The sequence below is a fragment of the Pseudomonas sp. UW4 genome (assembly GCF_000316175.1).
GTDB classification, from domain to species: Bacteria; Pseudomonadota; Gammaproteobacteria; order Pseudomonadales; family Pseudomonadaceae; genus Aquipseudomonas; species Aquipseudomonas laurylsulfatiphila.
The window spans coordinates 746,287-976,972 of the sequence record NC_019670.1 but is presented as its reverse complement, the minus strand read 5'-3'; the positions used below and the strand labels follow the sequence as shown (position 1 = coordinate 976,972).

The 230,686-nt window shown below is 58.6% G+C and carries 180 protein-coding genes, 3 tRNA genes, 1 other RNA gene and 5 pseudogenes (1 of these 189 cut by a window edge); 85 read left to right on the top strand and 104 right to left on the bottom strand.

Annotated features, from left to right (window positions below):
- Window positions 1-1,572 carry the 5' portion of a DUF1302 domain-containing protein gene (locus tag PPUTUW4_RS04195; RefSeq protein ID WP_015093530.1) on the bottom strand. The gene continues 222 nt to the left of window position 1, outside the view, so the window shows 1,572 of its 1,794 coding nt (coding positions 1-1,572); it begins with the start codon at window positions 1,570-1,572; the stop codon falls past the left edge of the window.
- A 545-nt stretch (window positions 1,573-2,117) separates the two neighbouring features.
- On the opposite strand from PPUTUW4_RS04195, the gene PPUTUW4_RS04190 reads away from it, so the two are divergent.
- Complete coding sequence (locus PPUTUW4_RS04190; protein ID WP_015093529.1) at window positions 2,118-2,888, top strand: N-acetylmuramoyl-L-alanine amidase; 771 nt, start codon at window positions 2,118-2,120, stop codon at window positions 2,886-2,888.
- A gap of 74 nt (window positions 2,889-2,962) precedes the next feature.
- Here PPUTUW4_RS04190 and PPUTUW4_RS04185 read toward each other — a convergent pair whose 3' ends face one another.
- The 4 genes from PPUTUW4_RS04185 to PPUTUW4_RS04170 all read right to left on the bottom strand — a co-directional run bounded on the left by PPUTUW4_RS04185 (window position 2,963) and on the right by PPUTUW4_RS04170 (window position 6,533).
- Window positions 2,963-3,874 (bottom strand): SDR family oxidoreductase, encoded by a 912-nt coding sequence (locus tag PPUTUW4_RS04185; protein WP_015093528.1) that lies wholly within the window; start codon window positions 3,872-3,874, stop codon window positions 2,963-2,965.
- A 292-nt stretch (window positions 3,875-4,166) separates the two neighbouring features.
- On the bottom strand, window positions 4,167-5,069 hold the full coding sequence (locus PPUTUW4_RS04180; RefSeq protein ID WP_015093527.1) for an alpha/beta hydrolase: 903 nt from the start codon (window positions 5,067-5,069) through the stop codon (window positions 4,167-4,169).
- The gene (locus tag PPUTUW4_RS04175) at window positions 5,069-5,851 is read right to left on the bottom strand and encodes a class II aldolase/adducin family protein (RefSeq protein ID WP_015093526.1); all 783 of its coding nucleotides are present in this window, start codon (window positions 5,849-5,851) and stop codon (window positions 5,069-5,071) included. The genes PPUTUW4_RS04180 and PPUTUW4_RS04175 overlap by 1 nt, the downstream gene beginning before the upstream one ends.
- Window positions 5,852-6,077: 226 nt before the next feature.
- On the bottom strand, window positions 6,078-6,533 hold the full coding sequence (locus PPUTUW4_RS04170; protein WP_015093525.1) for a flavodoxin: 456 nt from the start codon (window positions 6,531-6,533) through the stop codon (window positions 6,078-6,080).
- A 102-nt stretch (window positions 6,534-6,635) separates the two neighbouring features.
- On the opposite strand from PPUTUW4_RS04170, the gene PPUTUW4_RS04165 reads away from it, so the two are divergent.
- Window positions 6,636-7,106 (top strand): PAS domain-containing protein, encoded by a 471-nt coding sequence (locus PPUTUW4_RS04165; protein WP_015093524.1) that lies wholly within the window; start codon window positions 6,636-6,638, stop codon window positions 7,104-7,106.
- Between the two features lie 60 nt (window positions 7,107-7,166).
- Window positions 7,167-7,772, top strand: coding sequence for a hypothetical protein (locus PPUTUW4_RS04160; RefSeq protein WP_015093523.1), 606 nt, complete (start codon window positions 7,167-7,169; stop codon window positions 7,770-7,772).
- 3 nt (window positions 7,773-7,775) lie between these two features.
- Here the strand turns inward: PPUTUW4_RS04160 and PPUTUW4_RS04155 are convergent, their stop codons facing one another.
- Window positions 7,776-8,735, bottom strand: a complete 960-nt coding sequence (locus PPUTUW4_RS04155) for a MerR family transcriptional regulator (RefSeq protein ID WP_015093522.1) — start codon at window positions 8,733-8,735, stop codon at window positions 7,776-7,778.
- A gap of 223 nt (window positions 8,736-8,958) precedes the next feature.
- On the opposite strand from PPUTUW4_RS04155, the gene PPUTUW4_RS04150 reads away from it, so the two are divergent.
- The 6 genes from PPUTUW4_RS04150 (at window position 8,959) to PPUTUW4_RS04125 (ending at window position 12,089) form a co-directional block, all read left to right on the top strand.
- A complete protein-coding gene (locus tag PPUTUW4_RS04150) occupies window positions 8,959-9,528 on the top strand; it encodes a hypothetical protein (protein WP_015093521.1) in 570 nt (189 codons plus the stop codon).
- Window positions 9,529-9,699: 171 nt separating this feature from the next.
- Window positions 9,700-10,410 (top strand): dihydromonapterin reductase, encoded by a 711-nt coding sequence (gene folM, locus PPUTUW4_RS04145; RefSeq protein ID WP_015093520.1) that lies wholly within the window; start codon window positions 9,700-9,702, stop codon window positions 10,408-10,410.
- A 20-nt stretch (window positions 10,411-10,430) separates the two neighbouring features.
- A complete protein-coding gene (folE, locus tag PPUTUW4_RS04140; protein ID WP_015093519.1) occupies window positions 10,431-10,991 on the top strand; it encodes a GTP cyclohydrolase I FolE in 561 nt (186 codons plus the stop codon).
- Between the two features lie 2 nt (window positions 10,992-10,993).
- Entirely contained in the window at window positions 10,994-11,365 is a 372-nt protein-coding gene (gene folX, locus PPUTUW4_RS04135; protein ID WP_007970304.1) for a dihydroneopterin triphosphate 2'-epimerase, read from the top strand.
- Between the two features lie 96 nt (window positions 11,366-11,461).
- The gene (locus PPUTUW4_RS04130; RefSeq protein WP_015093518.1) at window positions 11,462-11,758 is read left to right on the top strand and encodes a DUF1244 domain-containing protein; all 297 of its coding nucleotides are present in this window, start codon (window positions 11,462-11,464) and stop codon (window positions 11,756-11,758) included.
- A complete protein-coding gene (locus PPUTUW4_RS04125) occupies window positions 11,751-12,089 on the top strand; it encodes a HopJ type III effector protein (protein ID WP_015093517.1) in 339 nt (112 codons plus the stop codon). The genes PPUTUW4_RS04130 and PPUTUW4_RS04125 overlap by 8 nt, the downstream gene beginning before the upstream one ends.
- 7 nt (window positions 12,090-12,096) lie before the next feature.
- On the opposite strand, the pseudogene PPUTUW4_RS30585 reads toward PPUTUW4_RS04125, so the two are convergent.
- Window positions 12,097-12,210: pseudogene (locus PPUTUW4_RS30585) on the bottom strand (outer membrane lipoprotein carrier protein LolA); the annotation flags it as partial.
- A gap of 127 nt (window positions 12,211-12,337) precedes the next feature.
- Between PPUTUW4_RS30585 and PPUTUW4_RS04120 the strand changes: the two are divergent.
- Window positions 12,338-13,588, top strand: coding sequence for an aspartate aminotransferase family protein (locus PPUTUW4_RS04120; protein WP_015093516.1), 1,251 nt, complete (start codon window positions 12,338-12,340; stop codon window positions 13,586-13,588).
- Window positions 13,589-13,759: 171 nt separating this feature from the next.
- Here the strand turns inward: PPUTUW4_RS04120 and trxB are convergent, their stop codons facing one another.
- Complete coding sequence (gene trxB / locus PPUTUW4_RS04115) at window positions 13,760-14,716, bottom strand: thioredoxin-disulfide reductase (protein ID WP_007970300.1); 957 nt, start codon at window positions 14,714-14,716, stop codon at window positions 13,760-13,762.
- A 315-nt stretch (window positions 14,717-15,031) separates the two neighbouring features.
- On the opposite strand from trxB, the gene cysZ reads away from it, so the two are divergent.
- Window positions 15,032-15,784: a sulfate transporter CysZ gene (cysZ, locus tag PPUTUW4_RS04110; protein WP_015093515.1), complete on the top strand. Its 753-nt coding sequence runs from the start codon at window positions 15,032-15,034 to the stop codon at window positions 15,782-15,784.
- 57 nt (window positions 15,785-15,841) lie between these two features.
- Complete coding sequence (locus PPUTUW4_RS04105; RefSeq protein ID WP_015093514.1) at window positions 15,842-17,041, top strand: glycosyltransferase family 1 protein; 1,200 nt, start codon at window positions 15,842-15,844, stop codon at window positions 17,039-17,041.
- A gap of 119 nt (window positions 17,042-17,160) precedes the next feature.
- On the opposite strand, the gene PPUTUW4_RS04100 is transcribed toward PPUTUW4_RS04105, so the two are convergent.
- The 3 genes from PPUTUW4_RS04100 to PPUTUW4_RS04090 form a co-directional block, all read right to left on the bottom strand.
- Entirely contained in the window at window positions 17,161-18,264 is a 1,104-nt protein-coding gene (locus PPUTUW4_RS04100) for an NADH:flavin oxidoreductase (RefSeq protein WP_015093513.1), read from the bottom strand.
- 198 nt (window positions 18,265-18,462) lie between these two features.
- On the bottom strand, window positions 18,463-18,945 hold the full coding sequence (locus PPUTUW4_RS04095; RefSeq protein ID WP_007970293.1) for a glutathione peroxidase: 483 nt from the start codon (window positions 18,943-18,945) through the stop codon (window positions 18,463-18,465).
- Between the two features lie 122 nt (window positions 18,946-19,067).
- Window positions 19,068-19,553 carry a peptidylprolyl isomerase gene (locus tag PPUTUW4_RS04090; protein WP_007942189.1) on the bottom strand — a complete coding sequence of 162 codons (486 nt, stop codon included), beginning with the start codon at window positions 19,551-19,553 and terminating at the stop codon, window positions 19,068-19,070.
- On the opposite strand from PPUTUW4_RS04090, the gene PPUTUW4_RS04085 reads away from it, so the two are divergent.
- From PPUTUW4_RS04085 to PPUTUW4_RS04075, 3 genes are all read left to right on the top strand, one after another.
- Window positions 19,522-19,848 (top strand): DUF3565 domain-containing protein, encoded by a 327-nt coding sequence (locus PPUTUW4_RS04085; RefSeq protein WP_041474777.1) that lies wholly within the window; start codon window positions 19,522-19,524, stop codon window positions 19,846-19,848. The two genes, PPUTUW4_RS04090 and PPUTUW4_RS04085, sit on opposite strands and share 32 nt — an antisense overlap.
- Window positions 19,849-19,909: 61 nt before the next feature.
- Window positions 19,910-22,009 (top strand): phosphate acetyltransferase, encoded by a 2,100-nt coding sequence (gene pta, locus PPUTUW4_RS04080; protein WP_007970292.1) that lies wholly within the window; start codon window positions 19,910-19,912, stop codon window positions 22,007-22,009.
- Window positions 22,010-22,915: an acyltransferase gene (locus PPUTUW4_RS04075; RefSeq protein ID WP_015093511.1), complete on the top strand. Its 906-nt coding sequence runs from the start codon at window positions 22,010-22,012 to the stop codon at window positions 22,913-22,915. It begins immediately after the preceding gene.
- Window positions 22,916-23,093: 178 nt separating this feature from the next.
- Here PPUTUW4_RS04075 and cysN read toward each other — a convergent pair whose 3' ends face one another.
- From cysN to PPUTUW4_RS04060, 3 genes are all read right to left on the bottom strand, one after another.
- Complete coding sequence (gene cysN / locus PPUTUW4_RS04070) at window positions 23,094-24,992, bottom strand: sulfate adenylyltransferase subunit CysN (RefSeq protein ID WP_015093510.1); 1,899 nt, start codon at window positions 24,990-24,992, stop codon at window positions 23,094-23,096.
- Window positions 24,993-25,001: 9 nt separating this feature from the next.
- Window positions 25,002-25,919, bottom strand: a complete 918-nt coding sequence (gene cysD / locus PPUTUW4_RS04065) for a sulfate adenylyltransferase subunit CysD (protein ID WP_007970286.1) — start codon at window positions 25,917-25,919, stop codon at window positions 25,002-25,004.
- A 260-nt stretch (window positions 25,920-26,179) separates the two neighbouring features.
- Entirely contained in the window at window positions 26,180-26,938 is a 759-nt protein-coding gene (locus tag PPUTUW4_RS04060) for a Nif3-like dinuclear metal center hexameric protein (RefSeq protein WP_015093509.1), read from the bottom strand.
- A gap of 103 nt (window positions 26,939-27,041) precedes the next feature.
- Between PPUTUW4_RS04060 and algW the strand changes: the two genes are divergently transcribed.
- Complete coding sequence (algW, locus tag PPUTUW4_RS04055) at window positions 27,042-28,202, top strand: Do family serine endopeptidase AlgW (RefSeq protein WP_015093508.1); 1,161 nt, start codon at window positions 27,042-27,044, stop codon at window positions 28,200-28,202.
- 121 nt (window positions 28,203-28,323) lie between these two features.
- Here algW and hisC read toward each other — a convergent pair whose 3' ends face one another.
- From hisC to PPUTUW4_RS04005, 10 genes are all read right to left on the bottom strand, one after another.
- Window positions 28,324-29,376 (bottom strand): histidinol-phosphate transaminase, encoded by a 1,053-nt coding sequence (gene hisC / locus PPUTUW4_RS04050; RefSeq protein WP_015093507.1) that lies wholly within the window; start codon window positions 29,374-29,376, stop codon window positions 28,324-28,326.
- A 2-nt stretch (window positions 29,377-29,378) separates the two neighbouring features.
- Entirely contained in the window at window positions 29,379-30,704 is a 1,326-nt protein-coding gene (gene hisD, locus PPUTUW4_RS04045) for a histidinol dehydrogenase (protein WP_015093506.1), read from the bottom strand.
- Window positions 30,705-30,829: 125 nt separating this feature from the next.
- Complete coding sequence (gene hisG / locus PPUTUW4_RS04040; protein WP_007970278.1) at window positions 30,830-31,465, bottom strand: ATP phosphoribosyltransferase; 636 nt, start codon at window positions 31,463-31,465, stop codon at window positions 30,830-30,832.
- Window positions 31,466-31,589: 124 nt separating this feature from the next.
- Window positions 31,590-32,855 carry a UDP-N-acetylglucosamine 1-carboxyvinyltransferase gene (gene murA / locus PPUTUW4_RS04035; RefSeq protein ID WP_015093505.1) on the bottom strand — a complete coding sequence of 422 codons (1,266 nt, stop codon included), beginning with the start codon at window positions 32,853-32,855 and terminating at the stop codon, window positions 31,590-31,592.
- A 22-nt stretch (window positions 32,856-32,877) separates the two neighbouring features.
- The gene (locus tag PPUTUW4_RS04030) at window positions 32,878-33,117 is read right to left on the bottom strand and encodes a BolA family protein (protein ID WP_015093504.1); all 240 of its coding nucleotides are present in this window, start codon (window positions 33,115-33,117) and stop codon (window positions 32,878-32,880) included.
- Window positions 33,118-33,231: 114 nt separating this feature from the next.
- The gene (locus tag PPUTUW4_RS04025; RefSeq protein ID WP_015093503.1) at window positions 33,232-33,537 is read right to left on the bottom strand and encodes an STAS domain-containing protein; all 306 of its coding nucleotides are present in this window, start codon (window positions 33,535-33,537) and stop codon (window positions 33,232-33,234) included.
- Complete coding sequence (locus PPUTUW4_RS04020; RefSeq protein WP_007970273.1) at window positions 33,534-34,187, bottom strand: ABC transporter substrate-binding protein; 654 nt, start codon at window positions 34,185-34,187, stop codon at window positions 33,534-33,536. The genes PPUTUW4_RS04025 and PPUTUW4_RS04020 overlap by 4 nt, the downstream gene beginning before the upstream one ends.
- Window positions 34,188-34,198: 11 nt before the next feature.
- Window positions 34,199-34,666, bottom strand: coding sequence for an outer membrane lipid asymmetry maintenance protein MlaD (gene mlaD, locus PPUTUW4_RS04015; RefSeq protein ID WP_007970271.1), 468 nt, complete (start codon window positions 34,664-34,666; stop codon window positions 34,199-34,201).
- Complete coding sequence (gene mlaE / locus PPUTUW4_RS04010; protein ID WP_015093502.1) at window positions 34,666-35,463, bottom strand: lipid asymmetry maintenance ABC transporter permease subunit MlaE; 798 nt, start codon at window positions 35,461-35,463, stop codon at window positions 34,666-34,668. The genes mlaD and mlaE overlap by 1 nt, the downstream gene beginning before the upstream one ends.
- Window positions 35,463-36,272, bottom strand: coding sequence for an ATP-binding cassette domain-containing protein (locus PPUTUW4_RS04005; RefSeq protein ID WP_015093501.1), 810 nt, complete (start codon window positions 36,270-36,272; stop codon window positions 35,463-35,465). The genes mlaE and PPUTUW4_RS04005 overlap by 1 nt, the downstream gene beginning before the upstream one ends.
- A 275-nt stretch (window positions 36,273-36,547) precedes the next feature.
- On the opposite strand from PPUTUW4_RS04005, the gene PPUTUW4_RS04000 reads away from it, so the two are divergent.
- The 10 genes from PPUTUW4_RS04000 to PPUTUW4_RS03955 all read left to right on the top strand — a co-directional run bounded on the left by PPUTUW4_RS04000 (window position 36,548) and on the right by PPUTUW4_RS03955 (window position 43,633).
- Window positions 36,548-37,522: a KpsF/GutQ family sugar-phosphate isomerase gene (locus PPUTUW4_RS04000; protein WP_015093500.1), complete on the top strand. Its 975-nt coding sequence runs from the start codon at window positions 36,548-36,550 to the stop codon at window positions 37,520-37,522.
- Window positions 37,522-38,046 carry an HAD family hydrolase gene (locus PPUTUW4_RS03995; protein ID WP_008018712.1) on the top strand — a complete coding sequence of 175 codons (525 nt, stop codon included), beginning with the start codon at window positions 37,522-37,524 and terminating at the stop codon, window positions 38,044-38,046. Before PPUTUW4_RS04000 ends, PPUTUW4_RS03995 begins: the two co-directional genes overlap by 1 nt.
- A gap of 7 nt (window positions 38,047-38,053) precedes the next feature.
- The gene (lptC, locus tag PPUTUW4_RS03990; protein WP_015093499.1) at window positions 38,054-38,626 is read left to right on the top strand and encodes an LPS export ABC transporter periplasmic protein LptC; all 573 of its coding nucleotides are present in this window, start codon (window positions 38,054-38,056) and stop codon (window positions 38,624-38,626) included.
- Window positions 38,613-39,161 carry a lipopolysaccharide transport periplasmic protein LptA gene (gene lptA / locus PPUTUW4_RS03985; RefSeq protein ID WP_015093498.1) on the top strand — a complete coding sequence of 183 codons (549 nt, stop codon included), beginning with the start codon at window positions 38,613-38,615 and terminating at the stop codon, window positions 39,159-39,161. Before lptC ends, lptA begins: the two co-directional genes overlap by 14 nt.
- On the top strand, window positions 39,161-39,886 hold the full coding sequence (gene lptB / locus PPUTUW4_RS03980; RefSeq protein ID WP_007970262.1) for an LPS export ABC transporter ATP-binding protein: 726 nt from the start codon (window positions 39,161-39,163) through the stop codon (window positions 39,884-39,886). The genes lptA and lptB overlap by 1 nt, the downstream gene beginning before the upstream one ends.
- Before the next feature lie 245 nt (window positions 39,887-40,131).
- The gene (locus tag PPUTUW4_RS03975) at window positions 40,132-41,625 is read left to right on the top strand and encodes an RNA polymerase factor sigma-54 (protein WP_015093497.1); all 1,494 of its coding nucleotides are present in this window, start codon (window positions 40,132-40,134) and stop codon (window positions 41,623-41,625) included.
- A gap of 74 nt (window positions 41,626-41,699) precedes the next feature.
- Window positions 41,700-42,008, top strand: a complete 309-nt coding sequence (raiA, locus tag PPUTUW4_RS03970; RefSeq protein WP_007941242.1) for a ribosome-associated translation inhibitor RaiA — start codon at window positions 41,700-41,702, stop codon at window positions 42,006-42,008.
- A 12-nt stretch (window positions 42,009-42,020) separates the two neighbouring features.
- Window positions 42,021-42,485, top strand: a complete 465-nt coding sequence (ptsN, locus tag PPUTUW4_RS03965; protein WP_015093496.1) for a PTS IIA-like nitrogen regulatory protein PtsN — start codon at window positions 42,021-42,023, stop codon at window positions 42,483-42,485.
- A gap of 2 nt (window positions 42,486-42,487) precedes the next feature.
- Complete coding sequence (gene rapZ / locus PPUTUW4_RS03960; RefSeq protein WP_015093495.1) at window positions 42,488-43,345, top strand: RNase adapter RapZ; 858 nt, start codon at window positions 42,488-42,490, stop codon at window positions 43,343-43,345.
- A gap of 15 nt (window positions 43,346-43,360) precedes the next feature.
- Window positions 43,361-43,633: an HPr family phosphocarrier protein gene (locus PPUTUW4_RS03955; RefSeq protein WP_015093494.1), complete on the top strand. Its 273-nt coding sequence runs from the start codon at window positions 43,361-43,363 to the stop codon at window positions 43,631-43,633.
- Window positions 43,634-43,699: 66 nt separating this feature from the next.
- Here the strand turns inward: PPUTUW4_RS03955 and pmbA are convergent, their stop codons facing one another.
- Window positions 43,700-45,046 carry a metalloprotease PmbA gene (gene pmbA / locus PPUTUW4_RS03950; protein WP_015093493.1) on the bottom strand — a complete coding sequence of 449 codons (1,347 nt, stop codon included), beginning with the start codon at window positions 45,044-45,046 and terminating at the stop codon, window positions 43,700-43,702.
- A gap of 108 nt (window positions 45,047-45,154) precedes the next feature.
- Between pmbA and yjgA the strand changes: the two genes are divergently transcribed.
- On the top strand, window positions 45,155-45,679 hold the full coding sequence (yjgA, locus tag PPUTUW4_RS03945) for a ribosome biogenesis factor YjgA (RefSeq protein ID WP_007970253.1): 525 nt from the start codon (window positions 45,155-45,157) through the stop codon (window positions 45,677-45,679).
- 103 nt (window positions 45,680-45,782) lie between these two features.
- On the opposite strand, the gene tldD is transcribed toward yjgA, so the two are convergent.
- The 8 genes from tldD to mreB all read right to left on the bottom strand — a co-directional run bounded on the left by tldD (window position 45,783) and on the right by mreB (window position 57,110).
- Window positions 45,783-47,225 (bottom strand): metalloprotease TldD, encoded by a 1,443-nt coding sequence (gene tldD, locus PPUTUW4_RS03940; protein ID WP_015093492.1) that lies wholly within the window; start codon window positions 47,223-47,225, stop codon window positions 45,783-45,785.
- Between the two features lie 12 nt (window positions 47,226-47,237).
- Window positions 47,238-48,092: a carbon-nitrogen hydrolase family protein gene (locus PPUTUW4_RS03935; RefSeq protein ID WP_015093491.1), complete on the bottom strand. Its 855-nt coding sequence runs from the start codon at window positions 48,090-48,092 to the stop codon at window positions 47,238-47,240.
- Window positions 48,093-48,278: 186 nt separating this feature from the next.
- Window positions 48,279-52,082 (bottom strand): YhdP family protein, encoded by a 3,804-nt coding sequence (locus PPUTUW4_RS03930; RefSeq protein WP_015093490.1) that lies wholly within the window; start codon window positions 52,080-52,082, stop codon window positions 48,279-48,281.
- Between the two features lie 75 nt (window positions 52,083-52,157).
- Window positions 52,158-53,615: a ribonuclease G gene (gene rng, locus PPUTUW4_RS03925; protein ID WP_007970246.1), complete on the bottom strand. Its 1,458-nt coding sequence runs from the start codon at window positions 53,613-53,615 to the stop codon at window positions 52,158-52,160.
- 45 nt (window positions 53,616-53,660) lie between these two features.
- Window positions 53,661-54,269, bottom strand: a complete 609-nt coding sequence (locus PPUTUW4_RS03920) for a Maf family protein (RefSeq protein ID WP_015093489.1) — start codon at window positions 54,267-54,269, stop codon at window positions 53,661-53,663.
- Between the two features lie 32 nt (window positions 54,270-54,301).
- On the bottom strand, window positions 54,302-54,793 hold the full coding sequence (gene mreD / locus PPUTUW4_RS03915; protein ID WP_007970244.1) for a rod shape-determining protein MreD: 492 nt from the start codon (window positions 54,791-54,793) through the stop codon (window positions 54,302-54,304).
- The gene (mreC, locus tag PPUTUW4_RS27605; RefSeq protein ID WP_083884531.1) at window positions 54,793-55,929 is read right to left on the bottom strand and encodes a rod shape-determining protein MreC; all 1,137 of its coding nucleotides are present in this window, start codon (window positions 55,927-55,929) and stop codon (window positions 54,793-54,795) included. The genes mreD and mreC overlap by 1 nt, the downstream gene beginning before the upstream one ends.
- 143 nt (window positions 55,930-56,072) lie before the next feature.
- Entirely contained in the window at window positions 56,073-57,110 is a 1,038-nt protein-coding gene (gene mreB / locus PPUTUW4_RS03900) for a rod shape-determining protein MreB (RefSeq protein ID WP_015093487.1), read from the bottom strand.
- A gap of 211 nt (window positions 57,111-57,321) precedes the next feature.
- On the opposite strand from mreB, the gene gatC reads away from it, so the two are divergent.
- From gatC to PPUTUW4_RS03870, 6 genes are all read left to right on the top strand, one after another.
- Window positions 57,322-57,609 (top strand): Asp-tRNA(Asn)/Glu-tRNA(Gln) amidotransferase subunit GatC, encoded by a 288-nt coding sequence (gene gatC, locus PPUTUW4_RS03895; RefSeq protein WP_007976465.1) that lies wholly within the window; start codon window positions 57,322-57,324, stop codon window positions 57,607-57,609.
- Window positions 57,610-57,625: 16 nt separating this feature from the next.
- Window positions 57,626-59,077 (top strand): Asp-tRNA(Asn)/Glu-tRNA(Gln) amidotransferase subunit GatA, encoded by a 1,452-nt coding sequence (gatA, locus tag PPUTUW4_RS03890; protein WP_007976467.1) that lies wholly within the window; start codon window positions 57,626-57,628, stop codon window positions 59,075-59,077.
- Between the two features lie 10 nt (window positions 59,078-59,087).
- Window positions 59,088-60,533, top strand: a complete 1,446-nt coding sequence (gene gatB, locus PPUTUW4_RS03885; protein WP_015093486.1) for an Asp-tRNA(Asn)/Glu-tRNA(Gln) amidotransferase subunit GatB — start codon at window positions 59,088-59,090, stop codon at window positions 60,531-60,533.
- 148 nt (window positions 60,534-60,681) lie between these two features.
- Entirely contained in the window at window positions 60,682-61,056 is a 375-nt protein-coding gene (locus PPUTUW4_RS03880; RefSeq protein WP_015093485.1) for a septal ring lytic transglycosylase RlpA family protein, read from the top strand.
- A 50-nt stretch (window positions 61,057-61,106) separates the two neighbouring features.
- A complete protein-coding gene (locus PPUTUW4_RS03875) occupies window positions 61,107-62,168 on the top strand; it encodes a calcium/sodium antiporter (protein WP_015093484.1) in 1,062 nt (353 codons plus the stop codon).
- A complete protein-coding gene (locus PPUTUW4_RS03870) occupies window positions 62,165-62,545 on the top strand; it encodes a carboxymuconolactone decarboxylase family protein (protein WP_015093483.1) in 381 nt (126 codons plus the stop codon). Before PPUTUW4_RS03875 ends, PPUTUW4_RS03870 begins: the two co-directional genes overlap by 4 nt.
- 156 nt (window positions 62,546-62,701) lie before the next feature.
- Here the strand turns inward: PPUTUW4_RS03870 and PPUTUW4_RS03865 are convergent, their stop codons facing one another.
- The 10 genes and pseudogenes from PPUTUW4_RS03865 to PPUTUW4_RS30110 form a co-directional block, all read right to left on the bottom strand.
- The gene (locus PPUTUW4_RS03865) at window positions 62,702-63,643 is read right to left on the bottom strand and encodes an AEC family transporter (protein ID WP_015093482.1); all 942 of its coding nucleotides are present in this window, start codon (window positions 63,641-63,643) and stop codon (window positions 62,702-62,704) included.
- A gap of 159 nt (window positions 63,644-63,802) precedes the next feature.
- On the bottom strand, window positions 63,803-65,356 hold the full coding sequence (gene garD / locus PPUTUW4_RS03860) for a galactarate dehydratase (RefSeq protein WP_015093481.1): 1,554 nt from the start codon (window positions 65,354-65,356) through the stop codon (window positions 63,803-63,805).
- Between the two features lie 11 nt (window positions 65,357-65,367).
- The gene (locus tag PPUTUW4_RS03855) at window positions 65,368-66,735 is read right to left on the bottom strand and encodes an MFS transporter (protein ID WP_015093480.1); all 1,368 of its coding nucleotides are present in this window, start codon (window positions 66,733-66,735) and stop codon (window positions 65,368-65,370) included.
- A 169-nt stretch (window positions 66,736-66,904) separates the two neighbouring features.
- The gene (locus tag PPUTUW4_RS03850) at window positions 66,905-68,350 is read right to left on the bottom strand and encodes an aldehyde dehydrogenase family protein (RefSeq protein WP_015093479.1); all 1,446 of its coding nucleotides are present in this window, start codon (window positions 68,348-68,350) and stop codon (window positions 66,905-66,907) included.
- Window positions 68,351-68,411: 61 nt separating this feature from the next.
- Window positions 68,412-69,323 (bottom strand): 5-dehydro-4-deoxyglucarate dehydratase, encoded by a 912-nt coding sequence (gene kdgD, locus PPUTUW4_RS03845; protein WP_007981458.1) that lies wholly within the window; start codon window positions 69,321-69,323, stop codon window positions 68,412-68,414.
- 424 nt (window positions 69,324-69,747) lie between these two features.
- Window positions 69,748-70,497: a FadR/GntR family transcriptional regulator gene (locus tag PPUTUW4_RS03840; RefSeq protein WP_015093478.1), complete on the bottom strand. Its 750-nt coding sequence runs from the start codon at window positions 70,495-70,497 to the stop codon at window positions 69,748-69,750.
- A gap of 193 nt (window positions 70,498-70,690) precedes the next feature.
- The gene (locus PPUTUW4_RS03835) at window positions 70,691-72,418 is read right to left on the bottom strand and encodes an ABC transporter ATP-binding protein/permease (protein ID WP_015093477.1); all 1,728 of its coding nucleotides are present in this window, start codon (window positions 72,416-72,418) and stop codon (window positions 70,691-70,693) included.
- A gap of 97 nt (window positions 72,419-72,515) precedes the next feature.
- Entirely contained in the window at window positions 72,516-73,076 is a 561-nt protein-coding gene (locus tag PPUTUW4_RS03830; protein ID WP_007973041.1) for a response regulator transcription factor, read from the bottom strand.
- Complete coding sequence (locus PPUTUW4_RS03825) at window positions 73,069-74,331, bottom strand: ATP-binding protein (RefSeq protein ID WP_015093476.1); 1,263 nt, start codon at window positions 74,329-74,331, stop codon at window positions 73,069-73,071. The genes PPUTUW4_RS03830 and PPUTUW4_RS03825 overlap by 8 nt, the downstream gene beginning before the upstream one ends.
- 86 nt (window positions 74,332-74,417) lie before the next feature.
- Window positions 74,418-74,531: pseudogene (locus PPUTUW4_RS30110) on the bottom strand (outer membrane lipoprotein carrier protein LolA); the annotation flags it as partial.
- A 107-nt stretch (window positions 74,532-74,638) separates the two neighbouring features.
- Between PPUTUW4_RS30110 and PPUTUW4_RS03820 the strand changes: the two are divergent.
- The 10 genes from PPUTUW4_RS03820 to PPUTUW4_RS03775 all read left to right on the top strand — a co-directional run bounded on the left by PPUTUW4_RS03820 (window position 74,639) and on the right by PPUTUW4_RS03775 (window position 88,105).
- The gene (locus PPUTUW4_RS03820) at window positions 74,639-75,355 is read left to right on the top strand and encodes an SIMPL domain-containing protein (RefSeq protein ID WP_015093475.1); all 717 of its coding nucleotides are present in this window, start codon (window positions 74,639-74,641) and stop codon (window positions 75,353-75,355) included.
- 447 nt (window positions 75,356-75,802) lie between these two features.
- On the top strand, window positions 75,803-77,428 hold the full coding sequence (locus PPUTUW4_RS03815; protein ID WP_007973045.1) for an ABC transporter substrate-binding protein: 1,626 nt from the start codon (window positions 75,803-75,805) through the stop codon (window positions 77,426-77,428).
- Window positions 77,429-77,731: 303 nt separating this feature from the next.
- On the top strand, window positions 77,732-79,333 hold the full coding sequence (locus PPUTUW4_RS03810) for an ABC transporter substrate-binding protein (protein ID WP_015093474.1): 1,602 nt from the start codon (window positions 77,732-77,734) through the stop codon (window positions 79,331-79,333).
- A gap of 172 nt (window positions 79,334-79,505) precedes the next feature.
- A complete protein-coding gene (locus PPUTUW4_RS03805; RefSeq protein ID WP_015093473.1) occupies window positions 79,506-80,939 on the top strand; it encodes an OprD family porin in 1,434 nt (477 codons plus the stop codon).
- A gap of 78 nt (window positions 80,940-81,017) precedes the next feature.
- On the top strand, window positions 81,018-82,613 hold the full coding sequence (locus PPUTUW4_RS03800) for an ABC transporter substrate-binding protein (RefSeq protein WP_015093472.1): 1,596 nt from the start codon (window positions 81,018-81,020) through the stop codon (window positions 82,611-82,613).
- A gap of 73 nt (window positions 82,614-82,686) precedes the next feature.
- A complete protein-coding gene (locus PPUTUW4_RS03795) occupies window positions 82,687-83,697 on the top strand; it encodes an ABC transporter permease subunit (protein WP_015093471.1) in 1,011 nt (336 codons plus the stop codon).
- A 10-nt stretch (window positions 83,698-83,707) separates the two neighbouring features.
- Window positions 83,708-84,619 (top strand): ABC transporter permease subunit, encoded by a 912-nt coding sequence (locus PPUTUW4_RS03790; protein ID WP_015093470.1) that lies wholly within the window; start codon window positions 83,708-83,710, stop codon window positions 84,617-84,619.
- 10 nt (window positions 84,620-84,629) lie between these two features.
- Window positions 84,630-85,598, top strand: coding sequence for an oligopeptide/dipeptide ABC transporter ATP-binding protein (locus PPUTUW4_RS03785; RefSeq protein WP_007973051.1), 969 nt, complete (start codon window positions 84,630-84,632; stop codon window positions 85,596-85,598).
- The gene (locus PPUTUW4_RS03780; protein ID WP_015093469.1) at window positions 85,598-86,578 is read left to right on the top strand and encodes a peptide ABC transporter ATP-binding protein; all 981 of its coding nucleotides are present in this window, start codon (window positions 85,598-85,600) and stop codon (window positions 86,576-86,578) included. The genes PPUTUW4_RS03785 and PPUTUW4_RS03780 overlap by 1 nt, the downstream gene beginning before the upstream one ends.
- A 330-nt stretch (window positions 86,579-86,908) precedes the next feature.
- Complete coding sequence (locus PPUTUW4_RS03775) at window positions 86,909-88,105, top strand: delta-60 repeat domain-containing protein (protein WP_015093468.1); 1,197 nt, start codon at window positions 86,909-86,911, stop codon at window positions 88,103-88,105.
- Window positions 88,106-88,291: 186 nt separating this feature from the next.
- On the opposite strand, the gene PPUTUW4_RS03770 is transcribed toward PPUTUW4_RS03775, so the two are convergent.
- The 3 genes from PPUTUW4_RS03770 to PPUTUW4_RS03760 form a co-directional block, all read right to left on the bottom strand.
- The gene (locus PPUTUW4_RS03770) at window positions 88,292-88,546 is read right to left on the bottom strand and encodes a hypothetical protein (protein ID WP_015093467.1); all 255 of its coding nucleotides are present in this window, start codon (window positions 88,544-88,546) and stop codon (window positions 88,292-88,294) included.
- Between the two features lie 146 nt (window positions 88,547-88,692).
- Window positions 88,693-89,928: an MFS transporter gene (locus PPUTUW4_RS03765; protein ID WP_015093466.1), complete on the bottom strand. Its 1,236-nt coding sequence runs from the start codon at window positions 89,926-89,928 to the stop codon at window positions 88,693-88,695.
- A gap of 206 nt (window positions 89,929-90,134) precedes the next feature.
- The gene (locus tag PPUTUW4_RS03760) at window positions 90,135-91,718 is read right to left on the bottom strand and encodes a peptide chain release factor 3 (protein ID WP_007973058.1); all 1,584 of its coding nucleotides are present in this window, start codon (window positions 91,716-91,718) and stop codon (window positions 90,135-90,137) included.
- A 556-nt stretch (window positions 91,719-92,274) separates the two neighbouring features.
- Between PPUTUW4_RS03760 and PPUTUW4_RS03755 the strand changes: the two genes are divergently transcribed.
- The 5 genes from PPUTUW4_RS03755 (at window position 92,275) to PPUTUW4_RS03735 (ending at window position 97,517) form a co-directional block, all read left to right on the top strand.
- On the top strand, window positions 92,275-92,964 hold the full coding sequence (locus tag PPUTUW4_RS03755) for an ABC transporter permease (protein WP_177325108.1): 690 nt from the start codon (window positions 92,275-92,277) through the stop codon (window positions 92,962-92,964).
- A 20-nt stretch (window positions 92,965-92,984) separates the two neighbouring features.
- On the top strand, window positions 92,985-93,878 hold the full coding sequence (locus tag PPUTUW4_RS03750) for a glycine betaine ABC transporter substrate-binding protein (RefSeq protein ID WP_015093463.1): 894 nt from the start codon (window positions 92,985-92,987) through the stop codon (window positions 93,876-93,878).
- A gap of 12 nt (window positions 93,879-93,890) precedes the next feature.
- Window positions 93,891-94,544, top strand: coding sequence for an ABC transporter permease (locus tag PPUTUW4_RS03745; RefSeq protein WP_015093462.1), 654 nt, complete (start codon window positions 93,891-93,893; stop codon window positions 94,542-94,544).
- Window positions 94,541-95,698 carry an ABC transporter ATP-binding protein gene (locus tag PPUTUW4_RS03740; RefSeq protein ID WP_015093461.1) on the top strand — a complete coding sequence of 386 codons (1,158 nt, stop codon included), beginning with the start codon at window positions 94,541-94,543 and terminating at the stop codon, window positions 95,696-95,698. Before PPUTUW4_RS03745 ends, PPUTUW4_RS03740 begins: the two co-directional genes overlap by 4 nt.
- A 655-nt stretch (window positions 95,699-96,353) precedes the next feature.
- Window positions 96,354-97,517 (top strand): type III PLP-dependent enzyme, encoded by a 1,164-nt coding sequence (locus tag PPUTUW4_RS03735; protein ID WP_015093460.1) that lies wholly within the window; start codon window positions 96,354-96,356, stop codon window positions 97,515-97,517.
- Window positions 97,518-97,617: 100 nt separating this feature from the next.
- Here the strand turns inward: PPUTUW4_RS03735 and PPUTUW4_RS03730 are convergent, their stop codons facing one another.
- Entirely contained in the window at window positions 97,618-98,376 is a 759-nt protein-coding gene (locus PPUTUW4_RS03730) for a tetratricopeptide repeat protein (protein ID WP_015093459.1), read from the bottom strand.
- On the bottom strand, window positions 98,377-99,057 hold the full coding sequence (locus PPUTUW4_RS03725) for a Fe2+-dependent dioxygenase (protein WP_015093458.1): 681 nt from the start codon (window positions 99,055-99,057) through the stop codon (window positions 98,377-98,379).
- A 207-nt stretch (window positions 99,058-99,264) separates the two neighbouring features.
- Between PPUTUW4_RS03725 and PPUTUW4_RS03720 the strand changes: the two genes are divergently transcribed.
- Window positions 99,265-101,589 carry a TonB-dependent siderophore receptor gene (locus PPUTUW4_RS03720; RefSeq protein WP_015093457.1) on the top strand — a complete coding sequence of 775 codons (2,325 nt, stop codon included), beginning with the start codon at window positions 99,265-99,267 and terminating at the stop codon, window positions 101,587-101,589.
- Between the two features lie 259 nt (window positions 101,590-101,848).
- Window positions 101,849-104,377, top strand: a complete 2,529-nt coding sequence (locus tag PPUTUW4_RS03715) for a sulfite reductase flavoprotein subunit alpha (RefSeq protein ID WP_015093456.1) — start codon at window positions 101,849-101,851, stop codon at window positions 104,375-104,377.
- A gap of 38 nt (window positions 104,378-104,415) precedes the next feature.
- Here PPUTUW4_RS03715 and PPUTUW4_RS03710 read toward each other — a convergent pair whose 3' ends face one another.
- From PPUTUW4_RS03710 to ptsP, 6 genes are all read right to left on the bottom strand, one after another.
- Window positions 104,416-105,315, bottom strand: coding sequence for a hypothetical protein (locus PPUTUW4_RS03710; protein WP_015093455.1), 900 nt, complete (start codon window positions 105,313-105,315; stop codon window positions 104,416-104,418).
- Between the two features lie 105 nt (window positions 105,316-105,420).
- Window positions 105,421-107,667, bottom strand: coding sequence for an alpha-xenorhabdolysin family binary toxin subunit A (locus PPUTUW4_RS03705; protein WP_015093454.1), 2,247 nt, complete (start codon window positions 107,665-107,667; stop codon window positions 105,421-105,423).
- Between the two features lie 283 nt (window positions 107,668-107,950).
- Window positions 107,951-109,540: an alkaline phosphatase D family protein gene (locus PPUTUW4_RS03700; RefSeq protein WP_015093453.1), complete on the bottom strand. Its 1,590-nt coding sequence runs from the start codon at window positions 109,538-109,540 to the stop codon at window positions 107,951-107,953.
- 94 nt (window positions 109,541-109,634) lie between these two features.
- Window positions 109,635-111,374 carry a PTS fructose-like transporter subunit IIB gene (locus tag PPUTUW4_RS03695; protein ID WP_015093452.1) on the bottom strand — a complete coding sequence of 580 codons (1,740 nt, stop codon included), beginning with the start codon at window positions 111,372-111,374 and terminating at the stop codon, window positions 109,635-109,637.
- 11 nt (window positions 111,375-111,385) lie between these two features.
- Window positions 111,386-112,327 (bottom strand): 1-phosphofructokinase, encoded by a 942-nt coding sequence (gene pfkB / locus PPUTUW4_RS03690; protein WP_015093451.1) that lies wholly within the window; start codon window positions 112,325-112,327, stop codon window positions 111,386-111,388.
- On the bottom strand, window positions 112,327-115,188 hold the full coding sequence (ptsP, locus tag PPUTUW4_RS03685; protein WP_015093450.1) for a phosphoenolpyruvate--protein phosphotransferase: 2,862 nt from the start codon (window positions 115,186-115,188) through the stop codon (window positions 112,327-112,329). The genes pfkB and ptsP overlap by 1 nt, the downstream gene beginning before the upstream one ends.
- A 290-nt stretch (window positions 115,189-115,478) precedes the next feature.
- Between ptsP and cra the strand changes: the two genes are divergently transcribed.
- A complete protein-coding gene (gene cra, locus PPUTUW4_RS03680; RefSeq protein ID WP_015093449.1) occupies window positions 115,479-116,474 on the top strand; it encodes a catabolite repressor/activator in 996 nt (331 codons plus the stop codon).
- 3 nt (window positions 116,475-116,477) lie between these two features.
- Window positions 116,478-117,254 carry a TatD family hydrolase gene (locus tag PPUTUW4_RS03675; RefSeq protein ID WP_015093448.1) on the top strand — a complete coding sequence of 259 codons (777 nt, stop codon included), beginning with the start codon at window positions 116,478-116,480 and terminating at the stop codon, window positions 117,252-117,254.
- 116 nt (window positions 117,255-117,370) lie between these two features.
- Here the strand turns inward: PPUTUW4_RS03675 and PPUTUW4_RS03670 are convergent, their stop codons facing one another.
- From PPUTUW4_RS03670 to PPUTUW4_RS03655, 4 genes are all read right to left on the bottom strand, one after another.
- Entirely contained in the window at window positions 117,371-119,401 is a 2,031-nt protein-coding gene (locus PPUTUW4_RS03670; protein ID WP_015093447.1) for a methyl-accepting chemotaxis protein, read from the bottom strand.
- A gap of 204 nt (window positions 119,402-119,605) precedes the next feature.
- The gene (gene ampE / locus PPUTUW4_RS03665; RefSeq protein ID WP_015093446.1) at window positions 119,606-120,442 is read right to left on the bottom strand and encodes a regulatory signaling modulator protein AmpE; all 837 of its coding nucleotides are present in this window, start codon (window positions 120,440-120,442) and stop codon (window positions 119,606-119,608) included.
- Window positions 120,439-120,999, bottom strand: a complete 561-nt coding sequence (gene ampD / locus PPUTUW4_RS03660) for a 1,6-anhydro-N-acetylmuramyl-L-alanine amidase AmpD (RefSeq protein WP_015093445.1) — start codon at window positions 120,997-120,999, stop codon at window positions 120,439-120,441. The genes ampE and ampD overlap by 4 nt, the downstream gene beginning before the upstream one ends.
- A 62-nt stretch (window positions 121,000-121,061) precedes the next feature.
- Window positions 121,062-123,239: a DUF1631 domain-containing protein gene (locus tag PPUTUW4_RS03655; RefSeq protein WP_015093444.1), complete on the bottom strand. Its 2,178-nt coding sequence runs from the start codon at window positions 123,237-123,239 to the stop codon at window positions 121,062-121,064.
- Window positions 123,240-123,503: 264 nt separating this feature from the next.
- Here PPUTUW4_RS03655 and nadC point away from each other — a divergent pair, with 264 nt between their 5' ends.
- Complete coding sequence (nadC, locus tag PPUTUW4_RS03650; protein ID WP_015093443.1) at window positions 123,504-124,352, top strand: carboxylating nicotinate-nucleotide diphosphorylase; 849 nt, start codon at window positions 123,504-123,506, stop codon at window positions 124,350-124,352.
- Window positions 124,353-124,414: 62 nt separating this feature from the next.
- On the opposite strand, the gene PPUTUW4_RS03645 is transcribed toward nadC, so the two are convergent.
- From PPUTUW4_RS03645 to rlmE, 17 genes are all read right to left on the bottom strand, one after another.
- Complete coding sequence (locus PPUTUW4_RS03645; RefSeq protein ID WP_015093442.1) at window positions 124,415-124,720, bottom strand: DUF6388 family protein; 306 nt, start codon at window positions 124,718-124,720, stop codon at window positions 124,415-124,417.
- Window positions 124,721-125,081: 361 nt separating this feature from the next.
- A tRNA-Thr gene (locus PPUTUW4_RS03640) sits at window positions 125,082-125,157 on the bottom strand.
- Between the two features lie 139 nt (window positions 125,158-125,296).
- On the bottom strand, window positions 125,297-127,402 hold the full coding sequence (pnp, locus tag PPUTUW4_RS03635) for a polyribonucleotide nucleotidyltransferase (RefSeq protein ID WP_007915263.1): 2,106 nt from the start codon (window positions 127,400-127,402) through the stop codon (window positions 125,297-125,299).
- A gap of 206 nt (window positions 127,403-127,608) precedes the next feature.
- Window positions 127,609-127,878, bottom strand: a complete 270-nt coding sequence (rpsO, locus tag PPUTUW4_RS03630; RefSeq protein ID WP_015093441.1) for a 30S ribosomal protein S15 — start codon at window positions 127,876-127,878, stop codon at window positions 127,609-127,611.
- 118 nt (window positions 127,879-127,996) lie between these two features.
- Window positions 127,997-128,914, bottom strand: a complete 918-nt coding sequence (gene truB, locus PPUTUW4_RS03625) for a tRNA pseudouridine(55) synthase TruB (protein WP_015093440.1) — start codon at window positions 128,912-128,914, stop codon at window positions 127,997-127,999.
- Between the two features lie 3 nt (window positions 128,915-128,917).
- The gene (rbfA, locus tag PPUTUW4_RS03620; protein ID WP_008047443.1) at window positions 128,918-129,319 is read right to left on the bottom strand and encodes a 30S ribosome-binding factor RbfA; all 402 of its coding nucleotides are present in this window, start codon (window positions 129,317-129,319) and stop codon (window positions 128,918-128,920) included.
- Window positions 129,320-129,478: 159 nt separating this feature from the next.
- On the bottom strand, window positions 129,479-132,004 hold the full coding sequence (infB, locus tag PPUTUW4_RS03615) for a translation initiation factor IF-2 (RefSeq protein ID WP_007973110.1): 2,526 nt from the start codon (window positions 132,002-132,004) through the stop codon (window positions 129,479-129,481).
- Window positions 132,005-132,031: 27 nt separating this feature from the next.
- Window positions 132,032-133,513, bottom strand: a complete 1,482-nt coding sequence (gene nusA, locus PPUTUW4_RS03610; protein ID WP_007973112.1) for a transcription termination factor NusA — start codon at window positions 133,511-133,513, stop codon at window positions 132,032-132,034.
- 59 nt (window positions 133,514-133,572) lie between these two features.
- On the bottom strand, window positions 133,573-134,031 hold the full coding sequence (gene rimP / locus PPUTUW4_RS03605; protein WP_007973115.1) for a ribosome maturation factor RimP: 459 nt from the start codon (window positions 134,029-134,031) through the stop codon (window positions 133,573-133,575).
- A 138-nt stretch (window positions 134,032-134,169) separates the two neighbouring features.
- Window positions 134,170-134,246 (bottom strand) — tRNA-Met (locus PPUTUW4_RS03600).
- Window positions 134,247-134,343: 97 nt separating this feature from the next.
- Window positions 134,344-134,429: transfer RNA gene (locus tag PPUTUW4_RS03595), tRNA-Leu, on the bottom strand.
- Between the two features lie 22 nt (window positions 134,430-134,451).
- Entirely contained in the window at window positions 134,452-134,835 is a 384-nt protein-coding gene (gene secG / locus PPUTUW4_RS27600) for a preprotein translocase subunit SecG (RefSeq protein WP_010463489.1), read from the bottom strand.
- Between the two features lie 4 nt (window positions 134,836-134,839).
- Complete coding sequence (gene tpiA / locus PPUTUW4_RS03585) at window positions 134,840-135,595, bottom strand: triose-phosphate isomerase (protein ID WP_015093439.1); 756 nt, start codon at window positions 135,593-135,595, stop codon at window positions 134,840-134,842.
- Between the two features lie 66 nt (window positions 135,596-135,661).
- A complete protein-coding gene (gene glmM, locus PPUTUW4_RS03580) occupies window positions 135,662-136,999 on the bottom strand; it encodes a phosphoglucosamine mutase (RefSeq protein WP_015093438.1) in 1,338 nt (445 codons plus the stop codon).
- Between the two features lie 16 nt (window positions 137,000-137,015).
- Entirely contained in the window at window positions 137,016-137,867 is an 852-nt protein-coding gene (gene folP / locus PPUTUW4_RS03575) for a dihydropteroate synthase (protein WP_015093437.1), read from the bottom strand.
- An 8-nt stretch (window positions 137,868-137,875) separates the two neighbouring features.
- A complete protein-coding gene (gene ftsH / locus PPUTUW4_RS03570; protein WP_015093436.1) occupies window positions 137,876-139,786 on the bottom strand; it encodes an ATP-dependent zinc metalloprotease FtsH in 1,911 nt (636 codons plus the stop codon).
- Window positions 139,787-139,985: 199 nt separating this feature from the next.
- Window positions 139,986-140,618: a 23S rRNA (uridine(2552)-2'-O)-methyltransferase RlmE gene (rlmE, locus tag PPUTUW4_RS03565; RefSeq protein WP_007988685.1), complete on the bottom strand. Its 633-nt coding sequence runs from the start codon at window positions 140,616-140,618 to the stop codon at window positions 139,986-139,988.
- A gap of 105 nt (window positions 140,619-140,723) precedes the next feature.
- Here rlmE and PPUTUW4_RS03560 point away from each other — a divergent pair, with 105 nt between their 5' ends.
- Window positions 140,724-141,032 carry a YhbY family RNA-binding protein gene (locus PPUTUW4_RS03560; protein WP_007942889.1) on the top strand — a complete coding sequence of 103 codons (309 nt, stop codon included), beginning with the start codon at window positions 140,724-140,726 and terminating at the stop codon, window positions 141,030-141,032.
- A 9-nt stretch (window positions 141,033-141,041) separates the two neighbouring features.
- On the opposite strand, the gene PPUTUW4_RS03555 is transcribed toward PPUTUW4_RS03560, so the two are convergent.
- The 8 genes from PPUTUW4_RS03555 to grpE form a co-directional block, all read right to left on the bottom strand.
- Window positions 141,042-141,446 (bottom strand): hypothetical protein, encoded by a 405-nt coding sequence (locus PPUTUW4_RS03555; RefSeq protein ID WP_015093435.1) that lies wholly within the window; start codon window positions 141,444-141,446, stop codon window positions 141,042-141,044.
- Window positions 141,447-141,474: 28 nt separating this feature from the next.
- Entirely contained in the window at window positions 141,475-141,951 is a 477-nt protein-coding gene (gene greA, locus PPUTUW4_RS03550; RefSeq protein ID WP_032829443.1) for a transcription elongation factor GreA, read from the bottom strand.
- Between the two features lie 2 nt (window positions 141,952-141,953).
- Window positions 141,954-145,175, bottom strand: a complete 3,222-nt coding sequence (gene carB / locus PPUTUW4_RS03545; protein WP_015093434.1) for a carbamoyl-phosphate synthase large subunit — start codon at window positions 145,173-145,175, stop codon at window positions 141,954-141,956.
- Between the two features lie 117 nt (window positions 145,176-145,292).
- Entirely contained in the window at window positions 145,293-146,429 is a 1,137-nt protein-coding gene (gene carA, locus PPUTUW4_RS03540) for a glutamine-hydrolyzing carbamoyl-phosphate synthase small subunit (RefSeq protein WP_007973130.1), read from the bottom strand.
- Between the two features lie 259 nt (window positions 146,430-146,688).
- Window positions 146,689-147,492 carry a 4-hydroxy-tetrahydrodipicolinate reductase gene (dapB, locus tag PPUTUW4_RS03535; protein WP_015093433.1) on the bottom strand — a complete coding sequence of 268 codons (804 nt, stop codon included), beginning with the start codon at window positions 147,490-147,492 and terminating at the stop codon, window positions 146,689-146,691.
- A gap of 10 nt (window positions 147,493-147,502) precedes the next feature.
- A complete protein-coding gene (dnaJ, locus tag PPUTUW4_RS03530; RefSeq protein WP_007973132.1) occupies window positions 147,503-148,627 on the bottom strand; it encodes a molecular chaperone DnaJ in 1,125 nt (374 codons plus the stop codon).
- A gap of 296 nt (window positions 148,628-148,923) precedes the next feature.
- Window positions 148,924-150,840 carry a molecular chaperone DnaK gene (gene dnaK / locus PPUTUW4_RS03525; protein WP_015093432.1) on the bottom strand — a complete coding sequence of 639 codons (1,917 nt, stop codon included), beginning with the start codon at window positions 150,838-150,840 and terminating at the stop codon, window positions 148,924-148,926.
- Window positions 150,841-150,942: 102 nt separating this feature from the next.
- Window positions 150,943-151,509 carry a nucleotide exchange factor GrpE gene (gene grpE / locus PPUTUW4_RS03520; protein WP_015093431.1) on the bottom strand — a complete coding sequence of 189 codons (567 nt, stop codon included), beginning with the start codon at window positions 151,507-151,509 and terminating at the stop codon, window positions 150,943-150,945.
- Between the two features lie 240 nt (window positions 151,510-151,749).
- Here grpE and recN point away from each other — a divergent pair, with 240 nt between their 5' ends.
- Window positions 151,750-153,423 carry a DNA repair protein RecN gene (gene recN / locus PPUTUW4_RS03515; protein ID WP_015093430.1) on the top strand — a complete coding sequence of 558 codons (1,674 nt, stop codon included), beginning with the start codon at window positions 151,750-151,752 and terminating at the stop codon, window positions 153,421-153,423.
- A 193-nt stretch (window positions 153,424-153,616) separates the two neighbouring features.
- Here the strand turns inward: recN and fur are convergent, their stop codons facing one another.
- On the bottom strand, window positions 153,617-154,021 hold the full coding sequence (gene fur, locus PPUTUW4_RS03510; protein ID WP_003197684.1) for a ferric iron uptake transcriptional regulator: 405 nt from the start codon (window positions 154,019-154,021) through the stop codon (window positions 153,617-153,619).
- 97 nt (window positions 154,022-154,118) lie between these two features.
- On the opposite strand from fur, the gene PPUTUW4_RS03505 reads away from it, so the two are divergent.
- Window positions 154,119-154,646, top strand: a complete 528-nt coding sequence (locus PPUTUW4_RS03505; RefSeq protein ID WP_007973139.1) for an outer membrane protein assembly factor BamE — start codon at window positions 154,119-154,121, stop codon at window positions 154,644-154,646.
- 62 nt (window positions 154,647-154,708) lie between these two features.
- Here PPUTUW4_RS03505 and PPUTUW4_RS03500 read toward each other — a convergent pair whose 3' ends face one another.
- Genes PPUTUW4_RS03500 through PPUTUW4_RS03490 form a run of 3 tightly spaced genes read right to left on the bottom strand, consistent with a single transcriptional unit; the run spans window position 154,709 to window position 156,861 of the window.
- Window positions 154,709-155,023 (bottom strand): RnfH family protein, encoded by a 315-nt coding sequence (locus PPUTUW4_RS03500; RefSeq protein WP_015093429.1) that lies wholly within the window; start codon window positions 155,021-155,023, stop codon window positions 154,709-154,711.
- On the bottom strand, window positions 155,016-155,450 hold the full coding sequence (locus PPUTUW4_RS03495) for a type II toxin-antitoxin system RatA family toxin (RefSeq protein WP_015093428.1): 435 nt from the start codon (window positions 155,448-155,450) through the stop codon (window positions 155,016-155,018). The genes PPUTUW4_RS03500 and PPUTUW4_RS03495 overlap by 8 nt, the downstream gene beginning before the upstream one ends.
- A 7-nt stretch (window positions 155,451-155,457) precedes the next feature.
- Window positions 155,458-156,861 carry a sodium-dependent transporter gene (locus tag PPUTUW4_RS03490; RefSeq protein ID WP_015093427.1) on the bottom strand — a complete coding sequence of 468 codons (1,404 nt, stop codon included), beginning with the start codon at window positions 156,859-156,861 and terminating at the stop codon, window positions 155,458-155,460.
- 118 nt (window positions 156,862-156,979) lie between these two features.
- Here PPUTUW4_RS03490 and smpB point away from each other — a divergent pair, with 118 nt between their 5' ends.
- Window positions 156,980-157,462: an SsrA-binding protein SmpB gene (gene smpB, locus PPUTUW4_RS03485; RefSeq protein WP_007933497.1), complete on the top strand. Its 483-nt coding sequence runs from the start codon at window positions 156,980-156,982 to the stop codon at window positions 157,460-157,462.
- Between the two features lie 116 nt (window positions 157,463-157,578).
- Here the strand turns inward: smpB and PPUTUW4_RS03480 are convergent, their stop codons facing one another.
- Window positions 157,579-158,346, bottom strand: a complete 768-nt coding sequence (locus tag PPUTUW4_RS03480; RefSeq protein WP_015093426.1) for a GntR family transcriptional regulator — start codon at window positions 158,344-158,346, stop codon at window positions 157,579-157,581.
- A gap of 261 nt (window positions 158,347-158,607) precedes the next feature.
- Between PPUTUW4_RS03480 and PPUTUW4_RS03475 the strand changes: the two genes are divergently transcribed.
- From PPUTUW4_RS03475 to PPUTUW4_RS03430, 12 genes and pseudogenes are all read left to right on the top strand, one after another.
- Window positions 158,608-160,302 (top strand): lactate permease LctP family transporter, encoded by a 1,695-nt coding sequence (locus tag PPUTUW4_RS03475; RefSeq protein ID WP_015093425.1) that lies wholly within the window; start codon window positions 158,608-158,610, stop codon window positions 160,300-160,302.
- 151 nt (window positions 160,303-160,453) lie between these two features.
- Entirely contained in the window at window positions 160,454-161,278 is an 825-nt protein-coding gene (locus PPUTUW4_RS03470; protein WP_015093424.1) for a (Fe-S)-binding protein, read from the top strand.
- Complete coding sequence (locus tag PPUTUW4_RS03465) at window positions 161,275-162,729, top strand: LutB/LldF family L-lactate oxidation iron-sulfur protein (protein ID WP_015093423.1); 1,455 nt, start codon at window positions 161,275-161,277, stop codon at window positions 162,727-162,729. Before PPUTUW4_RS03470 ends, PPUTUW4_RS03465 begins: the two co-directional genes overlap by 4 nt.
- Complete coding sequence (locus PPUTUW4_RS03460; protein WP_015093422.1) at window positions 162,729-163,400, top strand: lactate utilization protein C; 672 nt, start codon at window positions 162,729-162,731, stop codon at window positions 163,398-163,400. Before PPUTUW4_RS03465 ends, PPUTUW4_RS03460 begins: the two co-directional genes overlap by 1 nt.
- Entirely contained in the window at window positions 163,397-166,207 is a 2,811-nt protein-coding gene (locus PPUTUW4_RS03455; RefSeq protein ID WP_015093421.1) for an FAD-binding and (Fe-S)-binding domain-containing protein, read from the top strand. The genes PPUTUW4_RS03460 and PPUTUW4_RS03455 overlap by 4 nt, the downstream gene beginning before the upstream one ends.
- Window positions 166,208-166,396: 189 nt before the next feature.
- Window positions 166,397-166,672 (top strand): hypothetical protein, encoded by a 276-nt coding sequence (locus PPUTUW4_RS03450; protein ID WP_041474775.1) that lies wholly within the window; start codon window positions 166,397-166,399, stop codon window positions 166,670-166,672.
- Between the two features lie 173 nt (window positions 166,673-166,845).
- Complete coding sequence (locus tag PPUTUW4_RS03445) at window positions 166,846-167,124, top strand: hypothetical protein (RefSeq protein ID WP_041474774.1); 279 nt, start codon at window positions 166,846-166,848, stop codon at window positions 167,122-167,124.
- 94 nt (window positions 167,125-167,218) lie between these two features.
- Window positions 167,219-167,612, top strand: a transfer-messenger RNA (tmRNA) gene (gene ssrA / locus PPUTUW4_RS27750).
- A 188-nt stretch (window positions 167,613-167,800) separates the two neighbouring features.
- Window positions 167,801-169,057 carry an integrase domain-containing protein gene (locus tag PPUTUW4_RS03440; RefSeq protein WP_015093420.1) on the top strand — a complete coding sequence of 419 codons (1,257 nt, stop codon included), beginning with the start codon at window positions 167,801-167,803 and terminating at the stop codon, window positions 169,055-169,057.
- Window positions 169,058-169,081: 24 nt separating this feature from the next.
- Window positions 169,082-169,197, top strand: a pseudogene (locus tag PPUTUW4_RS28820) (IS3 family transposase); the annotation flags it as partial.
- 175 nt (window positions 169,198-169,372) lie between these two features.
- Complete coding sequence (locus PPUTUW4_RS03435) at window positions 169,373-171,898, top strand: AAA family ATPase (protein WP_015093419.1); 2,526 nt, start codon at window positions 169,373-169,375, stop codon at window positions 171,896-171,898.
- Window positions 171,899-171,913: 15 nt separating this feature from the next.
- Entirely contained in the window at window positions 171,914-173,224 is a 1,311-nt protein-coding gene (locus PPUTUW4_RS03430; protein WP_015093418.1) for an McrC family protein, read from the top strand.
- A gap of 31 nt (window positions 173,225-173,255) precedes the next feature.
- Here PPUTUW4_RS03430 and PPUTUW4_RS03425 read toward each other — a convergent pair whose 3' ends face one another.
- From PPUTUW4_RS03425 to PPUTUW4_RS03405, 5 genes are all read right to left on the bottom strand, one after another.
- Window positions 173,256-176,285, bottom strand: coding sequence for a DEAD/DEAH box helicase (locus PPUTUW4_RS03425; RefSeq protein ID WP_041474980.1), 3,030 nt, complete (start codon window positions 176,283-176,285; stop codon window positions 173,256-173,258).
- A gap of 7 nt (window positions 176,286-176,292) precedes the next feature.
- Entirely contained in the window at window positions 176,293-178,455 is a 2,163-nt protein-coding gene (locus PPUTUW4_RS03420) for an EH signature domain-containing protein (protein ID WP_015093416.1), read from the bottom strand.
- Window positions 178,452-179,195: an OmpA family protein gene (locus tag PPUTUW4_RS03415; protein ID WP_015093415.1), complete on the bottom strand. Its 744-nt coding sequence runs from the start codon at window positions 179,193-179,195 to the stop codon at window positions 178,452-178,454. The genes PPUTUW4_RS03420 and PPUTUW4_RS03415 overlap by 4 nt, the downstream gene beginning before the upstream one ends.
- Window positions 179,195-181,543, bottom strand: a complete 2,349-nt coding sequence (zorA, locus tag PPUTUW4_RS03410) for an anti-phage ZorAB system protein ZorA (RefSeq protein WP_041474979.1) — start codon at window positions 181,541-181,543, stop codon at window positions 179,195-179,197. The genes PPUTUW4_RS03415 and zorA overlap by 1 nt, the downstream gene beginning before the upstream one ends.
- A 123-nt stretch (window positions 181,544-181,666) precedes the next feature.
- The gene (locus PPUTUW4_RS03405) at window positions 181,667-181,900 is read right to left on the bottom strand and encodes a hypothetical protein (RefSeq protein ID WP_041474773.1); all 234 of its coding nucleotides are present in this window, start codon (window positions 181,898-181,900) and stop codon (window positions 181,667-181,669) included.
- A 1,267-nt stretch (window positions 181,901-183,167) separates the two neighbouring features.
- Here PPUTUW4_RS03405 and PPUTUW4_RS03400 point away from each other — a divergent pair.
- From PPUTUW4_RS03400 to PPUTUW4_RS03390, 4 genes and pseudogenes are all read left to right on the top strand, one after another.
- Window positions 183,168-184,568 carry a YfjI family protein gene (locus PPUTUW4_RS03400; RefSeq protein ID WP_015093413.1) on the top strand — a complete coding sequence of 467 codons (1,401 nt, stop codon included), beginning with the start codon at window positions 183,168-183,170 and terminating at the stop codon, window positions 184,566-184,568.
- Window positions 184,552-184,910: pseudogene (locus tag PPUTUW4_RS30580) on the top strand (hypothetical protein). Before PPUTUW4_RS03400 ends, PPUTUW4_RS30580 begins: the two are co-directional and overlap by 17 nt.
- Entirely contained in the window at window positions 184,888-185,868 is a 981-nt protein-coding gene (locus PPUTUW4_RS03395) for an integrase domain-containing protein (protein WP_015093412.1), read from the top strand. Before PPUTUW4_RS30580 ends, PPUTUW4_RS03395 begins: the two are co-directional and overlap by 23 nt.
- The gene (locus PPUTUW4_RS03390) at window positions 185,865-186,173 is read left to right on the top strand and encodes a hypothetical protein (protein WP_015093411.1); all 309 of its coding nucleotides are present in this window, start codon (window positions 185,865-185,867) and stop codon (window positions 186,171-186,173) included. Before PPUTUW4_RS03395 ends, PPUTUW4_RS03390 begins: the two co-directional genes overlap by 4 nt.
- Window positions 186,174-186,299: 126 nt before the next feature.
- On the opposite strand, the gene PPUTUW4_RS03385 is transcribed toward PPUTUW4_RS03390, so the two are convergent.
- The 5 genes from PPUTUW4_RS03385 to PPUTUW4_RS03365 form a co-directional block, all read right to left on the bottom strand.
- Window positions 186,300-188,399, bottom strand: coding sequence for a UvrD-helicase domain-containing protein (locus PPUTUW4_RS03385; RefSeq protein ID WP_015093410.1), 2,100 nt, complete (start codon window positions 188,397-188,399; stop codon window positions 186,300-186,302).
- Window positions 188,396-194,728 carry a DEAD/DEAH box helicase gene (locus PPUTUW4_RS03380; protein ID WP_015093409.1) on the bottom strand — a complete coding sequence of 2,111 codons (6,333 nt, stop codon included), beginning with the start codon at window positions 194,726-194,728 and terminating at the stop codon, window positions 188,396-188,398. Before PPUTUW4_RS03380 ends, PPUTUW4_RS03385 begins: the two co-directional genes overlap by 4 nt.
- Window positions 194,729-194,733: 5 nt before the next feature.
- Window positions 194,734-196,518, bottom strand: coding sequence for a DUF262 domain-containing protein (locus tag PPUTUW4_RS03375; protein WP_015093408.1), 1,785 nt, complete (start codon window positions 196,516-196,518; stop codon window positions 194,734-194,736).
- 79 nt (window positions 196,519-196,597) lie between these two features.
- On the bottom strand, window positions 196,598-201,511 hold the full coding sequence (locus PPUTUW4_RS03370) for a class I SAM-dependent DNA methyltransferase (protein WP_015093407.1): 4,914 nt from the start codon (window positions 201,509-201,511) through the stop codon (window positions 196,598-196,600).
- Window positions 201,512-201,525: 14 nt separating this feature from the next.
- A complete protein-coding gene (locus tag PPUTUW4_RS03365; protein ID WP_015093406.1) occupies window positions 201,526-204,390 on the bottom strand; it encodes a DEAD/DEAH box helicase in 2,865 nt (954 codons plus the stop codon).
- A 533-nt stretch (window positions 204,391-204,923) separates the two neighbouring features.
- Here PPUTUW4_RS03365 and PPUTUW4_RS03360 point away from each other — a divergent pair.
- A complete protein-coding gene (locus PPUTUW4_RS03360) occupies window positions 204,924-205,580 on the top strand; it encodes a hypothetical protein (RefSeq protein ID WP_049810747.1) in 657 nt (218 codons plus the stop codon).
- Window positions 205,581-205,757: 177 nt separating this feature from the next.
- Window positions 205,758-207,224: a DUF726 domain-containing protein gene (locus tag PPUTUW4_RS03355; protein ID WP_015093404.1), complete on the top strand. Its 1,467-nt coding sequence runs from the start codon at window positions 205,758-205,760 to the stop codon at window positions 207,222-207,224.
- Window positions 207,225-207,405: 181 nt separating this feature from the next.
- Here PPUTUW4_RS03355 and PPUTUW4_RS03350 read toward each other — a convergent pair whose 3' ends face one another.
- Window positions 207,406-207,648 (bottom strand): hypothetical protein, encoded by a 243-nt coding sequence (locus PPUTUW4_RS03350; RefSeq protein WP_041474772.1) that lies wholly within the window; start codon window positions 207,646-207,648, stop codon window positions 207,406-207,408.
- 659 nt (window positions 207,649-208,307) lie between these two features.
- Here PPUTUW4_RS03350 and PPUTUW4_RS03345 point away from each other — a divergent pair.
- From PPUTUW4_RS03345 to PPUTUW4_RS03335, 3 genes are read left to right on the top strand one after another with little or no spacing between them, the layout of a single operon-like run.
- On the top strand, window positions 208,308-210,014 hold the full coding sequence (locus tag PPUTUW4_RS03345; protein WP_015093403.1) for a dynamin family protein: 1,707 nt from the start codon (window positions 208,308-208,310) through the stop codon (window positions 210,012-210,014).
- Between the two features lie 13 nt (window positions 210,015-210,027).
- Window positions 210,028-212,271 carry a dynamin family protein gene (locus tag PPUTUW4_RS03340; RefSeq protein WP_015093402.1) on the top strand — a complete coding sequence of 748 codons (2,244 nt, stop codon included), beginning with the start codon at window positions 210,028-210,030 and terminating at the stop codon, window positions 212,269-212,271.
- Entirely contained in the window at window positions 212,268-214,613 is a 2,346-nt protein-coding gene (locus PPUTUW4_RS03335) for a dynamin family protein (RefSeq protein WP_015093401.1), read from the top strand. Before PPUTUW4_RS03340 ends, PPUTUW4_RS03335 begins: the two co-directional genes overlap by 4 nt.
- A 370-nt stretch (window positions 214,614-214,983) precedes the next feature.
- Here the strand turns inward: PPUTUW4_RS03335 and PPUTUW4_RS03325 are convergent, their stop codons facing one another.
- Both PPUTUW4_RS03325 and PPUTUW4_RS03320 read right to left on the bottom strand, forming a co-directional pair.
- Window positions 214,984-215,967 carry an ADP-ribosylglycohydrolase family protein gene (locus PPUTUW4_RS03325; protein ID WP_265102318.1) on the bottom strand — a complete coding sequence of 328 codons (984 nt, stop codon included), beginning with the start codon at window positions 215,965-215,967 and terminating at the stop codon, window positions 214,984-214,986.
- A gap of 79 nt (window positions 215,968-216,046) precedes the next feature.
- Entirely contained in the window at window positions 216,047-216,304 is a 258-nt protein-coding gene (locus PPUTUW4_RS03320) for a hypothetical protein (RefSeq protein ID WP_015093398.1), read from the bottom strand.
- Window positions 216,305-216,424: 120 nt separating this feature from the next.
- On the opposite strand from PPUTUW4_RS03320, the gene PPUTUW4_RS03315 reads away from it, so the two are divergent.
- The 7 genes and pseudogenes from PPUTUW4_RS03315 (at window position 216,425) to PPUTUW4_RS03280 (ending at window position 227,877) form a co-directional block, all read left to right on the top strand.
- Window positions 216,425-217,300 carry a WYL domain-containing protein gene (locus PPUTUW4_RS03315; RefSeq protein WP_015093397.1) on the top strand — a complete coding sequence of 292 codons (876 nt, stop codon included), beginning with the start codon at window positions 216,425-216,427 and terminating at the stop codon, window positions 217,298-217,300.
- A gap of 267 nt (window positions 217,301-217,567) precedes the next feature.
- Window positions 217,568-219,679 (top strand): ATP-binding protein, encoded by a 2,112-nt coding sequence (locus tag PPUTUW4_RS03310; protein ID WP_015093396.1) that lies wholly within the window; start codon window positions 217,568-217,570, stop codon window positions 219,677-219,679.
- Between the two features lie 92 nt (window positions 219,680-219,771).
- Window positions 219,772-220,782, top strand: coding sequence for a WYL domain-containing protein (locus PPUTUW4_RS03305; protein WP_015093395.1), 1,011 nt, complete (start codon window positions 219,772-219,774; stop codon window positions 220,780-220,782).
- Between the two features lie 571 nt (window positions 220,783-221,353).
- Window positions 221,354-221,575: pseudogene (locus PPUTUW4_RS03295) on the top strand (WYL domain-containing protein); the annotation flags it as partial.
- Window positions 221,576-221,682: 107 nt separating this feature from the next.
- Entirely contained in the window at window positions 221,683-224,298 is a 2,616-nt protein-coding gene (locus tag PPUTUW4_RS03290) for a PD-(D/E)XK nuclease family protein (protein ID WP_083884528.1), read from the top strand.
- Window positions 224,299-224,300: 2 nt separating this feature from the next.
- Window positions 224,301-227,486 (top strand): UvrD-helicase domain-containing protein, encoded by a 3,186-nt coding sequence (locus PPUTUW4_RS03285; RefSeq protein WP_015093391.1) that lies wholly within the window; start codon window positions 224,301-224,303, stop codon window positions 227,484-227,486.
- Between the two features lie 85 nt (window positions 227,487-227,571).
- On the top strand, window positions 227,572-227,877 hold the full coding sequence (locus tag PPUTUW4_RS03280) for a hypothetical protein (RefSeq protein WP_015093390.1): 306 nt from the start codon (window positions 227,572-227,574) through the stop codon (window positions 227,875-227,877).
- A gap of 334 nt (window positions 227,878-228,211) precedes the next feature.
- Here the strand turns inward: PPUTUW4_RS03280 and PPUTUW4_RS03275 are convergent, their stop codons facing one another.
- From PPUTUW4_RS03275 to PPUTUW4_RS03265, 3 genes are all read right to left on the bottom strand, one after another.
- The gene (locus PPUTUW4_RS03275; protein ID WP_015093388.1) at window positions 228,212-229,189 is read right to left on the bottom strand and encodes a hypothetical protein; all 978 of its coding nucleotides are present in this window, start codon (window positions 229,187-229,189) and stop codon (window positions 228,212-228,214) included.
- A gap of 81 nt (window positions 229,190-229,270) precedes the next feature.
- Entirely contained in the window at window positions 229,271-229,633 is a 363-nt protein-coding gene (locus PPUTUW4_RS03270; RefSeq protein WP_227698108.1) for a hypothetical protein, read from the bottom strand.
- 75 nt (window positions 229,634-229,708) lie between these two features.
- The gene (locus PPUTUW4_RS03265) at window positions 229,709-230,590 is read right to left on the bottom strand and encodes a hypothetical protein (RefSeq protein WP_015093386.1); all 882 of its coding nucleotides are present in this window, start codon (window positions 230,588-230,590) and stop codon (window positions 229,709-229,711) included.
- Window positions 230,591-230,686 lie beyond the last annotated feature (96 nt).

The window sequence follows — 230,686 nt, the reverse complement described above, 5'->3', positions numbered from 1 at the left end:
GGCGATGAGGTTGTTGTAGTCGAGGATGGCCCGAGCGCGATAACCCCATGAAGTCGAGGTCACGAAGCCGTCGGTGTCGCCGCCGAAACCATACTGGCCATACACCGAGTCGCGGCCGTAGCGCAACTTCGTACGTGCTTCCAGGCCACCGACCCGAACCACCGCCGCCTCACCCACCAGCGTCAGGCGATCGGCACCTGCAACCTGATCGATGAAATGCGTCAAGGTGCTCTGGACCTGCGTCACCTCCTTGCGGCGGTAACCTGTGTTGTCAGCCCCCGGTGACGTGGCGATGGGCGATGCCGCACCGCCTGCAATCGGATTGAGCATGGCCAGGGTCAGGTCATTGGTGTTGACCTGTACCGGGAGGTTGGGGCGGTAGCTGATTTCCCCGCTCCACGCAGTGCCGGTCGATAAGGTAGTGGCGAAGCTGGCGCCGTAGAGGCGGATGTCCTCCGGATATTCGAGGTAATACTGGCCGCGACCGAGCATCACACTCTGGGCCAGGCCTGAACCGCTGCCGGGGGCGATTCGGTTGGCGGCGGCTACGATTCCCGGAAGGCTTGCCAGCGTGCTGAGCCCGGCGGTGGTGGTCCCGACGTTGGGGCCGCGGCTGTGGTAATTCATGAAGTACAGGCCGTACTCGGTGTCGTCCCCCAGCCAGCGCAACGCCGTACCCCACTGTCCGGAATCCCGGGCATCACGGTCGCCGCCACGGGGAACGATCACGCCCTCTTTGCTGACCTCGAAGCCCTGGCCAAAGGCAGCCGCAATCGGCTGCAGCGGTGCAATGGCCGGGCTGGCGACGGTGTAGCCCTTGTTGCAGCCATCGGCCACCACATCGACACCAAAGAAGGTGCCGCAGTTATCGACGACCGTCTGGTCCCACTCCAGTTGATAGAAGCCTTCCACGGTCAACTTCTCCGTCAGGCCCTGGGAGGCGAACAGCATGTTGACCGGGATCAGGCCCTCCTTGATCTCGGCGCCAGGGCGACGGAACGCGGACACGTCGACCGGATTGATGCTGTTGATCGAGTTGCCGATGAAGGTGCTCTCCCCCCAACTGACCACCTGCTTGCCGGCACGCACCGTGCCCGGCAAATCGGCGAGGGAGTAGTTGTGATAGACGAATGCGTCGAGGATTTGTCCGCCTGAAGACTTGGCGCCTTCTTTGCGATTGTGATCGCTGATGTCCTTGAATGGGCGGCTTTCATCCTTCAGCTCGAAGTCGTACCAGTACTTGCCACGCACAAACGCGCCGGTGTCGCCGTACTTCAGTTCGAGGTCGTGAATGCCCTTGAAGATCTTCGAGAAGGTTTCGCCTTTCTTGAAGTTCAGGCGACCGTCGTCACCAGTCGAAGACTGGCCGGAACCGCCGTTGACGGTGCCTACCAGGGCATCATCCGCATCACGCATGCCCCAACTCGCGCCGACCGACAATGAGGAGTCGAACGTCCCCTCGATTTCCCCGATGCTGAACGAAATGGCCTGAGCCTGGGCACAGCAGCCCAATGCGACCGCGGCCGCCAGCGCCTGCGGTGTGAAGATGGCGCGCATTGTTGTTTTTGTCATGCGTCTTCCCCGGTGAGTGACAGAAGGCCTCACCCTACTGCCGGGGCACCGGGATCGATAAGCGCACCAAAGAGGTATTCGTGGTGTACCTCTAAAGGATGACTGGCACAAGGTCACTACCCGGAAGTCGGGCAGCCGAATCCTGACTGTTGCCCGTGCTGCAACAGTGCATGTCGGGAATTGGTATTTTTCCTACGGCGCCGAGGGCTTATTCTTACCTGGCTACCACGGAACCTGCGCCGTGACTGAAAGATTTCAGATGAATTGAGGATTCGGTTCATCGCCCGTGTTCACTGACGTTGATTTGTAGCTCCTGATCCAACGTCTTACTTTGGCCGCTGCGTTTGCAGCGGCCTTTTTTATGGGCGATGTTTTTTGATGAATGACTGCGACCAGGAAAAAGATCGCATGCCTACATTGCTTTCAGAAAACGACTACCAGCATTGGGAAACATCACAAGCACTCCAGCCATTAAGTTGACCAGCAAGTCGGCGAACAACCTTGATCTTCGTCCGACTGCAAACTTACTTATTGCGAGTGCAACCATGAAACCCATCAACTACAACAAGTATCGCTCAGCCAGAAGCTTCAACAGCCGAATACGCTTTCTGGTTCTTCACTACACCGCCGCTAACTTCTCAAGTTCTGTCAGTGCCCTGACCGGCCCGAATGTCAGCGCGCACTATCTGGTTCCGGATATCACCGACCCCAGCTACCTGAAAGCCGGTTATACCGGGCAGGAAGTGTTCAACCTGGTGGATGAAACCCATCGCGCTTGGCATGCGGGCGTCAGTCAGTGGGGTAACCGTAGCAATCTGAATGACACGTCAATCGGCATTGAGGTGGTCAACCTGGCGACTGACAACAAAGGCCAATTCACCTTCCCGCCGTATCACCCCGAGCAGATTGCCGCGATTGAACTACTGGCGCTGAACATCCTCAAGCGCTACCCGGATATCACGCCGACGCAGGTGTTGGGCCACTCCGATATTTCAATCGGCCGCAAGAGCGACCCGGGGCCGATGTTTCCCTGGCAGGCGCTGTACCTGAAAGGCGTCGGCGCCTGGTTCGATGAAGCCACTCGGGACCAGTATCTGAGCCAATACACCACATCGGGTGTTCCAGTCCGAAGCGAATTGCTGGGGCTGTTCAAGTCCTATGGATACGATGTTTCGGGCGCCTCGACGGAAGGTGGCTTTCAACAGTTGGTACGGGCATTCCAGATGCATTTTCGCCCGGAAAAATTTGACGGAAAAATGGATGCACAGACAGCCGCCAATCTGAAGGCACTGGTATCCAAATACTTTTCCCGCTGATCGATGGCAAACGATTTTCCAACCGACAGATGCAGCAACCGGCAAGGTCAGTCAATGTGACCTTGCCGACAATGTCAGAGCGAATACTTCTGCAAATTCCCCATCATTTCCTTCAGCGCATCGATATTGTCCTTCGGATGCGCCGCACCTTCGAAGTCGCAAATCTGCTGCCAATGCGCCGCCACGTCTTCCGGTGAGAAGCCGGCCCGTGGATCGAACCCGACACCGAGGCTGCGTTCCCAGCGGACCTTGCCCATCCAGCCACCGCCGACTTCAAACAGACCGGAGGTTTCCTGGCAGGTCTCGCTGGCCAGGTACACCACCAGCGGGCTGACCAGTTCCGGCTTTAGCTGTTCGAAGACTTGCGGCGGGATCAGGCCTTCAGTCATGCGCGTGCCGCCGGTGGGGGCGATGGCGTTGACCAGGATGTTGTTCTTGCGGCCTTCGATGGCCAGGGTGCGGGTCAGGCCATAGAGACCGAGCTTGGCCATGCCGTAGTTGGACTGGCCGAAATTGCCATAGATACCCGAGGTCGACGCGGTGAAAATCACCCGGCCGTAGTTCTGCTCGCGCATATGTGGCCAGGCGGCACGGGTGACTTTGTAGGCACCTTCGACGTGGACGCGGTAAACCAGGTCCCAGTCGGCGTCTTCCATTTTGTGGAAGGTCTTGTCACGCAGGATCCCGGCGTTGTTGACCACCACGTCGACGCGACCGAAGACGTCCAGGGCATGCTGGACCAGTTTGTCACCGTCAGTGACCGAATCGTGGTTGGCCTCGGCGATACCGCCGGCTTCGCGTATGTCCGCTACCACGCGGTCGGCGGCCGAGGCGTTGGCGCCTTCGCCCTGAGTCGAGCCGCCCAGGTCGTTGACCAGAACCCTGGCGCCCTGTTTGGCGAACAGCAGTGCATGCACCCGTCCCAGGCCGCCACCGGCACCGGTAATGATCACGACTTTATCTTCGAAGCGCACAGGCTCATTCATGGGGGGACTCCAGCAGGCCAAGGGACGATGAGTCCGAGTTTCCGGCACGGCGCAGCGGGTCACAATCAACACGGGGGAGGCTGAATGGTGCGCGATAAGGCTGGGGGATGATTGATAGAGATACGGACACGAACCCTGTGGCGAGGGGGCTTGCCCCCGTTGGGCTGCGAAGCGGCCCCAAAATACAGCGCAGTGATTCAGATACAACGCGTTAAGCAGGTTTACGACTGCTTCGCAGCCGAACGGGGGCAAGCCCCCTCGCCACAAAAGCCCAGCAGGTTCACGCTGCGAATCAGGAGCAGGCGACTTTGCGCGGCGGAGAAAGCAGCTGATCGCGAAACGCCAGGTAGTGCCTGAGGACCTCGCAGGGTGCCTCGATCTGCGGGTAGTGACCGATGTCGGGCAACACCACGGTGTCCGCATCCGGGATCAGTTCCCGGTAACGCTCGACCATATGCACACCGGAGATCGGATCGACCCCGCCATCGATCACTCGCAGCGGCACTTCACCGCGCTGCATCGCGCTCACCCAGCGGTTGCGCCAGACGCGTCGCTCCGGGATGTAGGCGATCAACTTGTGCATGATCCGTGGCCCACGCTGGCTTTCGACCAGGCTCCAGAAGTCATCCATCTGGCTTTCACTGGGCCGGGTTTGCGGGCCGAAAATCTGCCGAAAGCTTCTCACCAGGCCATCACGGCTGAAGGCGCGGCCAATCATCCAGCCCAAAGGGCTGAGCAAGAGCTTTTGCATCAATACCGGGCGGTGGGTTTCCGGAAACAACCCGCCGTTGAGAAACACACAACTGGCCAGCTCCACCCGCGACTCGTAATGCCGGGCCAGCAGTTCCTGGGCCACGCTGTCGCCATAGTCGTGGGCGAACAGGTGTACCGGTTGCTCGACATTCAGGTGCTCAAGCAGTGCCTGTTGCAGATCCGCTTGCTCCAGCAGGCTGTATTCGTGGTTCGCCGGCTTTGCCGAATCGCCGAAGCCAAGCATGTCGCAAGCGATCACGCGATAGCGCTGGGTCAATGGCTGCCACAGGTAATGCCAGTCCCAGCTGGCGGACGGAAAACCGTGAATCAGCAACAGCGGCTCACCCTGACCCGCCGTCCAGTAACGGATGCTGTGGCCACGGAACAAGAACGTCTGGCTGCGTTTGCGCCAGACACACAGAGGAATCTCGGCAAGTGCCATTAGAGTTTATAACCCGGGTCCAGTTTATCGAGCTTGCGCAGCAGCGCCGGCCACGCCAGCGCTCCGCCCATTCCTTGAGCACTTCTGGTGACACCCGCGATCATGGCTTTGGCGCCGGCCAGAATCTGCGGTTCGATTGCAATCAGTTCAGCCGCACCGTTTTGTGCCATGACCTGAATGTCGCAGGCACGCTGAAAGGTAAACATCATCAGGAACGTATCGGCGATGCTGCTGCCGCATGTCAGCAGACCATGGTTATGCAGCATCAGGAAATTGTTTTCACCGAGATCAGCCTGCAGCCGCACCTTCTCTTCATGGTTGAGCGCCACACCTTCGTAGGCGTGGTAGGCCAGGCTGGAAAGCACGAACAACGACTGTTGGCTGATCGGCAGCACGCCCTGCTTCTGTGCCGAGACCGCCACCCCTGAAGCCGTGTGGGTGTGCAGCACACAAACGACATCGTGACGGACTTCATGCACGGCGCTGTGGATGGTGTAACCCGCCGGATTGATCTCGTAAGGACTGTCCATCAGCTTGTTGCCGGCCTGATCCACCTTGACCAGGCTCGACGCGGTCATTTCGTGAAACATCAGCCCGAACGGGTTGATCAGGAAATCTTCGGTGCCGGGCACCTTGGCGGAGATGTGGGTAAAGATCAGGTCATCCCAACCATGTTGGGCAACCAGGCGATAACAAGCGGCCAGGTCGACGCGAGTCTGCCACTCGGCAGCACTGACCTGGTCTTTGACACTGTGTGGCGATTGGATGGGAGCGACAGTCACGGCAAGAAGCCTCGGTGTTTTTATTATGGAGTGTTTCCTATGTTCACCGAGTCTAGTCAGCCCTTGGGGTTCGTGTAGTTGCATTGGCAGCCAGCTTGGTGACCCTACGAGTCAGTCACCCTGCCACCCATGGATCCATGTCAAACGACCGGCGCCAGCGATGGTCTGACAGGCAGTTTTTTACCGTACTGTCAGAACCCTGACTGGCATGGATATCGGAGTAACGTCAGGTGCGCAGTGCGCTGATCAGGTCCGCCAGCCAAGGCTCGGCGTCCGTCTCTGGGGTCACGCTCTCGCTGGCATCCAGGCGCAGCATCGGCAGCACTTCGCGAATGCCCAGTTCACCGAACAGTTCGCGCATCTGCTCGCCGCCGCCACAAAAAGTATCGCCATAACTCGCATCGCCCAATCCGATCACCGCCCCCGGCAAACCGCGCCAGGCTGCAGGCAATTGGTCACGAATGGTCGAATACAGTGGTTGCAGATTGTCCGGCAGCTCACCCATGCCGGTGGTCGAGGTCACCGCCAGAAAGGCTTCGGGGCCAAACGCCTGGATGTCGGCGAGGGTCGCACGCTGGTTGTGCCAGGTTTCGAAACCGGCGGCTTTCAACAGGCTGGCGGCGTGGCGGGCAACTTCTTCGGCCGTGCCGTACACCGAGCCGGAAATGATGGCGACTTTCATCAATCTGATCCTGAATCCGAGTAAAAGACCCGGATATTAACACCACAGTCGTGATTATTCTTTTAGAATGCAATTGACAATCAATCAGGAAAGGATGCTCCGATGATTAATGCTCAACTGCTGCAAATGGTGATCAACGCCTCCAACGACGGCATCGTCATTGCCGAAAAGGAAGGCGATCAGGACAAAATCCTCATTTACGTCAACCCCGCATTCGAACGCCTGACGGGCTACTCCAGCGAAGAGATCCTCTATCAGGATTGTCGCTTCCTGCAGTCGGGGGATCGCGACCAGGACGCCCTGCCGTTGATTCGCGACGCCTTGAACCGAGAAGGTTCCTGCCGGGAAATACTGCGCAACTACCGCAAGGACGGCACACCGTTCTGGAATGAGCTGTCCCTTTCAACGGTGAAAAATCCAGCGGACGGGCAGACCTACTTTGTCGGTGTGCAGAAAGACGTCACCGTGCAGGTCAAGGCGCAACAGCGCGTGGCACAACTGGAGGGACAGGTGGCTGAACTCCAGGCGGAGCTTGCTGCGCTCAAGGCGACGAACGGCGCAAACGAAACTTAGAATTAATGGTCAGTAACTACAATCACCAATAACTTTGTAACTATACCCTTCGAGCTGGCCATGCAACGCGACGCGCTCCTGACCCAGGATGAGCTGGATTTCATCCAGACCATGCAACACAACCCGCAACTCAATGTGCGGGATGCGACGTCGAGCCTGCTCGTCAACGGTGGATCGCAAATCCGTGACCTGCTCACCCGCCTGGCGGCCCATGAGCAGGTCACCATTCAAGCCAGCTTCGAAAACCAGCAAATAACCTTCCCCCTGCACCTGGTGGAAGACGAGTTCCATGCGATGCATTTGCGTCTCGGCGTGCCGAGCATCTATGAAGACGGGCCCATGGCCCGGCCTTGGCGTCTGGTACTGGACGAGCCGGTAGCGCTGGAAAACGCCCAGGGTCAACCCGGCACCCTGTGGGTACACGAAGTGTCGTGCAAAGGGGTTTTGCTGGAGGTTCGCAACAAGACCAAGCCACCGAAGCATTTCGCCTTGTGGTTCAGCCCCTCAGGCTATGAGCGGATTGCCTTGCGCGGCACCTTCGAGAAAGAAAACGAACAGGGCTTCTACGCCTATCAACTGAACCAGAGCGATACGGACGAAACCGAGCGTCTGCGCCAGTTCATCCTGCAACAGCATCGTCTGACTCATCCAACGCTGCATCTCTGAACTTCAAGTATCCAGACTACCCGCCAGGAACTGCTTCAGACGCTGGCTCATGACCTTCCCTTCATTGCCCAGGCAACCGATCGATGACCCGGCCAGGCTGTGCTGCGCCAGGTCAGAGGCATCACCGGCCAAAAACAATCGACACTCCAGACCCATGGCCAGGCGATTCAAGCGCCGCGGCAACTCGGCATTCGGTACATGATTGGAAAACAGCACCAGTGCCACGGGCTTGATCCTTTCACACATCAGCGCCAGCTCCTCGAATGGCTGGCCTATGTTCAATACGCCAATGGTCGATGGCCCGGAACTCAGGAACAGGGCGGCGACCAACAGCTCCAGTTCCCGACAGTGACCATCCAGGGCACAGATGACCACGTGATGCGGTTGCTGCTCGCGCGTCAACAGCAAGCGCTGCACTACCCGGGAACGTAGAAAACCATCCAGGAACAGCCACTCGCTGGTTACGCCGAACTGGTCCTGGCGTTGCAACAACTGCTTCCAGACGGGGATCAGAATGTCCTGAAACACCACCGGCAGGGCGTAACTGGAGAAGATTTGCCCGTAGACCTGCTCCAGCTGAAGGTCGTCAAACCCGTTGACCGTCGCAAGAACCTGCTGCTGCCACTGCGCGTAATCGGCTTCCACGAGGCTGTTGGGGATGATGTGCGACAACGCCTGGAGCGGCTCGCTCCTGGCCAGGATCTTGCCGATCCTGCTGACCGCAACACCGCGTTCGATCCAGCCGAGAATGCTGCGAACACGCTCAATATCGGACATCGAATACAGTCGATGCCCGCTATCGGTGCGTGTTGGAACAATCAGGCCATAACGTCGCTCCCAGGCGCGAAGCGTGACCGGGTTGACACCTGTCAGTCGCGCCACCTCGCGAATGGGAAAGAGCTCTTCCTGTTCGAGTGTGATGGCCTGCGCGGATCGTGAAGCGACGTCTGTATGTATCGGCATCCTGTTGAAACATCCTTGTATCGTCCGAGCGTCATTCTAACGCCCCCGCCCCGTAAAGTTTCCGTAAAAAATCGATACTGCGAATGAGCGGATAAACGTCACAGACGCCACGGGCAGAATCAGGAATAATCCTTGCTTGTTTCAAGTCGCAGCCCACCACCCCGGCGCTGCGCCTGGCGAAGCGCCTATCCGGAGCGACGCAAATGCCTTATGGAGATACACAATGTCTACCTCACCCGTCACGCTGATGGTTGCGCGCCGCGTTGCCAATGGACGTTATCAGGACCTGATCGCCTGGCTGCGAGAAGGCGAACAACTGGCCACCGACTTTCCCGGTTATCTCGGCTCCGGTGTACTCGCTCCGCCGCCCGGGGACGACGAATTCCAGATCATCTTCCGCTTCGTCGACGAGCAGACCTTGCACGCCTGGGAACATTCCGTCTCTCGCAGCGCCTGGCTCGGACGCGGCAGCGACCTGTTCGCCCACCCGACAGAACACCGGGTCAGCGGCATCGAAGGCTGGTTTGGCGTCGCCGGCCAACGCCCGCCGCGCTGGAAACAGGCCGTGGCGATCTGGCTGGCGTTCTTTCCGGTCTCGCTGCTGTTCAACTTTGTGCTGGGGCCGCTGATCAGTGACATGAGCCTGCTGCCGCGGGTGTTCATCAGCACGCTGTGCCTGACGCCACTGATGGTTTATTTGTTCATTCCGTTGTCGACCCGTTTGCTGGCCAATTGGCTGAACAGTGCGCCAGCTCGACCGCTGCCCGCAGAACCCACCGTCCAAAATCGCTGATCCCCCTGTGGGAGCGAGCTTGCTCGCGATGAGGGCGTGTCAGTCAACATATGTGTCGTCTGACAGTCCGCAATCGCGAGCGAGCTCGCTCCCACAGTTGTTTCCCCCCGCAATAGGTAGAGCGCTGCCGTCGCTGGTATAGTTTTACTCTCACCGCGACGCGAGCCGTTCATGACTTCTTCCGCAGCCCCTATCCTGATTACCGGCGCCGGCCAGCGTGTCGGCCTGCACTGCGCCCGGCGATTGCTGGAAGACGGCCATCGCGTGATTTTCAGCTACCGCAGCGAGCGGCCCGGCGTACAAGCCCTGCGCGACCTGGGGGCCAGCGCCGTGTTCGCGGACTTCGCCAGCGAGGCCGGGATCCTCGCCTTCATCAGTGAACTGAAAACCCACACCGACTGTTTGCGGGCGATTATCCACAACGCCTCCGAATGGCTGGCGGAAACACCGGACACTGACGCTGCAGCATTCACCCGCATGTTCAGCGTGCACATGCTGGCGCCCTACCTGATCAACCTGCACTGCGCCGATCTGCTGCAACGTTCAAGCCCCGCAGACATCGTGCACATCAGCGATGACGTGACCCGCAAGGGCAGCAGCAAGCACATCGGCTATTGCGCCAGCAAAGCCGGACTCGACAGCCTGACCCTGTCCTTCGCCGCCAGGTATGCGCCGGACATCAAGGTCAACGGGATTGCGCCCGCCCTGCTACTGTTCAACCCTGAAGACGACGCGACCTACCGCTCCAAGGCACTGGCCAAGTCCGCTCTGGGCATCGAACCCGGCTGCGAAGTGATCTACCAGAGCCTGCGCTATCTGCTCGACAACCCTTATGTCACCGGCACCACCCTGACCGTCAACGGCGGAAGGCACATCAAGTAAGTGTCCCGCGAGGATTTTCCATGACGTTATCCCTGCCCCAGAATTATCGAGAGATCCTCATCGGCCTCGGTGAAAATCCAGACCGCGAAGGCCTGCTCGACACCCCGGTGCGCGCAGCCAAAGCCATGCAGTACCTTTGCCATGGCTACGAACAAAGTGTCGAAGAGATCGTCAATGACGCGCTGTTCGCCTCCGACAACGATGAAATGGTGATCGTCGACAACATCGAGCTGTATTCGCTTTGCGAACACCACATGCTGCCCTTCATTGGCAAGGCGCATGTGGCTTATATTCCAACCGGCAAGGTGCTGGGGCTGTCGAAGATTGCGCGGCTGGTGGACATGTTCGCCCGGCGCCTGCAAATCCAGGAAAACCTCACCCGGCAAATCGCCGACGCCGTGCAACAGGTGACCGGTGCGGCAGGCGTCGCAGTGGTCATCGAAGCGCAGCACATGTGCATGATGATGCGCGGCGTCGAGAAACAGAATTCGACCATGAACACCTCCGTGATGCTCGGCGCTTTCCGCGAGTCGAGCAACACCCGCCAGGAGTTCCTGCAATTGATTGGACGGAGCAAGTAGCAATGCCACAACTTCAGCCAGGCATGGCACGCATCCGGGTCAAAGACCTGTGCCTGCGTACCTTCATCGGCATCAATGAGGATGAAATCCTCAACAAGCAGGATGTGCTGATCAACCTCACTATTCTGTACGCGGCCCAGGAAGCGGTACGTGACAACGACATCGATCACGCGCTGAACTACCGCACGATCACCAAGGCGATCATCGCCCACGTGGAAGGCAACCGCTTTGCGCTGCTCGAACGCCTGACCCAGGAAATTCTCGACCTGGTGATGGCCAACGCATCGGTGCTCTACGCCGAAGTCGAGGTCGACAAGCCCCACGCGCTGCGATTCGCCGAGTCGGTGTCGATAACGCTTGCAGCGAGCCGCTAGCTACAAGCTACAAGCGGCAAGCTGTAAACTTGGACTCATCGCCAATCATCTGGCAGCTTCAAGCTCGCCGCTTGCAGCTGTCTCGCAGAGACCCCCATGAACGATCAACAACGCCTTGAACTCGAAGCCGCCGCCTTTCGTCGGCTGGTGGCCCACCTGGACAGCCGCAAGGATGTGCAGAACATCGACCTGATGAACCTCTCGGGCTTCTGCCGCAACTGCCTGTCCAAATGGTACAAGGCGGCGGCGGATGAGCGCCAGATCGAGGTCAGCCTCGACGAAGCCCGCGAAGTGGTTTACGGCATGCCGTACGCCGAATGGAAAGCCCAATATCAGCAAGAAGCCAGCGCCGAACAACAGGCGGCGTTCGCCAAAGGAAAACCCAATGAGTGATTTGAACACCCTGCGCGCCAGCCTCAACAGCGGCGAACACGCCTTCGCCGACACCCTGGCGTTCATTGCTGGCGGTTACGACTACCAGCCTCAGGCCTTCAACAACGGTGGTGTGGAAAACGCGGCCGGGCAGAACGAAGGCTCGTGCAAGACCCTGGGGCTGGCGCTGCTCGAAGGCTTGAGCGATGAAGAAGCCCTGCTGGCTTTCGGCGAGCATTACCGCTCGGTGCTGGCAACGCCAGAAGGCAGCGACCACGGCAACATCCGGGCGCTGATTGCCCACGGCCTGGGGGGTGTGAAGTTCACCCAACAGCCGCTGACACGCCGCTGATTTGATTTGTAGGAGCGAGCCCGCTCGCGATGGACTGAAGAACGCCACGGGGTGTCAGGCTCCCAGCGTCATCGTTCACCACCATCGCGAGCAAGCTCGCTCCTACAGGTTTTGCGTTCATGGCGCGGAATTGATCACAAGCACAACCCGACTTTTAAGATTGACCCGGCAACTTTATTTCGTTTGCCCCGTAGCACCGCTCACGGCTTAGATAAAAAGAAGTCCTCCTTCTTCCGAGCCGGTCATTCATGCGCAGCGAAACCATCAGCCAGTCGATCAACATCGTTCACCCTGTCACGCTCAGCCACGGCAAAAACGCCGAGGTCTGGGACATCGATGGCAAACGCTACATCGACTTTGTCGGTGGCATTGGCGTGTTGAACCTCGGCCATTGCCATCCGCGCATCGTCGAGGCCATTCGCGAACAAGCCACGCAGCTGACCCACTATGCGTTCAATGCGGCGCCCCATGTGCCTTACCTCGAACTGATGGATCGCCTCAGTGCGTTCATGCCGGTGGGTTACCCGGTCAGCGGCATGCTCACCAACAGCGGCGCGGAAGCGGCGGAAAACGCCCTGAAGATCGTCCGTGGCGCCACCGGCCGCAGCGCGGTCATCGCCTTCGACGGTGCATTCCACGGCCGCACGCTGGCCACGCTCAACCTCAATGGCAAAGTGGCGCCCTACAAACAGAAAATCGGCGTGCTGCCGGGGCCGGTGTATCACCTGCCCTTTCCCGGCCCGGACAACGGCGTGACCTGCGCCGAAGCCCTCAAAGCCATGGAGCGCCTGTTCAGCGTCGAGATCGATGTCGAAGACGTCGCCTGCTTTATCGTTGAACCGGTGCAAGGCGAAGCGGGCTTCCTGGCCATGGACGTCGAGTTCGCCCGGGTGTTGCGCAAGTTCTGCGACGACAAGGGCATCGTGCTGATCGCCGATGAAATCCAGTCCGGTTTCGGCCGCACCGGCCAGCGCTTCGCGTTCTCACGGCTGGGCATCGAGCCGGATCTGGTCCTGCTCGGCAAAAGCATCGCCGGCGGCGTGCCGCTGGGGGCGGTGGTCGGGCGCAAATCGCTGATGGATAACCTGCCCAAGGGCGGACTCGGTGGCACTTACTCGGGCAATCCCATCGCCTGCGCCGCCGCGCTGGCGACGCTGGATGAAATGACCGATGCCAACCTGCACGCCTGGGGCGCACAACAAGAGGAAGCGATTGTCGGCCGCCATGAAACCTGGCGCGCGAACAACCTGACGCCGTACCTGGGCCGACTTACCGGTGTAGGTGCGATGCGTGGTTTCGAGCTGATCAACGCCGATGGCTCGCCCGCCCCGGCACAATTGACCCAACTGCTGACTTTGGCGCGGAATGCGGGCCTGCTGCTGATGCCCAGTGGCAAATCGCGGCACATCATTCGCTTGCTGGCGCCGTTGACCATCGAGGCTGCGGTGCTGGAAGAAGGGCTGGATATTCTTGAAGCCTGTCTTGCAAAACTGACCTGAACACTATCCCTGTGGGAGCGGGCTTGCTCGCGAAAGCGGTGGATCAGCCACATCAATGTTGAATGACACACCGCCTTCGCGAGTAAGCCCGCTCCCACACCGGAGTGTTATCAAGCATTAAATCGTGGGCATAAAAAACCGGCCGAGGCCGGTTTTTTTACCAAAACAGAATCAAGCGTTCTGCAGGTTGTCGAGGTAACGCTCGGCATCCAGTGCCGCCATGCAACCGGCGCCCGCCGAGGTGATGGCCTGACGGTACACGTGGTCGGCCACGTCACCGGCAGCGAAAATGCCTTCGAGGTTGGTGGCGGTGGCGTTGCCGTCACGGCCGCCCTGCACAACCAGGTAACCGTCTTTCAGGGTCAGCTGACCTTCGAACAGCGAAGTGTTCGGGGTGTGGCCGATGGCGATGAACACGCCGTCGACTTTCACTTCGTCGAAGCTGCCGTCGTTATTCTTCAGGCGGGCACCGGTCACGCCCATGTTGTCGCCCAGCACTTCGTCCAGGGTCGCGTTCAGCTTCAGCTCGATCTTGCCTTCGGCAACACGGGCGTTCAGCTTGTCGATCAGGATCTTCTCGGCGCGGAAGGTTTCGCGACGGTGGATCAGGGTGACTTTGCTGGCGATGTTGGCCAGGTACAGGGCTTCTTCGACAGCGGTGTTGCCACCGCCGACCACAGCCACCGGCTTGTTGCGATAGAAGAAACCGTCGCAGGTTGCGCAGGCGGAGACGCCTTTGCCCATGAACGCTTCTTCGGACGGCAGGCCCAGGTAACGAGCACTGGCGCCGGTGGCGATGATCAGGGCATCGCAGGTGTAGGTCGCACTGTCGCCAGTCAGTGTGTATGGCTTGGCAGCGAAGTCCACGGCATTGATGTGATCGAAAACGATCTCGGTTTCAAAGCGTTCGGCGTGCTCGCGCATCCGCTCCATCAGCGCCGGGCCGGTCAGGCCGTGGACGTCGCCCGGCCAGTTGTCGACTTCGGTGGTGGTGGTCAGTTGACCGCCGGCCTGCATGCCGGTGATCAGCAGTGGCTTGAGGTTGGCACGGGCGGCATAGACCGCAGCGCTGTAACCGGCAGGGCCGGAACCGAGAATAATCACTCGCGAATGACGGACTTCAGACATGACCTGCTCCTGTTGACCGGCCCGGAACACCTGGCGCGGAACGCCGGATTGCCGGCTGGAATAAAAAAGAACGGTTGAAAGCACTTGGGGAAGGCTTGAACACGACCGTCCTGTAAAAAGATTGGGTGCAGCGTATCGAGGGGGCGAAGATTAAGGAAATACGGATTAACAATCCAGCTCATAGGTGGTCTCTATGCAATCTGCCCGACGATATCGACGTCTTTGTTACAGTGAATGTCGATACCGCCACCGCGCTTTCGCATGTGTAGCAAAGCCGGTAAGGTCGGCGCGTTTTCCCTCTGCCCGGAGCACCTTATGCCCGCCCCTGTTCTGTCCGGCCCGCAATACCTGCGCGAAGGCCTCAAGCTGGTGCTGAGCCCCAGCCTGCGTTTGTTTGTGTTGTTGCCGCTGGCGATCAACCTGGTGCTGTTCGTCGGATTGATCTACCTGGCCGGCCATCAATTCAGCCTGTGGGTCGACACGCTGATGCCGTCCCTGCCCGACTGGCTGAGTTTTCTCAGCTACATCCTCTGGCCGCTGTTCGTAGTCCTCGTCATGCTGATGGTGTTCTTCACCTTCACCATGCTTGCCAACGTCATTGCCGCGCCATTCAACGGCTTCCTCGCGGAGAAGGTCGAAGTGGTTGTGCGCGGCACCGATGATTTTCCGGCCTTCAGCTGGGGCGAACTGATTGCGATGATCCCGCGCACCCTGGCCCGGGAAATGCGCAAGCTTGGCTACTTCCTGCCACGGGCGATCGGGCTGTTCATCCTTTCGTTCATCCCGGTAGTGAACATCATTGCCGCGCCGCTATGGCTATTGTTCGGGGTGTGGATGATGGCGATCCAGTACATCGACTACCCGGCGGACAACCACAAGCTGGGCTGGAACGAGATGCTCGCCTGGCTGCGGCAGAAGCGCTGGCAGAGCATGGGCTTCGGCGGCAGCGTGTACCTGGTGCTGCTGATTCCGGTGGTCAACATCCTGATGATGCCGGCCGCTGTGGCTGGGGCGACGCTGTTCTGGGTGCGTGAACGTGGCGCGGAAAACCTGGTGACCCAGCGCTGAGCCATCAGCACCGGTACCACAGTCACAAATCCATCATCCCGACGTCACACTGACGACATGGCCCCAGCCGACACTGGGGTCATGACGACAGCTCTGCATATCACCCTGATCACAGAAACCTTCCCTCCGGAAATCAACGGCGTGGCCAATACCCTGGGTCGCTTGTGCGACGGTTTGCGCGCGCGCGGGCATCAGGTGGAACTGGTGCGACCACGCCAGGGCTGCGACCAGCAGCTGGGCAGCGACGATGAATTGCTGCTGTGCCGCGGCTGGCCGCTACCGGGCTATCCCGGCCTGCAATGGGGTCAGTCGTCGATGCACAAGCTGCTGCGCCGCTGGACGCGTCACCGCCCGGACGTGCTCTATATTGCCACCGAGGGCCCGTTGGGCCTGTCGGCCTTGCGTGCAGCACGGCGTCTGGGGATTTCCGTGGTCAGCGGTTTCCACACCAATTTCCAGCAGTACTCCAACCAGTACGGCCTTGGCTTGCTCACGCGCCTGCTGACTCACTACCTGCGCTGGTTCCACAACCGCTCGACCATGACCCTGGTGCCCAGCGTCAGTCAGCGCATGGAGCTGGAACGACGGCATTTCGAACGGCTGGCGTTGCTCTCCCGAGGGGTCGACAGTGAGTTGTTTCACCCGGCCAAACGCTTGAATGGCCTGCGCGAGCAATGGGGATTGGCCGAGGACGACATCGCCGTCATTCACGTCGGTCGCCTGGCCCCGGAAAAGAATCTTGGCCTGCTCAAACGCACCTTCAATACCCTCAAGGCGAGTTATCCCCGGCGCACCCTGAAACTGATCGTGGTCGGCGACGGTCCGCAGCGCCAGGAGCTGGAAAAGGAAATGCCCGAGACGATTTTCTGCGGCACCCAGCGGGGTGAAGCCCTGGCGTGTCACTACGCATCAGGCGATGTGTTTCTGTTTCCGAGCCTGACTGAAACCTTCGGCAATGTGGTGCTTGAAGCACTGGCCTCGGGGCTCGGCGTGGTGGCCTATGATCAGGCAGCAGCGGCCCAGCATATTCGTCATGGCTACAACGGTGTGTTGGCAATGCCGGGGGATGAAGAAGCGTTCTGCGATGCAGCGGCATGGCTGCTGGAGGACGGGGAAGCCTTGCGCAATGTGCGGCTCAATGCGCGCCAGCATGCCAGTCGCCAGGGTTGGGCGACGATCATCGAACAGTTCGAGGGACAGTTGCGCGGGGCCTGTGCCGGGGAGATGGTGGTGCCGAATGCACCGATTGTTCCCTGATTTTGTAGTGCTCTTTAGTCAGCCATCGCGAGCAAGCTCGCTCCCACAGGGGATTTGTGTACGACACAGAACCAATGTGGGAGCGAGCTTGCTCGCGATGAGGCCTTCCCGGTCGCCGCTTAAACCAGCGTCATCAACGCCTCGCGGCTGAACGGCAAGATGTCGTCCTCACGACCATCGCGCACTTTCTGTGCCCAGTCCGGGTCCACCAGCAACGCACGACCGACCGCCACCAGGTCGAACTCATCGTTGTTCAGGCGCTCCAGCAGTTTTTCCAGGCTGGCCGGTTGTGCCACCTTGTCGGTGTTGACCATGAACTGCAGGAACTCGCCGTCCAGGCCGACGCTGCCCACGGTGATGGTCGGCTTGCCGGTGAGTTGGCGGGTCCAGCCAGCAAGGTTCAGCTCGGAACCGTCGAACTCCGGCTCCCAGAAGCGGCGGGTCGAGCAGTGGAAAATATCCACGCCGGCATCGGCCAACGGCTTGAGGAACTCGCCCAGCGCCTCCGGGGTTTGCACCAGGCGCGCGGTGTAGTCCTGCTGCTTCCACTGGGAGAAACGGAAGATGATCGGGAAGCCTTCACCGACCGCGGCACGCACGGCTTGAATCAATTCAATGGCGAAGCGCGAACGGTTGGCCAGGCTGCCGCCGTATTCGTCGGTACGCTGGTTGCTGCCTTCCCAGAAGAACTGGTCGACCAGGTAACCGTGGGCGCCGTGGATTTCCACGCCGTCCATGCCGATGCTCTGGGCATCCTTGGCAGCCTGGGCGAACGCGGCGATCACGTCCTGGATATCCTGTTGGGTCATGCCGTGCACAACGACCTGGCCGTCCTTGATTTTTTCCGACGGGCCATAGCCCGGTACGCTGGCGTCCGGCTCGGTGCCGATACGACGTACGCTGCCCACATGCCACAACTGCGGAACGATCTTGCCGCCTTCGGCGTGAACGGCGTCGACAACTTTCTTCCAGCCGGCCAGAGCCGCTTCACCATAGAAGTGCGGAACGTTAGGGTAGCCGTTGGAAGCCTTGTGACCGACGGTGGTGCCTTCGGTGATGATCAGACCGACGCCCGCAGCGGCGCGACGACGGTAGTATTCGATCACTTTGGAATTCGGCACGCCGCCCGGAGAAAAGGAGCGGGTCATCGGCGCCATGACGACGCGGGTCGGCAGTTCGAGAGTGCCGAGGTGGAACGGTTTGAACAGGGCTTTGACGGGCATGGGACGCTCCACAGGGAATGACTTTATGACGGCGATAATATGGAGGTTCGCGCGTACTGAACAGCACTATTGATTTAGGTGATGTAGGAGCGAGCTTGCTCGCGATGGTGGTCAACGATAACGCTGGCGGTCTGATGCCCCGCGGTGTTCCTGTAACCATCGCGAGCGAGCTCGCTCCTACAGAGGGAGAGGGGAATTTCAGCTCAGCGCTTTTTCAATCGCATGAACAATGGTCGGATCATCCGGCGCCGTACGTGGCGAGAACCGCGCCAGTACGCGGCCGTCCTTGCCCAGCAGGAACTTCTCGAAGTTCCAGGTGATATCGCCGGGGAATTCCGCGCCCTCGCCCGCCAGCAAGCGGTACAACTGATGACGGTCATGCCCGTTGACTTCCAGCTTGCTGGACAACGGGAAGGTCACACCATAGTTGAGGCTGCAGAAATCCTTGATCTCCTGCTCGGTCCCCGGTTCCTGCCCGGCAAACTGATTGCAAGGCAGGCCCAACACGCTGAAGCCTTTGGCCTTGTATTGTTGGTAGAGGTTTTCCAGCGCCGCGTACTGCGGGGTCAGGCCGCATTTGGAGGCGACGTTGACCACCAGTACGACTTGGCCTTTGAAAGGCGCCAGAGGTAGCTCCTGTCCATCCAGGGCTGTCAATTTAAGGTCGTGAAAAGCACTCATGGCGTACTCCAGATTCCCGTGTTCTTCTCGAAACAGCCACTTGGCGGTGTCATCAGGGACAGCCGCAGACTAAAAAGGCGCCCTCGGGGCGCCTCTCCAGTTATCTGAGCTTAGCGCAGAAATCAGTGGTGATGGCCACCTTCGCCATGGACGTGGCCATGAGCGATTTCTTCCTGGCTGGCGTCACGGATGGCAACGATCTTGACCTGGAAATTCAGGCGCTGACCGGCCAACGGGTGGTTGCCGTCAACGGTCACGTCGTCGCCGTCCAGATCACGGATGGTCACGATCTGCATCTGGCCGTCCGGAGCGGAAGCGTGGAACTGCATGCCCACTTCCAGCTCGTCGACGCCTTCGAACATGCTGCGGCTCAGGGTGCTGACCAGTTCGGCAGCGTATTCGCCGTAAGCGTCTTCCGGTTCAACGGCTACGGTCAGCTCGTCGCCGACAGCCTTGCCTTCCAGAGCCTTTTCCAGGCCCGGGATGATGTTGCCTGCGCCTTGCAGGTAGACCAGCGGCGCGCCGCCGGCGGAGCTGTCGATGACCTCACCAGCGTCGTTGGTCAGGGTATAGTCGATGGAGACAGCCTTATTGGCGGCGATCAGCATGGGGCGAGACCTTTTGCATAAGAAGATTGAAAGGCCAAGTTTAGCGAAGCAATCGACCGAAAGCGAACACAACCCGGACAAACGGGATTCGACGGTCACAGGCTTCCATCAAGACGAGGACGGCCACTGGGTGGCCGAGCTTTCCTGCGGCCACACCCAACACCTGCGGCACCAGCCGCCCTGGCAATCCCGGGCCTGGGTCATGGACCCTGTGCAGCGCCAGGAAAAAATAGGCCGACCCTTTGATTGCGGTTGGTGTGCACAAGGCACGGTTAGCGATAACCTTGTCGACTGAATTTCGGTAATCGACCAGCCATAGGTCGTGACCATTGCCATGCACCTTCCAGAGAATCCGCATGCAAACTTTTTTTATCGCGCCCACCGATTTTGGTGTGGGTCTGACCTCCATCAGCCTCGGGCTGGTGCGTACCCTTGAGCGCGCCGGGCTCAAGGTCGGCTTTTTCAAACCGATTGCCCAGCCGCATCCGGGTGACACGGGCCCGGAACGTTCCACCGAACTGGTGGCGCGCACCCACGGCTTGAAACCGCCTCAGCCACTGGGCCTGGCCCATGTCGAGCGCATGCTCGGCGACGGCCAGCTCGATGAGTTGCTCGAAGAAATCATCACCCTGTATCAGCAGGCGGCCATCGGCAAGGACGTGCTGATCGTCGAAGGCATGGTGCCGACCCGCAGCGCCAGTTACGCCGCGCGGGTCAACCTGCACCTGGCCAAGAGCCTCGACGCCGAGGTGATCCTGGTCTCGGCACCGGAAAACGAAGTGCTGACCGAGCTCTCCGGTCGCGTCGAGTTGCAGGCGCAATTGTTCGGCGGCCCGAAAGACCCGAAAGTCCTCGGCGTGATCCTCAACAAGGTCAAGACCGAGGAAAGCATGGAGGCCTTCGCCACGCGCCTGAAGGAGCATTCGCCGTTGCTGCGCAGTGGTGATTTCCGCTTGCTCGGCTGCATTCCGTTCCAGCCGGAACTGAACGCCCCGCGCACCCGCGACGTCGCCGACCTGATGGGCGCGCAAGTGCTCAACGCCGGTGATTACGAAACCCGACGCATGACCAAGATCATCATTTGCGCCCGCACCATGCGCAACACCGTGGAGTTGCTCAAGCCCGGCGTACTGGTGGTGACCCCCGGCGACCGCGACGACATCATCCTCGCCGTCAGCCTCGCGGCCTTGAACGGCGTGCCGCTGGCCGGGCTGCTGCTGACCAGCGACACCCTGCCCGACCCACGCATCATGGACCTGTGCCGCGGTGCCCTGCAGGCCGGGCTGCCAGTGCTGTCGGTGAGTACCGGTTCCTACGACACCGCCAACCTGCTCAATGGCCTGAACAAGGAAATCCCCATCGACGACCGCGAGCGCGCCGAAATCATCACCGATTTCATCGCTGGCCATCTCGATGCCAACTGGTTGCACCAGCGCTGCGGTACACCGCGCGAGATGCGCCTGTCGCCAGCGGTGTTCCGCTATCAATTGATCCAGCGCGCCCAGGCGGCCAACAAGCGCATCGTGCTGCCCGAAGGCAGCGAGCCGCTGACCGTGCAGGCCGCGGCGATCTGCCAGGCCCGCGGCATCGCACGTTGCGTGCTGCTGGCCAAGCCCGAGGACGTGCAGGCCGTCGCCCGCGCCCAAGGCATCGAGCTGCCGCCCGGCCTGGAAATCATCGATCCGGACTTGATCCGCGAACGCTACGTCGAGCCGATGGTCGCACTGCGCAAAAGCAAAAGCCTCAACGCGCCGATGGCCGAGCAGCAACTCGAAGACACCGTGGTGATCGGCACCATGATGCTGGCCCTGGATGAAGTCGACGGACTCGTATCGGGCGTGATCAACACCACCGCCAACACCATCCGCCCGGCCCTGCAGCTGATTAAAACCGCGCCGGGCTGCACCCTGGTGTCTTCGGTGTTCTTCATGCTGTTCCCCGAAGAAGTGCTGGTCTACGGCGACTGCGTGATGAACCCGCACCCGAGCGCCAGCGAACTGGCCGAGATCGCCCTGCAAAGCGCCGACTCGGCGGCCGCATTCGGCATCACGCCACGGGTGGCGATGATCAGCTACTCCAGCGGCGAATCGGCCAGCGGCGAGGAGGTCGAGAAGGTCCGCGAGGCCACCCTGCTCGCCCACGAACAACAGCACTCGCTGCTGATCGACGGCCCATTGCAGTACGACGCCGCGGCCAACGAAAGCGTCGCCCGGCAGCTGGCGCCGAACAGCCAGGTGGCCGGTCGTGCCACGGTGTACGTGTTCCCCGACCTCAACACCGGCAACACCACCCACAAAGCCGTGCAGCGCAGCGCCGACTGCGTCAGCCTCGGGCCGATGCTGCAAGGCCTGCGCAAACCGGTGAACGATTTGCCGCGCGGCGCGCAGGTCGACGACATCGTCTACACCATCGCCCTGACCGCGATTCAAGCCGCCAACCGACCTATGGATGTGTAAATGCTGGACTTCCTACCCGCCCCGTTGCGCGGCGTGATCGCCTCGCTGCTGCTGGCATTGAACACGATTTTGCTCTGCTCGTTCCTGTTCTGCGTGGCACTCGTCAAGGCATTGCCGTTCGTCCTCACCCAACGCATCGCGGGCTGGCTGATGAGTCATACCCATGAAGCCTGGATCAGCCTCAACAAAGGCTGGATGAACCTGGTGCGCCGCACGCGCTGGCACATCAGCGGCCTGCAAGGCCTCGACTACCGGCACTCGTACCTGATCACCAGCAACCACCAGAGCTGGGTCGACATCCTGGTGCTGCAATACGTGCTCAACCGACGCATCCAACCGTTGAAGTTCTTCCTCAAACAAGAGCTGATCTGGGTTCCGGTGATTGGTCTGGCCTGGTGGGCGCTGGGCTTTCCGTTCATGAAGCGCTACTCCAAGGCCTATCTGGAGAAGCACCCGGAGAAAAAAGGCAAGGACCTGGAAACCACCCGCAAGACCTGCGCGAAATTCCGCGACAACCCGGTGGGAATCTTCAACTTCGTGGAAGGCACGCGCTTCACCGAGGGCAAGCACAAGCAACAACAATCACCCTTCAAGTACCTGCTCAAGCCCAAGGCCGGTGGCATTGCCTTTGTGCTGGATGCGATGGGTGAGCAACTGGAGTCCATCGTCAACGTGACCATCCACTACCCGGCCGGGCGTCCTGGTTTCTGGGATTTGTTGTGCGGGAACATTGCGGACGTGGTGGTGCACTTTGAAGAGCTGAACATTCCGCCGCAGTTCATCGGCAAGAACTACGACCAGGATGGCGAGTACCGATTGCAGTTCCAGGGCTGGATCAATCAGATGTGGCAGGACAAGGATGCTCTGCTGGAACAGTTGCATCGCGAGTATCCAGCGAAGTCTTGAGGTGCCTGTACTGGCCTCTTCGCTGGCAAGCCAGCTCCCACAGGGACCGTGTCGTTCACAAATTTTTCGAACGCCCTCAAAACTGTGGGAGCGGGCTTGCCCGCGATAGCCATTTCCAGGACACAAAAAAACCCGCAGACAATCACTTGTCTGCGGGTTTTTCATTTTGTGCTAAGGCTTAAATCGCACCACGCTCACGCAGCAGAGCCAGCACTTGCTTGACGCCTTCTTCCAGCGACACGGACTGGGTGTCGATCACCAGATCGGCATCCAGCGGCACGTCGTACGGGAAGGACTCGCCCGGGATGTTATCCCCGGCCGCCGCGTACAGGCCCTGCGGATCACGCTCGGCGCAGACGGTCGGCGAAGCCTGGACGTAGACCGTCAGCAGACGTTCCTTGCCGATCAGTTCCCGGGCCTGTTCACGACCTTCGGCACTCGGCGCAACGAATGCCGCCAGGGTCAGCAGACCGGCTTCGTTGAACTGACGCGCAACGTGCGCGGCGCGACGCCAGTTCTCGGTACGACCGGCGCGATCCTGTGGCAGACCCTTGTTCAGGTCGTGACGCAGGTTCTGGCCATCGAGTACGTACACCGCACGACCAAGGTCGAACAGCTTGCGTTCAACCGCATACGCCAGGGTGCTCTTGCCCGCGCCCGACAAGCCGCTGAACAGCACGGTGGCCGGTTGCTGGCCGAAGCGCTGGGCGCGCTCTTCAGTGGCAACGTGGGCCAGTTTGCCGTGGTGGGTGCTGGTGCCATGGGCCAAAGGCTGGGCGACGATCATGCCGGCGCCGACGGTGCCGTTGGTCAAGCGGTCGATGATGATGAAGGCGCCGGTGGTGCGATTGCTGTCGTAACCGTCGAGGGCAATCGGCGCGTCGAGCGCGATCTTGACCTTGCCGATTTCGTTCAACTGCAACGCGCTGGCCGGACCTTCTTCCAGGGTGTTCACGTCGACTTTGTTGACGATGCTGGCGATGGAGCCCGGCACGTAACTGGTGGCGCGCTTGATGTCGTATTTCTTGCCCGGCAGCATCGGCTCTTCAGCCATCCACACCAGCATGGCTTCGAAGCTGTCGGTCACCGGCGGCACGTTGTCGGCGTGAACCAACAGGTCGCCACGGGAGATGTCGATTTCGTCTTCCATGGTCAGCGTGACTGCCTGACCTGGACCTGCGTGTTCCAGTTCACCTTCGAAGGTGACGATGGACTTCACGCGGCTGCTCTTGCCCGACGGCAGCACCACGACTTCGTCGCCTTTCTTGACGATGCCGCTGGCCAGCGTACCGGCGAAGCCACGGAAGTTCAGGTTCGGACGGTTGACGTACTGCACCGGGAAACGCAGATCGGTGAAGTTGCGGTCGCCCGCCACTTCCACGGTCTCGAGGATTTCCATCAGCGACTGGCCGGTGTACCACGGCGAGCGCTCGGACTTGTTCACCACGTTGTCGCCCTTCAGTGCCGACATCGGCACGAAGTGCATGCTGGTGGGCTTCATCTTCAGGCCTTCGGCGAACTGCAGGTAGTCGGCCTTGATCGACTCGAACACGCCTTGGTCGAAGTCCTTGAGGTCCATCTTGTTGATGGCGACGACTATGTGCTTGATGCCCAGCAACGAAGCGATGAAGCTGTGGCGACGGGTCTGGGTCTGCACGCCGTAGCGGGCGTCGACCAGGATGATCGCCAGGTCACAGGTGGACGCACCGGTGGCCATGTTGCGGGTGTACTGCTCATGGCCGGGGGTGTCGGCGATGATGAATTTGCGCTTGGCGGTGGAGAAATAGCGGTACGCGACATCGATGGTGATGCCTTGTTCACGCTCGGCCTGCAGACCGTCTACCAGCAACGCCAAGTCGATGTCTTCGCCGGTGGTACCGACTTTTTTCGAGTCGCGGGTGATTGCTTCCAGGTGATCTTCGTAGATCATCTTGGAGTCGTGCAGCAGGCGCCCGATCAGGGTGCTCTTGCCGTCGTCGACGTTACCGCAGGTCAAAAAGCGCAGCAGCTCTTTACGTTCGTGCTGGCCCAGGTAGGCGAGGATGTCCTCGCTGATCAAATCAGATTGATGCGACATGACAGCCCCTTAGAAATAACCTTGACGTTTTTTGTCTTCCATCGAGCCTGCGCCATCGTGGTCGATGACACGGCCCTGGCGCTCGGAAGTTCGCGTCAGGAGCATTTCCTGAATGATGTCCGTAAGGCTTTCGGCCTCGGACTCCACCGCGCCCGTCAACGGGTAGCAACCAAGGGTACGGAAACGCACTTTCTTTTTGACGATGCGCGCTTTGTCTTCATCGCTCAGGTGCTCGAGGATGCGCTCGTCGTCGATCATGATCAGCGTGCCGTTCTTCTCGATTACTTCGCGTTCGGCGGCGAAGTACAGCGGGACGATCGGGATGCCTTCAAGGTAGATGTACTGCCAGATGTCCAGTTCGGTCCAGTTCGACAGCGGGAAGACGCGGATCGACTCGCCCTTGTTGACCTTGCCGTTGTAGACGTTCCACAGCTCGGGACGCTGGTTCTTCGGGTCCCAGCGGTGCTTGCTGTCGCGGAACGAGTAAACGCGCTCCTTGGCGCGGGATTTCTCTTCATCGCGACGGGCGCCGCCGAACGCGGCGTCGAAACCATGCTTGTCGAGTGCCTGCTTCAGGCCCTCGGTCTTCATGATGTCGGTGTGCTTGGCGCTGCCGTGGGTGAACGGGTTGATGTTCTGCGCCACGCCGTCCGGGTTGACGTGGGTGATCAGGTCGAGGCCCAGTTCCGCGACCATCTTGTCACGGAAGGCGTACATCTCCTGGAATTTCCAGCGAGTGTCGACGTGCATCACCGGAAACGGCAGCTTGCCCGGGAAGAACGCCTTGCGTGCCAGATGCAGCATCACGGCGGAGTCTTTACCGATGGAGTACAGCATCACCGGGTTGTCGAACTCGGCGGCCACCTCGCGGATGATGTGGATGCTTTCCGCCTCCAGCTGTTTCAGATGCGTCAGTTTGTCGACCATGGCTACTCACGAAAGCTTTCTTATGAACGGCCAGCGGGCCGTGTTCGAGCGGGGATCCTAGCACAGCGACCTCTTCTAATCAGGACGCCAACTAGATCGAAAGAGCATATGAATATGCCCCGCTGTTTGGGCACATCGCCCCCCCCCTGTAGGAGCGAGCTTGCTCGCGATGAACCTGAGACCACCTCGGGGTATCAGGCTTCCAGCGTTATCGTTGACGACCATCGCGAGCAAGCTCGCTCCTACAGGGGATCCCGGATTCAGATCGGATTGGGGCAATCGATGAAGATGTGCTCCAGCGCAAAGCGCCGCGCCAGATAATCCCCCAGCGCCTGAACGCCGTAGCGCTCGGTCGCATGGTGACCGGCGGCGATGAAGCTGACGTCGTTTTCCCGTGCACTGTGGAAGGTCTGCTCGGAAGCCTCGCCGCTGAGGTACAGGTCGACGCCGGCCGAAATGGCCTGGTCGATGTATCCCTGGCCGCCACCGGTGCACCAGCCGACGCGGCGGATCATGGCGCTGCCTTCGATCAACAGTGGCTCACGACCCATGACTTCCTGCACGCGGCGGGCAAAATCCCGGGGCATCATCGGTTCATTCAACGAGCCGACCAGACCGACAATCTTCAGGTCATCCGGGGCCAGCGGACCTTCGACGGTGATGTCGAGCTGCCGCGCGAGCTGCACGTTATTGCCGACTTCCGGGTGCAGATCCAGCGGCAGGTGATAGGCCAGGAGACTGATATCGTGCTTGAGCAGGGTCTTCAAGCGGCGTTGCTTCATGCCGGTGATGCACGGGTTTTCGCCCTTCCAGAAATAGCCGTGATGCACCAGTACCAGATCGGCATTGGCCTCTACCGCGGCATCCAGCAACGCCTGGCTGGCAGTGACACCACTGACAATGCGCATCACTTGCGGACGGCCTTCGATTTGCAAGCCATTGGGGCAGTAATCGGCGATTTTGGCGCTGTTGAGGTAACGGTCGGCTTCTTCGACCAGGGTGCTCAGGGCGACGGCCATGAAAGACTCCTAAATATCCCGTTCAGAGGCGCGTGCGGCCTCGTATAATGCGCGTCATTATGAGCGGTCTCATACCGCCTGCAACTCTCTCAGGAACTGCTTAATGCTCAAGGCGCTGCGTTTTTCCGGCTGGCCGCTGTTGGCCGGCGTGCTGGTCGCTCTTTTGATAATCCAGCGTTGCCCGCAGTGGGTCGGGCTCCCGAGCCTCGACGTCAATCTGCAACAAGCACCGCAAACCACCAGTATGCAACAGGGCCCGGTGTCTTATGCCGACGCGGTCACCACTGCGGCGCCGTCGGTGGTGAACCTGTACACCACCAAAGTCATCAACAAACCCAGCCATCCTTTGTTCGAAGATCCGCAGTTCCGCCGTTTCTTCGGCGATAACTCGCCCAAACAGAAACGCATGGAATCGAGCCTCGGTTCCGGCGTGATCATGAGCCCGGAAGGCTACATCCTGACCAACAACCACGTGACCAGCGGCGCCGACCAGATCGTCGTGGCGCTCAAGGACGGCCGCGAAACCCTGGCCCGGGTGATCGGCAGCGACCCGGAGACTGACCTCGCGGTGCTGAAAATCGACCTGAAAAACCTGCCGTCGATCACCGTGGGACGCTCCGACAACATCCGCATCGGCGACGTGGCGCTGGCCATCGGCAACCCGTTCGGCGTCGGCCAGACCGTGACCATGGGCATCATCAGTGCCACCGGGCGCAATCAACTGGGCCTCAACAACTACGAAGACTTCATCCAGACCGATGCCGCGATCAACCCCGGCAACTCGGGCGGTGCACTGGTGGACGCCATTGGCAACCTGACCGGCATCAATACGGCGATCTTCTCCAAATCCGGCGGCTCCCAGGGCATCGGTTTCGCGATCCCGGTAAAGCTGGCGATGGAAGTGATGAAGTCGATCATCGAGCACGGCCAGGTGATTCGTGGCTGGCTGGGTATCGAAGTGCAGCCGTTGACCCAGGAACTGGCCGAATCCTTCGGTTTGTCCGGGCGTCCGGGCATTGTCGTGGCGGGGATTTTCCGCGATGGCCCGGCACAGAAGGCCGGCCTGCAACTGGGTGACGTGATTCTTGCCATCGATGGCGAACCGGCCGGGGATGGCCGTCGCTCGATGAATCAGGTGGCGCGGATCAAGCCGACCGACAAGGTCACGATCCAGGTGATGCGCAACGGCAAGGAACTCAAGCTGACCGCGGAAATCGGTTTGCGTCCGCCGCCGGCACCGGTCAAAGAGAAACAAGAAGAGTAAGGGGCATCCAAAACCAATGTGGGAGCGGGCTTGCTCGCGAAAGCGGTGTGTCAGTCGACGCAGAAGTTAACTGACACACCGCTTTCGCGAGCAAGCCCGCTCCCACAGGGTTGGCGGTGGTTTAGAGTTCGCCCAGGCCGTCGATCAGCGCCTGGTTCTGCTCTGGCGTGCCGATGGAGATCCGCAGGAACTGGGCAATCCGCTCCTGCTTGAAGTGCCGGACGATCACGCCTTGCTCACGCAACTTCGCCGCCAGCCCCGCCGCATCGTGCCGGGGGTGACGGGCGAAAATGAAGTTCGCCGCTGATGGCAGCACTTCAAATCCCTTGGCCTGCAATTGCCCGACGACCTTCTCGCGATTCTCGATCACCAACCGGCAGGTCTTGTCGAAATACTCGCGATCCTCGAACGCGGCAGCGGCGCCGACATTCGCCATGCGATCCAGCGGGTAGGAGTTGAAGCTGTTCTTGATCCGCTCCAGCGCTTCGATCAGATCCGGATGCCCCACCGCCAGGCCAACCCGCAGACCGGCCAGGGAGCGGGACTTGGACAGGGTCTGGGTCACCAGCAGGTTGGGATAACGATCGACCAGAGTGATTGCCGTCTCGCCGCCGAAATCGATGTAAGCCTCGTCCACCACGACCACCGAATCCGGGCTGGCTTTGAGAATCTGCTCCACTGCTTCCAGCGCCAGCAGGCAGCCGGTCGGCGCGTTCGGGTTGGGGAAGATGATCCCGCCGTTCGGCCTGGCGTAGTCCGCCGGGTTGATCTGGAATTGCTCGTCCAGCGGCACCGCGTCGAAGTTGATGCCATACAGTCCGCAGTAGACCGGATAGAAGCTGTAACTGATGTCCGGAAACAGCAGCGGCTGATCGTGCTGCAGCAAACCGTGGAAGATGTGCGCCAGGACTTCGTCGGAACCGTTGCCGAGGAACACCTGATTGCCTTGCACGCCGTAGTACCTGGCGACAGCGTTTTTCAGCAGGTCGCTGTTCGGGTCCGGGTACAGGCGCAGGTTGTCGTTCAGTTCGGTCTGCATCGCGGCCAGGGCCTTGGGCGATGGACCATACGGGTTTTCATTGGTATTGAGCTTCACCAGCTTTGCCAGTTTCGGCTGCTCGCCCGGCACGTAAGGCACCAGATTCTTGACGAACGGGCTCCAGAATTTACTCATCTTCATTTCACCTGCTTGTCGTCAACGATGCGGTATTCGGCGCTACGCGCGTGCGCGGTCAGCGACTCGCCACGGGCCAGCACGGATGCGGTCTTGCCCAGTTCCGATGCGCCCTGCTCGGAACAGAAGATGATCGACGAGCGTTTCTGGAAGTCATACACACCCAGCGGCGAAGAGAATCGCGCGGTGCCGGAGGTCGGCAACACGTGGTTCGGGCCTGCGCAGTAGTCGCCCAGAGCTTCGGAGGTGTGACGGCCCATGAAGATCGCGCCGGCGTGGCGGATCTGTGGCAGCCAGGCTTGCGGATCGGCAACGGACAACTCGAGGTGCTCCGGCGCGATGCGGTTGGCCACTTCGATGGCCTGTTCCATGTCGCGAACCTTGATCAGTGCACCACGGCCATTGATCGAGGTTTCGATGATTGCGGCACGCTCCATGGTCGGCATCAATTTGGCGATGCTGGCGGCGACCTTATCGAGGAACCCGGCGTCGGGGCTGACCAGAATGGCCTGGGCGTCTTCGTCGTGCTCGGCCTGGGAGAACAGGTCCATGGCGATCCAGTCCGGATCGGTCTGGCCGTCGCACACCACGAGGATTTCCGAAGGGCCGGCGATCATGTCGATGCCGACCTGGCCAAACACGTGGCGCTTGGCGGTAGCCACATAGATGTTGCCCGGGCCGACGACCTTGTCGACCTTCGGTACGCTTTCGGTGCCGTAAGCCAGCGCCGCAACGGCCTGGGCGCCACCGATGGTGAACACGCGGTCGACACCGGCGATGCAGGCCGCAGCCAGCACAAGCTCGTTGATTTCACCGCGCGGGGTCGGTACGACCATGACCACTTCGGTAACGCCGGCCACCTTGGCCGGAATCGCGTTCATCAACACCGACGACGGGTACGACGCCTTCCCGCCCGGCACGTACAGACCGGCACGATCCAGCGGCGTGACTTTCTGGCCCAGTACGGTGCCGTCCGCCTCGGTGTAACTCCAGGAGTCCTGCTTCTGCTTCTCGTGGTAGCTGCGCACGCGGGCTGCGGCGACTTCCAGTGCTTCGCGCTGGGCCACGGAGATGCGGGTCAGTGCCAACTCCAGACGCTCGCGCGGCAGGATCAGATCGGCCATGGACTTCACTTCCAGGCCGTCGAACTGACGGGTGAAGTCCACCAGCGCCGCGTCACCGCGTTCGCGCACGGCCTTGATGATGTCCAGCACCCGCTGATTGACCGAGTCGTCAGACACACTTTCCCAGCTCAGCAGATGATCCAGATGATGCGCGAAATCCGGGTCAGCAGCGTTGAGTCGGCGAATTGCAGTCAGTGCGGTCATAGCGAGAGCCTCATAGGAATGGCAAAAAACTCAGGCGCCCGAAGCTAACATTCGATCCGCTTGGGCACCTGAGAATTCTGGCTATGAGGCGGATAGACGGCGCGCCTTGCGGTCGCGCAGGTGAATCAGCCGCGGTGTCGAGACTCCACTGCCTTGCGCAGGGTGTCGATCAACGCCTGGATACGGGCGTGCTGCATTTTCATCGAAGCCTTGTTGACGATCAGGCGGGAGCTGATGGCCGCGATGAAATCCTGTGGCTCCAGGCCGTTGGCCCGTAGCGTGTTACCGGTGTCGACCACGTCGATGATCTTGTCCGCCAAACCGATCAGCGGCGCCAGTTCCATCGAACCGTAGAGCTTGATGATATCGACCTGACGACCCTGTTCGGCGTAGTAGCGCTTGGCAACATTGACGAACTTGGTGGCGATGCGCAGACGGCCCTTGGGCTCGACTGCACCGACTTTACCGGCGGTCATCAGCTTGCACTGGGCAATTTGCAGGTCCAGCGGCTCGTACAGGCCCTGGCCGCCGTATTCCATCAGCACATCTTTACCGGCGACGCCGAGGTCGGCAGCACCATGTTCGACATAGGTCGGCACATCGGTAGCACGCACGATCAGCAGACGGACATCGTCCTGGGTCGTGGGGATGATCAGCTTGCGGCTCTTGTCCGGATTCTCGGTCGGCACGATGCCCGCTTCAGCCAGAAGCGGCAAGGTATCGTCAAGGATGCGGCCCTTGGACAGTGCGATGGTCAACATGGGAAACGTCAGTCCTTATCAAGGTACTCATGCCCGGTCGCAAATGGCGCCGGACACACATCGAGCCGAAAACGGCTCGACTTCAACAAATCAACGGGCATGTCCTTATGCCCTTGCAGCAGTACTAGCCCGGAACGCGACGGATCTTGGCGCCCAGCATCTGCAGTTTTTCCTCGATGCACTCGTAGCCACGGTCTATGTGGTAGATGCGGTCGATCAGGGTGTCGCCCTCGGCGACCAGGGCCGAGATCACCAGGCTGGCCGAAGCACGCAGGTCAGTTGCCATCACTGGCGCGCCCTTGAGCTTCTCGGTACCGGTGACGATCGCGGTGTTGCCCTCGACCTGGATCTTGGCGCCCATGCGGTGCAGTTCGTAGACGTGCATGAAGCGGTTTTCGAAGATCGTCTCGATCACAGCACCCGTGCCTTCGGCAATGGCGTTGAGGGAGATGAACTGCGCTTGCATGTCGGTCGGGAACGCCGGGTACGGAGCGGTGCGCACGTTGACGGCTTTCGGACGCTTGCCGTGCATGTTCAGCTCGATCCAGTCTTCGCCGCAGGTGATTTCTGCACCGGACTCCCGGAGTTTTTCCAGAACGGCTTCGAGGATGGTCGGATCCGTGTCCTTGACCTTCACGCGACCACCGGTCACAGCCGCCGCCACCAGATAGGTGCCGGTTTCGATACGGTCGGGCATCACTTTGTAAGTGGTGGTGTGCAGACGCTCGACGCCATCGATGGTGATGGTATCGGTGCCGGCGCCGGAAACCTTGGCGCCCATGGCGTTCAGGAAGTTCGCCAGGTCGACCACTTCAGGTTCGCGCGCGGCGTTTTGCAGGACGCTGCGGCCCTTGGCCAGTGCGGCGGCCATCATGATGTTTTCGGTACCGGTCACGCTGACGGTGTCGAAGAAGAAGTGCGCACCGCGCAAGCCGCCCTCAGGCGCCTTGGCCTTGATGTAGCCGCCTTCGACGTCGATGACCGCGCCCATGGCTTCCAGGCCACGGATGTGCAGGTCAACCGGACGCGAACCGATGGCGCAACCGCCAGGCAGCGCGACTTCGGCTTCGCCGAAACGGGCAACCATCGGGCCCAGTACCAGGATCGACGCACGCATGGTTTTAACCAGTTCGTACGGTGCGACCAGGGTCTTGATGGTGCGCGGGTCGATTTCGACGGCGAGTTTTTCGTCGATCACCGGCTCGATCCCCATGCGACCGAACAGTTCGATCATGGTGGTGATGTCGTGCAGGTGCGGCAGGTTGGCAACGGTCACCGGACCATCGCACAGCAGCGTGGCAGCCAGGATCGGCAGGGCAGAGTTCTTTGCCCCGGAGATGCGGATTTCGCCGTCAAGACGAGCACCGCCAGTAATAATCAATTTATCCATAAGAATCTCGACGCCCTTGGGCTCAGGTGCGCTCGGCCCAGGCCGCGCTGCTGAAAAATTTCATTGTGACCGCATGGATGCTGCCATCGGTGATCCATGGGTTCAAATGGGCATAGATCTGCTGCTGACGCTTCACCGGGCTCATCGCCGCCAGTTCATCGCTAATCACATTCAGCTGGAAATTGCAGCCTTCGCCCTCGACTTCTACCAACGTTCCGGGCAGCTTTCCTTCAAGGAAGCTCTTCACTTCTACGGCCTGCATGCTCAACCTCAATCGGCGCCCTGTGCGCGCGGGTCGGACATCATACAAAAAAGCCCCGCGCCTGCGAACCCCGCGAAGCAGGACTCTGACGGGGGGCTTCTTTATAGATGCGGGTTAGGGATGCGCCAACAGCTCGGTCAGCTCGCTGACCTGAGCGATTTCACGCATGTCTTCCGGCATTCCACGGATGCTCAACGCCTTGCCGGCCGCCTGAGCATCGCGGATGAAACACAGCAGCAATGACAAACCGACACTGCTGGACTTGGTCACCGCCGAACAATCGAGCACCAGCGCCGCAGCCTTGCTGGCCTTGATCAGCGCCTTGCCCTGCTCACGCAGGTCAGGTCCGGTGCGGTAATCCAGCACGCCACTGAGTCGCAGCTCACCCGCTTCGTCTATCTGGACTGCCGACTCACTCATTGGGCTGACTGCTCTGGCTTCTTGTCGGTGGCTTCCTTGGCCTTGGCGACTTCCCCGGCCCAACCATTGATGGTCTTGTCCAGGTCGTTGCCATTGCGCTGCATCGCATCGGCGAACTGATCGCGGAACAGCTTGCCGATGTTGATGCCGTTGATGATGACGTTACGCAGTTTCCACTCGCCGTTGATCTTTTCCAGCGTGTAGGACACTGGATAGATCGAGCCGCTGCTGCCTTTGACAGTCATGCCAACGCTGGTACGGTCGCCCGATTCGTCCTTGGCCGGTTCAACGGTGATGCCCTGGTTGTTGTACTCCAGCAAGGCATTGCCATAGAACTGGAACAGGCCCCTCTTGAAGTTTTCTTCGAAGGTCTTCATCTGCGCAGGCGTAGCTTTACGCGAGTACTTGACCGTCATGATGCTCTTGGAAATACCCTCGGCATCCACGACCGGTCCGACGATGGTGTTCAGCGCCGCATAAAAGTCTTGCGGATCCTGCTTGTACTTCTCTTTGTTTGCCGCCAGGTCCGCGAGCATACGGTTGGTTGTGTCCTGCACCAGATCGTGCGCCGAAGGTGCCGCAACGGCGTGGGACACCAACGGAAACACCGCAAGCATTACCAACAGGCCACGTCGCAAGGTAGAGATCATTTAACAGTTCCTCATTTAGCTTCTTTGCTAACGGTATTGAGCAGGAATTTACCGATCAGGTCCTCGAGCACCAGCGATGACTGCGTGTCATGGATGGTTCCACCATCCTTGAGCAGGGTGTCTTCCCCGCCCACGCTGATACCGATGTACTTCTCGCCCAACAGTCCTGCGGTCAGGATAGACGCAGTGGAGTCCGCCGGCAGATTATCGATGCGTTTTTCCAGCTGCATGGTCACCCGACCGGTAAAGCTGTCGCGATCCAGATCGATGGCCGTGACCTTGCCGATGGTCACACCGGCCATGGTCACCTTTGCTCTGACAGTCAAACCGGCGATATTGTCGAAGTAGGCGTAAAGTTTATACGTGTCGGTGCTCGGAGTCGGGGACAGGCCACTGACCCGCAACGCCAACAAGAGCAAAGCCAGGATGCCAGCCAGCAAGAAAAGGCCGACACCGATTTCCAGGGTGCGGTTTTGCATCAGAAATCTCCAAACATCAAGGCGGTCAGAATAAAGTCCAGGCCGAGCACTGCCAACGAGGCATAGACAACGGTCTTGGTAGTGGCACGACTGATCCCCTCGGAAGTGGGTTCGCAGTCATAGCCTTGGAATACGGCGATCCAGGTCACGACAAAGGCAAAGACGATACTTTTGATGATCCCGTTGAGCACATCCTCAGTGAACGTCACGCTGTTCTGCATGTTCGACCAGTAGGAACCTTCATAGACCCCCAGCCAGTCGACAGCGACCCACGAGCCGCCCCAGATGCCCACCACGCTGAAAATCATCGCCAGCACCGGCAGGGAAATGAAGCCGGCCCACAAACGTGGTGCGATGATGTACTTGAGCGGGTCAACCCCGATCATTTCCAGGCTGGACAACTGCTCGGTGGACTTCATGTTGCCGATTTCCGCGGTCAACGCCGAACCGGCGCGCCCGGCGAACAGCAAGGCGGTCACCACCGGCCCCAGCTCTCTCAGCAGCGTCAGTGCAACCATCTGCCCGACAGCCTGCTCCGAACCGTAGCTGGAAAGGATATTGAAGCCCTGCAGCGCCAGCACCATGCCGATGAACACCCCGGAGACCACGATGATCACCAGGGACATCACGCCCACCGAATGCAGCTGCTTGACCAGCAACCCGAAGCTGCCACCGATACCACCGCGGCCAAGCAAGGCATGAAACAGGAACAAGGCCGAACGCCCGAACACCGCCAGCACATCGATGCCGGCCTGGCCGAAGCGGCGAACGCGCTCTATCAATGAAATTCTGCGCATCAGCGCTTCCCCAGAATATCTGCGCGGTAATCCGTCGCTGGAAAGTGGTACGGAACCGGGCCATCGGGTTCGCCGGTCATGAACTGACGAATGCGCGGCTCATCCGAGTTCATCAACTCGTCCGGGGTCCCCTGCCCCAACACCTGACCATCGCCCACCACATAAATGTAATCGGCAATACTCGCGGTCTCGGCCAGGTCGTGGGAAACCACGATGCTGGTGATGCCCAGCGCATCGTTGAGCAAGCGAATCAGACGCACCAGAACGCCCATGGCGATGGGGTCCTGGCCGACAAAGGGTTCGTCGTACATGAGGATCTGTGGATCGAGCGCAATCGCCCGGGCCAGCGCAACCCGGCGCTTCATGCCGCCGGAAAGCTCGTCGGGCATCAATTCGATGGCACCGCGCAAACCCACAGCCTGCAATTTGAGCAGGACGATGTCGCGGATCATTTCTTCCGGCAGTTGCGTGTGAACCCGCAGCGGAAACGCGACATTCTCGAAGACATCGAGGTCGGTAAACAGCGCGCCACTCTGAAACAGCACACCCATATGCTTGCGCGCATCGAACAGGTCGCTGCGCGACAGTTTCGGCAGGTTCTGACCGTTGACCCATACTTCGCCCTTGGTAGGCCGCAGTTGGGCCCCCATCAGACGCAAAAGCGTGGTCTTGCCGCACCCGGAAGGCCCCATGATGCCGGTGACCTTGCCACGCGGGATACGGATATCGACATTATTGAAAATGCTGCGCGTTCCGCGCTTGAAGGACAGTCCCTTCAGCTCGACCGCGTAGGCGTTATCGGCACTCATCTAAACTCCTTGCGATGCAGCCTCTCACTCGGACGCCTGGCTTTCAGACGAAAGCACATGCCTCCCTGCAGGCCGAACTGGCGGCGAACTATATCACTGCAAAGGCTGCGCGCCCAAGACCAAAGCCGAGTCATGTGCAACTGCAGGAGTGGTTCAAAGCCCTGTCTAGAGGGTTTCCGGTAGCAAGGAATGACAATGCGCGACGAACTTGCGTGAGGGATTCGATCATAACCGCTATAATCGCCGCCTTTTCATCAGGCTATACGATTTCTGACATGAGCCAATCCAGCGACCTGATTCAATCAGCACAACGCACCATCCGCCTCGAAGTAGAAGCCGTGCAAGGCCTGCTACCCCAAATCGACGCAGATTTCGTACGCGCTTGCGAGATGATTCTGGCCAGCAAAGGCCGCGTGGTCGTGGTCGGCATGGGCAAATCGGGGCACATCGGCAACAAGATCGCCGCGACCCTGGCCAGCACCGGCACCACGGCATTTTTTGTGCACCCGGCGGAAGCCAGCCATGGTGACATGGGCATGATTACCCGCGACGACATCATTCTGGCGCTCTCGAACTCCGGCTCCACCAATGAAATCGTCACCCTGCTGCCACTGATCAAGCGCCTGGGCATACAGTTGATCAGCATGACCGGCAACCCTGATTCGCCGCTGGCCAAGGCCGCCGAGGTCAACCTGAATGTTCACGTCGAACACGAAGCCTGCCCGCTGAACCTGGCACCCACCTCGTCGACCACCGCCGCCCTGGTCATGGGCGACGCCCTGGCGGTCGCGCTGCTGGAAGCCCGTGGCTTCACCGCCGAAGACTTCGCCTTTTCCCATCCCGGCGGCGCCCTGGGCCGACGCCTGCTGCTGAAAGTGGAAAATGTCATGCACGCCGGCCAGGAACTGCCGCAGGTCCAGCGCGGCACCCTGCTCAAGGATGCCTTGATGGAAATGACCCGCAAGGGCCTGGGCATGACCGTCATCCTCGAGGCCGACGGCAAGCTGGCCGGAATCTTCACCGATGGTGATTTGCGCCGCACACTGGACCGCAGCATCGACATCCACAGCGTTGTCATCGACCAGGTCATGACAGCCCATGGCAAGACCGCCCGCGCCGAAATGCTGGCCGCCGAAGCACTGAAAATCATGGAAGACCATAAAATCAGCGCGCTGGTCGTGGTCGACAGCGAAGACCGCCCGGTCGGCGCCTTGAACATGCACGACTTGCTGCGTGCAGGAGTAATGTAATGAGTGCGGACCTGCTGCAACGCGGCAAACAGATCAAACTGGCGGTGTTCGATGTCGACGGCGTGCTGACCGATGGACGCCTGTACTTCCTCGAAGACGGCAGCGAATTCAAGACGTTCAACACGCTCGACGGCCAGGGCATCAAAATGCTGATGGCCGCCGGAGTGCAAACCGCGATCATCAGTGGCCGCAAGACCCCGGTGGTCGAACGGCGAGCCAAAAACCTCGGCATCCCGCACCTGTACCAGGGCCGTGAAGACAAACTGGTGGTACTCGACGAACTGCTGGCCCAACTGAATTTGAGCTACGAACAGGTGGCCTACCTCGGCGACGATCTGCCCGACCTGCCGGTGATTCGCCGCGTCGGCCTGGGCATGGCGGTGGCCAATGCCGCCAGTTTCGTGCGCGAACATGCTCACGGCATCACCCTCGCCCGTGGCGGCGAAGGTGCCGCTCGCGAGTTCTGCGAATTGATCCTGCGCGCCCAGGACCGCCTCGATGCGGCCAATGCGGCGTACCTGTGAGCCCGATATGCTGAGCAAAAAGTTTCGTAATACCCTGATGTTCAGTTGCATCGCGGCGATATTCGTCGCGGTTGGCTACTGGAACATCAGCCCGGAACGCTTCCTCGACAAGCCGGTAACGCCGGTCGATGAAAGCGCGATCGACTATTACGCCATCAACGCCCACAGCGTGCAGTACCTGCCGGACGGCAAGCTGCAATATGATCTGGTGTCCGACAAGGTCGAGCACCTGAAGGCGACCGAGGTGACACTGCTGACCAACCCCGACCTGAACGTGTTCCGCGGCACTGAGTACCCGTGGCACGTCCAGAGCCTGCGCGGCGAGGTCAACCCTGACGGCACACAGGTCGAGCTGATCGATGACGTGCGCATCACGCGCTTCGATGAGAAAAACCGCAAGACCCTGATCACCAGCACCCGCATGACCGTGTTCCCGCAGCAGCAATATGCGCAGACCGAGCAAGACGTTAGAATCGACGGCGCTGGCGGTGTATCGACTGGCAAGGGAATGAAAGCGTATTTGAAAGAAAGCAGGATACACCTGCTATCGAACGTAAGAGGACAGTATGAGGCTCGTTAAAACCCTCCCGATTTTGCTCAGTCTGGGCGCAGCACTGGGAAGCGTGAGTGCCTGGGCTCTGCCGGAAGACCAACAGCAGCCTATCCGCATTCAGGCCGACGATGCCCAACTGGACGACAAGCAAGGTATTGCTACCTATAAGGGTGACGTGATCATCACCCAAGGCTCGATGAAGGTGACAGGCAACACCGTTACCATCACCCGCACCCCGGCTGGCGACATTGACGTAGTGACCTCGGTGGGCAACCTGGCGTACTTCGAGCAATTGCAAACGGCTGGCGATACCAAGCCTGTTCAGGGTTGGGGCGTGACGATCCAGTATCACGCCACGCAAAATCGCGTCGTGTTGATCGACAAGGCCAAGGTTGTCGACAAGGACAACAACGTCACCCAAGGCGAGAAAATCGTCTACGACACCGAGAAGAAGCTGGCCAGCGCCGGGCGCGCCACCGGCAGCAAGGTGACCGAGTCGCGTCCGCGCATCGACATGGTGATCCAGCCGAAGAAGAAAACCGACGAGAAAAAGGCCCAGTAATGGCAACTCTGAAAGCTCAGCATCTGGCCAAGAGCTACAAGAGCCGCCAGGTCGTGCGTGATGTCAGCCTGTCCATCGACAGCGGTCAGATCGTCGGTCTGCTTGGCCCGAACGGCGCCGGCAAGACCACCTGCTTCTACATGATCGTCGGCCTGGTGCAAGCCGACCAGGGCCGCGTCCTGATCGATGACCTGGACGTCAGCCACCAGCCGATGCACGGCCGTGCAAAAGCCGGTATCGGCTATTTGCCGCAAGAAGCATCGATCTTCCGCAAACTGTCGGTGGCCGACAACATCATGGCCATCCTCGAGACCCGCAAGGAGCTCGACAAGGCCGGTCGTCGCAAGGAGCTGGAAAGCCTGCTGCAGGAATTCCACATCAGCCACATCCGCGACAACCTCGGCATGAGCCTGTCCGGTGGTGAGCGCCGCCGCGTGGAAATCGCCCGCGCCCTGGCCACCAACCCGAAATTCATCCTCCTCGATGAACCGTTCGCCGGCGTGGACCCGATTTCGGTCGGCGACATCAAACAGATCATTTACCACCTCAAGGCCAAAGGCATTGGCGTGCTGATCACGGACCACAACGTTCGTGAAACCCTGGATATCTGTGAAACCGCCTATATCGTCAATGACGGCCAACTGATTGCCGAAGGTGACGCAGAGACTATCCTGGCCAACGACCTGGTGAAGGAAGTGTACCTGGGCCATGAGTTCCGCCTGTAAACGCTGAGCTGTGCCCAGGCAGGCGCCCTGGCACCGGTCTCGGGATTCATCGGTGCCAGATGCGAACCTGCGCGTTCAGCCCCCAACATGGGCAGCACCGCAACACAAATTTATAGTTTTTTATTGTTACAGCGCTCTAGGCAAATCCTTCAGTTTCAGGCATATAATTTGCTTATGTTTGGCGCCCTGGCGCCCTGTAGTGGATGGCGCATGTGCGCCGGCGAATAAGGTGTTAAGCCCCTGCCATGAAACCATCGCTAGTCTTGAGAATGGGCCAGCAGCTGACGATGACACCTCAGCTGCAACAGGCCATCCGCCTGCTCCAATTGTCGACCCTGGACCTGCAACAGGAAATCCAGGAGGCCCTGGAGTCCAATCCGATGCTCGAACGCCAGGAAGAAGGCGACGACTTCGACAATTCCGACCCCTTGGCCGACAACGCCGAACAAAAGCCCAACACCGATATCCAGGAACCCTCCTACCAGGAAAGCGCCCCGACGGTTGACAACCTCGATGAGGGTGACTGGAACGAGCGTATCCCCAATGAACTCCCCGTCGACACCGCGTGGGAAGACGTTTACCAGACCAGCGCCAGCAGCCTGCCCAGCAATGACGATGACGAGTGGGACTTCACCACCCGCACCTCGGCCGGTGAAAGCCTGCAAAGCCACTTGTTGTGGCAACTGAACCTGGCTCCGATGTCCGACACCGATCGCTTGATCGCCGTGACCCTGATCGACTGCATCAACAATCAGGGCTACCTGGACGAAACCCTCGAGGAAATCCTCGAAGCCTTCGATCCGGAACTGGACATCGAACTGGACGAAATCGAAGCCGTCCTGCACCGCATCCAGCAATTCGAGCCGGCCGGCATCGGCGCACGCAATCTGGGCGAATGCCTGCTGCTGCAATTGCGCCAGTTGCCCGCCAAGACCCCTTGGCTGGCCGAAGCCAAGCGCCTTGTCACCGATTACATCGACCTGCTTGGCAGCCGCGACTACAGCCAGCTCATGCGTCGCATGAAGCTCAAGGAAGATGAGCTGCGCCAGGTCATAGAGCTGGTCCAGAGCCTCAACCCGCGCCCGGGCTCGCAAATCGAGTCCACCGAAGCCGAGTACGTCGTTCCTGACGTCATCGTACGCAAGGACAACGAGCGCTGGCTGGTAGAGCTGAATCAGGAGTCGGTGCCACGGCTGCGGGTCAACGCCCAGTACGCCGGTTTTGTGCGCCGCGCCGATACCAGCGCCGACAACACGTTCATGCGCAATCAGTTGCAGGAGGCCCGCTGGTTCATCAAGAGCCTGCAGAGCCGCAATGAAACCCTGATGAAGGTTGCCACCCAGATCGTGGAGCATCAGCGCGGGTTCCTCGAATATGGCGACGAAGCCATGAAGCCGCTGGTCCTGCATGACATCGCCGAAGCGGTCGGTATGCATGAGTCGACGATTTCACGGGTGACCACCCAAAAGTTCATGCACACCCCCCGGGGCATTTATGAACTGAAATACTTTTTTTCCAGTCACGTAAGCACCTCCGAAGGCGGCGAATGCTCGTCCACGGCGATCCGGGCGATCATCAAAAAACTGGTTGCCGCGGAAAATCAGAAAAAGCCGTTGAGTGACAGCAAGATCGCTGGTTTACTGGAGGCACAAGGCATTCAGGTGGCTCGCCGCACCGTCGCCAAGTACCGCGAATCCCTCGGGATCGCGCCTTCGAGCGAACGCAAGCGGTTGATGTAGAGCCACGCCACAGCGTTCCAGTGGTAGATCATCTGATCTACCGCTTTATGCACTGGCAACGAAGGAGAAGCTGTATGCAAGTCAACATCAGTGGACACCAACTGGAAGTGACCGAACCTCTTCGCACCTACATCGGCGAAAAACTCGAACGATTGGAGCGACATTTCGACAAGATCACTAACGTGCAGGTCACGATGACCGTCGAGAAGCTGAAGCAGAAAATCGAAGCCACGCTGCATATTCCCGGGAATGAAGTGGTCGCCAATGCGGAACATACCGATATGTACGCTGCGATCGATGCACTCACCGACAAGCTGGATAAACAACTCAAAAAGCATAAGGAAAAGACCCAGAGCCTCCTTCAGGGCGCAACCGGTCGTTAACACTCCCAACCCATGATCCGACTTGAAAGTATCCTGACCCCCGGCCGTTCCCTGGTGAACGTGCCGGGCGGCAGTAAAAAGAAAGCCCTCGAACAAATTGCCAACCTTATCCACAAAGAAGTGCCGGATCTGGAGATGCAAGATGTCTTCGAGGCGCTGATTGCCCGTGAAAAACTCGGCTCCACCGGTTTTGGCAACGGCATCGCTATTCCACACTGCCGTCTCAAGGGGTGTGTATCGCCCATCAGTGCATTGATGCACCTGGACGCCCCAATCGATTTCGACGCCATCGACGGCGCGCCGGTTGACCTGCTGTTCGTTCTGCTGGTCCCGCAAGCCGCTACCGATGCGCACCTTGAGTTGCTGCGACAGATCGCCAGCATGCTCGACCGCAAGGACGTTCGCGAAAAACTGCGTCATGCCGCAAGCAACGAAGCCCTGTATCAGGTTGTCCTGGACGAGCAAAACGGTCAGTAATCATGCGCTTGATCATCGTCAGTGGCCGTTCCGGCTCGGGTAAAAGCACCGCCCTCAATGTTCTTGAGGACAACGGCTACTACTGCATCGACAATCTGCCTGCCGGCCTGCTGCCGGAACTGGCCGAACGAGCGTTGATTCATACCGAGCTGATGCAGCCGCTGGTGGCCGTTTCCATTGACGCCCGCAACCTGCCCAGCCACCTGTCACGCTTTCCTGACCTGCTCGAAGAAGTCCGCAGCCGCCACATCCAGTGCGATGTCCTGTACCTGGATGCCGACGAAGAAACCCTGCTCAAGCGCTTCTCGGAAACCCGCCGACGTCACCCCCTGAGCAACGCCAACCGCTCGCTGGCTGAAGCCATCAACGTCGAGAGCGTCCTGCTCGGGCCGATTGCCGACCTCGCCGATCTCAAGATCAACACCACCAGCCTGAACCTCTATCAACTGCGCGACACCATCAAGCTGCGCCTGTTGAACCAGCCAGAACCCGGGACTGCGTTCCTGGTGGAATCCTTCGGATTCAAGCGCGGCATGCCGGTGGACGCAGACCTGGTGTTCGATGTGCGTTGTCTGCCCAACCCCTACTGGAAACCGGAATTGCGCGAGCAGTCCGGACTCGATCAACCAGTTGCCGAATACCTGGCGGCACAGCCGGATGTCGAAGAGATGTTCCAGGACATTTCCACATACCTGCTAAAGTGGCTGCCTCGTTTTGCCGCCAGCAACCGCGCCTACGTCACCATTGCCATTGGCTGCACTGGCGGACATCACCGCTCCGTCTACCTGACCGAGCGTCTGGGGCAGGCGCTGCAAAAATCCCTGAAGAACGTCCAGGTTCGCCACCGCGACCTCAGCTAAAGGATTCACATCGCGATGCCTGCTCTGGAAATCGAAATCATCAATAAACTGGGCCTGCACGCCCGCGCTTCTGCAAAATTCGTTGGGGTCGCGGGTCAGTTCCCGTGCCAGATCCGGGCCGGTCGCACACCAGAGTCCATGGTCGATGGCAAAAGCATCATGGCGATGATGATGCTGGCCGCTGGCAAGGGCACCACGATCCACTTGAGCACAGAAGGCGAGCGGGAACAGGAAGCCCTGGATGCGCTGGTCGCGTTGATCAACAACTTCTTCGACGAAGGCGAATAAAGATCTTTTGACTTAAAAAAAGCGCGCCACCCGATGGGTGGCGCGCTTTTTGTGTAACGGGGAGGCTTAGCTGCCTGCCACCGTCATCCGCTCGATCAGCACCGAGCCCGTACGAATGTTGCTACGCAACTCAAGATCATTACCCACGGCGACGATCTGTTTGAACATGTCGCGCATGTTGCCCGCAATGGTCACTTCCTGGACCGCGAACTGGATTTCGCCGTTCTCGACCCAGAAACCCGCCGCGCCGCGGGAATAGTCACCGGTCACCATGTTCAGGCCCTGCCCCATCAGTTCAGTCACCAACAGCCCGCGCCCCATGCGCCGCAGCAAGGCCGCCTGATCTTCATCGCCATGGGTGACGAACAGGTTGTGCACGCCGCCGGCATTGGCGGTGCTCGGCATGCCGAGCTTGCGGCCGGAGTAGGTGCCGAGGATGTACGACACCAACTCACCCTTTTCGACGAACGGTTTGGCGTAGGTTGCCAGGCCATCACCATCGAACGCCGCGCTGCCCATGGCACGCATCAAGTGTGGGCGCTCGTCGATGGTCAGCCACTCCGGAAACAGCTTCTGCCCCAGCGTGCCCTCAAGGAACGACGACTTGCGATACAGGCTGCCGCCGGAAATCGCCGACAGGAAACTGCCGAACAGGCCACCAGCCAATTCTGCGGAAAACAGCACCGGAACCTCACAGGTCGGCACCGGACGCGCGCCCAGGCGGCTCGCCGCCCGTTGCGCGGCACGCTGGCCGATGCTCACCGGATCGGCCAGCAAGTTGCCCTGACGGTTCACGTCGTACCAGTAATCACGCTGCATCTGGCCGTCCGCTTCGGCGATCATCACGCAGCTGAGGCTGTGGCGAGTCGACGCATAACCACCGATAAACCCGTGACTGTTGCCATAAACGCGGCAGCCCTGATGGGTGCTGAGGGTGGTACCGTCGGCGTTCTTGATCCGGCTGTCGGCGGCAAACGCTGCGGCTTCACAGGCCAGGGCCTGCTCGATGGCTTGCTCCGGCGTGATGTCCCATTGGTGAAACAGGTCGAAATCCGGAAGATCCCGCGCCATCAACGCGGCATCGGCCAGGCCCGAGGCTTCGTCTTCCGAGGTGTGCTTGGCGATAGCCAGAGCAGCGGCCACCGTTTCGCGAATCGCTTCCGGACCGCTGGCCGACGTGCTGGCCGAGCCCTTGCGCTGGCCTACGTACAGGGTGATGCCAAAACCCTGATCGCGGTTGAATTCGACCGTTTCGACTTCACGCTGGCGCACCGACGTCGAAAGGCCCTGCTCCAGGGAGACGGCAACTTCACAGGCGCTAGCCCCCTGGCGCCTGGCTTCAGCGATGATCTGCTCGACCTGTTCCTGCAGTGCCGGCAATGCTTGTGGGCCGACGCTTTCAACTGCACTCATGCTGTTCTCCACTCAAATTCTGCTTTCGGTAACGGTCATCGAGCGACCGGGCCGGACAAGCGGCCCCCGACTGGTTATCATGGCGGCGTTTCTTTGCGGACTGCCACCATGGTTGATTCTTACGACGACTCCCTCGATACGGGAGAAAAAAGCAAATCCCAGGTCAAACGCGAGCTGCATGCTCTGGTTGACCTCGGCGAGCGCCTTACAACGCTCAAGCCTGACTTGCTCAACAAACTGCCATTGACCGACGGATTGCGCCGGGCCCTGGCCGATGCGCCCAAGCACACCGCGAACATCGCGCGTAAACGGCACCTTCAGTTCATCGGCAAACTGATGCGCGATCAGGACACTGACGCGATTCTGGTTCTGCTCGATCAACTCGATGCCTCCACCCGTCAATACAACGAACGCTTCCATAACCTGGAACGCTGGCGCGATCGTCTGATTGCCGGTGACGACGCCGTGCTGGAAAAATTCGTCGTCGAATATCCCGACGCGGATCGCCAGCAACTGCGCTCCCTGATCCGTCAGGCCCAGCATGAGGTTGCGCAAAACAAGCCTCCTGCTTCCAGCCGTAAAATCTTCAAGTACATCCGTGAGCTGGACGAGACTCAACGCGGACTGCGTTAAGTCATCGCAGCCCTTGTAGGTGCTGCCGAAGGCTGCGATCTTTGCTTTTTAAAGATCAAAAGATCGCAGCCTTCGACAGCTCCTACAAAGGCGGTGTATCTCCTTACGACCCCGTGCCACCCACGGTGATCGCATCAATCTTCAGCGTTGGCTGGCCGACACCCACCGGCACCGACTGCCCATCCTTGCCACATGTGCCCACGCCGCTGTCCAGCGACAGATCATTTCCGACCATCGACACCTTGCTCATGGCTTCCGGCCCGTTGCCGATCAGGGTCGCTCCCTTGACCGGAGCAGTAATCTTGCCGTCCTCGATCAGGTACGCCTCGCTGGTGGAGAACACGAACTTGCCGCTGGTGATGTCCACCTGACCGCCGCCGAGGTTGGCGCAATAGATGCCGCGTTTCACCGAGGCGATGATTTCTTGCGGATCGCTTTCACCGGCGAGCATGTAGGTGTTGGTCATGCGCGGCATCGGCAGGTGCGCGTAAGACTCGCGACGACCGTTGCCGGTGCGGGCCACACCCATCAAGCGGGCGTTGAGCTTGTCCTGCATGTAGCCCTTGAGTACGCCGTTTTCGATCAGCGTGGTGCACTCTGTCGGCGTACCCTCGTCATCGACGCTCAACGAACCGCGACGACCGGCCAGGGTGCCGTCATCGACGATGGTACATAGCTTGGAGGCAACCATTTCGCCCATGCGCCCGCTATAAGCCGAACTACCCTTGCGGTTGAAGTCGCCTTCCAGACCATGACCGACGGCTTCGTGCAGTAGCACGCCCGACCAGCCGGAGCCGAGTACCACCGGCAAGGTACCGGCAGGAGCCGGAATGGCTTCAAGGTTGACCAGCGCCTGGCGCAACGCTTCACGGGCATAGCCCATGGCGCGGTCTTCAGCGAGGAAATAACGGTAATCGGTGCGGCCGCCGCCGCCATGACCGCCGCGCTCGCGGCGACCGTTCTGCTCAACGATCACGCTGACGTTGAAACGCACCAGCGGACGTACATCCGCCGCCAGGCCACCGTCGGTGGACGCCACCAGAATCCGCTCCCAGACACCGGCCATGCTCACGGTGACCTGCTGGATACGTGGGTCAAGTGCCCGGGTCGCGGCGTCGACGCGCTTGAGCAAATCGACCTTTTCGGCGCGGGTCAGCACTTCCAGGGGGTTGTCCGGCGCATACAGCTGCGCGACATCCTGGCTGGTGAATGCCTGCACCGTACCGTGCTGCCCGGCCCGGGAAATCGAACGGGCGGCACGCGCCGCCGCGCCCAGGGCTTCAAGGGTGATGGCATTGCTGTAGGCAAAACCGGTTTTCTCACCCGATTGCGCACGCACGCCGACACCCTGGTCAAGGTTGAAGCTGCCTTCCTTGACGATGCCGTCTTCCAGCGCCCAGGACTCGGAGATCTGCCCCTGGAAATACAGGTCGGCGGCATCGATGCCCGGCCCGGCCAGATCGCCGAGCACGCCTTGCAGGCTCTCGATCGTGACGCCACCGGGCGCCAGCAGGTGTTCACTGACTGAGGACAACAACTCGCTCATATGCTTTACGCCTTAAATTCGTGTTTCTGATGCAGGTCGCTGGGCGCCCTGCGAGAAAAAGCGCCGGTGACTGGACACCGGCATCCGCGCCCGGATGGACGCCTGTTCGCTGCTGTCGCGTTCGGCCAGCAGCACGGCCTCGCCTTGATCCTGTTGTGCCAGCACACGCCCCCACGGGTCGACGATGGCGGCATGCCCGAAGGTTTCCCGCGGCCCCGGATGCGTGCCGCCCTGGGCAGCCGCGAGCACATAACATTGGGTCTCGATGGCCCGCGCACGAATCAGCACATCCCAATGCGCCGCACCGGTCACCGCCGTGAAGGCCGAGGGAGCGGTAATCAGTTCCGCGCCGGCAGCGCGCAGTTCGCTGTACAGCTCGGGAAAGCGCAGGTCATAGCAGACCGTCAGGCCGACCCGGCCAACCGGTGTGTCCGCCACGACCACACCGCTGCCATAAGCATAGTCATCGGACTCACGGTAACGGCCACGATTGTCCGCCACGTCCACGTCAAACAGGTGCAGCTTGTCGTAGCGTGCCACCGTTTCGCCATGATCATCGATCAGCAACGAACAGGCGTGCGCCTTCGCCGTCGGCTGATCCACCGGCGGCAACGGCAACGTGCCGGCCACTATCCATAACTTGAGGTCGCGTGCGGTCTGTTTCAACCAGGGCAGGATCGGGCCTTCGCCCAGTGCTTCGGCGCGCCCGATGTCGGCGATGTCGCGCCGGCCCATGGCGGCGAAATTTTCCGGCAATACCGCGAGTTTCGCGCCGCCGGCAGCCGCTTGTTCGAGCAGTCGACGGGCCTGAGCCAGATTGGCCAGCACATCGCTCTGGCTGACCATTTGAATCACCGCTACAGACATGGCCTTTTCCTTATTGAAATCAACACAGACCTTGTAGGAGCGAGCTTGCTCGCGATGGACGTGAACGATGACGCAGGTTGTCTGAAAAAACCCGTCGCATTCAAACTCATCGCGAGCAAGCTCGCTCCTACAGGGGAGGGGCGAGCCGCAATGGCCATGCTACTCCATAGGCCCGAAGGATGGTTTTCAAAAAGCCTTGTCGAAGGTGATTTTCGGTTCTTTCCACGGCCCTTTGACGCTGTACTTCACACTGGCGAAACGGGAGACCCGGTCACCGATCAGCTTGTCGATCAGGAACAGTGCCCCGCCGACCGCCGGCGCACCGACGATCAGCGCGGCAATCGGCAGGTTATTGGTCACCGGCAAGGTCACCATCAGTTTCGCATCGATCTGGTCGGCCACCATGTTCAGCGTGCCGTCGAGTTCGATGGTGCTCGATGGCCCCGTCAGCTGGATCGGCTGACGGGTGACATACACACCATTCGTCCCGACCAGCAGCCCCTTGACCCGGTCATAACTCAGACCTTTGCCGAACAGGTCGGAAAAGTCCAGGCGCAGCCGCCGGCCGATGGAGTTGAAGTTGAGCAAACCAAACACCCGCAGGGCCTGGGCACTGCCTTCGACTTCGACGAACTGGCCCTGATTGAGTGTCGCATCGAGCGAGCCGGAGAAACGCTTGGTCGCCACCCACGCCGGCGAGCCGGGCCAGCGGCCATCGACATCCATATAAAAGTCCCGGCTGGTGACGCTCGGCGCAAACCCCCAGCCCTTGAGCACATCGGCCAGGTTCTTGCCGCTGATGCGGCCCTTGTACCAGCTGTTGCTGGCGCCGGGTACGCCTTCCCAGCCACCACTGCCCACCAGCAGCATGCCCTTGAGTCCCAGATCCAGCGAGTTGAACACAATGCCTCTGGGCGTTGGGCGAACCTTCAGCGACCAGCCACCGACCAGATCCTGGCCCTGGAATAACTGATTGATCGTGATGTCCATCGCGGGGATTTTCGTCGGGTCCACTGACGCCAGCGGATCCGGCGAGTTTTCATCAGCCAGTACGGTCGGGTCCGGTGCCGGCAGGCGCACGGTTTGCAGATTGATCGCGATTGGCGTGGCCTTCGAGTCGGACAGGTTGGCGCTGCCCTTGATCTGCTCGCTGTCGAGTTGCAGCGCCCAGGCGGAGGGTTTGCGCGCCAGCTGGATCGAAGCCTGATCAAGCGTGGTGCCGATACCGCTGAGCTTGCCCACCTTGAAATCCGCACCGCTGAGCAATTGCTTGGCGCTGCCGCCGGGGTCCTGCCCGGCGTATTTATCGATCAGATCCTTCCACGGGCCTACGTCCAGCTCGGACAACACGCCCCGTACCCGCAGGCCTTTGGTGCCCGGCAACACGGCCTCGCCGCCACCGAGGAACAAGTCCCCGCGACCGTCGGCGAAATTGCTGGCCGGGGCCGCAAACGTGAAACTCGCCAGATCCCCGTAGTTGACCCAATAGCGCCGCTCGTCGCCCTGCAACGTCATGCGAAACGTCGTGTCGCGCCCGGCATCGGCGGCCATGCCGAAGGGCGCAGGCAAATCGACCGCCACGCCCTTGAGGTTGGAGTTGACCAGCAATTGGCTGTCGGGGCCATCGAGGGTCAGTTGCAGGTGATAAGGGATCACGCCGCTCACCGGCAGAGGCTGGGTCACCTTCAGCCAGTCGGTCAGTTTCTTGACCTCGACCTGGCCCGACGCGGCCACCCGGGTATTGAGCTTACCCGGGCTGCCATCGGCAAAAATCTGTGCAGTGACCGGCTTGTCAAATGCCCGGGCGCTGATGTTATGCCCGCTCAGGCCTTTGGCGCTATCGAAACGGAAGTCACCTTTGAGCTGGGTCAACTCCAGCACCGGTTCGGCCAGTTTCAAGCGTGCCTTGGCGGTCTTGAAGTCGACGAGGATCTTCGGTTCCTCGCCTTTTGCCAGCGGAATATCCAGCTTCAACTTGCCTGTCAGATCACCCTCGCCTTCCCAGCCGGCAAAAGTCGCCCCGGTGCCTATCGGCGCTTCCTGAAGGATTTTCAGGCCATCGCCCAAACCACCGGCAAATCCGCCATCGAGGAACAAATGAACGTTCTGCCCGGCAGGCACATGGGGAATGTTGACGTAAATATCGCTGACCTGGGTGTCGAGCAACTGGCCTTTGCTGGCCAGGATCCGCACGCCGCTGTCTTCGACAAACACATCGCCGCTGACCTTGCTGACATGGGGCCAGCCCGGCTGGAAGGCCAGTTCGGCATCGTGAACCTTGAAGTACAGGCTGATGCTGCGATCGACGTCTGCGGCACCGTGGTTGAGCGACCCTTGATACTGGAAGAAACCTTGATCCACCGCGCCCTTGAGAATCGCCGTGCGCAGCCATTCATCCAGCGCCGGGCTGAGGACTGTCGGCAGGTATTTGGCGGTGTAGCGACCGTCACCGTCGACCAGGCCAACCCGCAGGTCCATGTAGTCTTCCTGGGTGTCATCGAAATGCAGGCGAATCAGGAAGTCACCGGCAATCTTGCCCTCCTCGCCCAGCACCTTCAGATACGGAGCAATCAGGCTGAAGCCTTCTTTGTCGAGTTTCCAGGTCAGCTGCGCATTGGCCTGAATGTACTGCCATGGCTTGGCGAAAATCGGGTCCAGGTGCAGCATGAAATCCTTGCTGTCCATACGCAGTTCGCCGTGCCCCAGGTCACCGCTGATGCTGCCGCTGACATTTCGCGCCGCCGGCGCACCGTGATAGGCATCGAAGCCCACCTGGTCGAGGTTGGCGGCAAAGCTGAACTTGCTGTCGTCGGTGGCATTGGGCCGCACGTCGATCAATACATTGCGCAGTCCGCCCTTCACCTTGAGCCGCTCGACAACGGTGGCAAAGCCTTTCGGAAACGGCGCCAGGGCATTGAGCAGCGGCGTGAGCGGGGTCAGGTCGACCCGGTCGGCCTGTAGATGCCATAGCTCTTCGGTGTTGTCGGTTGCGGCGCTTTGCTTGAGCTGCAAATGCGTTTCCCAGCGGACGTCGCCGAGGTTCATTGCCAGGGAATCCAGGGTCACCTGCATGCCTTCGGCACTGCGCTGGAAGTAACCATTGAGCGCCAGGTTGTTGATCTGGATCGGCTTGCGCTCGGCGTAGGCGCCCTTGAGTTGTGGCGCGTTCAAGCGCACTGCAGCGCTTTGCAAGACACCTTTGCCCCAGGTCAGCCACAGCTCGCCGCCGGCCTTGATCTCGGAGAAATTCCATTGCTGGCTGACGCGCTCGGGCAGCCACTTCGACCAGTCGCTTTGCGGCAGGCTCAGGTAGAACTCGGCTTCACCGTTCTGCCATTGACTGGCTCGAATGCGGGTACGCAGGCTCATGGCCACGGGCTGGCCGTCGGGCAGGGTCAGGCGGGCGTCTAGCCGCTGCCGTGACGCACCGGTTTTCAGATTCAGGCCGACATAGGTCAGGGTCAGCGGCGACTGTGCAAACGGCTGCAAGGTCACCTGGCTGTCGAGTACCGACAGTTGCTGGATCATCTGCATGCGATTGAGCAACTGTTGCGGATCGATCGGTTGATCCTGTTGCACCGGCAAACCTTCGAGCGCCCATTGACCGTCGTCGCCCTCCTTGACGCTGATCTTCAGGCCGCTGAGTTCCAGATGAGCAATGCGTACTTCACGTGCCAGCAGACTGGCCCAAAGGTCAGGCACCGCGCGCACCTGATCCAGGTGCAGGGCATTGGCGCCTTCGCCGACGGTCACGTCGTGCGCCATCAATAGGGGGGCGAATCCACGCCAGTTGCCTTCCAGTTCGCCGATTTGCAGCGGCATGCCCAAGGCATCGCTGGCTTTGGTCTCGATTTCGGCACGGTACTCGGCGACTAGCGGAGTCAGCTCCCGGCCAAGGCTGACGTAGAGCGCCATCAGCACCAAAACCAACGCGCACAGGCCCAGACCCCAGCGGGTCAGTGCGGCCAAAATGCGTGTCAGACGGTCCATGTCAGATGGCCCTCATGGCAAAAGTTTTGCAAAAAGCTGAGGCCAGCCATTCTCGAAAAATCACAACGAAACGCTTCAGAGCAGCACCACGTCGTATTGTTCCTGGGAATACATGGTTTCGACCTGGAAACGGATGGTGCGCCCGATAAACCCTTCCAGCTCGGCGACGTTGCCCGACTCTTCGTCGAGCAGGCGGTCGACAACTTTCTGGTTTGCCAATACACGATAGCCCTCCGCCTGATAGGCGCGAGCCTCACGCAGGATTTCGCGAAAAATTTCGTAGCACACGGTTTCCGGCGTCTTGAGCTTGCCGCGGCCCTGACAGGCGTTGCAAGGCTCGCACAAGACCTGTTCAAGGCTTTCGCGGGTGCGCTTGCGGGTCATCTGTACCAGGCCCAACTCGGTGATACCGATGATGTTGGTCTTGGCGTGATCGCGTTCCAGCTGCTTCTCCAGCGTGCGCAGCACCTGGCGCTGGTGCTCTTCATCTTCCATGTCGATGAAGTCGATGATGATGATCCCGCCGAGGTTGCGCAGGCGCAATTGACGGGCGATGGCCGTCGCGGCTTCGAGGTTGGTCTTGAAGATGGTTTCTTCGAGGTTGCGATGGCCGACGAACGCCCCGGTATTGACGTCGATGGTGCTCATGGCTTCCGCCGGATCGACCACCAGATATCCGCCGGACTTGAGCGGGACCTTGCGTTCGAGGGCCTTCTGGATTTCGTCTTCGACGCCATACAGGTCGAAAATCGGCCGCTCGCCCGGGTAATGTTCCAGACGATCGGCAATCTCCGGCATCAATTCGGCGACGAATTGCGTGGTCTTCTGGAAAGTTTCCCGGGAGTCGATGCGGATCTTCTCGATTTTCGGGCTCACCAGGTCACGCAGGGTGCGCAGCGCCAGACCGAGGTCTTCGTAGATCACGCTGGGCGCGCTGATGGTTTTGATCTGGGCGCTGATCTGATCCCAGAGCCTTCGCAGGTAGCGGATGTCCATGAGGATTTCATCGGCGCCGGCGCCTTCGGCTGCCGTACGCAGGATGAAACCGCCGGCCTCCTTGATACCTTCCTTGGCCACGCAATCGGTGACCACTTGCTTGAGACGTTCGCGCTCGGCTTCGTCTTCGATCTTCAGGGAAATCCCGACATGGGCCGTGCGCGGCATGTACACCAGGTAGCGCGAAGGGATCGACAGCTGAGTGGTCAGGCGTGCGCCTTTGGAACCGATCGGGTCCTTGGTCACTTGCACCACCAGGCTCTGGCCTTCGTGCACCAGTGCGCTGATGCTCTCGACCGCCGGGCCTTCACGCAGGGAAATTTCCGACGCATGAATGAACGCCGCACGGTCCAGGCCGATATCGACGAATGCCGCCTGCATCCCCGGCAATACCCGCACGACTTTGCCTTTATAGATGTTGCCGACGATTCCGCGCTTTTGCGTACGCTCGACGTGGACCTCTTGCAGGACACCGTTTTCGACCACCGCCACGCGCGACTCCATCGGCGTGATGTTGATCAGGATCTCTTCACTCATGGCAGGGTCTCGTTCAGGCATGTTCACGATAATGGCCGCATCTGTTCAGAACGTTGCTTGGTGTGCGTTCCGGGTTTGCCAACAGGGTATGCCGAAATGGCCGAGCAGTTCCGCGGTTTCGCAAAGCGGCAGTCCAACCACCGCTGAATAACTTCCATTGAGCCCGGCGACAAACACCGCACCCAGTCCTTGAATGCCATAACCGCCCGCCTTGTCCTGTGGTTCACCGCTGGCCCAGTAGGCCACGGCTTCATCGCGACTGATATCCCGAAAACGCACGCGACTGGTGACAACCCGGGATTCGCAACGCTCGCCATCAAGTACCGCAATCGCGGTCAGGACTTCATGCTCACACCCTGACAACATCATCAGCATGGCGCAGGCATCCGCTTGATCAACCGGTTTGCCGAGAATTTTTCCATCAAGCACCACGGCGGTGTCGGCACCGAGCACGCAGAACGGCTCGTCAGACACTACGCTGCCACGCCCGGCCTCGGCCTTGCCGCGCGCCAGACGCTCGACATAGGCCGACGGGGATTCTTGATCTATAGGAGTTTCATCGATGTCCGCACTGACGGCGGAGAACGGAACGCCGATCTGCGTGAGCAATTCACGCCGGCGTGGCGAGCCAGAGGCGAGGTACAACCGTTTCATCAAGACCTCTCCCTGTCTAATGCCTGAGCGAATTAATTGATTTTGTAGCGTCGACGCAATCCGCGCAAACCGAAACTGATCCAGGGCCAGAGCAATGCACTGACCAGTGCCGGCAGCACCAGCGCCAGCGTCGGCTGACGATTACCGGTCAAGGCACTGAGCCAGAGTTGTACAAGCTGGGCGAGGCCGAAGATCACCAGGATCACCAGGCTCTGCTGCCACATCGGGAACATCCGCAAGCGTTGTTGCAGCGCCAGCACCAGATAGGTGATGAGCGTCAGGATCAAGGCATTCTGACCCAGCAAGGTACCGTAGAGCACGTCTTCAGCCAGCCCCAGGCAGAACGCCGTCACCATCCCGACGGTCTGCGGCAGGTTCAGCGCCCAGAATGCCAGCAACAAGGCCAGCCACAGCGGGCGCAGGATTTCCATGAATTGCGGCAGAGGTGAAACGCTCAGCAGCAGACCGACGGCGAACGTCAGCCAGACTATCCAGCCGTTTCGGGATGCTTTTACACCGCCCATTATTCTCTCCCCACTGGAGTGGCCGGCGCGGAGACTGGCGGTTTGGCGGCAGGCTTCGCGGCAGCGGGTTGCGCCGCCGGCGGTTTAGCCGCCGCAGGATGCGTGGCCGCAGGCTTGGCTGGCGTGGTGGTTGGTTTGGCGGGGGCAGTCGCTGCAGGCGCCGCCGTAGCAGGTATCGCCGGTGCAGCGGCCGGTGCGGCGGGGACCGCGGGGCTGACCACTTTCGGAACCGTCGTCGGAATGGTCGGCCCACCGCCCTGTGCATCCAGGCTTTCCTGGGCCTGGGCGGCAGCGTTGACGCGCTCTTCGGCAGTCCGGTTGTCGCTGAATACCAGCAGCAGGTAGCGGCTGCGGTTCAAGGCGGCGGTTGGAACGGCTCGGACAATGGCAAACGGCTGGCCGGAATCGTGAATCACTTCCTTGACCGTCGCCACCGGGTACCCGGCCGGAAAACGTTGGCCGAGACCGGAGCTGACCAGCAAGTCGCCTTCCTTGATGTCGGCGGTATCGGCCACATGTCGCAACTCGAGGCGCTCCGGGTTGCCGGTGCCACTGGCGATCGCCCGCAAACCGTTACGGTTCAACTGCACCGGAATGCTGTGGGTGGTGTCGGTCAGCAGCAGGACGCGGGAGGTGTAGGGCATCAACTCGACCACCTGGCCCATCAGGCCACGGGCATCGAGTACCGGTTGACCGAGGACCACGCCGTCGCGTTCACCTTTATTGATGATGATGCGATGGGTGAAGGGGTTGGGGTCCATGCCGATCAACTCGGCCACTTCGACCTTCTCGTTGACCAGTGCCGAAGAGTTGAGCAACTCACGCAGCCGAACGTTCTGCTCGGTCAGGGCGGCAAGCTTCTGCATGCGCCCCTGCAACAGCAGGTTCTCGGTCTTGAGTTTCTCGTTTTCGGCGACGAGTTCGGTCCGGCTGCCAAACTGACTGGCAACGCCTTCCCAGAGTCGTCCGGGCAGGTCGGTGATCCAGTAGGCGTCCATCAGCACCAGCGACATCTGGCTGCGTGCAGGCTTGAGCAGACTGAAACGGGCATCGACCACCATCAGCGCGACCGATAGCACGACCAGCACCAACAGGCGCACGCCCAGTGAAGGGCCCTTGGTGAAAAGCGGTTTAATAAGCCGCTCCTCCCAGGCAAATGTTCTGTTTATTCATACGACAGCAATCCGGCCTGGATGCAGACTGACAGAAGATAAACGCGAACAGGCAGCACTGCAAAGTGCCGCCTGCGCGCTCAACAGCATAGAGGCGATCCGGCGACTTATTCGCTGGAAAGCAGGTCCATGGTGTGTTTATCCATCATTTCCAATGCACGGCCACCGCCGCGAGCAACGCAGGTCAGCGGGTCTTCGGCAACGATCACCGGCAGACCGGTTTCCTGGGCCAGCAACTTGTCCAGGTCACGCAGCAAGGCGCCACCACCGGTCAGTACCAGGCCGCGCTCGGCGATGTCGGAAGCCAGTTCCGGAGGCGATTGCTCCAGGGCGCTTTTCACGGCCTGAACGATGGTTGCCAGGGACTCTTGCAGAGCTTCCAGCACTTCGTTGGAGTTCAGGGTGAATGCGCGTGGAACGCCTTCGGCCAGGTTACGGCCACGAACGTCGACTTCGCGAATTTCGCCGCCCGGGTAGGCCGTGCCGATTTCCTGCTTGATGCGCTCGGCGGTGGATTCACCGATCAGGCTGCCGTAGTTGCGGCGCACGTAGGTAATGATCGCTTCGTCGAAGCGGTCGCCGCCAACGCGGACGGATTCGGCGTAAACCACACCGTTCAGGGAGATCAGCGCGATTTCGGTGGTACCGCCACCGATATCCACGACCATCGAACCGCGGGCTTCTTCAACCGGCAGGCCGGCACCGATCGCAGCGGCCATTGGCTCTTCGATCAGGAACACTTCACGGGCACCGGCGCCAAGGGCCGATTCGCGGATGGCGCGACGCTCAACCTGGGTGGATTTGCATGGAACGCAGATCAACACACGCGGGCTAGGCTGCAGAAAGCTGTTTTCGTGAACCTTGTTGATAAAATACTGCAGCATTTTTTCGCATACGCTGAAGTCGGCGATCACGCCGTCCTTCATCGGACGAATGGCAGCAATGTTGCCCGGAGTACGGCCGAGCATTCGCTTGGCTTCGGTGCCGACAGCAACGACACTTTTCTGGTTACCGTGTGTCCGAATGGCCACAACGGAGGGCTCATTCAGGACGATACCGCGCTCGCGCACGTAAATAAGGGTGTTGGCAGTGCCCAGGTCAATGGAAAGATCGCTGGAAAACATGCCACGCAGTTTCTTGAACATGGGAAAGGGACCCTAGGCAACGCGTGGGTAAAAAAGTGCGGCAAACTCTAACAACGACAGGGATTTTGGGCAAGGCGCCAATATGTTAAATTGGACGCTTTTCTGTGCACCAAGCCCCACAATCGCGGCCTTATGACCGTAGAAGTGCGGTAGTGTTCCGACAATCTAACACACGGACGCGGTCCGTTTTGTTTTCCACTGGAGAATCCCAATGGCGCTAGAACGCTCCGACGTGGAAAAAATCGCTCATCTGGCCTGTCTGGGCCTCAATGATGCCGATCTTCCACACATCACTTCGGCCCTCAACAGCATTCTCGGGCTGGTCGACGAAATGCAGGCGGTCAATACCGACGGTATCGAACCGCTGGCCCACCCGCTGGAAGCAAGCCAGCGCCTGCGCGCGGACGTCGTGACCGAGACCAATAACCGCGAGGCCTACCAGTCCATCGCACCAGCGGTCGAAAACGGCCTGTACCTGGTTCCGAAAGTCATCGACTAAAGGGAAAGAGCCTGCAATGCATCAATTGACTCTGGCCGAGATCGCCCGCGGACTCGCCGATAAAAAGTTTTCCTCCGAAGAGCTGACCAAAGTCCTGCTGGCGCGCATCGCCCAGCTCGATCCACAGCTCAACAGTTTCATCAGCCTTACCGAAGACCTGGCGCTGACGCAGGCGAAAGCCGCTGACGCCCGCCGGGCCAATGGTGAGAGCGGCGCCCTGCTCGGCGCGCCGATCGCCCACAAAGACCTGTTCTGCACCCAGGGCATTCGCACCAGTTGCGGCTCGAAGATGCTCGACAACTTTAAAGCACCGTACGACGCCACTGTCGTCGCCAAGCTGGCTGCCGCCGGGGCCGTGACCCTGGGCAAGACCAACATGGACGAATTCGCCATGGGTTCGGCCAACGAGTCGAGCTACTACGGCGCGGTGAAAAACCCGTGGAACCTGGAACACGTGCCGGGCGGTTCGTCCGGTGGTTCGGCGGCGGCGGTTGCCGCTCGTCTGTTGCCGGCAGCTACCGGCACCGACACCGGCGGTTCGATCCGTCAGCCGGCGGCCCTGACCAACCTCACCGGCCTGAAACCGACGTACGGTCGTGTTTCGCGCTGGGGCATGATCGCCTACGCCTCCAGTCTCGATCAGGGCGGCCCGTTGGCGCGCACGGCCGAAGACTGCGCGATTTTGTTGCAAGGTATGGCCGGGTTCGATCCGAACGACTCCACCAGCATCGATGAACCCGTGCCGGACTACAGCGCCAGCCTCAACGGCTCGCTGCAAGGCCTGCGCATCGGTGTGCCGAAGGAATACTTCAGCGCCGGTCTCGACCCGCGCATCGCCGAACTGATCCACAACAGCATCAAGGAGCTGGAAAAGCTCGGCGCCGTGATCAAGGAAATCAGCCTGCCGAACATGCAGCACGCGATTCCTGCGTACTACGTGATCGCCCCGGCGGAAGCCTCTTCCAACCTGTCGCGTTTCGACGGTGTGCGCTTCGGCTATCGCTGCGAGGACCCGAAAAACCTGGAAGACCTGTACAAGCGCTCCCGTGGTGAAGGCTTCGGCGCGGAAGTGCAGCGCCGGATCATGGTCGGTGCCTACGCGCTGTCCGCCGGTTACTACGATGCCTACTACCTCAAGGCGCAGAAGATCCGTCGCCTGATCAAGAACGACTTCATGGCGGCCTTTAATGAGGTCGACATCATCCTCGGCCCAACCACGCCGAACCCGGCCTGGAAGCTCGGCGCCAAGAACAGCGACCCGGTCGCTGCGTACCTGGAAGACGTCTACACCATTACCGCCAACCTCGCCGGCCTGCCGGGCCTGTCGATGCCGGCCGGTTTTGTCGACGGTCTGCCGGTTGGCGTGCAGCTGCTCGCCCCGTATTTCCAGGAAGGCCGCTTGCTCAACGTTGCGCACCAGTATCAGCTCAACACTGACTGGCACACCCGCACCCCAACCGGCTTCTGAGGAGACACACATGCAATGGGAAGTCGTGATCGGGCTGGAGATTCACACCCAGCTCACCACCCGGTCGAAAATCTTTTCCGGTAGTTCCACCACCTTCGGTTCCGAGCCGAACACCCAGGCCAGCCTGATAGACCTGGGCATGCCCGGCGTGCTGCCGGTGCTGAACCAGGAAGCGGTGCGCATGGCGGTGATGTTCGGTCTGGCGATTGACGCCGAGATCGGCCAGCACAACGTGTTCGCCCGTAAAAACTACTTCTACCCGGACCTGCCCAAGGGCTACCAGATCAGCCAGATGGAATTGCCGATCGTCGGCAAGGGCCACCTGGACATCGCCCTGGAAGATGGCACGGTCAAACGTGTCGGCATCACCCGCGCGCACCTGGAAGAAGACGCCGGCAAGAGCCTGCACGAAGAATTCAGCGGCGCCAGCGGCATCGACCTGAACCGTGCCGGCACGCCTTTGCTGGAAATCGTTTCCGAACCGGACATGCGCAGCGCCAAGGAAGCCGTGGCTTACGTCAAGGCGATCCACGCGCTGGTGCGTTACTTGGGGATTTGCGACGGCAACATGGCCGAAGGCTCGCTGCGTTGCGACTGCAACGTATCGATCCGTCCGAAAGGCCAGGCCGAGTTCGGCACCCGCTGCGAGATCAAGAACGTCAACTCGTTCCGCTTCATCGAAAAAGCGATCAACAGCGAAATCCAGCGTCAGATCGAGCTGATCGAAGACGGCGGCAAGGTGATCCAGCAGACCCGCCTGTACGATCCGAACAAGGACGAAACCCGTCCGATGCGCAGCAAAGAGGAAGCCAACGACTACCGTTACTTCCCTGATCCGGACCTGCTGCCAGTCGTGATCGAAAACACCTTCCTCGACGACGTGCGCGCCACCCTGCCGGAATTGCCGCCGCAGAAGCGCGAGCGCTTCCAGGCGCAGTTCGGCCTGTCGGCGTACGACGCCAACGTGCTGGCCACCAGCCGCGAGCAGGCGGACTACTTCGAGAAGGTCGCAAGCATCAGCGGCGACGCCAAGCTGGCGGCGAACTGGGTGATGGTCGAGTTGGGCAGCCTGCTCAACAAGCAAGGCCTGGACATCGAACAGTCACCGGTTTGCGCCGAGCTTCTGGGCGGCATGCTGCTGCGCATCAAGGACAACACCATCTCCGGCAAAATCGCCAAGGTGGTGTTTGAAGCGATGGCGAACGGCGAAGGCAGCGCGGACGAGATCATCGACAAGCGCGGCCTCAAGCAAGTGACCGACACTGGCGCGATCTCGGCGGTGCTGGACGAAATGCTCGCGGCCAACGCCGAGCAGGTCGAACAATACCGCGCGGCAGACGAAGCCAAGCGCGGCAAGATGTTCGGCTTCTTCGTCGGCCAGGCCATGAAAGCCTCCAAAGGCAAGGCCAACCCGCAGCAAGTGAACGAACTGCTGAAAAGCAAGCTCGAAGGCTGATGAGGATGGAGCCAGCCCTAAAATCTGGCTCCTTTCCCTTGTGGGAGCGGGCTTGCTCGCGAATGCTGTTCGGCACTCAACACAAAGTTGACTGTCAGAATGCATTCGCGAGCAAGCCCGCTCCCACATTTGTTTTTGGAAGCTTTAAATGAAGCGTCTACTTGGATTATGCGCCCTCCTCTCGCTCCTGGCCGGTTGCGCCAGCACCGACACCGTCGATCCGCATGGTTACGACAAAACCGGCGTGGCTTCGTACTACGGCTCCAAACACCAAGGCAAACGCACCGCCAGCGGCGAGCGTTTCAACAAGAATTCCATGACCGCCGCCCATCGCCAGCTACCCTTCGGTACGCGGGTGAAGGTCACCAATCTGAATAACGACAAGTCCTGCGTGGTACGCATCAATGATCGCGGGCCGCACACCCGTGGCCGCCTGATCGACCTGTCCCAGGAAGCCGCCGAGCGCCTGGGCATGCTGCGCAGCGGCACCGCGCGGGTTCGCGTGCAAGCCCTCGACGACTGACCGATGGAGCCCCGACCATTTTCGGACTAGCCGATTTACCCCTGATCAGCGTGATCGAATTGCTCAGCGGATTGCTCCTGCTGATTGTCGGCGCCGAATTGATGGTGCGCGCCGCCGTACGCATTGCCGCGCGGTTGCACATACGCCCGTTGATCATCGGCCTGACCATCGTCGCCCTCGGCAGCAGCGCACCGCAAATGGCGGTCAGCCTGCAGGCGACCCTGGCGCACAATGCCGACATCGCCGTCGGCAGCGTGATCGGCAGCAGCATTTTCAACATCCTCGTCACCCTCGGGCTGTCCGCCCTGATCATTCCTTTGCGGGTTTCCCGGCAACTGGTACGCCTGGATATTCCACTGATGATCGGTGCCAGCCTGCTGGTGTTCGTACTCGCCTGGAATGAAGAACTGACCCGTTTCGACGGAGTGATACTGCTGACGGCACTGGCGATTTACCTGGGGTTGCTGCTGCGCCAGTCACGACACTCTGCACGCCCGGTATCGAGCCATGACCATCATGCGCAAGCGCCATGGCTGAGCAGCCTGCTGATGATCGTCGCCGGGCTAGTGATGCTGGTGTACGCCGGGCACTTGCTGCTGGGCGCCGCGGTTGCGGTCGCCACCGATCTTGGGTTGTCGGAGCGGATCATCGGCCTGACCATCGTCGCCGTCAGCACCTCACTGCCTGAGCTCGCCACTTCGTTGATCGCGGCGATGCGCGGCGAACGTGATATCGCCGTAGGCAACGTGATTGGCAGCAACCTGTTCAATCTCCTGGGCGTGCTCGGCTTTACTGCACTGGTGGCGCCATCGCCACTGTCGGTGTCGCCCAATGCCCTGGATTTCGACCTGCCGGTGATGCTCGGCGTCGCGGCGCTTTGCCTGCCGGTGTTCTACTCCGGCTACCGGGTGACCCGCGCCGAAGGCCTGTTGTTTCTGGGTTTATACCTGGCGTATGGGCTGCACGTGGTGTCGTTCACCACCGGCATGCCACTGGCCGGCAAGCTGGAACACCTGATGCTGTTTTTCGTCCTGCCGGCGCTGGTGGCGTTTTTGCTGTTCACGTCGCTACGCGCCTGGCATCGCCAACACCATAAGAAGGAAGCCCCATGACCGAGAATAAAAAAACCGGCGTTGAAGTTCGTCGCCAAGTAATGGGCGACGCCTTCGTCGACCGCGCACTGGGCAACGCCACCGAGTTCACCCAGCCGCTGCAGGACTTCGTCAATGAGCACGCCTGGGGCGGCGTGTGGAATCGCGAAGGCCTGCCGCTGAAAACCCGCAGCCTGATCACCCTCGCCGCCCTGACCGCGCTCAAGTGCCCGCAGGAATTGAAAGGTCACGTGCGCGGGGCCTTGAACAACGGCTGCACCGTGGAGGAAATTCGCGAGGCGTTGCTGCATTGTGCGGTGTATGCCGGCGTGCCGGCGGCGATCGATGCGTTTCGCGCGGCGCAGGAAGTGATCGACAGCTATCAGCAACCTGAGTGAGTCATTGAAATTCAGGTTGCCTGATCTGGCGCCATCGCGAGCAAGCTCGCTCCCACAGGGGGCTTCGGTGTGAACAGAGTTTGATTAACAACAACGAAACCTGTGGGAGCGAGCTTGCTCGCGATGAGGCCCTGAAGAACGCCACAAACTCCAGGGTCAGATCCACCCACCCCACTGCAACAAAAAGATCCCGACGTTGGTGGTGACCGCCGCCATCAGCGTGGTGATCACGATAATCGCCGCCGCCAGTTCATGATTGCCCTCGGCCGCCCGCGCCATCACAAAACTGGCAGCGGCGGTCGGGCTGCCGAAGTACAGAAACAGAATCCCTAATTCCGCGCCGCGAAAACCCCACAGCCACGCACCCAGCGTCGCCAGCACCGGCAAGCCGATCATCTTCACCAGGCTTGAACTCAGCGCCATGTTGCCGCTTTTGCGCAGCGCCGCCATGGACAAGGTGCCGCCGATGCAGATCAGCGCCAGCGGCAAGGTGGTTTGCGCCAGGTACTGGCCGGAGGTCTCCAGCCAGCCTGGCAAGCCGATCTTGAAATAGGCGAAGGGCGCCGCCGCCATCACGCTGAGGATCAACGGATTGCTCAACACGCTTTTGCAGATACTCCACGGATCGGACTTGATCACCGGGCTGTACACCGCCAGCACGATGGTCGAAAGCGTGTTGTAGAACAGGATCACCAGCGCCGCGAGGATCGCCCCGAGGGAAATCCCGTAGTCGCCGTACATGCTGGCCGCCAGCGCCAGACCGATCACCCCGTTGTTACCGCGAAAGGCGCCCTGGGTGTAGATCCCCCGATCTTCCCGCGGACACTTCCAGATCGCCCAGCCCCAGGCGATGGCAAAGCCCACCAGGGTCGCGAGGGAGAAATAGATCAGCAGCGCCGGCTGCAACGCCGCGTGCAGGTCGGCATGCAGGATGCCCAGAAACAGCAGCGCCGGCATGGTGACATTGAACACCAGGGACGACGCCGTGTGGATGAAGTTGTCGTTGATCCAGTCGATGCGCTTGAGCAGCGCACCCAGAAACAGCATGGCGAATACCGGCGCGGTGATGTTCAGGGTTTCGAGGAATATTGCCAGCATGCCGGAGAGGACCTTGGGGTGGGCGTCGTTAGGGGGCTAATGATAAGCCACCAAGTCCTTCGGTGTCTGGTCGACCGCCTTCGCGAGCAAGCCCGCTCCCACAGGTTCAGCGCAATCCTTGTGGGAGCGGGCTTGCTCGCGAAGAACGATAACGCGGTCTTACGTGATCGGCGCCGGGTTGAACAGGGTGATATCGTTATGCAGCTTGTGCTGCTGCGCCCACGTCTGCTTCTTGCCGCTGGCCACGTCCAGATAGTAGTGGAACAGCTCCCAGCCCAGCTCCTCGATCGATGCGCGGCCGGTGGCAATGCGCCCTGCGTCGATGTCGATCAGGTCCGGCCAGCGCTGCGCCAATTCAGTCCGGGTCGACACCTTCACCACCGGTGCCATGGCCAGTCCGTAAGGCGTACCGCGACCAGTAGTGAACACGTGCAGGTTCATCCCCGCCGCCAGTTGCAGCGTCCCGCAGACAAAATCGCTGGCCGGCGTCGCGCAGAAGATCAGGCCTTTGCGCTTGAAACGCTCGCCAGGGCCAAGCACGCCGTTGATTGCGCTGCTGCCGGACTTGACGATCGAGCCCAGGGACTTCTCGACAATGTTCGACAGCCCGCCCTTCTTGTTGCCCGGCGTGGTGTTGGCGCTGCGGTCCGCTTCGCCCTTGGCCAGGTAACGGTCGTACCAGTCCATTTCCCGCACCAGCTCCTGAGCGACTTCCTTGGTCTGCGCGCGGGACGTCAGCAGGTAGATCGCGTCGCGCACTTCGGTGACTTCGGAGAACATCACCGTCGCACCCGCACGCAGCAACAGATCCGATGCGTAACCCAGCGCCGGGTTGGCGGTGATGCCGGAGAATGCATCACTGCCGCCACACTGCATGCCGAGAATCAGCTCGGACGCCGGCACGGTTTTCCGGCGACGTTGATCGAGCTTCTTCAAACGGGTTTCGGCCAGTTCCATGATCTGCTCGATCATCTCGGTGAAGCCGTGGCTGGAGTCCTGCAAGCGGTACAGCCATGGCTCGCTCAAATCCACCGAACTGTCGTTCTCGTGCATCACCTGCCCGGCCTGCAATTTCTCGCAGCCCAGGCTGATCACCAGCGCTTCGCCGCCCAGGTTCGGATTGCGCGCCAGATTGCGCACCGTGCGAATCGGGATGTACGCGTCGGTGGCGGTGATCGCCACGCCACAGCCGTAGCTGTGGGTCAGCGCTACCACGTCATCGACGTGCGGGTACTTGGGCAGCAACTCGGCCTTGATGCGCTTGACCGCATGATCGAGCACTCCTGTCACACATTGCACGGTGGTGGTGATGCCGAGGATGTTGCGCGTGCCGACGGTGCCGTCAGCGTTGCGATATCCCTCGAAGGTGAAACCTTCCAGCGGTGCTTGCGCGACGGGCACATCGGTGGACAGCGGCAGGCTGTCCAGCGGTGGCGCGGTCGGCATGCGCAGTTGATCTTCCTTGACCCAGCTGCCGCGGGGAATCGGCTGCAAGGCGTAGCCAATGACCTGGCCGTAACGAATCACCTGGCCACCCTCGGGAATGTCTTCCAGGGTGACCTTGTGGCTCTGTGGCACGAAGTCCACGGTCACCAGGCCGTCCGCAAATTCGGTACCGGCCGGTACGCCCTGATCGTTGACCACGATCACTACGTTATCCCGCTCGTGCAGGCGGATGTAGCGCGGCGAGTCGGAATGTTCAATCAACTGCATGACGCCGCTCCTCAGGAATGCGCTTGAGACAATTTGCCAGGGGCTTCAGAACCATTCGCGGGAGGCTCTTTGAGCACCACACGCTTGATCGGACCCACGATCACCAGATAGCTGAACACCGCGACCAGCGCGTTGCAACCGACGAACACCAGCGCCCACTTGAACGAACCGGTGGAGCTGATGATGTAGCCGATGACGATCGGGGTGGTGATCGAAGCCAGGTTACCGAAGGTGTTGAACAGGCCACCGCTCAGACCGGCGATCTGCTTGGGCGAAGTATCGGACACCACGGCCCAGCCCAGTGCGCCAACGCCTTTGCCGAAGAACGCCAGGGCCATGAAGCCGACGACCATCCATTCAACATCCACGTAGTTGCAGGCCACGATGCTGCTGGAAACCAACAGGCCCGCAATGATCGGCGCCTTGCGGGCGAAGGTCAGGGAATGGCCTTTGCGCAGCAGGTAATCGGAAATCACCCCGCCGAGCACACCACCGATGAAGCCGCAGATCGCCGGCAAGGACGCGATGAAACCAGCCTTGAGGATGGTCATGCCACGCTCCTGCACCAGGTACACCGGGAACCAGGTCAAGAAGAAGTAAGTGATGCCATTGATGCAGTACTGGCCCAGGTACACGCCGAGCATCATGCGGTTGGTCAGCAGTTGGCGGATGTAGTCCCACTTCGGACCGTCGCCCTTTTTGCCTTTGCCTTTGTCCTGGTCCATGTCGACCATGCCACCGTTGTCCGCGATGTGCTTGAACTCGGCATCGTTGATCATCGGATGCTGGCGCGGGCTGTAGATCACCTTCAGCCAGATCCCGGAGAAGATGATGCCGATCACGCCCATGACGATGAACACATGCTGCCAGCCAAAGGCGTAGACAATCCAGCCCATCAGTGGAGCGAACAACACGGTGGCAAAGTATTGCGCCGAGTTGAAGATCGCCGAAGCGGTGCCGCGTTCAGCAGTCGGGAACCAGGCTGCGACGATGCGCGCGTTGCCGGGGAAGGATGGCGCTTCGGCCAGGCCCACCAGAAAGCGCAGCATGAACAGCGCAACCACGGCTGTGGACATGCCGAACTCGCCGACATAACCCTGCAGCACGGTGAACAGCGACCAGGTGAAGATGCTCAATGCGTAGATTTTTTTCGAACCGAAACGGTCCAGCAACCAGCCGCCGGGGATTTGCCCTGCCACGTAGGCCCAACCGAATGCGGAGAAGATGTAGCCGAGGGTAACGGCGTCAATGCCCAGGTCTTTCTGCAGGCTGGAGCCAGCGATTGCGATGGTAGCCCGGTCGGCGTAGTTGATCGTGGTCACCAGAAACAGCATGAGCAGGATCAGATAGCGGACGTGAGTCGGCTTGGTCGATTGCATGTAGATGTACTCCCACTGATTATTTTTATGCGCGGGTGAATCTTTGTTTCCCCTGTGGGAGCGAGCTCTGCTCGCGATGGTGGTCAACGATGACGCGGGGTATCAGGTTCACCGCCGCGACCTCACGACCATCGCGAGCAAGCTCGCTCCTACAACAGGGGTGTTGCGTTTACGAACCGATGTAGCTGGTTTTCACGACCGTGTAGAACTCTTGCGCATAGCGACCTTGCTCACGTGATCCATAGGATGAACCTTTACGCCCACCGAACGGAACGTGGTAATCCACACCGGCGGTCGGCAGGTTGACCATCACCATCCCGGCCTGGGAGTGGCGCTTGAAGTGGTTGGCGTACTTCAACGAGGTGGTGGCAATACCCGCCGACAGCCCGAACTCGGTGTCGTTGGCCATGGCCAGCGCGGCTTCGTAATCGGCGACGCGGACGATGTTGGCCACCGGGCCGAAGATCTCTTCGCGGCTGATGCGCATCGACGCTTCGCTATCGGCAAACAGGGTCGGCGCGAGGAAGTAGCCCTCGGTGTCGCAGGTCACCAGACCACCGCCGCTGACCAGTCGTGCACCTTCGGACTGGCCGATGTCGATGTACTTCATGTCCTGTTCAAGTTGCGCTTGCGAGACCACCGGCCCGATATCGGTGCCAGCCTTCAACGCATGGCCGACCTTGATCGACTTCATGCGCTCGGCCATGGCTTCGACGAACTTGTCGTGGATGCCAGCAGTGACGATAAAGCGACTCGAAGCCGTGCAACGCTGGCCGGTGGAGTAGAACGCGCTCTGTACCGACAGCTCGACCGCTTGCTTGAGGTCGGCGTCGTCGAGAATGATCTGCGGGTTCTTGCCGCCCATTTCCAGCTGCACCTTGGCCTGGCGCGATACACAGTTGACGGCGATCTGACGACCGACACCAACCGATCCGGTGAAGCTGATGCCATCGACTTTCGGGCTGTTGACCAGCGCTTCGCCGACTACGCGACCGCTGCCCATTACCAGGTTGAACACGCCTGCCGGGAAACCGGCGCGGGAGATGATTTCCGCCAGGGCCCAGGCGCAACCGGGAACCAGGTCCGCCGGCTTGAGCACGACACAGTTGCCGTAGGCCAGCGCCGGGGCGATTTTCCACGATGGGATCGCGATCGGGAAGTTCCACGGGGTGACCAGACCGACCACACCCAAGGCTTCGCGAGTGACTTCAACGTTGACGCCCGGACGCACCGACGGCAGATAGTCGCCGGACAGACGCAGGCATTCACCGGCGAAGAACTTGAAGATGTTGCCGGCGCGGGTCACTTCACCGATGGCTTCGGGCAGGGTCTTGCCCTCTTCCCGGGCCAGCAGGGTGCCGAGCTCTTCGCGGCGGGCGAGGATTTCAGTGCCGACTTTATCCAGGGAATCGTGGCGCGCCTGGATGCCGGAAGTGGACCACGCCGGGAACGCCGCACGGGCAGCTTCGATGGCAGCGTTGACCTGGGCCAGGTCAGCCTTGGCGTAGTCGCCAATGGCGTCGCTCAGCTCGGACGGGTTGATGTTGGTCGAGTAATCGCTGCCGGAAACCCACTCGCCATTGATGTAGTTATCGAAACGCTTTGCATCTGCCACTTTAAGATCTCCTCACGCAAAAAGCCGCTGATTGCTCAGCGGCCTTACTTAATCGGATGTGTTACTGCGCGCCCTGCTTGTCGATCAGCGCGGCGAGCATTTCGTACTCTTCGCCGGTCAGATCGGTCAGCGGCGCACGCACGGGACCGGCGTCGTAGCCGGCAATCTTTGCCCCGGCCTTGACGATGCTCACGGCATAACCGGCCTTGCGGTTACGGATGTCCAGGTACGGCAGGAAGAAGTCGTCGATGATCTTGCCGACGGTGGCGTGATCTTCGCGAGCGATCGCGTGGTAGAAGTCCATCGCGGTTTTCGGGATGAAGTTGAACACCGCCGAGGAGTAAACCGGTACGCCCAGCGCCTTGTAGGCTGCGGCGTAGACTTCGGCGGTCGGCAAACCGCCCAGGTAGCTGAAGCGATCACCGAGGCGACGACGGATCGACACCATCAACTCGATATCACCCAGGCCATCCTTGTAGCCGATCAGGTTCGGGCAGCGCTCGGCCAGGCGTTCCAGCAGCGGCGCGGTCAGGCGGCAGACGTTACGGTTGTAGACCACCACGCCGATGTTGACCGATTTGCACACGGCTTCAACGTGGGCTGCAACACCATCCTGGCTAGCTTCAGTCAGGTAGTGCGGCAGCAGCAACAGGCCCTTGGCACCCAGGCGCTCGGCTTCCTGTGCGTATTCAATGGCCTGACGGGTCGAACCGCCCACGCCGGCCAGGATTGGCACGCTGGTGGCGCAAGTGTCGACCGCAGTCTTGATGATTTCCGAATATTCGCTGGCCGCCAGAGAGAAGAACTCACCGGTGCCGCCCGCGGCGAACAGCGCCGAGGCGCCGTATGGGGCCAGCCATTCGAGACGCTTGATATAACCCGCGCGATTGAAGTCGCCCTGAGCATTGAAATCGGTGACCGGGAAAGACAGCAGACCGGCAGAGAGGATGGACTTCAGTTCTTGTGGATTCATTATTCGAACACCCTGGATAGCGACGTTGTGTGAGATAACCGTTCAGCCTGCGCCGAAGTTGTAGGTCATCGTACAACTTAAAATACAACCGTCAACTGCATTTCATCGCTGGGGGTGAAAATTGTTCGACACGAATACGTACAACCCTTGTTTTATTGGCTTACGCGGAAGAGGACAGGGATGATCACACCTCGAAAAACAGGTGCTCAGGAGATACGTTGTCGGAGGATTGTGGCGAGGGATAAGTACAACAGAGGCTGACTGAAGGTTTTGTGGGATGGCTTACGGCCCTTTCGCGAGCAAGCCCGCTCCCACATTTGAGTTTCTGCGAACTCACAATTTGTGCACGACACAGATCAAGTGTGGGAGCGGGCTTGCTCGCGAAGGCAATCTGTCAGTCCAACACAGGATTGGATCAGTACACTCAGCCCCGCTGCGCCTCAGCCTCTTCATGGGCATGGCGCAATCGTTCACGACTGTTGGTCAGGTGCAGACGCATGGCGGCCCGGGCCGCATCGGAATCCTGACGGGCAATGGCGTCGTAGATTTCCTCGTGCTCACGGCTCAGACGCCCCATGTAGTGCTGCTGGTCGTCATGGGCCAGGCGCGCGGAATTCAACCGTGTGCGCGGGATAATGCTGGTGCCCAGGTGGGTCATGATGTCGGTGAAATAACGGTTGCCTGTGGACAGCGCTATTTCGAGGTGAAAGGCGAAGTCCGAAGCCACGGCGTCACTGGCGTGGGCGGCGCTTTCATTCAACGCATCGAGGGCGGCGCGCATGTTGGCCAGTTGTTCCGGACTGCGACGTTGCGCCGCCAGGCCGGCGGACTCCACTTCCAGGCTGATGCGCAGTTCCAGGATCGCCAGCACATCGCGCAAGGTCACCACGGTCGCCGGGTCGATACGAAAGCCACTCGGGCTCGGCGTGTCGAGCACGAAGGTGCCGATGCCATGGCGGGTTTCCACCTGGCCGGCCGCCTGCAGACGGGATATCGCTTCGCGCACCACCGTGCGGCTGACACCATGGGCATCCATGATGGCCGACTCGGTGGGCAACTTGTCGCCACGCTTGAGATGACCGTCGCGGATCTGCTCGGACAGCACCGTCACCAGTTCCTGAGCGAGGCTGCGGCGCTTGCGTGGGAGGCGTGGTGTGTCGATCGGGTTTTCCATGGTGAACATCGGTCTCGAAAAGTTCGGCGGCTGAAAGCGCATCATAGCGCAACGCGGTTGTACGATCACCACCGCCCCATGTAGGAGCGAGCTTGCTCGCGATGGAGGCTAACGATAACGCGTGCTTTCTGAATAAACGCGGCGCTTTCAAGTCCATCGCGAGCAAGCTCGCTCCTACAAGGAATCGGGGTGTTTATGCGGTCACGGCCTGGTCCACCAGATGACCATTCTCGATACGAACGTGCCGCGGATGGAAGCGCTTGAGGCTGCTGCGATGGCCGACGCTGACAATGCTCAGCCCCGGCAATTCATCGATCAGCGCCTGGTACAGCGTGGCCTCGTCTTCTTCGTCCATCGCCGAGGTCGCTTCGTCCATGTACAGCCATTGCGGTGCATAAAGCAGCGCACGGGCAAAGGCCAGGCGCTGCTGCTCACCCGGAGACAACATGCGCTGCCAGTGGTTGGCTTCGTCGAGACGGGCAATCAGGTGCGGCAAACGACAGGTTTCCAGCACCTGCACGTAGCGCTCGTTCGGATAGGTATCGCCGGGCTGTGGATAACTGAGGACATCACACAGGGTGCCAATCGGCAGATACGGTTTTTGCGGCAGGAACAGGTAACGCGCCGATGGCAGGCGAATACTGCCATGGCCGGCCGGCCACAGATGCCCCATTGCCCGCAGCAGTGTCGACTTGCCGCTGCCGGAGCGACCGCTGAGCATCACACGCTCGCCCTTCTCCACAGTCATGTCGGCGTTGGTCAGCAGGTGACGACCGTCCGCCAGGTCGAGGCCGAGGTTGTGCACCTTCAGGACGGAGCCCGAATTCTGCACGTCGATCGCTGGCGCACGCTCTTCGTTGTCACGCATGGCCTGGTGGAAGCTCAGCAGACGATCGCAGGTGGCGCGCCAGGAAGCGAGGCTCTGGTAGGCACTGATGAACCAGCTGAAGCTTTCCTGCACATTGCCGAACGCCGAGCTGATCTGCATCAGTTCGCCCAGTTCGATCTTGCCGGAGAGGTAACGCGGCGAGGCAACGATGAACGGGAAGATGATGGCTGCCTGGCTGTAACCGGCGGTGAAAAACGTCAGGCGCTTGGACACCTTCATGATGTCCCAGAAGTTATGCCAGACCATCCCGAAGCGACTGCTCAACCGACGATTTTCGTTCGGCTCGCCGTTGTACAACGCGATGCTTTCGGCATTCTCGCGAATCCGCACCATGGAGAAACGCAGGTCGGCTTCGAAGCGTTGTTGTTGGTTGTTCAGACCGATCAGGCGACGACCGATCAAATGCGTCAGCCAACTGCCCACCACGGCGTAGACCAGCACGCACCAGAACATGTAGCCGGGAATGGTGATGCCGAACACTTCGATACTGCCCGAAACGCCCCACAGGATGATCGAGAACGACACCAGGCTGACGATATTGCGCAGCAGCCCGATACCCAGTTCAAGGGTGTTGGAGGTGAAGTTGTTGAGGTCTTCGGAAATCCGCTGGTCCGGGTTATCGGTGTAACCGCCCTGCTCCAGCTGGTAGTAGTTTTTGTCCGCCAGCCAACGGCTGAAATGCTTTTCGGTGAGCCACGCCCGCCAGCGGATCGTCAGCATCTGCGTCAGGTAAAGCCGATACACCGCGCCAACGATCGCCACCGCAGCTATCGCACAGAAATACAGGATCAGTTGCCAGAACGCTGCCTCGTCCTTCTTTTGCAGGGCGTTGTAGAAGTCCTTGTACCAGGTGTTGAACCACACCGAGATCCCCACGCTGATCAGTGACAGAGCGATCACCGCGATCAGCAATGTCCAGGCCTTGACCTTCTCTTCACTGCGCCAGTAAGGCGTGATCATTGCCCACACTTTGCGAAAAAACTGCCCGCGCACGGCGTCGTTGACCGCGGAATACTCAGCGTTCTGATTCATGGATAAGGCTCGATAAAGAAAAGAACACGCACGAACCGATCATAGATGATCGGTCCGGTTTGTCGCGAGATACGGCCCGCATTCGTTCAGCGCAGGTTCAGCGGCGAACGGGGCGCTTCTGCAGTTTGCGCTGCAGGGTGCGGCGGTGCATGCCCAGGGCGCGGGCAGTGGCGGAGATATTGCCTTCGTGCTCGGTCAGCACGCGCTGGATGTGCTCCCACTGCAGGCGGTCCACGGACATCGGGTTTTCCGGCACCAGGCTGTCGAGGTCGGCGTGTTCGGACAGCAGCGCCGCCAGCACGTCGTCGGCGTCCGCCGGTTTGCACAGGTAGTTGCAGGCACCGCGCTTGATCGCTTCGACGGCGGTGGCAATGCTCGAATAACCGGTGAGGATCACCACGCGCATTTCCGGGTCCATTTCCAGCAACTTGGGCAGCAGCACCAGGCCCGAATCGCCGTCCATTTTCAGGTCCAGGGCGGCGTAATCCGGCAGATCGGCCTTGGCCAGCTCCAGGCCTTCTTCGGCGGAACCAGCGGTGCTGACGCGAAAACCGCGACGGGCCATGGCGCGGGCCATGACGCGGGTGAATGTGGCGTCGTCATCGACCAGCAACAAATGCGGCAGTTCTTCGCCTTCGACTTGGATCTCTTCACTCATGTTCGTCTCCTCGGGCGACACGGGGAAGGCGCAGCTCGGTGAGTGTGCCGCCTTCCTCATGACTGTAGAGTTTCACTGAGCCGCCGGCGCGTGTCACGCTGGCCTTGCTCAAAAACAGGCCCAGGCCGAAACCTTTGCCCTTGGTGGTAAAAAACGGTTTGCCGATTTGCTCGGCGATGGCCAGCGGCACACCGGCGCCATGGTCACGGATGCTGATGGTGAGGTTTTCCCAATCCCAGTCCAGCGTCACCTGCAGCCCTTCGGGGCAGGCATCGGCGGCGTTGTTCAGCAGATTCAGCAACGCCTGGGTCAAATCCGGCGGCGGCGCCATACGAGGTACTGCGCCCTGACCGAGGCGCTGGAAGCGATAACTGGCTTCCGGACGCATCAGGTGCCAGCGATTGAGGGCTTCATCAAGCCAGTCGGTGACGTCCTGCATCTCCACCGCCAACCGGCGATTGGCCTCTGCGGCGCGCACCAGATGTTGCAAGGTCTCTTTACACAACTTGACCTGATCCTGCAGCACGCTCAGGTCATCCTGCAACATCGGGTCAGGGTGGTCCTGACGCATTTCCTTGAGTAGCACACTCATGGTCGCAAGCGGCGTGCCCAGTTCATGGGCGGCGCCAGCGGCCTGGGTGGCGACGGCCAACAATTGCTGATCGCGCAGGCCTTCTTCGCGACGAATGGCGCGCAGCTCTTCCTGACGACGCAGTTCTTCGGCCATGCGCGCGGCGAAAAACGTAATGACCGCAGCCGCGAGGGCAAAACTCAACCACATCCCGTATACCTGCAGGTTTTCCCGGGCGATGGGGAAGGTTTGCAACGGATAGAACTGCGCCAGCAGCAGTGTGTACATCGTCAACGCGATACCCGAGAGGATCACCGAATAACGCCATGGCAACGTCACGGCGGCAATGGTCAGCGGCACCAGGTAATAGGAGACGAAGGGGTTGGTCGAGCCACCGGAGAAATACAGCAATGCGCTGTGGATAAACAGGTCGCAAGCCAGTTGTACGGCGTATTCGAGCTCGGTCACCGGCCACGAGGTACGCAGGCGAATCGCTGTGAACACGCACAACAGCATCGAACAGGCGAGGGTCGCAGCCAGTTGAAACCAGGGCAGAGGCAACAATTCGAGCCAGTAGGCCAGGCCCACGGAACCGGCCTGGGCGGCCAGCACCAATGTGCGGATGAATGTCAGCCGCCAGAGGTTCTGGCGAGTGGCGGAAGTGATTTGAACGGGGGCGAGCATGAGCTCTCCTGATGAGCGCTCCAGGCGGATCGCAGGGAGTATAACCAAGCGCGGGGGCTGACAGGCAAAAGTGCGGCAAACGGCCACAGTGTAGGAGCGAGCTTGCTCGCGAAAAACCGGAGCGCGCCACGGGGTGCCAGACTTGCCGCGTAATCGTTGACGACCTTCGCGAGCAAGCTCGCTCCTACAAAGGGCCGCATGCATCTGTATAGAAGTTGTAACTGTGCGAACCAGAGCATAAAAGCTAGAGTCTGATGGTTTCACGCAGGCCCGGACCATACCCCTGCGCACCTTTCAAGGAGCCTTCATGCACACATTCCGCCGCAGCGCCGCCCTCCTCGCCCTGAGTCTCGGCACCGTCGCCAGCCTCCCGGCCCTGGCCGCCGACGAACTGCATTACAACCAGATTTCCCTGCGCGCCGAAGTCAGTCAGGAAGTGGCCCGCGACCTGATGATCGTGACCCTCTACACCGAAGAACAGAACAGCGATCCGGCCAAACTCGCCGCCGACGTCAGCACCACCATGAACAAGGCGTTGGCCCAGGCCAAGCAGGTCAAGGACATCACCCTGCGCCAGGGCAGTCGCAACAGCTACCCGATCTACGACACCAAGGGCCAGAAAATCACCGGCTGGCGCGAGCGCGCCGAATTGCGCCTGGAAAGCTCGGACTTCGCCGCACTGTCGAAGCTGACTGGCGAGCTGCTCACCGACCTGAAAATGGGTGGCATGGACTTCGCCATTGCCACCCCGACCCGCAAGACCAGTGAAGACGCCCTGCTCAAGGACGCCGTGACCGCCTTCAAGGCCCGCGCCCAACTGGCCACCGATGCCCTCGGCGGCAAAGGCTACAAAATCGTCAACCTGAACCTCAACAGCAGCGGTTATCCACAGCCATACCTGCGCGCGCCGATGATGATGAAAGCGGCCGCCATGGACGCCGCCCCCGTGACACCGGATGTCGAAGCCGGCACCAGCCAGGTCAGCATGACCGCCGATGGCTCGATTGAAGTGCTGATGCCTTGAATCGATAGCCCGTAGACATAAACGGCGATCATTAAAATGATCGCCGTTTTTTTTGGCAGTTATCAGGCATGAGCTATAACTGGATAGATCCACCCGAGAAATGCCGTCGATTGGCCACTATCGGTGCAACAATAACCACTCTTATTCACGCCATGCCCACCCCAGCATCCGGGGTATGAATAAGTAACACCCCCGCCCCACGCGGGAGCAACCCGAGCCGGGCGCGCACCGTAAAAGTGCGTCACTTGCACCGTAAAAACGCCGCGCAAACGGTCAAATGCGTCAGGAATTATACAAATGCGACATTAAGGTACGTTCGTGCCACCGTTTAAGGCTTGTAGTCACTCTGGATCTTGCATTGGGTATGGCCCCTGCATAAGTATCCGCAGGCACGACTCACGAGGTCGTCCTCTAATTCCAAAAATGACAACAAATCATGAGGCCACCATGCTTAAACAAGCGGTCATTCCGTTTTTAGTCGGCGCCAGCCTGTTGGCTAGTGCACCGTTCGCTCAAGCTGCGACTAACCTGGTGTTCTGCTCCGAAGGGAGCCCGGCCGGTTTCGATCCAGGTCAATACACCACCGGAACCGACTTCGACGCCTCTGCAGAAACCATGTTCAACCGCCTCACCCAGTTCGAGCGCGGCGGCACCGCTGTCATTCCAGGTCTGGCGACCAGCTGGGACGTCTCCGATGACGGCCTGACCTACACCTTCCACCTGCGTGAAGGTGTGAAGTTCCACACGACCCCGTACTTCAAGCCGACTCGTGAGTTCAACGCCGACGACGTGCTGTTCACCTTTAATCGCATGATTAACAAGGATGACCCGTTCCGCAAAGCGTACCCGACCGAATTCCCGTACTTCACCGACATGGGGATGGACACCAACATCACCAAGATCGATAAGGTCGACGACAAAACTGTCAAGTTCACCCTCAAGGACGTTGATGCCGCGTTCATCCAGAACATGGCCATGAGTTTCGCCTCGATTCAGTCCGCCGAGTACGCTGCCCAGCTGCTCAAGGAAGGCAAGGCCGCCGACATCAACCAGAAGCCGGTCGGCACTGGCCCGTTCGTGTTCAAGAGCTACCAGAAAGACTCCAACATCCGCTACACCGGGAACAAGGACTACTGGAAGCCTGACGACGTGAAGATCGACAACCTGATCTTCGCCATCACCACCGACCCGTCGGTACGTATCCAGAAGCTGAAGAAGAACGAGTGCCAGGTCACCCTGTTCCCTCGTCCGGCCGACCTGAAGGCGCTGAAAGAAGACAAGGACCTGAAACTGCCTGACCAGGCCGGCTTCAACCTGGGCTACATCGCCTACAACGTGATGCCCAAGGTCAAGGGTCAAACCGATGCCAACCCGCTGGCCGAGCTGAAAGTTCGCCAGGCACTGGACATGGCGGTCAACAAGCAACAGATCATCGACTCCGTGTACCAGGGCGCCGGCCAACTGGCCGTCAACGCCATGCCACCGACCCAGTGGTCCTACGACACCACCATCAAGGATGCGCCGTACAACCCTGAGAAAGCCAAAGAGCTGCTCAAGGAAGCTGGCGTGAAAGATGGCACCGAAATCGTTCTCTGGGCGATGCCGGTACAGCGTCCATACAACCCGAACGCCAAACTGATGGCAGAAATGCTGCAGTCCGACTGGTCCAAGATCGGCCTCAAGGTCAAGATCCAGAGCTACGAGTGGGGCGAGTACATCAAGCGCTCCAAAGGTGGCGAGAACCAGGCGATGCTGATTGGCTGGAGCGGTGACAATGGTGATCCGGACAACTGGCTGAACGTGCTGTTCGGCTGCGACTCGCTGGAAGGCAACAACTTCTCCAAGTGGTGCGACAAGAAGTTCGACGACATCGTCAAGCAGGCCAAGCGCACTTCCGACCAGGCCAAGCGCACCGAACTGTACAAGCAGGCGCAACACGTCCTCAAAGATGCAGTCCCGATGACACCTATCGCTCACTCGACGGTGTTCCAACCCATGCGCGCCAACGTGCAGGACTTCAAGATCAGCCCATTTGGCTTGAACTCCTTCTACGGCGTCAGCGTCAGCAAATAAGGTTTTGCAACGGCGACGTTTCTGACGTCGCCGTTGCTTTATCTACCGAGCAAGCAGGAATTTGCCTACATCCAAATCCGCAGCTGACTACAGCATCGGGTGAGGACGCGTTGCCATTTCCTACGAGTCTTTAGGACTCTACGCATTTACTGCCGGACCTGTGGCTCATACCGTCGGGATCCGACCAGTGCATGCGTGGGTCATCGGTTATTGCTGCGTGCATGGCTTGAAATCAGTGATGCCTCTACGTCCGCGGACGGGATGGCGGCTCATTGAAAACACTTTGAGAGAAAAGGGAGCGTTATGCGCCATACCTTGGTTTTATCCGCATTGCTGGGCACCGGCCTGCTGGCCGCCACTTCCATCAGCCAGGCCGCCAACAACAGCCTGGTATTCTGCTCCGAGGGCAGCCCCGCCGGTTTCGACACGGCGCAGTACACCACCGCGACCGACAACGACGCTGCCGAACCGCTGTACAACCGGCTGGCAGAGTTTGAAAAAGGTGCGACCAACGTCGTACCGGGCCTGGCCACGAGCTGGGACATCTCTGAGGATGGCCTCAAATATACCTTTCACCTACGCGAAGGGGTGAAGTTTCATACCACCAAATACTTCACACCAACCCGCGACTTCAATGCCGACGACGTGCTGTTCACCTTCAATCGCATGCTCGATCCGCAACAACCATTCCGTAAGGCTTATCCGACAGAGTTTCCGTACTTCAACGGCATGAGCCTGAACAAGAACATCGCCAGGGTCGAAAAGACCGGGCCACTGACCGTGGTCTTTACGCTCAACAGCGTGGACGCCGCGTTCATCCAGAACATCGCCATGAGCTTCGCCGCCATCCTGTCGGCCGAATACGCCGACAAGCTGTTGGCCGAAGGCAAGCCGAGCGACATCAACCAGAAGCCGGTCGGCACCGGGCCGTTCGTGTTCAAGAGCTATCAGAAAGACTCGAACATCCGTTACACCGGCAACAAGCATTACTGGGACCCGAGCCGGGTCAAGCTCGACAACCTGATTTTCGCCATCAACACCGACGCTTCGGTGCGCGTGCAGAAACTCAAGGCCGACGAGTGCCAGATCACCCTGCACCCACGCCCTGCCGATGTGCCCGCACTGAAGAACGACCCGGCCCTGCAACTGATCGAGAAGCCTGGCTTCAACCTCGGCTACATCGCCTACAACGTGCGCCACAAACCGTTCGACCAACTTGAAGTGCGCCAGGCGCTGGACATGGCGGTAAACAAGCAGGGCATTCTCAATGCCGTTTACCAGGGTGCGGGGCAACTGGCGGTCAACGCCATGCCGCCGACCCAATGGTCCTACGACGACACGATCAAGGACGCCGCCTACAACCCGGAGAAAGCCAGGGAATTGCTCAAGGCTGCCGGCGTCAAGGAAGGCACTGAAATCACCCTCTGGGCCATGCCGGTCCAGCGTCCGTACAACCCCAACGCCAAGTTGATGGCCGAAATGCTCCAGGCTGACTGGGCGAAGATCGGCCTCAAGGTCAAGATCGTCAGCTATGAGTGGGGCGAGTACATCAAGCGCACCAAAAATGGCGAGCACGACATCAGCCTGATCGGCTGGACCGGTGACAACGGGGATCCGGACAACTGGCTGGGCACGCTCTACAGCTGCGACGCCATTGGCGGCAACAACTACTCGATGTGGTGTGATCCTGCCTACGACAAGCTGATCAAGCAGGCCAAGGTCGTCACCGACCGTGACCAGCGCACCCTGCTCTACAAACAGGCGCAGCAGTACCTCAAGCAGCAGGTGCCGATCACGCCAGTCGCCCACTCAACGGTCAACCAGCCGCTGAGCGCCAAAATCGAAGGGTTCAAAGTGAGCCCGTTCGGCCGCAATGTGTTCTCGGGTGTCAGCATAGAAAAATAACCGATTAGCCAGAAATGCCGGGGGGCGGATTTTCCGCCCTCACGCAGACGCTTTGCCATTTTTTGCCAATTTGGCTGACAGCAAACGTTTGCGATGCCGTGAATGAGTTCTAAACCAATAGCCGGATCACAAAAAAAGACCGGCATAAAAAAGAAAGTAAGGAGCTTTACCCATGAAACTGAGCAGCACCGCGTTATTGGCCCTGGCCATAAGCAGCGTAACCGCCACGGCTTACGCAGAAACCCAAAGCCAGGCTTTCACCCCGGTCACCGTGAACGAGAAGAATGCCCAAAGCGAAGCCACCGGCTTTGTCGAAGGCCAGTCGATCACCGGCACCACGCGTAACTGGTACGCCAATGAACAACTGAAACGTGGTGCAAAATTCAAATACAACGATCACGGCACGCTGACCGATACCGATCGTCGTATCAACTGGGTCCAGGGCACCATCGTCAAATACAACTCGGGTTTCACCGAAGGGACTGTCGGTTTCAGCACCGAAGTGGCGGCTTACAACGCCATCGCACTTGACCAGGATCGTAAAGACCTGGCATCCGGCAACGGTGGCGCACCGGGCACTCGTCCAAATGCAGGCAACAACCGGACCCTGACCAAAGAAGGCGGCGACGCTCAAGGCCAGTGGAGCAAACTGGGCCTGGCCAACGTCAAGGCCCGTGTCTCCAACACCACCCTGACCGCCGGCCGCATGAACTTCAGCAGCCCGATGGTCGACGTGATCGGTAACCGCGCACTGCCTTCGAGTTTCGAAGGTGTGGCCATCCACAGCGAAGAGCTGAACAACCTGGCCTTCGACCTGGCCACCTTCGACCGCAACTCACCGCGTACCGAAGAAAGCCAGCGCAAATTCCGCACCGAATACGCCAACGGCATCGTCGAGACCGATCACGTCTACACCGGCGGCCTGACCTACACCCCATTTGCCAGCCTGACCACCAGCCTCTGGGCGACCCAAGCGGAAGACATCTGGAACCAGTACTACTTCGGCGCTTCCCACGTTCTGGGCGACAGCCAGGTACTGAGCCTGACCACCGGCCTGAACTACTACAAAACCCAGGACACCGGTAAGGCCCTGATCGGCACTATCGACAACGACACCTATTCCCTGTCGTTCGGCCTGACCCACCAGGCGCACACCCTGACCCTCTCGTACCAGGAAGTGAACGGCAACGAGTACTTCGACTACCTGCACGAAACCAACGGCATCTACCTGGCCAACTCCCTGCTGTCGGACTTCAACGGCCCGAACGAAAAATCGTTCCAGGTTGCCTACGGTCTGAACATGGCCGAATACGGCGTGCCAGGCCTGAAGTTCAACATCTACCAGGCTCGCGGCTGGGGTATCGACGGCACTCACTACACCGGCAACGGCGGCGTGCCTGGCAAGGGTTACGACGGCATCCAGTCCCAGGATGGCGAACACCACTATGAATACGGCATCGGCGCGACCTACGCCGTGCAGAGCGGCCCACTCAAGGCCACCACGATCCGCGGTACCTACACCGCTCACCGTGCCAGCGAAAACCAGGCTGACGGCAGCATCAACGAGTTCCGTCTCGTGACCACGGTTCCGTTCAACATCCTGTAATGCGCGGGCCTGACGGCTGATTCAATGACGAATCGGCCGTTGGGTTTTAGTCCTTTAACTGATTGCAGAGGGTTCTTGATGAAAATGCTTCCCCTACGTGCGGCCATCGCGGCTGCTTTGCTCAGTGTCGCTGTCGGCGTTTCGGCCAAGCCCCTGGTGGTTTGCACCGAAGCCAGCCCTGAAGGCTTCGACATGGTTCAGTACACCACTGCAGTCACCGCCGATGCCGTGGCCGAAACCATCTTCAATCGCCTGGCGGACTTCAAGCCCGGCACCACTGAAGTGATTCCGGCACTGGCCGACTCCTGGGACATCAGTGAAGACGGCCTGAGCTATACGTTTCATCTGCGCAAAGGCGTCAAGTTCCACACCACCGAATACTTCAAGCCGACCCGCGACATGAATGCCGACGACGTGGTCTGGAGCTTCCAGCGTCAGCTGGACCCGAATCATCCATGGCACAAACTGTCGAGCGTGGGCTTCCCGTACTTTGAAAGCATGGGCTTCAAAGAGCTGCTCAAAAGCGTCGAGAAAGTCGACGACAACACGGTCAAGTTCACCCTGACCCGACGCGAAGCGCCGTTCCTGGCCGACATCGCCATGGCCTTCTCGTCGATCTACTCCGCCGAGTACGCCGATCAGTTGCTCAAGGCCAATAAGGCCGGCGACCTGAACAACAAGCCAGTCGGCACCGGCCCGTTCGTCTTCCAGCGCTACAACAAGGACGCCCAGGTTCGCTTCAAGGCCAACCCGGATTACTTCCGTGGCAAGCCACCAGCCGATGCGCTGATCCTGGCCATCGCCACCGACAACAACGTACGCCTGCAGAAGCTCAAGGCCAACGAGTGCCAGGTTGCGCTGTATCCGAAACCGGATGACATCCCGAGCATCAAGAAAGACTCGAACCTGAAGGTCGACGAACTGAACGCGATGACCGTTTCCTACATCGCCATGAACACCACGCACAAGTACATGAGTGATGTGCGGGTGCGCAAAGCCATCGACATCGCCTTCGACAAAGAGGCGTACGTCAATGCGTTGTTCGGCAAAGGCAATGCAACGGCCGGGGTCAACCCGTACCCGGACACCCTGCTGGGCTACAACCACGACCTGAAGAACCCGGCCCGTGACCTGGACAAGGCGCGCGCCTTGCTCAAGGAAGCCGGCGTACCGGAAGGCACCACCTTCACCCTGTTCACCCGCAACGGTGGCGGTCCGACCAACCCGAACCCGATGCTCGGCACGCAGATGATGCAAGCCGACCTGGCCAAGGTCGGGATCAAGATCGACATCCGCGTGATGGAATGGGGCGAGATGCTCAAACGCGCCAAAAACGGCGAGCACGACATGGTTTCCGCCGGATGGGCGGGCGATAACGGCGACCCGGATAACTTCCTTACGCCTATGCTCAGTTGTGAAGCGGCCAAGAACGGAGAAAACTACGCGCGCTGGTGCAATGACAAATTCCAGGCGCTGATCGACCAGGCCCGGGAAAAAACCGATCCGGCCGAACGTGCAGCGCTCTACGAGCAGGCCCAGGTTATTTTTAACCAGGACCAGCCATGGATCAGCATGGCGCACACTAGAATGTTTACCGCGATGCGCAACAACGTAGAGGGCTATCACATTAGCCCCCTCACCACGAACAACTTCGCCACCACCCAGGTGAAGTAGATAAGAAAACTCCCGGCATTCCTGACGCAGGGATGCCGGGCACGCCTAACCGGCTGATGAGGTACACCTTACGATGTTTAGTTTTATTGCCCGCCGACTGGGGTTACTGATCCCCACGTTTTTCGGCATCACCTTGCTGACATTCGCGTTGATTCGCATGATCCCTGGCGACCCCGTGGAAGTCATGATGGGCGAACGCAGAGTCGACCCGGAAATGCACGCTCAGGCAATGGAACGCCTAGGTCTGAACAAACCCCTGTATGCCCAGTACCTGGATTACATCGGCAAACTGGCCCACGGCGACCTCGGAGAATCCCTGCGTACCCGTGAAAGCGTCTGGAACGAATTCACTTCCCTGTTCCCCGCGACCCTGGAGCTGTCCATGGCCGCCCTGTTGTTCGCCGGCATCCTGGGCCTTCTGGCCGGGGTGATCGCGGCACTCAAGCGAGGGTCCCTGTTCGACCATGGAGTGATGGGTATCTCCCTGGCGGGATACTCGATGCCGATCTTCTGGTGGGGCCTGATCCTGATCATGTTCTTCTCGGTGAGCCTGGGCTGGACCCCGGTGTCCGGAAGGATCGACCTGCTCTACGACATCGAGCCACGCACCGGCTTCATGCTGATCGATACGCTGCTGGCCAACGAGCCGGACGCCTTCTTCGACGCCCTGCACCACCTGATCCTGCCGGCCATCGTGCTGGGTACCATCCCGCTGGCGGTGATCGCGCGGATGACCCGCTCCTCGATGCTGGAAGTACTGCGTGAAGACTACATCCGCACCGCCAAGGCCAAGGGCCTGTCGCCGTCGCGCGTGGTGTTCGTGCACGGTCTGCGTAACGCGCTGATTCCGGTACTGACCGTGGTCGGCCTGCAAGTCGGCACCCTGCTGGCCGGCGCGGTCCTGACCGAAACCATCTTCTCGTGGCCCGGCATCGGCAAATGGCTGATCGAAGCCATTGGCGCCCGGGACTATCCCGTCGTACAGAACGGCATCCTGTTAATCGCCTGCCTGGTGATTCTGGTCAACTTCGTAGTGGACATCCTCTACGGCTTTGCCAACCCACGCATCCGTCATCAGCGCTGAGATCATGACCATGACCACTCCAATTCCATCGGTAGCAGTCGATCAAAGCCTGCTGTACCCGTCTCCGTACAAAGAATTCTGGCAAGCGTTCGCCAAGAACAAAGGTGCCGTCGCCGGCCTGATGTTCATGCTGCTGGTGATTTTCTGCGCCATCTTCGCCCCGTGGGTCGCCCCTCACGATCCGAGCGAGCAGTACCGCGATTTCCTGCTGACTCCGCCTGCCTGGCTGGAAGGTGGGCAACTGCAGTTCCTGCTCGGTACCGATGAACTGGGTCGCGACCTGCTGTCGCGCCTGATTACCGGCTCGCGCCTGTCGCTGCTGATCGGCTTGTCGTCGGTTGTCATGTCGCTGATCCCGGGGATTCTGCTGGGTCTGTTCGCCGGGTTCTTCCCGCGCGTGCTCGGCCCGACCATCATGCGCCTGATGGACATCATGCTGGCCCTGCCGTCCCTGCTGCTGGCCGTGGCGATCGTCGCCATCCTCGGCCCTGGCCTGATCAACACCGTGATCGCCATCGCCGTGGTGTCTCTGCCGTCCTACGTTCGTCTGACCCGTGCTGCGGTGATGGGCGAACTGAACCGCGACTACGTGACCGCCGCGCGCCTGGCCGGTGCCGGCCTGCCGCGCCTGATGTTCGTCACCGTGCTGCCCAACTGCATGGCGCCGCTGATCGTTCAGGCCACCCTGAGCTTCTCTTCGGCGATCCTCGATGCCGCCGCACTGGGCTTCCTCGGCCTTGGCGTACAACCGCCAACCCCTGAGTGGGGCACCATGCTGGCTTCGGCCCGCGACTACATCGAACGCGCCTGGTGGGTGGTGAGCCTGCCTGGTTTGACCATTTTGCTCAGCGTGCTGGCAATCAACTTGATGGGTGACGGCCTGCGCGACGCGCTGGACCCGAAACTCAAGAACGCCGCCTGAGGAGATTCCCATGTCACTGTTAGAAATCAAGAATCTCAACGTTCGCTTCGGCGACAAGAACGCCACGCCAGTGGTCGACGGCCTCGACCTGAAAGTGGACAAGGGCGAAGTGCTGGCCATCGTTGGCGAGTCCGGTTCCGGCAAGTCCGTGACCATGATGGCGCTGATGGGCCTGATCGAGCACCCCGGCATCGTTACCGCCGACTCGCTCAGCTTTGACGGCAAGGACATGCTCAAACTGAACAATCGCCAGCGTCGGCAGATTGTCGGCAAAGACCTGTCCATGGTCTTCCAGGATCCGATGACCGCGCTGAACCCGAGCTACACCGTCGGCTTCCAGATCGAAGAAGTGCTGCGCCTGCACCTGAAAATGTCCGGCAAGGCGGCCCGCAAGCGTGCGATCGAACTGCTGGAAAAAGTTGAAATCCCGGGTGCAGCCAGCCGTATGGACGCCTACCCGCATCAACTGTCCGGCGGCATGAGCCAGCGTGTCGCGATTGCCATGGCGATTGCCGGCGAACCGAAACTGCTGATCGCCGACGAACCGACCACAGCACTCGACGTGACGATTCAGGCGCAGATCATGGACCTGCTGCTGGCGTTGCAGAAAGAGCAGAACATGGGCCTGGTGCTGATCACCCACGACCTCGCGGTCGTGGCCGAAACCGCCCAGCGCGTGTGCGTGATGTACGCCGGCCAGGCGGTCGAAGTCGGTCAGGTACCGCAACTGTTCGACATTCCGGCCCACCCGTACAGCGAAGCGCTGCTCAAGGCGATTCCGGAACACAGCCTGGGGGCCTCGCGCCTGTCGACCCTGCCGGGCATCGTTCCCGGTCGCTACGACCGTCCGCAGGGTTGCCTGCTGTCGCCACGCTGCCCGTACGTGAAAGACAACTGCCGTCAACAACGTCCGGCCCTTGACCAGAAAAGCAACAGCCTCGCTCGCTGCTTCTACCCGCTGAACCAGGAGGTGGCGTAATGGCCGTCGTTCTTACCGCCCGCGACCTGACCCGTCACTACGAGGTGTCCCGAGGCCTGTTCAAGGGCCACGCCACCGTGCGCGCCCTCAACGGCGTGTCGTTCGAACTGGAAGCCGGCAAGACCCTCGCTGTCGTCGGTGAATCCGGTTGCGGCAAATCCACCCTGGCCCGTGCCCTGACCCTGATCGAAGAGCCGTCCTCGGGCTCCTTGAAAATCGCCGGCCAGGAAGTCGCCGGTGCCGACAAGGCCCAGCGCAAGCAACTGCGCAAAGACGTGCAGATGGTGTTCCAGAGCCCGTACGCCTCGTTGAACCCACGGCAGAAGGTCGGTGATCAGTTGGCCGAGCCACTGTTGATCAACACCAACCTGAGCGCAGCGGAACGTCGTGAGAAAGTCCAGGCGATGATGAAGCAGGTGGGCTTGCGTCCCGAGCACTACCAGCGTTATCCGCACATGTTTTCCGGCGGTCAGCGCCAGCGGATCGCCCTGGCTCGCGCGATGATGCTGCAACCCAAAGTGCTGGTGGCAGACGAACCGACCTCGGCGCTGGACGTGTCGATTCAGGCACAGGTGCTCAACCTGTTCATGGATCTGCAGCAAGAGTTCAACACCGCCTACGTGTTCATCTCCCACAACCTGGCGGTGGTTCGCCACGTGGCCGACCATGTGATGGTGATGTACCTGGGTCGCCCGGTGGAAATGGGCACGAAGGAGGACATCTACTCCCGTCCCCTGCACCCCTACACCCAGGCACTGTTGTCGGCGACGCCAGCCATCCACCCGGATCCGGACAAGCCGAAAATCAAGATCGTCGGCGAGTTGCCCAACCCGCTGAACCCGCCGCCAGGCTGCGCCTTCCACAAGCGCTGCCCTTACGCCACCGAGCGTTGCAGCACTGAAGAGCCGGCCCTGCGCCTGCTCGACAACCGCCAGGTGGCTTGCCACTACGCCGAGCAATTCCTCGACGGCGCGGCGTAAAACTGTAGGCGCGAGCTTGCTCCGGGCGGCGTTCCGACGAAGGCGACACTCCAGTCAACATCAATGTCGACTGACAGATCGCTTTCGCGAGCAGGCTCGCTCCCACAGGGGTTAAGTTGCTCAAATTCTTGAAGCGTCAACCAAACCCCTTCTCATTCGATTGCGCATCAATCGATACAGGAGGGGTTTTCTTTTGCCTGTCGAGTGGTGATTGAGCGTCGCTGTTTTGCAGAAGCACACCTGTCAGTCCTGAGAGCTTCGAACGCTCAGCCGTTTTGTTTGAATCCTGTCGGTGAGTCATTCAAAAACTATAAGGACAGGTGAAGCCTCATGGGCACTCAAGCAATAGACGTAATTCTGCTGGACGCGGGTCAACTGGACCCGGAATTTGGTGTGTCTGGACAGATCAGGCCTGACTTTCTGGCGGGCTCGGTCAGGGCCGTTGTGTTATCGGCTGAAGGTGAACTGACCTACGCCACTCGGCAGGGGGAAAGTTTCACTGTGTATCGCACCGATTCTGACGGCATCAAGGACAAGGCGTTTGGCAATGACGGGAACACAGGTGAGTGGCAGTTTGTCAGCGGTAAAAAGGCAAGTCCGTCGCGTTTGCTACTGCAAGAGGATCGCAAGATCCTGGTGATCGGTGATACCCGGGAACCCGACGGTATTGGGCGGGCAGCACTGAGGCGCTTTCATGCCAACGGTAGCCCTGACCTGGACTTCGGCAGTGTCGTCATTCCTGTAGCACAGCATGATTATTCCCAAGTGGCATTGATCGACGGTTGCCTGCAGGGGGATGGAAAAATACTTGTGGCGTTCAGCTATTTCATCAGTGAGTCCGAAGGGTCACTGCTGGCTCGCCTGCACAATAATGGCGAACTCGATATCGGTTTCGGCAATAACGGTTTTGTCGAGATCGAAACCGCGGGCGACTTCATCCGGCTTTGCAGCGTAGTGATTCAAGAGGGAAAAATCGTTGTTGGCGGAACCACTGTGTCCGGTCAGCTCGTTCTTGCACGTTACGACCTGCAGGGGCACATCGATAAACAATTTGGTGTCGATGGTTTTGCCTTCCTGGCAACAACGGATGGCTCACTCAAAATGAGTCAACTCATCGCACAGGCTGATGGCAAGCTGGTATGCGCCGGCGGTATCCAGGAGAGCATGGGCATGGCGATGAGATTTACCGCAGACGGTCACCCCGATAAGGAGTGGAATGGCGGACTTCCTGTATTCACCAACGCCGGTCCTGGAACATTCTGGCGATCCCTGGCCCCGCAACCGGATGGCAAGATGGTCGTGGTCGGTTACAACCGGGCACTCCATATTATCGCTGGCAGGTTGCTGCCCACTGGAGACTATGACACCCACTTCGGCGGGACTGGGTCCGGGTGGGTTTCTTTTGGTCCTTCTGGAGGATTGCCGTGGGATGTGAAGGTCCAGAGCGGTGCTCGCATTATCGTTGGCGGCGAGGCTTTCATCGAAGCAGGGAATCGCGGCCCGGTAGTCTACGGGCTCCAGGCCTGATCCCGTTCTCGACGGCGCGGCATAAAAACAGTGGGAGCGGGCTTGCTCGCGAAAGCGGTCTGTCAGTCGACATTGATACTGACTGGCATGACACCTTCGCGAGCAAGCCCGCTCCCACAGGGTTGGAGTTGTAACAGAACCCCCTTCTACCTCTATTGCCTATCAGTCATGCTCGCCATCGAGCGATTACGTCTGGCTGTCGCCTTCTTCTTCATCGGAGTCCGGCTCGTCGGTGGTCGAGTCATCGTCGTTGTCAGCACCACCCTGCCCCAGATCTCCCGGTTCCGATTCGGATTTGGCGAGCATCAACCCCGCGTATCCCGCTTGCCCGCTCGAAGCCTGCTCCCCGTGATCGATGCACTCGGCCCACGCCGTCGACGTCCCGAGCGATAGCATCACCAACACCTTCAACAGCAGAAAAACGCGAAACAACCTGTTCATAGCCGATTCCTTCCTTTCGTGGAGTGCCTGTCTGGCGCTGAGTGAAATCTAGTTCCGATCAGCCGGGTTCTCCAGATTGGACGCTGACGAGCGAGCAGAAATGCGCTCAGTAGAAAGACCGGTTTCAAATATACCCAATAGCCGGATCAACTAAGCGAAACAGTCCGGCGGGGCTGCCCCTCAAGCTTGTCTGGAGCGCGAGGGCGGGTAGCCTGATAAATCATGGGTATGGACAGCAGCGCCAGTGCCGCACTGACCAGCCACACACTGTGCCCGCCAAAGTGGCCGTACAACTGACCGCCAAGCATCGGCGACAACAGCGCGCTCGCACTCCAGCTCATAAAAAACACGCCAAAGTACTGTCCGCTTTTTCCACGTTGCGCATGCTGCATGACCAGTGCATTCAGCGGCGGCATGAACAGCGCCTCGCCCAATGTCCAGACCACCGTCGACAGGCAGGCATAGAACAGCCCGGAACCCAACGGCAACATACCGAGCCCACAGGCCAGCAACAGACTGCCCGCCATCAGTTGGCGACGCGTACCCCAGCGTTCGCCCCAATGGGTCAACGGAATCTGTAACGACACCACCAATACGGCATTCAATGCGAACTGCCAGCCGATAGCTTCGGTGCTCAGGCGATAGTAATCACGCAGGTAGTTACCCAGCGTGCTGTAGACAGTGTCGAATGCCATCCCGAGCAAGACCGTCGTCGCCAATAACCAGAGAAAGGGTTTGTCGCGATACGGCACGCATGAGCCTGAGCCGGTGTCAGGTTTCTCATCAGGCACCAGCACCGGTCGGCGCCATGTCGTGCGGACAAACCAGAGCAAGGCCAACAGGGTCATGGCTGCGCTGGCGAAGAACACCCAGCGAAAATCGGTCTGCGCCAAAACGCCGCCCGCCACCCCGGCAACGGCCATTCCGAGGTTCCGGGCGACCCGGCTCAAGGCCTGTGCCCGGGAACGCTGCGCAACCTCGCAATACTCCATGATCAACCGCTGATGCAGCGTACGGATCGCCCCGTCGACGGCCCCACTGAGCAACAGCAACCCGGCCAGCAACGGCACCTGCGTGACCAGCCCGAGCAGGATCAGAACCCAGATCGACACAAAGAACAGCGCCGCGGTGAGCCGTGCCGTGCGCACATGATCACTGAGCAAACCACCGAGCATCGAGCCGATCAGCAATCCAGCGCCATAGGCCGACAGCAGCCAGCCAACGGTTTCAATAGCCAGCCCCAGCTCCTGACGCAGGTACAGCGCCATGAACAACTTGACCATGCTGCTCAATCGATTGATGAACAGCAGCGCCGCGAGCACCCAGGCCATCACGCCGAAATAGCCGTCCAGCCTCAGCCGATGCGTCATTCCCTTGATCATCAAGATGGCCGCTGTTTGCGAAATGTGTCTTGAACACTAAACGCCAACGACTGACTTGTCGCGGGCAAATCTCCCCATAGGGAAAAACCAGAGGCAGGCTACAAATGAGAAGGAAAAGACCTACGCAATCGCCTCCAGCGCAAAATCAATCCACAAAAAAAGCCCGCTGTTTTCACAGCGGGCTTTCGGGTGTCGCCATTCAGCGCTTAATGATGCTCGCGGGTCGCGCGGAATTTCACGTCCGGCCAGCGCTCTTCCATCAGTGCCAGGTTGACCCGCGTAGGCGCGAGGTAGGTCAGGTGACCGCCGCCGTCCAGTGCCAGGTTTTCCACAGCCTTGTTGGAGAATTCCTCAAGCTTCTTCTTGTCGCTGCATTCGATCCAGCGCGCGGAATAAACAGTGATCGGCTCGTAGGAGCACTCGACCTTGTATTCCTCTTTCAAACGGCTGGCGACCACATCGAATTGCAGCACACCGACGGCGCCGAGGATGATGTCGTTACTGCGTTCCGGGAAGAACACCTGGGTTGCGCCTTCTTCGGCCAACTGCTGCAAGCCCTGGCGCAGTTGCTTGGATTTGAGCGGATCCTTCAGGCGCACGCGGCGGAACAGTTCCGGGGCGAAGTGCGGGATGCCGGTGAAGCCCAGGACTTCGCCTTCGCTGAAGGTGTCGCCGATCTGAATGGTGCCGTGGTTGTGCAGGCCGATGATGTCGCCGGCAAACGCCTCTTCCAGTTGCTCACGCTCGGAGGAGAAGAAGGTCAGCGCGTCGCCGATCCGCACGTCCTTGCCGGTGCGCACATGGCGCATCTTCATGCCTTTCTCGTACTTGCCGGAGCAGATACGCATGAAGGCGATGCGGTCGCGGTGTTTCGGGTCCATGTTCGCCTGGATCTTGAAGATGAAGCCCGAGAACTTCTCTTCCACCGGCTCCACGGTGCGCTCGTTGGCCACCCGGGCCAGCGGGCGCGGAGCCCAATCAACGACGGCGTCGAGGACGTGGTCGACACCGAAGTTGCCCAGCGCCGTACCGAAGAACACCGGGGTCAGCTGACCGTCGAGGAATTCCTGCTGGTTGAACTCGTGGCAGGCGCCCTGCACCAGTTCAAGCTGTTCGAGGAAACGTTCGTACTCGTCACCCAAGTGCGCACGCGCCTCGTCGGAGTCGAGCTTCTCGATGATCTTGGTTTCGGTGCGCTCATGGCCGTGACCGGCGGTGTAGACAATGATGTAGTCGTCGGCGAGGTGATACACGCCTTTGAAGTCACGGTAGCAACCGATCGGCCAGGTGATCGGCGCGGCCTTGATCTTGAGGACGGCTTCGATTTCGTCGAGCAGTTCGATCGGGTCGCGGATATCACGGTCGAGTTTGTTGATGAAGCTGACGATCGGCGTGTCACGCAGACGGCAGACGTCCATCAGGGCGATGGTCCGTGGCTCTACACCTTTACCGCCGTCGAGAACCATCAACGCCGAGTCCACCGCCGTCAGGGTGCGGTAGGTATCTTCGGAGAAGTCTTCGTGGCCCGGGGTGTCGAGCAGGTTGATCATGTGCTCGCGATACGGGAACTGCATGACCGAGGTGGTAATGGAAATACCACGCTGCTTTTCCATTTCCATCCAGTCGGAGGTGGCATGGCGGTCGGATTTACGAGATTTCACCGTACCGGCTACCGCGATCGCCTTGCCCATCAGCAAGAGTTTCTCGGTGATGGTGGTCTTACCGGCATCGGGGTGGGAAATAATGGCGAAAGTGCGGCGTTTCGCGACTTCGGCGGCCTGTTTGGTCATGGGAAATCGCCTGGCAGGTGATTCAAAAAAGGGCGGCGAGTATAGCTTAAAAACTGATCTACGGACCACCGTCCATACACCCCGATCCCCCTGTAGGAGCTGCCGAAGGCTGCGATCCTTTGATCTTCGGCGTCATTGAAAACGCCAAAAGATCGCAGCCTTCGGCAGCTCCTACAGGTGGCCACATGGCATTTAATGTGGGAACCTTTTAAAGCACGGAGACGTCCACTCCCCTGTTACGACCACTCGTCGGGGACTTGAAACACCTGCAATTCGGCCTGACGAGGCTGTGCTCATGGCTCGATTGCCGTGCGCCCCCCCCTGTAGGAGCGAGCCCGCTCGCGATGGACCTCAACGATAACGCTGGTTTCCTGAATGCACGCGTTGTCTGGACGTTTTTCGCAAGCAAGCTCGCTCCTACAGTGGAACGCGCTCGGCATGAGCTGCTTCTCGCGATCATTTTTTCGGCAGCCAAGCAAGGCATTGCCACACGAAAATGTGTTCGCCGACTGAAAAAAGGAGTCCGCCTGTGGCTATCCGCTATGGCAAAGGGCTGATGGGAGGCGCGTTGGTAATCGCCCTTCTGGCCCTGCTGGTCCACTGGATCGGCATCAACACGATCGAACACTACCGCGACGATTTGCTGTTTTACCTGCAAGCTCATCTGATTCTTGTCCTCGCTTCCATGCTGGCCGCCCTTGTCGTGGGTCTCCCCGCCGGTATCTTGCTCAGCCGCCCGTCCATGGTCGGTCGCGCTGAACGCTTCATGCAGTTCTTCAACATTGGCAACACCGTTCCGCCTCTGGCCGTCCTGGCCATTGCCCTGGGCATCCTCGGCATCGGCAGCGGCCCGGCCATCTTCGCCCTGTTCCTCGCCTCCTTGCTGCCCATCGTACGCAACACTTATGAGGGCCTGAAAAACGTTCAGGGCTCGCTCAAGGAAGCCGCCGTCGGCATCGGCATGACCCCACGCCAGGTGCTGTGGAAAGTCGAGCTGCCGAACGCCGTGCCGATCATCATTGGTGGCGTGCGCGTGGCGTTGGCGATCAATGTCGGGACGGCGCCGCTGGCGTTCCTGATTGGCGCCAACAGTCTTGGCAGCCTGATATTCCCCGGCATTGCCCTGAACAATCAGCCGCAGTTGCTGCTCGGCGCCGCCTGCACCGCGTTGCTGGCCCTGTTGCTGGACGGAATGGTCACACTTGGCAGTCGCCTCTGGCTCGAACGCGGCCTGCGCCCGTCTTAAGCCTCGGCAAAGGAACTCTCATGAAAACAACAAGCTTTTTACTAGGCTGCGTTCTGCTGTGCGCAGGATTTGCCCAGGCCGCAGAAAAACCGTTGATCCGCATCGGCGCCCGGGTGTTCACCGAACAGACCCTGCTGGCGGAAATCACCGCGCAATACTTGCGCGCCAAGGGTTACGACGTGCAAGTGACCGGCGGTCTCGGCAGCAACCTCGCCCGCAGCGCCCATGAAAGCGGTCAACTGGACATGCTCTGGGAGTACACCGGTGTGTCGCTGGTGGCCTACAACCATGTCACCGAAAAACTCGACAGCGAACAGTCCTACGTGCGGGTGAGAGAACTCGACGCACAAAAAGGCCTGGTCTGGCTCACTCCGTCGAAATTCAGCAACACCTACGCCCTCGCCCTGCCGAAAAACGTCGCTGACCAATACCCGCAGATCAACACCATCAGTGAGCTGAACAAGGTGCTGCACCAGGAGGCCGAGACCAACAATCTGGTGGCGCTGGATACCGAGTTCGCCAACCGTTCGGACGGACTCGCTGGCATGATGCAGCTGTACGGCATGAACCTGACCCGCAAAAACATCCGGCAGATGGACGCCGGGCTGGTCTATACCGCGCTGCGCAATGGCCAGGTGTTTGCCGGCCTGGTCTACACCACTGATGGTCGCCTCAATGCCTTCAAGCTGAAATTGCTGGAGGACGACAAGCACTACTTCCCCGACTACACCGCCGCGCCCGTGGTGCGTCAGGCCTTCCTCGATGCGCATCCGCAACTGGCCGCACAGCTCAAGCCACTGGCGGAACTGTTCGACGACAACACCATGCGCGAGCTCAACGCGCGGGTGGATGTCGATCACCAGAGTCCTTCAGCCGTGGCCGCCGATTTCCTGCGCCAGCATCCATTGAACTGAGAAGGAGAAGTCATGGAATTCTTGAACGCCTTTTCCCATCCCGACTGGCAACAGGCGATGCATCTGACCGGGCAACACATCACGCTGGTCGGCATTGCCGTGACCCTGGCGATTCTGGTCGGCGTGCCACTGGGCATTTTGATGACGCGCTTCCCGAGCCTCGCCGGGCCTTTGCAGGCTAGTGCAACGGTGCTGCTGACGGTGCCGTCGATTGCCCTGTTCGGCCTGTTGCTGCCGTTCTACTCCAGATTCGGCCAGGGCCTCGGCCCGATGCCGGCGATCACCGCAGTGTTCCTCTATTCACTGCTGCCGATCATGCGTAACACCTACCTGGCCCTGACCAGCGTCGAACCGGGCATCCGCGAAGCGGCGCGCGGCATCGGCATGACGTTCGGCCAGCGCCTGCGCATGGTTGAGCTGCCCATCGCCGTACCGGTGATCCTTGCCGGTGTACGCACCGCCGTGGTCATGAACATCGGCGTCATGACCATCGCCGCCACCATCGGTGCCGGTGGCCTCGGTGTACTTATCCTCGCTTCCATCAGCCGCAGCGACATGTCGATGCTGATCGTCGGCGCCGTGCTGGTCAGTGTGCTGGCGATCATCGCCGACCTGATCCTGCAAGTGCTGCAACGCTCGCTGACTCCAAAAGGACTGCTCAAATGATCGAACTTCAAAACCTCAGCAAGACCTTCCAAAGCAACGGCAAGGATGTGAATGCCGTGGACTCGGTGAGCCTGACCGTCAATGAAGGCGAAATCTGCGTGTTCCTCGGGCCATCGGGTTGCGGCAAAAGCACCACGCTGAAAATGATCAACCGCCTGATCAAACCCACCTCGGGCAAGATCCTGATCAACGGCGAAGACACCACCGGCCTCGACGAAGTGACGCTGCGCCGCAACATCGGCTACGTGATCCAGCAGATCGGCCTGTTCCCGAACATGACCATCGAAGAGAACATCGTGGTCGTACCGAAACTGCTCGGTTGGGACAAACAGAAATGCCACGACCGCGCCCGCGAGTTGATGAGCATGATCAAGCTCGAACCCAAGCAGTACTTGCATCGCTATCCACGGGAGTTGTCCGGTGGTCAGCAACAACGGATCGGCGTGATTCGCGCCCTGGCGGCAGATGCGCCATTGCTGTTGATGGACGAACCGTTCGGCGCGGTCGACCCGATCAACCGCGAGATGATCCAGAACGAATTCTTCGAGATGCAGCGGGCGCTGAACAAGACCGTGATCATGGTCAGCCATGACATCGACGAGGCGATCAAGCTCGGCGACAAGATCGCGATCTTCCGCGCCGGCAAGCTATTGCAGATCGATCACCCGGACACCTTGCTCGCGCACCCGGCGGATGAGTTTGTCAGCAACTTCGTTGGCCAGGACAGCACGCTGAAACGCCTGCTGCTGGTGAAAGCCGAAGACGCGGCGGACAACGCGCCCTCCGTCAGCCCGCAAACCCCGGTGGCCGAGGCGCTGGAGTTGATGGACGAACATGACCGACGCTATGTGGTGGTCACTTGTGCCGAGAATAAAGCCCTGGGTTATGTACGACGCCGCGACCTGCACCGTCAGACCGGTACCTGCGCGCAGTACCAACGCGAATTCAACGCCACGGCGGCGTACGACGAGCATTTACGCATCCTGCTGTCGCGCATGTACGAGTTCAACCGATCGTGGTTGCCGGTGATGGATGCCGAGCGGGTGTTTTTGGGTGAGGTGACGCAGGAGTCGATTGCGGCCTACCTGAGTTCGGGACGTTCGCGAGGGATGAAAACCAATATAGTCTCGCCTGCCGAGGCAGTAGTCGCCTGACAGCTTGCTCGGTAAAAATACAAAACCTGTGGGAGCGAGCTTGCTCGCGATGGCATTTTCACAGCCAACATCGTAGTTGACTGACATAACGCTATCGCGAGCAAGCTCGCTCCCACAGTTTATGTGCAATTTTTCAGAGATTCGCAGGTCGGAAAAAAATATCAACAGCAGCGGATGCAAAAGCTATCCGAACATACCTTTTGAAATAGCCAAATCCCCCCTCAGCCCACCTTCTGGCAGCCAACGTCGCCGATGTTGACGCCATCGCACTTATCCATGACTTAGCGCACAACAGCATCGAACGTGCAGGTATTTTTAACACTTCGTAATTCTTCGGGAACATCCGCCTGTCATCTGAGTCGGTTACAAAGAGTGATGCCCGCAACGCGCGTCAGAAGAGTGCAAAAACGCGACATTTTTTGTTGATCTCAAGCCCCTCACGCCCTAAAGTTCGCGCCGAACGTCCATGCTGGAAACGATCCATCCGGCTCAAGTACTGACGACGAGACAGCAAGGCCAAGGGAAAGCTGCACTTCCCATGGCCTTTTTGCTTTCGGCGACATGCCTTGGGAAGTAGGCGAACCAAAGTGGGGATACGGAGGACGTTCATTTGCACCCATTGTTTTTACTCGTTTGCCATTAGGAGCTCCCAGGTATGTCGATCCAGGTCGAAGACTATTTCGCGCGTGAAACCTTTCAGAAAATGAAGGCGTTCGCCGACAAACAGGAAACCCCGTTCGTGGTGATCGACACCGCGATGATCGCCCAGGCCTACGACGACCTGCGCGCCGGTTTCGAATTCGCCAAGGTCTACTACGCGGTCAAGGCCAACCCGGCCGTCGAAATCATTGACCTGCTCAAAGAGAAAGGCTCGAGCTTCGATATCGCCTCGATCTATGAGCTGGACAAAGTGCTGGGCCGTGGCGTCAGCGCCGAGCACATCAGCTACGGCAACACCATCAAGAAATCCAAGGACATCCGCTACTTCTACGACAAGGGCGTGCGCCTGTTCGCCACCGACTCCGAAGCCGACCTGCGCAACATTGCCAAGGCCGCACCGGGTTCGAAAGTCTACGTGCGTATCCTGACCGAAGGCTCGACCACCGCCGACTGGCCGTTGTCGCGCAAATTCGGCTGCCAGACCGACATGGCCATGGACCTGTTGATCCTCGCTCGCGACCTGGGCCTGGTGCCTTACGGCATTTCGTTCCACGTCGGCTCGCAGCAGCGCGACATCAGCGTCTGGGACGCAGCGATCGCCAAGGTCAAAGTGATCTTCGAACGTCTGAAAGAAGAAGACGGCATCCACCTGAAGCTGATCAACATGGGCGGCGGCTTCCCGGCCAACTACATCACCCGCACCAACAGCCTGGAAACCTACGCGGAAGAAATCATCCGCTTCCTCAAGGAAGACTTCGGTGATGATCTGCCGGAAATCATCCTGGAACCGGGCCGTTCGCTGATCGCCAACGCGGGCATCCTGGTCAGCGAAGTGGTGCTGGTCGCACGCAAATCCCGCACCGCGGTAGAGCGTTGGGTGTACACGGACGTGGGCAAGTTCTCCGGCCTGATCGAAACCATGGACGAAGCCATCAAGTTCCCGATCTGGACCGAGAAAAAGGGCGAGATGGAAGAAGTGGTCATCGCCGGCCCAACCTGCGACAGCGCCGACATCATGTACGAAAACTACAAGTACGGCCTGCCGCTGAACCTGGCCATCGGTGATCGCCTGTACTGGCTGTCGACCGGTGCGTACACCACCAGTTACAGCGCTGTCGAGTTCAATGGTTTCCCGCCGCTGAAATCGTTCTACGTGTAACCCCTCTGTAGGAGCGAGCTTGCTCGCGAAGGACCTGAGGCAACGCGCTCATCCAGTATGAACGCGTTATCAGTGACGGCCTTCGCGAGCAGGCTCGCTCCTACAAAGTTTCCAACTGTTCGGCACGACGTTTGTAATCCACAGCCATCGCCTGAATCTGCGGATGATCGGCGGCTGACAATGCCTTGTGCGCAACCCGCAGAAACTTCAGATTCCCGCCGGTCAGCGCCTTGCGCAGCCAACCCAGGGCCTCGTCGGTTTGGCCGGCGTGGGCCAATACCGCCGCATGGCTGAACTGCCCGCGAAAATCCCCGCCCTCGGCCGAGCGCCGATACCAGTCATGGGCTGCTGGCAAATCCATGGGAGACACTTGCCCCTCTTCCAGGTATCGACCCAGAAGGTTCATCGATTTGGCATGGCCCGAGTGTGCCGCGCGTTGATAGTAGGTAAACGCCAGCGCCTGATTCTTGCTGACCCCACGCCCGGTCGCCAGCAGGTTGGCGTAGTTGTACATCGCCCAATCCAGTCCCGCCTGCGCCGCGACTCGATAATGCCGAGCAGCAAGCGATGCGTCGGCAACGCAACCCCAGCCATGCTCATGACAACGGCCAAGCATATTGCGTGACATCAGGTGCCCCTGGCGCGCGGCGATGCCAAACCAGCGCATCGCCAGCGGCTGGTCCTGCGCGATTCCCTGGCCGTCGAGCAGAATCTGCCCGAGCAAGGCCTGGGCCTCGACTTCACCTTCACGTGCAGCGATCAGGATGGCCTGGGCGGCGCGGGCCGGACTTTCGTCGAGCATGGAGCGCAGGCGTTCGCCGTCGAGCATTTCCTCTCGGCGTAAACGAAAATCCGCCACTTACACCTCGACCCAGCGACGCAACAGATTGTGATAGGTGCCGGTCAGGCGGATCAGCGATGGATGATCAGGGACATCGCGGGTCAGTTGCTGGATGGCCCCGTCCATCTCGAACAACAAGGCGCGCTGAGTGTCTTCGCGCACCAGGCTTTGCGTCCAGAAAAACGAGGCGAGTCGCGTTCCGCGTGTCACCGCGTTGACCTTGTGCAGGCTGGTGCCGGGGTACAGCACCATGTCGCCGGCGGGCAGTTTCACTCGCTGGGTGCCGAAGGTGTCCTGAATCTCCAGCTCGCCGCCGTCGTAATCCTCAGGCTCGCTGAAGAACAGCGTGGCGGACAAATCCGTGCGCACCCGCTCGATGCTGCCTTTGGGCTGACGCACCGCGTTGTCGATATGGAAATCGAAACTGCCACCGGCGGTGTAACAGTTCACCAGCGGAGGAAAGACTTTGTGCGGTAGTGCAGCCGACATGAATAGCGGATTTTTCCACAGCCGCTCCAGCATCGCCGCGCCGATCTCCTTGGCCAACGGGTGGCCTTCCGGCAGTTGCAAATTGTGCTTGGCCTTGGCCGACTGGAAGCCGGCGGTGATCTTGCCATCGGCCCAATCGGCCTGTTCCAGAGCCTCGCGAATGCGCTGCACTTCGTCTTTCTCGAACAGGCCTGGAATGTGCAGCAGCATGACAAGACACCTGAATACGAAAGGGGCGCTAATGGTATTGATTCTTATTGCCCATGTAAAACACATCCGACGAATGAGTCAGCAGAAACCGTAAGGTTAAATTGTAAAGATTGTAAATTCAGTGCGAATAGTAATGTTTCGCAATTGTTACGAATACCTATTTACCCTATATTTCGCGGCCTCAAATCCTTGGGGAGGGGAATTCAAATGTCGCGTCAACAACCACAAGTACCGGTCAGTTCACCACGTCTGCTCGCATCGGCCATCGGCATGGCGATTACTGCCGGCTCTGCGGGCCACATGGTTTTCGCGGCGGAGAAAACCGACGGAAAAGCACCGGACAATGTGATTTCGCTGGGCGCCACCGCCATCACCGGCGAAGCCCAGGACGAGACAAGCTACAACGTAGAGAAAGCCTCCTCGCCCAAGTACACCGCGCCGCTGATCGACACGCCGCGCTCGGTGACCGTTGTTCCGCAACAAGTCTTGAAAGACACCGGTTCGCTCAACCTGCAGGACGCGTTGCGCACTGTTCCAGGCATCACCTTCGGTGCCGGTGAAGGCGGTAACCCGCAAGGCGACCGTCCGTTCATTCGCGGCTTCGACGCCCAGGGCGACACCTATCTGGACGGCGTGCGCGATACCGGCTCCCAGAGCCGCGAGATCTTCGCCGTTGAATCGATTGAAGTCAGCAAAGGCCCGAACTCCGCGATCGGCGGCCGTGGCGCAGCGGGCGGCAGCATCAACCTGGTCAGCAAGAAAGCGCACCTGGGCGATTCGCTCGATGGTGGTTTCACCTGGGGTTCCGACCAGACCCAGCGCTACACCTTCGACGGCAACTACCAGTTCACCGACACCGCCGCAGGCCGTCTGAACCTGCTGAGCCACGAGAGCAATGTCGCCGGGCGTGACAGCGTCGACTACGACCGCTGGGGTGTTGCACCGTCCCTGGCTTTCGGCCTGGGTACGGACACTCGCGTCAACCTCGACTATTACCACCTCGAAAGCAACGACACGCCGGATTCGGGCATTCCGTATTCGATCCCGGCCGGTGGCGCGGCTGCGCGTACCAAAGCCAATCCGGACAAGCCGAATGACGGCGGCGACAGCAGCAACTTCTATGGCCTGAACGACCGCGACTTCCGCAAGACCCGCGTCGATACGGCGACCTTCGCCATCGAGCACGACCTGAGCGACGCGCTGACCATCAAGAACACCCTGCGTCACGGCACCAGCATGCAGGATTACATCCTGACCCAGCCGGATGACAGTAAAGGCAACGTCAACAATGGCACCGTCTGGCGCCGCGCGAACACCCGCGTGAGCAACACCGAGACCACCACCAACCAGACCGACCTGTTTGGTGATGTCTACATCGCCGGCTTCAAGAACAGCTTCTCCACTGGTGTCGAGTACACCCATGAGGAAAACCAAAAGTCCTCGTACAACGTCAACACGGACACCACCCCGGGAACAGCCGCGGTAACCAACACCTGCTCGCCAGCCCTGATCGGCGCGCCAAGTGGCTACAACTGCACCTCGCTGTCCAACCCGACCCCGAACGACCCGTGGAACGGCGCAATCTCGCGTAACTACGCCGGCACCGACACCAAGGCCGACACCTACGCACTGTATGTGTTCGACACCCTGACGTTGTCCGAACAGTGGCTGGTGAACATGGGCCTGCGTTACGACCATTTCGATACCAGCTACAAAACCTTCAACGGTTCCAGCGTGACCACGTCCAAGGGCGATGACACCAGCGAATTCGTTACCGGTCAGTTCGGCGTGGTGTACAAACCTGCGGAAAACGGCAGCATCTATGCGTCCTACGCGACGTCTGCCACTCCACCGGGCAACACCCTGGGCGAAGGTTCGGAGGGCAACCCGTTGGGTGGCACGCCGGATCGCAACGGCAACCTGCTGAAAAGCGACATGGAGCCGGAAACCACCAAGAACTACGAAATCGGTACCAAGTGGGACCTGTTGAACGATCGTCTGTCCGTGACCGCCGATATCTTCCGCACCGAGAAAGACAACGCTCGGGTGCAAACCAACACCACCACTTATGAGAACGCCGGCAAAACCCGCGTTCAAGGTATCGAACTGTCGGCCAGCGGCAAGCTCACCGACAAATGGCAGGTCTTCGCCGGTTACGCCTACATGGACAGTGAACAAATCGATGGCGGTGATATGCCGGCAAACAAAGCCAACGACGGTAACGAACTGCCAAACACGCCGAAAAACAGCGCCAGCCTGTGGACGACCTATCAGGTCACGCCGAAGCTGACCATCGGCGGCGGTGCGTTCTATGTCGATGACGTGTTCGGCAACGTAGCCAACACCACCATGGTTGACTCCTATGTTCGTTACGACGCGATGGCAGCCTACAAGCTGAGCAAAAACGTCGACCTGCAACTGAACGTGCAGAACCTGACCGACGAAACCTACTACGACAAGGCGTTCTCGAGTCACTTCGCCAACCAGGCGGCCGGTCGCACCGCGTTGCTGAGCACCAACTTCCACTTCTGATGGACATTTGAATACGCAACCTCTTCTGTAGGAGCGAGCTCGCTCGCGATGGTCGTCAACGATGACGCGGTTAGCCTGAAACCCCACGTCGTTCTTGAGTTCATCGCGAGCAAGCTCGCTCCTACAGAGGTCGGTGTTGGCGCAGGCCCCGTTCATCCAGGTGAACGGGGCCTTTGCGCGTAAAAAAGAATGCTTCTCGACAACCCCACGGCATAATGCGCGCCGTGATGAATCAACTTGAACGAACAAGGCGAGTGACGTGTTGAAGAAAACCCTGTTCCAGTTGCACTGGTTTTTCGGCATCAGCGCCGGGCTGGTCCTGGCCCTGATGGGCATTACCGGGGCGGCGGTGTCGTTTCAGGATGAAATCCTGAGCACACTCAACCCTTCTGTGTTGCAGGTCGAAAAACAGCTCGCCGGTGTGCTGCCGCCTGCCGAACTGGTGGAGCACATCGAAGCCGCTTCGGGCAAAAAAGTCTCGATGCTCACCGTGGAAACCGACAGCGGCAACGCCGCCAAAGTGTGGTTCACCCCGCCGCCGGGTGAACGCCGTGGCGAGATGCGCTACTTCGACCCTTACACCGCCGAGCTCCTCGGCGATGCCTCCGGCCAGGGTTTCTTTGGCCTGATGCTGCAACTGCACCGCTTCCTCGCCATGGGCGACACGGGTCGGCAGATCACCGGCGCGTGCACGCTGATCCTGGTGTTCTTCTGCCTGTCCGGCCTGTACCTGCGCTGGCCGCGCCAGTGGAGAAGCTGGCGCGCCTGGCTGACCCTGGACTGGAAGAAAAAGGGTCGCAGCTTCAACTGGGACCTGCACTCGGTGGCCGGCACCTGGTGCCTGGTGTTTTACCTCCTGGCAGCGCTGACCGGGTTGTCCTGGTCCTACGAGTGGTACAACAAGGGCCTGACCCGGTTGCTCTCCGACTCACCGCAGAACGAACGCGTTCGCGGCGGACGTGGTCCTGCGCCGCAAGGTCCGGCACCAACAGCCAATTACGCGGCAATGTGGAGCAGCATCTACAGCGCGGCCGGGCCGCAACTCAGCTCCTATAACGTGCGCATGCCGCCAGTGGCCGGCCAGCCCGCGACCGTTTACTTCCTGCTGAAAACCTCGCCCCACGACCGGGCGCTGAACCAGATCACCCTCGACCCGGCCACAGGCGTGGTCAAACGGGTTGACCGCTATAGCGACAAGAGCCTCAAGGCGCAACTGCTGACCAGCATCTATGCACTGCACGTCGGCAGTTACTTCGGCATCGTCGGGCGCATCATCCTGACCCTCACGGCGTTGAGCATGCCGCTGTTCTTCGTCACCGGCTGGATGCTGTACCTGGATCGTCGCCGCAAAAAACGCCAGATCAAGGATGCGCGCAAAGACCTCGTGCAAACCGCCAGCGATGTGCCAGCGTGGCTGATCGGCTTCGCCAGCCAAAGTGGTTTTGCCGAGCAGCTGGCGTGGCAGACTGCCGGCCAATTACAGGCCGCCGGATTAGCGGTGAAGGTGCAGCCACTGGCAAATGTCAGCGAACAGGATTTGCGTGATTCCAGTAATGCGTTGTTCGTGGTCAGCACCTTTGGCGACGGCGATGCACCGGACAGTGCTCGCGGTTTCGAGCGCAAGGTACTGGGTAAGACTTCGACGCTCGACAGCCTGAACTACGCCGTGCTCGGTCTCGGTGATCGTCAATATCAACACTTTTGCGGGTTCGCCAAACGCCTGCATCAGTGGCTGGGCGAACACGGCGGCAAGACGCTGTTCGCACCAGTGGAAGTCGACAGTGGTGATCCCTACGCCCTGCGTCACTGGCAAACCCAGCTCGGTCTGCTCACCGGGCTGGCACCGGTCGATACCTGGCAAGCACCGAGCTACGACAACTGGACACTGGTGCGTCGCGAACTGATGAACCCTGACAGCAGCGGTTCGCCGGTCTATCTGTTGGGTCTGATTGCTCCGAACACCAGCAGTTGGCTGGCCGGCGATCTCGTCGAAGTGCTGCCGCGCAACTGCCCGTGGGCCATCGAACACTTCCTCGACGGCCTCGGTATTCGTGGCGAGACCACAGTGAAAATCAACGGCCTCGAAGAGCCGCTTGAAGTAGCGCTGGCCTCGCGTCAACTGCCGGAACACCGCGCGCATCTGGTGGGCCTGCATGCTCAATCATTGGTCGATGCGATGGTGCCTTTGGCTGTGCGTGAATACTCGATCGCCTCAATTGCAGCAGACGGCGTGCTGGAGCTGATCGTGCGCCAGGAGCAGCATGCCGACGGCAGCCTCGGCATTGGTTCCGGCTGGTTAACCGAACATACGCCGGTGGGTGGCAGCATCAGTCTGAGGGTACGGCGCAACAGCGGATTCCATTTGCCAAACGAGCCGGTGCCGATGATTCTGCTGGGCAACGGCACGGGTCTGGCCGGGTTGCGCAGTTTGCTCAAGGCGCGGATTGCTGACGGCCAACAGCGTCAGTGGCTGCTGTTTGGCGAGCGAAATCGTGAGCACGATTTCCTCTGCCGCGCGGAACTGGAAGAATGGTTGATCAACGGTGATCTGGCGCGTCTCGACCTGGCCTTCTCGCGGGATCAGGCCGAGAAGATCTACGTGCAGGATCGCTTGAAGGAGTCGGCCGAGGAACTGAAAAAATGGCTGGCAGAGGGTGCGGTGATTTACATCTGCGGCAGTATGCATGGGATGGCCAGCGGGGTTGATCAAGTGTTGCAGGAAGTCCTGGGAGCAGCGCAGGTAGAAACGCTGATCGAACAAAACCGTTATCGCCGCGACGTCTATTGAGTGCAGCCGGATCTCATCCGGCTACAACTCCACGTTGCTCATTGTTCTTCAACAGCATATTTACCTTTATGGCGCATGAAGTCTGACCACTCCTGCAACCTGTCTATCCGCAGTTGCAGTGGGTTCAGCAAGCTGGCAACCAGGCTCAGCACCAAGAGCAATGTCGAATACGTCGAGGAAGCTGTTATTGAGGAAAGCCTGTCAATCATCACCGTCAATAACAGCTGAATCCTGTTCAGAAAATTGCCGAAGTTGAATAGTGCGGAAGCGGAGGACGCGTATATGCCTGTCAAACGATACAGCTCCAGCGTTTGCGGTTCAGGATTTCCTCTGTACGGTCTCCTGAAATCGAAGGGGGAGGTCCCGGAACCCGAAGGAGGCTTTTGCGGTGAGTAGCCATACGCCTCTATTTTTTGTTTTCTTGCTGCAACGATGCGGTAGAACATTGGATGAATCCCTCGCTCCATCGAGGAGACATTCAATCTGTACCGTTCAACTGTTTTCAGGTTGGTGCGGCACTGCTCAATGAAATAGCTCACGACTCCGGATACGTTGTAAAAGCTGCAAATGGCAAGGTGAGGTTGGTGGAAGTCGAAAGGAGCGCACCCCAAAGTATCAACAGGCACCCGTCGATAACGCGTCACGCCTGGCTTGGCCTCAATGAAAACCTGCCGAAGATCTCGGGCTTGATCGACGCAGGCAAGCACTCCCGCCCGTACCGACTCCACATCATCCACCAAGGACTGAAATCTGGAGAGATCGGCGTCAGCCTCTTCACTCAACTTCTGCGCATAGGCACTTAGCACCTTTGATGTCTCAGGAGTGGAGTGAGTGATGAAATCCCTGTGGAGGACCTCGTTCAAGAACAATTTGTATGCGCGCAACGAAATAAAATCATCTTCCTGAAAAAGCAGGACATCCCTGCTCTCGTCGCTCATAGGCGCCTCCTGTGAATATTCAATCCCGAGTAATAGAATCATTAAATAACCGTGCATCGAGCGGCTCGACGCACGGCCATTCAAGGGCGGCGTGAAATGTAATACTTACAGATAAGAAAGCTGATTCAGGTAACCGACAAAACCATTGGCGGTAGAGAAAAATTCTGAAATCTGCTTACTTAAGGGCATAGCCTGATGAGCCTTCATCGAGCTCAAGAAACGCAACACTGTTTTGTCGATCTTTTCGAACTCTGCCACGTAGAGCTTGCGCTGCTCATTCATCTCGCCAAAAACTTCGATCAGCTTGATCTTGTCGGCAGTGATTCGTGCGCTGCGCTTTTCGGCAGCGATTTGCGCCTGCACCTCCAAAGTCTTATCACGAAGTACCTGATTCTGTTTTACCATCAAGACAAAGGAAACACTCTTAACTGCGCCCTCCAGGTCCTGTTTCACTTTTTCGATCGCTGCCAGCACAAGATCAACCTGAGATGGCTTTGCACCAAGTTTCTTGACCGTTTCAACACTCAGTTCGATATTTTTGGTAATACCGGAAATTCCGAGTTTATTGAGCTCATCCACTGCTTCGTTGATGACTGCACGTTTTTTATCAAGATCAGTCAGGCTGGAATTCAAACGTTCCAATACGACTTCACGCTCTGAAACGTCATTAATCAACGAGGCTTTGAATCCCTGCACGGTCGTCTCGTCGTAGTCTGCGTTGATATTCTTGAGGCTCTCACTCAACGAGCTGGAGACTTCACTGACGGATGCCTGTGCCTCATTTAACAACACAGCCTGCTCGCCATGTATTTCATCGACCTCTTCGGAACCTTCTTGCAGCTCTTCATCGAGCGACATCAACTGTCCAAGCGTGGATTTAAGTAAAAATTCGGTTTTCAGAGCCTTTTCCCTGACCACATTGGAGCAGCTCGAAATATCGACCGAAAGTATTTTAAACTTTTCGCTCAAGTCCGGAAGATAATCAGTTTTCATAAACAACAACTTTGCTTCCACCGCACTGTTACGCAGCTTCGAACTGCTGTCCTGCAAGACATCGGTTTGCACGCCAGGGTACATATCACTTTGCATTAAAGATCTCCTTGATCTTTTTCCTTGAAAACCGTACTCCCTCATGTATTCCATTTCCGCCTCGCGAAATAATTCAACAAGGTAATCAGCATGGTTGTGGATCTCGCGCCATGGCGCAGCGACCAAACGAAATTGAGTAATGAAGGCTAGCAAGCGAACGCCGCCTTCGATCTTCGAGATCGCTTTTCCGGAGCTTTCGAGGTAGGTATGGAGCACATTCCAGGTATGAACCACGTTATTTGTCGCCACTTCAGCATCCAGAGCAACCGTCTGCATATCCTGCATGTCACTTCTGATCCGCGCGATCGAGCCCAGGGTCTTGGACTTGCTCTCAAGACTCTTGATGGCCGCTGCCTGGAGGCGGCTCAGATCATTGCGCCGGGATCGAACACTTTCAGCTTCGACTCCGATATAGATGGCAACCCCCAACCCTATGGGCGAAAGTGTGCTCGCCGACTCAAGCGATTTTATGACCAGCGCCTTGTATTCTTTATTCAACTCATCAATCTGATTAGCGCGTTCCTTGATCTCGTTATTCAAACTCTCGATATCCGCCGCGTACGTATTGCTCTCGAGAGCCAGCGCCAGCAACTTGATCGTGGGAATGACATCGTTAGTCAGTTGTCGACTAAACGTATTTAGATCGATTTTGATTTCAACGGCCGTCTGCAGATGCTCCTTGACCTGTTCGAAGATCAGATCCAGAACATCCCCCAGGTCCGGGATGGTGTCCTCTTCCAACGCAAGATCCGGGAACGGTTTGCCTTCTTTCACTTCCCAGTCACGCAATTCCTTGTAGTTGGTGATTTTGTGCGTGCCCAGCGACTTTGCCAGCTTGATTTCAGCGAAAATTTCCTCGACCGAAGTAAGGTATACCTCCATGCTCAAAGCAAACACTTTCAAGTGGGTTCCCGTCAGCATGATGCGAGAGCGCAGGGAGGACCACAAACTGGCATGCGAGTTTATCTTCGTAAAAGATGCGAGAAAGTCTTCCGTTGTGAAGCCCTTGCCACCGTCTTCGTCGCCAAAGTTCAGATAGGTCGCAAGGGATCGCTCGTTGGTCGGAAGTGCCAGCCCTACGGCTTCGTACTTTCGCAGGGAAATGATTTGGGCTTTGGTCAGTATCAAACCGTTTGGGCGAGTAATGTCATTCGTACCCCCGGTCGACAAAGACATTAGTGATTGGGGGACAACGGCTGCAAGATCTGCAATTTCTTCGTGATTTTTGCCTTCCAGGCTCTTTTCCCACAATATAGCGGACATAGCGACTCCTTTCTAAAATTTGACTCTTAACCAGACCATTTAACTTTCATAGCCTGCTTATCGCCATAAAATTGAGAAAAGAAAGTAAGCAACCCGCCAATGTCGATCAAGCGATTAAATATATGAAAATATGATAGCTAGAAAACCGGGATAAAACCCCAGCAAAAAACATCAAACTCAGCGACTAACGAGAGTCACTGAAACTTCAATCAACATCTACACACCAATAACCAGAGCCATGCATTTGACAGTAATGACAAATAAAACCCCGCAACTTCCAGTATCAGCTTTTTGTGCAAAAATCATTTCCCACATAGCGAGCAACTGCCGAGTCACACGGTGACAGTTTTTGCTCGAATACCGACACGCCATCCAGATCGCGCAACACCACGTTCAACTCCCCCGTCTGTCCATCGATATTCACCTCGCCGAAAAACTGAAATCCGGCAAGCGGCGAGGCGTTATGCACAGGGGAGGCCTTCTCGAATACCACTTCAGGGCCAAAGGTCATATCCAGCGAGTCAGGCCCGAAACTGCCCGCATTCAACGGCCCGGCAATAAACTCCCAGAACGGTTCGAAGTCCTGGAACGCCGCCCGATCCGGGTGGTAATGATGGGCCGCGCAGTAATGCACATCCGCCGTCAGAAACAGGAAATTGCGCACCTGCTGCGCCCGCAGGAAACCGAGCAGTTCGGCGATTTCCAGTTCGCGACCCCGGGCAGGTCCAGGGTCGCCGTTGGCCACCGCTTCCCACCGCGTGACACCGGGGCTGACTTCACCGTCAGGCGCGCCAAGGCCGATGGACATGTCAGTAGCGATCACTTTCCATTGCGCGTTCGAGGTCTGCATTTCGCGCTTGAGCCAGTCCAGTTGCTCACGCCCGAGAAACGGCCTGGCTTCGCCAAGGTTGTCGTCGTTGGCCCCGCGATAACTGCGCATGTCCAGCACGAACACATCCAGCAGTGGCCCGTAACCGAGCTTGCGATAGATCCGCCCGCCACCCTCGGCACTCTGCAAGCGCATCGGCGCGTATTCGAGCCAGGCCTGACGTGCGCGGTCCACCAGGCTGTGGATATCTTTGCTCTGGTATCGTGCATCCGGCTTTTTGCCCGGCGACCAGTTGTTCATCACTTCGTGGTCGTCCCACTGCCAGATCTGCGGGACCTCGGCATTGAAGCGGCGAATGTTTTCGTCCATCAGGTTGTAGCGGTAATTGCCGCGATACTCATCGAGGGTCAGAGCGACTTTGCTCTTGGCCTCTGTGGTGATGTTGCGCCACACCCGGCCGCCTTCCGCGCTGAGCTGCGCCGGGATCGGGTTGTCGGCGTAAATGGTATCGCCGCTGTGGATAAAGAAGTCCGGCAGGCGCCGGCGCATCGCCTCGTAGATGCGCATGCCGCCAATGTCCGGGTTGATACCAAAGCCTTGGCCGGCCGTGTCGCCACTCCAGAGAAACCGGATGTCGCGCCGGGTCTGCGGCACGCTGCGCAAGTGACCGAACCAGGGTTCACTGGCAACACCGCTCTGGGCGTCTTCAAATTGCACTCGATAGAAAATCGCCTGGTCGGCGGGCAGCCCGGTGAGTTCGACCCGGGCAGTGAAATCGGTGCGCGCATCAGCCAGGGGCGAGACGAATCGCCGAGGGTCGGGAAACAGGCTGCGGGTGTCCCACTCCACCACCATCCGTGCGGGGCGGTCGCAGCGGCTCCAGATGATCGCCCGGTCACCCAGCAGGTCGCCAGACTGCACGCCATCGGTGAGTTGCGGCCGATCCTTGACCGAAGCGATCACCGCCGGCGCCAGCCCCGGCAACAACAACCCGGCGCCGACCGCTTGCATGACACGACGGCGCCCGAGATTGAAATCGCTCATGGGGTTCTCCCTGAAATGGAAAACCAATGCATGGCCCTATGACCCAGACATGACACAAATCCTTCCCACACCCTACCACCCACAGTTATTGGTGTCAGGCCTTGGCCGGCTCCAGTGCCAGCTCCACAGTCTCCGGCCGCTTCACCAACGCATACACCACCGCCGTCAACAGACTCCCCGCGACAATCGCCAGCAGATACAACAGCGCATGGTTGATCGCATTCGGGATCGCCAGCACGAACAAACCGCCGTGGGGCGCCATCAGTTTGCAGCCGAAATACATCGACAGCGCACCGGTCAGCGCACCGCCGGCGATACTTGCCGGAATCACCCGCAACGGATCTTTTGCGGCAAACGGAATCGCCCCTTCGGAGATGAAGCATAGCCCCAGCACCAGCGCCGCTTTGCCGGCTTCGCGCTCAGTCTGCGCAAACTTGCGTCGGGCAATGAACGTGGCGATGCCCAGACCAATCGGCGGCACCATGCCGGCGGCCATGGTCGCCGCCATCGGCGCGTAACTCTGCGAGGCCAGCAAGCCGACCGAGAAGGCATAGGCTGCTTTGTTGATCGGCCCGCCGAGGTCGACGCACATCATGCCGCCCAGCAGTACACCGAGCAGGATCGCGTTGGTGGTGCCCATGCTGTCGAGGAAATGCGTGAGTCCAGCAAGCACGCCGGCCACCGGTTTGCCAACCACGTAAATCATCACCAGACCGGTGAACAGACTCGCCAGCAACGGAATGATCAGGATCGGTTTCAACGCCTCAAGGCTCTGGGGTAAACGCGCGTATTTATTGATCGCCCTGGCCGCATAACCAGCGAGGAAACCGGCGATGATCCCGCCGATGAAACCCGCGCCCAAGGTGCTCGCCAGCAGTCCGCCGATCATCCCCGGAGCGAGGCCGGGACGGTCGGCAATGGAATAGGCGATATAGCCTGCCAGCAACGGCACCATCAGTTTGAATGCAGTGTCGCCACCGATCTGCATCAACGCCGCCGCCAACGTGCCCTCTTCCTTGAACGCGGTGATGCCGAACACGAACGACAAGGCGATCAGCAAGCCGCCGGCGACCACCATCGGCAACATGAACGACACGCCGGTCAGCAGGTGTTTGTAAATGCCGGTTTTTTCCTGTTTGACCGTTGTATTGGCAGCGCTTGATGCGCTTTCCTGCTGGCCTTCGGCCAAGGCTTTTTTCAAGGTTGCTTCGGCTTGCTTGAGGGCAATGCCGGTGCCACAGCGATAGATTTTCTTGCCGGCGAAACGCTCGGTGGCGACTTCGATATCGGCCGCCAACAGCACCACATCGGCCTCGGCAATCGCCGCTGCGCTCAGTGGATTGCGCGCACCGACCGAGCCCTGGGTTTCCACCTGCAGGTCATAGCCCAGGCGCTTGGCCGCTTGCTGCAAGGCTTCGGCAGCCATGAACGTGTGAGCGACGCCCGTCGGGCATGCGGTGACGGCCACCAGTCGCGGCGCGTTCCGGGCTACAGCCACTGGCTCGATGACCGCTTCAGAAGCGGCGTAAACCTGCGCTTCCTGCGCACCACGTTGCAGCACGGCTTCCACGTCTTGCAGGGCCTGGGCCGGGGTGCTCTGGAACACTCGCTTGCCGACAAACCGCGCCATGTCCACGGGCGCGCTGGTCACCAGCAGCACCCACTCGGCCGCGTCGAGGGTGGCCGCCGACAATTGCTTTTCCGGATGTGCGACATCGGTGATTTCGACACTGGTGCTCCAGCCCTGACGCTGGGCCGCGGCATCAAGCAACCGGGCACACAGCACACTGGTGACCATGCCGTTCGGGCAGGCCGTAATGATGGCTAACTTCATGACAAACCCTCTTATTGTTCTGTCAGGGGACGCACGCGCACACCCTGTTCGAGCTGCGCCAGTTGCGCTGCATCGCCAATGCCGAATCCGATCTGGGTCACTGCCATCGCGGCAATCGCCGTGGCAGTGCGCAAGGTTTGCTCCGGCGTATCGGCACTGAGCAAACCGTGAAGCATCCCCGCCAGCAACGAATCACCCGCGCCCACCGTGCTGGCGACGCTGACCCTGGGTGGCGTGGCATGCAGAGCCGAGCCGACGCTGAACCAGTTCACGCCTTCGGCGCCGTGGGAAATCACCACATGCTCGATGCCTTGGGCGTGCAAACGCTCCGCTGCCAAGGCCTGGGCACTGACCGACACGACCTCGCAGTCCAGCACCTCGGCCAGCTCTTCGGCGTTGGGTTTGATCAGCCAGGGTCCCGCTTTGAGCGCTGCACGCAACGCATCGCCGCTGGTATCGAGGGCAACGTTCAGGCCCAGCGTCTTCAAGCGCAAAATCAGTGCCTGCAACCACTGCGCACTGACGCCCAAGGGCAAGCTTCCGGCGACCACCACCGCATCGTGACCCGGGGCAATCTGCTCCAGTCGATCGATCAAGGCCTGCTGCGCCGCTTCGCTGACCTGCGGCCCCGGTCCGTTGATGTCGGTGATGCGGCCGTCGCTTTCCGCCAGTTTGATGTTGCTGCGGGTTTCACCGGGAACGCGGATGAAGGCGTCGACAAAACCGCGTTTGGCGAACAGCGTTTCAAACGCTTGCAGGTTGTCTTCGCCAAGAAAACCACTGACGGTCAACTGATGCCCGAGGTCGGCCAGCACTTGCGCCACGTTCACACCTTTACCGGCGGCGTGGGTGTGCATGACATCGCTGCGATTGACCTGGCCGGCTTCAAGGCGCGGCAACTGGACGGTCAGGTCCAGCGCCGGGTTGAGGGTCAGGGTGAGAATCCGTGCCATTACAGGGCCTCCACGAGTGCGCGCACTTCATTGGCGCTGCCCACGGCCAAGGCCTGTCGGGCAAGGGTTTGAGTCTGAGTGAAGCCCAGTTCGCGAATCCGCGCCTTGACCTCGGCAATACTGCGCGCGCCGACACTGAGCTCATCCACCCCGAGGCCGACCAGTACCGGCACCGCCAGCGGGTCGGCTGCCAGCTCGCCGCACACGCCGACCCATTTGCCGTGGGCATGGGCCGCGCGCACGGTGATGTCGATCAGTTGCAGCACCGCCGGATGCAAGCCATCGGCCTGGGCCGACAGCGTCGGATGGCCACGGTCGATGGCAAGCGTGTATTGGGTCAGGTCGTTGGTACCGACGCTGAAAAAGTCGACCTCTTTGGCCAGCACCGGCGCCAGCAAGGCCGCCGACGGCACTTCGATCATGATCCCCAGTTGCAGGTCGGCAACCGGGATTTCCAGGCGCAGACGTTCGGTCATGTCACGGGCCTGGCGCCACTCGTCAACGCTGCCGACCATCGGGAACATGATTCGTAGCGGACGGTTGTCGGCAGCTCGCAGCAAGGCACGCAGTTGCGCTTCCATGATCTGCGGGCGCTGCAAGGTCAGGCGAATGCCACGCACGCCGAGAAAGGGGTTTTCTTCCTTCGCAATCGGCCAGTACGGCAGCGGTTTGTCGCCACCGACATCGAGAGTACGCACCACCAACGGTCGCCCGGCCAGACCGTCGAGGACGCGGCGGTACTCGGCTTCCTGGGTCGCCTCGTCGGGCGCTTGCGGGTGGGCCATGAAAATCAGTTCGGTGCGCAACAGGCCGATACCTTCGGCGCCCTGCTCCACCGCACTGGTGACGCCGGCACTTTCGCCGATATTGGCGAACACTTCGACGGCATGGCCGTCGGTGGTCAGTGCCGGCTGGTGGCGTTGCTCGGCGGCTGCCTTCAAGCGCTGCTCGCGGGTATCGCGTTCGGTCGTGGCGCGCTGCAAGGTCATCGCGTCAGCGTCCACATGCAGACGCCCACGCTGGCCATCGAGCAGCAATGGCGTACCCGGCGCCAGCAGCAACACGCCAGGGCCGGCGCCGACCAATGCCGGAATTCCCAGGGCCCGGGCAACAATCGCACTGTGCGCCGTAGCGCCGCCCCGTGCGGTGAGAATCCCGGCCACGCGAGCCGGGTCCAGACGCGCGACGTCGGACGGGCCGACCTCGTCCATCACCAGAATGTACGGTTGATCCGGCTCGCTCGGGGTTTCAATACCACTGAGCTGCAGCAATACGCGACGCCCGATGTCGCGCAAGTCGGCAGCGCGCTCGGCGAGCAAGGCATCCTGCAACGCTTCCTGCTGCAGGGCCGCCGCTTCAATCACGACCATCCACGCAGCCTCCGCGCTTTCGCCCTGCTTGAGGCGCGTATCGACCTCATCGGTCAGTTCCGGGTCGTCGAGCATCTCCTGGTGGGTGATGAAAATTTCGCGAATGGCTTTGCTTTTGCTGCGTTCGATCAATCCCTGGATGTCCCGGCGCACCTGCGCCAGCGCATGCTGGAGACGTTCACGCTCGATGGCGGCGGATTCACCGCGCAACGGGTAATCGATGGTTTGCAGGACTTGAATATGCGCCGGACCGATGGCAATGCCCGGGGCGGCGGCAATGGCCTGGACCACGCTGCCGGATGTCGGGGCGAGGATCACTTCGGCCATATCGGCAACGACTTCCCGTGCCTGGCTGACTGGCGGCAGCGGCTCGACTTCTTCACCGAGGCCCTCTTCGATGGCGGCCAACAGGGCCGGCAATGCATCAGCCGCGATGCCCGGTTCGGCGATGAACTCCAGGACCTGCCCGCGACGGGCGCCGAGGCTGAGCAGTTTGCTCAGGCTCTTCACCGACACCGCGCTGTCGTGGCCGTCGACGATCCGTATGCGGATTTCACCCTCAAAACTTTTCGCCAATTGCGCGAGGATCTTCGCCGGCCGCGCATGCAAACCGTGGGCATTGGCCAAGGCAATGCGCGCACTGGGCCAGTCGGCGGGCACTTCACCACCGAGCACTTCGAGGACTTTGCGACTGCTGGTGGCGCGCCCCAGTTCATGGCCACGTCCTTCGATCAACAACGCGCACAGGCGCTCGAGCAGGGCTTGATGGGCTTCACCGAGGCTGGCCAGGCAGAACAGTCCATTGAGCGGCTGGCCGAGATAGCGCAGTGGTTTGTCCGGAGTGACGAAGGCCAGACCAGGGCGTTTCACCGTTTGCTCGCTGTGCAGCCACCACAGGCCATCGCCCAACGGCAACGCTTCAACCTGTTGCAGCACGGCGGAGAAACCATTGCTCACGCAGTCGGCCTGGCGCAACAAACGTGCGCCGCGCCACACCAGTTCCTCGAAATCTTCGGCCGCCACACCGAGGCCGATCATCTGCGCATCCAGCGCCAGCTCCTGTGGCGCGCCTTGCAGCAATTTCAGCAGCGCTTCAGCGGAACCGGCGCGACGCAGGGCCTGGCCCAGGTCAGTCTCGCCGAGGGCGCGGGTCAGCAATTGCAACAGGCGCAGATGCTCATCGGATTTGGCAGCGATACCGATCGCCAGGTAAACGATATGACCGTCGCCCCAGTCCACACCTTCAGGGAACTGCATCAGGCGCACACCGGTGGTGAAAACCAGATCGCGGGTTTCGGGAGTACCGTGGGGAATGGCAATACCTTGACCGAGAAAGGTCGAGCCCTGGGCCTCCCGCGCCTGTAAACCGGCCAGATAACCCTCGGCCACCAGGCCGTCGGCGACCAGATGCCGGGCCAGCAATTGCAGCGCTGCGGATTTATCCACAGCCGACTGGCCCATGGAAATCTGCTCTACAGTGAGCTCGAGCATGCTTTCTCCTTTTTGGCGCCTTGGGGCACCAGGTATTGTTTTGAATGAGTCAGCTTAGGCGCTTGATCATCGCTTTTGGCGGTTTCACGGCAGAACCGGCCAAAGGCACCTAAAACGTAGAAAATACGCCTGCTGAAACGTTTAATCTAGATCGATTGGCACGTTACTCGATATTGGCCCATCCTTGAAGTCCAACTTGTCGGATGCGTTGCGACAATGGTCGCCTGCCTTAATCGGTTAGGATTGACGAAAATGTCGAGGCAATCTCGAAAAAACAAGGAAACAGCGGGTTGAAACTCAGTGATATTGCCCAGTTGGCCGGTGTGTCCGTCACCACCGCCAGCTATGTCATCAATGGCAAGGCCGAACAACAGCGCATCAGTAGCGCCACCGTCGAACGCGTGCGCGCGGTCGTCGAACAACATGGCTTCACGCCTAACCCACAGGCCGCCGGCTTGCGCAGCCGACACACGCGCACGTTGGGGTTCATTCTGCCGGATCTGGAAAACCCCAGTTACGCGCGAATCGCCAAATTGCTCGAACAAGGCGCACGCGCCCGCGGTTATCAGCTGCTGATCGCCAGTTCCGACGATGCCCCGGACAGCGAGCGGCAATTGCTGCAACTGTTCCGCGCCCGGCGCTGCGACGCGCTGATCGTTGCCAGCTGCCTGCCGGCCGGTGACGACAGCTATTACCAGTTGCAAGCCAAGGGCATACCGATCATTGCCATCGACCGGGTCATGGAGCCCGAGCACTTCTGCTCCGTGATCAGCGACGACCGCGAGGCCAGCCTGCAACTGACCCGCAGCCTGCTGGAGCCGCAGCCCAAACAGATCGCCCTGATCGGTGCCCGCCCGGAACTGAGCATCAGCCGGGAACGTGCCGCGGGCTTCAATGAGGCCCTCACCGGGTTCAACGGCGAAGTACTGATCGAAGAAGGCGAATCCTTCAGCCGCGAGTGCGGCAAACAATTGATGGAAGAGTTGCTGCTGCGCCTGGGCCATTTGCCCGATGCGCTGGTGACCACCTCCTACGTGCTGCTTCAGGGCGTGTTCGATGCGCTGCACGACTTCCCGCTGAAAAACCGCCCGCTGCGCCTCGGCACATTCGGTGACACCCAGTTGCTGGACTTCCTGCCATTGCCGGTAAATGCCATGGCCCAGCAACACCAGTTGATCGCCGACAAGGCCCTCGCGCTGGCCCTGGCAGCCATTGAGCAGTCGGATTACCGGCCCGGCGTACAAGCCATTGCGCGCACGTTCAAGCAGCGTATTCGCCAGGACTGAACCGTGGAGCTGATCGATACCCACACCCATCTGGATTTTCCGGACTTCGACGCCGATCGCCAGGCGTTGCTGGCCGAAAGCCGCGCCATCGGGGTGCGGCGGATCGTGGTGCTGGGGGTTTACCAGGCCAATTGGCAACGGGTCTGGGAGTTGGTGCAGAGTGACCCCGACCTGCACGCCGCGTTCGGGCTGCATCCGGTGTATCTGTACGATCATCGCCCGCAACACCTGAGCGAACTCGGTGAGTGGCTGACCCGTCTGGCAGGCCATCGGCAACTGTGTGCAGTGGGCGAGATCGGCCTGGACTACTTCATCGAATCCCTCGACCGCGACCGCCAACAGGCGTTGTTCGAGGCGCAATTGCAACTGGCGGCGGACTTCAATCTTCCGGCATTGATCCATGTGCGGCGTAGCCATGCGGCGGTGATTGCCACACTCAAACGGTTTCGCCTGAAACGTGCCGGGATCATCCACGCCTTCGCCGGCAGCAAGGAGGAGGCGCGGGAATACATCAAGCTCGGTTTCAAGCTCGGCCTTGGCGGTGCCCCGACCTGGCCACAGGCGCTGCGCATGCACCGCGTGCTCGCTGAGCTGCCTCTGGATTCGGTGGTGCTGGAAACCGACTCGCCGGACATGGCGCCCGCCATGTTCCCGGGCCAGCGCAACAGCCCGGCACACTTGCCGGCGATCTGCGCGGCGCTGGCCGGCATCATGGCGATCAGCCCCGAGCAATTGGCCGCGGCCAGTACAGCCAATGCCTGCGAGTTGTTCAACTGGTGAATCAAATCCTGTGGGAGCGAGCCTGCTCGCGAAGACGGCGGCACATCCAATACTGATGTGACTGACAAACCGCTTTCGCGAGCAGGCTCGCTCCCACTGGTGGTATCAGGCGACCGCTACACTCGGAATGCGCTGATCAACTGTTTCAACTCCACGACCTGAGCCGACAACGCCCGACTGGCGTCTTCGGTCTGGTGCGCACCTTCAGCGGTACGCTCACCGGCGTGATTGATCTCGACGATGTTCTGGTCGATGTCGTGGGCCACGGCGGTTTGTTGCTCCACGGCGGCGGCAATCTGCTGGTTCTGGTCGACGATCATGCCGACCGCACCCAAAATGTTTTCCAGCGCCAGCTGGACCTTCTCCGACTGCCCCACCGTGCCGTTGGCCATTTCATGGCTGATGCCCATGGCCTTGACCGCTGCGCCGACTCCGCCATGGAGCTTGGCGATCATCTGCTCGATTTCTTCGGTCGATTGCTGGGTACGCTTGGCCAGGGTCCGGACTTCATCGGCGACCACGGCGAAACCGCGCCCCTGCTCACCGGCCCGTGCGGCCTCGATAGCGGCATTGAGTGCCAGCAGGTTGGTCTGCTCGGCGATGCTCTTGATCACTTCCAGAACGCGGCTGATGGACTGGCTGTCGCTGGCCAGTTGATTGATCACCCGCACCGACTGATCGATTTCGTTGGCCAGTGCGGCAATGCTGCCTTGCTGCGACTCCACCAGACCGCGACCGCTGATGGTTTCGTCGTTGACACTGTGGGCGCTGCTCACCGCCGCAGCAGCACTGCGCGCGACCTCCTGGGAAGTGGCCGACATCTGGTTCATCGCCGTGGCCACTTGTTCGATCTGTGTGCGCTGCCCGGCGACGGCCTGGTTGCTTTGCGCGGAAACGCTTTGCACCTGACCGGCCTGGCGCTCGACTTCGCTGACGGTCTGCCCCACCCGCTCGATCAGGTCATGGATTTTCTTCACGGTGCCGTTGAACACCTCGCCCAACTCGCCCAGTTCGTCACGGCTGTGGGCGCTGAAGGTCACAGTCATGTCACCGGCCGCCACCTTGTCCATCACCGCTCCAAGGCGCTTGAGCGTGGTGCGGGTCGAGGCATAGAAAGCGCCGTAGAGATAAAAGATCAACACGAATACGACTGATAACGCCACGGCCTGCAAGACCATGTGCGTCCGGTTCTGGTCCAGGCGTTGCTGCAACTGCGGGCCCAGATACTTGAGGATTTCTTCGTTGAGTTGGTAAGTCTGGTCCATCAGGGCGCTGACCTGATCGTAAAAGCCCTGCCACGGCGCATCAAGGGTATCGGCCATGATCACTTGCTCTTCGAACAGCTCGCTGGCCTTCTTCAAGGATGCCCGGCTGCTATCGGCCTGAGCGGCCAGGGTGTCGCGGGCGGCTTTGCTGGAACCCAAGGCGTCCTGCAACTTCAGGCCATATTCGGCCTGGAGCTTTTCAATCTGCGCCAGCAATTCATCGAAACGGGTACTCGAAGCCGAGTTGATGAAACCCTGCCCCAACGAGTAAGACCCCATTGCCCGACCTTCGCCCAGAATCTGGGTGACACGTGGTGTGACTAGGGTGACGAGTTCGCTCAACTGGCGCATGTCGCTCTGGTTGTCGCGGCTGAGGCCGGACTGGCTGGTGATGAGCTGGCTGAAAATCTGCGCGCTGCCCACCAGTTTGCCAATCAAGGCGCTTTTGCTCTGCAGGGAGTTTTCCGTTTGCTGGGCCTTGAACCCGGCGATCATCTCATCGCGCTTGCCATCAAACACCGCGACCTGCTCCGGGTCGCTGGTCATCGCCGTCAGCCCTTGCAGGCGAGTCAGAATATTCTGTTCGAGGGTGCTGATTTTCGATTCTACATTGCCGGCCTTGCCGGATTGGCCGAGGCTGACATTGATCTGCACCAGGTTGTTCAGGGTTTCCAGATCGCGCCGTAACGTCAGGCTGCTGCCCAACAGGTCGAGACTTTGCAGTTCGATGCGCGTGCCCTGGAATTCGCGGTAGGAGTCACGCACCAGATAGAAGTTGGTCACCAGCATCGGCACCAGGAACAGTACGCTGATCAGGCTGAACTTCATGCCGAAGCTCAGGCGATTCATCAGTGCGACAGCGGGATAGAGCAAGCTCTTCACTGGATGTCTCCCTTCAATTTCTTATTTTTTTATTGGCAGGCGCAGACAGACAGCAGATAGCCACTATACGGCGCTATCTCTGTATAACTTAAATCGGCAGGATGTTTTGTAACTTAAGGTTAACGACGGGTTTCATCCGCACTGGCGGATGAACCATTGTGGCGAGGGGGCTTGCCCCTCGCCACAAGGGAATTAACTGCAGGACTAATGCAAGACCGTCCACAACGCAAACCCCGCATACCAGAGCACCGCCGCACGCAGCAGCAGCGCCCAGATGCGGTCCAGGTTGTTGATACCTTCCACGCCGGCCACCGGTGCCGGAATTTCACCGGCCACCAGCCCGACTTTCACGATCAATTGCGCGGCGCTGATGTTCCAGTTCAGCAGTTCATGCAGCATCACCCGACTGACCGCGACAAAATTGCCGACCAACGCCAGGCTGGCCGCCAGCAGACGCACCGGCAACCAGTCGAAGGCGTGGCGCAGTTGCCCGGCGCGCTCGACTAGCGCCGGGTTTTTCCCGTGTTCTTCGGCCAGCGCCAGCAGCCGATAACTCAGCGCCGCGACCGGCCCCAACAGGAAGTACCAGAAAATCACCGCGAAAAAGCTCTGGTAGGCCTCCCACAGCAAATGCCCTTCGACCTGCTCCAGCAACTGCTCGCCACTGTCTGCGCAGATATCCAGATCGCGCTGGGCGACATGGGCCGCTGCTTGCAGGTCCTCCCGACGCCAGGCATCGCGGAACGGCCCGAGATCGCCCAGCAGATCACCGCGCCCCAGGCTGTAGATCACGACCAGCAAATGGATCGGCAACGCGAGCAACCCGTAGGCCACCGGCTCGATGACGACCAGCAGCAAACCCAGCAGCGCCACCGGCAACAAGACCACTACCGACAACACCAGCCATGGCCGGCCCGAAAGCCGCGGGCTGGCCTCAAGCTTGTTCAGCTCGTGTATCCAGCCACTGTCACGCTGAACCCGGTGGCGCAGGGCCGAGAACTTCTCGATCCACACTGCCAACAGCAACACCAGAAAACTCATCGTCCTTCCTCTTGTGCCAGGGCGGCACGATAGCGTGCCCAGTCGAACGCCGGCCCTGGATCGGTTTTGCGCCCCGGTGCAATGTCGCTGTGCCCGCAGATGCGCTCTGTGGTGATTGCCGTGAACGCCTGTTGCAACTGGCGGGTCAGGGCTGTCAACGCGTTGTATTGCGCGTCGGTGAACGGCAGATCATCAGTGCCTTCGAGCTCGATGCCCACGGAAAAATCGTTACAGGTTTCCCGCCCCTCGAAGCTCGATACCCCTGCATGCCACGCACGCTCAAGGCATGAAACAAACTGGGTGACCGTTCCGTCACGCTCGATCAGAAAGTGCGCGGACACCCGCAAATCCGCAATCCCTTCAAAATAGGGATGTTCGGTGACATCCAGGCGATTCTGGAAAAACTCCTGCACCTTGCCCGTGGCGAACTGCGCCGGTGGCAGGCTGATGTTGTGGATCACCAGCAGGGAAATCTCGTCTGTGGGGCGCGCATTGAAGTTGGGTGAGGGGCAGACATGCACACCCTGAATCCAACCGCTCGCGGGGTCCAACTGCATACCGATTCCTTCAACGTCGACTGTGTTGGCACAGTATGCCGTGATATCCCCCCAAGGCGCGATCACTTGCCGCGCTTGAGGTTGCCGATCACCCGCTCGAGAGCTCGCTCGAACAGCAAGGTGTCGTCAAGCACTCGCGCCACACCATTGCGCAGTTCCAGGGCCAGCTCAGGGCGACTGCGCTCGAGCACTTTCATGCCGGTGCGGTTGACGAAGACGTATTGGCCGGTGGTTGCAATGATAGCCACCAGTTTGCAGCGAAGGCTGTTTTCCGGGTCTTCCTGAAATTCGACCCAGCAGCCCGGAAGCATTTTATCGACCTGACGCAACCCCGCATCGTCCGCCAGCAAACGTATCGGCTCACTGTGCACCTGACTTTCGTCAGCCATGTGCAGGAAGACAGGCGTCAGCACCTCGATCATCAGCGACGCACTGGAAGATGAGCCCCCCGCTGCCTGTACGTGCAAGCTTTCCAGCTCGCTGAAAAATTCGCTGGCGGTAAACGGATCGAACGCCGATGAGTTCAGCCCGTCGCGCAATGACTTGAGCAAATCCGGTACCAGGGCCAACATCCTGGTCGCATCGGACTCGTGGTGACGCTGAACGCTCCAGACCAATTGCTCCAGGGTACGCACATCGGCATGCCACTCTGCCGACTGATCGCCATGCTTGAGGTACGTCAGCAGCAGTACTTTGCTCCAGGCCTCCTGGACAAACCCCAGCACGCCTTGCGGCAGGAACTTGCCAAACAACGCCTGATTCAGCACCTGCTCGACACGCTGGCGGGCCAGCCCGGTCTTGGCCCGTCCTTCCTCGGCATCACGAATGCGCTGCTCGAGCAGCTCGCTGCGACGGCGCTCGTCCTGGGTAAACGCGAGAAAATCGGCCAGCAGTTCGGAAAATATTGCGGGGTCATCGACAAAGTCATTCAACAAACGTTGTACGACCTGATCGATGCGCACGTACAGGCTGTCACGCTGATGATCGTCACAGGCATCCCAACCCATTGCCGCGCTGGCGATTTCGTTGAGCAGGCGTCGTGCCGGGTGACTGCTGCGACTGAAGAAACTCTTGTCGAGCACCGCCACCTTGACCAGTGGAATCTGCAATCGGCCGATCAGCACCTTGAGCGGATCCGGCAGATTGCGATCATCGAGCATGCATTCGAACAGCATGGCGACCAGGTTGATCACATCTTCATCGGCCTCCCCGAGAACCCGCGACCTGCCACTTTTGACGCTGACCCGGGTCAGTAACTGTTCGAGCTGGTTGCGCAGGTCAAAATCGTCCACGACTTCCGGAGCCGGCACGTATTGCTGCAAATGCGACAGCAGGCGCAACAGATCGCGCGTGGATATCGGCAGCGCAGTGGCACTGACTTCCAGCGTTGGCGACAGGCTGCCGCGAACGTTGAACAGCAGGGCCTGCAACGCGGCGAAAACCTCCTGGACATTTTCATCGATGGGCAAGCAGGCCGGGGTGGCGCCCCCGTCGGTCGATTCGACGGGGGCGCTGTCGGGCCGATCCGTGGCACTACGCATCGGGGCCGATTTAAGGTCAGGCAACACACCGGTAGCGAGCAGCAGTTGATTGGCTTCGGCGTAAAGCCGATCGGTGTCGCTCAGGACATAACGCTCGAACAACCCGAGGATGATCAGCTTGACCTTGATCTCCACTCCCAGCTGGCGTGCAGCCTGCAAGAAGTATTCGCAGAGCATCGCCGGGCTCATGGGGTTGTGCGGATCGCCCAAGGCCTTGCCCGACAAGGCGCAGAGTCGGGCCGTCAGTTGATCCAGGGCCAACCCGTCGCGGTCCAGCACCCGGCTGACCATCGCATCCACCGCGACTGAACGCTCCCGCTCGTCATCGGTTTGCGCCAAGGATGCATCGACCGCCAAGGCCTGGGGCATGGCGGCAATGGCAGGGTCGTATTGGGCAAGCCGGATGAACGCGCCGAAAAACTGCTCGAGAAACACCCGCTCGATGCTTTTGTGCTTGAGACGCAAATCGCGCATTGTTTGAAAGAAGATGTTCTGTTCGACGTCACAGCGAGCTCGGTCGGCCATTTCGAAGAGGGTGTCGTCGGCGTTATCGAACAACGCCTGCAATCCGTGTCGTAGCTGTTGTGCGGCCTTGTCGCGGACCTGGAGAAGAATCGCCGGCAGTCGGGCGAGTGGCGAGTAAGCCACCTGGTCGGTAGTTGCCTTGTGCAAAGGCACTACATTCCCGTCGTTGTGCATTCGGCCTCCCTGGAACGGTAATGCTTCGAATCGTCAAATCGATGACGTCAAATACAAGGCGAATTATCTTGTAAAAGCTCCACCTTGCGCCAGAAGACTCTGCACCTCATCTCAAACAGGCGTTTGCTCGGTATCGATGGCCCACACCGACACCCTCAGGGATTCGACCAAATGCAGGCGCCATTGCCAACGTAATGCTCTGATGCCTTGGGTTGGCCCGCGCCATGGCCCTATAATCGAGCCACTTTGTTTGTGGAGTCCGTTATGCCGAATCTACGTCTCGCCGATCTGACCGCCGAAATCGAAGCCAACGTGCGCCGTGCGTTGCTTGAAGACATCGGCAGCGGCGACATCACCGCGCAGTTGATCCCGGCCGAACGCCTGGCCACAGCCACCATCATCACCCGCGATGCGGCCGTCATCAGCGGCACCGCCTGGGTGGATAACGTGTTTCGACAACTGGACCCACGGGTGGCGGTGCACTGGCAGGTTGCCGACGGTGAACGGGTGACGCCCAATCAGGTGCTGTTCCACCTCGAAGGCCCGGCGCGGTCACTGTTGACCGGCGAACGCAGCGCCCTGAACTTCCTGCAACTGCTCTCGGGTGTCGCCACCCGCGCGCAATACCTGGCGGACTTCGTGGCCGAGACTCAGGTCAAGCTGCTCGACACCCGCAAAACGCTGCCGGGGCTGCGCCTGGCGCAAAAGTACGCCGTAACCTGCGGCGGTTGCCACAACCACCGCATCGGCCTGTATGACGCCTTCCTGATCAAGGAAAACCACATCGCCGCCAGCGGCGGCATCGCGCAGGCCATCGCGGCCGCGCACAAGATCGCCCCGGGCAAACCGGTCGAGATTGAAGTGGAAAGCCTGGATGAACTGAAAGAAGCGCTGGCGGCCGGTGCCGACATCATCATGCTCGACGAACTGAGCCTGGACGACATGCGCGAAGCCGTGCGCCTGAATGCTGGCAAGGCCAAGCTGGAGGCCAGCGGCGGGATCAACGAGAGCACGTTGCTGCCGATTGCCCGGACCGGTGTGGATTACATTTCGATCGGTGCAATGACCAAGGATGTGAAGGCGGTCGATCTGTCGATGCGTCTGAGTATCTGATCACACGTATGTGAGTTGCCAAAACTGTAGGAGCGAGCTTGCTCGCTCCTACATGATGAGCGTCAAACCACCAGATTGTTCATCTCGCAGTACTCTTCCCACTCGACGCCCAGCACCTCGGCCGCTTCTTTGTGCAACTTCAGGCGTTCTGTCTCGTACTCCTCCGGGGTCGAGGTGTACTTGAGCGTCAGTTCCCACGGCTGCAGGCCCTGGGCTTCGGCTTCATCCTCGAAGGCCCATTGAATCTGGTCTTTCTGATCATCCGGACTCAAGTCCTTGATCTCGTCCATCAATTCGGGCGCGTCCAGCACGTACTTCTTGAGGGCTTCTTCGTGTCTTTCTTCTTGGCTCAATTCTTTTACGGTCATGTTGTTCTCGCTGATCTGGGGAATGGAAGATGGATCTGGATCATCAAGGATCTCTCTGACGCAGAAGAACCGCTTGTAGTCCGGTCTGTCTGGCCTTCAGAACCATTCGGGATCATCTGAAAACTGCTGGGCGAAGCTCATGCAGGCTCCGAATATAGGATGTTTGTCGGACGATTTGCACGTCTCTTTACATCTCCCCACAAAAAGTTGTGCACAGGATGCGCTGATGGCGGCGAGAAGTTCAGACAGCAGCGGGATTTCCAGCCTGAAACGGGAAATCAGCGATCAGGACCGCGAACCCGACAACCTCAAGCGGACTGTCGAGGACTTGAGCAGAAAGGTGAAATAACCATAGGGGAGATGGTGCCCGAGACAGGAATCGAACCTGCGACCTTCGCGTTACGAGTGCGCTGCTCTACCGGCTGAGCTACACGGGCGGTGGGCTAAACCTAGCATTGCTATCGAGGTCCGGCAACTTCGCGCAATGTCTCGATGTTTCGCAGACAAAAAAATCCCCGTCGTTTTCACGGCGGGGGATTTTTTTACAACGTTGAAGCGGTCAGGCGTAAGGCGCGATTAAACGCCCGAAGCCTTGGCTGCTGCCACGTCTTTGATGGACAGCTTGATACGGCCGCGGTTGTCCACGTCCAGTACCAGCACTTCCACTTCCTGGCCTTCTTTCAGGATGTCGGTCACTTTCTCTACGCGAGCGTCGCTCAGCATGGAGATGTGAACCAGACCATCCTTGCCTGGCAGGATGTTGACGAATGCGCCGAAGTCGACGATGCGCTCAACCTTGCCCACGTAGATCTTGCCGATCTCGGCTTCAGCGGTGATACCCAGAACGCGCTGACGCGCAGCTTCAGCAGCTTCCTTGGTTTCGCCGAAGATCTTGATCGAACCGTCGTCTTCGATGTCGATCGAAGCCTTGGTTTCTTCGCAGATCGCACGGATGGTCGCGCCGCCTTTACCGATAACATCACGGATCTTGTCGGTGTCGATTTTCATCGCGATCATGGTCGGAGCGTTGGCCGACAGTTCGGTACGCGACTGGCCAATGATCTGGTTCATCTGGCCGAGGATGTTCAGGCGCGCTTCCAGGGCTTGGCCCAGAGCGATCTCCATGATTTCTTCGGTGATGCCCTTGATCTTGATGTCCATCTGCAGCGCGGTGACGCCTTTGGCAGTACCGGCTACCTTGAAGTCCATGTCACCCAGGTGGTCTTCGTCACCCAGGATGTCGGTCAGGACGGCGAATTTCTCGCCTTCTTTAACCAGACCCATGGCGATACCGGCAACCGGAGCCTTCATTGGAACGCCAGCGTCCATCAGGGCCAGGGAAGCGCCGCAAACGGATGCCATCGAGCTCGAACCGTTGGATTCGGTGATTTCCGACACTACACGGATGGTGTACGGGAACACGTCAGCGGCAGGCAGCATGGCCGAAACCGAACGACGGGCCAGACGGCCGTGACCGATTTCACGACGACCAGCACCACCCATGCGACCACACTCGCCCACCGAGAACGGAGGGAAGTTGTAGTGCAGCATGAACGGGTCTTTTTTCTCGCCTTCCAGGGTATCGAGCAGCTGTGCATCACGGGCAGTACCCAGAGTTGCAACGACCAGAGCCTGGGTTTCGCCACGGGTGAACAGGGCCGAACCGTGGGTTTTTGGCAGAACACCGACTTCGATGTTCAACGGACGTACGGTCTTGGTGTCGCGACCGTCGATACGTGGCTTGCCGTTTACGATGTTTTCGCGAACGGTGCGGTATTCGATTTCACCGAAAGCCGCTTTGACTTCGCTGGAAGAAGGCTGGCCTTCTTCACCGGACAGCTTGGCAACGACCTGGTCCTTCAGCTCGCCCAGGCGAGCGTAACGGTCGGCCTTGACGGTGATGGTGTAGGCCTGGGAGATCGCTTCGCCGAACTCGGCACGGATAGCGCCCAGCAGTTCGGTGGCTTCTGGCGCAGGAGCCCAGGTCCAGGTTGGCTTGGCAGCTTCGGCAGCCAGTTCTTTGACCGCGTTGATCACAACCTGGAATTCGTCGTGAGCAAACAGTACCGCGCCCAGCATCTGGTCTTCGGTCAGCTCTTTGGCTTCCGATTCAACCATCAGCACGGCGTCCGAAGTACCGGCAACGACCATGTCCAGGCTCGAAGCAGCTTGCTGCTCGTAAGTCGGGTTCAGCAGGTAGCCGGTGCTTTCGTGGAAAGCAACGCGGGCAGCGCCGATCGGGCCATCGAAAGGAATGCCGGAGATCGCCAGGGCAGCCGAGGTACCGATCATCGCAGCGATGTCCGGATCGGTCTTTTTGCTGGTGGAAACGACGGTGCAGACAACCTGCACTTCGTTCATGAAGCCTTCAGGGAACAGCGGACGGATCGGACGATCGATCAGTCGGGAAGTCAGGGTTTCTTTCTCGGAAGGACGGCCTTCGCGCTTGAAGAAACCGCCAGGGATCTTGCCGGCAGCGTAAGTCTTTTCCTGGTAGTGAACAGACAGAGGGAAGAAGCCCTTGCCTGGATCGGCTTGCTTGGCACCGACTACGGTCACCAATACGCTGACGTCGTCGTCAACGGTGACCAATACTGCGCCGGAGGCCTGACGGGCGATGCGGCCAGTCTCGAGGGTAACGGTCGACTGACCGAACTGGAATTTTTTGATTACCGGGTTCACGGTGTCCTACCTTCTTTGTGGCTCTTGGGGGAACTGGTTTCTTGCGAAATTCTTGGGCAATGTCGGGAATCGGCCCGACCGGTTTGTCCAGGTGTTACTCAGGCAAAGCAGGTATCCAGATAAAACTTGAGGCTGGGAGCCTGCCATGCGCCGGCGGGAAACCCGCTGGTGCACGACAGACAACCAACCTCTAGCGCAATCGCTTATTAGCGACGCAGACCCAGGCGACCGATCAGAGTCTGATAGCGACCCAGATCCTTGCCTTTCAGGTAGTCCAGCAGCTTACGACGCTGGTTAACCATGCGGATCAGACCACGACGGGAGTGGTGGTCTTTACCGTTGGCCTTGAAGTGACCTTGCAGCTTGTTGATGTTGGCGGTCAGCAGTGCAACTTGCACTTCTGGCGAACCAGTGTCACCAACAGCTTGCTGGTAGTCAGCAACGATTTGAGCTTTTTCTTGAACGTCGAGAGCCATGAGGCAATCCTTTTATCAGGAAACTGTTTGTCGAAAAACAGTTTCAACAGGCCAGGGACAAATCCCTGTATCTAAAAATGAGTAGTGACCGTGCCTGTTAACAGCCACCCTCGTTCGGTCATTCTGACCGAATCAGTCGACGCGGCGCGATGCGCCCGTCTTCGCTCACTTCACCGATACCGATGAAGCGACCATTGTGATCCTGTACCCGCACCATGCCGAACTTCGGTGCATCCGGGGCACGTACCGGCTGGCCGTTGAGCCAGTAGAACGCACTCGCTTCCGAGAACTGCAACAGTGGCCAATCCAGCAGGCCGCTGTCCGATGGCATCAGGAAGCGATCGACCGCTTCGTTGCCGCCTTCGGCATGTACCGCTTCCAGCTCTTCGAGAGTAACCGTCTGCGCCAGGGTGAATGGCCCGGCCTGGGTACGTCGCAGTTCTGCAACGTAAGCGCCACAACCGAGTTGCTCACCGATATCCTCCACCAGGGTACGGATATAGGTGCCTTTGCTGCAATCCACCGCCAGCCGCGCAGTATCTCCTTCGAAGGCCAGCAATTCCAAGCGCGTAATAGTAACAGAACGCGGTTCGCGCTCCACTACTTCGCCTGCACGAGCCAGCTTGTACAGCGGCTGGCCATCACGCTTGAGCGCCGAGTACATCGGCGGTATCTGACTGATTTGCCCACGAAATTTGGGCAGCACAGCCTCGATATCGGTGCGACCAACGGTCACCGGGCGTTCCTGCAAAACTTCACCTTCGGCATCCGCCGTGGTGGTGGTCTTGCCCAGTTGCGCCAGGGTTTCGTAACCCTTGTCGGAATCGAGCAGGTATTGCGAGAACTTGGTGGCCTCGCCGAAGCACAGCGGCAACACGCCGGAGGCCAAGGGATCGAGACTACCGGTATGACCTGCCTTTTCGGCGTTCAGCAACCAGCGAACCTTCTGCAAGGCCGCGTTGGAGGTGAACCCCAGCGGCTTGTCGAGAAGGATAATGCCGCTGACGTTACGACGGATACGTTTGACCTGAGCCACCGATTACTCCTTGGTGTCTTCGGCTTCTGCCGTAACCGGATGCTGATTGTCTTCAGCCACTGCGCGCTCGATCAATGCCGACAGATGCGCACCACGCACGACGCTTTCGTCATAGTGGAAGTGCAGCTGTGGAACGCTGCGCAGCTTCATCTCGCGAGCCAGCTGCATGCGCAGGAAACCGGCGGCGGAGTTCAGCACCTTGATGCTTTGTGCGATTTCCTCGGCGCTGTCCTGCCCCATCACGGTGATGAAGATCTTGGCGTGACCGACGTCACGGCTGACTTCCACTGCGGTAATGGTGACCAGGCCGACGCGCGGGTCTTTGACTTCACGACGGATCAGTTGTGCCAGCTCACGCTGCATCTGATCGCCGATACGTTGGGTACGGCTGTATTCTTTTGCCATGTCTTGTTACCTGTAACTGCCCCACGGTGAAACCCGCAAGGTCTGAAAGCGGCAAACGCCCGGCCTGACAAAAGCCAGACCGGGCGTTGCGTTTAGAGTCCTGGTGACGAATTGCGCATTTGCATGCGGCTCCCCGTCACGGCTCCTGAAGTGCGCGAGTTAGAGGCTGCGAGCAACCTGCACCTTCTCGAAGACTTCGATCTTGTCACCGACCTTGACGTCGTTGTAGCTCTTCACGCCGATACCGCATTCCATGCCGGCACGTACTTCGGAAGCGTCATCCTTGAAGCGGCGCAGGGATTCCAGCTCGCCTTCGAAGATAACGATGTCTTCACGCAGTACACGGATTGGACGGTTACGGTGCACAACACCTTCGATAACCATGCAACCGGCGATCGCGCCAAACTTCGGCGAACGGAACACGTCACGCACTTCGGCGATGCCCAGGATGTTCTCGCGAACATCGCTGCCGAGCATACCGGTCAGGGCTTTCTTGACGTCTTCGATGATGTCGTAGATCACGTTGTAGTAACGCATATCCAGACCTTCCTGCTCGACGATCTTGCGCGCGCCAGCATCGGCACGCACGTTGAAGCCGAACAGTACAGCGTTGGAGGCCAGTGCCAGGTTGGCATCGGATTCGGTGATACCACCGACGCCGCCACCGACCACACGCACTTGCACTTCGTCGTTACCCAGGCCGTTCAAGGCGCCGTTCAACGCTTCGAGCGAACCACGGACGTCGGATTTGAGGACGATGTTGAGCGTCTTCTTCTCTTCCTGACCCATGCTTTCGAAGATGTTTTCCAGCTTGCCGGCGTGAGCGCGAGCCAGTTTGACTTCGCGGAACTTGCCTTGACGGAACAGAGCCACTTCACGGGCTTTCTTCTCGTCGGCAACCACGCTCATCTCGTCGCCAGCGTCCGGGGTACCGTCCAGGCCGAGGATCTCGACAGGGATGGCCGGACCGGCTTCCTTGATTGGCTTGCCGTTCTCGTCGAGCATGGCACGCACGCGGCCATAGTTCGAACCGACCAGGACCATGTCGCCCTGACGCAGGGTACCGTCTTGAACCAGCACGGTAGCCACCGGGCCACGGCCCTTGTCCAGGCGGGATTCAACCACGACACCACGACCAGGAGCCGATGGAGTTGCAGTCAGTTCCAGGACTTCGGCTTGCAGCAGAACGGCTTCGAGCAGTTCGTCTACACCGGTACCCATCTTCGCCGAAACCGGTACGAATGGAGTATCGCCACCCCACTCTTCCGAGGTCACGCCGTGTACCGACAGTTCGCTACGGATGCGATCGAGGTCAGCACCTGGCTTGTCGATCTTGTTCACAGCGACAACCAGCGGAACGCCAGCAGCCTGAGCGTGCTGAACAGCTTCGATGGTTTGCGGCATTACGCCGTCGTCCGCCGCAACCACCAGGATCACGATGTCGGTCGCCTTGGCACCACGGGCACGCATCGCGGTAAACGCGGCGTGACCAGGGGTGTCGAGGAACGTCACCATGCCACGGTCGGTTTCAACGTGGTACGCACCGATGTGCTGGGTGATGCCGCCGGCTTCGCCAGCTGCAACCTTGGCACGACGGATGTAGTCGAGCAGGGAAGTCTTACCGTGGTCAACGTGGCCCATTACGGTCACGACGGGTGCACGGGAAACAGCCTCGCCTTCAAACTTCAGGGACTCGGCCAGGGAATCTTCCAGGGCGGTGTCGCTGACCAGGGTCACTTTGTGGCCCAGCTCTTCGGCAACCAGCTGGGCAGTTTCCTGATCCAGTACCTGGTTGATGGTCGCTGGAGTACCCAGTTTGAACATGAACTTGATGATTTCAGCAGCCTTGACCGACATCTGCTGGGCCAGATCGCCCACAGTGATGGTCTCGCCGATCTTCACTTCGCGCACGACAGGGCCGGTCGGGCTCTGGAAACCGTGGGCGTTGCGCTTCTTCAGCTTGGCCTTGCCGCGACCACCACGACGGAAGCCATCGCTTTCTTCGTCGGTAGTACGTGGGGCAACGCGTGGCGCTGGCGCCTTTTCCTTGACCGAAGCACGATGCGGAGCGTTTTTGCGCTCGCCATCGCCACCACCGCGACGATTGTTGTCGTCGGCACGTGGTTTGTCCGGACGACGCTGTTCGTCGCGCTTGCGAGTGTCTGCCGCAGGCGCTGGAGCGGCTGCCACAACCGGTGCGCTTTCACGCACTGGCTCGGCTACCACAGCAGGCGCTGCAACAGGTTCGGCTGGAGCGGTCGGCGCAGCAGCAGGCTGGCGACGCGCTTCTTCTTCGGCGCGACGCTTGGCTTCTTCTTCAGCCTTCTGACGTGCAGCATTTTCTACTGCGCGACGTTCATCCAGTTCACGCTTGCGCTCGGCTTCGATTTCTTCCGGGCTGCGCTGTACGAAGACTTTCTTCTTGCGTACTTCAACGCTGATGCTTTTGCTGCCAGCAACCCGCAGGGTGCTGGTGGTTTTACGCTGCAGCGTAATCTTGCGTGGTTCTTCCACTTTCGCCTTGTGGCTGCTTTTCAAGTGAGTCAGCAACGATTGCTTCTCACTGTCAGTCACACTTTCTTCGGCGGCGGTGTGCGGCAGACCTGCCTCACGCATCTGCTGCAACAGGCGCTCTACCGGTGTTTTGACCTCATCGGCCAGTTGTTTCACCGTGACTTGCGTCATGCACTTCTCTCCTCAGGCCGCGCCTAATTACTCGAACCAGTGGGCTCGGGCGGCCATGATCAACTTGCCGGCACGATCATCGTCAATGCCGTCGATGTCGAGCAGGTCGTCAATAGACTGCTCGGCCAGGTCTTCGCGGGTAACTACGCCGCGCACCGCCAGTTCCATCGCCAAATCCTTGTCCATACCCTCAAGCGAGAGCAGGTCTTCGGCCGGATGGGCGTCTGCCAGCTTTTCCTCAGTAGCGATGGCTTTGGTCAACAAGCGATCCTTGGCACGAGCGCGAAGCTCGTTGACGATTTCCTCGTCAAAGCCGTCGATGTTGAGCATTTCTTCCAGCGGTACGTAGGCAATCTCTTCCAGGCTGGTGAAGCCTTCATCTACCAGCACCTGAGCCAGTTCTTCGTCGACTTCCAGCTCGTCGATGAAGTTGCGCAGGATGTCGCCGGTTTCTGCTTGCTGCTTAGCCTGGATGTCCGATTCGGTCATCACGTTCAGGGTCCAGCCAGTCAACTGGCTGGCCAGACGCACGTTCTGACCACCGCGACCAATGGCCTGAGCCAGATTGTCTGCGCCAACGGCGATGTCCATTGCATGGGCATCTTCGTCAACGATAATTGCCGCAACCTCGGCCGGGGACATGGCGTTGATCACGAACTGAGCCGGGTTGTCGTCCCACAGAACGATGTCAACACGCTCACCACCCAACTCACCCGACACTGCCTGGACGCGCGAACCGCGCATACCGATGCAAGCGCCTTGCGGGTCGATGCGTTTGTCCTTGGAGCGGACGGCGATCTTGGCGCGGGATCCCGGATCACGGGACGCAGCCATCACTTCGATCAGGCCTTCGGCAATTTCCGGCACTTCGATGCGGAACAACTCGATCAGCATTTCCGGCGCGGTACGCGACAGGATCAGCTGCGGGCCGCGGTTCTCGGTGCGGATTTCCTTGAGCAGCGCACGCAGACGCACGCCAACCCGGAAAGTTTCGCGAGAAATGATGTCTTCACGGGCCAGCAACGCTTCGGCGTTGTTGCCCAGATCAACGATCACGTTGTCGCGGGTGACTTTTTTCACGGTGCCGGAGATGATTTCACCCAGGCGCTCGCGATAAGCGTCAACAACCTGAGCTCGCTCGGCTTCGCGAACTTTCTGCACGATCACTTGCTTGGCAGTCTGTGCAGCAATGCGGCCGAATTCGATGGACTCGATTTTCTCTTCGACAACGTCACCGACCTTGGCGCCAGGGTGCGTTTCGGCAACCTTGCTCGGCCAGGTTTCGATGGCCGGATCGTCCAGGTCTGCCTCTTCGACGACCGTCCAGCGACGGAAAGTCTCGTAGGCACCCGTGTGGCGATTGATTTCCACACGCAGATCAACTTCGTCTTCGAAACGCTTTTTGGTCGCAGTGGCCAGGGCCAGCTCCAGCGCTTCAAAAATCACGTTTGCCGGTACACCCTTTTCATTGGATACCGACTCAACAACCAGCAGTACTTCTTTGCTCATCGTACGCCTCGCCTTTCGCAAGCCATTGGATCCGCGGGATCCGCAGTATCTGGCACGCCTCAGTCAAAACTGGGAATAATGTTGGCCTTGTCGATCATATCGATCGGCAACAGGAACTCATGGTCTTCTACCTGCACCACGACATCCTGCTCTTCTACGCCGCGCAGAAGGCCCTGAAAGTTGCGTCGTCCTTCAAAAGGCGAGCGCAGCTTGATCTTCACTTGTTCACCGGCAAATTTTGCAAACTGCTCAAGAGTGAACAGAGGGCGTTCCATGCCAGGCGAGGAAACTTCAAGGGTGTATTCAACGGAAATTGGATCTTCAACATCCAGCACACCGCTGATCTGACGGCTGACGATGGCACAATCGTCCACCAGCACGCCGCCTTCTTTATCGATATAAACGCGCAACATCGAGTGACGACCCTGAGCCGAAAACTCGATACCCCAGCATTCATAGCCTAGGGCCACGACCACCGGGGCCAGCAAGGCCTGCAACTCTTCTAGCTTGCTCGACACCTGAACCCCCTAGTGCATGTATGTGCATGCTATGCAAAATAAAAAAATGGGCGAAACGCCCATCCTTGAAACGCCGTCGAATAGCGGCGTAGAAAGTGTCCAGCTAACAAAAAGCCCCTTAAAAGGGGCTCCTTAAACTGGTTGCGGGGGCCGGATTTGAACCGACGACCTTCGGGTTATGAGCCCGACGAGCTACCAGACTGCTCCACCCCGCGACAAAGCTGGGGCGGAAGTATACGACCGATCCCCTACAGGGTCAATGTAACCTTCCACCTGCAAGAAAGCCCGCAACAGCGGGCTCTCCTGACTAATTGGTACCGAGAAGGGGACTCGAACCCCTACACCCTATGGGCACAACCACCTCAAGGTTGCGTGTCTACCAATTCCACCACCTCGGCAATACTACGTTTGAAACCCTTCTTACTTCTGCTCTTGAGCTGGAGGCACGTCAGTCGCTGGAGTAGCCGACTTTTGCTCTTGAAGCACCGGGACATCATCAGAAGCCGGTTGTTGCTTTGGAACTTCCAGTACCGCTGGATTTGGGAGACCTACCTGAGTCAGCTGTTGAGCCTTCTCTTTAGCAAAGTAACCTAACCCTAAGCTGGTTATGAAAAAACCTGCGGCAAGTATAGCAGTAAACTTACTAAGAAAGGTAGAGGAACCTTGGCTTCCGAACACAGTATTTGAAGCACCTGCTCCGAAAGACGCACCAGCGTCCGCACCTTTACCCTGCTGCAGCAAAACCAGAGCTACTACGCCCAATGCACCCAGCAGATGAAAAACGACTACGACTGTTTCCAGCATTTTTTCAGTTTCCCGCGGCGCGACAAATCGCACCGAACTCATCTGCATTCAGGGAAGCCCCACCAATGAGGCCCCCATCGATATCCGGCATGCCGAACAGTTCGACCGCATTGGCCGCCTTCACGCTGCCGCCGTATAGAAGCCGCACACCTTGTGCGACTTCAGAATTCTCTGCCGCCAACTGGGCGCGAATGGCTGCGTGCACATCCTGCGCCTGTTGTGGCGTTGCAGTCAGCCCGGTGCCAATGGCCCAGACCGGCTCGTAAGCGATCACTGCCTTGGCAAAGGCACCAACACCCAGCTCCTCAATGATACTGCCTAGCTGACGCGAGACAACCTCAAGAGTCTTTCCGGCTTCACGCTGCTCAAGGGCCTCCCCTATGCACAACACCGGAATCAAGCCACATGCCTGTGCCGCTGCGAACTTGCGGATCAACATTCCGTCCTGCTCGCCCATGATCTGGCGGCGTTCGGAGTGCCCGACAAGCACCAGGGAACAACCTGCATCCACCAACTGACTCGGTGCAACTTCACCAGTCAACGCACCTTGCCCGGACTCCACCGCAGAATTCTGCGCGCCGACCGAAATCGACTTTCCTTTCAGGCCATCAATCACTTGATTGATATGCAGAAAAGGCGGGAATACCGCGACATCAACACCGCTCGGCAAGGCCAAGTCACGAAGGCCGTTGATCAGCTCAGCGACGCTGGCGCGGGTACCGTGCATCTTCCAGTTACCAGCTACCATAGGGCGACGCATGCTGTACCTCGTCGGTCAAAGTGGGCGCAGATGTTACCCAACACAATCAAGGCTGGCAAGCCGAATTCAGGCAGAAACTTCAGTAACCAGTTTTGCCAGCTCTTCGGCATAGCCGCGAACCAGGGTTTCGTCTTCGCCTTCGACCATCACACGCACCAGCGGTTCGGTTCCGGACTTGCGCAACAACACACGCCCACGCCCTGCCATCGCCTGGGTCACACGCTCGCTGGCCTCCTTGACCGCTGGATGTTCAAGTGGGTTTGCACCACCGCCGAAACGCACATTGATCAGCACCTGAGGGCACTTGCGCAGCGCCTGACGAGCCTGCGCCAGACTTTCATCCCGCATGCGCAGCGCCATCAGCACCTGCAGCGCAGCAATGATTGCATCACCGGTGGTGGTGTGACTAAAGCACACAACGTGTCCGGAGTTTTCACCACCCACAATCCAGTTGCGCTCCAGCAATTCGGCAATCACATAGCGGTCACCGACATTGGCACGCACGAAGGGAACACCGAGGTCAGCCAGGGCCAGTTCCAGCCCCAGGTTACTCATCAGTGTTCCGACCACGCCGCCCTGCAGCTTGTCGCGCTCATGCAGGTCACGGGCAATGATGAACAGCAACTCGTCGCCATCGACCACCGCACCCGTGTGGTCGACCATCTGAACGCGATCGCCATCACCATCGAAGGCGATTCCCAGATCGGCATGCTCAGCCACGACGGCAGCCTGCAGCGGCCCCATGTGGGTCGAACCGCAATTGTCGTTGATGTTCAACCCGTTCGGCTGCGCCGACAGCACGACGACTTCCGCGCCCAGCTCACGGAACACACTCGGCGCCACTTTATAAGTCGCACCGTGAGCGCAATCGATCACGATCTTCATTCCGGTGAAGCTGGTGCCAGTGGGCACGCTGCTCTTGCAGAATTCGATATAGCGTCCCGATGCGTCGTTGATTCGCGACACCTTGCCGATCTTGCTCGACTCCACCACAGTCATTGGCGTATCGAGCAATTCTTCAATCATCAGCTCAACCTCATCCGGAAGCTTGGTGCCTTTGCCGGAGAAGAACTTGATGCCGTTGTCATCATGCGGATTGTGCGACGCGCTGATCACGATGCCGGCTTCGGCATGAAAGGTGCGCGTCAGGTAGGCGATCGCCGGGGTCGGCATTGGCCCAAGGAGCATCACATCGGCACCCGCGGAGGTAAGCCCCGCCTCAAGTGCGGACTCGAACATGTAGCCGGAGATCCGGGTGTCCTTGCCTACCAATACCTTGCAGGCGCCCATCTTGCGGAACGCCATGCCGGCAGCCCAGCCGAGCTTGAGCATGAAATCAGGAGTAATCGGGTATTCACCGACACGCCCACGAATACCATCGGTGCCAAAATATTTTTTGCTCATAAGTGCTCCATCATTCTTATTCGGCTGATTCCACTGCGGCGATCATCCGCACCACATCCACTGTTTCGGCTACATCATGGACGCGCAATATACGCGCACCTTTCGCCGAAGCCAGCGCCGCGAGCGCCAAACCGCCATACAGCCGGTCTCCCACCGGACGATTCAATGCCTGGCCAATCATGCTCTTTCGCGAAACCCCGACCAACAGGGGCCGCCCAAGGGCATGCAGGGCTTCCATATGTTTGAACAAGCTCAGATTGTGCTGCAAGGTCTTGGCGAAACCAAAGCCGGGGTCAAGAATGATCCGCTCCGCTGGAATACCCACCAACGAACACTGATCCATGCGCTCGGCGAGAAACTCACTGACTTCCCTTGTAACGTTCTGATACTGCGGATTGTCCTGCATATCGCCTGGCTCGCCCAGCATATGCATCAGGCAAACCGGCAGACCGGTGGCCGCCGCGGCATCCAGCGCACCATCGCGACGCAACGCACGTACGTCATTGATCAACCCGGCACCCAGACGCGCAGTTTCACGCATGACGGCTGGCGTTGAGGTATCGACCGAGATGATGACGTCCAGCTCGCGAGCAATGCGCTCGACAATCGGCGCTACGCGCTCCAGCTCCTCCAGCGGCGACACCGCCCTGGCACCAGGACGGGTGGATTCGCCACCGACATCAATCAGCGTCGCGCCGGCCGCCACCATGGCTTCGGCGTGGCGCATGGCCGCGTCGAGCTGGCTGTATTGGCCACCATCGGAGAACGAATCTGGAGTGACATTGAGGATACCCATGACATGCGTCTGGGCCAAATCAAGAACCCGGTTGCCGCAAGGCAACCGGGTCGAGGACTGAACAGAAGTCATTTCAAACCTTATACGTCAGCAGCAGGACCGCCGATCGGTGTTTCCGGACGCTCATCCTGTACCACCGGCGGGGTGCCGGAAGTACCCGTGCCACCCGACCAGTCGCGTGGCTCACGAGGCGTACGACCCGCCATGATGTCGTCGATCTGCTCGGCATCGATGGTTTCGTACTTCATCAAGGCATCAGCCATGGCATCGAGCTTGTCACGGTTGTCGGTGAGGATCTGCTTCGCCGTGCCGTAGCACTGGTCGATGATGCTGCGCACTTCGGAGTCGATCAGCTTGGCTGTCTCACCGGAGAAGCTTGCACTTTGACCGCCACCGCCGCGACCGAGGAACACTTCACCCTCTTCTTCGGCATACATCAACGGGCCGAGTTTTTCCGAAAGACCCCACTTGGTCACCATGTTCCGCGCAATCTGGCTGGCACGCATGATGTCATTGGAAGCACCGGTGGTCACGCCATCGAAGCCCAGAGTCATTTCTTCTGCGATACGACCGCCATACAACGAGCAGATCTGGCTGATCAATGCACGCTTGGACAGGCTGTAACGATCCTCTTCCGGCAGGAACATGGTCACACCCAACGCACGACCGCGCGGGATGATCGACACCTTGTACACCGGATCATGCTCAGGCACGACGCGCCCCACAATGGCGTGGCCCGCTTCGTGATAAGCCGTGTTCTGCTTTTCTTTCTCGGACATGACCATGGACTTGCGCTCGGCGCCCATCATGATCTTGTCTTTCGCCAGTTCGAACTCTTTCATTTCGACGATGCGTTTGCCGGCACGGGCAGCGAACAGCGATGCCTCGTTCACCAGATTGGCCAGATCGGCACCGGAGAAGCCCGGGGTACCACGAGCGATCACGGCCGGAGCAACGTCGTCACCCATTGGCACTTTACGCATGTGAACCTTGAGAATCTGTTCGCGGCCACGAATGTCCGGCAGACCGACCACAACCTGACGGTCGAAACGGCCTGGACGCAGCAACGCAGGGTCCAGCACGTCAGGACGGTTGGTCGCGGCAATCACGATGATGCCGTCATTCATTTCGAAGCCGTCCATCTCGACCAGCAACTGGTTGAGTGTCTGCTCGCGTTCGTCGTGACCACCACCCATGCCAGCACCACGATGGCGACCGACCGCATCGATTTCGTCGATGAAGATGATGCATGGAGCGTGTTTCTTGGCCTGTTCGAACATGTCGCGAACACGGCTGGCACCCACACCGACGAACATCTCGACGAAGTCGGAGCCGGAAATGGTGAAGAAAGGTACTTTGGCTTCGCCGGCGATAGCCTTGGCCAGCAGGGTTTTACCGGTACCCGGAGGACCGACCATCAGCACACCGCGAGGAATGCGGCCACCCAGGCGCTGGAACTTGCCCGGATCGCGCAGGAACTCGACCAGCTCACCGACTTCTTCCTTGGCTTCGTCGCAACCGGCAACGTCAGCCAGGGTAGTTTTCACCTGATCCTCGGAGAGCAGGCGCGCCTTGCTCTTGCCAAAGCTCATCGGCCCGCCCTTGCCACCGGCACCGCCCTGCATCTGCCGCATGAAGAACATGAACACGGCGATGATCACCAGGATCGGGAAGCTGGCGACCAGGAGTTGGGTCCAGATGCTTTGCTGCTCAGGCTGCTTGCCTTCGACCACGACGTGGTTGTCCACCAGGTCGCCGATCAGGCCGTTGTCCTGGATCGCCGGGCGAATGGTCTTGAAGCTGTCGCCATCGTTGCGCTTGCCGGTAATCACGTAGCCATCAACCGCCACGCGCTCGACCTTGCCATCCTTGACCTGCTGGATGAAGTCGGAATAGTTGAGGGTCTGCGGCTCGTTAGGGCTGGAGAAGTTGTTCATCACCGTCACCAGGACAGCCGCGATGATCAACCACAGGATCAGATTCTTTGCCATATCGTTCAATTAACTACCCTCTGAAGCAAGCTCCGCTACTGGCGCGCGCTTCGCATGATATTCACCGGCCTAACTTACTACATTACCTACAACTTGGCAGGCGCCGTCTGTAACCCTTTGTGAAACACTTCCTACACAATATTCGCTAATTCTGACAAGGCGTAATACAAAAATCCTATCACCCCGATCGAAAATTCACTCATTCCTCACTGCGACCGCGGAAACCGCGACCCAGCAGGTACTGCTCGCGAGAACGGTCGCGCGACGAAGTCGGCTTGCGCATCTGCACCTTCTCGAACTGCTGGCGAACGCTCTTGTGGAATTCGTCGAAACCTTCGCCCTGGAAGATCTTGATCAAAAAATCACCACCGGGCTTGAGCACCCGCGTCGACAGATCCAGTGCCAATTCGCACAGGAACATCGCGCGCGGCATATCAACGGCCGGCAATCCACTCATATTGGGGGCCATGTCGGAAATCACAAGGTCTACTTCTTTATTTCCGACGGCGTCGAGGATCTGGGCCAGCACGGCATCCTCGGTAAAGTCGCCTTGAATAAAGGTGACATCGGGGATGCTGTCCATTTCAAGAATGTCAGAAGCGATCAGTGTGCCCTGCCCGCCAATCAGACGACTGGTCACCTGCGACCAGCCACCCGGAGCCGCACCCAGGTCGATTACGCTCATGCCCGGGCGGATCAAACGGTCCTTTTCCTGGATCTCCAGCAGTTTGTAGCTGGCGCGGGAACGGTACCCGTCTTTCTGTGCCATTTTGACGAATGGGTCGTTGAAATGTTCTTGCAGCCACTTAAGGCTTGTCTTGGAACGGGCCACGGGATACCTCGGAATTAAAACGGGTCGTGATTAACTGGGCGGTCCCGGACTCGCTCGGGTAAACTGGCCGCCGCTTTTTACAAGATCAGACGCAGGGGTCAGATTATGCCGCTCACTCAAGAGCAGAAGAAACAGTACAAATCCATTGGCCACCATCTGAAACCGGTTTTGATTGTGGCAGACAATGGTTTGACTGAAGGTGTGTTAGCCGAACTCGAACGCGCTTTGGCGGATCACGAGCTGATCAAGATCAAGCTCAACATCCTCGATCGCGAATCGCGCCTGGCGTCCATTGCAGAGCTCTGCAAGGTCGGCAAAGCGGATCTGGTTCAGGTCATCGGCAAGATGGCGCTGATCTACCGCAAGAACTTCAGCGTCAACAAGCAGCTGTCGAACGTCCATCGCTTCAAGTGATGGCAAGGGTCAAGGGTGTGCCTGGCGCACCCTGCCACTCCACCCCGGAACCGGCTGCAACACCAGCACCAACCCGGAAAAGCCCAGGACAAGATAGCTGAACGCCTGCCAACGCAGCGCATCCGGCCAACCAAAGCGCACCACGAAGAACATCGCGCACGCATACAGTGCCATCAACAGCAGTTGCCCGCGTATATCCCGCCATAGACTGACAAGGCCCTCGGCCTTAATCAGCACCAAAGCCTGAAAAATCAAACACGCCGTAGCGAATCCCACTACCAACGCATTGAGCGTACCTGCAATTTCGTCGATCAGCAGCGGCGCCAGGCCAATTCGGCCCAGCACCGGCAACAGACCAACTTGCAACAGCCACAAGCCACCGACCCACAACATCTGGGTCAGCTGCCAAAGCATGGCGCCCGCACGAAACGGGCGCCGGCCTTCAGACGTGGCGAACTTCGACAATCTCGTACTCGATAACACCACCAGGCGTTTTCACAGCGACCACATCACCCTCTTCCTTGGCAATCAAGGCGCGAGCGATCGGCGAACCGACGGAAATCTTGCCCAGCTTGATGTCAGCCTCGTCCTCACCAACGATCTGGTAAGTCACGCTTTCATCGGTTTCGACGTTGGCGATTTCGACGGTGGTGCCGAAAATCACCTTGCCGGTGTGAGGAATGGTCGTCACATCGATGATCACCGCGTTCTGCATGCGGCCTTCGATATCACGGATCCGTGCCTCGACCATACCCTGCTGCTCGCGGGCAGCGTGGTATTCGGCGTTTTCCTTCAAATCACCCAACTCGCGGGCCGTACCGATGTCCTGGCTGAGCTTCGGACGAACGACCTTGGTCAGGTGAGTGTGCTCTTCTTCCAGGGCGCGAGCGCCCTGAACGGTCATTGGGTACTTCGTTATGCTCATGCCTTCAATCCTGCGTGTAGATCCTGCAAGCGGCGCACGGTCTTCTCGGGACCGAACTTCAGCGCTTCGCAGATGGCTTCGCCAGCAGCAATGGTGGTGGTGCAGTAAATCTTGTGCTGCAGGGCATTACGACGAATGGAGTACGAATCAGCGATCGACTGACGACCTTCGGTGGTGTTGATGATCAGCGTGACTTCGTCATTCTTGATCATGTCGACCACGTGCGGACGACCCTCGGTCACCTTGTTCACACGGCGCACTTTCAGGCCTGCAGCCTCGATCAGCTTGGCAGTCCCGGCTGTGGCAACCACTTCGAAGCCCAAGTTGATCAGATCACGGGCCACGCCCGCAACCAGTGGCTTGTCGTCGTCACGTACGCTGATGAACGCAGTACCGCCGGTCGGCAACACTTCGCTGGCACCCATCTGGGCCTTGGCGAACGCTTCACCGAAGGTGTCGCCCACGCCCATCACTTCACCGGTCGACTTCATCTCTGGGCCGAGGATCGGGTCAACGCCAGGGAATTTGGCGAACGGGAACACCGCCTCTTTCACGCTGTAGAAGTTCGGGATGATTTCCTTGGTGAAACCCAGCTCTTTCAGGGTTTTACCGGCCATCACGCGCGCTGCGATCATCGCCAGGGAAACTCCGATGCACTTGGACACGAACGGTACGGTACGGGAAGCACGCGGGTTGACTTCGATGACGTAGATGTCTTCGCCTTGCAGCGCCAACTGCACGTTCATCAGGCCGACCACGCCCAGTTCCAGGGCCATTTTCTTGACCTGTTCGCGCATCTCGTCCTGGATGTGCGCCGGCAGCGAGTACGGCGGCAGCGAGCACGCGGAGTCACCGGAGTGAACACCGGCCTGCTCGATGTGCTGCATGATCGCGCCGATTACCACATCTTTACCGTCGCAGACCGCATCCACGTCCATTTCGATGGCGCAGTTGAGGAAGTGGTCCAGCAGCACCGGGCTGTCGTTGGACACTTGAACCGCTTCACGCAGGTAGCGCTTGAGTTCTTCTTCTTCGTAGACGATTTCCATCGCACGACCGCCCAGTACGTAGGACGGGCGCACCACCAACGGGTAACCGATCTTGGCGGCGGCACGAATGGCTTCGTCTTCGCTGCGCACGGTGGCGTTTGGCGGCTGACGCAGGTTCAGGCGCTGAACCATTTGCTGGAAGCGCTCACGGTCTTCGGCACGGTCGATGGCGTCAGGGCTGGTGCCGATGATCGGCACGCCAGCAGCTTCCAGGGCGCGGGCCAGTTTCAGCGGAGTCTGGCCGCCGTACTGGACGATCACGCCTTTCGGCTTCTCGACGCGAACGATTTCCAGCACGTCTTCCAGGGTCACTGGCTCGAAGTACAGGCGATCGGAGGTGTCGTAGTCGGTGGAAACGGTTTCCGGGTTGCAGTTGACCATGATGGTCTCGTAACCGTCATCGCGCAGGGCCAGTGCCGCGTGTACGCAGCAGTAGTCGAACTCGATGCCCTGGCCGATACGGTTCGGACCGCCACCCAGGATCATGATCTTGTCGCGACCCGATGGCGCCGCTTCGCACTCTTCTTCATACGTCGAGTACAGGTAAGCAGTGTCGGTGGCGAACTCGGCAGCGCAGGTGTCGACGCGCTTGTAGACCGGGAAGATTTCCAGCTTGTGACGATGAGCACGCAGGGCCTTCTCGGTCACACCCAGCAACTTGGCCAGGCGCATATCGGAGAAGCCTTTGCGCTTGAGACGGAACATCAGGTCGCGGTCGATGCTGGTCAGACCCAGGGTCTTGACCTTCTCTTCGTCCTTGATCAGGTCTTCCATCTGCACCAGGAACCAAGGATCGATCATGGTCATGCCGAAGATGTCTTCAACACTCATGCCGGCGCGCATGGCGTCCGCCACGTACCAGATACGCTCGGCGCCCGGCACGGTCAGCTCGCGCTTGAGCACGCTCATGCTTTCCGGGTTGCTCAGATCAACCTTCTCGTCCAGGCCGCAAACACCAACTTCCAGGCCGCGCAGGGCTTTCTGCAGGGATTCCTGGAAGGTACGGCCGATGGCCATGACTTCACCCACCGACTTCATTTGGGTGGTCAGGCGCGCGTCAGCCTTGGAGAACTTCTCGAAGGCGAAACGTGGCAGCTTGGTCACGACGTAGTCGATGGACGGTTCGAAAGACGCCGGGGTCTTGCCGCCAGTGATGTCGTTCGACAGCTCGTCGAGGGTGTAGCCCACAGCCAGCTTGGCCGCGACCTTGGCGATCGGGAAGCCAGTGGCTTTCGAAGCCAGCGCCGAGGAACGCGACACGCGCGGGTTCATTTCGATCACGACCATGCGACCGGTGTTCGGGCAGATACCGAACTGAACGTTGGAACCACCGGTTTCCACGCCGATCTCGCGCAGCACCGCCAGGGAGGCGTTACGCAGGATCTGGTATTCCTTGTCGGTCAGGGTCTGTGCCGGAGCAACGGTGATCGAGTCACCAGTGTGCACACCCATCGGGTCGAAGTTTTCGATGGAGCAGACGATGATGCAGTTGTCCTTCTTATCGCGGACAACCTCCATCTCGTATTCTTTCCAGCCGATCAGCGATTCGTCGATCAGCAGCTCTTTGGTCGGCGACAGGTCCAGACCGCGGGCGCAGATTTCTTCGAACTCTTCACGGTTGTAAGCGATACCGCCACCGGTGCCGCCCATGGTGAAGGACGGACGGATGATGCACGGGAAGCCGAGCTTCTCGAGGACCGCGTTGGCCTCTTCCATGCTGTGGGCGATACCGGAACGCGGGCACGCCAGGCCGATGGACTTCATCGCCTTGTCGAAACGCGAACGGTCTTCAGCCTTGTCGATTGTATCGGCGTTGGCACCGATCATCTCTACGCCGAACTTTTCCAGAACGCCTTCGCGCTCCAGGTCCAGGGCGCAGTTCAGAGCAGTCTGGCCGCCCATGGTGGGCAGCAGCGCGTCCGGACGTTCTTTCTCGATGATCTTGGCAACGGTCTGCCACTTGATCGGTTCGATGTAGGTGGCGTCGGCCATGGCCGGGTCGGTCATGATGGTGGCCGGGTTGGAGTTCACCAGGATGACGCGGTAACCCTCCTCGCGCAGGGCTTTACAGGCCTGGGCGCCGGAGTAGTCGAATTCACAGGCCTGGCCGATCACGATCGGGCCAGCGCCGAGAATCAGGATGCTTTTAATGTCTGTACGTTTTGGCATGGGTTTGTCACTCAAATCCGCAGGTCAGTCGGCAAGCCGTCTTGTTCAATCTCTGAAGACTTGAGGGGGCCGCCGATGCGGGACCACCCTCAAGCTTTGCTACATCATGGCGAGCGATCAGCGTCGCTTGGCCATCTCGTTGATGAAGCGATCGAACAATGGCGCCACGTCGTTCGGGCCAGGGCTGGCTTCCGGGTGACCCTGGAAGCTGAAGGCGCTCTTGTCGGTACGCTCGATCCCTTGCAGGGTGCCGTCGAACAGCGATTTGTGAATCGCGCGAACGTTGGCTGGCAGGGTAGCTTCGTCCACGGCAAAACCGTGGTTCTGGCTGGTGATCATCACCACACCGGTGTCCAGGTCCTGGACCGGGTGGTTGGCACCGTGGTGACCGTGACCCATTTTCAGGGTCTTGGCACCGGAGGCCAGGGCCAGCAGTTGGTGACCGAGGCAGATACCGAAGACCGGGATCTCGGTTTCCAGCACGTCCTTGATCGCCTGGATCGCGTAGTCGCATGGCTCCGGATCACCAGGGCCGTTGGACAGGAACACGCCGTCCGGCTTCAGCGCCAGCACATCGGCAGCAGGGGTTTGCGCTGGCACCACGGTCACACGGCAACCGCGCTCGACCAGCATGCGCAGGATGTTCACCTTGACGCCGTAGTCGTAGGCAACCACGTGGTATGGCAGTTCGGACGCGTCGATGGTCGCGTGGCTGTCGGTTTTCAGATCCCAGACAGTCGAACGCCATTCGTAGCTGTCCTTGGTGCTGACAACCTTCGCCAGATCCATGCCTTTCAGACCAGGAAAACCCTGGGCGGCGGCGATGGCGGCTTCTTCGGAAATGTTGTCACCGGCCATGATGCAGCCGTTCTGCGCGCCTTTTTCACGCAGGATGCGCGTCAGGCGGCGGGTGTCGATACCGGCGATGGCTACAACGTTGTTGGCCTTCAGGTAATCGGACAGGGACATCGTGTTACGCCAGTTGCTCGCCACCAGAGGCAGGTCACGGATGACCAGGCCAGCGGACCAGACGCGGTTGGACTCGGCGTCTTCCGGCGTGGTGCCGGTGTTGCCGATGTGCGGGTAAGTCAGGGTAACGATCTGTTGGGCGTAGGAAGGATCGGTAAGGATTTCCTGATAGCCGGTCATTGCGGTGTTGAACACCACCTCACCAACGGTTTGACCGTCGGCTCCAATGGCTTCGCCGCGAAAAATGCTGCCATCAGCAAGGGCGAGTATGGCTGGCTTAGTCAAGAAGACCTCCCGTAAATAAAGCCTGAAAGGGCGATCGCAGGTTGTAAAAAAGCGGAGTGACGTATGGACACGTCACCCCGCTTCTTCACTGAATTATTCTGCGCGCTTTTAGTGGACACACTAAAGCTGTAGCTTACAGAAAAAGGCCTTTTCGGTCTACCGCCAATGAGCCTTAAAGGCTGGAGAATGCGACAGGACGTCGCTTGACGGAACAAAACCGGGCTCAAACGCGGTGCGCGAGCCCGATTTCGGGTGCATCTTAACGCAGATCGAGCACGTCTTGCATGTCGTAAAGGCCAGGCGCGCGCCCGTCCAGCCACAATGCAGCACGTACCGCGCCCTTGGCGAAGGTCATGCGACTGGACGCCTTGTGGGTGATCTCGACACGCTCGCCGTCGGCGGCGAACAGCACGGTGTGATCACCGACGATGTCGCCGGCACGCACAGTGGCGAAACCGATGGTTTCACGATCACGCGCACCGGTCTGGCCTTCACGGCCATACACCGCCACTTTCTTCAGGTCACGACCCAACGCATCGGCAATCACCTCGCCCATGCGCACGGCAGTGCCAGACGGCGCGTCGACTTTATGCCGATGGTGAGCCTCAGTGATTTCGATATCGACATCGTCACCCAATACGCGAGCAGCCGTATCGAGCAACTTCAGGCACAGGTTGACCCCGACACTGAAGTTGGCCGCGAAGACAATCGGAATGTCCTTGCCCGCTTCCGCCAGCAACTGCTTTTCTTCAACACTGAAGCCCGTGGTCCCGATGATCATGGCCTTGCCGTGTTTACGGCAGAAAGCCAGGTTCTTCAGGGTCACCGTCGGGTGCGTGAAGTCGATCAGCACGTCGAACTCGTCGACCACCCGATCCAGATCGCCGGACAGCGGCACACCAATGCGACCGATAGCCGCCAGCTCACCGGCATCCGCACCGACCAGCGTGCTGTCAGGACGATCCACTGCCGCCGTCAACCCGGCGCCCGGCGCCTGCTGCACCGCTTCAATCAGGGTCTTGCCCATGCGCCCGGCGGCGCCCATCACTGCTATACGTCGCATGCCTGTCTCCTTACAAATCGCCGAAGAAGCGTTTCACGCCTTCGAACCAGCCAGTGGTTTTCGGCGAATGGCTGTTGTCGTCCGCCAGCGAACTGCGGAATTCCTCGAGCATTTCACGCTGGCGACGGCTCAGGTTGACCGGCGTCTCGACCGCCACACGGCACATCAAGTCGCCCGCACCACCGCCACGCACAGGGGCGACACCCTTGCCACGCACACGGAACTGCTTGCCGGTCTGGGTCCCCTCGGGGATCTTCAACTTGACCCGACCATCAAGGGTCGGAATCTCCAGCTCGCCACCCAGCGCCGCATCGACGAAGCTGATCGGCACTTCGCAGAACAGGTGCTTGCCATCACGCTGGAAGATCGAGTGCTCGCGCACGTTGATCACCACGTACAGGTCGCCGGTCGGGCCACCCTGGGCACCCGCCTCGCCTTCGCCGGACAGACGAATGCGGTCACCGGTATCGACGCCGGCCGGCACTTTCACCGACAGAGTCTTGTACTCTTCGACGCGACCTTCGCCGTGGCAGGAATCGCACGGATCGGAAATGATCTTGCCCTGGCCATGGCAGCGCGGGCAGGTCTGCTGCACCGAGAAGAAGCCTTGCTGCATGCGCACCTGGCCGATACCACCGCACGTCGGACAGGTCACCGGCGAAGAACCTTTCTTGGCACCGGAGCCATCGCACGGCTTGCAATTGACCAGCGTCGGAACGCGGATATTCACGGTCGTGCCGCGTACCGCTTCTTCCAGGTCCAGCTCCAGGGTGTAGCGCAAGTCACTGCCGCGCTGAGCGCCGCCACGGGAACCGCCGCGACCGCCACCGAAGAAGTCACTGAAGACATCGCCAAAGATATCGGAGAAGTTCTGACCGCCGAAACCGGCACCGCCGCCACCCATGCTCGGGTCGACACCGGCATGACCGTACTGGTCGTAGGCCGCGCGCTTGCTGGAATCCGACAGCACTTCGTAGGCCTCGTTGGCCTCCTTGAACATCTCTTCCGACGCCTTGTCATCGGGATTACGGTCCGGGTGATGCTTCATCGCCAGGCGACGGTAAGCCTTTTTCAGGTCCGCTTCGCTTGAGCCACGCTCAACACCCAATACTTCGTAATAGTCACGCTTTGCCATAAGTCTTTGCACTCTTGAGGACGTCCGGCAAAACCCTCCTGAGTTTGCCGAACTCGTTGAGCCCCAATACAGGCCCGGACCCAACTCACGTCAATTCAACGATCCTGGTCTTTGATTCGATGCGGTACTTTCAGCTCGAAAAGCAGGAGCATTTCCGGCCATACCGCCAGCACGCGAACGCTGTCGCATGCTGTAAAAATTCGCGTATTCCAGATACGCCAACGCGGGAGCAAGCTCCCGCGCGGCGACATCCTACCAGTCACCGCCTAAAGGCAGTCAACCGGCCGACCAACAACTTACTTGTGGTCTTTGACTTCTTCGAACTCGGCATCGACAACATCGTCAGCCTTTTCAGCTTTCTCATCGTGCGGTGCCGCGCCTTCAGCAGGCTGAGCCTGTTCGGCGTACATCTTCTGTGCAACCGGCGCCGAGACTTTCGACAGCTCTTCAACCTTGGCTTCGATGGCAGCCTTGTCGTCGCCTTTTACAGCGGCTTCCAGTGCAACCACGGCAGCTTCGATCGCGGTCTTCTCTTCAGCGGTGACCTTGTCGCCCGCGTCAGCAACCATTTTGCGCGTCGAGTGAACCAGTGCGTCGCCCTGGTTACGGGCAGCGGCCAGCTCTTCGAACTTGCGGTCTTCCTCGGCGTTAGCCTCGGCATCACGCACCATGCGCTCGATTTCCTCGTCGGACAGACCGGAGTTGGCCTTGATCACGATCGACTGAGTCTTGCCGGTAGCCTTGTCCTTCGCACCTACGTGCAGGATGCCGTTGGCGTCGATGTCGAAGGTCACTTCGATCTGCGGCACGCCACGTGGAGCTGGTGGAATGTCGGCCAGGTCGAACTTGCCCAGGGACTTGTTCTGAGCAGCCTGCTTACGCTCGCCTTGCAGCACGTGAATGGTCACGGCGCCCTGGTTGTCGTCGGCAGTCGAGAACACTTGCGATTTCTTGGTAGGAATCGTGGTGTTTTTCTCGATCAGCGCAGTCATCACGCCACCCATGGTTTCGATACCCAGAGTCAGCGGGCTGACGTCGAGCAGCAGAACGTCTTTTACGTCACCAGCCAGTACCGCACCCTGGATGGCAGCCCCCATGGCAACCGCTTCGTCCGGGTTGACGTCTTTGCGAGCTTCTTTACCGAAGAACTCGGTGACCAGCTTCTGAACCAGTGGCATACGGGTCTGACCGCCCACCAGGATCACGTCGTTGATCGCACCAACGTCGATACCGGCATCTTTCATTGCGATGCGGCAAGGCTCGATGGTGCGCTGAACCAGGTCTTCCACCAATGCTTCGAGCTTGGCGCGGGAGATCTTCACGTTCAGGTGCTTCGGACCGGTGGCGTCTGCAGTGATGTACGGCAGGTTCACGTCGGTCGACTGGCTCGAGGACAGTTCGATCTTGGCTTTTTCAGCGGCTTCTTTCAGGCGCTGCATGGCCAGCGGGTCACCCTTGAGGTTCATGCCGCTTTCTTTCTTGAATTCGTCGACGAGGTAGTCGATCAGACGAATGTCAAAGTCTTCACCGCCCAGGAACGTGTCACCGTTGGTGGCCAGTACTTCGAACTGGTGCTCGCCATCGACTTCAGCGATCTCGATCACGGAAACGTCGAAAGTACCACCACCCAGGTCATAAACGATCACGGTGTGATCGCCCTTGGCCTTGTCCATACCGTAAGCCAGAGCAGCAGCGGTTGGTTCGTTGATGATACGTTTTACGTCCAGACCGGCGATGCGGCCAGCGTCTTTGGTCGCCTGGCGCTGGCTGTCGTTGAAGTAGGCCGGAACGGTGATCACCGCTTCAGTCACGGTCTCGCCGAGGTAGTCTTCGGCGGTCTTCTTCATTTTCTTCAGGATTTCAGCCGAGATTTGTGGCGGTGCCATTTTCTGGCCGTTCACTTCAACCCAGGCGTCGCTGTTGTCAGCCTTGACGATCTTGTAAGGGACCATCTGGATGTCTTTCTGCACGACTTCTTCGTCGAAACGACGACCGATCAGACGCTTCACCGCATACAGGGTGTTGTGCGGATTGGTCACAGCCTGACGCTTGGCCGACTGGCCAACCAGGATTTCGCCATCGTTGGCGTAAGCGATGATCGACGGCGTGGTACGCGCGCCTTCAGCGTTTTCAATAACTTTGGCCTTGCCGTTTTCCAGCACGGAGACGCAGGAGTTGGTAGTCCCCAGGTCGATACCGATAATTTTGCCCATGTTCACTCTCCCGAAACTTTGGATTTGGTTGCCGCAGCAGTGGTGGCTAACTGCGGTAGCACTTAAACGCTTGACTTATAAATGGGGGCCTTGCGGCGGATTTCAAGCCTGCTCGTCAATCGAAGGCGAAACCGGCGCAGGCGCCTTGCTGACCACAACCATCGCCGGGCGCAGCAGGCGACCATTGAGCTGATAGCCCTTCTGGAACACCTTCAGAACACTGTTCGGCTCGACATCGGCGCTTTCCTGCATGGCCATCGCCTGATGCTGAACAGCGTTGAACGGTTCGCCATGCGGATCGATCGCTTCAAGCTGATAACGCTTGAGAGTGTCGTGGAACATTTTCAGGGTCAGCTCGATGCCTTCGCGCATCGGACGAATGCTTTCGTCGTCCGGGCTGGACAGTTCCAGGCCGCGCTCCAGGCTGTCGACGATCGGCAACAGGTCGCCGGCGAATTTTTCCAGTGCAAACTTGTGAGCCTTCTCCACATCCTGCTCGGCGCGACGGCGGACGTTCTGCAGATCGGCGGCTACACGCAAAGCCTGATCCTGAGCGCCTGCCAGTTGCTCTTCGAGCACTTGTACACGAGCCGCCAGGTCATCACCCGAAGCCTCGGGCGCCTGGTTGGCGTCTGGGTTTTGCGTATCCACTGTCTGTTCGTCAGCCATAGATTTCTCCTTTCAATTTCGTCCGCGAGCTCAACTCGCGCTTCTGCCCAGCTATATGGGGCCGCAAAATCCGGCTTCAAGGGGCGTCGATGATTAACCCTACAAAAAACAATCGCATTGTCATGCCAGCTCGCGATAAGGGTTTTGTCGGACCGAGCGAATCGAGCTAACGGAGGGCATTGTCAGCCAGAAACAAAACACTGTATAAATAACCAGACCTAACACCTGGGAGCGGCCCATATGCTGGTGCACCTGTCCGTACACAACTACGCCATCGTTGAACATCTCGATCTCGAACTCGATCGCGGGATGAGCGTGATCACCGGGGAAACCGGCGCGGGCAAGTCGATCATGCTCGACGCGCTGGGCCTGACCCTGGGCGATCGTGCCGACAGCGGCGTGGTCCGTCCCGGCGCCGACAAGGCCGATATCCTGGCCACCTTCGATCTGGCCGACATTCCGGAAGCCAGCGCCTGGCTGGCCGAACGCGACCTCGAAAACGACGGCCCGTGCATCCTGCGCCGGGTGATCACATCCGAAGGACGCTCGCGCGGCTACATCAACGGCACACCCTGCCCGCTTGGCGATCTGAAGGCGCTGGGCGAACTGCTGATCGACATTCACAGCCAGCACGAACACCAATCCCTGCTCAAGACCGACACCCACCGTCGCCTGCTCGATGAATATGCCGGCGCGACGGATCTGGCCCGCCAGGTTCAACTCGCCGCACAACGCTGGCGCCAGACCCGCCAGGAACTGGAGCGGCTCTCCAACTCCGGTGACGAGCAACGCGCCCGTCATCAATTGCTCAGCTATCAACTCGAAGAACTGGAAAACCTTGGCCTCGGTGACAATGAGCTGGAGCTGCTGGAACAGGAACACAAGAACCTGACCAACGCCGAAACGCTGCTGGGGATTTGCCGGCAAGTCGTCGAACAATGCAGCGAAAGTGATTCCGGAAATGTCCTCAACGCCCTCACCGCCAGCCTCAACCGACTGTCGAGCGTGAACAGCTCGATCGGCGCCCTGGGCGAAGCCAGCAGCTTGCTGACCAGCGCACAGATCCAGGTTGAAGAGGCCGTGGGCGAACTGAACCGCTTCCTCGACAATTTCGATGCCGATCCATCGCGCCTTCAGTACCTTGAAGAACGCCTCGATGCGATCTACACCCTGGCGCGCAAACACCGCATCCAGCCGACTGAAGTGGCCGAGATGCAACAGAAGCTGCTGGACGAAATCGAAACCCTGAATGCCAACGACGAATCCATCGAGCGCCTGAGCGATGAGCTGTCGTCCTACGCCCGGCACTACCAGGAAAAGGCCCGGGAGCTGAGCGATCTAAGGCATCAAGCATCGAACAGCCTGGCCAGCGCCGTGGAGCAGGAAATCCAGCGATTGGGCATGCCCGGTGGCCGCTTCACCATTGAACTGCGCCCGAACAGCGGCAACGAACTGCTGCCAAACGGACTCGAACAGGTAGAACTGCTGGTCAGTGCCAACCCCGGGCAACCACTGAAGGCCCTGGCGAAAGTGGCGTCCGGCGGCGAACTGTCGCGGATCAGCCTGGCGATTCAGGTGATCACCGCACAGACCTCCCGTGTACCGACCCTGGTATTCGACGAAGTCGACGTCGGCATTGGCGGCCCGACCGCAGAAATCGTCGGCCAGTTGCTGCGCAGACTCGGCGAGCGTGGGCAGGTACTGACCGTAACCCACTTGCCGCAAGTGGCAGCTCAGGGCCATCAGCATCTATTTGTGCATAAAGTACGCGGCGAAGATGCCACCCGTACGGCCGTATCCAAACTGAGCAAAAATGACCGCGTCGAAGAAGTCGCACGGATGCTGGGCGGCATCGATCTGACCAAGGAATCCCTGGCTCACGCCAAGAAAATGGTCGTCACTGCAAAAATCTAAAGCGAACCCTGTAGGAGCTGCCGCAGGCTGCGATCTTTTGACTTTGCCCCTTCTAAAGGCACAGATCAAAAGATCGCAGCCTGCGGCAGCTCCTACAGGAACCATGTGCAAACCAGCACACGACGCAGAAAGCACGAAGGCGACCCTGGGGTCGCCTTCGCTCGTTTCGCGAACGGAAGTTCGCGCGACATGCTTACTTTTTCTTGCGTACGTACAGCACCAGATTGTGATCAACCATCTCGAAGCCATACTTGTCGACGATTGCTTTCTGAAGCCGCTCGATTTCTTCGTCGAAGAATTCGATCACTTCGCTGGTTTCGACGTTGACCATATGGTCGTGATGCTTTCCGTCGTCCAGTTCGAAGACCGCATGGCCTCCGTCGAAGTTGTGTCGCACCACAAGGCCAGCTGCCTCGAACTGGGTCAGAACACGGTAAACCGTGGCCAGACCGACGTCCTCACCAGCCTCCATAAGGGCCTTGTAGACATCCTCGGCACTCATGTGGCGTTGCTCGGCGGAGTCGAGCATTTGCAGAATTTTGACCCGTGGCAGGGTCACTTTGAGGCCGGCTTTGCGTAGTTCGCTATTTTCAACCATGGTCAGCTTTCTCGCGATGCTGCTTCGCAGCTTCTCTTAATGCGGGTATGATCGGCGTTTACGTTGTCCCAGCCAAGATAGTGGAAGTCGCCCACCGATGCAAAACACCAAGCTCTTGCTAACCAGTTTCACCTTTGTGGGACTGCTCGCACTCGCCGGTTGTTCATTCCCCGGGGTTTACAAAATCGACATCCAGCAGGGCAATGTCGTCACGCAGGACATGATAGACCAGTTACGCCCGGGAATGACCCGCAAGCAAGTACGGTTTATCATGGGCAACCCTCTGCTGACTGACACGTTCCATGCCGATCGCTGGGATTATCTGTACAGCCTGCAACCGGGTGGCGGTGAACGCCAACAGGAACGCATCAGCGTTATCTTCAACCCAAATGATCAGCTTGTCAGCCTCTCTGGTGATTTCATGCCAGGCGTGAGCCGTGACGAAGCCATTCTCGGCAAGGACAGCGGCACGACAGTGGCTGCCCCGGCAGAAAACGTCGAGAAGCCAAAACCGGAAAAGCCGGTCAAGCCAGGTTCGCTGCTGGACCAGATCCAGAAGGACGTCGACGGCGTAGAAACCGTTCCGGTCCCGACGCCGCAACCACTGGACACCTCGCCGCAATAATTTGCGACGCAATAAAAAAGCCCGGCATGCCCGGGCTTTTTATTGCCTGATGTTCAAAACACTCACTGATTCCTGGCTTTGGCTTCAGCAGCTTTGGCCGCGCGCAGTCGGCGCACCTCTTTCGGATCGGCCAACAGGGGGCGGTAAATCTCGATACGATCCCCGGCCTGGACTGCCCGACTCTCAGGGTCAGCTACTACCTTGCCGAAGATCCCTACGGGACAATTGGCCAGATCCAGCTCAGGAAACTCCTCAGCCAGGGCAGACCCGAGCAAGGCTGCCCGCACGCTAGTCCCGACCGGCACCGTCAGCGTCAACAGCACCTGACGGTCCGCGGCCGCGTAGACCACTTCGACTTCAATCATGCCCTCAACCATGTATCTGCTTGGCACGCTGGCAGAACGCATCCACCAGGGTGTTGGCCGCCTGATTGAACAGCGGCCCCAAGGTGGCACGAACCAGTGGCCCGGCATAATCGAACGACAGATCGAGGCTGATCTTGCAGGCCTTGTCGGTCAGCGCCTTGAATACCCAGATGCCATGCAATTGGGTGAAAGGGCCCTCTTCGAGGTTCATTTCGATCGACTGCCCGGGAACCAGGGTGTTGCGCGTGACGAAATGTTGACTGAGGCCGCCCTTGGCCACCCCAACGCTCGCCCGCATATGCTCAAGGGAACTCTCCAGGACTTCGGCCGAAGAGCACCACGGCAGAAACTCCGGGTAGCGCGCCACGTCGTTGACCAGGTCATACAGCGCTTGAGCCGGGTACGGCAGCAAGGCCGAACGTGAAATGTGTGTCGTCATGTCAGCGTCACTTCCACAGCTGGGCGGCAAACACTACGAGGATGCCGATGGGCGCCACATAGCGCATCAAGAACAAGGACAGACCAAACAGCGCCGGGTTGCGGATCGACAACTCGTCGCGCACCGCTTCGCGCCCCATGATCCAGCCCGCAAACACCACGAAACACAAACCGCCAAGCGGCAACATGATTCGCGAGGTGAAGAAATCGATCACGCCAAAGAAGTCGAGACCACCGGTTGCTCCCCATTGGTAGAGGTGGAACATCCCGCCCTCGTTCACGAAGAACTTGGCCTCCTTCCAGATATTGAAGGAGAACACCGTGCCCAGGCCGACGAACCAGCAACTGAAAGCCAGCCAGAAGGTGACCCATGCACGACTCACTTTAGTGCGTTCCACCAGGTAGGCCACCATCGGTTCAAGCAGGGAAATCGCCGAACTCCAGGCAGCGACCGCCACCAGCACGAAGAACACCACCCCCATCAATTGCCCGAACGCCACGTTGCCGAAGGCAAACGGCAGGCTGACGAACATCAGCCCCGGCCCTTCGCTCGGGTTCAGGCCCGCCGCGAAAACAATAGGAAACAATGCCAGGCCAGCCACCAGGGAAACGAAGGTGTCGAGCAGCGCCACGCCAACGACAGTCCCCGATATCGACGAGCTCTTCGGCATGTAGGCGCCATAGATCATGATCGAACCGACGCCCACGCTCAGGGAAAAGAACGCATGCCCCATCGCGGGCAACAAGCCATCCATAACCTTTTCCGGATGGAAGTCGAACATGAAATGCACGCCCTCCATGAAATGACCGGTGGTCATGCTGTAGCCCAGCAGCACCAGGACCATCACGAACAACAACGGCATCATGATGCGCAGACTGCGTTCAAGCCCGGCGACCACGCCCTTTGCGATCACCACCGCTGACAAAAGCATGAAAATCGTGTGCCAAAGTGTCAGGCGCCAGGGATCGGCAATGACATTGCCGAAGTAAGCCCCCACCTGATCCGCGGTCACACCCTGAAAGTCGCCACGCCCCATGTCGATGATGTAATCCAGCGACCAGCCGCCCACCACACTGTAGAACGACAGGATCAGCAACGCCGTGATCATTCCGGCAAATGCGCCCCAGGACCATTTGCCCGAGTGCCCCGCCTCGACCGCCAGCGCCTTCAAGGCATTGGCCGGGCTCTGCCGTGCACGCCGGCCGATCAGCGTTTCGGCCAGCATGACCGGCACGCCAATCAGCGCGATGCAGGCCAGGAACATCAGCACGAAGGCACCGCCGCCATAGACGCCGACCATATACGGGAATTTCCAGATACTACCCAGCCCCACGGCCGAACCGGTCGCGGCGAGTATGAAGACCCAGCGGCTAGCCCAACTGCCGTGGACAGAAACCTTGTCTGTCGACATCGTTATCACGCCCAAGCGTTCAAAAAAGAGGCCGCATTGTCCGGGATTCAATCAACCTGCTCAAGCACGTAGCAACCCCGTAGCCGACTCTGTTGTAACTCCCTATAATGCCGCCCCTATGGCTAAACAGAAGAAACACCCAACAGGGACCATCGCGCAAAATAAAAAGGCGCGACACGATTACTTCATCGAGCACAAGTTCGAGGCTGGTCTGGTCCTGGCCGGCTGGGAAGTAAAAAGTCTGCGGGCGAGCAAGCTGCAACTGGTTGACAGTTATGTACTGCTCAAGGATGGCGAAGCCTGGCTGCTCGGCAGCCACATTACGCCCCTGACGACCGCCAGTACCCACGTCATCGCGGACCCGGTGCGCACCCGCAAGTTGCTGCTCAACCGGCGCGAGCTGGAAAAGCTGGCCGCTGCCGTGCAGCAAAAGGGTTACGCCTGCGTGTGCCTGTCCTGGTACTGGAGCAAGCACATGGTCAAGTGCGAGATCGCCCTGGGCAAGGGCAAGAAGGAATACGACAAGCGCGATACCGAGCGCGAACGCGACGCTGGCCGCGAGTTGCAGCGTGCAGTGCGCAACAAAGGCAAGGAAGACTGATTTTTCTGCCTGTGATTCGCAGCGCCATCGAAAAGATCGCAGCCTGCGGCAGCTCCTACATTGGAATGCGTTCTCTGTAGGAGCTGCCGAAGGCTGCGATCTTTTGCTTCAAAAGGTCACATCCCCTTGCGCCGCTCCGCCCGGGCCACGCGCTGTACTTCCTGACGCACTTCTTCCAGCACCTCCTGCACATACAGAATGTGCCGACTGGAAACTTCCCGCGCCTGCTCCGCCCGCCCTTCGATAATCGCCTGGTACAACTCCCGATGCTGCGTGATCAGCATGTCGCGGGTTTCAGTGCGCTGCTTGTACATGCCACCGATGTTGGTCACCACGTTGCGCTTGAGCAAGTCGAACAGCCCGCGAATGGTATGCAGCAGCACGGCGTTGTGGCTGGCCTCGGCGATCGCCAGGTGAAAACTTGCGTCCGCGGCCCCCTCTTCGGCACGACTCACCTCTTCGTGACGCGAATAGCAGTCCTGCAACTTGTTGAATGCCGCGGTCAGCCGCTCACGATCCACATCAGTGGCGCGCAACGCAGCGTAGTAGGCGCAAGACGCTTCCAGCGTATGGCGAAACTCGAGCAGATCGCGCTGCGCCTCAGGATTGCTTTCCAGCAGATGCAACAAGGGATCACTGAAGGTGGTACCCAGTGATTCCACCACATAGTTGCCGCCGCCCTGGCGACTGACCAGCAGCCCCTTGGCGGTGAGCTTCTGAATGGCTTCACGCAACGAAGGGCGGGACACGCCAAATTGTTCGGCCAACGCGCGCTCGGCCGGTAAGCGTTCCCCGGCCTTCAACGTGCCCTCGAGGATCATGCCCTCAAGCTGCTCGACAATATCGTCAGACAAACGGCGCTGACGAATCTGATCAAACCCCATAACTCGATTTCTCCACGATCCGACGGCTCGCCGGGGCTCTATTCTGGCCTATCGGCGCCGCACCAGCACCTGCCACAGCGCATTTGTTCATGCCAGACGGACGACCTGCGCACTTTGCATTCGACAAAAGTTTTAGGGCGGCAAATTGACACACCGCCTACAAGGCTTTTACCCTAGCCAACAGCGATTGTAAATTGGTCTTACCAATTATCCAAGAACGCTGATCAGTGCCTGACCAACAACAATTAGGGGCCACCCCATATGCAAACCTGGCAACAGCTCTATACCCCGCTCGGCAGCCTCGGCCTGTCCGCACTCGCAGCCGTCATCCCCATCGTGTTTTTCTTCCTCGCCCTGGCCGTATTCCGCCTCAAAGGGCACGTGGCCGGCAGCATCACCCTGGCTTTGTCGATCCTGGTGGCGATCTTCGCTTTCCAGATGCCGGTCGATATGGCGCTTGCCGCCGCCGGGTATGGCTTCGCCTATGGCCTGTGGCCTATTGCCTGGATCATCGTGGCAGCAGTGTTCCTCTACAAGCTGACGGTCAAGAGCGGTCAGTTTGAAGTCATCCGCAGTTCGGTCCTGTCGATCACCGATGACCAGCGCCTGCAGGTTCTGCTGATCGGCTTCTGCTTCGGTGCATTCCTGGAAGGTGCCGCCGGCTTCGGCGCGCCGGTGGCGATTACCGCCGCACTCCTTGTAGGACTGGGCTTCAACCCGCTGTACGCCGCTGGCTTGTGCCTGATCGCCAACACCGCACCAGTAGCCTTCGGCGCCCTCGGCATTCCGATCATCGTGGCCGGGCAAGTGACCGGCATCGACGCGTTCAAGATCGGCGCCATGACCGGCCGCCAACTGCCACTGCTGTCGCTGTTCGTGCCATTCTGGCTGGTATTCATGATGGACGGCCTGCGCGGCGTGAGGGAAACCTGGCCAGCAGCCCTGGTGGCCGGTTTGAGTTTTGCCGTGACCCAGTACTTCACCTCGAACTTCATCGGCCCGGAACTGCCGGACATCACCTCGGCCCTGGCCAGCCTGATTTCCCTGACCCTGTTCCTGAAAGTCTGGCAACCAAAACGCGCCGCCGGCCAACACATCGTCGGCGCTGTCTCGGCCTCCGTGGTAAGCGCCAGCGTCGGTGGTTTCGGCCAGAAGCGCACAACCGTGGCTTCGCCTTACAGCCTTGGGGAAATCGTCAAGGCCTGGTCGCCGTTCCTGATCCTGACCGTACTGGTCACCATCTGGACCCTGAAGCCGTTCAAGGCGATGTTCGCCGCCGGCGGCTCGATGTACAGCTTCGTGTTCAACTTCGCGATCCCGCACCTGGATCAGATGGTGATCAAGGTCGCGCCGATCGTGGCCGCGCCAACCGCCCTTCCGGCAGTGTTCAAACTGGACCCGATTTCCGCCACCGGCACAGCGATCTTCTTCTCGGCGCTGATCTCGATGCTGGTACTGAAGATCAACGTCAAAATTGGTCTTACCACTTTTAAAGAGACCTTCTACGAGCTGCGCTGGCCGATCCTGTCCATCGGCATGGTGCTGGCGTTCGCCTTCGTCACCAACTACTCAGGCATGTCCTCGACCATGGCCTTGGTGTTGGCAGGCACCGGTGCAGCCTTCCCGTTCTTCTCGCCGTTCCTCGGTTGGCTGGGCGTGTTCCTCACCGGCTCCGATACTTCGTCCAACGCTCTGTTCAGTTCGCTGCAAGCAACCACCGCGCACCAGATCGGTGTCAACGACACCTTGCTGGTAGCGGCGAACACCAGCGGCGGCGTGACCGGCAAGATGATTTCGCCACAATCGATCGCCGTGGCCTGCGCCGCGACCGGCCTGGTGGGCAAGGAATCGGATCTGTTCCGCTTCACGCTCAAGCACAGCCTATTCTTTGCAACGATTGTCGGCTTGATCACCTTGGCTCAGGCCTACTGGTTCACCGGCATGCTGGTGCACTAAGGACTACAAGCAAAACGGCAAAAACCGACGCCGGGCCACGCCCCCGGCGTCCGCAATTCACACCCCGGTCTGTAAGGCTGCTGAAAGCTTCCGGCTCTATATTCAGCAGCCTCAACAGACGAATAACCGGGACCACCCGGAGACACGCCTGATGAGCGAGCTTTTTTACAACGCTGTGCCGAATGCGACCCGTGTCGCCCCGCCACTGCCCGAGCCTCGGCAATACCCCAGCGAGAAACCGTCACGGGTCTACCTGTTCGGGACCTGCGTGGTCGATTTGTTCTACCCCGAAGCCGGGATGGATGCGATCCACCTGCTGGAACGCGAAGGCATTCGTGTCGAGTACCCGCAAGGGCAAAGCTGCTGCGGACAACCGGCCTACACCTCGGGTTACACCGAACAGGCACGGACCGTGGCGCGCTCGCAACTGGCGCTGTTTGCCGGGGATTATCCGGTGGTGGTGCCGTCAGGCTCCTGTGCCGGGATGTTGCGCGAACACTATGCCGACTTGTTCAAGGACGAGCCGCACACGTTGAAACAGGTTCAGGCGCTGGCTGCCAGAACCTTTGAGCTGGCCGAGTTCCTGTTGTTTGTCTGCAAGGTGCAGTTCAAGGACAGCGGCGAGCCGGTGAAAGTGGCACTGCACACTTCGTGTTCGGCACGCCGCGAAATGAACACCCACCTGCACGGCCGCGAGTTGTTGTCGCAGTTGAGCAATGTGGAGCGGGTCAATCACGATCACGAAAGTGAGTGCTGTGGCTTTGGCGGAACATTCAGCGTCCGTATGCCAGACATTTCCGGCGCAATGGTGGCTGACAAGACCCGGGCGTTGAAGGAGTCCGGTGCGCACAAGGTATTGAGTGCCGATTGCGGCTGTTTGATGAACATCAACGGCTCATTGGAAAAACAGCAGGAAGCGTTGCGCGGTCAGCATCTGGCCAGCTTCCTCTGGCAGCGTACCGGAGGTGCCCGATGAGCACCTCCACGATTATTCCTACGGTTGCCGTAGAAGAAGATTTCCGCACCCGCGCCCACAACGCGCTGGGTGACGCGCAATTGCGAGGCAACTTTCGCAAGGCGATGGATTCACTGATGACCAAACGGGCAGCGGCGTTCAGCGATGCCCATGAAAGAGAACACTTGCGCGCACTGGGCAATGCAATCCGTGCCCGCGCGCTCTCCAAGTTGCCCGACCTGCTCGAGCAACTGGAACAGAACCTGACCCGCAACGGTGTGACAGTGCACTGGGCGGAAACGGTGGACGAGGCCAATGGCATCGTCCTCTCGATCATCCGCGCTCACGAGGGGCGGCAAGTGATCAAGGGCAAATCGATGGTCAGCGAAGAAATGGAGATGAATCATTTCCTGGCTGACCGGGGCATTGAATGCCTGGAATCGGACATGGGCGAGTACATCGTCCAGCTCGACCACGAGAAGCCTTCACACATAATCATGCCGGCAATCCACAAGAATGCCGGTCAGGTCGCGTCCTTGTTCCACGACAAACTTGGGGTGGAATACACCAAGGACGTTGACCAACTCATTCAGATCGGTCGCAAGGTCTTGCGGCAGAAATTCTTCGAAGCGGACATCGGCGTCTCCGGTGTCAACTTCGCCGTGGCCGAAACCGGCACCCTGCTGCTGGTGGAAAACGAAGGCAACGGTCGCATGACCACCACCGTACCGCCCGTGCACATCGCCGTTACCGGTATCGAAAAAGTCGTGGAAAACCTGCGCGATGTGGTGCCGTTGCTGTCGCTGCTGACCCGCTCGGCCCTGGGCATCCCGATCACGACCTACGTCAACATGATCTCCGGCCCGCGCAAGGAACATGAACTCGACGGCCCGCAGGAAGTGCACCTGGTACTGCTCGACAATGGTCGCAGCCAGGCCTTTGCCGACAGCGAATTGCGCCAGACCCTGAACTGCATCCGCTGCGGTGCCTGTATGAATCATTGCCCGGTGTATACCCGAATCGGCGGCCATGCCTATGGGGAGGTTTACCCCGGCCCTATCGGAAAAATCGTCACCCCGCACATGGTCGGCCTGGCGAAAGTCCCGGATCACCCGAGCGCTTCTTCGCTGTGCGGTGCCTGCGGCGAAGTGTGCCCCGTAAAAATCCCGATCCCTGCGTTGCTGCGGCGCCTGCGCGAAGAAAACGTCAAGGCCCCGGACAGCCCCCATCAAGTGATGCGTGGCCAGGGCAGCAAGTATTCGCGCAAGGAGCGGTTCCTCTGGAACACCTGGGCGAAGCTCAACAGTTCGCCAACGCTGTATCGCCTGTTCGGCTTCTTCGCCACCCGCCTGCGCGCCCTCACGCCGAGCAATGTCGGCCCGTGGACGCAAAACCACAGCGCACCGAAACCCGCCGCCCGCTCACTGCATGACATGGCCCGCGAGCACTTGGCCAAACAGGGAGACCGCTGATGAGTGCCAAGCAAAATATCCTCGCCAAACTGCGTAAAAGTCTGACAGGCACCACACCGGTGGCCGACAACTTTGATGTCGATCTGGTGACCCAGCCTTACACCTACTCGCCTGAGCAACGCATTCTACAACTGCGCAAACTGATGGAAGCGGTACACACGGAAATCCACCTGACATCCGGCGAAGAGTGGCCGGCGCTGTTGGCGCAATTGCTGCGGGACCGCCAGTTGCCAAGCCTGCTGATCGCACCGACAACGCCCCACGGTCAACGCATCACACAGCATTGGGCGAATAATCCCGATCTGCCGATGCTCAAGTCCTACGACCGCCCGGTTGAAGAATGGAAAGCCGAGTTGTTCAACGACACCCCGGCGAGCCTGACCACCACCCTCGGCGCCATCGCGGCAACCGGTAGCCTGATTATCTGGCCGACCCGGGAAGAACCGCGCTTGATGAGCCTGGCGCCACCGGTGCATTTCGCCCTGCTCAAGGCCAGTGAAATCCGCGACAACTTCTATCAGGTGCAACAGGAATTCGAATGGGCCCAGGGCATGCCGACCAACGCGCTGCTGGTGTCCGGCCCGTCGAAAACCGCCGACATCGAGCAAGTGCTCGCGTACGGCGCCCACGGCCCGAAAGACCTGGTGGTGCTGATCCTGGAGGACCAATGAGTCTACCGGCCGCTTTCCTGCGAGATGCACAGCAACTGATTCCACAAGAGCGACGGTTCGACGACCCGCTGTCGACCCTGGCCTTCGGCACCGATGCCAGTTTCTATCGTTTGATTCCGCAACTGGTTATCCGCGTCGAGTCCGAAGACGAAGTGGTGGCGCTGCTGCAACTGGCGCAACGCGATCAGGTGCCGGTGACCTTCCGCGCCGCCGGTACCAGTTTGTCCGGTCAGGCGATCAGCGACTCGGTGCTGATCGTGCTGGGGGACAACTGGAACGCGCGCGAGATCCGCGACCAGGGCACGCAAATCCGCCTGCAACCGGGTGTGATCGGCGCCCAGGCCAACGCCTGGCTGGCGCCGTTCGGACGCAAGATCGGCCCGGACCCGGCCTCGATCAATGCCTGCAAGATCGGCGGTATTGTCGCCAACAACGCCAGCGGCATGTGCTGCGGCACGGCGCAAAACACCTACCACACCCTGGCCGGCATTCGTCTGGTGCTGGCCGATGGCAGTCGTCTCGACACTGAAGATGCCGCCAGCGTCGCGGCGTTTCGCCAGAGCCATACCGCGTTGCTGGAGCGCCTGGCGACGCTGGGGCGCGAGACCCGCGCCAACACTGATCTGGCTGCGAGAATCCGCCATAAATACCGTCTGAAAAATACCACCGGCCTGTCGCTCAATGCCCTGGTGGATTTCGACGAGCCTGTGGATATCTTGAGCCACCTGCTGGTGGGCTCCGAGGGCACGCTCGGGTTCATCAGTGCGGTGACCTACGACACGGTGATCGACCACCCGAACAAGGCCTCAGCCCTGATTGTCTTCCCGGATGTAGAGACCTGCTGCAACGCGGTCACCGTACTGAAAAGCCAACCGGTGTCGGCCGTGGAACTGCTCGACCGGCGCAGTTTGCGTTCAGTGCAGGACAAACCCGGCATGCCGCCTTTCGTACAGCATCTGTCGAACAATGCCTGCGCCTTGCTGATCGAATCCCGCGCAGCGTCGTCCGCCCTGCTGCACGAACAACTGGCACAGATCATGGCGTCGCTGCAGGCGTTCCCGGTGGAAAAACAGGTCGACTTCACGGAGGACCCACAGGAAAACGCCCGTCTCTGGGCCATCCGCAAAGACACCTTCCCCGCCGTCGGTGCGGTGCGCAAGACCGGCACCACGGTGATCATCGAAGACGTCACCTTCCCGGTCGAACAACTGGCCATCGGCGTCAATCGCCTGATCGAGTTGTTCGACAAACATCACTACGATGAAGCGATCCTTTTCGGACACGCCCTGGAAGGCAATCTGCACTTCGTCTTCACCCAAGGCTTCAACAACGCGCAAGAAGTCGCACGCTATCAGGCGTTCATGGACGACGTGGCGCAACTGGTGGCAGTGGAGTTCGGCGGTTCGCTGAAAGCCGAACATGGCACCGGGCGCAACATGGCGCCATTCGTCGAGCTGGAATGGGGCAGCGATGCCTATCAGCTGATGTGGCAACTCAAGCGTCTGCTCGATCCCAAAGGCATTCTCAATCCGGACGTGGTGCTCAGCGAAGATCCGCAGATCCACCTCAAGCACCTCAAGCCCTTGCCGGCCGCCGACGAGATTGTGGACAAGTGCATCGAGTGTGGCTTCTGCGAACCGGTCTGCCCGTCGAAGGGCCTGACGCTGAGCCCACGCCAACGCATCGTGATCTGGCGCGACATTCAGGCGCGAAAACGCGCCGGCATCGATACCACCGAACTCGAAGCCGCGTACGAATATCAGGGCATCGATACCTGCGCCGCCACCGGCCTGTGCGCACAACGTTGCCCGGTCGGCATCAACACCGGCGAGCTGGTGAAAAAACTCCGCAGCCGCACGGCAACCCATACGAAAACCGCCAACTGGCTTCAAGGAAATTTCGCCACGGCGCTACAAGGGGCGCGGTTCACCCTGCACGTCGCCAATGGCGCACGGATGTTGTTGGGCGCGCCACGCCTGGCAAAACTCTCGGCGACGCTGACGAAGCTGTCCAAAGGTCAGGTCCCGCAATGGACCAACGCTATGCCGCAGCCGGAAAAAACCATCCGCTTCAGTCCCGCCGTGTCGGACGAACGCCCGCGGGTGGTGTACCTGGCGGCGTGTGTGTCGCGGGTCATGGGGCCAGCGGCGGGGGATAAAGAGCAGGTGTCGTTGTACGACAAAACCCGCGGGCTGCTGGAAAAAGCCGGTTACCAGGTGGTCTTCCCGGACAATCTGGACAACCTCTGCTGCGGCCAGCCATTCGCCTCCAAAGGCTACGCCGAACAAGCCGAACACAAGCGCCAGGAACTGATCGGCGCCTTGCTGCACGCCAGTCGCGGCGGGCTCGACCCGATTTATTGCGACACCAGCCCCTGTACGTTACGGCTCACTCAAGACCTTGGCGACGTTCGACTGGACCTCTACGACCCGGTGCGTTTCATCCGCACGCACTTGATGGATCGCCTCGACTTCACACCACAGGAAGCGCCGATTGCGGTGCACGTCACCTGCAGCACTCAGCACCTCGGCGAAAGTCAGGCGCTGATCGATCTGGCGCGCAAATGCAGCAAAAACGTGGTCATTCCCGAAGGCATTCACTGCTGCGGCTTCGCCGGCGACAAGGGCTTCACCACGCCACAGCTGAATGCCCATTCGCTGCGCACACTCAAGGACGCGGTGCAGCAGTGCAGCGAGGGGATTTCCACCAGTCGCACTTGTGAGATCGGGCTGACGCAACATGGCGGCATTGATTACCACGGTCTAGTCTATCTGGTGGACCGCGTTACCCAGGCTAGGGTGCCCTGATAGCAGGACCCAAGGAAGGTGCATAGATGTACCTACTTGCCGGAATCGATAGCTCCACAGTAAAAAACAGAACCCTGAGGTGCCGCCGCAGTCCACTGATCAAGTCCCGTAAATGCGGGACTCTCCCAACACTCGGTAGCCCGACTTGATGGCCAGCAATGCCTGGCCCTTCAGCTCAAGGAGATACACATGAATCGTTCTGTGCTGTTAGGTTTGTTTATTACTGCTTCCATGATGGCTTCCACTTCGTTTGCTGCAGAAGAAGACCTTTGCGCTGTCAACCTGAAAACCATCGAAAACGCCAAGGCACAGATTCCTCCGGAAATGACTGAGCAGGTAGAAAATTCCGTCAAGCAGGCCAAAGCTGACCATGCAAAAGGCACCAAGGCAGGCATTGATGATTGCGTCGCCGAGACCAACGACATCATCAAGACCCTCACCGACGCGAAAAAAGGCGGGAAGTAATCCGATACGAAGCAAACCAAAACCCGCCGACGGCGGGTTTTGTTGCATTCGGGGACCGGGAATGTGTAACCGCCCGCATCGCAGGAAAAGCCCGACACGTTGTCTGAAAAAACCGAATTCTTGTGTTGAATCGTAGTCTTTGAGGTAGGCCCTATCCGTTCAAGGTGATACCCATGAAGCGCCCCACACTCGCTGGTCTGTTCATTTCCGCTGCAATGCTGGCCTCTCCTGCATTTGCAGCGGACAACAACCTTTGCACGAGCAAGCTGCAAGAGCTCAAAGGCAAAGTGAATGCGATGCCAGCGACCTCCGGAAACACCGCCATGGAGATCAAGAGACTGATGTCCAGCGCCGAAGCCTCCCAAGCCTCCGGAGACGACACAAAATGCGTCACCGAAGCCACCCAGGCATTGGCACTCACTGACAAACAGCGCAACGAACCCAACCCATAATGTGTGGTGGCCTACCTTCGGGTTGGCCTTCTGAGTCGCGTTGACGTACACTGTACAGGCTTGTTGCTCACTTGATTCACAGAGCATCAGGCTCGGGGCCGTTTAGGATTCGACGCCGGTTGCGAAACTTTAGGTGCATGCCGAGTTGGTAACAGAACTCGTAAATCCACTGTTGCAACTTCCTATAGTTGCCAATGACGAAACCTACGGGGAATACGCTCTCGCTGCGTAAGCAGCCTTAGCCCTTCCCTCCTGGTACCTTCGGGTCCAGCAATCATCAGGGGATGTCTGTAAACCCAAAGTGATTGTCATATAGAACAGAATCGCCGTGCAGTACGTTGTGGACGAAGCGGCTAAAACTTACACAACTCGCCCAAAGCACCCTGCCCGTCGGGTCGCTGAGGGTTAACTTAATAGACACGGCTACGCATGTAGTACCGACAGCGGAGTACTGGCGGACGGGGGTTCAAATCCCCCCGGCTCCACCACTTCATCATCTAAAGACGTCCACGGACGTCTTTTTTTGTGCCTGGAATCCATTGAAATCAAGGGTTTCCAGCGCTTCCGAGGTTCACAATGGTTTTTTGAGTTCCAGCCGCCCCGGTATTCCCAGTGGTATTCCCGGCTACCTGGGACTAATCTTGGGAATACCATAAGGTGTTCTGGAGCTCATCCCATGTGCGCTCAAACTGCCCGCCTCTCGGACCGTCAGCTCAAGGCGGTCAAACCCAAAGACAAGGACTACGTCCTCACCGATGGCGACGGCCTCCAGCTTCGAGTCCGGGTCAATCGCTCGATGCAGTGGAATTTCAACTACAGGCATCCGGTTACCAAGAATCGAATCAACATGGCGCTCGGCTCTTATCCAGAGGTTTCTCTGGCGCAAGCTCGCAGAAAAGCGGTTGAAGCCAGAGAAATACTCGCGCAGGGCATAGACCCCAAAGCTCAGCGCAACGAGCTTGCGCAGGCCAAGCGGGTCGAGACGGAACTTACGTTTGAGAAAGTGGCTACCGCTTGGTTCGAGCTGAAGAAGGATTCGGTCACGCCAGCCTACGCCGAGGACATCTGGCGCTCACTCACGCTACACGTATTTCCGAACATGAAATCGACACCAATCTCTGAAGTCAGCGCACCGATGGTGATCAAACTCCTTCGCCCTATTGAAGCGAAAGGTAGCCTGGAAACCGTGAAACGACTTTGCCAGCGGCTCAACGAGATCATGACCTATGGAGTCAATTCGGGAATGATTTTCGCGAACCCCCTCAGCGGAATTCGGGCTGTATTCAAGAAACCGAAGAAAGAGAACATGGCCGCGCTACCACCAGAGGAACTTCCTGAGCTCATGCTGGAAATCGCGAACGCTAGCATCAAGCGCACAACCCGCTGCCTGATCGAATGGCAGTTGCACACCATGACTCGGCCTGCCGAGGCGGCAACCACTCGCTGGGCAGATATCGACTTCGAAAGGCGTGTCTGGACTATCCCACCAGAGCGGATGAAAAAGCGCCGCCCACACAGCATCCCTTTGAGCAATCAAACAATGGCATTGCTCGAGGTTCTCAGGTCCCATAGTGGTCATCGGGAATATGTTTTTCCGGCTGACCGAAACCCACGTACTCACGCCAATAGCCAGACCGCAAACATGGCATTGAAACGCATGGGCTTCCAGGACCGCTTGGTCAGTCACGGTATGCGCTCGATGGCCAGCACCATCTTAAATGAACACGGGTGGGACCCGGAACTCATTGAGGTCGCGCTGGCGCACGTCGACAAGGATGAGGTGCGGAGCGCCTACAACCGAGCCGACTACATCGAGCGCCGACGGCCGATGATGGCTTGGTGGAGCGAATACATTCAAAGGGCGTCGGCGGGTAATCTCTCGGCCAGCGCGATCAATGTGATCAGGGACCGGAACGTAGTATCGATCCGTTAGGGCAGCGACACCGGCGATATCCCCCCGACCAGCAAGGCCCTGAAGCCCGAGCAGGAAACAACCCAGGAACTGGAAGCCCGGATCAATCGGCTGGAGCGGGAAAAATCGACCCTATAAAAGGCTACCGCGCTCTTGATGACCGAGGAACACGAGTGACACGCTCCATAGATTCCAAACCACGGGGCACCGCTGTGATACTTGGGAGCAACAACATGACTCATTCAGATCTCATGCTCTAGGGCTTTTTTTGGAAATGATCGACAACACGCCACTTGCAAGTAAGCCAGCCCAAAGGACACGTAAGGTTAGAACACGATGAATGACTTCCAAAAAGAATACGCCCTGTGGGATGACTTCCTGTCTGTGTGGCCGGCCTCCCGACTGACCAGCATGACTCTGGACGAATACAGCCAGGCGGGCTCAAAGGACAGCTTCACCTACTGGATTGAATCGCGGCTCGATGAGCTTGGCAGCATTTGGGGCGGATCGGCGTTCAAGTTCGGCGTGTTCTCGCGCAAAGATACTGAAGGCAAGAGCTCGGACGCCAAGCTTTCCTATTCCGAATCGCACGGCTGGTACTCATCGCTAGGCACATCGGCAGAGGCTGCCTTCGAGAAAATCCGCAACTACGTGGCACAGGTAGCCGGCTGGGCCGCCAAGGGGGATCTAGAGGCTATTGAGTCCTTCGGGCTGCTGGGCGAGGCCTTCAAGTGGAAAATCGCTTTTCATTACCAGAACCGTCAGGCCCCCGTGATCGTGGACATTTTCAAGCGGGCACCACTGGCGGTATTCGTCAGCAGCAATGTAAGCCAGGGCATGGGCATGTTGCAGACAGCAACGCTCGGCAAACGCCCCGAAGGTCTGGGCATTCTGGAGTTCGGGCGACAGATATGGGAGGCATGGAGCCAGAAAAACCTGGCGATCTGGAAGCTATCGCACGGATTAGACGATTTCCCCTCAGAGGAGCGCAAGCAATACCTGCAGAGCGAATTGGGGGTGATGCACAGTGATACCGCCAAGGGGCAGGGCGAAAGCTTTCAGGAGGCTCCTGTCGGTAGCTTGTTCTACTTGTGCCACGGCAATGAGCGGCTTCACCTGGTCGGACAGTTCATCTCTGCCCCTGCACCGAGCTTGAAAGGGGATGGTTGGCTACAGCGCCGCTACAGGGTGTTGAAGCAGGGCATCAAACCTGGTGGTTACCAAGGAGGCCAGAAAGGCTGGACACCAAACTATCGCTCAACCTTCAAGCGAGTGCCTGCTCACGACCTACCTGAGTTCGAAAGCGCTTTGCTCAAGCCCTTCTTTGGCACAGATTTGGCCGAACTGGCGGCATTGGCTGGCGAGCCCATCGAAGATGTCAGCCGCCCCATCACAATGGCATTGCCCCCTACCCCTCAGGTACAGCATGTGGCCAATAAACCCGTCGCGGCCTGTTCCAACCGTCTCTACTACGGGCCACCTGGTACAGGAAAAACCTACACGCTGATGAAGTTGCTAAAGCGCGACTATCAAGAGCAGGTAACCTCAATTAGCACAGAGGAATGGCGCAGCCAGATTATTGCTGAAAAGATTGCTGCGCTGACTTGGTGGGAAGGCGCAGCCGCTGCACTGTATGACTTGGGCGGCCAAGCCAAAGTACCTGAGTTGGCCGAGCATCCGTTTATCCAAGCCATTGCAGATGCTAAAGGGCGCAGCAGCGGCATTAAGCAAACCCTCTGGGGAACTCTTCAACACCACACAATTCTTGAGTCGACAACGGTCAACACGAAGCTCCGCCTTGGATCAGCCGTTTTTGAAAAGTCGGCAAACTCCGTTTGGCAGTTTGCGGGGGACTGGCAGGAAGCATGTTCGGATCTCTTTGCACTTGTCGACAAGATCAAGCAAGGCCCAGAAGCTAACGATTCCGTTCAGCGCTACAGCTTCGTTACCTTCCACCAATCCTACGGTTACGAAGAATTTGTTGAGGGGTTGCGGCCAGTCTTGGCCGACGAAGCCAAAGAGGACGATGCCGGAGCAAGCCAGGTGGCATACAGGATCGAGGACGGGGCTTTCAAGGAGCTCTGCCGTCGCGCACGCAACACTCCGGACAAGCGCTTCGCGATGGTCATTGATGAGATCAACCGAGGCAATATCAGCAAGATATTCGGTGAGCTGATCACGCTGATTGAAGCGGATAAACGCGACCAGCTTGACGGCACCCCACCTCCGACCGAAGTAGTCCTTGCATACTCCGGAAAGCCATTTTCCGTACCTGCAAACGTTGACATCATTGGTACAATGAACACGGCTGATCGCTCGCTGGCCTTGCTTGATACTGCCCTGCGGCGCCGCTTCGATTTCGTGCCGTTACTGCCTGACACTCGGGCCGAAAAAGATCCCAGCGATCCACACAGCGCCCCCTTGGCTGGACTACTGGTCACCACAGGCACCACCACCATCGATGTGCGCTTGATGCTGGAACGCATCAATGAACGCATTGAGGCGCTTTACGACCGCGACCACTGTATTGGTCATGCGTATTTCACCTCACTGACCAATGTGGCTGATGGGGCGGCCCGCTTCGCCAAGTTGGCTGAGATTTTTCAGAAGCGTATCGTCCCCTTGCTGGAGGAATACTTCTTTGAAGACTGGCGCAAGATTCGGCTAGTGCTCGGTGACAACCAGAAACCTGATACGGCCCAGTTCATTACAGAAAGCGATTCGCACGAGCAGGATCTGAGCAGCCTTTTCGGTAACGATCATGGCCTTGATAGCTACGCCACCAAACGTCGTTACCAAGCGCAGGTCGCGGCATATACCGAACCTGCCGCTTATCTCGGCATTTACCAAGCCTCGACTTAATTAACAGGTACGGAAATGGCGGGCATATCGATCTTCGAGTTTGACACTCTGACGGCTTCCTCACCCAGCTCGACCAATATGGTCGGGCAGCGCAAGGTTTCTGACGAAGTTTTTGCCTGGCTGGAGACACAGGCATTACGCAGCACCGAAGCAGGTGAAGGGGCCTGGCTGCGCCTTACCCATCGGCACGGCCGCAAAGCCATTCAGGTGAACAGCTTTGTTGGGGTGATTCGCTGCCCTAATGGTTTCCAGATTGAAGTGCTGCCCAAGCTAGGCAAGACGAATGGCGAAGAAGAGGCACGGCACCTACTAATCGAGATGCTGCGCTGCCTTGGCTGTTTCCGCCACATACAAACTAGCAGCGCCCAATTGCTCGCCCGCCGCATGCCTCTACTGGAGGTGTTCATTGGTGAATTTTTGCGGGCGGTGGATCACACCATCAAGCGAGGCCTGTGCAGCGATTACCTTGCAGAGCAGGGCAACCTGTTTGCCCTGCGTGGCAAGCTGCACATGGCGGAGCACCTACGCCTCAATCTATGCCGTCGCGACCGTTTTTATACCGAATACGATGAGTATTCCCTCAACCGACCAGAAAATCGCCTACTACACGCCGCACTCAGGCGTGCATTGTCGTGGACTGCCTCACAGGCAAACCAGCAACTGGCACGGGAGTTATGCTTCGTGTTCACCGGCATACCTGAATCTGACCAGATCAACACGGATTTTGCGCAGGCACGACCAAATCGCGGTATGGCACATTACGATGCGGCATTGACCTGGGCGCGCCTGATTCTTCAGGACGAGTCACCACTCACCGGTACGGGTCCGCACAAGGCGCCATCTTTGCTCTTCCCAATGGAAGCAGTTTTTGAAGCTTTCGTAGCTAAGCACCTTGCCCGACAACTTTGCTCAGACTTCAGCCTGCGCCTACAGACTCGCAGCCTCAGGCTCGTCCGGCATAAGGAGCAGGACTGGTTTCAGCTCAAGCCTGATCTGCTGGTACAGTCGTTCAAGACCAACCGCTTGGTACTCGACACCAAGTGGAAGTTGGTTGATGCCAAGAAAGCCAACAGCAAGGAAAAGTACGGGCTAGATCAAAGCGACTTTTACCAGCTGCAAGCTTACGGCCAGAGCTATCTCGAAGGAGACGGCGATGTTGTACTGATCTACCCCAAGACAGAAATCTTCAGTCAGCCCCTAGCAGTTTTTGATTTTCCCAAGTCACCTGGTCTTCGCTTGTGGGTACTGCCTTTTTGCCTGCAAACCAAGCAGATGCTCTTGCCGACTTGCGGTAGCTTCACCCCGTTTTTCTCACCAAACACTTGAGCAGTCAAAGCTCAAGCCACGGGAGGCAGAGTCAAAGCCCCATGGATTGAACCATCTCACTCTCGCTAACCGCTTCAGGCGTCACGACCGCATCCTTTAGCATCAGCTTGCCTCGAAGTAGGCGATCCAAATGAACATCGAACGAATCAAATTGCGGGTGTCGTACAGCAGGAAGATGAATGTGCACGTCTTTCTTCTGACCAATTCGATAGACTCGGTCAGATGCCTGCGCTTCCTTTGCAGGGTTCCAGTGGCGCTCCAAGTGCACAACATGGTTGGCACCAACCACTGTCAATCCAACCCCTGCAGCTACTGGTGACATGATCATCACGTTGAAACCAGGCTTCGATTCGAAAACAGTGATCAGTTTCTTGCGAGTCAACTCGTCAGATTTCTTTGCAACTGCCGCCGTGTCACCATTGATAACTGCCACATCCAGTCCATAGATCTGGTCCAACCAAAGCTTCAGTATTCTCTGAAGCCGCTTGGTGACCATGAACAAAATGACCTTCTCTTCGTTCTGCCGGATACGATCAAGTAACTCCAGCAGCACTACCAACTTCCCCGACTGCGCCATGTTTGCGCGCGCCTCGCTGGCATTGCTGGCCATCAGTTTTGTTTCTTCGCGAAGACGCGGATGGAGTGAGATCTCACGCAACTGGGCCAATGCCGCCAGTGCAGTACCTCGCATGTCCTCGGTCGCACGTCGAGCACGAAAATCATTTAGTACTGCATCGTACGCCTGTAGCTGGGCACCCTTCATACAAACGGAAAGATGTGCCGCATGTAGCTGCTGGCCGCCCTTCGGCTGCTCCACACCGCTATAGATCGTCTTGCTGGGAAGCCCCTTCAGCTGATCTTCCTTGATGCGACGGAGCATAAACCTGCCGACGGCCTCGCGTAGCCCCGCGCCAAACTTCCGCCTTATCTCATCCTTTTCATCCTCTGCTGCGGACAGGATTGGTTTGATCCAGCTATCGCGGAACTGGCCCCATCCTCCGAGAATGCCTGGCTGCGCGGTGTCCATCAGGCACCAGAAATCTCCCAGGCTATTCTCGACCGGTGTGCCAGTTGCCAGCAGCTTGAAATCCGCCTTCAGTCCTTTTGCCGCTCGCGTCTGCGCAGCATTGGGATTCTTGATGTTCTGCGCTTCGTCGAAGATCACCAAGCCCCAGTCAATCCTGCACAGTGAAAACTGGTAATCCCTGAGTGTCTGATAAGTGGTCAGTACAAGGCGGCGATCCATGTCCAGACGATGTACCCCAGCCTCCGGGCCGATGGAAAGAGCGTAACGAATGGCATCGTCAGCCATCACTCCATCCTCATCAATCAGAGAAGCCAGCTGTGCCGATTCCCGCTCAGCCCCCTTGACCTTGAAGCGACTCAGATCCCTTCCCGACTGTAGTACCACGATGTCCCGGAAAGGGATGCCCTTGAAAGTTTGATTGACCTCATCCTCCCAATTCTCCAGGAGGCTTAAGGGAGCCACGACCAGAACTGGCTTCTGCGCACGTTCCGCAACTTTCTGACGGGCAAGGTATTCACCCACCGTCACCAATGACATGTAAGTTTTGCCAAGGCCCATGTCGTCGGCCAGCAGCCCCCCCTGAAGCCGGTATAGATCACCATGATCATCCTGAACTGCCGACTCCAGCAGCCCCAGCATCCATTCGACACCCTCCCGCTGGTGCGGGAACGGCTGGCGAGCATAGGCTCCCCAATTAGGCTCATGCGCTGGTTTGGCCTCACTTGCCTTACGCAGCAAAGCACTGTTTATCTCGTCGGCATCGTGCAGCAGTACGCTGACTCGCTCCTTCGGACCCACCGATGGTTCCTCATCAGAAGGTAAGTCGGTTTCCGGGTCTACCAGGGACCTCTCGACTGTCTTCAGCTGCTCATCGATTCGAACATGGTCGGAGATATCAATGACTTCTCCGGCGAAAATAATGCTGTCTGCGCCCTGCTCCTTGGCAGCCTTGTAGACTTCGTTGAAGCGCACCAAGTCCTCTTCGGATTGCACCAGGGTCGGAATGATCTCTGCGGGCGCCGGCCGTGAGTCAAGCGCGAACCAGTCATTCTTCCGATTGTCCAGGTCACCAAACTCCATGTGCTGGAGCTTGCCGATTCCGGTGACACGAATTGAGAAACCAAGATCGAGATTGACCAGGGCCGCATCCAGGAAAGCACTGGGAGTAGCGATGAATTCGGCCACTTTGTCAGCAGGAATACGCTTGTTACTCAGAACCTCCTTGATCGCCGCCATTTTCTGCGGCTCGAGAAGCACCACGCGATTGTCGATTCGCAAAACACCGCCATCGGCCCCTATATCCAATTGCGACCAGCGCTTCTCTAATTGGTCCGGCGTAGAGCCATCTCCCAAGCTGGGGCTGAGCATTAGGCTGCCATCGGGCAATCGAGTTGCAATGACACCGATATTTTCAGGCACCACCACATCCAGCCTGTCGAAATGGCTGAGGTCGATACGCATACCACTGCGAGCCGCAGTCTGCAGCTCGGCCATCATACGCAGGTTGGCTGCCTCCCCTCGTTGCTCGGGAAGCAAATTCTGATGGCGTTCCCAAGCCATCAAACCCATCAACTCGGCCGGGGTCAGTCGATAGGACTCTGTTGAAGTGAGAAAAAGCAGTGGCCCTTTGCGAGTGAAAGGTACTTCAACGGACTCGGAAAGAACCGCCAGATCAATGCGGAAACCGCTATTCCCCGTTCTACCACCGATCTTACTGGCGAAGGTCATGTTGAAGCGTCGCGGCAACCGAAGAATTTCCGCCTGCTCTTCATCCGTGCCTGCAACGTCCTCGGCAGCAACATGAAATCCATTGGCCAGGGGCTCAGCTATGCCCTGCTCCTGCATCATGCGCAGAACGACCATCTGGACCTTCTGCAAGGAATTTCCCTTTCCCTCCAACAACGCTGTATACGCTGTCTTGTCCAGATAGAAATTCACACCATCCGAGTCCGCCGCGTGGGAGAAGCCCTGCTGGTTACTTAGCGTTGCCCCCCCTTCCCCCAGCAAGCTTTTGAAGATGTCAGCTAGCCCCATGATCATCTCACTTCCCCGCCGGCTGGCGATCCAATGCCAAAGAAACTTCTTTTTTTACCGACCAGCAGAAGCTGCTGCTTTGCTCGCACGCACTCTTTAAGGGCCCATTGAGCACCCGATTAATTTCACGTGCATCGATCCCCAGCACATTTGCCGCGTGTCGAACCTTGTCCCCTGGGTTCTCTTTGAAATACCAGAGCACCTGTAACTCAAATACTCCAAGTCGCCCTAAGTCAATGGCTACAGGTGACCGATCTACTTTCGCCGCTACCGATGCTAAAGCGGTTTTACGCAGCAACGCATTGCCCTTGTCGGACAATGACCATTGGAAGGCACCATTTTGCTGTACGTACGTTGAAAGGCTTCCGCGGAGGCTGTCCTGAATCTCATAAAAGAACGCCTCATCTCCCTTTAAAGCCCGGCGGATTTCTCCCATCAAACTTCCTGGATGATCGGCCAGATAAGTCAAAATGGACAGCTGATTATCGGTCAGCTCCTTGTCGACGGTACCAGGCGCCCCCGAAGCGTGAACGTCTTCCGTCATTACACGTGGCATTACCACACGCTGCTCCACCACAGACGCAATCGTTGATGGCTTGGTGGCTAGGGCTAAATCAGGCGTTGTGCCTTGTTGCGCCAGGGGCTCAACTCGCGCTTTCTTCCAACCCACAACCGGCATGCCGTACTTGCTCAGATATGCCTTGTACTCAGATCGGCTCAGCAGCTTCTCGATATCCACTGAAATACCGTTTTCCGCCAGGAAGTCGAATACCTTGCGTTGCCAGGAGCCATTGTGGGTTACCGCCTCGTAGGGAAGAGTCGGGTAGGCAGCCTTGTACTGCCCCGGCAACGACGTGGTCAAATCGTAATGCGAAAACTGATTGCGTTCGTAAGACTTGATCCAGTGCCCAGGCTGGCCGAGATACACCCAGATCTTGAAGCTGTGTGACCCCTCGACCAGATGGAAATCGCCGCAGTCCAGATAGATCACAGCCTTATCGTTCATGATTGAGTCCATGCTCGCGAAGCTGGTTTTTACCTCGCCCCCGAGAATACGCTTTACGGAATGCTTGGCACTGCGACCGAGCATCAGCCTCGTGTGCCGGATCAATCCGAGCCTGAACAACCCCTCCAAAAACAATTTGCGCGCCGGGAACATTCGCTTGAGATCTTCCTTTCCCGATTCCAAGCCATACTGTTCGACTGCCTGCAGGAACAACCGCAAGTCCTCTTTGGACAGCCAGCCACAGACCTTGGCAATGCGCTCCTCGCCTAATGGCTTCCACCATTCACGGAAGTTCTGCGCTGAACTGGCAATTCGCGGGTCGCCGGCGAGAGTGAGGAAGAAGTTCTGCCAAGCGTCACCGGGATCGTCCCCCGCTCGGTCGATCATTATCTCCAGGGCGGCATGACCTATTCGTTTGTCGCCCTCATAAGGAGCCTTGCTCACCGAAGGTTTGAGCAACTCATCAAGCACGTCATCCCATTCTCCAGGGTGCAGCTGGCGTAGTACTTCGAGATAGTAGTGCGCGCGACAAATATCGCCATAACGCCCGACATCGAAGCCACTTAGACCAAGGGTTTCAAAGGTCTGGCCCAGCTCCTCCCCCTTACTGCGGACTGACTTCACCAAAATCAGTGGGCCATCAAGCGTCAGTAGCCACTCACCTTCCCGTCTAAGGGTTACGAGTGAATCACTACCGAATGCCTGGCGTGGCGCAGGCATTCGCTTTAGCTGGTCCAACAAATGAAGTTCCAATCGACCACGTAAGCTGCTTTCTGCCTGTTTTTCGCGCTCGTCCAAATGATCGAAATGGCGGAAGTACAGCTGGATCAACTGGATTAACGTCAGTCGGCTAAGTCGAGGCTTCTGGTGCTCAATCAGCACATCGAGCATTCGCGCATTGAACAGTCGGAAACCTACAACTTCGTCATGCAACCAGAGCCAAGTCAGCGCCCTCGCGCCAAGTCGACGCGTCAGCAACTCTTTAAGTCCGTCGAAACGCCCGCTGCCAGCCATGTCGCGAAATCGAGCGAGCATTCGTTCGAACGCACTACTCCCGCCCACCTTGGCCTTCATCCGATTGGCCTTTTCCACTAGCCGTACCCAACCCTCAATGACTGTAGGCGGCCATTCACCGGGGCGGTTGTCTATCGGCGGCAACTTCACTGGCCGGAATTCCCAAGCAAGGTTTTGACCGCCTCATAATCAGCACTCTGCGGCCGACGGATAGTGAAACGGATGTCAATGCGGCGGTTAAGCCGATAATCCTCTTCACCTCGTTGCTGCTTGCTCACGGGTCGAGTCTCTGCATAACCGCTAACTGAAAACAGAGGTTCGCCATCCTGGTTACTCAGCCGGTTCAGGCGCTCAGCCTCAGGTATCTCAGTGCTCCAGAATTGCCAGAGCGAGATTGCGCGAAACGTCGAAAGCCCCCAGTTACCTTTCCCCATGAAGCCAGGAAACGGACGGTTGTCCGTATGGCCTTCGATAAAAATGGTGTCGAGATAGTTGATGCGGTCATCCCGGCTAACCACCTGATTGATGACCTCACCAATCTCCAGTGCCGTTTGTTGATAACGCGGCTGGATCTCGTAAGCGCCAGTATCGAAGCCAAGTAATTCGTTGGGAATACGCAACACCGTATGGTTTTCACTAACCTCTACCTTGATGCCCCGCTGTCGCAGCTTCTCGACTGCTTCATCGAGAATCTGTTGCCGAACCGTTTCTGCCTTTTTCAGTTGCTCGACCTGCTGATCGAAGTCCGCGCTTTTCTCCATCAACTGAAGAATCAGAACAACCGAAGCGAGGATAAATAGCACTAGAAGGGCCGACATGATATCTACGAAGGACTTCCAGTACGGATCTTCATCCTCCATTGGAACGTCATTAGATTTACGCCAGCGCATCAGCGGGCCTCCAGCTCATCGACCACGTCGTTAATCACCTTCACTACGGCATGCATCTGGTTGGCAAAGCTCATGGTCTCTTTGTTCCACTGGTCCATGCGCTCATGCACCTGATCACGCACCTCGCTGGAATAATTGCGCAACCATTGTTCTGCTTGCTGCTCGATGCCTTGTACCTGGCTACGCAGCACCTCCCCTAGAGCCGTGAACTCGCCACGCACACCCGTGAGGAATTCCTGCTGATGGCTCCCCATCTCACCAAATCCGTTTCGCGCCTCGGTGGCAGCCTGTTCGAAGCGCTGTGCACTTTCCAGCAGGGCGCCTTGAAGTTGTGCCAACGCAGCGGCCTGGCTCTGTAAGTGCCCAGCCAGCTGAGCGTTCTGCTCACCCGCAGACTCGATACGATGCGTCACGCTCTCCAAGCGCTGGCCGAGCAATTCAGCCGCTTGGCGAACATTGGTCGAAAGCAGGCCGAGCTGGTTGGCACTACTATCCATATGCCGACTGCTGGCAGCGGCAGCTTCACTGGCTTGCTGTAGGCGGCCCATCAGTTGCAAATGTTGTTCGGTCATCTGCCTGCTCTGGTGCTGAGTCGCCTGAACGGCCGTGGCTATACCCTCAAGAAGCGCCTGTTGTTGCAGCGCCATGTTTTCCAACTGCTCGGTAAAACGTTGCTGACGCGATTGTTCGCGATGTTCCGCTTGCTGCCCATGACCTGCCATCTGCTCACTGAAGTTACCCAGCAACTTACCGACTGTGACTTCCAATGCCTGCTGCTGAGCAGAAGCGGTCTCAGCTATAGCGTTGATTTGCTGCTGGCTGGTTTGCCCTAGGCTACCAATCAATTGCTGCTGTTGGGCCAGTGAAGCGGCCTGTTGATGCTCGTGACGCTGGGCACGCTCTTGCTCACGTGTTTCTGCAGCGCCCATCTGCGAATCCAGTTGGGAGTTCATCGTCATCATCAATCGCGAGAAAACTGCCTCCAGACTCCTGTGTTGCTCATTGCCGGCCTCGGTCATGGCCTTCAGCTGCTCACGGCTGGCGCTGGCGGACTTCTCAAGCAACGCGGACTGGCTCGCACTGGCCTCGGCCAGAGTGCGTTCGAACAACAATTGGCGCTCCTCATCCCGTCTTTCGACGGAGCTGAGTTGTATGTCCAGTTGCCCCGTCAACCCGCTCATCAGCTCATTGAAACGCGTCTCCAATTGCTGCTGACGCTGATCAGCTGAATTGGATAGTTGCTTCAGCTGGTCCTGAAACTCTCCGCTTTGCTGACGGACGACTTCTTGTTGGCGACCCTGCTGGTCGCTCAAACTCTGGAACAGCTGGTTGAGTTGCTGCGTCATGCTACCCACGGCGGTGTTCACATCCGCAGCAGCCTGCTGCATCAGATTGCCCTGCTCACGCCCAGCCGAGGTCAGTCCTTGTGTGAAGTTGCTTACCAACTGTTCAAGCACTTGGGTGGATTGCTGACTGGTAGTGCTGACGAGCGTCTGAATGGCAGGTGCCATTATGTTGTTCAACGCATCGGTGAGTGCCGTCTGCATCGCCTCACTCATACCTACAAGGCTTTCCTGCAGGCGATCACCGATACGTTCGTGCAATTCCTGAAGGGCTTCCTTGCTTTCGCGACTGTAATCCGCGATATGTACCAGCGACTGCTCGGCAGGAATCAGTGGATACAGCGCGTCGATCTGGTGCTGAAGATCATGTATCCGACCTAACGCCCAGCGCTCGGTAATCTTCTCGATCAAGTTCAGCACTAGGCTAAACCCAACGCCCCATACCGATGCCATGAAAGCAACAGCTGCGCCCTGGATCATCACGGAGATTCCTGCCCGTAACTGATCTACTCCTCCGCTGCTGTCCAACTTCAGCTTAGACAGGCCGATGGTCAGGCCCACAAACGTGGCCAGCACGCCCAAACCGACCAATAAACCAGGCAGCGAACCGAAAAACCGACTTCCGCTCAGGCCCGGAGCCAGAGTGCGCGCATTGAAGAAATGCTCAGCATCGAGAGTGTTGAACAACTGTTTGTGATCACTAGAGCTAACCAGGCTGTCGTCAAACTCGTGCCACAGTACACCGACTCGCTTGACCTTGAGCCCAAGCGCTTTCTGCAAGGTCTCTCGACGATTCAGGGCCAGGTTTTCACGAATCTGTCCAGCGACAAGGGTGTTCAGCGCACGCATGCGCGCCCTAAAGCTCAGCCCGCTGCGAATCAAAGAGATGACCGAATAGGTGAAAAGTGCCGCCATGATCAACCAGAACACGACACCTAGGGCCTCGGTACTACCGCTCTTCAGCAAGGAAAAGTTGGGCAACAGGTGATTCAAGAATTCCATGATATCGGTCCAGAGGATCAGCGTAAGCAGTAAGTAAGCAGCCTTTTCAACCAACACATTGGTCAGAGGCTCACGCTTCTGACGATGTTTGGTTGAGGCGGGCGCAGGGTTAGTTGCAGAGTGGCGTTAGTTGATCAACCTTGGCGACAACAAGGTGTTATTTAGCAAGGGAGATGTTGAATTGCTCAACGCCGCCTCCCACAAAAAATTCAGATGCGACTTACCGCGCACGACGATACCGCCCTTGATCAAGCCGATTTTCTCTCGCACCGGCTTGCGCAGGCCCCATCTCCTATTGGTGATAGCCGGTGAGGTAAATTTGCTGAAGATGTCTCGTACCGAGAGCGACTTCTTGTCCATGCTGAATTCCTAGGGGGCGCGGCCGAGCCAGCCCATACGAGCGTTCAGGGGCAGCGAGAAGCTGAAAAACGGCTGGGAACGCGCATTCGGTCACGAGTTCATATAGGCCGCTAGTGTGTGACTGCGATCACAATAACCACCAGATTTTCGTGCGTAAAGGTCGACGACCGTTGAAATGGAACTATTTGAGCAGAAGACTGTCCCGACGAATATTGAACCCAATCGTGAATTGCCATTTCCCAGCCATCTCGCCCTTGATGACGACTCCCGAGCTTCACAACCCAATGCATGCCGATCCGTTAGGGTGGCGACAACGGCGACACTGGCGACAGACCGCGTGGCGTCTACATCATTCCCGTCGGAGTAGATGGCGACAGTCGCCAACGCCTCCCTGCTCTTAGCCTCTCCGGCTAAGTCCCTGAGCATGGGGAGGCTTCGCATCCCCATGCTCAGGGGCTAGCACTATAAAAGCGACAAACGGCCACTTTGCTAATGACTGCCACCGATCTCCAAAGCAGGCCAGACCATGTGCCTGGCAAATTTCCAGACGCTCTTCCCCGATTGACCCATACCCCTGCGACCGATAAAACAAAGCTTCAAAGCGCTGCCATCGGCAGCACCTAAGATGGCCAGAACCTTCAAGGTCATGCCGCTATCACGGTGGTTCATCCCTAAGTGCGATTCGCGCCCGGAGGCTCGCACAGTCATTCGCCAGAGTGATGGACGCCTACTTAACGATCCGCCTAGTGCGGCAACCCGCTAACCCTCAAGCCCTGCAGCAACGAGCCTGCCCGGCCAATTTTTTGCGCCAACCCTTCGCCCGTCTCTTTCTCCAGAAAAGAGACGGGCGCATCTCACACTGCTGCAGCCCTGCTCGCACGGGCCTTTGCGGCTTTCCCCCTCGTGACAATCGGCGTGACAAACGCCGCTGTCACCAGCAACAGCGCTGCAGATGATGGTGCCGCAGACCAAGGAATGGACTGCACCTGACTGACAGTCAGGCATGCCCCGGTCATCACATCGCTGCTTTACCCGACTCAGGATCTCGCGGCACTGGTCTCGTCAGCCAGTGCAGCCTCCACCCGCCCACCGGTATCGGTGTTCAGGAAGCCAGATCATGAGATGCCCATGCTCCCGGCCGTAAGGAGCCGTCAGTCCCGCGTGAGTGGACAAACCTCACAGGTCGCAGGGGCCTTGATCCCTGATAACACTCAACAACCGTGGCGGAATGAGTGAGGACGAAGCCGATCATCTCAGGAGAATGGCGATGCAACTGTGCGAAGCGTTCGAACCACCACAACCCCTGCTGGATTGCCAGCAGGCGCCACTGACCTACCCGGTCGAAGCACTCGGGGAACTGCTGGGCCCTGCGGTCGAACGACTGGCCGAGGTGATCGGCGTGCCCTGCGCTATGGCTGCACAATCGGTGCTGGCCAGCGCTGCTCTGGTGAGCCAGGGTCATGCCAACGTCCAACTCGACGGCCGAACTTATCCGCTGTCCCTTTACCTGCTGACGGTGGCGTCCTCGGGTGATCGCAAAAGCGCAGTGGATCATCTGGCCCTGAAAGCGGCGCGCGACTGGGAACGACAGCAGTGGACCCTGTATGCGGAAAAGCTCAAAGCTTATCGCGTAGCCAGCAGCATCATGGCCAAACCCAAAACCTCAACGGATCGCGCTGAGCCGAAAGGCGGTGAGCTGTCCGAGCCGGTACCGCCGAGGCTGATTATTGCCGAGCCGACCATTGAGGCCCTGATCAAAAGCCTGTGCCATGGCTTGCCCAGCATGGGCTTGTTCAATGATGAAGGTGGCCAATTCTTGGGCGGCAGCACCATGAGCAAAGAGAACTTGCTCAAGGCGATCACCACCTTGTCGACACTGTGGGATGGCAGCCCGATCGACCGGGCGCGCTCCATGGCCGGGGAAAGCCTGCGTGCCTATGATCGCCGCCTCAGCCTGCATTTGATGCTACAGCCTTACTTGGCCAACCAGCTACTCAAAGACCCGGCGATCAATGGCCAAGGCATCTTGGGTCGCTGCCTAATCAGCTGGCCCGAACGACTGGTCGGTCGGCGTTTGTACAAGGCAGTCGACTTGACGCGAGATGCCAAGGTCCAGCGCTACCAAACGCGGATCACCGCCCTGCTGCAAAAGCCCTGGTCGCTGCACCAGGATGGCTCACTCAATCCCGCCACCCTGGAGCTGACGCCCAGCGCTCGCACTACCTGGATTGATATTCACGACACCATCGAATGCCAGTCTGGCGAGTTCGGTGAGCTGGCGGGCGTCCAATCCGTCGCAGGAAAAGCGGCGGCCAATGTGCTGCGCATCGCCGGTGTGCTCGCGGTTATTGAAGATGCGAATGTAGTGAGTGAGGCCCATATTCAACGCGCCTCAACACTGATGGATTACTACCTGGCGGAGATCCAACGCCTGACAGAACAAGAGCCAATCAACACCTTACGTGAGGAAGCGGATCGACTGCTGCGCTGGCTGACGCAAAAAGGCTGGACCCAATTCACCATCCGCGATCTCAATCGCAACGGCCCTCGCTTTGCCCGCAAGAGTAGCCATCACACCGCCACACTGCTCGTCGAACTGATCACGCATAACTGGCTGAACAGTCGCGATGCCAAAACTTTCGAGGTCCGCCATGTTTCGCCTCAATGACGCGGTGCGCTGCTATCAGGCGCAACATCAATCGCAATCAGAAACACGGCGTGTCGCCGCCTCTGTCACCACCTTGTCGCCACGCGCTAGCCCAGGAATGACGCGGGTTGTCGCCGGCGTCGCCACAGTCGCCACCCCCCCCTAGACCCTGCCAACCTCGCCCGGCTGATCGAGCAACTGCGTGAGGAAGGGGCACTGCTGGAACACCAGGGGAACGCCCTCCTGATCCGCCCGACACACTGGCAGCAGGTGGATAGGTTCAGCCCCCATTGGAAAGCCCTGCTGCTCTTTCTGCAAACAAACGAAAACGGTGATGATGATGGCATTGGTCGGTCGGCGTGATGGTCGCAACTTTGGCTATGGCCGCCAGCTGAGCTATGCCGGCCCACAAGCGCTCAAGGATCTGTTTGCCGGTGGCCACTTCGCCACGGTCAAAGCGCATAGCGATCGTTGGCAAGCGTTCGTGCGTTGGTGTCGGTCAGAGGATGGCCCCGGTTACAACGATGCGCGCCAGATTGATCGACAGACGCTGCAAGACTACGCCGCTTACATGCGCCAGCAGATCCAGCAAGGTGAACTCTGCATCGCTACCGCGCAGAACCGCCTGAGCAGCGTCAACCGCACCCTCGCGGCGCTGCGCGGTGATCAGGACGTGAGGATCGCCAGCCCGAGTCAGGCGTTGGGTCAACAGCGCTCGAGCGTACGCACCTATGCGCCGGATGGCCTAGACCACCAACAAATGCAGCGAGTACTCGAGGCGCTCGGCGAACAGCAATACGAACGGGTGGCCGCGATTGTCCTGTTGGCTCGAACAACCGGTATGCGCCTGCGCGAAGCGATCCTGGCTGACCTGCCGCGACTGCACCGCGAAGCCGAACACTTGGGCCGTATCAACATCCAGGACGGCACCAAAGGTGGCCGCTCGGGGGCATCAGCACCGCGATGGGTCATAGCCAATGAAGCGGTGAAGGCGGCGCTGCAGTTTGCTCGTCATGCTGCACCGACCGGCAGCCGCAACTTGTTGGCCCGAAACGAAAGCTATGCCGCGTTCCTGCAACAGACAGTGCTCCCCACCCGCGAAACGCTGCATAAACAAGAGCTGAAGGGTTTTCATGAGCTGCGAGCAGCCTACGCCTGCGAGCGTTACGAACAACTCACCGGCCACGCTGCACCGGTCAATGGTGGCCACTGCTATCGCATTGACCCCGACCTGGATCGACAGGCGCGCCAACAAATCAGCCTTGAGCTCGGACATAACCGGATCGATGTCATTTCGGCCTACATTGGAGGTCGAGCGTGACCAAACCCTTCAATATGGCGCTGTTCCTGAGCGGCGTACTGACTGGCTCGAAGGTCACACAGCAGCGTCACCTACGGCAAGCTCGAGTCATGCAAGCGGCCATTCAACAGCGCTGGCAACGTGATAATCCTTGGACTTGGCAACTCAAGCATGTGCGCTGGTTTCTCACCCAGTATCTGAAAGACCATGCCAACGCTACGCGGTATTACTATCTGCTCACCGCCCTATTGATCTGGGCGCGATTAGGAAACGAACGAGAACTGCTCGTCGGTCGCTCGAGTAGTCATAAGCAGACAGCGTTCTAGGCTCACTTGTGTCCTACCTTACTCTTGTCCGTCACCCATGCAGAAACAGCGCGTGCCTTTGCGCTGCCAAGAGTCCGCCACTGACCGACGTATACGGCTAATTTTTAGCTGTATACGTCTGAGGTTTTAGCCAACAGAAGGCCGTACCAGGAGAAACAAATTTCTCTTTGCTCGAGTAGCAGCAACGTGCAGCAGACATCTTTCAGAGGTTTCAGTGTCTTCGGTTACCCCGGCATCTTCATCACGGCTAAATTGCCCTGCATAAGTAGTGGCTCCCCTGTAGGCGGCAACAATCACTACGCTAAATTCAAGCCCCTTGATGCGGTGCATAGTGGCTAGACGGACGCCCAATAGTGCCGAATCGTCCGAGGTCGCGTTATCCAGTTTCAAGTGAACAATATTGGCTTGCTGCAGAGCTCGAGCAATGCTGTCCAGATCCTCGTTAGTACGGGCGGTGATGCAAATCTGTCGAGGCTCCATGCCATCGTCCTGCAGTTGTTTAAGGATCGCTTGTATATGCGGCATATCCTCATTAACGGAAGACGACTCGATGATATCCGGCACATCACCATGGGTAAGCGAACGGTAACCGCGCAGAGAGTCCGCATTCCCGTCCAGGTCATCGACAGCACATCCTTCGAGCTGAGCGCAGGCCCATTGACGGATTTCGTCGGTGGTTCGGTAATTCACCTTCAGGTTACGGCTGCGGCCGCGAACTTCGATACCCACCCGGCTAAGCACGACTTTGTGTCGGTAGATACGCTGGTGAGCGTCACCAACAATAAACAGGTCGTTTTCGGCTTCCTTTACTGCAGTACGAATAAGCTCAAAACCTGCGTTGCTAATGTCCTGAGCTTCGTCCACCACCATAGAACGAATACCCAGTGCGGGCTGCTCATTCACTAACAACTGAGAGGCCTCACGGAAGGCTTCTTCAGGCTCGCGCAAGTTGGCAGCTTGCAGTTGGGCCCGGTATTCGGCAAACACTGGCCAGATAGACTTACGCATCGCACGACCAAGCTGACCGCCTCGGCCTACTCGACTGGCACGCATATAGTCCTCAGCAGTTTCGCAGGCTTGAGGAAGCACAACCCGCTCATATTCAGCACGCATGAACGGTAAGCTGAGATCAACCGACGCTGGCATCGCCGACATGGCTGCTTGCCAGAAACGGCGACGGTCACCTTCGTTGTACAACAGGTTATTTGCGTAACCAAAACGACGCAGAAGACTGGAAGCCCACTGATCTAGGTTTACCACCTGAATTTTCTCCAACTCCTGCGGTGTGCACAGCAACGCCAAATGTTGGCGGATGTCTTCAGCAAGTGTTTTGGTGAACGTGGTAAACAACACCGGACGACCAGGTAAGTCCGAGTATTGTCTGGCAAGTCTTGCAGCACGATGCATAGCCACAACGGTTTTACCAGTACCTGCGCCACCGGTCACCTTCACAGGACCATTCCAATCGCGCTCCACCAACTTACGCTGGCTTGGGTGCAGGAATACCCTCCAGTGCTCTAGAGGTGCGGCTAGTAAAGCTTCCAGATCGCTGTCATCAGTCAGCACCACGAAATGACGCCGTGAGCTGTCGCGCTCAAGCGCAGCCCCGAAGTCTGCAGGGTCGACCGACTCCGGCGCGGATTGATCATTGATGATTTTGTCGAAAGGCTCGCCGGCAGCAAACAGATACAACGCTTCGTATGCCTCATCGGGCAATTGTGCTTCCAACGCCTCAAGCTCGCCTTCATTAGTTACGGCGCGTACCGCTTTCAGCCGGTCGTCAGGTACGCCCAGACGACGAATCTCACGATCTTTGAGTGCATCAAACAGGCCTGCTACTCGTACATCAGCCGGTGTGTCAGATGACGTCGTGTCAGCAGCTTCCTGCACTGCATAAACCTGAATACTGCCAACATCCGGGTGGATCGCGACTCGGTGGCGACGCGCCCAGTGATAGGCATCATCATGCTGATCGACCCACAGCAAGCAATACACGTTGCCCACATCCGGCTTGAGTACAATGCCCCGCATATTGTCGTTGATCCGAACCGAACGCATGTTCGGATCGGCGGCATCATGAATGCGCTCATAATTGATACCGGTCGCCATTGGGTTCTGACGAAACTTTGCAACGAAGGTCAGCACTGCCTGCTGGTGGGAGCGGGGAACTGCTGAAAACGACTTCAAGAAGTCATCGGACATTGCAATCTTGAGTGCCAGCGTCATGCCAGTGTCTCCATCAAAAGGGTTCTCAGCTCATCAGGCAACTCACTGCCGTCAGCGGTGAAAGAATGCCAACCTTGGCCAGCAAAAAGCGCAGCCTCTGCTTCAGAATCTGGCAGTAGTACCGCGGTACGAACATCTGGCCAAGCCAACTCAGCTTCTGCTATTACGCGGCCTTTTTCATCCATCAACTCATAGCCCACCTCTGGAGCGGTCACGTCGAGACCAGCCAGAGCCAAGCCCCAAGACTGTACTTCATGTGCAGCTAGACTCAGCGCTTCCTGCCAGGCCTCAGACAGCCCGCCGGATTTTGCTTTGAGCGCAGAACAATCCTGCAGCGCAGGTAACCCTGGCATTTCAGCGTTGCCAACCCAAATCTGACTCAGCGGCAACAATAAGTTAAGTGCCTGCCAAAGTTGCTGCCAGCGTAACTGAAGCTCGCTTTCGGGCAGACCATCTTCTTTCCACTCGCCAACCAGAACAGGTTCAGAGTCTGCAGAGCCATTGCCCCTCATCACTTGCTTCAGATGCTCCGGGTGCATGGCAATGGCCAGCATCCAGGCTGTACCGAGCTGACGCTGGCTCAACCTATGCATTTGCAGGTCAGGTAGCAGACCCAGCTCATCCAAACGCTGCCAGAAAGCCCCTCCGCGCAGGACTTGAAGCGCAGTAGTGTCCCCCGGCGGCATCAACATTCCCGTAGCCAGGGAGACGGCCAATTTGCCGAGCACTTGGTGTTGCCCATGGGCTAAACGCTGATGCAGCTGGCTAAAGGACGGCAACGATTTGAAATTGGAGAGTGTTGCGATGCCCTGTGCCGCGCACAGCTTCTGCACTACCTGCTGCGGATCATCATTAAGCAAAGTTGCCCAAGGCGATGGCGTAGGTAATACCTGGTTTTGCAAAGCGCATTCGACATCATCCCAGGTCAGCGTCCAGACTGAGAACTTTCCGCTCTTGGCCACCGCCATACGTTTGGCCATATCGGTAGTAATGATGTCTTTGTGGTACTGCCAACCATCAACAAAGACCGCCACGGGCAGGTCGTCGGCGGCATCGTCTGGCCAGAACACGAAGTCAGGCTTGCAAGAAATCAACACACCTTCGCTGGCTCCCAGATTGACCTGCAACTCCATCCGCCAGCGACGCGAGCCAGCCTGTATCTGATAGCCCGCCTTGCCCTTGAACAACAGCTCACTCAGCTTGAACTTCTCACCTTCATGCTCACGGCGCAGCGCTTCGACAAACCGCTTCTCCAGCATGCTGTCCAGTAACTGGTTAGCTGGCTGGGCGTCGGCCAGATGGGTAACTGGCTTCAGTGCACCCTTGTACTGCATCACCTCACCCAACAACTTCTGTGCTGTACGTCGCGAGATAGACTTACGATCATGGCTGTTGTGATAGCGGTACACGCAGCGATAACAGCCATCGGTGTCCGCATTCTGGTTGCAAGTGCAGCTGTTAAGGGCCTCTAGAGCTTTCTCGAACACCTCCAGCAACGGCTCGGGAGCACGCATCAGCTCTTTGAGATAGCCAGTACCTCCTGGAACACTATCGTAGATCACCAGATAGCATCGCGGCGTCTCAGAGCCCGCAGCCATACGCATATCTAGGGCAATACGTAGATGGTCCACTGCTCCCCTAAAACGCCGCGCCACCCCCAACTCCAGAGCCGACACAAAGCTCAGCAAGGCCTCGTTGGTATCGGCAAAACCCACCTCGGGCAAAAACAGACGAATGCCCTCACTAGTGAACTCGCGGTAGAGGAACACACATTGCTGCGTGCTCGCCTCGGGGTTCTTGCGCTTCGCGCACCAGGACGAATGGTTGCGATACAGCTCCTCGGCCTTGCGCTTGCGCTGCAAGGTGCCGCACTCGGGGCAGATGCTGAAACCAGGGCGGCTGAGTTCCTTCCCGCCGATCTCCATCGGCATGCCTTCCGCTGACTGCTCGCCAAAGTTCACCTCGCGAAAAGTCACCCGATCGAGAAACTCGAAGCCGAAAGGAAATGTCTGCTCGTCAATCACAAAGGCCTGACGCACCGCATCAGGCGGGCTATCCACCAAAGCCTGGCGCACATAAAAGCCGCGCTGACGCTCGTCTGAATCGTCAGCAATACGGCTATCGCGATCCAGCGTGCGGGCAAATACCGTGGTCAAGCGCAGCATCTCGTGTACGCGCCCACTGTCGCGCCACAGCGTATCGCCACATCGTGGGCAGTTAGGGTGTTGATCACCTGACGACAGCGGCTCGGTATAGGAGCACTGCCTACAGAAACGCCAATGCTCAGGCTTGATCTTCGATACGTCGATCTGGTTGATCACCACCCGCCGACCTTCGGCATAAAAGGTGTTGTTCGGTGCCAACTCAGTGATGGCCGTTGATCCAGGACGCTCATATTCGAAGGTCAGAGGATCAGGAGCGGATGTTCCAGGCTTTGAATCGCGCACAATGATCGAGCGCAACAGCACACCTTGCTCCGGGAACGCATAGTTGGGTAGCAAGCCCTCATCAGTCAGCACATTGAGCGTAGCCTTACCCTCAATGCTGCCAATCAAACGCGAAAGCGCAGTTCGATCTTGAAGCAGTCGCGCCAACTCCAGATCCTGATCCTCACCACGCACCGTCAATGCCTGCAGCTTATCGATCTCCTTCACTGCGGCTTCACGTTTGCGCTTGATGCTTTCAACATCACTAGCAATGCCCTGCAAACGGTTGACGATCTTGTACGCCAACGGACTGCTATCACCGCTGCTGCCCTGAATGAAATTTGCGAGCCATTGGCACGTACCGTCGCTCAAAGGGCACAACTCCCCTTGATTGAACAAGCGCAGGAACCGCTCAAGTAGCGATGCCTGGTGCTGTTCCACATAGCTCAACCAAGGGTAAGGAAATTTGCTCGTGGTCTGATTATTGATCGCAGTGAACACCCCACGAATTTCCGGAGGGATCTGCGCCGCCCGCCCGTTCTCATGCACCCAGCAATCTAGAGTGAACGCTGTAAGTTGACGCTCAAGTACCGCCGAGGCGTTAAGGAAAACCCCAGGTGCCTGCACGGAACCTGCAATCATGGTTTTAGGGTCATTCCAAAAATACAGGTCATGCGGCTTGCTGGTCGCCATGCTCATCAGCAACGCATTACCCGTGCTACGCCCTGCCCGACCGGCTCGCTGAATGTAGTTAGCCTGCTGTGGAGGAACCGAACATTGCAGCACGCTGGACAAGTCGCCAATATCGATACCCATCTCAAGAGTGGGTGTCGCGGAGAGCACATTAATGCCCCCGGGGCGATCACTGTTGGATTTAAAGTTGCGCTCTACCGCCTCGCGCGTTTCGCGCGGCAGCAAGCCGGTATGCTCATGCGCTACCACCCGCCGAATGTCCGCATTCAGATAGAGCTTGCGATAAAAGTCACCGGGTACATCTAGTGCGTGCAACTCGCCCCGGCAATCGACGCGGCGACACGCTTGCTCAGAAAAATCATCCTCTGGGCCAGAGAGTGTTGTGCTGTGGCAGCAGGCACACCGCCACACCTTGCCCCCCAAGATAACGTGGAAAGCAGAGGGCTCCAGCCCCCATACACGTATATCCGGCTTCTCGGTGGCCTCCTCAAAACCTGCTAAGCCAACGCTTTCCAATGCCTCAAGAGCAAGCCGATAAAGGGGTGCAATCAAGGCATCCGTGCCCAGCGCCAGTTCATGCAAAGCAGGCAATGCCTTGAACGCCCAGTCGCTAAACAAACGGGCATGGCTCTTAGTTACACTGACGCAGCGACCAAACTCTGCCAGTGTCAAAAACCTCGGAGGCCGAGGGCTGGTTAGAAGCTTAAACTGGCTTGGATTCTTCTTATACCCCCAAGGACTGCTACCCATTCGCGCATAAAACCCTAGCTCCTGATCACGCCAAGCCCCGATGCGCTGCATGTTTTCCAGTAGCCCGCGCAGTAAAACAACAACTTCGTCCAGCTGCGCGGCGGCTAACGGTTCAAGCGTGTCACGTAGACGTGGCAACAGCCATTGAGCGGCTTCGTCTAACTTGCCTGCAAGTGGCACTACGCAAGCAGTTCCCGTCGCTACCAGAGTACGACCAATATGAGCATCCTGGCCAAATTCTGCATTGAGCACCCAAGGCAACACCCTCGCCAACTCGCCAGGTAGGTTGCTGCTTTCAGGCAGCGCCCCCTCTTCCATCAGAGTCTCGTAATCACGTAGCCACTGCATTTGCGGTGGCAGGAAGTTAGCAATGTAATGACCATCACCTAGCGCCGTGCGCCAACGTTGCGCGAATGCTGTTGGCAAATTTTCCAATGTCACAGGTCGCCCAGCTGCATAGGCATCAGCAATTACCTGCGCCAACGCCGGGCGTAAGTTCATTCGCCAAGTTCGTGCGGCAAGGAACCCTGCACGATGCGCCGCATCCTGTACCGAGTCAGAGAAAGCAATCAGCTTCTTGTCTGGATTGAAGCGCGTTGCAAACAACTGTCCCACCATCACCGCAGCCAGACTGGCCGCTTGCGAACCAACAATCGTCAGCGTTTTATAACCGGCACAGAAAGGACAATCATGGTGCGACTTGGTGTACTTCGCGCCATTGCGCGTACCTTCACGCAGGTTGCTGGCAATATCTACAGCCAGCAAAGGCTGATCCTCACAGTGTGAGCATTCGGTTTGCGATGCCTGATGCAAGGTGCCGCACGCAGGACATACCTGCTTGCGCTGGAACACTGCAGGGTTCGCCCCCGCGCTGGAAGGAAAAATAAAACGAGTGCTCACATCCTCGGCGAAGAACGCGCTGTAAAACGCCTGCAGGTCATGGGTCAGTTGATTGGGACTGATCTTTTGTTGCGTAGAACCCCAGCCGGTGGCGTGGCACTCGCGACAATGGATCACCGGCAGATGCAGCCGGTCCATATCGGCTTTACGCAAGTCATCGTGATGCCGAAGCTGCGGTTCAGCATCCAGCACAGCCACCATGCGGCGCAGCTCACGTAGCCAGATTTCCACCTTCACCTGCAAGAAAAAGTTCTGATGTGCATCCTGGCGTGCATGCGCCACCAACGAGAGCAGGCTAGACAACCATAGCAGCGCAAAGCGCTCATCATCGCAGCTCGGCAAACGGCGCTTGAGCAATACCAACAGGTCATCCAGCAACACGGACTTTGGCCCAAGACGCTCCAAATCACGCAAAAGATTCTGGAAAGCAAAGTGGCTCTTCAGGTCCTTACCCAAGCCACAGCGCCAAGCAAAATCCTCTGCCTGCGTGACCGAGCAAGGCTCACCGAACCACAAGGGTGCTTGGGCCGCCAGATAGGCATGCAGGTCGTCAAAGTTCTCGGGGGCCAAGGTATCCAGATCACTGGGCTGCGGGCTTTGGGTGAACTCAACCAGGGCTTCAGCGAGATAATCCCCAACCGACTCGCGGTCCTCGGCGATAACCGCACTGTCATCCAACACTTCACCAAACACATCACCGGCAAAGGCCAGCAAATCGCTAACCCCATCGTCGCCCAGCGTTGCCGAAGTACCGACGCACACCAACTGGCCCGGCGGCGCCTTCAGACGTCCCTTGAGACGGCGAATCAAACAGGCCAGATCAGTACCCTGCGCACCGTCAAAGGTATGCAGCTCATCCACCACCAAATAACGCAGCGTGTCCGGCTGCTGATGCGCCCACAAAGGGGCATCTGCTGCACGCAGCAGAAGAAAGTCCAACATCTTGTAGTTGGTCAGCAGAATATCCGGCGGATTTTCACGCAGGGCATTGCGGTCGGTAATCACCGAATAACTGCCGTCACTCAATTCGGCGACCGTTTGCGACTCTACAGCCGGTGCATCGCCCACATACAAGCCTGCACGAATCCCACTAAGGCCAGCGGCCTTAACGATTTCCTTGGCCACGCGCCCAGATTGGTCGCTGGCCAAGGCATTCATGGGATAGAGGATGATCGCCTTGATGCCACGCCGCCCCTCGGCACGCGCCACTCGACAATGCTCAAGGATCGGATATAGAAAGCACTCGGTCTTACCCGACCCCGTACCCGTTGCCACCAACGTGGATTGAGCCTCTGATCCCGCCAGCCGCGCAAAAGCCTTGGCCTGATGTGCATGGGGCACAAAGCTGGCGGGTAACCAAGGAAAAGCTGGTAACCCGCCATTAAGCTGCTTGCGAAATGGCAGTGGCAATGTCAGATATGGCCCTTTGAAGATATTGCTGCGCTCAGCCAAAAAGCGCTCCAGCAAGCCCTCAAAACCAGTAGTAGTGGACGGGAATGCGGTGCGCAGAAAGTCTGCGACACCCTGAGTGACCTGCTGAGAAACGATAAGTGGCTGCATATTTTTTACTCGGCAAGATCAGCTTCAGTGAGGGGCCATTTTTTCACTGAGAACTTGGCAATCTCGATGCTGCGGGCAAGGATCGCATCCTTGGAAAAGGCTGGATTGGCACTAGCGTTCCTGGCCGCCAGCCCCTGGATTAACCTGAACTGCGAAGACCGATACAACTTCTGATCGCGCATCTTGTTCTCCGCTGAGCAGTTATTGCAGGCACTGTTGATGCGCTTCTCAATCGGTGCGAGATTACCGAGCAGATGGATATGCTCGAGATAGGCTTCTTCAGTGCGGAAACCATACAGACGGACGCCAAAGGAAGGCTCCTGCGGAAGAATATGCTCGATGGTCAGACCTGCAGTATTGATCTCGACCAAGTCTCCTATGTCGAGCTGAGGTAACCCCCCGGCGACTCTGACTGCGCTCTCAGCTTCCAGCAAAACTCGCGCAAGCCCAGGGTTTCGGAACATATCCTCCCCTGCCAGCCGCGACTCGAACTTAGCGCTCGGCATAAACCGCTGACAAAAATTGATCAGCCGCTCAGCAATCTCCTCATTGGTTAAATGACTAAAGGCTCGCATGAGAGCAGCCATATCGGCCTGCGGATTCGTACCCTGCAGCTTGAACACCCGAAGGTCTGCGAGCTCAATCAACTCCAGCATCGAATAGTTCAGATAGCTAGGTACTTGCACCTCCAGCATCTTCGAAGTGAACAGGCGGATGATCAGCGGGTACAGCGTGGCCGAGAGATCCTGAACAACCAGCAGCAAATAAAGGCTTCGGTTTGTTCGGGCGGCTTCAGCCAAACCGAGCAGACCTTTGAAGAACACCTCCAGGTCACTGACATAATCACTGATAAACCGGGCCAAGCGCTCCCTGTCACTGCGCATGGCTTTAAGCGCCGGTTTGAGAAAAGACTCCAGAACCGTTTCAGAGGTTGCGTTGTAATCCGCGCCGGACTCCACATCGTGTTGCTCGCCGTTAAACGCGAAATAGTGATACCGCAGCACGTCATCTTCCCGGAACGGATCACGATTGATCAGGCGAATCTGATAACCCGGCTCCGCCGCGAGCTTCTTGAGTTTGCTAAAGCTGCGGAAGGCCTCGCCGAACTTATCAGCGATCATCGAATCCAGCTCGCCATCCAGAAAGCGATTGGAGTAATAGATCAACAGACTCTTGGCGATATCCATCTTGGCCAAAGGAACACCCCGGTCGTTGACCGACTGGAACATGCGAATGGCTTTACCCTCATTGGCCTCCGTGAACTCAAGCACCTCAAGATGACTGATGCTCAGCAGCCAGTTCTTGATGGCCTCCTGCCCTTGGTGCTCCTTGATGGCACTGATGCGCTGGCGAATCCACTGGTAGGCCACCAGTAACCGCTGCTGGCCATCAGAATCAGGCTCTGGTAGCTCATCATTCAGTAGTGCAGAAAAAAACGTCTTGTTACTGCCTAGAACGGTGAACTTGGGGCCATATACGGGATGCGTGATGTAGGTACTGCGGTAATGCTCCTTGATGGGCAACTCATCGACTGCATCAACCAAAGCATCGAGCAGCATGGTCAGTGTGGTAAGCCGCTGTTGACCATCCACCACTCGAACCGGTGCCATTTTTCCGGTCTGCGACAAAATAAAGGTGCCCAAATAATGGCCACCGCCCAGCTCCATTGCTTCCTCGATATCCTCAAACAGGTCATCGATATTGCTGGTCGTCCAGGCGTAGTCACGCTGGTACGCGGGAATTTCTAGGGTCTTGCCAGTGAAGAACTGTTCGATGGTTTGGGTAGCCAAAATCCGTTTCCTTAGGGTGGTGGCTCAGCGGTGTGCTGGTATCCAGGCTTTATCTGCCTTGCTGAATTTCTCAACAGGGTTAGCCATGGTTCACCTCCTTGGCAAAATGCGCCCAAGCTACGCGATAGTCAGCTTCGCGGTCAGCCAGTGTGAAAGGGGCAGTGTATTGGACGTTGCGTTGCACTGGGCCACCGGGTTGGGTGTCGTCGAGGATGGGGCGCTCGATGAGGGTGCCGTCGGGGACTTGGGGTTGGCCATCTTTGGGTTGCACATCCTCCCAGCCGAGGCGGTGGGTTTTCTCGCTGCCGTCGGGGAAGCGGACCGTGCAGTCGGCATCGCGCTTACCGGCCTTCCGCGGCAGGCCAACGCCGACCAAGCCTTTGCTGGAGGTGAAGACAATGCGGCCGTTGGCGTCGTACCACGTGTCGCGCTCGTACTGGCGCATCACCGGGAACTGCACGCGGTAGATGGTCAGCAACTCGTCCAGGGTCAGGCCGAGGGCATGAGCGGCGAGCACGTCGATTTCTACCAGAGCCTGACGGCGGGCGTAGTCGCTACGCAGGGCGCAATGGCGCTGCCAGTTGGGGGTAAGCTGGGCGAAGAAACTATGCGGTAGGCGCGGGTCGATGCTAGCCCAGTTATCCTGTAGGAAAGCGGGCTGCCAGCAATCGAACCAGAGGTCGGCGTAATGAGTTGTAAGGCAATTCAGCATAAGAGTTCTAACTGCTAACGCTGGGGTACCTGATAGCAAAGGTAAGGTACTTGCTGTTGCGTCACGAAAATCCTGCTTTCCAGTCGCTCTAAAGTAAAAATCGAATGGAATTGAAGACCAATAGCCTACTGCCGGAATAAGTCGTTGGCTGTCCATGAACGCTACCGAGAAGACGCCATTAATGTGCGCTACGCCGGGGGGGAGCAGCGCTGGTTTAAGCGAGCGTTCGTTAGCTGGGTTAGCACCACGTCGTGAAGCTACCCTCCAATATGCCGTCACTGGTCTCGCTTTCTTAGCGCCTGCCTCAAGCCAACTGACCCGCGGCACACGGGAAACATAGGAGGTGGCATCGCAGGCTGGCCGATAATTGCTGCGTGGCAAATAGTTGTCGGATATTTGATCGAGATCGAGCACGTCGTAATCGCTGTTCTTAACTGCTACTCGGCGCAGCGTTTTACTCAGCGGATTTCCCGTAAAAAGATGCGGCCCGGAAAGCACTAAATCGGCGAGTGAATCAACAAAGCCAGTCGTGCGTTGAAGAGTGCCATCTTTTTGCGCGCCTGTTTCGTGCCACATTTCCAAAGGAAAGTATTCATTCGCTAGGTCTCCTAAGCGAAGTGATTGACGAGCGAATTTATCTAATACCGAGACCATTTCTCGACTGTGCACCGCTGGTAACCTGGCCTCCCTGATCGGCGTACCAGGGACGTCATAGAGAAGTGCAAAGGTTGTTAGTAGATCGGCCTCTACCTCAATCACGCGACTAGCATGACCATCCGTGTTCCACCCTCCCCTGTCGTACTTGATACCAGGAATGGGACCGCCTCCGAGGTGGTCCAGGCTTGCAGCGACAGTGGCAGGAGAAAACAAGTTTGCGATGTTACGAAAGCTAACTCGATGTTGTTCAGCGGCGTATATATTGATGCTGAACTGAGTGTCATGGTGTACCTCGGCAAAAAGCATCAGTTCGTTAGCGAATTGATAATGTGCTCGCAAGCGCTGGTAAATAGCCGCTCTCAGTATTCCACCCTTGGGATCATCGTAAGTACCTTCCGGATGCAACAACGCCTGTACGCCACAACCTACCCTCCAAACTAGCGGCAAAAAACACTTGTACAGATTGCTTTGCTGCCCCTTGAGCAGCGGGTAGTTCTGCATGGCATTGAGAAACTGACCCATGCCCTCGGTGGCGACACACTCGGCCAAATAATCCGCCTTGGCCAGCGGCAGCGCGGCAAACACCGCCTCGCGCTGTTTAGCCGTATCTGGCGCACTCAATTTGCGAATGGCAAAGCGCGGGTCGAAGTCCGACAGCAGTGCCTGCTCGTTCCACTCCACCTTGATCCACGGCGGATTACCGAGGATCACATCAAAGCCGCCACGAGCCTTGAACACATCGGCGAACTCCAGCGCCCAATGCATAAAATGCTGCTGGCCGGCCACTTGCTGCGCCACCTGCAGTTGAGGCAAGGCGTTGATCAGCGCGGCGATATCGACATGGCCGTAACGGTCACGCTCGGGAGCAAAGTCCAGCCCCTGCTGCGGGTAGGTTTCTGGGAATAGATCATCTGCCAACACACTGTTCAGGCTGGCATTGCCGAGCAGTACAGTTTCCAACACAAACCACCAGTGTTCGCGGCTAGGCAACTCGCTGGCTTTATCCAGTGGCCAGAACCACAGGGCGCACCAGGCATCCATCACCAGTTTGAGGCGACGGTATGGGCTGGCATTTTTCTGCGCTTCGCTAAGCATTTCCCGCTGGTAGGCGGCATCTTTCTGCGCGGTGCTAGTCGGAGCGCGGTTCGCGGCCGGGTCGGGCCATACATGCAGCTCATCGCAAGTAGCGGCGCGCACACGGGCCAGCTCCTGGGCGTGTTGCTGCCAGAGCTGCTCGGTGGCAACACTTAGCGCCTGCACCCGTTTGATTTCATCGCTACTCAGCGGCGCAGTAAAGGCGTTGCGCCATTGTTTGAATTGGTTGAAGGCCGCGGGCTTCAGTGCCTTTATCACCTTATCGGTGACCATACCCATGCCTTCAGCAGGTAGCAAAAAGTGGTATACATCGGTAGCGGCGGGCACTTGTGTGAGTGGCAAAGCACGCGGCGCGGCAGCGCGCCAATCGCGTTCGGGCAGACCGTTTTCACCCCTGCCTGGGCGGAGCTGGGCGGTGCTAAACAGTTCGCGTCGCGCCCCCACTAGGGAGTTACCGTTGTACAGCTGCAAGCCAAACCACGGCACATGGCTGCCTTTGAAAATGGCGTTGAGCCACAAGGAGACTTCGGCTAGCTCCACCGCAATGGGGTTGAGGTCCACACCAAAGACATTACTGTCGGCAATGAACATCTTCACCCGCTGTTTTTCTTCGGTGTACTGCTCGTGCGGGATGGTGCGGCCTAACTCTTTCTGTTTAGCCTGCAGGTAGGCTTCGGCCAATTGACTGACAGCCTCGTTCAAAAACGCCGCGCTGCCCATGGCCGGTTCGCACACGGTGAGTTTCAGAATTTCATCCGCCGTTTTACCAGGCAGGATTTCCTTTAGCGCATGCTCAACCAGGCATTTGGTCAGCACTTCAGGGGTGTAGTAGCTGGCCGACTTCTCGCGGGCACGTCCGGCGAGGCGATAGATGAAGCTGCCCTTGGGATGAATCTTGGTATTGCCGCCAAACAGACGTTCGGCGTCGGTGTACTGGCTGATGCTACTGGCAGGTACAAAGTAGGCTGCATCCAGAGGGTTGACCTCGGCGTCTTTTTTCTTCTCGGCCGCGCTGGGGGTATCGAGGCCTTCCTCTCTGTCCGCATCACTCTCGCTCGAGTCGTCTTCTTCGCTTTCGTCGCCCGTACTTGCCTTCTTACCTTTGGGATCTGGGCGGACTTCGTAGAGATCTACTTCGGCGAAGAAACCACGGAAGGACAACAGCGCTTCGTACACCGCACCCAACTGGTTGATACCGAGGGTGCCATAACTGATGCGCCCACGACGGTTCTTGCCACCACCACGGGACAGTGACATAAGCTCAATGACTTTCTGCAGCACCGAGTTTCGCAGCTTGACGCTACCCAGCAGCGGCGTGCGCGCGGGGTCAAACAGATGGCCTTGCAGCGGCGCGATGGTGAAGCCGTTGTCGAGCAAGCCATCATGGCTGCCACCCAAATCGAGCTGACTCGCCGTGGCATCCCGTCGTGGGTAGCCTTGCCAGATCAGGCCAAAGAGTTGCTTGAGGCTGTCGTGAAAATAGAAACCTTCCTGGGCATCGCTGGTGGTCAGCGGGGTTTGTTCCAGCTCGCGCAGGTGCTCGATGCTATAGCCCTTGAGGTAAGCCTCGGCATCGATGGGCGCATAGCCCAGCTCGGGTCGCGCCTCGATATAAAACATAAACAGCAGGCGGTACATGTAGCGCAGGCTTTCACGGCTGAGCTGGTCGGCTAGGTCGGTATCGTTACGCTCGAACACCTTCTCTTTGGCCACCGTGCGTTTGTACCAGATGGCCTCATTGGCAATCAGCTCAATGCATTCACGCAGGGCGTATTTGAGATCAGTGGATACCTCAAAGGCATGCTTGTGCGAGCTGTCGTCCAGGCTGTCGAGCAGCGCCACGCCGCCTTCCACCGGCAGCACCGACTGGCTGCCCAGCAGCGCGGCCATAGCGCGGAACTGCTTGTCATCACGCGGGCCGAACAGTTCCGGCAGGTTGAAGCGCAGCAGTGCCTTGCGCCCCCATTTGCTGCGCTCGATCAGCAGCCACTCTTCATGGTGCAGCAGCAACACCCAGCGTGGCGGGTGGTCGTCGGCAAACAGGCGCTTGCTGAGGGTTTCCTCCCAGTCGCTGTGGGCATATTTACCTTTGCCTTGCTCACTGGCCGCTGGCGCAAGCAATTGCAGCGGGCTGCTGTCGTCGTCCTCCGCATTGGCAATAGCTGCCGCAATGACCAACAGCGGCTGGTGTTTGGCATCGCGATACACCGCGAGCACCGGCAATTCTCCTTCAGCCAACGTCAGGTTCTGCGGCGCAAGTTCGTAACCCAGGGCGGCGAGCAGAGGCTGCACTAGATCAATAAACAGGCTGGCGCGCTCGCTGGTTTTGCGCTCATTCAGAAAGCGCTCGCGGGCACGGAAGTAACCATTAGCCCCCGCAGCAGTACGCAGACGAGCGACGGGGCTTTGCGCGCCCTGCTCTTTCCACTGGTCAAACAGCGGCTTGAGGTCTTTTTCGAGGATCTCGTCCAGGTAGTGCTGGCTGTAGAACTCGTTGGCATTGGTGAGGCCGGTGATGGCAAAACTCATGCTGTATTCCTTCCTTAAGCCATCAGTGCGGCGACAACGGTGAACTGAGCGCGGTCATCCAGTTGCAGGGTGTCGCGTATCCATTGTTGGTAGTTACTGAACAGGTCTGCGGTGGCGCTTTCTTTCTGCTTACGTTTGGCTGCGATGACCTGTTCGATACCTTTGGCGAAATCGATTTCCAACTGTTCGTTGTGTTTGAGCTGCAGGGTTTGCAGTTTGGCCAACTCGCACTCCAGACGTTGGCGGCAGTTGGCATCGAAGGCCTGCTTGATCGGTTTGATGTGTTTTTCAGCAGCCTGAATAACCGCGGGTAGTGCACTTTGCAGGGCACGGCTGTCGGGCGCCTGACCATCGTTGGCCTGGGCTTTTGCGGTGCTGGTGAGCCCAGTGCGCTGCAGTGTTTCCGCCAGGCTGAGCACGCCCAGTACCTGCCCAGCAGCATCGAGCTGTACACCGAGCCACTCGGCTAGCACGGCTTGACCGCGGCGGTTGGGCACCTGGGCGAGCACCAGCACGATGGCTTCGCCTGCGGTCAGCCCCTGTGCAACGCGCAGCAGCGGAGCACGCTGGCGACGAAACAGAGCCATAAGTTTGTAGTCGAGCCACTGGGCAATGGGGTTGAGCGCCCAGAGGTAGTGCAGCTGCGGCCAGGCATTGGTGTCGCGCGCCTGTTTGATGGCCTCTTCAACCACAGCCTTATCGGCGCTCAAGGCAAAGGTGTTATCGTTCGGCCACATTTCGCTGGCCAGATCACGCTTGAGCACCTGGGCAAGGTCGCGACTGGGCTGGAAGCTCAGCGTGCGGCTGGCATCATCCGTTTTGATTGCAGCATGTTCGCGCGGCGATTGTTGCGCCAGCCAGCGCAAGGCATCGCGAAGGTAAATGTAACTGTCGTTAAACAGACTGGTGAGTTCAGCAGTGGGCGCCATGAGCGCTGCTGTGCTGGCGGGCGCAACGCTATCACTGCTGGGTACGTTCGCGCCCCACAGGGCTTCGAAAGGGTCGATATCATCCCCAGCCAGTAGCGCGGCGAATTCCTCGACAGTGCGGTTGCCTTCAATGGCCTTGGCCACTTCGACGGCTTCCAGCTCCTCGTCATACAGCCCCATAAAGGCTGATGGATCGCCGATATTCTTCGCCGCCTGCACGTCCTTATCTATCAGGATTTCCAGGTAGCGCAAGTCACCGCGAATTCTCTCGTGGCGAGGTTCTGTCAGCAGGTAGCCGATTTTCGGGGCATGCAGTTGACCATATCGATCCACACGACCATTGCGCTGCTGGAACACCATCAGCGACCAGGAAATATCGAAGTGGATTAGCCGATGAGCTTGGTAGTGCAGGTTAAGACCTTCGGAGGCCACGTCCGAGGCAATCAGCAGGCGCAGGGGCGAATGGGTTTTGCCGAAATCTTCGACCGTCTGCTGGATGTCCTGGTCAGGCAATTGGCCGTGCAGGATGGCTACGGCGTTATCTTTTAACCCCAGGGCCTTGGGCAGCTCTAGCTGGAGGAATTTCAGTGTTTCTACTCGCTCGGTGAAGATCACCAGGCGGTCACTTGGATCTTTGCCATCCCAACGCCAGTGCTGACCTTGTTTGAGCTGGCTGATGAGGTGCTGGAATTTACTGAATTTGTCGGCACTGATGGCCTGCACCAGAACTTGAAGATCACGCAGCCCCTCAAGATCAGGATGGCGTGCGTCTTTTACCTCGAGCTTTCGGATGCGCTCTTTCAGCGTTTGTAGGCAGGCTGCCGGGGAAGAGAACAGCGCCTTTTCCAGCACGGTGCGGAACAACATGGCACCGTCGCGCGCACCGGTCCCGTCGCTATTAAGTTTGAGTTCGGCTAGGGCATCGAAGGCGAGGTTTTCCGCCGGGCTTGCGGCGCAGGCCAAACGAAACACTTCTCGCTCTGGGAACTCCTGCTTCATCTGCTCGCGCACGTCTTTCTTGAAACGGCGAACAAAAAGGTGATCGACATCCTCGCGGGTGTAGTCGGCCCCTGCTGGCAGCACCGTGGGGTCGAGCATGCGCACGAGGCTGGCGAAGCTGTCCTTTTTGCCGTTGTGCGGTGTGGCGGTGAGCAAGATCAGTGCATCGGAGCGTTGCGAGAGTAACTCCGCCAAGCGATTGCTCTGGGTGCGATTGCCCTTGTAGGAAACGTTGTGGGCTTCGTCGATGATGATCAGATCCCACCAGGCGCTTTCCAGGTAGTGACGGTACTCGCTGTCGCGCTTTAAGGTATCGACTGAGATGATGGTGCGGTCGTAATAGTTAAAGGGATTGTGATTGGCAGGGATATCGCGACGAATGCGCTGAATACCGGCTGAGTCCAGGCGGGTGAGCGGGATGGTAAAGCGGTTCCAGAACTCCTGCTGAAACTGGCGCATCATACTTTTGGTAGTGACCACCAAAATGCGGCGCGCTTTACCTCTGCGCATCAACTCAGCAGTAAGGATGCCGGCCTCAAGGGTTTTACCTAGGCCTACTGTATCCGCAATGAGCAAGCGCGGGCGCAGCTGCTGCAAGACCTGATGAGCGGGCTGCAACTGAAACGGCAGCGCATCCATGACCCCATGCTGACCAATCACTACCGACTCGCTTTGCAGCGCCGACTGACGCAGACGCGCCTCGATAAACAGCCGCGAAGCAATAAATGTGGGCGATTCGTCGTACACCAGCTCAGTCTTTGCTGGGTCAATCAGCGTGACGCCTTCGAGTTCAGTGAGGAAAAGCGCATGACGATTGCGCACGGTTTCCGACACGCCTATGCAGGAGAGCTGCCAGCCACCAAGATTGCATTGGTCGGCATTCTGGATAATCCACTCTTCATCGCGGATCACTGCACGTGCACCGGGGGCTGGGGCTTGGGTCAGTTGCATTGGTGCAATCCTTGTCAGGGCACTAGGTACACAGAAAACTGCATTAAGATAAATCGATCGCCTAATAAACCCAGACAGATCGGCACTCCGCTGATCAATTCATTACCGCTCAGTCGCGGCATGAGCCGATGCATTTTCAGCAGTGATAACGTCCGTCGAGGACGCCACCACGTCTATCTGGCGGGTGGCACTTTACCAGCTTTGCGCTTATTGGAACGGGCGGGGTTTCAACAGATAGGGTCATCAAGGCTGCCAAAACGAAAGGACCTTGAAAGGGATGGTCGTAAAGACGGCCTCCGTCACCTCGAATCATCCACATGGTTGGCATATTGGTTCGCGCACTATCCTAGATTGGGGTAAAAATGCAGCAAGGGTGATAGCCTTTTGGAATGCAATTGATCATAACTGATACTCGACAGACGCAAGGCGATTAGCCATCATCAACTGCTATCGTTTTCCCTTTTGCGAGTCGCGGTACCGCTTCTACCGCTCGCCTTTGCATCGGACGCTCCCCCTTGAACGTAATGAATGTAATGCCCCAGCTTTCCCTTTCGCGATCTGGACCGGTGAACGAAGCCGGCGAGGCGGTGCACTTCCGCCAGGGGGATCTCGACGGGGCCTGTGGCCCCTATAGCTTGATGATGGCACTGGTAGCCAATGGCATTGTTACCCGCTTTGAAGCGAGTTACATGGGGTTGCACGATGGTCGAACCCGATTGGGAAAATTTTATAACCGGTTGATTGAGTTCGGTGGGCTAATCAATAACGGCACCGACGAGTACGACCTGGATTGGTTACTGGATTGCTTTCGTAACCAGCTCAGCCTGAAGAAATTCAACGGCACTACCCGTTCACTTGTCACTGATGTGGTCGCAGCGGTAACCGCTGGGTACTCAACGATTGTCGGCGTGGACTGGCCAGGCGGCGAGGGTCATTGGCTATTGGTGGTCGGCTATCAGAGTCAGGTGATTGACGGTCCGGAAGGTCGGGCCAAAACCATAGTGACTCACTTTTTGTGTCTAGACCCCTTCTTGGAAGCGCCCAGAGTGTCGCTTTGGAATGCCGTGCTAGAACTCCAAACGACGGAAGGTACGGTAGTGAACGCCGGCCGTTATCCGTCCAACCATTGGGGTGGTCTCGAGCCTACGAAATGCCGGATTACCAATGGCCTGGGTATCGGCAAGCGATAAGCGCGGCGATGCTTGTTATCCAGTGTAAACGATAGCGCTTGCGCTAAAAGAGTACCCCCGAGCTCATACCAGAAAGCCCCTACCAACTGGCGACCGTCGAGGATGAGGATGCTCGTAGCGGCATTGCGAGCTATTTTTGATCAACGTCGCACCTTACAGTCTCGGATACCCCGTCACGTGAGCCATACATTCAAATTCCTGAGCCTCCCTCACCGTTCAGGAGAGGTCGCAAACGTCTTCATCCATGGCTACTCCGCCGGCCACGACATGGAAGACCGGTGCGCGCTGCGAAAGTGCATCCCTTCGTCCCTGCACAACTGCGTCAACATCTTTGCTTTCTGGCCGTCGGGTCACTGGAGTCAGTTCGATGCGTTGTCCAGCGGCGGAGTGTCGGCGATCACCCGGGTCAATGTCTTAGCGGGCGCTGCGGCTGCAGTGGTCGACCGCGCCGTGCACTTCAACAGCAGTCGCAAACGCGCAACCGCCATGGGCAAGACACTGCTGTCACAACTCGAGCGCTACCTCCTCGAATTTCATCCTTACGTGTCGAAGATCAACCTGGTCGGGCATTCACTTGGCGGACGGGTCGTCGTCAGTGCGCTGCTCGACATGCTGCACAAGCCCGCCAATCACGACCTCGAAATCGGCGACGTGCTGTTGATGGCCGCAGCTACCGAACTGTCGGGCAATGAGGCGCGTGCCATCCGCAAGCGCACCAACTGCAAGCTGTACAACGCTTACTCAAAAAATGATGACATTCTGCGGTTGAATATCGGGGAAAACAGCGCCGGCCGCCAACCAGTTGCCAACTGCAAAAATGTGCGCATGGAATCTTTCGGCCACACGGACTATTGGCCGCGACTGGAGCAGGTACTGAGAGAATCAGGTTTCCACAGTTACCAAAGTGGCCTACCCGTCTCTCTTCAGCCCCACCCCATCATCAAGAACCCCGATCCTGTGGTAACCGACCACTTTCTGTACGACCTGCTCGAACTGACCAGCGACCGCATCCGCGGCCAATTCGCCAAGCACTTGCGTAGCAGCAGCTGGACGACGCTGGAAACCGATCATTCGCTCTACCTGCTGAGCAAGGAATTCCAACTTCTGGGCGGGCACTGCCTGGTCAACATGGCACGCGGGCGGGGCCTGAAGTATGTGCAGATTCTGTTGATGCTGGCGGAGCATTACGATCTGCTGAGCGAGTTACACGACTGTGCGCAGGTGGTGGAGATGGAAGCGCTACTGATCAGCACGTGTTTCCGCTCTTCGTTCGGTGAGGCTCATGTGCTTGCTTCTCGACAGGACATTACTGAGCATATGGCGGCTATGACAGAGAAAGGCTACTTCGAACAGGTCGATAGCCTGGCCGCCAGCCTGACCATTACCTCCTATTTCTCGACTCCGGAGGCACCATTGCCTGTGTATCGAAACAGCAGCTCGGCATTGTCGAGCGAGAGAAATGGGTTGGTACTGGCCTCAACATCAATGCTGCCGTCGCTGACCGGACTGATCTCGACCGAACGCATCAAGGCGGCAGCCACCAACCTGAAAAGCGCGGTCAAACCCGGCTACTCTGCGTTGATTCCAGCGGTCGCAATTCTGTTCTATGCGCGCTTGCAACTGAACAACGAAGGGCTGCTTTAGCACTCTGCAAAATGCCTGACCAGCCATGCCGCTGGCCAGGCACGGGAGATCGAACCTGATCTCGCCCTTGCCGCGAGCGCAGCCTATTTCCCGCTCCGAGCCTCGCTGAGCTTGCGCTCGAGTAACGCGAGCAAGTCGTCAGCATCCATTTTCTGAAAGCCACTTTCCTCCTGCTCTAGAATCATCGCAGCAAACGCCTCGCTGTACTCGAGCTCTTCCTCACCTGCAACTGGCGCACTAGCAGGGCTACCGCCCCAGACACGAGTGAAAATGCAGTGGACGCCTCTTCCACCCCCCCTTTACCGCCATACAGGTAGATGTAGTAAGCCAGGAAGGCCAAATAGAGGCCGAAACCAATCTTGAAAGGACGGGACATTATCGCAAAGCCGATCAATGCGATGACGAGACCAATAACAACCACCATTAATTGCTGCTCCTGTCAGTTCGCGGGATAACTAAGCGAGGCCCATCACCCAATACGCGACCGGCATAATATCAATAAGACATCACCAAAAAATGGTTGCAGCGCCACACGCTCACTGTCGAGCAAATAGCTTGGCCTGCTTTCGTTCTCCCCCACCCCGCTAGCTGTAAAACGAATAGTGCCTAAATACTGGTTAAGTACACAGGTAAAACTTTCAGGCATGCACCTCCGCACAAGGGCTTGAGAATGCGTCTTTCCGCTGAAGAAATCGCCGGAATATGGGCGTTTTGTTGACAGTTTACGATACCAAATCAAAGTGCCATCATGCAGGCAAATCACATCGCGCCGATCTATAGGATTCACCCAACGCCATCTCATCCGGGAAGCGATATGACGTCAGTTACAGGACATGCGCGATCAATACCCTACAAACAAGGACGTGTTCATGCCTTTGCCCCACGCCTTCAATTGCACTCAATGCTTTTGGACCAATACCACGACGCTAAGCAGTGACGCGCTGGCCTGGTGAACGGCGGGCCGGAGCCCTTCTCGCACGACGAGTTAAAACCAACAGTACCCTGAATATCCCAACGCATAAGCCTCAGTGCCCTCTATGCCGAGGCTTCGCGCAGCCCCTCAACACTTAAAGGATTATCACCATGCTCGACAGCCAGAAAGCGTTCGCCACCTACTTGAAGAAAATGCAGGCGCTGCTCAACGGCCAAGCGTTTTCATTCGATCAGTCACTGCTCCCCAAAGTAATGGAGACCGAGCTTGTAGTTCCCGTAATCGGGGCCTTCAGCGCCGGTAAGAGCTCACTTTTGAACGCGCTGATGGGCAAGGACATATTGCCGGTTGGGATTGCGCCGGAAACTGAACTGGCGACCGAACTGCGTTATTCCTCCGAGCCCTATCTGCTGGCGATCAAGCCCGATGGTGTGCAGGAACGCTTGCCTGTCGAAGCGTTGAACTCAATCAATCGTCGCTCCAGCGAGTTTTCACATTTGCGCCTGTACCTCGACAGCGAGGCGTTGAAGGCCATTGCGCCTCTGGTACTGGTCGACATGCCCGGGTTTGGCTCATCGCTGGAAAACCACAACAAGGCGATTGCTTACTACCTGCCGCGCGGTGTGCATTTTGTGGTGCTGACCAGCATCGAGGACGGCAACATTACGCAGTCGATGCTGCGCAAACTCGACGAGCTGAAAACCTATAACACGGACTTCACGTTCCTACTAAGTAAATGTAATCTGCGCGCCGCCGACCAAGTGGAAGACGTGCAGGCTTACATTGACGACCAGCTCGGGGTGTATTTCGGCGAGCATTGCCGCAGCATTACGCTCGGCAACCGGGGCGGCGAAGAACTGACGCGTGCGTTGACCGCCTTGCAGCCCGACGCGCTGTTCTCGCATCTGTTCATCGACATCCTCAAGGATCAGAACTTTGAATTGCTGGCGCAGATCAACCTCGCGCTGAGCATGCTGAAAAAGGACAAGACCGAGAGTGAGCAAACCGAGCGCGCACTCGAACAGGCCTTGGTCAAGCTGCTGGAGCAACGCAAGGATGTGGAGTCGGACCTGAAGGATCGCTACTCGGGGAAAATGCTCGACCGTAGCCTGCGCGGCCTGGACAACGCGCTGAATGATTCACTGGACGAACTGGTCACGCTGGGCAGCAGCAAGAACCCGAGCGCCCTGTCGAATGCCCTCTCCGACATCATCCGCAGCAGCCTGGCCAGCACGATCAAATCTGAAGTGCAGGACATCTCCACCAGCATGGTCGACCGGATTGCCAGCAACCTGAGTGCCACCAGCAGCCAGATGTCTGTGCTGGACATCAGTGGTAACTGGAGCGAGGAGCTTTCCAACAAGGTCAAGTTCTCGCTGGAGCGCACCACGGAAATGCTCAGCGACTGGTCTACACGCCTGAGCAACCGGGCCGAGGACGACAAAAACAGCGGCGTCATGCTCTATCGCAGCCTTTCAACCGTGCTCGCCGTCACCACCACCGTGGTCAATCCACTGGTAGAGCTGGTGATCATTTTCCTGCCCGAAATCCTCAAGATGTTTAAAGGCGGTGGTAACGAGCGCGAGACGTTTCGCCAGAAACTGACCGGCGAAGTATTCCCCAACATCAAGGCGGAACTGCGCGGAAAGATTCCGGCAATCATCGACGAACAGCTCAACGCCATGCTGAAGAAGATCAGCGACGGCTTCGAAGAGCAGATCAACAAGCAAAAACACGTAATCGACTCAATCGCACAAGAAAGCCTGCAGCTTGAAGCTCAGATCAGCGAAAAGACCGCTGTTCTGGAAAACCTTGCCAACGCAGTAAAAGCCGCTGCAAACGAACACCTCTACAAGTAAGGCGGACGACCTAATGGATTACCAATCACTCGTCGCTTTTAGCGAAAACCTGCACACACTGGCCGCAAGTAACCAGGACCTGTTTGAGCGCGAAATCGAGCAATTCAAGCGGCTGAACGGCATCGACCAACCGCAGCAGCTCGCGCAAGCATGCCAGACTCTGCAAGACCAGAACCGGCTGATGAACATCGGTATTGTCGGTCGCGTGAAAGCTGGAAAGTCGTCACTGCTCAATGCGTTGATCTTTGATGGCGAGCCGATCCTACCCAAAGCCGCAACGCCCATGACTGCTGCGTTGACCACCATCACCTGGGGCGAAGTGTTCCAGGCCAAGGTCGAGTTCTACAGCGAAACGGATATCGCCGCGATCCGCTTCAAGTCGGACCAGTTCGAGCAACGGCTGGCCGCGCGCAAGCGCGAATGCCTGGAAGAGCTGGTGAAGCGCCGTAACGCCCAGGCCAATGGCGCGCCCCTCGATATGGCGCAGCTGACGCTCATGGCTGATAAAAAAGCCTTGAGTGAACTGCAACGCGAAGAAGGCTTGTTCGCGGCATACGACCAGTACCAGCGTATGAAGAAGTCTGGTCTCGATGCGGCCACCCTGCACTTGCACAGCGAGATTCAGGCAGGTAACCCGAAAGAGCTGGCGGCTCGTTTGCACAACTATGTAGGTGCCGACGGCACGTACATGCCGTTCACCAAGACGGTTCATGTCGCCATGCCGCTCGAGGCGCTGCGCGATATCTGCATAATCGATACCCCCGGCATGAACGATCCGGTCCAGTCGCGCGAAGAGCGCACGGTCGAACTGCTGAAAACCTGCGACGTGGTGTTCATCGTCAGCCCGGCCGGCCAGTTCCTCAATGAGCAAGACCTTGAGGTGATGGGGCGTATTACCCAAAAGGAAGGCATTCAGGAGCTGGTACTGGTTGCCAGCCAGATTGACACACAGCTGTACGGCAGCGAAAAGCGCGCGCGCTTGAGCGATGCAGTGGAAGCCATCCGCACCCAACTGTCGGCGCGGGCGCAGAGCACCCTGACAGACCTCAAGCTGAGCAGCCCGGAGGTGGGCTCGGTGTTCGACAACCTGATCGGCTCGGTGCACCGTAACCTGCTGCATAGCTCCGGCTTGTGCCACAGCCTCAACCGCCGCTTCAACTCGCAAGAAACCTGGGACTCGAACGAGCAGGTGACGTGGGACAACCTGTCCACCGATTACCCGGATTACTTCACCCGCGATAACCAGGAACTGTCGTTGAGCAGCCTGGACAGCCTGGCGAATATTGACGTGATCAACGCCATGCTTGCACAGGTGCGTGAGAAGAAAGCCGAGATCACTCGCGAAAAAATCGCCAACCTAATGGTTCGCAAACAAAAGAACCTTGAGGCATTCAAGGCGCTAATCATCAACCTGGCGCGCAACCAAGTCATCCAGATCAAGAACGCCAATGTGGATCAGCTGGACGAACAGCTGGCTTCGTTGGAGTCGAAGCGACTGGATCTCTCGCTGGAACTGGATGTCAGCTTCAAATACACCATGGCTGACTACCGCCAGAAGTTGCGTGACGACATGCGCAAGATAGCTGCGCAATTGCTCCGTGAGACACAGTCCACTGTTAAAGACGCGGAAGGCTCTTTCAGTGAAACCATTACAGTCGACAACGACGGGGTTGGCAGTTGGATTGCCCGCAAACTATGGGGTGGCGGTACTACAGAAAAAACGGTCGTCCGCGCCAAGATCATCAGTAGCCAAGTCATCTCCACCATCAACGAGTTCATGAATGACATCCAAGATGAGCTGGGTGCCAAGGTGGAGAGCTCTCATCGCGGATTGAACGAAGAACTGGCCCGGAACCTCACCCCGAAGATCCGTGAGGTACTTGAACAAGATGCCAATGGGCAAATGATCAAGCTCGCGATTAACTCAATCATTGATTCTATTCCAGATGATGACTTTGACCTGAGCATTCCTTTGCCTGACAGCCTGAAAAGCAACGGCACGCTCAAGGGCTACGAAGCTGAACGCTTCAAGGACGCAGCCGATGACTTCATCGGTTCGTTGGGCAGCAAGGTCAAAAGCAAGATCAGTTCGTTTATCAACGATGTTGAGCGCAAAGCGCCTTCCACCATCTCCGATTCGTTCGTCGACGAGATTCAACGCAGGATCAATGTACTCAAGGATCAGGTCGACAACGCGGCTCAAACCATTGATCGGCTTGAACGTCTGGCGCGCAAGGCCGAAGAGGTCACCCTGTGAGCAACCCGCCAAGTATCAATGAACAGGCACGATCGACGCTGGAGTTGCTCTCTCGGTTCTGGCAGTTCAAGCGCAAGAAGCTGGCAACTGAACTTAAGGGGCATCTGGACGATGCCCAGTGGCAACTCGACACGTTGTTTAGCACTAATCAGCAATTGACCACTCAGTGCGCTGGCCAGAACGACGAAATCGGCTTTCTGAAGTCGCGCAACGACTCGCTTACCGAGGCTTTGCAGGTTGAAACAGCCAACATGGCGTCGACCGCCGAAGCCCTTGCGCAGGAGAAGAGCAAGCTCCAGAAGGCCATGCTCGCGCTGACCCAGGCCAAGGTTTACACGAAGGACCTGGAAGAGCGACAGGCTCAGGCCTTGGCCCAGATCGCAGGGCTCGAAGAGCACCTTGCCGATCACAAGCGGCAGCTTGTCGACAAAGAACAGTGCATCACAGAGCTTCAGCGCACGCTGACCAATACTAGACAGCAGCTCGAAGAACTGAATAACGTCAAACAGATGTTGACCGATCAGTGCGCCGAGCAGGCAGAGCAGATCCGCACGCTGGAATCGCGTAATGAGGTGCTCACCGCCCAGTTGCAGGCAGAACGGGTCAATGCGGCAGAGCAGGAAGAGCGTAAGGTTCAGGCGCTTGCCGAGATCGCCTCCCTTGAAGAGCACCTGGCAGATCGCAAGCAAGAACTGATCGAAAAAGAACAGCGTATCGCTGAACTTCTACACACGCTGTCCGACGCGCGCCAGCAGATCGAAGCATTGAACGACGCCCAACACCGGTTGACCGAACAGTGCGCCGGGCAGGCTGCGCAAATCGGCTCGCTGGAGTCGAACAATGAAGCGCTCACTGCCCAGCTGGAGGCAGAACGGGCCAATGCTGCGGAGCTGGAAGAACGCAAGGCTCAGGCACTGGCACAAATAGCCGAACTGGAGACGTATCTGGAGGAACATAAAAACCAGTTACTGTCCACGGAGCAGAACGTCGACTTGCTGGAAAGCCTGACCGAGCAACTCAAGGCCTCTCAGCAGCACCTGGAGAACAACTACGCAGACATCAACAAGCAACACCTGTCGCTCACTGAAAAATTTTCCCTGGTGAGCAAAGTCCTGGCCCAGCAACCACCCACCAATGAACAGCTGGATAGATTCGCCGACCTGATCAACCACGACTACATGGAATTCGCCAGTCGAGAATCGTCGTTGGCCGGCGAAGCCCAGGCAATGCTCGATATGCAGGCGATTCTCGCCGAGATGCAGATGCTGAACAACTTCCCGAGCATTGCCGGCAAAACCATCCTGAGCATTGCTGGCGGCTTCAGTAGCGGCAAGTCGGCATTCGTCAACAGCTTCATCCATAACCCAAGCGTGCAACTGGCGACTGGCATCAACCCGGTGACCGTGGTACCCAGCTACGTTGTGTGTTCCGAAGAAACCCGGATCAAGGGCTATTCGTATAACGGAGGGGCCATCGACCTGGAGCCCAGCCTGTACGCATCCATGTGCCACGAATATGTCCAGGCCTTCGGCTTCGACCTACGGCGCATCCTGCCCTTCATCAGCGTCAAGGTTCCCATGGATCCGGACTTGTTCGGCAACCTGTGCATCATCGATACGCCCGGCTACAACCCTGGTACTACGGGTGGGGCTGCGGCTTCCGACCGCAGCACTGCAGCCTCCCTGGTCAATCAGGCATCGGCACTGGTCTGGGTCATCGGACTCGACCCGGCCGGAACCATCGACCAGTCCGATATCGAGTTCATCGAATCCACGCCGTTTCGCGGAGAGTCGCTGTACATCGTGCTGAACAAGGCAGATGTGAAGTCTCAAGACGACATTGGCCAGATCATGGATCAGGTAGCCGACGACCTGAGCTTTGCTGGTATCGAATACGCGGGCATGTGCGCCTATTCATCCACACGCAAGAAAGACTACCCCTCCAGCGGCCGGACGTTTGACCAGTTCCTGCGCTCTATCAACCGTAAAGTGGATGTGGTCGGGAAAGTTACCAGCAAGCTCGATGCAGTGTTCGATGCCTACAAGCAGGCCCTCAAAACCGATATAGCGCAGCTGGAGAGCCGCAAAGGCGAGTTCAACGGGTTCAAGCTCGATGCGCTGGAAATAGGGGGAACGGTGTTGTTCGACAGAATAGATCGAGCATTTCCCATATCTGAGCAAATGTTCGATTCTTCCGGGCTAGAAAAACTGGTGGATGAATGCGAGGGCCTTCGTCGAAAGCTCAAGCTGGCCGCTCGAAAAGCCTTGGAGGCTTGCGAACTCGTTCGCACGAGAACCTCTGCTGAGCCTGATGACTTTCTGCGCACTCGAATACGCCGCTAAATGCCTGAACGCGCACTTTTGGGAACCCGTGCCTGCCCTATAGCAGGCCCTTACAGGCCAGGATGCACACCCCCGGCCTGTACGTTAGTCGATCAGGCAGGTGCTACGGTCATCCGCCACCCGCTCAAAATCGCCGCCGCGCCAACAGCTCCGCCACCGCCCCCGCAAACCACCCCGTAGGGCGCATCTTCAGCGCCTTGCTCCCACACTTCGGGCACTGATCGATCCACTCACCGGGCGCCAACGCATCACTCTGCGGAGCCACTGTTTTCGTCCAACCACAACCTTCACATTCAAAAGTGAAGGGTCTGGGTTTGATCGGCATTTTAAGCTCCTTGGTCGCTGCGCAAGTTCACTACCTTCACCGCGCTCAACTCCCCGGATACGCCAGTTCAATCTGCTCATCAAACTCGCCGTCAAGCCCACAGTACTCATGCGCAACGTGTTCAAGATCTTCAGCTACCTGCGTAATCACCTGACGCAGTTCCAGGCGCTCGAGCCAGCGAGCAGGAACGGTGGCGGTGCCAAACTGCGCGCCCAACAAGTGCCCGACGACAAGCCCTGTACTGCTGCTGTCACCACTGTGATTGACCGCCGTGACCAGCCCTTCTTCAAGTGATCGTGCGGTCAGCGCGCACCACAGGCCGATGGCCAGCGCCTGTTCTGCGACCCAGCCACCGCCAAAATCGTCGATGCGTTGCGGGGTTGGCAAGTACCCCTCGTAAAAGTACAACAGCACGCGCTCGATGAGGTTGCGAGTTTCTTCCATGCCAGGCACTTGCCCATACCTGGCCAGACTTTGAGTCACGGCGTGTTCCAGGCTGTCGCGTCGATCGACAACACGCTGAAGAATGTCGGCAAACAGCCCAGCCGCCAGATAGCCTGTCGGATGCCCGTGCGTCAGCCGTCCGGACTGGGCCGCGTGGTGGAATGCATTGGCAAAGAATGCACAGGGTGCAGCACGGACCAAGGCACCGCTGCCTTTGCTGTGGTTTTCGGCAACCGCCCCAAGCCACCCACTGGCCTTGAGTGCACTCAGGCAAGTTGAGTCGGGGGCACGCCTCGACCAGAGCTCCACATCCTTGATCAGCCAGCCATCTGTGGCGACCGGTATCAGCGAGGGGTAATCCTGGGTCGTCAGCCAACGTAGCAATGCGTGATGAATAATGCTGGGGACATGGCAAGGCTGCCGTGAACTCCCAAGCACATATGCCCGCAGCAAGCCTTCTGCGGTGAACAGCATCATCTGCGTGCTGTCGCCGATGGCGCCGGTGATGCCATACGCCGGGGCAAAATCAATCATGCCCTGCGGACCGAACCTGGCCTCGATGAGCGGCCACTCGAGAAACTCCACGGGGGCGCCAAGCGCATCTCCGACAGCGCCACCCAGCAGGCAACCTTTGATCAGCTCAAGTCTGTTCATGTCCATTCCCTTATCCCTCAGCCGGGATCAATTCCTGCAAAATCACCAGCTTTCTTTGCAACTGCTCGATGTGTGCTTTTTCAGCGCGCAGTGCCGAACGCAACTCGCGGTTCTCTGCCTCCCAAATCCGTGCCCAGCGCGCACTCTTTTGGCAATCCATAGCCATCTGCCAGAGGTCACGCAACCTCAACCACTGATGCAGTAACACCAGCAGTATTGCCACCATCATCACCAACGCCCCTGTCGAAACCAATTCCGACATACTCATGCCCACTTCCTTCCGTGACTTCAATTCATTTCGAATGCCAGACACAAGATATGTAGTGTTAAGTGACAGGTCTAGAATGTAGACTTATACAGGTAAAGTATTCACGCACATGGAGAGGGTATGAAACGCAAACAATCCATCGAACAGGTCCGCTGGGACCTGGCACTTCGCTATCGCTTGATCGAGACAGTTGCCTGGTGGGAGGGCCGGTTGACCACGGGACACTTGATACAGAGCTTCGGCATCAGCCGTCAGCAGGCGTCCAAGGACATCAACACCTACATCACGGAACATGCGCCCAAAAATCTTACATATGACAAAAAAATAAAGGGTTACATACCCAGCAAGACGTTCACCCCGCTGTTCATCGACGACAGCGCCAGCGCCTATTTGCACCTGCTTTATCAGAACAACGAACGCGCCCCGCACATCGATGGACTCGCCCTGGCCTACGCCCACACCAAGGTGCTGGAGGTCCCGGATCGCCCGATTCGCCCAGAGGTACTGCGCCCGCTGCTCAAAGCGTGTCGCGATGGCCTGCGCCTGGAAACCGAGTACGTGTCACTCAACACACCGAACGTGGAAATTCGCCTCATCGCCCCTCACACACTGGTCTACACCGGTATGCGCTGGCATGTGCGGGCGTACTGTGAAAAGAACGGCCAGTACCGCGACTTTGTACTCAGCCGTCTACGGGGCCAGCCGGATTTGCTCGACGAATCGCCGAACACTCGTGAGCTGGATGAAGACTGGAACACCGAGATCCCGGTCATCTTTGCAGCCGATGGGCGATTGAACACGGCGCAGAAGTCAATCATCGAAACTGACTTCGGCATGGTTGATGGCCAACTGGAGGTGCCCAGTCGCAGGGCGCTGGTGAAGTATGTATTGCAACGCTATCAGATCGACCCCAGGAACCTGACCACCAATCCTGAAGCGCAACAAATCGTGGTGACCAATCTCAAGGAACTGAAGCCTTGGCTTATGAATGATTGACGCTCAAGCGGGGGATGGCGTGGACTTCCACGCCGGAATCCGGCCCCCTTCTCACTGTTGACTGAGGTTCGCACTTGCAGTCTGACACTCACGATCCCGAGGTGAGGAGAGTCCATCCCGTTGCTTCTGATTCATCAACAGCAACGACTGCGCGTCAGCCTCTTTCGACACGGCATCTATCGCCATTCCACCCCTGACCCGAGCGCGACACATTACGACGCACCTTGGCCTCATGATCATGTCTCGTCAGTATCAGGAGTAGTCGCCGTGCCCATCCCGCGTTCGCTCAATCGCAGTAATGTACGTAATTCCGGCCCCCATAACGCGGACACCTGCGCCCTGACCCTGAAGTGGTCGTTCATGATGATGCTCGATCTTGGCGGGCATCGGAATCTTATCCAGCGGCACGGCTTTAACGATGACGAACTGGCCATCGAACTGGGCCTGCAAGCGCTGATCGATGAAGAGGATTTCCACCCACGCCAGGCGCTCTTGCGCTTGAAGGGCGAACGCAAGCTGTTTGACGAGACGTTCACCACCTACGATTACCCCGACATGCTGGAAGAGAATCTTGAGGCGCTGGGAGAGTTGCTCGGCCTTGATGCGGCGGAACTGCGCATTCTCGGTTTTTGTGTCCTGATGCATACCGATCCGACGCTCACCAACGCTGCCGATGAGCTGGGAATGCTCGGTTTCAACCGCATGCTCGCTGTGCTCAGCACCCTGTTGGATATTCCACAGCTGCAACTGACACGGTATCTGAGCAACGACGGCCAACTGGTCCGGGCGGGTCTGCTTGAAGTCAATACCCTGTCCTGCTCGGTCACCACCCTGAGCAGCCGCTTGAGCGTGGGTAACTCTGATTTGCCGGGATTGATGCGTTTCAATCAGGACGAGCCCATCGAGTTGTTCAAGTATGCGTTCAGGCTTAGCCCGCCGGGTACGCTCGGGCTCGATAAATACGAACACCTGCGTCAGCACGTAGATATCGCCCAAGCCTACCTGGCCAAGGCATTGGTCGAAGGCCGAAGCGGGGTGAACATTCTGCTTTATGGCCCGCCAGGTACGGGTAAGACACAGTTGAGCCGCCTGCTCGCCAAAACACTGAATACCGATCTGTATGAGATCGCCTGCACCGACAGTGACGGCGATCCGGTCAGTGCCAGCCAGCGCTTGTGCGCATTGCGCTCGGCCATGAGCGTCTTGCATTCGCACAAATCGCTGCTGGTCCTGGATGAAATCGAAGACATTTTCGATAGCCCCACGCCCATGGGTATGGGTGCCCGCAGCAAGGCACAGAAAGGCTGGATCAATCGGATGCTCGAAGAAAACGCCCTGCCCTGCTTCTGGCTGAGCAACAGTGTCGAATCGCTGGATGCGGCGCACATTCGCCGCTTTGATCTGGTCATCAACCTGCCAAACCCGCCTCGGGCACAACGCGAGCAAATCATTAGGGACTGCAGCGCCGACAAACTGGGCGATGAGCTTATGGAGAAACTTATCGATCATGAACATGCAACACCGGCAGTGATCACTCGCGCGGTTCGCATCGCCCGCAGCCTGAATCCCCGCGCCGGCAAAAAGCTTGATGCAACGGTCGAATGCCTGGTCGACAGCACACTCAAAGCCCAGGGTTTTGGCAAGTTGGAGGGCGCACAGGGCCAGCGATTGCCGAGCTTTTACTCGCCGGAACTGATCAATACCGATGTACCGCTCGATGGTCTGGTCGAAGGTTTACGCAAGCACGCTGAAGCACGCTTATGTTTCTACGGGCCTCCTGGCACTGGCAAAACCGCCTTCGGCTGTTGGTTGGCACAGGAACTGGACAGGCCGCTGATGGTGCAACGGGTATCTGATCTTGTTTCCCCGTATGTGGGCCAGACCGAACAGAATCTTGCCGAAGCTTTTGCACAGGCTACTCAGGACGGCGCGGTACTGCTCCTCGATGAAGTCGACAGCTTTTTGCAGGATCGACGCAAGGCAAAGCAAAGCTGGGAAGTGACCGCGGTAAACGAAATGCTTACCCAGATGGAAAGCTATCGCGGTCTGTTCATTGCCTCAACGAACCTGATCCATGACCTGGACGAAGCATCGCTGCGCCGCTTCGACATGAAAATCTACTTTGGTTACCTCGACCAACCCCAGGTACAGCAGCTGTTCAACACCCACTTGCAGGCGCTCAAACTCAAGGACCCCACCAAGACGGCAAGCCTGCGGCTGAGAAGCGAACAGCAATTGACCCCAGGCGACTTTGCCTCGGTGGCCAGGCAAGCACGCTTCAAACCCTTCGCCAATGCGAACGAGTTGGTCAGCGCGCTCATCGCTGAAACCCGCCTCAAAACTACCGGAAGGCAGAGACCTATAGGGTTCGTACACTGATAGCGGACGTTCGGACGGGTGTTGACTGGCTTAGTGCCATCTATCACCCTTGTCGCCATGCCGAGCTTAAGCACTACACAAGGAAGCCTGTCTTGCCCTCTGCCAAAGCCCAATCCACCGTCAGCCGTCAGTGGGAATTGCTTCGCCAGTTGCCGTCCAGATCACCCGGAATCACCACCGCCGAACTCGCCACGCGCCTACACTTATCGGGTTATAAAATCAGCCGGCGTACGATTGAACGCGACCTGATCGATCTGTCGCTGATGTTCCCCCTGCAATGCAATGACGCAAGCGCGCCTTACGGTTGGTACTGGCAACCCGGTGTCAGCGTCGAATTGCAGGGCGTCACCCTGACCGAGGCGTTGAGCCTGGCTCTAGTCGAAGACGCAATCCGCCCACTGCTGCCTAACAGCATGCTCAGAGTGCTGGAGCCTCGTTTCAACCACGCGCGACAAAAACTCAAGTCATTGGGCGAGGAGAATCAAGCCGCACGCTGGCTGGATAAAGTAGCCAGCGTGCGCCCCGACTTGAACCTGCAAGCGCCGGAGATTCCAGAGGATATTCTGGAGACGTTGCAACAGGCCTTGCTGGAGGAGAAACAGTTGCAATGTCAGTACTACTCCGCACACTCCGACAAAGTCAGCCAACTGACACTCAATCCGCTGGCCCTGGTACAACGTGGATTGATCACTTACCTGATCGGCACCGCCGACACTTACACCGATGTGCGCCAGTACGCAGTCCATCGATTCCGCGAATTGTCCCTCTTGGAGTCCCCAACGCAGGGACTGAAGGATTTCAATCTACAGGCCTACTTGAATAGCGATGCGCTGCAGTTCGGCAATACAGAAAGAATCGCCTTCCAGGCTTGGCTAAGTGAAAAGCAAGCTCGCCTGCTGCGAGAAACGCCGCTGAGCGCAGATATGGCGCTAACCGACCTTGGCAATGGCGATGGCTATCGCGTCACAGCAACGATCAGCAATAGCTGGCAACTGCAGTGGTGGATCTTGTCGCTGGGCGATGCGCTAGTGGTTGAAATGCCGCTGAACCTACGCGAGCAAATTGCGCAAAAGTTGAGGAATGCTGCGGCTGGGTATGAGTGAGAGTGGAACCATGCAGGCTGAAAATAGACGGTAATCGGAATCTCATCATCACGGTTTTATCAGCATCGCCCAATAAATAAGGACTTTAAATGACAGACGCCCTTGAATTCACTCCGAATCTCCGTCGGCCGAAAAAAATTGCACTGCTATTTGTCGTTGATATGTGGGGTATTGAGGGCCCATATGCTGACGGTAGTTGGCATAAGTTGATCCATCAGGCAGCCCGTAGCTGGATAACGGAAAACCCCGATCAAGAGCCTGCCACATTATGGTCGGTCGTGCGGCCGTGCGACTTTTTCGAAAATGGAACCTCGTGTTATATGACCTGTAGCACCAAGCTACCGGACATTTTTTTTGACCAACTCAATTCATACATGGCTCAGTACTGTGGCCCCCATGTCACAGTGGCTGAGGTCGATTTCGATCTACCATTCAACAGCATCGAAGGGTGGCGCGCCTACCTTCACTTTGAGCAAGGTCAAATCTGGGAACAGTCAGACGCAATCAGTTGGCGTGCATTGGACTAGGGAGCTCACACAAAGCATGCACCGGGATGTCCGCTTCGGGCAGTTCAACACTGAGCAACACCTGGCAGTTGCACTGGTGGATTTTGTCCCTGGGCGACTCAATGGTGGTGGAGCAGCCGCCGGAGCTGCGGGCTCAGATTGGCAAAACACTGCATCGTGCGGCGGCAGCCTACCGGCCACTGGATTCAGTGACGGATGCAATAGGTACCGTGGTTTCGCTACAAAACCTGGCAGGCGCGACACAAACCGTCGCACCAGGTTCGTAGGGTAGCGCCACGTCGCTGATCAGCAGTCTATTTTTCCTTATGCAACAACGTGCCAATCACGGTGCGTTGAACCACCAGCGTTCACAAGGAGCGTCAACGTGTCAGAAATGCTTATCACGTTCGGCATGCAACTCGATGGTCAGCGGGCAACCCGAGCCAGTAATCGATTAGGGGCGTTGACCGTCGGGCCACAGGGACTGCTGGATATTCTGGAGACGCAGCTGGGCCTAGTGGCACGTCAGCCTTGTGCGGCACAACGTACAGCCACGTACCGCGATTGCCTGGCGCACTGCAATAACCCACTGCGCTTCTATCATGCCAGTTTTTCCACCGATGAATTGGGGGTGGCTGCTGCATTGCTGGCCTGGCGGGATGATTTGTATTTGCACGGTTGGGATGGGCGCGTCGGTGCCGACGCCAGCCAACGTCTGAAAGACCTTGCCGAGATCGAGACTCAAGCTCGCGTGCAGGTCGCCCCTTCCATGGGACAGCGCTTGGAGAATGTTGCCAAGGCGTTGGACTCTCGTCGCCCCCCGATCAAGACCGTGCTTTTGGCTGACGCTTTTGAGTGTTATCCACTTGCCTGGCAAATGGTGCTGAATCACCTGCCTAACGGGCGCCTGGAGATACCGGAGGGTACGGCGCAAGGTTTTCTGGGGCAGTTGCAAATGCAATTGCGCAAGAGCATTGCCGGTGTAGAGGTCACGCCCATTCAATGGCAAGAAGATGACACAGTGCAAGTTGTTCAAGCGCAAACTCGAGCATTGGCCGCCAGCTGGCTGAGCCGCTCAGTGGGCCAGGACACCCCCACCTTGCTGGTGACGGGTGGCGTGGGTGGTTGTCTTGATGGTCATTTTATCGGTGCCGGCCAGGCTCGCCATGGCCTCAATGGCAGCAGCAATCTGCGCCCTGCCCTGCAGGTATTGCCACTGGCCATGGAGCTGCTTTGGGCACCAACCAACTATCCGGCACTCCTGCAGTTTTTGACCCACTCGATATGCCCGATTCGTTTGTTTGCACGTCGGCGCTTGGCAACCAAAATAGCAAGCTCACCCGGCGTCGTCGGGAGCAAGTGGGAGGATGCACTGGAGGAAATCGCAGCGCATTACGCTGCAGATGCGCCCGACGTACTTGCCTCGATTGACGAGTGGCTGAATATGCCCACTTTTACGACTGACGACGGGGTGGCGCCCAGTGAGGTGCTGGTACGTGTCGAACGGTTGTTGAAGTTTTTTAAAGCACGCCTGGGGCACCAAGAGCCCGCGCATAGATTCGCGGCTCAGGCAGGTTATGCTCAGTGTGAAGCGGCACTAGACTCCCTCAAGACCTTGCATCTTCAAGGTGTGGAGCGGTTAAAACCGCGGCAGTTGCAGCAGGTCATCGAGCAAGCCACAGCCAGCGGCGTGGATAATCCATTGCTGGCCGCACAAGTCGGCGCCCACTTGAGCGTCTCGCGTCCAGGTGCGGCCATTGAGCAAGCCGACACAGTGATCTGGTGGCACCTGAGCATGCCGGTGTTACCGCCTCTATCGCCCTGGTCCAAGGCCGAACGCATTCAATTGGCCGATGCCGGGGTGGCGCTACCGGACGGTGCCACACTGCTGACTCAAGCAGCCCGTGACTGGCTGCGACCAGTCCTGGCAGCAAACTGCCGGCTGATACTGGTACTCGCGCCACCACGGGAGGAAAGCCACCCGCTCTGGCAAATGATCGAAGCCGTTGTGCAGCAGCCAAAGGTGCATATTCTCGAGGAGTTTCTGCATACCCCCGGTCCGCTTTGCCAAGCCCAAGCATCGGCGCCACTGCCACTGCGCAAACGCTGGTGGCGCCTGCCACCCGACATCCCGATCTATGCGCCTGAGAAAGCGTCTTTCTCGAGCCTCAACCTGTTGCTGTTCAACCCTTATCAATGGTTGCTGCAATACGGAGCCAAGATTCAGGCGTCCAAAAGCCAGAGCCTGAGCGACGGTTTTTTGCTCTATGGTTCGTTGACCCATCGCCTGGCTGAACATTTTTTCACTCGGCCGGACGCGCTGAGCATGAGCACCACAGATTTTAACAGCTGGTTCTCGACCCACTTCCCCCGTGTGGTATGTGAAGAAGGCGCGGTGTTGCTGATGGAAGGACGTGGTGCCGACCTGGCAACACTGCGCCATCGTGCGCTGCGTGCTTTGACTCGACTGCGATCGCACTTACTCAATGCTGGCATCACGGTCGTAACGTCTGAGCAGGAGCTGGCCGGTCGTTTCGAGGGTGGCGCATTGGGTGGCTCTGCTGATTTGGTATTGACCACTGCGTTAGGACATCGTGCCATCGTCGACATGAAGTGGTCGGGAGGCAAGAAATACCCGGAGCAGCTCAAGGCAAACCGCCATCTGCAGCTGGCGATTTATGCCGAGTTGCTACGTCAGGACAGCGGTTCATGGCCATCCGTAGCCTATTTCATCCTTGAGTCCGCGCGCCTGCTAACCCCAGATGACCAAACCTTCAGAGATTCGGAGCAGGTGCCTGCCAATCCGCCAAGCTCAACGCCACAACTGTGGCTCAGCTTTACCGAGGCCTGGAAGTGGCGACGGGCGCAACAGGCAGAGGGGCTGTTTGAGGTTGCCCTGCAAAGTATTGAAGAGGATGAGGACTCGATCCCTCCCGATCAGGCGATGCCGATGGAATACCTTAATGAAGCCTACAACGACTACCTGGCCTTGGCCGGTTGGGAGCAATGACAATGCAGACCACCGCACACATCACTTTTATCAGTGCTGGCGCCGGCAGCGGCAAAACCCACCGGCTTACTGAAATACTGCACCAGGAGTTGCTCGATCAGCAGGTCCAGCCTTCGGGGGTGATCGCCACGACCTTTACCCGAAAAGCAGCTGCCGAGCTGCGCGAGCGGGTCCGTAGTCACCTTCTAAAGCAGGGTCAAATCAACCTCGCCACCGCCATGGGCCAGGCCCGCATCGGTACCGTCAACAGTATTTGCGGGCAGTTGCTTGAGCGCTTTGCATTCGAAGCCGGCATGCCGCCCGAGCAACGTGTGCTGGAAGAAAACCAGGCGGCCCTGCTGCTGAACAAGGCGGTTGACCGGGTCCTTGATGGTGAGCGTCTGGATAATCTACTCGCTGTCGCTCGACGCCTGGGCCTTGAAGACACGTATCAACAGGGCGACTTTGCCAATACCAATTGGCGCGATGAGCTGCGCAAGCTTCTGAATCAGTTGCGCACCAATGACATTGATCTTGAACTGTCTCGTGGTTTTGCGGCCCAAAATGCCGACGATATGCTGAAGCATTTCCCCAAACCGACCAAAACCGACTTGAGTGGAGAGCTGCTGCACAGCATTCCCGAGGTGCTGGCTCTGTTACAGGCAGCTAACAGCGACAAAAAGAACACTGAAGGCTACATAGCGTTGCTCACCCGCTTCCAGTATGAACTGCAGCATGACAACGCCCGCTGGAGTGATTGGGCGAAACTGGCGAAGGAAGCCCCTGAGGCCAAGCTCAAACCATTGGTAACAACCCTCTCTGAAACCATTGGCCGCTATGCCGAACACCCGGATCTGCATCGCGATATCCGCGCCTACCTCGAACAGGTTTTCGGCCTGGCCATTGATGTATTGAAAGTGTACGAACACAGCAAACGTGAGTTTGGCGTACTGGACTTTGCCGACCAGGAACACGCCTTGCTCAAGTTGCTGGACAACCCAGCCGTTGCGCAGGTGCTCGAGGATGAGCTCGATTTAATTATGGTCGACGAATTCCAGGACACCAGCCCGATGCAGCTGGCGATTTTTCTCAAGCTTTCACGCTTTGCCAAAAAGGTTTACTGGGTCGGGGATATCAAGCAGGCGATTTATGGTTTTCGGGGCAGCGACTGCGCGCTGATGCAAGCCATCCTCAAGGCATTGCCCGATATGGGTGGCAAGAAACAGGTATTGCCTAACTCTTGGCGCTCACGTACCGAACTGGTAGAACTGGCGAACGATGTATTCAACAAGGCCTTCGCCAATAGCCTGGAAACAAAGGACGTTGAGCTGATACCGACCCGCACGGATCAACTACCCGGCCCAGCCTTCGCCAATTGGGTACTGGACGGAAAAAATGCCGACTTGCAAGTCAACGCACTGGCCGAGGGGATTGGCCAACTGCTGGCTAGCCGTTATCAGGTATTCGATAAAACCCGCCAGGAAGCCAGAGCGGTGCGTTTGGGCGATATCACTGTGCTTTGCTACTCCCACAGTAACGTCGCGAAAGTAACAGCAGCCCTCGCTACTCTGGGCATCCCCTGTTCCACAGCACAACCAGGACTGCTGGCAACCGCAGAGGCAACTCTGGCACTGGCGTGCTTGCGCCGACTGAACGACCCGGCCGACACCCTGGCAACGGCACAGATTATCTCGTTAACCGAGACCGAAGGGCCGGAAAGCTGGGTTGCCGAGCGCCTGCGCTACCTCAATGCCGGACACCCCAAAGCGCAGTGGCGTGAACTGAGCCTCGGCGAATATTCGCAACATCCACTTGTGGCGGCCGTTGCACAACTGCGCACAGATCTGCCAGTGCTAACACCGGTAGAGGCATTACAACGGCTGATCGCCGAGTGCGACTTACCAACGCGTGTCAGCGTCTGGTCAACCTCGACAGCGCAGGTGCAAAAGCGCTTGGCCAACCTGGATGCATTGATCGATCTCGCGCAGCAATATGAGGATCTCTGCCGAAATGGATTAGGGGCGGCATCCATATCCGGGCTGTTGTTGTGGCTGGACGAAATCGCCAACGCCAAAAACGATGCACTGGCCACTCCTGCGCTGGATGCCGTTCAAGTGATGACTCATCACGCCAGTAAAGGTCTGGAATGGCCGGTCGTGATTTTGATGGATCATGCACGCGATATCAGCGACCGGTTATGGTCAGTCTCGGCTCAGTCCAACAGCGCATTCGATCCACATAAACCATTGCATGACCGCTTTATCCGCTATTGGCCATGGCCGCTGGGCAAACAGAAAGCGGTTCCGTTGAGCGAAACGTTCGAACAGACCGCCACAGGCCTGGCGTGCCGGGCTGAAGCCGTTGAAGAAGCAAAACGCCTGCTCTATGTGAGCATGACCCGCGCCCGAGACCTGCTGGTCATTGCCCGTTCGAGTAGAAAGATTACAGGAGAGTGGCTCGACACTGTCCAGGCACCTTGGCTGATGACGCCTCCCGGGCTATCGACTTTGAAGCTGCCGAATGGAAAAGAACTGTGCGCCGATTGCCAAACGCTCACTGCCAGTGATTTACCTGCGCCCGTGGCGATAATTGAACAAAATCTGCACTGGTTTGCCCCGGTACAAGCGGTCCAGTCTCGTTTGCCACTGGGCTTTCAACCGTCCAACGGTGGCGCTCGCGCCAGCACCGCAGGCCGCAACACATGCCGGATCGGCACTCGAATCGCTTTCCAAGGCAGCCCGGAAATGAGTGCATTGGGAACGGCCATTCATGCCAGTTTGTGCCTTTCATTCACTGACCCCAACTGCCCCCTCACCTTAGACGAAGTGCAGTACCTGTTGCAGAGCCACGCAGTGCACGAGCACATAAATGCCAGTCAGGTCATCGCACAGCAATTGGCCTTGCACGCCTGGATCGAATCCCGCTGGCCAGCGGCCAAAGCCATGGCTGAATACCCGGTGCAACAGTTGCTGCGCTCGGGTCAGGTGCTCAATGGTCGGATCGATCTTCTGCTGGACACAAAAGATGGCTGGGTGCTCATTGACCACAAATCCAACCCGGCGCCCGAAGCCCAGTGGGAACGATTGGCCGAGGAACATGCGGGTCAGCTCGATGCTTACGCCCAAGCGATTGAGGCGGCATCGGGTCGGCCTGTCATCGCCGCATGGCTCTTTCTGCCGGTGGCCGCGGGAGCGATTCAGGTTTTTTAGCCGCCGGCGTGATTCCACATTCGCGTAAACGACCAATCACAGCGGTCGGATTGATCTCGACCGCTGACATCACAAGGAAAAAAGCATGACGCTGTATGAATCAATCCTGCTGGAAGTGCGCAATGGTGCGCTGACCGAACCCTTTGAGGTGCAGGAACTGACGAGCGAACGTCGTCGGGTCATGTGCTCTATAGAGCAGAAGCTGGTTGAAAAATATCGGATCGGATTCGAGTTCTTTATGGAATCGACGATCGGGACGACCATCGCCAACTACGCGCAGGACGAGCAGACGGGAGCCGGCGGCTACAATGTCGAACAGGGTGCTGAAGCAAAGTACCTGCGAGTCAAGCCTGGCGTATACAAAGTAAAAGAACTAAATGGTGCGCTATAGCCGCCAGGCAAAGTTTCAGGCTCAGGACTAACCAAATAATCGCTTTACTTTCGCCACGGCCACTTCCATGGCCGTGGCTTGTTCCATACTTACATCCCGACTTTTACAACGCGGGCAAACCTCAGGACAGTCTTCGAATCGTAAGACATCACTGAGCGGGATAACCGTTTGGCTCCAGCCACAATTTTTGCAACGCATGGTGAAAGGGCGCACTGGCCTGACCATAGAAACTCCTCAATCTGTTGGCACTTCTTCCAGACTACAGCGTGGGGCGACAAGATGAGTCGTTAGCCGAAATCAGATCTGAGCCTAGCGATGCCGTTCATTGGATGTCTTAGAAACCTCGAGCAATATGGCTTCGCGTCCAAAGATGGCGGCAGTCCTTGCACTCGAAATCCTGACTCACCTCATGGTCCGTCACGGTCACCTGCCGCGACTTTCGCTGCCCTGTCAGCCTGTCGATGACAAGGCGCTCCTCGGAGCGGACCTGATAAACCGCCTCATGATAGCGAACCAGCTTTATCGCTCTATGGTGACAATTCGGACACTCTTTGTTTTTCTGGTGTTCGATCCAAAGGATCTGAAGATGAGGAATGAGCCAACTTGAGGTGCTGAGTACTCCAGCGATGATCAACTGGTCCGTCGACCTGACGGAAAACGTCATGATATCGAACGCGCCAAGCACACACAGCCCACCAAAAAAACTGCCCCAGAGTACAGCCCAGAGCAGTCGATATTTGCACAATTGCCGATAGCGCGACTCGCGGCTGGCAATCTGTTCAGCGAACGTTGTGTCTTCTGTCCGTATGGCTACGCCACTGACGGCTGACAAATACTCGTCACCATCGAAAGCGTTGTTATAGAACTGCTGAGCCTGCAACTGTAGCTGGGCACAAAACTCGTCCGGAAAAACCGTGTGCTCATTTTTCTCGTCAGATCGAAGCTTTAGCTTCAGTACTTTGGCATCACACAGGCAGCGAAGAACCTTTTGAGATGGCTCGATGAAAAACATACCGATTTCGAAGAAGCTACCCCCTCGAAATTCGCTGCTTTTGCCTGTCAGATACTTCAACTCGATCCGTCGACCATCGACCAACAAGGTCAATTGAGAGGGCAGCCAGCCGCCCGAGCGCGAGGTCTTGATCTCAACATCAAGAATCATGCGGTCTGAAGCAGGACGAACATTGCGGCGCCACGAGAAGGTGATTTCATTCTTGCCAGAACGATACCGGCAGTGACGCAGGTGCTGAATCGTGGTGAGACCATCGAACTCATCACGTTCGACGGACACAAAATCGGACTTGATGTCCATCAAGACACCCCTTGCTGACTGATACACAGTTAATGTTCGTTAAACACCGCATCCGAATTGAATACTGGGCTGCCGGGTGTTTTATAGCCCTGTGTCCGGTTTCTTGGCGCGTGCCTTTGCCAGCATCTCGTCCAGTTGAGCCAGCAAATCATCTGCGCTGATCTCTACAAATTCCCCGCATGATGCGGCCAAGATCTTCTCGGCAAATTCAGCGCTGTACTCCGGGTGCGGGTAGTCCGGGTCAGTTTTATCGATTGCTGTGAAGTACCACTCGCCGCGCAATTCCTGGCCCATAAGGCTATCGGCCTCCTGCAGGCCAAATAGCGTGGATTGATACTTCGCATCACAAAGATTTGGGTATGCCTGCATAACGGCCTTTCTCAAGTCGCCAGCGCTGATGCTGTCAGCGGCGAGCTGCATAATCAAAGCCTGCAACAGATTCATGTCACGCATCCTGTACCTCACTCATTCAGAATGACCTCCCAATCAAGCAACGGGGAGGGAATTGTCGACCTGGTTTTAAGCCGCCAAAGCTCGAAGCTGATCACCCAGGTCGTAGCCAATCATGAAGAGTGCAGCTTCCAGGGCACGCAGCGGGTCATTCGGAGAGGGCACCAGATGAAAGCGGCTGCCGGCGGCACCTGGATGCGCCAGGACCGCACTCAGTAACCAGCTGGCGCGCATATTCCACATTGCGTGATGGCGGCCTGAGCGCAAGCCCTTGAACTTGAGCTTGGCAGTTCCAGGGTTACGGCGCTTGGGAGCGAGAGATTTTTTTCCTTCCTTGGCAGCGGCCCAAGGGAAGCACAGTGCCTCAGGTACCTCGGATAAGTCGTGCTCCTGGCAATACTTCACGACCATCCAGCCCAGACCAGCGGCAACGCGGCTGTCGTAGATGATGAAGTCCTTGCACAACAGCGAATACACCTTGGTCATCCCGGAGTTGAAACGCAGGTTTTTCGAACGCAATACAGATGCTTGATCGTCACCGTCACCGATCGCCGTTTGTACGTTTTGTAACATGCGGCCAAGCCCTGCTTTATTCGCCTTCAGCCAGTCCGCGTTGCGAGCGGCCACACCTCCCCAACGCATCACATCGACGGTCGCCTCAAGAATGCGCGAGTCGCTCCCTGCGGCGTTGACCAGGTCCTCACGCAGGGCGGACAATGCGATCCCGTTGCTGCTGGAACACTCACCTGGATTGAAACCCAAGCGGGCATTACCAGGGTGATTCCAACAGTACTTTTCGAAAGCGTTATACAGGCCGTTGCACGACCATTCTTCATCCGTTTTGCGATTGACGTATTGGTGTTTAAAGCGCGTTTCTGATTCGAGCTCGGTGGCCAGCCAATGGATGAAAGCAGGAACGTGAGTGAGGGTTAGATAGGTTTGACGGCTCATGAAATACTCCTGTGGGCTGACTATTTTTATCGCAGGGACTGCTTGCCAACCAACACATAGTCCCAGCAGATAAACCCACTTTTTGTCCCTGAGATT

Coding starts and splice junctions, on each gene's coding strand:
- PPUTUW4_RS04190 (WP_015093529.1), top strand. CDS start 2,118: ATGAAACCCATCAACTACAACAAGTATCGCTCAGCCAGAAGCTTCAAC.
- PPUTUW4_RS04185 (WP_015093528.1), bottom strand. CDS start 3,874: ATGAATGAGCCTGTGCGCTTCGAAGATAAAGTCGTGATCATTACCGGT.
- PPUTUW4_RS04180 (WP_015093527.1), bottom strand. CDS start 5,069: ATGGCACTTGCCGAGATTCCTCTGTGTGTCTGGCGCAAACGCAGCCAG.
- PPUTUW4_RS04170 (WP_015093525.1), bottom strand. CDS start 6,533: ATGAAAGTCGCCATCATTTCCGGCTCGGTGTACGGCACGGCCGAAGAA.
- PPUTUW4_RS04165 (WP_015093524.1), top strand. CDS start 6,636: ATGATTAATGCTCAACTGCTGCAAATGGTGATCAACGCCTCCAACGAC.
- PPUTUW4_RS04160 (WP_015093523.1), top strand. CDS start 7,167: ATGCAACGCGACGCGCTCCTGACCCAGGATGAGCTGGATTTCATCCAG.
- PPUTUW4_RS04155 (WP_015093522.1), bottom strand. CDS start 8,735: ATGCCGATACATACAGACGTCGCTTCACGATCCGCGCAGGCCATCACA.
- PPUTUW4_RS04150 (WP_015093521.1), top strand. CDS start 8,959: ATGTCTACCTCACCCGTCACGCTGATGGTTGCGCGCCGCGTTGCCAAT.
- folM (WP_015093520.1), top strand. CDS start 9,700: ATGACTTCTTCCGCAGCCCCTATCCTGATTACCGGCGCCGGCCAGCGT.
- folE (WP_015093519.1), top strand. CDS start 10,431: ATGACGTTATCCCTGCCCCAGAATTATCGAGAGATCCTCATCGGCCTC.
- folX (WP_007970304.1), top strand. CDS start 10,994: ATGCCACAACTTCAGCCAGGCATGGCACGCATCCGGGTCAAAGACCTG.
- PPUTUW4_RS04130 (WP_015093518.1), top strand. CDS start 11,462: ATGAACGATCAACAACGCCTTGAACTCGAAGCCGCCGCCTTTCGTCGG.
- PPUTUW4_RS04125 (WP_015093517.1), top strand. CDS start 11,751: ATGAGTGATTTGAACACCCTGCGCGCCAGCCTCAACAGCGGCGAACAC.
- PPUTUW4_RS04120 (WP_015093516.1), top strand. CDS start 12,338: ATGCGCAGCGAAACCATCAGCCAGTCGATCAACATCGTTCACCCTGTC.
- trxB (WP_007970300.1), bottom strand. CDS start 14,716: ATGTCTGAAGTCCGTCATTCGCGAGTGATTATTCTCGGTTCCGGCCCT.
- cysZ (WP_015093515.1), top strand. CDS start 15,032: ATGCCCGCCCCTGTTCTGTCCGGCCCGCAATACCTGCGCGAAGGCCTC.
- PPUTUW4_RS04105 (WP_015093514.1), top strand. CDS start 15,842: ATGGCCCCAGCCGACACTGGGGTCATGACGACAGCTCTGCATATCACC.
- PPUTUW4_RS04100 (WP_015093513.1), bottom strand. CDS start 18,264: ATGCCCGTCAAAGCCCTGTTCAAACCGTTCCACCTCGGCACTCTCGAA.
- PPUTUW4_RS04095 (WP_007970293.1), bottom strand. CDS start 18,945: ATGAGTGCTTTTCACGACCTTAAATTGACAGCCCTGGATGGACAGGAG.
- PPUTUW4_RS04085 (WP_041474777.1), top strand. CDS start 19,522: ATGGAGACAGCCTTATTGGCGGCGATCAGCATGGGGCGAGACCTTTTG.
- PPUTUW4_RS04090 (WP_007942189.1), bottom strand. CDS start 19,553: ATGCTGATCGCCGCCAATAAGGCTGTCTCCATCGACTATACCCTGACC.
- pta (WP_007970292.1), top strand. CDS start 19,910: ATGCAAACTTTTTTTATCGCGCCCACCGATTTTGGTGTGGGTCTGACC.
- PPUTUW4_RS04075 (WP_015093511.1), top strand. CDS start 22,010: ATGCTGGACTTCCTACCCGCCCCGTTGCGCGGCGTGATCGCCTCGCTG.
- cysN (WP_015093510.1), bottom strand. CDS start 24,992: ATGTCGCATCAATCTGATTTGATCAGCGAGGACATCCTCGCCTACCTG.
- cysD (WP_007970286.1), bottom strand. CDS start 25,919: ATGGTCGACAAACTGACGCATCTGAAACAGCTGGAGGCGGAAAGCATC.
- PPUTUW4_RS04060 (WP_015093509.1), bottom strand. CDS start 26,938: ATGGCCGTCGCCCTGAGCACCCTGGTCGAAGAAGCCGACCGTTACCTC.
- algW (WP_015093508.1), top strand. CDS start 27,042: ATGCTCAAGGCGCTGCGTTTTTCCGGCTGGCCGCTGTTGGCCGGCGTG.
- hisC (WP_015093507.1), bottom strand. CDS start 29,376: ATGAGTAAATTCTGGAGCCCGTTCGTCAAGAATCTGGTGCCTTACGTG.
- hisD (WP_015093506.1), bottom strand. CDS start 30,704: ATGACCGCACTGACTGCAATTCGCCGACTCAACGCTGCTGACCCGGAT.
- hisG (WP_007970278.1), bottom strand. CDS start 31,465: ATGTTGACCATCGCACTGTCCAAGGGCCGCATCCTTGACGATACCTTG.
- murA (WP_015093505.1), bottom strand. CDS start 32,855: ATGGATAAATTGATTATTACTGGCGGTGCTCGTCTTGACGGCGAAATC.
- PPUTUW4_RS04030 (WP_015093504.1), bottom strand. CDS start 33,117: ATGCAGGCCGTAGAAGTGAAGAGCTTCCTTGAAGGAAAGCTGCCCGGA.
- PPUTUW4_RS04025 (WP_015093503.1), bottom strand. CDS start 33,537: ATGAGTGAGTCGGCAGTCCAGATAGACGAAGCGGGTGAGCTGCGACTC.
- PPUTUW4_RS04020 (WP_007970273.1), bottom strand. CDS start 34,187: ATGATCTCTACCTTGCGACGTGGCCTGTTGGTAATGCTTGCGGTGTTT.
- mlaD (WP_007970271.1), bottom strand. CDS start 34,666: ATGCAAAACCGCACCCTGGAAATCGGTGTCGGCCTTTTCTTGCTGGCT.
- mlaE (WP_015093502.1), bottom strand. CDS start 35,463: ATGCGCAGAATTTCATTGATAGAGCGCGTTCGCCGCTTCGGCCAGGCC.
- PPUTUW4_RS04005 (WP_015093501.1), bottom strand. CDS start 36,272: ATGAGTGCCGATAACGCCTACGCGGTCGAGCTGAAGGGACTGTCCTTC.
- PPUTUW4_RS04000 (WP_015093500.1), top strand. CDS start 36,548: ATGAGCCAATCCAGCGACCTGATTCAATCAGCACAACGCACCATCCGC.
- PPUTUW4_RS03995 (WP_008018712.1), top strand. CDS start 37,522: ATGAGTGCGGACCTGCTGCAACGCGGCAAACAGATCAAACTGGCGGTG.
- lptC (WP_015093499.1), top strand. CDS start 38,054: ATGCTGAGCAAAAAGTTTCGTAATACCCTGATGTTCAGTTGCATCGCG.
- lptA (WP_015093498.1), top strand. CDS start 38,613: ATGAGGCTCGTTAAAACCCTCCCGATTTTGCTCAGTCTGGGCGCAGCA.
- lptB (WP_007970262.1), top strand. CDS start 39,161: ATGGCAACTCTGAAAGCTCAGCATCTGGCCAAGAGCTACAAGAGCCGC.
- PPUTUW4_RS03975 (WP_015093497.1), top strand. CDS start 40,132: ATGAAACCATCGCTAGTCTTGAGAATGGGCCAGCAGCTGACGATGACA.
- raiA (WP_007941242.1), top strand. CDS start 41,700: ATGCAAGTCAACATCAGTGGACACCAACTGGAAGTGACCGAACCTCTT.
- ptsN (WP_015093496.1), top strand. CDS start 42,021: ATGATCCGACTTGAAAGTATCCTGACCCCCGGCCGTTCCCTGGTGAAC.
- rapZ (WP_015093495.1), top strand. CDS start 42,488: ATGCGCTTGATCATCGTCAGTGGCCGTTCCGGCTCGGGTAAAAGCACC.
- PPUTUW4_RS03955 (WP_015093494.1), top strand. CDS start 43,361: ATGCCTGCTCTGGAAATCGAAATCATCAATAAACTGGGCCTGCACGCC.
- pmbA (WP_015093493.1), bottom strand. CDS start 45,046: ATGAGTGCAGTTGAAAGCGTCGGCCCACAAGCATTGCCGGCACTGCAG.
- yjgA (WP_007970253.1), top strand. CDS start 45,155: ATGGTTGATTCTTACGACGACTCCCTCGATACGGGAGAAAAAAGCAAA.
- tldD (WP_015093492.1), bottom strand. CDS start 47,225: ATGAGCGAGTTGTTGTCCTCAGTCAGTGAACACCTGCTGGCGCCCGGT.
- PPUTUW4_RS03935 (WP_015093491.1), bottom strand. CDS start 48,092: ATGTCTGTAGCGGTGATTCAAATGGTCAGCCAGAGCGATGTGCTGGCC.
- PPUTUW4_RS03930 (WP_015093490.1), bottom strand. CDS start 52,082: ATGGACCGTCTGACACGCATTTTGGCCGCACTGACCCGCTGGGGTCTG.
- rng (WP_007970246.1), bottom strand. CDS start 53,615: ATGAGTGAAGAGATCCTGATCAACATCACGCCGATGGAGTCGCGCGTG.
- PPUTUW4_RS03920 (WP_015093489.1), bottom strand. CDS start 54,269: ATGAAACGGTTGTACCTCGCCTCTGGCTCGCCACGCCGGCGTGAATTG.
- mreD (WP_007970244.1), bottom strand. CDS start 54,793: ATGGGCGGTGTAAAAGCATCCCGAAACGGCTGGATAGTCTGGCTGACG.
- mreB (WP_015093487.1), bottom strand. CDS start 57,110: ATGTTCAAGAAACTGCGTGGCATGTTTTCCAGCGATCTTTCCATTGAC.
- gatC (WP_007976465.1), top strand. CDS start 57,322: ATGGCGCTAGAACGCTCCGACGTGGAAAAAATCGCTCATCTGGCCTGT.
- gatA (WP_007976467.1), top strand. CDS start 57,626: ATGCATCAATTGACTCTGGCCGAGATCGCCCGCGGACTCGCCGATAAA.
- gatB (WP_015093486.1), top strand. CDS start 59,088: ATGCAATGGGAAGTCGTGATCGGGCTGGAGATTCACACCCAGCTCACC.
- PPUTUW4_RS03880 (WP_015093485.1), top strand. CDS start 60,682: ATGAAGCGTCTACTTGGATTATGCGCCCTCCTCTCGCTCCTGGCCGGT.
- PPUTUW4_RS03870 (WP_015093483.1), top strand. CDS start 62,165: ATGACCGAGAATAAAAAAACCGGCGTTGAAGTTCGTCGCCAAGTAATG.
- PPUTUW4_RS03865 (WP_015093482.1), bottom strand. CDS start 63,643: ATGCTGGCAATATTCCTCGAAACCCTGAACATCACCGCGCCGGTATTC.
- garD (WP_015093481.1), bottom strand. CDS start 65,356: ATGCAGTTGATTGAACATTCCGACTCGCCGCGCTACATCCGCCTGCAC.
- PPUTUW4_RS03855 (WP_015093480.1), bottom strand. CDS start 66,735: ATGCAATCGACCAAGCCGACTCACGTCCGCTATCTGATCCTGCTCATG.
- kdgD (WP_007981458.1), bottom strand. CDS start 69,323: ATGAATCCACAAGAACTGAAGTCCATCCTCTCTGCCGGTCTGCTGTCT.
- PPUTUW4_RS03840 (WP_015093478.1), bottom strand. CDS start 70,497: ATGGAAAACCCGATCGACACACCACGCCTCCCACGCAAGCGCCGCAGC.
- PPUTUW4_RS03835 (WP_015093477.1), bottom strand. CDS start 72,418: ATGAATCAGAACGCTGAGTATTCCGCGGTCAACGACGCCGTGCGCGGG.
- PPUTUW4_RS03830 (WP_007973041.1), bottom strand. CDS start 73,076: ATGAGTGAAGAGATCCAAGTCGAAGGCGAAGAACTGCCGCATTTGTTG.
- PPUTUW4_RS03825 (WP_015093476.1), bottom strand. CDS start 74,331: ATGCTCGCCCCCGTTCAAATCACTTCCGCCACTCGCCAGAACCTCTGG.
- PPUTUW4_RS03820 (WP_015093475.1), top strand. CDS start 74,639: ATGCACACATTCCGCCGCAGCGCCGCCCTCCTCGCCCTGAGTCTCGGC.
- PPUTUW4_RS03815 (WP_007973045.1), top strand. CDS start 75,803: ATGCTTAAACAAGCGGTCATTCCGTTTTTAGTCGGCGCCAGCCTGTTG.
- PPUTUW4_RS03810 (WP_015093474.1), top strand. CDS start 77,732: ATGCGCCATACCTTGGTTTTATCCGCATTGCTGGGCACCGGCCTGCTG.
- PPUTUW4_RS03805 (WP_015093473.1), top strand. CDS start 79,506: ATGAAACTGAGCAGCACCGCGTTATTGGCCCTGGCCATAAGCAGCGTA.
- PPUTUW4_RS03800 (WP_015093472.1), top strand. CDS start 81,018: ATGAAAATGCTTCCCCTACGTGCGGCCATCGCGGCTGCTTTGCTCAGT.
- PPUTUW4_RS03795 (WP_015093471.1), top strand. CDS start 82,687: ATGTTTAGTTTTATTGCCCGCCGACTGGGGTTACTGATCCCCACGTTT.
- PPUTUW4_RS03790 (WP_015093470.1), top strand. CDS start 83,708: ATGACCACTCCAATTCCATCGGTAGCAGTCGATCAAAGCCTGCTGTAC.
- PPUTUW4_RS03785 (WP_007973051.1), top strand. CDS start 84,630: ATGTCACTGTTAGAAATCAAGAATCTCAACGTTCGCTTCGGCGACAAG.
- PPUTUW4_RS03780 (WP_015093469.1), top strand. CDS start 85,598: ATGGCCGTCGTTCTTACCGCCCGCGACCTGACCCGTCACTACGAGGTG.
- PPUTUW4_RS03775 (WP_015093468.1), top strand. CDS start 86,909: ATGGGCACTCAAGCAATAGACGTAATTCTGCTGGACGCGGGTCAACTG.
- PPUTUW4_RS03770 (WP_015093467.1), bottom strand. CDS start 88,546: ATGAACAGGTTGTTTCGCGTTTTTCTGCTGTTGAAGGTGTTGGTGATG.
- PPUTUW4_RS03765 (WP_015093466.1), bottom strand. CDS start 89,928: ATGATCAAGGGAATGACGCATCGGCTGAGGCTGGACGGCTATTTCGGC.
- PPUTUW4_RS03760 (WP_007973058.1), bottom strand. CDS start 91,718: ATGACCAAACAGGCCGCCGAAGTCGCGAAACGCCGCACTTTCGCCATT.
- PPUTUW4_RS03755 (WP_177325108.1), top strand. CDS start 92,275: ATGGGAGGCGCGTTGGTAATCGCCCTTCTGGCCCTGCTGGTCCACTGG.
- PPUTUW4_RS03750 (WP_015093463.1), top strand. CDS start 92,985: ATGAAAACAACAAGCTTTTTACTAGGCTGCGTTCTGCTGTGCGCAGGA.
- PPUTUW4_RS03745 (WP_015093462.1), top strand. CDS start 93,891: ATGGAATTCTTGAACGCCTTTTCCCATCCCGACTGGCAACAGGCGATG.
- PPUTUW4_RS03740 (WP_015093461.1), top strand. CDS start 94,541: ATGATCGAACTTCAAAACCTCAGCAAGACCTTCCAAAGCAACGGCAAG.
- PPUTUW4_RS03735 (WP_015093460.1), top strand. CDS start 96,354: ATGTCGATCCAGGTCGAAGACTATTTCGCGCGTGAAACCTTTCAGAAA.
- PPUTUW4_RS03725 (WP_015093458.1), bottom strand. CDS start 99,057: ATGCTGCTGCACATTCCAGGCCTGTTCGAGAAAGACGAAGTGCAGCGC.
- PPUTUW4_RS03720 (WP_015093457.1), top strand. CDS start 99,265: ATGTCGCGTCAACAACCACAAGTACCGGTCAGTTCACCACGTCTGCTC.
- PPUTUW4_RS03710 (WP_015093455.1), bottom strand. CDS start 105,315: ATGAGCGACGAGAGCAGGGATGTCCTGCTTTTTCAGGAAGATGATTTT.
- PPUTUW4_RS03705 (WP_015093454.1), bottom strand. CDS start 107,667: ATGTCCGCTATATTGTGGGAAAAGAGCCTGGAAGGCAAAAATCACGAA.
- PPUTUW4_RS03700 (WP_015093453.1), bottom strand. CDS start 109,540: ATGAGCGATTTCAATCTCGGGCGCCGTCGTGTCATGCAAGCGGTCGGC.
- PPUTUW4_RS03695 (WP_015093452.1), bottom strand. CDS start 111,374: ATGAAGTTAGCCATCATTACGGCCTGCCCGAACGGCATGGTCACCAGT.
- pfkB (WP_015093451.1), bottom strand. CDS start 112,327: ATGGCACGGATTCTCACCCTGACCCTCAACCCGGCGCTGGACCTGACC.
- ptsP (WP_015093450.1), bottom strand. CDS start 115,188: ATGCTCGAGCTCACTGTAGAGCAGATTTCCATGGGCCAGTCGGCTGTG.
- ampE (WP_015093446.1), bottom strand. CDS start 120,442: ATGAGTTTTCTGGTGTTGCTGTTGGCAGTGTGGATCGAGAAGTTCTCG.
- ampD (WP_015093445.1), bottom strand. CDS start 120,999: ATGCAGTTGGACCCCGCGAGCGGTTGGATTCAGGGTGTGCATGTCTGC.
- PPUTUW4_RS03655 (WP_015093444.1), bottom strand. CDS start 123,239: ATGCACAACGACGGGAATGTAGTGCCTTTGCACAAGGCAACTACCGAC.
- nadC (WP_015093443.1), top strand. CDS start 123,504: ATGCCGAATCTACGTCTCGCCGATCTGACCGCCGAAATCGAAGCCAAC.
- PPUTUW4_RS03645 (WP_015093442.1), bottom strand. CDS start 124,720: ATGACCGTAAAAGAATTGAGCCAAGAAGAAAGACACGAAGAAGCCCTC.
- rpsO (WP_015093441.1), bottom strand. CDS start 127,878: ATGGCTCTCGACGTTCAAGAAAAAGCTCAAATCGTTGCTGACTACCAG.
- rbfA (WP_008047443.1), bottom strand. CDS start 129,319: ATGGCAAAAGAATACAGCCGTACCCAACGTATCGGCGATCAGATGCAG.
- infB (WP_007973110.1), bottom strand. CDS start 132,004: ATGACGCAAGTCACGGTGAAACAACTGGCCGATGAGGTCAAAACACCG.
- nusA (WP_007973112.1), bottom strand. CDS start 133,513: ATGAGCAAAGAAGTACTGCTGGTTGTTGAGTCGGTATCCAATGAAAAG.
- secG (WP_010463489.1), bottom strand. CDS start 134,835: ATGCTGGAAACAGTCGTAGTCGTTTTTCATCTGCTGGGTGCATTGGGC.
- tpiA (WP_015093439.1), bottom strand. CDS start 135,595: ATGCGTCGCCCTATGGTAGCTGGTAACTGGAAGATGCACGGTACCCGC.
- glmM (WP_015093438.1), bottom strand. CDS start 136,999: ATGAGCAAAAAATATTTTGGCACCGATGGTATTCGTGGGCGTGTCGGT.
- folP (WP_015093437.1), bottom strand. CDS start 137,867: ATGACTTCTGTTCAGTCCTCGACCCGGTTGCCTTGCGGCAACCGGGTT.
- ftsH (WP_015093436.1), bottom strand. CDS start 139,786: ATGGCAAAGAATCTGATCCTGTGGTTGATCATCGCGGCTGTCCTGGTG.
- PPUTUW4_RS03560 (WP_007942889.1), top strand. CDS start 140,724: ATGCCGCTCACTCAAGAGCAGAAGAAACAGTACAAATCCATTGGCCAC.
- PPUTUW4_RS03555 (WP_015093435.1), bottom strand. CDS start 141,446: ATGCTTTGGCAGCTGACCCAGATGTTGTGGGTCGGTGGCTTGTGGCTG.
- carB (WP_015093434.1), bottom strand. CDS start 145,175: ATGCCAAAACGTACAGACATTAAAAGCATCCTGATTCTCGGCGCTGGC.
- dapB (WP_015093433.1), bottom strand. CDS start 147,492: ATGCGACGTATAGCAGTGATGGGCGCCGCCGGGCGCATGGGCAAGACC.
- dnaJ (WP_007973132.1), bottom strand. CDS start 148,627: ATGGCAAAGCGTGACTATTACGAAGTATTGGGTGTTGAGCGTGGCTCA.
- dnaK (WP_015093432.1), bottom strand. CDS start 150,840: ATGGGCAAAATTATCGGTATCGACCTGGGGACTACCAACTCCTGCGTC.
- grpE (WP_015093431.1), bottom strand. CDS start 151,509: ATGGCTGACGAACAGACAGTGGATACGCAAAACCCAGACGCCAACCAG.
- recN (WP_015093430.1), top strand. CDS start 151,750: ATGCTGGTGCACCTGTCCGTACACAACTACGCCATCGTTGAACATCTC.
- fur (WP_003197684.1), bottom strand. CDS start 154,021: ATGGTTGAAAATAGCGAACTACGCAAAGCCGGCCTCAAAGTGACCCTG.
- PPUTUW4_RS03505 (WP_007973139.1), top strand. CDS start 154,119: ATGCAAAACACCAAGCTCTTGCTAACCAGTTTCACCTTTGTGGGACTG.
- PPUTUW4_RS03500 (WP_015093429.1), bottom strand. CDS start 155,023: ATGGTTGAGGGCATGATTGAAGTCGAAGTGGTCTACGCGGCCGCGGAC.
- PPUTUW4_RS03495 (WP_015093428.1), bottom strand. CDS start 155,450: ATGACGACACACATTTCACGTTCGGCCTTGCTGCCGTACCCGGCTCAA.
- PPUTUW4_RS03490 (WP_015093427.1), bottom strand. CDS start 156,861: ATGTCGACAGACAAGGTTTCTGTCCACGGCAGTTGGGCTAGCCGCTGG.
- smpB (WP_007933497.1), top strand. CDS start 156,980: ATGGCTAAACAGAAGAAACACCCAACAGGGACCATCGCGCAAAATAAA.
- PPUTUW4_RS03480 (WP_015093426.1), bottom strand. CDS start 158,346: ATGGGGTTTGATCAGATTCGTCAGCGCCGTTTGTCTGACGATATTGTC.
- PPUTUW4_RS03475 (WP_015093425.1), top strand. CDS start 158,608: ATGCAAACCTGGCAACAGCTCTATACCCCGCTCGGCAGCCTCGGCCTG.
- PPUTUW4_RS03470 (WP_015093424.1), top strand. CDS start 160,454: ATGAGCGAGCTTTTTTACAACGCTGTGCCGAATGCGACCCGTGTCGCC.
- PPUTUW4_RS03465 (WP_015093423.1), top strand. CDS start 161,275: ATGAGCACCTCCACGATTATTCCTACGGTTGCCGTAGAAGAAGATTTC.
- PPUTUW4_RS03460 (WP_015093422.1), top strand. CDS start 162,729: ATGAGTGCCAAGCAAAATATCCTCGCCAAACTGCGTAAAAGTCTGACA.
- PPUTUW4_RS03455 (WP_015093421.1), top strand. CDS start 163,397: ATGAGTCTACCGGCCGCTTTCCTGCGAGATGCACAGCAACTGATTCCA.
- PPUTUW4_RS03450 (WP_041474775.1), top strand. CDS start 166,397: ATGAATCGTTCTGTGCTGTTAGGTTTGTTTATTACTGCTTCCATGATG.
- PPUTUW4_RS03445 (WP_041474774.1), top strand. CDS start 166,846: ATGAAGCGCCCCACACTCGCTGGTCTGTTCATTTCCGCTGCAATGCTG.
- PPUTUW4_RS03440 (WP_015093420.1), top strand. CDS start 167,801: ATGTGCGCTCAAACTGCCCGCCTCTCGGACCGTCAGCTCAAGGCGGTC.
- PPUTUW4_RS03435 (WP_015093419.1), top strand. CDS start 169,373: ATGAATGACTTCCAAAAAGAATACGCCCTGTGGGATGACTTCCTGTCT.
- PPUTUW4_RS03430 (WP_015093418.1), top strand. CDS start 171,914: ATGGCGGGCATATCGATCTTCGAGTTTGACACTCTGACGGCTTCCTCA.
- PPUTUW4_RS03425 (WP_041474980.1), bottom strand. CDS start 176,285: ATGGGGCTAGCTGACATCTTCAAAAGCTTGCTGGGGGAAGGGGGGGCA.
- PPUTUW4_RS03415 (WP_015093415.1), bottom strand. CDS start 179,195: ATGCGCTGGCGTAAATCTAATGACGTTCCAATGGAGGATGAAGATCCG.
- PPUTUW4_RS03405 (WP_041474773.1), bottom strand. CDS start 181,900: ATGGACAAGAAGTCGCTCTCGGTACGAGACATCTTCAGCAAATTTACC.
- PPUTUW4_RS03400 (WP_015093413.1), top strand. CDS start 183,168: ATGCAACTGTGCGAAGCGTTCGAACCACCACAACCCCTGCTGGATTGC.
- PPUTUW4_RS03395 (WP_015093412.1), top strand. CDS start 184,888: ATGGCATTGGTCGGTCGGCGTGATGGTCGCAACTTTGGCTATGGCCGC.
- PPUTUW4_RS03385 (WP_015093410.1), bottom strand. CDS start 188,399: ATGACGCTGGCACTCAAGATTGCAATGTCCGATGACTTCTTGAAGTCG.
- PPUTUW4_RS03380 (WP_015093409.1), bottom strand. CDS start 194,728: ATGCAGCCACTTATCGTTTCTCAGCAGGTCACTCAGGGTGTCGCAGAC.
- PPUTUW4_RS03370 (WP_015093407.1), bottom strand. CDS start 201,511: ATGAGTTTTGCCATCACCGGCCTCACCAATGCCAACGAGTTCTACAGC.
- PPUTUW4_RS03365 (WP_015093406.1), bottom strand. CDS start 204,390: ATGCAACTGACCCAAGCCCCAGCCCCCGGTGCACGTGCAGTGATCCGC.
- PPUTUW4_RS03360 (WP_049810747.1), top strand. CDS start 204,924: ATGCCCCAGCTTTCCCTTTCGCGATCTGGACCGGTGAACGAAGCCGGC.
- PPUTUW4_RS03350 (WP_041474772.1), bottom strand. CDS start 207,648: ATGGTGGTTGTTATTGGTCTCGTCATCGCATTGATCGGCTTTGCGATA.
- PPUTUW4_RS03345 (WP_015093403.1), top strand. CDS start 208,308: ATGCTCGACAGCCAGAAAGCGTTCGCCACCTACTTGAAGAAAATGCAG.
- PPUTUW4_RS03340 (WP_015093402.1), top strand. CDS start 210,028: ATGGATTACCAATCACTCGTCGCTTTTAGCGAAAACCTGCACACACTG.
- PPUTUW4_RS03320 (WP_015093398.1), bottom strand. CDS start 216,304: ATGAGTATGTCGGAATTGGTTTCGACAGGGGCGTTGGTGATGATGGTG.
- PPUTUW4_RS03315 (WP_015093397.1), top strand. CDS start 216,425: ATGAAACGCAAACAATCCATCGAACAGGTCCGCTGGGACCTGGCACTT.
- PPUTUW4_RS03290 (WP_083884528.1), top strand. CDS start 221,683: ATGCTTATCACGTTCGGCATGCAACTCGATGGTCAGCGGGCAACCCGA.
- PPUTUW4_RS03285 (WP_015093391.1), top strand. CDS start 224,301: ATGCAGACCACCGCACACATCACTTTTATCAGTGCTGGCGCCGGCAGC.
- PPUTUW4_RS03280 (WP_015093390.1), top strand. CDS start 227,572: ATGACGCTGTATGAATCAATCCTGCTGGAAGTGCGCAATGGTGCGCTG.
- PPUTUW4_RS03275 (WP_015093388.1), bottom strand. CDS start 229,189: ATGGACATCAAGTCCGATTTTGTGTCCGTCGAACGTGATGAGTTCGAT.
- PPUTUW4_RS03270 (WP_227698108.1), bottom strand. CDS start 229,633: ATGAATCTGTTGCAGGCTTTGATTATGCAGCTCGCCGCTGACAGCATC.
- PPUTUW4_RS03265 (WP_015093386.1), bottom strand. CDS start 230,590: ATGAGCCGTCAAACCTATCTAACCCTCACTCACGTTCCTGCTTTCATC.